This is a genomic window from Mycoavidus cysteinexigens, assembly GCF_003966915.1.
GTDB classification, from domain to species: domain Bacteria; phylum Pseudomonadota; class Gammaproteobacteria; order Burkholderiales; family Burkholderiaceae; genus Mycoavidus; species Mycoavidus cysteinexigens.
This window is the reverse complement of the sequence record NZ_AP018150.1, coordinates 692,059-922,744: the sequence shown is the minus strand read 5'-3', so window position 1 is coordinate 922,744 and position 230,686 is coordinate 692,059. Positions and strand designations below refer to the sequence as shown.

Annotated in this window: 173 protein-coding genes, 3 tRNA genes and 6 pseudogenes (1 of these 182 cut by a window edge); 74 read left to right on the top strand and 108 right to left on the bottom strand. The window is 49.0% G+C overall.

Annotated features, from left to right (window positions below; translation table 11 throughout):
• The first annotated feature begins 877 nt into the window (after positions 1–877).
• Complete coding sequence (locus MCB1EB_RS04015) at positions 878–2,314, top strand: hypothetical protein (protein WP_126353873.1); 1,437 nt, start codon at positions 878–880, stop codon at positions 2,312–2,314.
• A gap of 911 nt (positions 2,315–3,225) precedes the next feature.
• Complete coding sequence (locus MCB1EB_RS04010) at positions 3,226–4,083, top strand: hypothetical protein (protein WP_126353872.1); 858 nt, start codon at positions 3,226–3,228, stop codon at positions 4,081–4,083.
• Positions 4,084–4,472: 389 nt separating this feature from the next.
• On the opposite strand, the gene MCB1EB_RS04005 is transcribed toward MCB1EB_RS04010, so the two are convergent.
• From MCB1EB_RS04005 to MCB1EB_RS03965, 9 genes are all read right to left on the bottom strand, one after another.
• Positions 4,473–5,822 carry a YcaO-like family protein gene (locus tag MCB1EB_RS04005; protein WP_045362802.1) on the bottom strand — a complete coding sequence of 450 codons (1,350 nt, stop codon included), beginning with the start codon at positions 5,820–5,822 and terminating at the stop codon, positions 4,473–4,475.
• Positions 5,823–5,845: 23 nt separating this feature from the next.
• A complete protein-coding gene (locus MCB1EB_RS04000; protein WP_045362804.1) occupies positions 5,846–6,775 on the bottom strand; it encodes a TOMM precursor leader peptide-binding protein in 930 nt (309 codons plus the stop codon).
• A gap of 71 nt (positions 6,776–6,846) precedes the next feature.
• On the bottom strand, positions 6,847–7,296 hold the full coding sequence (locus MCB1EB_RS03995; protein WP_126353871.1) for a hypothetical protein: 450 nt from the start codon (positions 7,294–7,296) through the stop codon (positions 6,847–6,849).
• Between the two features lie 81 nt (positions 7,297–7,377).
• Complete coding sequence (gene sctC, locus MCB1EB_RS03990; RefSeq protein ID WP_026920842.1) at positions 7,378–9,138, bottom strand: type III secretion system outer membrane ring subunit SctC; 1,761 nt, start codon at positions 9,136–9,138, stop codon at positions 7,378–7,380.
• A 447-nt stretch (positions 9,139–9,585) separates the two neighbouring features.
• A complete protein-coding gene (locus tag MCB1EB_RS03985) occupies positions 9,586–10,509 on the bottom strand; it encodes a Tim44 domain-containing protein (protein ID WP_431311526.1) in 924 nt (307 codons plus the stop codon).
• 142 nt (positions 10,510–10,651) lie between these two features.
• Complete coding sequence (gene ubiE, locus MCB1EB_RS03980; protein WP_045362810.1) at positions 10,652–11,392, bottom strand: bifunctional demethylmenaquinone methyltransferase/2-methoxy-6-polyprenyl-1,4-benzoquinol methylase UbiE; 741 nt, start codon at positions 11,390–11,392, stop codon at positions 10,652–10,654.
• Positions 11,393–11,404: 12 nt separating this feature from the next.
• A complete protein-coding gene (locus MCB1EB_RS03975; RefSeq protein WP_045362813.1) occupies positions 11,405–11,854 on the bottom strand; it encodes an HIT family protein in 450 nt (149 codons plus the stop codon).
• On the bottom strand, positions 11,851–15,831 hold the full coding sequence (locus MCB1EB_RS03970; RefSeq protein ID WP_045362814.1) for a DUF3683 domain-containing protein: 3,981 nt from the start codon (positions 15,829–15,831) through the stop codon (positions 11,851–11,853). The genes MCB1EB_RS03975 and MCB1EB_RS03970 overlap by 4 nt, the downstream gene beginning before the upstream one ends.
• Before the next feature lie 64 nt (positions 15,832–15,895).
• Positions 15,896–17,887, bottom strand: coding sequence for a hypothetical protein (locus MCB1EB_RS03965; RefSeq protein WP_126353870.1), 1,992 nt, complete (start codon positions 17,885–17,887; stop codon positions 15,896–15,898).
• A gap of 212 nt (positions 17,888–18,099) precedes the next feature.
• On the opposite strand from MCB1EB_RS03965, the gene ilvA reads away from it, so the two are divergent.
• The 13 genes from ilvA to MCB1EB_RS03900 all read left to right on the top strand — a co-directional run bounded on the left by ilvA (position 18,100) and on the right by MCB1EB_RS03900 (position 29,937).
• Positions 18,100–19,623: a threonine ammonia-lyase, biosynthetic gene (ilvA, locus tag MCB1EB_RS03960; RefSeq protein ID WP_045362819.1), complete on the top strand. Its 1,524-nt coding sequence runs from the start codon at positions 18,100–18,102 to the stop codon at positions 19,621–19,623.
• A gap of 7 nt (positions 19,624–19,630) precedes the next feature.
• Positions 19,631–20,455 carry an NADPH-dependent 7-cyano-7-deazaguanine reductase QueF gene (gene queF / locus MCB1EB_RS03955; RefSeq protein ID WP_045362821.1) on the top strand — a complete coding sequence of 275 codons (825 nt, stop codon included), beginning with the start codon at positions 19,631–19,633 and terminating at the stop codon, positions 20,453–20,455.
• Between the two features lie 171 nt (positions 20,456–20,626).
• Entirely contained in the window at positions 20,627–21,697 is a 1,071-nt protein-coding gene (sctU, locus tag MCB1EB_RS03950) for a type III secretion system export apparatus subunit SctU (RefSeq protein ID WP_026920851.1), read from the top strand.
• Between the two features lie 5 nt (positions 21,698–21,702).
• Positions 21,703–23,757, top strand: coding sequence for a type III secretion system export apparatus subunit SctV (gene sctV, locus MCB1EB_RS03945; RefSeq protein ID WP_045362824.1), 2,055 nt, complete (start codon positions 21,703–21,705; stop codon positions 23,755–23,757).
• 12 nt (positions 23,758–23,769) lie between these two features.
• Positions 23,770–24,396 carry a type III secretion system protein SctP gene (gene sctP, locus MCB1EB_RS03940; RefSeq protein WP_052393740.1) on the top strand — a complete coding sequence of 209 codons (627 nt, stop codon included), beginning with the start codon at positions 23,770–23,772 and terminating at the stop codon, positions 24,394–24,396.
• 63 nt (positions 24,397–24,459) lie between these two features.
• Positions 24,460–25,611 (top strand): type III secretion system cytoplasmic ring protein SctQ, encoded by a 1,152-nt coding sequence (gene sctQ, locus MCB1EB_RS03935; RefSeq protein ID WP_045362827.1) that lies wholly within the window; start codon positions 24,460–24,462, stop codon positions 25,609–25,611.
• Positions 25,595–26,245, top strand: a complete 651-nt coding sequence (sctR, locus tag MCB1EB_RS03930) for a type III secretion system export apparatus subunit SctR (RefSeq protein ID WP_026920855.1) — start codon at positions 25,595–25,597, stop codon at positions 26,243–26,245. Before sctQ ends, sctR begins: the two co-directional genes overlap by 17 nt.
• 11 nt (positions 26,246–26,256) lie before the next feature.
• Entirely contained in the window at positions 26,257–26,520 is a 264-nt protein-coding gene (gene sctS / locus MCB1EB_RS03925; protein WP_026920856.1) for a type III secretion system export apparatus subunit SctS, read from the top strand.
• Complete coding sequence (locus MCB1EB_RS03920) at positions 26,517–27,308, top strand: hypothetical protein (RefSeq protein ID WP_045362830.1); 792 nt, start codon at positions 26,517–26,519, stop codon at positions 27,306–27,308. Before sctS ends, MCB1EB_RS03920 begins: the two co-directional genes overlap by 4 nt.
• Before the next feature lie 283 nt (positions 27,309–27,591).
• Complete coding sequence (locus tag MCB1EB_RS03915) at positions 27,592–28,749, top strand: hypothetical protein (protein WP_052393743.1); 1,158 nt, start codon at positions 27,592–27,594, stop codon at positions 28,747–28,749.
• A gap of 14 nt (positions 28,750–28,763) precedes the next feature.
• Positions 28,764–29,033, top strand: a complete 270-nt coding sequence (locus tag MCB1EB_RS03910) for a hypothetical protein (protein ID WP_045362833.1) — start codon at positions 28,764–28,766, stop codon at positions 29,031–29,033.
• A gap of 92 nt (positions 29,034–29,125) precedes the next feature.
• Positions 29,126–29,338: a hypothetical protein gene (locus tag MCB1EB_RS03905; RefSeq protein WP_026920858.1), complete on the top strand. Its 213-nt coding sequence runs from the start codon at positions 29,126–29,128 to the stop codon at positions 29,336–29,338.
• A 143-nt stretch (positions 29,339–29,481) separates the two neighbouring features.
• Complete coding sequence (locus MCB1EB_RS03900) at positions 29,482–29,937, top strand: CesT family type III secretion system chaperone (RefSeq protein ID WP_026920859.1); 456 nt, start codon at positions 29,482–29,484, stop codon at positions 29,935–29,937.
• Between the two features lie 33 nt (positions 29,938–29,970).
• Here the strand turns inward: MCB1EB_RS03900 and MCB1EB_RS03895 are convergent, their stop codons facing one another.
• Together MCB1EB_RS03895 and MCB1EB_RS03890 are read right to left on the bottom strand one after the other, a co-directional pair.
• Positions 29,971–30,588, bottom strand: coding sequence for a hypothetical protein (locus tag MCB1EB_RS03895; RefSeq protein WP_045362836.1), 618 nt, complete (start codon positions 30,586–30,588; stop codon positions 29,971–29,973).
• 22 nt (positions 30,589–30,610) lie between these two features.
• Positions 30,611–31,732 carry a hypothetical protein gene (locus tag MCB1EB_RS03890; RefSeq protein WP_045362838.1) on the bottom strand — a complete coding sequence of 374 codons (1,122 nt, stop codon included), beginning with the start codon at positions 31,730–31,732 and terminating at the stop codon, positions 30,611–30,613.
• 320 nt (positions 31,733–32,052) lie between these two features.
• On the opposite strand from MCB1EB_RS03890, the gene MCB1EB_RS03885 reads away from it, so the two are divergent.
• The 5 genes from MCB1EB_RS03885 (at position 32,053) to MCB1EB_RS03865 (ending at position 36,947) form a co-directional block, all read left to right on the top strand.
• Positions 32,053–32,769 carry a GNAT family N-acetyltransferase gene (locus MCB1EB_RS03885; RefSeq protein ID WP_045362841.1) on the top strand — a complete coding sequence of 239 codons (717 nt, stop codon included), beginning with the start codon at positions 32,053–32,055 and terminating at the stop codon, positions 32,767–32,769.
• Positions 32,770–33,063: 294 nt separating this feature from the next.
• A complete protein-coding gene (locus MCB1EB_RS03880; protein WP_045362844.1) occupies positions 33,064–33,816 on the top strand; it encodes a GNAT family N-acetyltransferase in 753 nt (250 codons plus the stop codon).
• Between the two features lie 125 nt (positions 33,817–33,941).
• The gene (locus MCB1EB_RS03875; protein WP_232034143.1) at positions 33,942–34,673 is read left to right on the top strand and encodes a response regulator transcription factor; all 732 of its coding nucleotides are present in this window, start codon (positions 33,942–33,944) and stop codon (positions 34,671–34,673) included.
• 193 nt (positions 34,674–34,866) lie between these two features.
• A complete protein-coding gene (locus MCB1EB_RS03870) occupies positions 34,867–35,781 on the top strand; it encodes a hypothetical protein (protein WP_126353869.1) in 915 nt (304 codons plus the stop codon).
• Positions 35,782–36,191: 410 nt separating this feature from the next.
• On the top strand, positions 36,192–36,947 hold the full coding sequence (locus MCB1EB_RS03865) for a hypothetical protein (RefSeq protein ID WP_045362851.1): 756 nt from the start codon (positions 36,192–36,194) through the stop codon (positions 36,945–36,947).
• An 84-nt stretch (positions 36,948–37,031) separates the two neighbouring features.
• On the opposite strand, the gene MCB1EB_RS11995 is transcribed toward MCB1EB_RS03865, so the two are convergent.
• Positions 37,032–37,211 (bottom strand): hypothetical protein, encoded by a 180-nt coding sequence (locus tag MCB1EB_RS11995; RefSeq protein ID WP_081677942.1) that lies wholly within the window; start codon positions 37,209–37,211, stop codon positions 37,032–37,034.
• Here MCB1EB_RS11995 and MCB1EB_RS03860 point away from each other — a divergent pair.
• Positions 37,210–38,667 (top strand): AraC family transcriptional regulator, encoded by a 1,458-nt coding sequence (locus tag MCB1EB_RS03860; protein ID WP_081677943.1) that lies wholly within the window; start codon positions 37,210–37,212, stop codon positions 38,665–38,667. The genes MCB1EB_RS11995 and MCB1EB_RS03860 overlap by 2 nt on opposite strands.
• A gap of 78 nt (positions 38,668–38,745) precedes the next feature.
• On the opposite strand, the gene MCB1EB_RS03855 is transcribed toward MCB1EB_RS03860, so the two are convergent.
• From MCB1EB_RS03855 to MCB1EB_RS03840, 4 genes are all read right to left on the bottom strand, one after another.
• Positions 38,746–39,489: a hypothetical protein gene (locus MCB1EB_RS03855; protein WP_045362854.1), complete on the bottom strand. Its 744-nt coding sequence runs from the start codon at positions 39,487–39,489 to the stop codon at positions 38,746–38,748.
• Positions 39,490–39,734: 245 nt separating this feature from the next.
• Positions 39,735–41,744 carry a DNA repair helicase YoaA gene (yoaA, locus tag MCB1EB_RS03850; protein ID WP_045362856.1) on the bottom strand — a complete coding sequence of 670 codons (2,010 nt, stop codon included), beginning with the start codon at positions 41,742–41,744 and terminating at the stop codon, positions 39,735–39,737.
• A complete protein-coding gene (locus MCB1EB_RS03845; RefSeq protein WP_052393749.1) occupies positions 41,725–42,267 on the bottom strand; it encodes a hypothetical protein in 543 nt (180 codons plus the stop codon). Before MCB1EB_RS03845 ends, yoaA begins: the two co-directional genes overlap by 20 nt.
• A 142-nt stretch (positions 42,268–42,409) precedes the next feature.
• Positions 42,410–42,976: a hypothetical protein gene (locus MCB1EB_RS03840; RefSeq protein ID WP_045362858.1), complete on the bottom strand. Its 567-nt coding sequence runs from the start codon at positions 42,974–42,976 to the stop codon at positions 42,410–42,412.
• Between the two features lie 418 nt (positions 42,977–43,394).
• Here MCB1EB_RS03840 and MCB1EB_RS03835 point away from each other — a divergent pair, with 418 nt between their 5' ends.
• On the top strand, positions 43,395–45,698 hold the full coding sequence (locus MCB1EB_RS03835) for a Tex family protein (protein WP_045362861.1): 2,304 nt from the start codon (positions 43,395–43,397) through the stop codon (positions 45,696–45,698).
• A gap of 40 nt (positions 45,699–45,738) precedes the next feature.
• On the opposite strand, the gene MCB1EB_RS03830 is transcribed toward MCB1EB_RS03835, so the two are convergent.
• From MCB1EB_RS03830 to ndk, 15 genes are all read right to left on the bottom strand, one after another.
• On the bottom strand, positions 45,739–47,592 hold the full coding sequence (locus tag MCB1EB_RS03830; protein ID WP_162499210.1) for a potassium transporter Kup: 1,854 nt from the start codon (positions 47,590–47,592) through the stop codon (positions 45,739–45,741).
• Positions 47,593–47,718: 126 nt separating this feature from the next.
• Positions 47,719–49,062 (bottom strand): adenylosuccinate synthase, encoded by a 1,344-nt coding sequence (locus tag MCB1EB_RS03825; protein WP_045362866.1) that lies wholly within the window; start codon positions 49,060–49,062, stop codon positions 47,719–47,721.
• A 33-nt stretch (positions 49,063–49,095) separates the two neighbouring features.
• Positions 49,096–50,247 (bottom strand): ATP phosphoribosyltransferase regulatory subunit, encoded by a 1,152-nt coding sequence (locus tag MCB1EB_RS03820; protein ID WP_045362869.1) that lies wholly within the window; start codon positions 50,245–50,247, stop codon positions 49,096–49,098.
• A 17-nt stretch (positions 50,248–50,264) separates the two neighbouring features.
• Positions 50,265–51,188, bottom strand: coding sequence for a protease modulator HflC (gene hflC, locus MCB1EB_RS03815; RefSeq protein WP_161566175.1), 924 nt, complete (start codon positions 51,186–51,188; stop codon positions 50,265–50,267).
• Complete coding sequence (gene hflK / locus MCB1EB_RS03810; protein WP_052393751.1) at positions 51,175–52,539, bottom strand: FtsH protease activity modulator HflK; 1,365 nt, start codon at positions 52,537–52,539, stop codon at positions 51,175–51,177. The genes hflC and hflK overlap by 14 nt, the downstream gene beginning before the upstream one ends.
• Positions 52,523–52,759: an RNA chaperone Hfq gene (gene hfq / locus MCB1EB_RS03805; protein ID WP_026920877.1), complete on the bottom strand. Its 237-nt coding sequence runs from the start codon at positions 52,757–52,759 to the stop codon at positions 52,523–52,525. The genes hflK and hfq overlap by 17 nt, the downstream gene beginning before the upstream one ends.
• A gap of 156 nt (positions 52,760–52,915) precedes the next feature.
• On the bottom strand, positions 52,916–54,253 hold the full coding sequence (der, locus tag MCB1EB_RS03800; protein WP_026920878.1) for a ribosome biogenesis GTPase Der: 1,338 nt from the start codon (positions 54,251–54,253) through the stop codon (positions 52,916–52,918).
• Positions 54,250–55,398 carry an outer membrane protein assembly factor BamB gene (gene bamB, locus MCB1EB_RS03795; RefSeq protein WP_045362871.1) on the bottom strand — a complete coding sequence of 383 codons (1,149 nt, stop codon included), beginning with the start codon at positions 55,396–55,398 and terminating at the stop codon, positions 54,250–54,252. The genes der and bamB overlap by 4 nt, the downstream gene beginning before the upstream one ends.
• A gap of 18 nt (positions 55,399–55,416) precedes the next feature.
• Entirely contained in the window at positions 55,417–56,067 is a 651-nt protein-coding gene (locus tag MCB1EB_RS03790; RefSeq protein WP_026920880.1) for a YfgM family protein, read from the bottom strand.
• 36 nt (positions 56,068–56,103) lie between these two features.
• Complete coding sequence (gene hisS / locus MCB1EB_RS03785; RefSeq protein WP_045362873.1) at positions 56,104–57,426, bottom strand: histidine--tRNA ligase; 1,323 nt, start codon at positions 57,424–57,426, stop codon at positions 56,104–56,106.
• 32 nt (positions 57,427–57,458) lie between these two features.
• Complete coding sequence (gene ispG / locus MCB1EB_RS03780) at positions 57,459–58,745, bottom strand: flavodoxin-dependent (E)-4-hydroxy-3-methylbut-2-enyl-diphosphate synthase (RefSeq protein WP_232034142.1); 1,287 nt, start codon at positions 58,743–58,745, stop codon at positions 57,459–57,461.
• A gap of 29 nt (positions 58,746–58,774) precedes the next feature.
• Positions 58,775–59,731 carry a helix-turn-helix domain-containing protein gene (locus tag MCB1EB_RS03775; RefSeq protein WP_045362875.1) on the bottom strand — a complete coding sequence of 319 codons (957 nt, stop codon included), beginning with the start codon at positions 59,729–59,731 and terminating at the stop codon, positions 58,775–58,777.
• A complete protein-coding gene (locus MCB1EB_RS03770; RefSeq protein ID WP_045362878.1) occupies positions 59,697–60,089 on the bottom strand; it encodes a hypothetical protein in 393 nt (130 codons plus the stop codon). Before MCB1EB_RS03770 ends, MCB1EB_RS03775 begins: the two co-directional genes overlap by 35 nt.
• A complete protein-coding gene (gene rlmN / locus MCB1EB_RS03765; protein WP_045362881.1) occupies positions 60,089–61,273 on the bottom strand; it encodes a dual-specificity RNA methyltransferase RlmN in 1,185 nt (394 codons plus the stop codon). The genes MCB1EB_RS03770 and rlmN overlap by 1 nt, the downstream gene beginning before the upstream one ends.
• Before the next feature lie 19 nt (positions 61,274–61,292).
• On the bottom strand, positions 61,293–61,718 hold the full coding sequence (gene ndk, locus MCB1EB_RS03760) for a nucleoside-diphosphate kinase (RefSeq protein WP_026920885.1): 426 nt from the start codon (positions 61,716–61,718) through the stop codon (positions 61,293–61,295).
• A gap of 548 nt (positions 61,719–62,266) precedes the next feature.
• Between ndk and MCB1EB_RS03755 the strand changes: the two genes are divergently transcribed.
• The 3 genes from MCB1EB_RS03755 to MCB1EB_RS03745 all read left to right on the top strand — a co-directional run bounded on the left by MCB1EB_RS03755 (position 62,267) and on the right by MCB1EB_RS03745 (position 65,421).
• Complete coding sequence (locus tag MCB1EB_RS03755; protein WP_045362884.1) at positions 62,267–62,971, top strand: Bax inhibitor-1/YccA family protein; 705 nt, start codon at positions 62,267–62,269, stop codon at positions 62,969–62,971.
• Positions 62,972–63,104: 133 nt separating this feature from the next.
• Entirely contained in the window at positions 63,105–64,247 is a 1,143-nt protein-coding gene (locus MCB1EB_RS03750; protein WP_045362885.1) for a porin, read from the top strand.
• A 157-nt stretch (positions 64,248–64,404) separates the two neighbouring features.
• Complete coding sequence (locus MCB1EB_RS03745) at positions 64,405–65,421, top strand: hypothetical protein (RefSeq protein WP_045362887.1); 1,017 nt, start codon at positions 64,405–64,407, stop codon at positions 65,419–65,421.
• Between the two features lie 48 nt (positions 65,422–65,469).
• Here MCB1EB_RS03745 and pth read toward each other — a convergent pair whose 3' ends face one another.
• The 7 genes from pth to MCB1EB_RS03710 all read right to left on the bottom strand — a co-directional run bounded on the left by pth (position 65,470) and on the right by MCB1EB_RS03710 (position 71,518).
• A complete protein-coding gene (gene pth, locus MCB1EB_RS03740; RefSeq protein WP_045362889.1) occupies positions 65,470–66,063 on the bottom strand; it encodes an aminoacyl-tRNA hydrolase in 594 nt (197 codons plus the stop codon).
• Between the two features lie 13 nt (positions 66,064–66,076).
• Complete coding sequence (locus tag MCB1EB_RS03735; RefSeq protein ID WP_045362892.1) at positions 66,077–66,703, bottom strand: 50S ribosomal protein L25/general stress protein Ctc; 627 nt, start codon at positions 66,701–66,703, stop codon at positions 66,077–66,079.
• A 160-nt stretch (positions 66,704–66,863) separates the two neighbouring features.
• Complete coding sequence (locus tag MCB1EB_RS03730) at positions 66,864–67,817, bottom strand: ribose-phosphate pyrophosphokinase (RefSeq protein ID WP_026920891.1); 954 nt, start codon at positions 67,815–67,817, stop codon at positions 66,864–66,866.
• 35 nt (positions 67,818–67,852) lie between these two features.
• A tRNA-Gln gene (locus tag MCB1EB_RS03725) sits at positions 67,853–67,929 on the bottom strand.
• A 45-nt stretch (positions 67,930–67,974) separates the two neighbouring features.
• Positions 67,975–68,841, bottom strand: coding sequence for a 4-(cytidine 5'-diphospho)-2-C-methyl-D-erythritol kinase (gene ispE / locus MCB1EB_RS03720; protein ID WP_045362895.1), 867 nt, complete (start codon positions 68,839–68,841; stop codon positions 67,975–67,977).
• 182 nt (positions 68,842–69,023) lie between these two features.
• A complete protein-coding gene (locus tag MCB1EB_RS03715; RefSeq protein WP_045362898.1) occupies positions 69,024–69,650 on the bottom strand; it encodes an outer membrane lipoprotein LolB in 627 nt (208 codons plus the stop codon).
• Positions 69,647–71,518 (bottom strand): tetratricopeptide repeat protein, encoded by a 1,872-nt coding sequence (locus MCB1EB_RS03710; RefSeq protein WP_045362900.1) that lies wholly within the window; start codon positions 71,516–71,518, stop codon positions 69,647–69,649. Before MCB1EB_RS03710 ends, MCB1EB_RS03715 begins: the two co-directional genes overlap by 4 nt.
• Positions 71,519–71,610: 92 nt before the next feature.
• Here MCB1EB_RS03710 and mutM point away from each other — a divergent pair, with 92 nt between their 5' ends.
• The 9 genes from mutM (at position 71,611) to MCB1EB_RS03675 (ending at position 84,228) form a co-directional block, all read left to right on the top strand.
• Positions 71,611–72,453: a bifunctional DNA-formamidopyrimidine glycosylase/DNA-(apurinic or apyrimidinic site) lyase gene (mutM, locus tag MCB1EB_RS03705; RefSeq protein WP_126353867.1), complete on the top strand. Its 843-nt coding sequence runs from the start codon at positions 71,611–71,613 to the stop codon at positions 72,451–72,453.
• Between the two features lie 75 nt (positions 72,454–72,528).
• A complete protein-coding gene (gene mutY / locus MCB1EB_RS03700) occupies positions 72,529–73,647 on the top strand; it encodes an A/G-specific adenine glycosylase (protein ID WP_126353866.1) in 1,119 nt (372 codons plus the stop codon).
• 579 nt (positions 73,648–74,226) lie between these two features.
• Positions 74,227–74,574, top strand: a complete 348-nt coding sequence (locus MCB1EB_RS11990; RefSeq protein WP_161566174.1) for a hypothetical protein — start codon at positions 74,227–74,229, stop codon at positions 74,572–74,574.
• 272 nt (positions 74,575–74,846) lie between these two features.
• Positions 74,847–77,900 (top strand): two-partner secretion domain-containing protein, encoded by a 3,054-nt coding sequence (locus tag MCB1EB_RS12310; protein ID WP_045362901.1) that lies wholly within the window; start codon positions 74,847–74,849, stop codon positions 77,898–77,900.
• Positions 77,791–82,242 (top strand): hemagglutinin repeat-containing protein, encoded by a 4,452-nt coding sequence (locus MCB1EB_RS03690; RefSeq protein ID WP_126353865.1) that lies wholly within the window; start codon positions 77,791–77,793, stop codon positions 82,240–82,242. Before MCB1EB_RS12310 ends, MCB1EB_RS03690 begins: the two co-directional genes overlap by 110 nt.
• 10 nt (positions 82,243–82,252) lie before the next feature.
• The gene (locus MCB1EB_RS03685) at positions 82,253–83,047 is read left to right on the top strand and encodes a hypothetical protein (protein WP_045362908.1); all 795 of its coding nucleotides are present in this window, start codon (positions 82,253–82,255) and stop codon (positions 83,045–83,047) included.
• Between the two features lie 34 nt (positions 83,048–83,081).
• A complete protein-coding gene (locus MCB1EB_RS11985) occupies positions 83,082–83,222 on the top strand; it encodes a hypothetical protein (protein ID WP_161566172.1) in 141 nt (46 codons plus the stop codon).
• A 52-nt stretch (positions 83,223–83,274) separates the two neighbouring features.
• On the top strand, positions 83,275–83,628 hold the full coding sequence (locus tag MCB1EB_RS03680; protein WP_052393752.1) for a hypothetical protein: 354 nt from the start codon (positions 83,275–83,277) through the stop codon (positions 83,626–83,628).
• Between the two features lie 300 nt (positions 83,629–83,928).
• On the top strand, positions 83,929–84,228 hold the full coding sequence (locus MCB1EB_RS03675; protein WP_045362911.1) for a DUF6966 domain-containing protein: 300 nt from the start codon (positions 83,929–83,931) through the stop codon (positions 84,226–84,228).
• A 12-nt stretch (positions 84,229–84,240) separates the two neighbouring features.
• On the opposite strand, the gene MCB1EB_RS03670 is transcribed toward MCB1EB_RS03675, so the two are convergent.
• The 9 genes and pseudogenes from MCB1EB_RS03670 to htpG form a co-directional block, all read right to left on the bottom strand.
• Positions 84,241–84,552, bottom strand: a complete 312-nt coding sequence (locus MCB1EB_RS03670) for a hypothetical protein (RefSeq protein ID WP_045362913.1) — start codon at positions 84,550–84,552, stop codon at positions 84,241–84,243.
• A 45-nt stretch (positions 84,553–84,597) separates the two neighbouring features.
• Positions 84,598–84,711 (bottom strand): annotated as a pseudogene (locus tag MCB1EB_RS12240) (ATP-binding protein); the annotation flags it as partial.
• Between the two features lie 37 nt (positions 84,712–84,748).
• Positions 84,749–85,718 (bottom strand): annotated as a pseudogene (locus MCB1EB_RS03665) (IS481 family transposase).
• Positions 85,719–85,808: 90 nt separating this feature from the next.
• Positions 85,809–89,777: an NACHT and WD40 repeat domain-containing protein gene (locus MCB1EB_RS03660; RefSeq protein ID WP_052393756.1), complete on the bottom strand. Its 3,969-nt coding sequence runs from the start codon at positions 89,775–89,777 to the stop codon at positions 85,809–85,811.
• A gap of 370 nt (positions 89,778–90,147) precedes the next feature.
• Positions 90,148–90,456, bottom strand: a pseudogene (locus MCB1EB_RS03655) (transposase); the annotation flags it as partial.
• Between the two features lie 293 nt (positions 90,457–90,749).
• Positions 90,750–91,547 carry a class I SAM-dependent methyltransferase gene (locus MCB1EB_RS03650; protein WP_052393761.1) on the bottom strand — a complete coding sequence of 266 codons (798 nt, stop codon included), beginning with the start codon at positions 91,545–91,547 and terminating at the stop codon, positions 90,750–90,752.
• On the bottom strand, positions 91,534–92,016 hold the full coding sequence (locus tag MCB1EB_RS03645) for a DNA-deoxyinosine glycosylase (protein ID WP_045365772.1): 483 nt from the start codon (positions 92,014–92,016) through the stop codon (positions 91,534–91,536). Before MCB1EB_RS03645 ends, MCB1EB_RS03650 begins: the two co-directional genes overlap by 14 nt.
• Positions 92,016–92,609, bottom strand: a complete 594-nt coding sequence (locus MCB1EB_RS03640; protein ID WP_045365775.1) for a chorismate--pyruvate lyase family protein — start codon at positions 92,607–92,609, stop codon at positions 92,016–92,018. Before MCB1EB_RS03640 ends, MCB1EB_RS03645 begins: the two co-directional genes overlap by 1 nt.
• 9 nt (positions 92,610–92,618) lie before the next feature.
• The gene (gene htpG / locus MCB1EB_RS03635) at positions 92,619–94,511 is read right to left on the bottom strand and encodes a molecular chaperone HtpG (RefSeq protein ID WP_045362916.1); all 1,893 of its coding nucleotides are present in this window, start codon (positions 94,509–94,511) and stop codon (positions 92,619–92,621) included.
• 296 nt (positions 94,512–94,807) lie between these two features.
• Between htpG and MCB1EB_RS03630 the strand changes: the two genes are divergently transcribed.
• From MCB1EB_RS03630 to MCB1EB_RS03620, 3 genes are read left to right on the top strand one after another with little or no spacing between them, the layout of a single operon-like run.
• Entirely contained in the window at positions 94,808–95,722 is a 915-nt protein-coding gene (locus MCB1EB_RS03630) for a DMT family transporter (RefSeq protein ID WP_045362919.1), read from the top strand.
• Positions 95,723–95,730: 8 nt separating this feature from the next.
• Complete coding sequence (locus tag MCB1EB_RS03625; protein ID WP_126353864.1) at positions 95,731–96,186, top strand: RidA family protein; 456 nt, start codon at positions 95,731–95,733, stop codon at positions 96,184–96,186.
• 32 nt (positions 96,187–96,218) lie between these two features.
• Entirely contained in the window at positions 96,219–97,046 is an 828-nt protein-coding gene (locus MCB1EB_RS03620; RefSeq protein WP_045362925.1) for an ankyrin repeat domain-containing protein, read from the top strand.
• On the opposite strand, the gene MCB1EB_RS03615 is transcribed toward MCB1EB_RS03620, so the two are convergent.
• Positions 97,043–100,336 (bottom strand): hypothetical protein, encoded by a 3,294-nt coding sequence (locus MCB1EB_RS03615; protein ID WP_045362927.1) that lies wholly within the window; start codon positions 100,334–100,336, stop codon positions 97,043–97,045. The genes MCB1EB_RS03620 and MCB1EB_RS03615 overlap by 4 nt on opposite strands.
• Positions 100,337–100,698: 362 nt before the next feature.
• On the opposite strand from MCB1EB_RS03615, the gene MCB1EB_RS03610 reads away from it, so the two are divergent.
• The 5 genes from MCB1EB_RS03610 to MCB1EB_RS03590 all read left to right on the top strand — a co-directional run bounded on the left by MCB1EB_RS03610 (position 100,699) and on the right by MCB1EB_RS03590 (position 106,420).
• Positions 100,699–101,424: a GNAT family N-acetyltransferase gene (locus tag MCB1EB_RS03610; protein ID WP_045362929.1), complete on the top strand. Its 726-nt coding sequence runs from the start codon at positions 100,699–100,701 to the stop codon at positions 101,422–101,424.
• Positions 101,411–102,139: an iron-containing redox enzyme family protein gene (locus MCB1EB_RS03605; protein WP_026920907.1), complete on the top strand. Its 729-nt coding sequence runs from the start codon at positions 101,411–101,413 to the stop codon at positions 102,137–102,139. Before MCB1EB_RS03610 ends, MCB1EB_RS03605 begins: the two co-directional genes overlap by 14 nt.
• A gap of 229 nt (positions 102,140–102,368) precedes the next feature.
• Positions 102,369–103,484 (top strand): ABC transporter ATP-binding protein, encoded by a 1,116-nt coding sequence (locus MCB1EB_RS03600; protein WP_045362931.1) that lies wholly within the window; start codon positions 102,369–102,371, stop codon positions 103,482–103,484.
• Positions 103,481–105,343: an ABC transporter permease subunit gene (locus MCB1EB_RS03595; RefSeq protein ID WP_081953491.1), complete on the top strand. Its 1,863-nt coding sequence runs from the start codon at positions 103,481–103,483 to the stop codon at positions 105,341–105,343. Before MCB1EB_RS03600 ends, MCB1EB_RS03595 begins: the two co-directional genes overlap by 4 nt.
• 66 nt (positions 105,344–105,409) lie before the next feature.
• Positions 105,410–106,420, top strand: coding sequence for a class 1 fructose-bisphosphatase (locus MCB1EB_RS03590; RefSeq protein WP_045362933.1), 1,011 nt, complete (start codon positions 105,410–105,412; stop codon positions 106,418–106,420).
• Position 106,421: 1 nt separating this feature from the next.
• On the opposite strand, the gene sodC is transcribed toward MCB1EB_RS03590, so the two are convergent.
• A complete protein-coding gene (gene sodC / locus MCB1EB_RS03585; protein ID WP_081953492.1) occupies positions 106,422–106,970 on the bottom strand; it encodes a superoxide dismutase family protein in 549 nt (182 codons plus the stop codon).
• A 1,003-nt stretch (positions 106,971–107,973) separates the two neighbouring features.
• Between sodC and MCB1EB_RS03580 the strand changes: the two genes are divergently transcribed.
• On the top strand, positions 107,974–108,939 hold the full coding sequence (locus MCB1EB_RS03580) for a LysR family transcriptional regulator (RefSeq protein WP_052393762.1): 966 nt from the start codon (positions 107,974–107,976) through the stop codon (positions 108,937–108,939).
• Entirely contained in the window at positions 108,932–110,026 is a 1,095-nt protein-coding gene (locus MCB1EB_RS03575) for an ABC transporter substrate-binding protein (protein WP_026920912.1), read from the top strand. The genes MCB1EB_RS03580 and MCB1EB_RS03575 overlap by 8 nt, the downstream gene beginning before the upstream one ends.
• A 473-nt stretch (positions 110,027–110,499) precedes the next feature.
• Here MCB1EB_RS03575 and MCB1EB_RS03570 read toward each other — a convergent pair whose 3' ends face one another.
• Positions 110,500–114,354: a WD40 domain-containing protein gene (locus MCB1EB_RS03570; RefSeq protein ID WP_126353863.1), complete on the bottom strand. Its 3,855-nt coding sequence runs from the start codon at positions 114,352–114,354 to the stop codon at positions 110,500–110,502.
• Positions 114,355–114,466: 112 nt separating this feature from the next.
• Between MCB1EB_RS03570 and MCB1EB_RS11980 the strand changes: the two genes are divergently transcribed.
• Positions 114,467–114,643, top strand: coding sequence for a hypothetical protein (locus MCB1EB_RS11980; protein WP_161566171.1), 177 nt, complete (start codon positions 114,467–114,469; stop codon positions 114,641–114,643).
• A 253-nt stretch (positions 114,644–114,896) separates the two neighbouring features.
• A complete protein-coding gene (locus tag MCB1EB_RS03565; protein ID WP_126353862.1) occupies positions 114,897–116,189 on the top strand; it encodes an IS110 family RNA-guided transposase in 1,293 nt (430 codons plus the stop codon).
• Positions 116,190–116,405: 216 nt separating this feature from the next.
• Here the strand turns inward: MCB1EB_RS03565 and MCB1EB_RS03560 are convergent, their stop codons facing one another.
• The 3 genes from MCB1EB_RS03560 to MCB1EB_RS03550 form a co-directional block, all read right to left on the bottom strand.
• A complete protein-coding gene (locus tag MCB1EB_RS03560; protein ID WP_126354051.1) occupies positions 116,406–117,215 on the bottom strand; it encodes a WD40 repeat domain-containing protein in 810 nt (269 codons plus the stop codon).
• Positions 117,212–117,391 (bottom strand): Arm DNA-binding domain-containing protein, encoded by a 180-nt coding sequence (locus MCB1EB_RS03555; RefSeq protein ID WP_045362943.1) that lies wholly within the window; start codon positions 117,389–117,391, stop codon positions 117,212–117,214. Before MCB1EB_RS03555 ends, MCB1EB_RS03560 begins: the two co-directional genes overlap by 4 nt.
• A 175-nt stretch (positions 117,392–117,566) precedes the next feature.
• A tRNA-Ser gene (locus tag MCB1EB_RS03550) sits at positions 117,567–117,657 on the bottom strand.
• Between the two features lie 196 nt (positions 117,658–117,853).
• On the opposite strand from MCB1EB_RS03550, the gene MCB1EB_RS03545 reads away from it, so the two are divergent.
• From MCB1EB_RS03545 to MCB1EB_RS03505, 8 genes are all read left to right on the top strand, one after another.
• Positions 117,854–118,429 (top strand): TIGR00645 family protein, encoded by a 576-nt coding sequence (locus MCB1EB_RS03545; RefSeq protein WP_045362946.1) that lies wholly within the window; start codon positions 117,854–117,856, stop codon positions 118,427–118,429.
• Between the two features lie 12 nt (positions 118,430–118,441).
• A complete protein-coding gene (gene bfr, locus MCB1EB_RS03540) occupies positions 118,442–118,927 on the top strand; it encodes a bacterioferritin (RefSeq protein ID WP_026920925.1) in 486 nt (161 codons plus the stop codon).
• A gap of 76 nt (positions 118,928–119,003) precedes the next feature.
• Positions 119,004–119,843 (top strand): glutamate racemase, encoded by an 840-nt coding sequence (gene murI, locus MCB1EB_RS03535; protein WP_045362949.1) that lies wholly within the window; start codon positions 119,004–119,006, stop codon positions 119,841–119,843.
• 176 nt (positions 119,844–120,019) lie between these two features.
• Entirely contained in the window at positions 120,020–120,238 is a 219-nt protein-coding gene (locus MCB1EB_RS03530) for a (2Fe-2S)-binding protein (protein WP_045362951.1), read from the top strand.
• Between the two features lie 160 nt (positions 120,239–120,398).
• Positions 120,399–120,947, top strand: a complete 549-nt coding sequence (locus MCB1EB_RS03525) for an energy transducer TonB (RefSeq protein ID WP_152034314.1) — start codon at positions 120,399–120,401, stop codon at positions 120,945–120,947.
• Between the two features lie 64 nt (positions 120,948–121,011).
• Positions 121,012–121,722 carry a MotA/TolQ/ExbB proton channel family protein gene (locus MCB1EB_RS03520; RefSeq protein ID WP_045362953.1) on the top strand — a complete coding sequence of 237 codons (711 nt, stop codon included), beginning with the start codon at positions 121,012–121,014 and terminating at the stop codon, positions 121,720–121,722.
• A gap of 81 nt (positions 121,723–121,803) precedes the next feature.
• Positions 121,804–122,229, top strand: a complete 426-nt coding sequence (locus MCB1EB_RS03515; RefSeq protein ID WP_045362956.1) for an ExbD/TolR family protein — start codon at positions 121,804–121,806, stop codon at positions 122,227–122,229.
• Between the two features lie 216 nt (positions 122,230–122,445).
• Positions 122,446–122,685, top strand: a complete 240-nt coding sequence (locus MCB1EB_RS03505; protein ID WP_052393766.1) for a hypothetical protein — start codon at positions 122,446–122,448, stop codon at positions 122,683–122,685.
• 162 nt (positions 122,686–122,847) lie between these two features.
• Here MCB1EB_RS03505 and MCB1EB_RS03500 read toward each other — a convergent pair.
• Positions 122,848–122,932: transfer RNA gene (locus MCB1EB_RS03500), tRNA-Leu, on the bottom strand.
• A gap of 256 nt (positions 122,933–123,188) precedes the next feature.
• Here MCB1EB_RS03500 and minC point away from each other — a divergent pair.
• The 3 genes from minC (at position 123,189) to minE (ending at position 125,086) form a co-directional block, all read left to right on the top strand.
• Positions 123,189–123,923 (top strand): septum site-determining protein MinC, encoded by a 735-nt coding sequence (gene minC / locus MCB1EB_RS03495; protein ID WP_045362958.1) that lies wholly within the window; start codon positions 123,189–123,191, stop codon positions 123,921–123,923.
• A gap of 86 nt (positions 123,924–124,009) precedes the next feature.
• A complete protein-coding gene (minD, locus tag MCB1EB_RS03490) occupies positions 124,010–124,825 on the top strand; it encodes a septum site-determining protein MinD (protein WP_045362961.1) in 816 nt (271 codons plus the stop codon).
• Positions 124,826–124,834: 9 nt separating this feature from the next.
• Complete coding sequence (minE, locus tag MCB1EB_RS03485) at positions 124,835–125,086, top strand: cell division topological specificity factor MinE (RefSeq protein ID WP_026920933.1); 252 nt, start codon at positions 124,835–124,837, stop codon at positions 125,084–125,086.
• Between the two features lie 21 nt (positions 125,087–125,107).
• Here minE and MCB1EB_RS03480 read toward each other — a convergent pair whose 3' ends face one another.
• From MCB1EB_RS03480 to MCB1EB_RS03420, 11 genes and pseudogenes are all read right to left on the bottom strand, one after another.
• On the bottom strand, positions 125,108–126,118 hold the full coding sequence (locus MCB1EB_RS03480; RefSeq protein ID WP_026920934.1) for an inorganic phosphate transporter: 1,011 nt from the start codon (positions 126,116–126,118) through the stop codon (positions 125,108–125,110).
• Positions 126,119–126,148: 30 nt separating this feature from the next.
• Positions 126,149–126,775, bottom strand: coding sequence for a DUF47 domain-containing protein (locus MCB1EB_RS03475; RefSeq protein WP_026920935.1), 627 nt, complete (start codon positions 126,773–126,775; stop codon positions 126,149–126,151).
• A gap of 151 nt (positions 126,776–126,926) precedes the next feature.
• Complete coding sequence (locus MCB1EB_RS03470) at positions 126,927–128,309, bottom strand: replicative DNA helicase (protein WP_026920936.1); 1,383 nt, start codon at positions 128,307–128,309, stop codon at positions 126,927–126,929.
• 181 nt (positions 128,310–128,490) lie between these two features.
• Positions 128,491–128,943: a 50S ribosomal protein L9 gene (gene rplI, locus MCB1EB_RS03465; protein ID WP_026920937.1), complete on the bottom strand. Its 453-nt coding sequence runs from the start codon at positions 128,941–128,943 to the stop codon at positions 128,491–128,493.
• Positions 128,944–128,989: 46 nt separating this feature from the next.
• Entirely contained in the window at positions 128,990–129,265 is a 276-nt protein-coding gene (gene rpsR / locus MCB1EB_RS03460; protein ID WP_026920938.1) for a 30S ribosomal protein S18, read from the bottom strand.
• A gap of 1 nt (position 129,266) precedes the next feature.
• Positions 129,267–129,566, bottom strand: a complete 300-nt coding sequence (priB, locus tag MCB1EB_RS03455) for a primosomal replication protein N (RefSeq protein ID WP_026920939.1) — start codon at positions 129,564–129,566, stop codon at positions 129,267–129,269.
• Between the two features lie 32 nt (positions 129,567–129,598).
• Entirely contained in the window at positions 129,599–129,997 is a 399-nt protein-coding gene (rpsF, locus tag MCB1EB_RS03450; RefSeq protein WP_026920940.1) for a 30S ribosomal protein S6, read from the bottom strand.
• Positions 129,998–130,330: 333 nt separating this feature from the next.
• Positions 130,331–130,450: pseudogene (locus MCB1EB_RS12305) on the bottom strand (IS481 family transposase); the annotation flags it as partial.
• Between the two features lie 10,557 nt (positions 130,451–141,007).
• Entirely contained in the window at positions 141,008–144,940 is a 3,933-nt protein-coding gene (locus tag MCB1EB_RS03430; protein ID WP_126353859.1) for a hypothetical protein, read from the bottom strand.
• A gap of 346 nt (positions 144,941–145,286) precedes the next feature.
• The gene (locus MCB1EB_RS03425) at positions 145,287–149,522 is read right to left on the bottom strand and encodes a WD40 domain-containing protein (RefSeq protein WP_052393769.1); all 4,236 of its coding nucleotides are present in this window, start codon (positions 149,520–149,522) and stop codon (positions 145,287–145,289) included.
• Between the two features lie 579 nt (positions 149,523–150,101).
• Positions 150,102–151,046, bottom strand: coding sequence for an IS110 family RNA-guided transposase (locus MCB1EB_RS03420; protein WP_126353858.1), 945 nt, complete (start codon positions 151,044–151,046; stop codon positions 150,102–150,104).
• 279 nt (positions 151,047–151,325) lie between these two features.
• Between MCB1EB_RS03420 and MCB1EB_RS11975 the strand changes: the two genes are divergently transcribed.
• Positions 151,326–151,517: a hypothetical protein gene (locus MCB1EB_RS11975; protein ID WP_161566169.1), complete on the top strand. Its 192-nt coding sequence runs from the start codon at positions 151,326–151,328 to the stop codon at positions 151,515–151,517.
• A 128-nt stretch (positions 151,518–151,645) separates the two neighbouring features.
• Here the strand turns inward: MCB1EB_RS11975 and MCB1EB_RS03410 are convergent, their stop codons facing one another.
• The 3 genes from MCB1EB_RS03410 to uvrC all read right to left on the bottom strand — a co-directional run bounded on the left by MCB1EB_RS03410 (position 151,646) and on the right by uvrC (position 155,890).
• Positions 151,646–153,238: an ABC-F family ATPase gene (locus MCB1EB_RS03410; protein ID WP_045362967.1), complete on the bottom strand. Its 1,593-nt coding sequence runs from the start codon at positions 153,236–153,238 to the stop codon at positions 151,646–151,648.
• Positions 153,239–153,302: 64 nt separating this feature from the next.
• Entirely contained in the window at positions 153,303–153,917 is a 615-nt protein-coding gene (gene pgsA / locus MCB1EB_RS03405; RefSeq protein ID WP_045362970.1) for a CDP-diacylglycerol--glycerol-3-phosphate 3-phosphatidyltransferase, read from the bottom strand.
• Positions 153,918–153,994: 77 nt separating this feature from the next.
• Entirely contained in the window at positions 153,995–155,890 is a 1,896-nt protein-coding gene (gene uvrC, locus MCB1EB_RS03400; protein ID WP_045362972.1) for an excinuclease ABC subunit UvrC, read from the bottom strand.
• A 274-nt stretch (positions 155,891–156,164) separates the two neighbouring features.
• Between uvrC and MCB1EB_RS03395 the strand changes: the two genes are divergently transcribed.
• From MCB1EB_RS03395 to efp, 3 genes are all read left to right on the top strand, one after another.
• A complete protein-coding gene (locus tag MCB1EB_RS03395; RefSeq protein ID WP_126353857.1) occupies positions 156,165–158,357 on the top strand; it encodes a hypothetical protein in 2,193 nt (730 codons plus the stop codon).
• 122 nt (positions 158,358–158,479) lie between these two features.
• Positions 158,480–159,643 carry an elongation factor P maturation arginine rhamnosyltransferase EarP gene (earP, locus tag MCB1EB_RS03390; protein WP_045362980.1) on the top strand — a complete coding sequence of 388 codons (1,164 nt, stop codon included), beginning with the start codon at positions 158,480–158,482 and terminating at the stop codon, positions 159,641–159,643.
• Between the two features lie 102 nt (positions 159,644–159,745).
• Positions 159,746–160,303: an elongation factor P gene (gene efp, locus MCB1EB_RS03385; protein WP_026920950.1), complete on the top strand. Its 558-nt coding sequence runs from the start codon at positions 159,746–159,748 to the stop codon at positions 160,301–160,303.
• A 44-nt stretch (positions 160,304–160,347) separates the two neighbouring features.
• On the opposite strand, the gene nagZ is transcribed toward efp, so the two are convergent.
• The 9 genes and pseudogenes from nagZ to MCB1EB_RS03340 form a co-directional block, all read right to left on the bottom strand.
• Positions 160,348–161,385 carry a beta-N-acetylhexosaminidase gene (nagZ, locus tag MCB1EB_RS03380; protein WP_045362982.1) on the bottom strand — a complete coding sequence of 346 codons (1,038 nt, stop codon included), beginning with the start codon at positions 161,383–161,385 and terminating at the stop codon, positions 160,348–160,350.
• Complete coding sequence (gene acpS, locus MCB1EB_RS03375) at positions 161,378–161,782, bottom strand: holo-ACP synthase (protein WP_045362984.1); 405 nt, start codon at positions 161,780–161,782, stop codon at positions 161,378–161,380. Before acpS ends, nagZ begins: the two co-directional genes overlap by 8 nt.
• Before the next feature lie 9 nt (positions 161,783–161,791).
• Complete coding sequence (gene pdxJ / locus MCB1EB_RS03370; protein ID WP_045362986.1) at positions 161,792–162,562, bottom strand: pyridoxine 5'-phosphate synthase; 771 nt, start codon at positions 162,560–162,562, stop codon at positions 161,792–161,794.
• Positions 162,559–163,359: a DNA repair protein RecO gene (gene recO / locus MCB1EB_RS03365; protein WP_232034141.1), complete on the bottom strand. Its 801-nt coding sequence runs from the start codon at positions 163,357–163,359 to the stop codon at positions 162,559–162,561. The genes pdxJ and recO overlap by 4 nt, the downstream gene beginning before the upstream one ends.
• On the bottom strand, positions 163,352–164,245 hold the full coding sequence (gene era / locus MCB1EB_RS03360; RefSeq protein ID WP_026920954.1) for a GTPase Era: 894 nt from the start codon (positions 164,243–164,245) through the stop codon (positions 163,352–163,354). Before era ends, recO begins: the two co-directional genes overlap by 8 nt.
• A 55-nt stretch (positions 164,246–164,300) precedes the next feature.
• Positions 164,301–165,023 (bottom strand): annotated as a pseudogene (gene rnc, locus MCB1EB_RS03355) (ribonuclease III); the annotation flags it as partial.
• A 102-nt stretch (positions 165,024–165,125) separates the two neighbouring features.
• Complete coding sequence (gene lepB, locus MCB1EB_RS03350) at positions 165,126–166,013, bottom strand: signal peptidase I (protein ID WP_045362988.1); 888 nt, start codon at positions 166,011–166,013, stop codon at positions 165,126–165,128.
• Between the two features lie 23 nt (positions 166,014–166,036).
• The gene (gene lepA, locus MCB1EB_RS03345) at positions 166,037–167,830 is read right to left on the bottom strand and encodes a translation elongation factor 4 (protein ID WP_045362990.1); all 1,794 of its coding nucleotides are present in this window, start codon (positions 167,828–167,830) and stop codon (positions 166,037–166,039) included.
• A gap of 492 nt (positions 167,831–168,322) precedes the next feature.
• A complete protein-coding gene (locus MCB1EB_RS03340) occupies positions 168,323–172,390 on the bottom strand; it encodes an NACHT and WD40 repeat domain-containing protein (RefSeq protein ID WP_161566168.1) in 4,068 nt (1,355 codons plus the stop codon).
• A gap of 648 nt (positions 172,391–173,038) precedes the next feature.
• Here MCB1EB_RS03340 and MCB1EB_RS03335 point away from each other — a divergent pair.
• Complete coding sequence (locus MCB1EB_RS03335; protein ID WP_052393775.1) at positions 173,039–175,753, top strand: WD40 repeat domain-containing protein; 2,715 nt, start codon at positions 173,039–173,041, stop codon at positions 175,751–175,753.
• 426 nt (positions 175,754–176,179) lie between these two features.
• Positions 176,180–176,725, top strand: coding sequence for a hypothetical protein (locus tag MCB1EB_RS03330; RefSeq protein WP_045362993.1), 546 nt, complete (start codon positions 176,180–176,182; stop codon positions 176,723–176,725).
• Between the two features lie 179 nt (positions 176,726–176,904).
• Here MCB1EB_RS03330 and MCB1EB_RS03325 read toward each other — a convergent pair whose 3' ends face one another.
• The 14 genes and pseudogenes from MCB1EB_RS03325 to MCB1EB_RS03255 form a co-directional block, all read right to left on the bottom strand.
• Entirely contained in the window at positions 176,905–178,131 is a 1,227-nt protein-coding gene (locus tag MCB1EB_RS03325) for an IS256 family transposase (protein ID WP_126353856.1), read from the bottom strand.
• 27 nt (positions 178,132–178,158) lie between these two features.
• Positions 178,159–182,001: an NACHT and WD40 repeat domain-containing protein gene (locus tag MCB1EB_RS03320; protein ID WP_126353855.1), complete on the bottom strand. Its 3,843-nt coding sequence runs from the start codon at positions 181,999–182,001 to the stop codon at positions 178,159–178,161.
• Between the two features lie 342 nt (positions 182,002–182,343).
• Positions 182,344–183,852 (bottom strand): DegQ family serine endoprotease, encoded by a 1,509-nt coding sequence (locus MCB1EB_RS03315; protein ID WP_052393779.1) that lies wholly within the window; start codon positions 183,850–183,852, stop codon positions 182,344–182,346.
• A gap of 69 nt (positions 183,853–183,921) precedes the next feature.
• The gene (gene rpoE / locus MCB1EB_RS03310; RefSeq protein ID WP_045362995.1) at positions 183,922–184,515 is read right to left on the bottom strand and encodes an RNA polymerase sigma factor RpoE; all 594 of its coding nucleotides are present in this window, start codon (positions 184,513–184,515) and stop codon (positions 183,922–183,924) included.
• A gap of 127 nt (positions 184,516–184,642) precedes the next feature.
• Positions 184,643–185,080: a protein YgfX gene (locus tag MCB1EB_RS03305; protein ID WP_052393781.1), complete on the bottom strand. Its 438-nt coding sequence runs from the start codon at positions 185,078–185,080 to the stop codon at positions 184,643–184,645.
• 40 nt (positions 185,081–185,120) lie between these two features.
• Positions 185,121–186,356 carry a beta-ketoacyl-ACP synthase II gene (gene fabF, locus MCB1EB_RS03300; protein ID WP_045362998.1) on the bottom strand — a complete coding sequence of 412 codons (1,236 nt, stop codon included), beginning with the start codon at positions 186,354–186,356 and terminating at the stop codon, positions 185,121–185,123.
• Between the two features lie 95 nt (positions 186,357–186,451).
• A complete protein-coding gene (gene acpP / locus MCB1EB_RS03295) occupies positions 186,452–186,691 on the bottom strand; it encodes an acyl carrier protein (protein ID WP_026920964.1) in 240 nt (79 codons plus the stop codon).
• A gap of 133 nt (positions 186,692–186,824) precedes the next feature.
• Positions 186,825–187,571 (bottom strand): 3-oxoacyl-ACP reductase FabG, encoded by a 747-nt coding sequence (fabG, locus tag MCB1EB_RS03290; protein ID WP_026920965.1) that lies wholly within the window; start codon positions 187,569–187,571, stop codon positions 186,825–186,827.
• A 31-nt stretch (positions 187,572–187,602) separates the two neighbouring features.
• The gene (fabD, locus tag MCB1EB_RS03285) at positions 187,603–188,532 is read right to left on the bottom strand and encodes an ACP S-malonyltransferase (protein ID WP_045363000.1); all 930 of its coding nucleotides are present in this window, start codon (positions 188,530–188,532) and stop codon (positions 187,603–187,605) included.
• A gap of 21 nt (positions 188,533–188,553) precedes the next feature.
• Positions 188,554–189,543, bottom strand: a complete 990-nt coding sequence (locus MCB1EB_RS03280) for a beta-ketoacyl-ACP synthase III (protein ID WP_045363003.1) — start codon at positions 189,541–189,543, stop codon at positions 188,554–188,556.
• A gap of 169 nt (positions 189,544–189,712) precedes the next feature.
• A pseudogene (gene plsX / locus MCB1EB_RS03275) lies at positions 189,713–190,717 on the bottom strand (phosphate acyltransferase PlsX); the annotation flags it as partial.
• Positions 190,718–190,868: 151 nt separating this feature from the next.
• The gene (gene rpmF, locus MCB1EB_RS03270; protein WP_026920968.1) at positions 190,869–191,048 is read right to left on the bottom strand and encodes a 50S ribosomal protein L32; all 180 of its coding nucleotides are present in this window, start codon (positions 191,046–191,048) and stop codon (positions 190,869–190,871) included.
• Positions 191,049–191,227: 179 nt separating this feature from the next.
• A complete protein-coding gene (locus tag MCB1EB_RS03265) occupies positions 191,228–194,830 on the bottom strand; it encodes an NACHT domain-containing protein (protein WP_045363006.1) in 3,603 nt (1,200 codons plus the stop codon).
• Positions 194,831–200,848: 6,018 nt separating this feature from the next.
• Positions 200,849–201,379: a YceD family protein gene (locus MCB1EB_RS03255; protein ID WP_081677956.1), complete on the bottom strand. Its 531-nt coding sequence runs from the start codon at positions 201,377–201,379 to the stop codon at positions 200,849–200,851.
• A 147-nt stretch (positions 201,380–201,526) separates the two neighbouring features.
• Between MCB1EB_RS03255 and MCB1EB_RS03250 the strand changes: the two genes are divergently transcribed.
• Both MCB1EB_RS03250 and MCB1EB_RS03245 read left to right on the top strand, forming a co-directional pair.
• Positions 201,527–202,135 (top strand): Maf-like protein, encoded by a 609-nt coding sequence (locus tag MCB1EB_RS03250; RefSeq protein ID WP_045363010.1) that lies wholly within the window; start codon positions 201,527–201,529, stop codon positions 202,133–202,135.
• Positions 202,132–202,854, top strand: coding sequence for an SAM-dependent methyltransferase (locus tag MCB1EB_RS03245; RefSeq protein ID WP_045363013.1), 723 nt, complete (start codon positions 202,132–202,134; stop codon positions 202,852–202,854). The genes MCB1EB_RS03250 and MCB1EB_RS03245 overlap by 4 nt, the downstream gene beginning before the upstream one ends.
• Positions 202,855–202,866: 12 nt before the next feature.
• Here MCB1EB_RS03245 and MCB1EB_RS03240 read toward each other — a convergent pair whose 3' ends face one another.
• From MCB1EB_RS03240 to MCB1EB_RS03230, 3 genes are all read right to left on the bottom strand, one after another.
• Entirely contained in the window at positions 202,867–203,871 is a 1,005-nt protein-coding gene (locus tag MCB1EB_RS03240) for a S49 family peptidase (RefSeq protein ID WP_045363016.1), read from the bottom strand.
• 104 nt (positions 203,872–203,975) lie between these two features.
• Entirely contained in the window at positions 203,976–204,452 is a 477-nt protein-coding gene (locus MCB1EB_RS03235; protein ID WP_045363018.1) for a CCDC90 family protein, read from the bottom strand.
• 75 nt (positions 204,453–204,527) lie between these two features.
• Positions 204,528–205,532, bottom strand: a complete 1,005-nt coding sequence (locus MCB1EB_RS03230) for an RluA family pseudouridine synthase (protein ID WP_045363019.1) — start codon at positions 205,530–205,532, stop codon at positions 204,528–204,530.
• Positions 205,533–205,833: 301 nt separating this feature from the next.
• Between MCB1EB_RS03230 and MCB1EB_RS11970 the strand changes: the two genes are divergently transcribed.
• The 4 genes from MCB1EB_RS11970 (at position 205,834) to MCB1EB_RS03215 (ending at position 211,248) form a co-directional block, all read left to right on the top strand.
• Positions 205,834–206,043 (top strand): hypothetical protein, encoded by a 210-nt coding sequence (locus tag MCB1EB_RS11970; protein ID WP_026920975.1) that lies wholly within the window; start codon positions 205,834–205,836, stop codon positions 206,041–206,043.
• Complete coding sequence (locus MCB1EB_RS03225; RefSeq protein WP_045363021.1) at positions 206,024–208,813, top strand: Rne/Rng family ribonuclease; 2,790 nt, start codon at positions 206,024–206,026, stop codon at positions 208,811–208,813. The genes MCB1EB_RS11970 and MCB1EB_RS03225 overlap by 20 nt, the downstream gene beginning before the upstream one ends.
• A 134-nt stretch (positions 208,814–208,947) precedes the next feature.
• Positions 208,948–210,159: a DUF2863 family protein gene (locus MCB1EB_RS03220; RefSeq protein ID WP_045363023.1), complete on the top strand. Its 1,212-nt coding sequence runs from the start codon at positions 208,948–208,950 to the stop codon at positions 210,157–210,159.
• A 189-nt stretch (positions 210,160–210,348) separates the two neighbouring features.
• Positions 210,349–211,248: a response regulator transcription factor gene (locus MCB1EB_RS03215; RefSeq protein ID WP_052393784.1), complete on the top strand. Its 900-nt coding sequence runs from the start codon at positions 210,349–210,351 to the stop codon at positions 211,246–211,248.
• A 50-nt stretch (positions 211,249–211,298) separates the two neighbouring features.
• Here MCB1EB_RS03215 and MCB1EB_RS03210 read toward each other — a convergent pair whose 3' ends face one another.
• From MCB1EB_RS03210 to MCB1EB_RS03180, 7 genes are all read right to left on the bottom strand, one after another.
• Positions 211,299–212,684: an ISL3 family transposase gene (locus MCB1EB_RS03210; RefSeq protein WP_045363026.1), complete on the bottom strand. Its 1,386-nt coding sequence runs from the start codon at positions 212,682–212,684 to the stop codon at positions 211,299–211,301.
• A gap of 2 nt (positions 212,685–212,686) precedes the next feature.
• Positions 212,687–213,307 carry a DUF5710 domain-containing protein gene (locus MCB1EB_RS03205; RefSeq protein WP_045363029.1) on the bottom strand — a complete coding sequence of 207 codons (621 nt, stop codon included), beginning with the start codon at positions 213,305–213,307 and terminating at the stop codon, positions 212,687–212,689.
• A gap of 9 nt (positions 213,308–213,316) precedes the next feature.
• Complete coding sequence (locus MCB1EB_RS03200; protein ID WP_126353853.1) at positions 213,317–213,538, bottom strand: hypothetical protein; 222 nt, start codon at positions 213,536–213,538, stop codon at positions 213,317–213,319.
• Between the two features lie 15 nt (positions 213,539–213,553).
• Positions 213,554–214,189 (bottom strand): hypothetical protein, encoded by a 636-nt coding sequence (locus MCB1EB_RS03195; RefSeq protein ID WP_197721985.1) that lies wholly within the window; start codon positions 214,187–214,189, stop codon positions 213,554–213,556.
• A gap of 77 nt (positions 214,190–214,266) precedes the next feature.
• Positions 214,267–215,289 (bottom strand): nucleotidyl transferase AbiEii/AbiGii toxin family protein, encoded by a 1,023-nt coding sequence (locus MCB1EB_RS03190; RefSeq protein WP_081953495.1) that lies wholly within the window; start codon positions 215,287–215,289, stop codon positions 214,267–214,269.
• Positions 215,286–215,582: a hypothetical protein gene (locus tag MCB1EB_RS03185; protein ID WP_045363033.1), complete on the bottom strand. Its 297-nt coding sequence runs from the start codon at positions 215,580–215,582 to the stop codon at positions 215,286–215,288. Before MCB1EB_RS03185 ends, MCB1EB_RS03190 begins: the two co-directional genes overlap by 4 nt.
• Positions 215,583–215,814: 232 nt before the next feature.
• Entirely contained in the window at positions 215,815–217,623 is a 1,809-nt protein-coding gene (locus MCB1EB_RS03180; protein ID WP_045363036.1) for an aminopeptidase P family protein, read from the bottom strand.
• A 129-nt stretch (positions 217,624–217,752) separates the two neighbouring features.
• Here MCB1EB_RS03180 and hemA point away from each other — a divergent pair, with 129 nt between their 5' ends.
• On the top strand, positions 217,753–219,066 hold the full coding sequence (gene hemA / locus MCB1EB_RS03175) for a glutamyl-tRNA reductase (RefSeq protein ID WP_045363039.1): 1,314 nt from the start codon (positions 217,753–217,755) through the stop codon (positions 219,064–219,066).
• Between the two features lie 61 nt (positions 219,067–219,127).
• On the opposite strand, the gene MCB1EB_RS03170 is transcribed toward hemA, so the two are convergent.
• The 6 genes from MCB1EB_RS03170 to MCB1EB_RS03145 all read right to left on the bottom strand — a co-directional run bounded on the left by MCB1EB_RS03170 (position 219,128) and on the right by MCB1EB_RS03145 (position 223,330).
• A complete protein-coding gene (locus tag MCB1EB_RS03170) occupies positions 219,128–219,481 on the bottom strand; it encodes a c-type cytochrome (protein ID WP_045363041.1) in 354 nt (117 codons plus the stop codon).
• A gap of 35 nt (positions 219,482–219,516) precedes the next feature.
• A complete protein-coding gene (locus MCB1EB_RS03165; RefSeq protein WP_026920984.1) occupies positions 219,517–219,879 on the bottom strand; it encodes a c-type cytochrome in 363 nt (120 codons plus the stop codon).
• 87 nt (positions 219,880–219,966) lie between these two features.
• On the bottom strand, positions 219,967–220,191 hold the full coding sequence (locus MCB1EB_RS03160) for an EscE/YscE/SsaE family type III secretion system needle protein co-chaperone (RefSeq protein WP_045363043.1): 225 nt from the start codon (positions 220,189–220,191) through the stop codon (positions 219,967–219,969).
• Between the two features lie 10 nt (positions 220,192–220,201).
• The gene (sctD, locus tag MCB1EB_RS03155; RefSeq protein ID WP_045363044.1) at positions 220,202–221,428 is read right to left on the bottom strand and encodes a type III secretion system inner membrane ring subunit SctD; all 1,227 of its coding nucleotides are present in this window, start codon (positions 221,426–221,428) and stop codon (positions 220,202–220,204) included.
• A gap of 10 nt (positions 221,429–221,438) precedes the next feature.
• Entirely contained in the window at positions 221,439–222,944 is a 1,506-nt protein-coding gene (locus MCB1EB_RS03150) for an EscC/YscC/HrcC family type III secretion system outer membrane ring protein (RefSeq protein ID WP_045363046.1), read from the bottom strand.
• Complete coding sequence (locus MCB1EB_RS03145) at positions 222,941–223,330, bottom strand: hypothetical protein (protein WP_126353852.1); 390 nt, start codon at positions 223,328–223,330, stop codon at positions 222,941–222,943. The genes MCB1EB_RS03150 and MCB1EB_RS03145 overlap by 4 nt, the downstream gene beginning before the upstream one ends.
• A gap of 126 nt (positions 223,331–223,456) precedes the next feature.
• On the opposite strand from MCB1EB_RS03145, the gene MCB1EB_RS03140 reads away from it, so the two are divergent.
• On the top strand, positions 223,457–224,107 hold the full coding sequence (locus MCB1EB_RS03140) for a two component system response regulator (RefSeq protein WP_045363048.1): 651 nt from the start codon (positions 223,457–223,459) through the stop codon (positions 224,105–224,107).
• Here the strand turns inward: MCB1EB_RS03140 and MCB1EB_RS03135 are convergent.
• Positions 224,101–226,944 carry a two component system sensor kinase gene (locus MCB1EB_RS03135; protein WP_045363050.1) on the bottom strand — a complete coding sequence of 948 codons (2,844 nt, stop codon included), beginning with the start codon at positions 226,942–226,944 and terminating at the stop codon, positions 224,101–224,103. The two genes, MCB1EB_RS03140 and MCB1EB_RS03135, sit on opposite strands and share 7 nt — an antisense overlap.
• 178 nt (positions 226,945–227,122) lie before the next feature.
• Between MCB1EB_RS03135 and sycN the strand changes: the two genes are divergently transcribed.
• The 3 genes in view from sycN to MCB1EB_RS03120 are tightly spaced (at most 2 nt apart) and all read left to right on the top strand, a layout consistent with a single transcriptional unit that may run on beyond the window.
• On the top strand, positions 227,123–227,488 hold the full coding sequence (gene sycN, locus MCB1EB_RS03130) for a type III secretion chaperone SycN (RefSeq protein ID WP_045363052.1): 366 nt from the start codon (positions 227,123–227,125) through the stop codon (positions 227,486–227,488).
• Entirely contained in the window at positions 227,488–229,542 is a 2,055-nt protein-coding gene (locus MCB1EB_RS03125; RefSeq protein ID WP_045363053.1) for an EscV/YscV/HrcV family type III secretion system export apparatus protein, read from the top strand. The genes sycN and MCB1EB_RS03125 overlap by 1 nt, the downstream gene beginning before the upstream one ends.
• Before the next feature lie 2 nt (positions 229,543–229,544).
• A protein-coding gene (locus MCB1EB_RS03120) for an EscN/YscN/HrcN family type III secretion system ATPase (protein WP_045363054.1) crosses the window boundary here: on the top strand, positions 229,545–230,686 show its 5' portion. It continues 202 nt past the right edge of the window; 1,142 of the gene's 1,344 nt are visible here — the first part of the coding sequence; its start codon is at positions 229,545–229,547; its stop codon lies beyond the right edge, outside the window.

Genomic DNA, 230,686 nt, shown 5'->3' with positions numbered 1-230,686 from the left:
TTCGACTTTTACTCGAAGTTTTGTGCGCGCAATTTTACGTCAAAAGGCGAGTAGACCGCTGGAGTTTCACCATCAGCCCCTCTCAGATCAGTGCTTAAATCTCTCGATTTACACTGCTCCCATCAAGCAAATCCACCCACCATCTCTTCTCGCCAATGTACAAATGGATGCGGTTGCCTCTTCGCTACATTTTTAAGTAAGAGACTCGCCCGCTTTTTGTGGCCTTTGAGCTTGCGATACTTTGCCATTGCCCACGCCACAAGCGTTCTGTTGAAGTGTCTCAGCACCGGATACATGGCCGATCTACGATACCTGCCATAGTACTCTAGCTACCCTCTCAGAATTGGGTTATGCAACCTTGCTATATCTGACAAACTCAGATCCGTATGGTTGCGGTAGCCTTTCTTTCGAGTCGTCTGCCTCATTGCTTTCTGCGCTGTCGCACTAACCATACACGTAAAACTTACTGCCACCGATGAAAAATAAATACCTATAAAACCCTACCAATACTCCACAGCAAATAAGTCATTACGCAAAATTAAATCTATAAATAGATCCAAAATTCTTCAGCACGTAATTGATGTCTTCTTCGAGCGTTTGTGCGTCTTGAGCTTTAAAAGCAAGCCATTTATGCTTAATGAGGTACCAAAGCTTTCAATCCGATTTAACTCAGGGCTGTAGGAGGCAAAAAGTACAGCGTTAAACCTTTCTCCTTCTGCAAAAAGGCTAATTCATGCTGAATGGCGCGTGCGTGATGAATAACAGGTTCGGGACCCAGCACTATTTTTCGCCATTTTTATACCCCCCCCGAGCCGAGTCTGTAAGCTGCATACTCGATCCAAAGCGATATGTTTTTTGCTATCAAGGAATGAAGGTTATGCTACCTCGTAAAATTAATCCATCAAATAACCCTTCGACCGATAGACATGATAAATTAGAACAACCAAACCCTGAGCGCAAGCATCAGGTGCAGAATTTTATTAAACAAACGAAAAAATCTATCGTTAACTCTTTACCTGCCGCCAAAAATAAAGTCATAAAACTGGCAAAAAAAATAACACCATTAGAAATAAATTATTGTATTTCTCTGCATACTAGCGAAGCCTTCAGAGAATTAGTCAAAGATAAAAAAAAACCTGGCGAGCTTCCTAGAGCTTTTATAAATCGCATAAAAAATGAACCGTCCATCTTAATTTATAAAAATAAAATGAAAATAGATAAAATTTTCCAAAAAAAAGGGGAGCATAGAATTGATGAATATAATAGCTCCGAAAAAGGTGAAAAGACCTATCAAAAAAAACAAGAATCCATTGTAAGAGAATATACTGTTCATTCCTGCGTTCGATGGGAAAATAATAGTTTGGATAAAACTCAAATTGCGTGCCGGCGTCAAGCAGGTATCCGTATTCTAGACTACCAAAAAAATCCATCTAATACTAACGGCAAGCTTGATTTATCCAGTAAGGGTTTTAATGAATTTCCTAACGCCATATTTTTATTATCTGACCTAAAAGAACTGAATTTAAAAGGCAATGGACTCACCGAACTCCCAGAAGATTTCACTAGTCGAATTACAAAAAGCCTAGGAGATAACTCAGTCATTAAATCCATCGATCTTCGTGATAATCCGTTACAGGTCAACGAAAAATTGATAGAGGTTGTGAACGAGCTGCGGCAGCATGGATGTAGCGTAAAGCTTAGTGAGAATATCGAAAATGAGATTAAAGAATTTGGTTACCAATCTTATCTCGAAGCATTCAACAAAACCCTTCTTAATTCCGTCGCGCAAAAAATCATAGAAATTTTGGACAAGTCAGGATTCGATCAAAATATGACTCAAAAAATAGAGAGGGAAATTTCGAAAAAAAATTATACTTTTTGTTTCGAAAAATTCAATACAAATGATATTAAGTCAGTCAAAGAATTTTATGGGAAAATACCGTCAATAATTAAAAAAATTGACGAAGCATATAAAAACGGATCTAAAACCTTATCTCTTGAAAACATAGGATTGGAGTCATTTCCCGAGGTGCTTATACATTTAAAAAATCTGGAAAATTTAGATTTAAGTGGTAACTCGATTGGCTTTATACCTGCCAAATTATTAGAAATGGATCACCTAAAATTAATTAATCTCACTAATACTGGCCTGGCCACCACATCTTTTGAGAGTCTACATAGCTCTGACAATTTGACTGTTTCTCTTGAAGCAACGGAAGCCTCTAGAAAAGAAACGTTAGATATCATCAACCAACTTCGTTCGAAGGAGGTAAAAGTCATTACCGATCCCCCACGGCAGAAAGTTACAAGTTAGCGGTCACTTTAACTTAACCGGCACAATCCCATTCTATCGAAAAAGATGAGACACTTCATTCAAGCACTCTGGCATCTCTACCCCAAGGTAAGAGCAAATCCTCTGTAAGCGCCGTTTATCGTCAACTCGATACAGTCCGTTAAAATCGGATGCAAACCTGGCATGGCCGTTTTTAACACCTAATAACCTTCCGTTAAACATTCTTCATTATTGTCGCGCTAAGTTTGCATAAAGCGCATACACATTGACGGCAGCTACGGTTTCCGTTCAAATCGACTGACAAAATTGATAAAGCGCCCTACTCCCGCCGGGTGAATTCGCAATGTATTACATTGTTCGGCAAACCTTATGTTGACAAATTTCCTCCTTATAGCCGGCTTGTATTGCTAGGCTGAGATTATTTTATTCTGATCTATTATTTTAATAATTCATTCGTAATCCAACACATTTTTTCGCTTTTTATTTTATCAACTAAACCAAAGTTGTAAACTATGAGGCCAACTCATTTCTTATACATTTTTAGTTTTCATGTCGATTCAGGATACGTGAATCGACATGAAAACACTGTAAAAGTAATCTAGATTTGATTTTCATAAAATAGTAAACAATTATTTCACTGAGTAAATTGACAGCAAATTTAATGTCAAACCGATCACCCGCGTACTCGATCTGGTATAGACTTTTCAATTCATCGAAGTCCGTTTCTATAAGTGATCGCTTACGCAATAAGGTATCGGAATGAGAGTGAAATTTGCCAAATAGAGATGACTCAACATTTTCCCTTCAGGACTTTAAAATAGTGCAACCAAAGCTAGGTTTTAATGCAGCGTCAATTCAATGCATCAATTATACGAAGATAATTTTATAAATGCCTCACGTAAAACTTTATTTTTTTAATGATTGGATCAAATATGTTTAATAGCATTTTCTTTAGAATTAAAAAAACAATTAAAACTCTCCCCGTCAATCTCACAAATAAAAATAATATTCCTTTGAACCATTCCCATAATAAAAAAGAATATTTCGGCCAATCATTTATAAAATTGGCGAAACCTGAAATCAGAGGAATTATAAAATCACCCAAAAAAGCTCATCAAAATTTAAATATAAATTCTAAAAAAACTCAAACTTTAAATAGGTTTTCTGTAACTATTCCACCAAGCAATACAAAAGTCTATAAAAATGAGATAGCGATCCAAAAACCCAATGCACTCAAAGAAATACCCCTTGAAATACCTATAGTTCAAGCTCCCAAAAATAGCTATTCTTTCAACCTATCTGTTTACAAGGAGAAATTGGTTCAGATCGTAAATCAAATCAACACGCTTAAAGGCCAAATCAACTCTGAAACAAATTTACAATATTTAAAAAAAATAGCAATCAAGTTAAATAAGTTAGAAATTGACAAAGAAATAACTACTCAAAGCATCATATTTTATGCCACTCAAATACCAGAATATAATCTTTATCCAAAAGTGGAAAATATACATATAAATGCTATAGATTCAATGGATCAATCCAAATTGGAATTTTTAGAAAAAAAATTAAAATATATTAAAAATATAAAAACCATAAAAAATTCAGAGCTTATAAAAGAGGGCTTAAGTATAGTTAAAAGTATAACCATACATGGAATGAATCACTCCAAATTAGAGCGGTTAAAAGAAATAATAAATAATTTAAACGAAGAAATAAGACATAAAAAACATATCAAAGAAAAATTAAGCACAATCAAAAACTTAATCCTAACAAATAAATTTGAAAATTAATTTTCAATATTTTATAAATTTTACTTATTTAAAAAATATGATGGAAATAAAAAATTAGATAGCACTACAAAATTAGAACCCATACATTCCATCAAATGGGCATATCAATACAAATCTAATCCCGACCTCTTTACAAAATTCGAAGATTGATCCCAATCCAGTTAACATTACTTCTGACGCATTTCAAAAGACATTAAGTCTCATCCGTAAACTGCGTTCAAGGGGTATTAAAATTATTGTCGACCCAGAAATGGAGACGGAAATCCAGCATTGGCAAAAACAAACCCATGCTATCCTCTAGTATCTATTACACTATTTCGGCCTAAAATTCGAATTCATAGGCATTAGCTAGCAGCGCTATAAACTTATCGAGCTTATGCACTCCCATGCTACGGAAAAGGATGAGGCGCTTCATTCAAGCGCTCTGGCGTCTCAACCCCAAGATAAGTGCAAACGCGCTGTAAGCGCCGTTTATCGTCCACTCGATGCAAGCCGCTAAAAATCGGATGCAAACCCGGCACAATCGCTTTTACCACCTGATAACCTGCCGTTAAGCACTCTTCACTATTCAAGTTAAACAATAAAATGGGGTACCCTGCACGCTCAATTTTTGCTTTAAGTTCGGATAATTGAGCGGTGACGTCAATAGGGCTCGATAACGCATCGAGTACTTGTACAGATGCTGTCGAATCCAGCAAAAAAGCGATATTGTCGTAATTTTTAGGATCAAAGTAAAATGCGACATGATCGAAAAAAGATCTAACATCAGTAGCTCTTTTCGGTGACTGCAAGGTCAAGCTCGGTTCATGCTGATATGACCAAACATGGGCAGCTTCAGAGACCGCTTTGCACACCGCCGATGTCAGATCAAGCCGGCAGCTCGCCCCAAAACAGGCGAAACGTTGGCCCCGCGGCCTAAGCGCGGCGAGCACAACCGGGATACCTAGATCCGTTGGCAAAAGCCGAATTAAAACCTCCAGTTCGGGATGCGTTAATAAGGCTCGCAGGGAGGCTGGTTGAGCCTCGATCCAGGCTGGTGTCGGTTGTAAAGCGATGGGTGTGGTTTTGGTTAACCAGTAACAGATGAAAGCATCGCGCTCAACCACTTCACATAATGCAGAAAGCGTGGCCTGTGCAAAATCCAATCCGGCGCCTTGTCCACTGGTATTCGTATGTGACAATGTTTCGTGCTTATGCATGACCTCGTAGCCCATTAAGACTAATTGCGCCGGCATATAAGCTGTTTGGTCTAGTGTCCAGTTATAACCTTCCAGCCAGCGCCGAGGTTGCTTCTCATCGTAGAGCTTAAAAGGAAAACCTATTTGTCCGTAGCTTGACTCAGAAAATAAAATCATTTGCTCCATAAGCTCGGAGGCTCCAGCGAGCTCGCATCCCGCTGCAAGCAACAAATCCTGCTCGCGATATAAAGCCGTGCAATAACGCTCAACTGCTTCCCCAATGCAACTGTGCAGCGCATCTACCAAATTCGCATCAAAACCCATGCCTCGAAAATCTGCCCCAAGATGCATACGATGCTCATGCGCCGGCGAACTATTTCTCAGCCGTAACTGGATCGGGTCAGATAGCAAAGCGTGAAGATGGTAAAAAGCCGGGAAATTAGCCGGCATAGGAAACAATTTAACTTGCCGTAGCAAACCCCAACGCGGATGAACCAAGCGCTCTAATAATCCACTTAAATCATCGGGCAAAGCCACGCATAGCGCTTTATCGATCTGCATACATTCCTTCTTAGATGGCTTACTCACCGTAAACCCGCTCGCAAAGAGGCCAACGAACGCACCGCGCGCATATCGCTACAGAGGGTGCAAGCAGGCGATTTAAGGACCTGCCCGCGACTAAATTGCAGCGTCAGCAAATCAAGTTCAATCACTTCGCCAGCTAGCGCAGAGCTCTTGCGTCGCTGCGCAAACCGAGCGACTTGTAAGGCTGCTAGATGCGCTGCAGTAGGCGCACTCAGCTTACTTAAGCGGGGCACGTTAGGCCAAATAGGAGCTGATAAGTGAAATAAGCGCATTTCTTCAGGATGACTTGCTTGCGCAATATAACGATCTTCCAAGCAACCATAACATGCGCTTTCTGCAGGTATTGTCAACGGTCCTATGCGCAGTAAAGACTGGTCAAGCATGGCGAAAGTCTGCGGCAACTTTGCCTGAATCGCTAAGCGGTTCATCTTTAAGAAAAAATCGGCAGCGGGATAGTCACTGCAAGTCAGCGCAATGCTATGCTGATTGCACGAAGATTCAGTCAAATGATCTGGGTTGGCTTGCGTAGCCCGCAAGCCCAATTCGTGCAACGCGTCAATAGCGTGCTCCGCGATCTCACCAGCGCCATATACATAAACTTCAAATAACTTAACATTTTGCTCAAACTCTACTGCTGCCTCCAAACAGTCGTACAGCAAATCATGGCGCTCGGGATCTACGGTTTCGGCATCTAATAAAAATTTTTCTGCCTGCAAACGCGAAATTGCTTTTTCAATACGAAATTGCTCAGCTTCAGAAAAATCCTGAAAAATGACATGGCATTCCTGCTGACCGTCACATCGATGAATAAATCTGGCAATTTCACCTAAATTGTCCTCCAGTTTAAGCGTGCTAGCTGGCCCTCGAACAAGTAGATTACCACTCTCATCTCGGTAAATCCGCAACGCTGGGTGGATTTTAGGTCGCATAAGAAATCGTCTCAAAGGATCATATTGGGCCAACGCACCTACTCTTTTTATGTTTGGACAATTTATTATGGCTAGTATCCACCCCCAGCATCATAACTTGTCCCTGGACACAATGCTTCCGGCGTCTGCGCATACCACTGCTGTCCATCCCAGTAGGGTTGATTCAGGCATTGAGCATTTTGCCGCCGCTCAGCGGCGCGCTTTTCATTAGAACGCTGCGCTGCATCGCGTTGCGTTTGCGATCTCTTCTCGTCGTAGAGACGCTCAGCGCGCCGCCGCTCATAACGCTGTTGTTCGTAGCGCTGTTGCTCATAACGCTGTTGTTCATAGCGCCGTTGCTCATAGCGGCGATCATCTGCCCTTGAGTCCCAGCTAATTATCATCGATTGGGCGGCATTACTCGGTAACGCGATGGCAGTCGACTCCCATCCTGGCGCTACCGCACCGGCCTTAGAGTTTAGTAGAACAAATCCAACAAAGACTATTTTTCTTACGATTCGGTGGGCAAGAAAATCGTTCATTTCAGCGCTCCCAATTTTGCCAACTTTTAAAAAGAAGGCCGCAGAATTTCCACGGCCTTTTTACGATGTGTCGCAATCGATTTATAGTTCAATAATCCGTGGAGTAAGTAGGAACAACTGTTCACGGCGCGTATTGCTCGTATCTCGATAGCGGAATAGGCCGCCGATCAACGGAATCTTTGATAGTAGTGGAATGCCTGAGATATTATCCCCAGTCTGTTGGTTCCGATAACCCGCAATTAACAAGCTCTGACCATGCCCGATAAAGGCTTGGGTATTAATCCTGGTCGTCGCCACCATGGGAATCGAATCCACTGTTTGGGTACGAGAAAACTGCCCATCTTCAATGCTGACTTCAAGCTTGATCTGCGTTTTATCGCCGTTTTCTACCACCATTGGCAATACGCGCAACGAGACGCCGGTTGAGATGCTATACAGTTGGCCTGCTGTATAACCCTGCACTCGCACATGGATTTGTTGTTGACTATCCATCACAGCTTCCACATTATCCAAAGTCGTCACTTTAGGGCTGGCTTCGATCTTCGCTTGATTGTTCTGCTCAAGCGCATTAATACGCGCCAGCAAGAAGCGGCCCGAATCACCTAATAACGTCGTCATCGATAAACCCGTGGGAGAAGCATTAACAGAACCTTGCCCAGTGCCAATTGCAGTCGTGCCAAAATTTGGATTAAGCGCATTATTAAAGGTGGTTTGCTCGGTTTTTCCATTACCGGTTTGAATATCAACACGGCCGCTATGGACGCGCCAATCAATCCCTAATTGCTCCAAGGCGTTATCATCAACTTCAATAATATTGGCCTGGATTTCAATTAATTTGGGTTTCACGTCAAGTTTCTCAATCAATTCTGCGTATTGCTCCATACGACCCGGTAAATCTCGCACCAGCACCGAGTTGGTGCGGGCGTCTGCCCGTATAATCGGCAACCCAGAATTGGTCTCGCCATCCGCGCCAGTGGTTTGTCCTTTAGATGAATTCCCATTATTTTGCGCCCCTGGACTTTGGACGCCCAAGAAAGCGCTCATTTGCGCACCAAGTGAACCCCCTTCGCCTAAACTTCCTCCTTTAAAGCCAGCCGGCAAGGGAGGCATCAAAGGACCGCCCGTAGCGCCGCTCACATCAGCCATTGGAGCAACTTTATTGAGGTTTTGGGTAACGTTTGTTTGCGAACCTGCGCTATCTGGATTGTTATTAAACAAACTATTCAGCACATTTGCCACCCCTGTCACGCTGACTTTCTGACCACTGATTTGAACGTCATGGTCAGAGGCCCAAGCATGACGTAATTTAAAAATACGAATTTGCGTGCCAACTAGCCGACTCGCATTCACTTCTAAGCCACGCGCAACGTTTGACACCAATTGCAAATAATGCGGCGGCCCACTGACAATCGCCGTATGTTGCATATCGTCATAGACAATCGGAAAGCGCTTATCAGAAAGCGCCAGCCTATCTAACGTCATGCGCAGATCGTCCATGCTTGAATATTTGAAAGAAAGAATGGTGCTTTGCACATCACTGGCCGGTGCAATTTCCAGCAATGAGCCATCGTAGTACCAAACAAAACCAAAAGTTAAAGCCAGCGTCTCTAAAAACGCTTGCGGCGACATGCTGAATTTGCCGCTGACTGACCCTTCGACCCCAGAAGCAATCGATGCTGCAATGCCTTGACTCGCAGTAAAATCACGCAGAACTTCTTTTAAGGGTTTACCTTCAACCGCATATTGAATACGGGGAGTTTTCCAATGGACTTGCGCCGCTTTAGCCGGCAGCCCAGCCGTAGCAAGTACGGCAGCTATTAATATTGCGCCAAAAAATTTCATTTCAAAGCCACCGTAAAAAAGAAGCTGCTGTGCGTCCCCTACACAACACCACCAAAATACCTGTTACGCAGCCAAGAACTGGCGCTTGCCCAGCATTGCACTACGTAAAAATGGGGCTGGCATTTCACTTACTGCTCGTACTGATTAGAGCTTAGGTAAAGCTTTTTCGGGGATTCTCATCAACTTTTTAGCAAGCTTCAAAAATACTCAAAGTGCGGGTGGTTTTGGATAAAGTAGTGCTCGCCTAGAGCGCAGCAAAACGATTTTAGGCAAATGGAGAGGCTATTGGATTAAATCAGCCGGTATAAGGTGCGCTAGATTACTTATTGGGGAATAAAGGGAAGAACTGCAAAGCGAAAAGCTGCTTAAAGCGCATGCTGAATGGAGCGCAAAATAAAAGGCGCCTACAAGAGGCGCCCCAAAAACATTTTAGTTAGATCAAACGCACTACGAAAGCCATTGCGCGCCACTAGGTGAAGGGTCTTGCTCAATGCCAGCCAGCAACCAACCTTCGTGACCTTGTGTCCGTTTAGTGAGATTCCATTTTTCAGAAAACGGCTGGGCGCTGGCCCCCTGCTCTTCCCGAATCAAGCCAGAGAATTGCACGCTCGCTAAAATTTCGTCTGCTTGCTCGGCAACACCAATTAGCGCGGCTTCAAGCTGCACGACTTCAGTTTGATTCAACATGGTGCCACGCTCAGAGAGATCAAGTTTGATCTCAGCAAACATGGCCGGCGTTGTGAACTCGCGAATATCAGCCGCATCGCCTGCATCCCAAGCGGCCTGTAGGCGAACGAACAGAACTTTGGCGTTACGCAAAAAAAGCGCCGTATCAAAATGAGCTGGCACAGCATTGACGGGCTGCAATGCGGTATCCGCAGCAGCCATGCCGCCGCTAAATTGCGATGCCATGCCTCTTGGCTCTTGTGCAAAACCCGTGCGCATATCGAAATTTGACCCAGCGTTTGCAGCCATGGCGGACTCATGCGCGCCACGCATAAACGCAGGTGCAGCCGCTGCGCCATGACGCGCCCGGCGGGCTGCAAACCAACGCAACAACCAATAGCCCAGTAGCGCAATTCCGCCAATGATAATGAGATTAGAAAGTATGCCGCCTAACGCTCCGCCTAAACCTAGGTGAGACAGAAGAGCGCCAATCCCAAGTCCTGCCGCAATCCCCGCTAACGGACCTAGCCAGCGATTACGCGTAGGCTGTGCCGCCGCATTAGCTTGGCTTGGGCGCGGGCTAGGAGCAGCTTGCTGCCGCTGCTGGAACATCTGCGCTTGGCGGCCGCTGCTACGGCCGCCGCCCAGGCGTTTTGCCTCAGCCTCTTGCAGCGTCAGTCCCAGCGCGAGCGCACTGGCTAGCATCAGTACAACTAAGCGCTTTAAACTCAGCCTGCCGATCCGCAACGTCAGGAAATTTCGGCCAGCACGAGTTAATGAACCTAGAGAAAAATCAGCAAACTGTATAGCTGATAAAGAAAACATTAGAGAGACCTCACTTAGAAAATTAATATTTTATGCCAATATGCAGGGCAACCGCCCCTGCCGCCAAATTATGATAATTGACCCGATCAAAACCCGCTTGTTCCATCATTGCCTGCAAAGCGTTTTGATCCGGGTGCATGCGGATCGATTCAGCTAGATAGCGGTAGCTTTGCGCATCATGTGCCACCTTTTGGCCAAGCCATGGCAATACTTTAAATGAATAAAAGTCATACAGCTTAGCCAAGGGCGCCCAGATCTTTGAGAATTCAAGCACTAATAATTTGCCACCTGGTTTGAGCACGCGCCGCATTTCGGCAAGAGCCGCCTCTTTATGCGTCATATTACGCAAACCAAAAGCCACTGTCACCACATCAAAATAGTGCGTAGGAAACGGAATTCGCTCCGCATCGCATAATAGCGTGGGCATGATCAAGCCTTGGTCGAGCAAGCGGTCACGGCCCACGCGCAACATCGATGCATTAATATCAGTGAGCCAAACCTCGCCACCTTGATTCAGGTCGCCCACTTGTTTAGCGAACGTTTTAGCCAAATCTCCAGTGCCGCTAGCCAAGTCAAGCACCTTAAAACCTGGCCGTACGCCGGCTTGCGCAACAGCGAATACTTTCCATGCTCGATGTAGGCCAACCGACATTAAATCATTCATTAAATCGTATTTTGCGGCAACCGAATCAAATACATTCGCCACTTTGCGCGCCTTCTCGTTTTCAGCAACCGTCTGAAAGCCAAAGTGCGTTTTACTCATTAGATCAACCTTTTATAATAAATCATCAGTGAGGTGCGGCTGATGTGCAAGGCCGCTTATGATGGCTTCTCGCAATCCCAGCGCGTGGCTGCGGCGTAGCTGTAAAACCGCTTCAGCGGTGGTACGCGCGCGCGGTCCCCAGATCGGCGCTGGGAAATGGGCGTCATCAGCATAGCGCGGAATCAGGTGCCAATGCAAATGCGGCACTTGATTGCCAAGGCTCGCCAGGTTCATTTTTACGGGCTGCATCACCTGCCGGATAATCCGCTCAACTTGAGCGACAATCTCGATTAAATATTCCCGCGCCCCAGCTTCAAGCTCCGAAAACTCAGTCATATGAGGATTCCAGATAACCCGACAAAACCCTGGATAATCGGTTTCATCGACAGCCACCACGCGCACTTTATCGTCACGCCAAAGTAACTCGCCTCCGGTGGTTTCGCATAACACGCAGTGTGTCATACGAGCACCCGTTCAATCCCTCCGGCATTGGCCTGCTTCACATAATCGGGCAACCAATTTTCACCTAGCAGGTGGCGCGCCATTTCAACCACAATATAATCTGCCTCAATGTTAGCATCGTCATGATAGCGCGCTAAACCTTGCAAGCAAGATGGGCAGCTGGTTAAAACCTTAACTGCGCCAGCAAAACCATCCTCGCGCACGCGCGCTGCGCCTTTCTTAAGTTCTTCCTCTTTCCGAAAACGTACTTGTGTCGATATATCCGGGCGCGTAATCGCAAAGGTACCCGCCTCACCGCAACAACGGTCGCTTTTTTCAATTTGGCGTGGACCTGCTTCGGTGCCCATTAACTGATTGACCAGTTGCGTTGGATTCATGGTTTTAATCGGTGTATGGCAAGGATCATGGTACATATAGCGTACCCCCGTTACACCTTCCAGTTTCACCCCTTTTTCGAGCAGAAATTCATGAATATCAATTAAGCGGCAACCTGGGAAAATTTTGTCGAAGGCATAGCCGGCTAGCTGGTCATAGCAGGTTCCACATGAGACCACCACGGTCTTAATATCCAAGTAATTCAGGGTATTCGCCACGCGGTGAAAGAGCACACGGTTATCCGTGACAATTTTCTCCGCCTTGTCCTCTTGCCCAGCGCCGCGTTGCGGATAGCCACAGCACAAATAACCCGGGGGCAGTACGGTTTGCACTCCCACATGCCATAACATCGCTTGCGTCGCCAGCCCTACTTGCGAAAAAAGCCGCTCCGAGCCACAACCGGGAAAATAAAACACCGCATCTGAATCGACCGTCGTAGTGTGCGGATTACGAATGATCGGCACAATTTTATTGTCTTCAATGTCAAGCAACGCGCGCGCGGTTTTTTTCGGCAAATTACCCGGCATTTTCTTGTTAACAAAGTGAATTACTTGCTCCACAATCTTAGCCCTACCCACAGTCGTAGGGGGCCGCGCGGTTTGCTTTTTGGCAAATTTTTTCAGTACGGTGTGACCTAGCCGTTGCATTTTATAGCCCCAGCCAATCATTGCCTGACGAGCTAGGCGAATGGTTTGCGGGGCGGTTGCATTCAGAAAAAATAAACTGGCCGCAGTTCCTGGATTAAATTTTTTCTTCCCCATTTTGCGCAATAAATTGCGCATATTCATCGACACATCGCCAAAATCAATCTTGACTGGACAGGGCGACAAACATTTATGGCACACCGTGCAATGATCAGCCACATCGTTAAATTCGTCCCAATGCTTTAAAGATATGCCGCGGCGCGTCTGCTCTTCATATAAGAAAGCCTCAATCAATAGCGAAGTCGCCAGAATTTTATTACGCGGGCTATATAATAGATTCGCGCGCGGCACATGGGTGGCGCAGACCGGCTTACATTTGCCACAGCGCAAACAGTCTTTAATACTGTCGGCAATCGCACCAATATCAGATTGCTGCATTAAGAGCGATTCATAGCCCATCAGCCCAAAACTAGGCGTATATGCATAACGCAAATCTGCATTTTCAAGCAATTTCCCTTGATTAAAATGCCCATTAGGATCGACCCGCCGCTTATACGCACGGAAGTCAGCCAGTTCCGACTCGCTTAAGAACTCAAGCTTAGTGATGCCAATGCCGTGCTCGCCAGAAATCACGCCATCAAGCGAACGGGCAAGCTGCATAATGCGCGCCACGGCCTGATGCGCGTCTTGCAGCATCTCATAATTGTCTGAATTGACCGGAATATTGGTATGCACATTACCATCGCCGGCATGCATATGCAGTGCGATAAAAAGCCGCCCACGCAGTACCCGCTGGTGAAGCGCCTGTACCTCATCGAGCATTGGCTTAAATTCACCACCATGCAAAATCTGTTGCAATGGCTGAAGAATTTCATTTTTCCATGAAATTCGGATCGTATAGTCTTGCACTATATCGAACAGGCTGGCCTGCGGCTGAGCGCTTAGGCGTTGCTCAAAGACAGACTCCAGCGGCGCATAGCCAAGTTGCAGCAATGGGCGATAGATGCTCGCCAATGGCGTAGTGAGTTCTGCGCGCACATATTCCCAGCGCGCGCGTACCTGGGCCAGCACATCGAGAACCTGCTGGAGTCGGCCGTCAAGCCATTCAGCATTTGGAGTTTCATCGGTTTCGTCGCGCTTGCCGAGTGGCAGAGCCTTGCTCTTAAAAAAAGTTTCCAGCTCAATCACTAGCTGCAGCTTATTTTTGAGGGACAGCTCAATATTAATCTGATCGATATGATCCGTATATTCACCCATGCGATGGAGTGGAATCACGACATCTTCATTGATTTTAAACGCATTGGTATGCTTCGCAATCGCGGCTGTGCGCGAGCGATCCAGCCAAAAACGCTTACGCGCTTCGGCACTTACGGCCACAAAGCCTTCGCCATTTTTGCTATTGGCGATACGCACCACCTCAGAGGTTGCCGTAGCCACTGCGTCTGCATCGTCGCCAACAATATCGCCAATCAGCACCATTTTGGGCAAGCTAGCATGCGCGCCCTGCTGTTTCGATTTAGCCGCATACCCCACTGCGCGCAGATAGCGTTGATCCAAATGCTCAAGACCGGCCAAGGTCGCACGGCCTGCTTGCGAGGCTTCAAATAAGTATTGCTTAATCTCAACAATGCCTGGAATCGCATCGCGCGCCGGCCCAAAAAACTCTAGGCAAACGGTGCGGATATGTGCGGGCATTTTATGCAATAGCCAACGCGCACTTGTAATTAGCCCATCACACCCTTCTTTTTGCACGCCCGGCAAACCAGCTAGAAATTTATCTGTGACGTCTTTACCCAACCCTTCTTTACGAAAACGCCAGCCCTCTATCACCAGTGACTCGGTGCGCAGCAACGCTGCGCCTGGCGCGCGTTTACCATCGAACCATTTCAACTCAAAGCGCGCCAGCGGCGCTTCATGAATTTTACCCTGATGATGCTCAAGGCGCGTCACTTCAAGCCAATTGCCATCGGGATCGACCATCCGCCACCAGATCAGATTATCCAGCGCCGTGCCCCACAAAACCGCTTTTTTGCCCCCTGCGTTCATGGCGATATTGCCACCAATGCAAGATGCATCGAGCGACGTAGGATCAACCGCAAAGACATAACCGGCTTGCTCAGCCGCCTCAGTCACGCGCCGCGTCACCACCCCCGCTCCGGTCGCGATCGTAGCCGCCTGACACACTCTTGTATGGCCTGGCAACTCAATCAATTCAACCGCGCCAAGTTGCTCCAGTTTTTCTGTGTTTAGAACCGCCGACCAGGGCGTTAGCGGCACAGCACCGCCGGTATAGCCGGTACCGCCGCCACGCGGAATCACCGTCAACCCGAGTTCTATGCAGCCTTTAACTAAACCAGCCGTTTCAGACTCATGATCCGGGGTAAGCACAACAAACGGAAATTCAATCCGCCAATCGGTTGCGTCAGTCACGTGTGAGACCCGCGAGAGGCCATCGAATTTCACATTATCTTTTTGCGTATAACGGCTCAGCACTTTCAGCGTGCGCCGGCGCAGCACGCGGATGCGCTCAAATTCAGCGCTAAAGGCTGCCACCGCTTCATGCGCGGCGACGAGTAATTGCTGCACACGAGCCGCGCGCATATGGCTCGCCTCATCAACGCTCGCATCTAAATCAAGGTGACGCCGCTTTTCGATTTCAGCTAAGCGGTGGTTAAGTGCTTTGATCAGCAGGGTCCGGCGCTTTGGATTATCCAGCAAATCGTCTTGTAAATAAGGATTGCGCCGGACCGCCCAAATATCCCCCAACACTTCATACAGCATTCGTGCGGAGCGGCCGGTACGGCGTTGCCCGCGTAATTCGTCGAGCGCCTGCCAGGCTTCTTCGCCCAGCAAGCGGATCACGATTTCCCGATCCGCCAGCGAAGTGTAGTTATAAGGGATTTCGCGCAAGCGCGGATCGGGTTGTTGTGCTTCAAAAGTCGGAGATGATACGTTCATGTCTACTCGTAGCGAGCCAGCGACCTGGCTAGCGATAATTGGCGCGAGTATTGAATTGTATCGTTCACTTTGCGTAAAAGATACCTAACCCCACTTCCGCCTCTTCCTCTTCTTCCTCTGGTATTCCTGGTAGGCCTTTCGAAGAAGGCGGCGCTTCTTCTGCCATCAATGTTTTAAGTTCATCTGAAGTAAATTGAACAAACTGCGCACCCGTCTCAAACCAATGCTCAAAATGGTCATCTTCTACTTCTTTCCATAAGGGTTGATCGCCTACCATGGCGTATTTATACCATTTATTATCTTGTTCAGAATAGCGAAATAGGATTAGGAAACAAAATTCATAATCATTTTTTTGAAAATCCTCAACACCCTCAACATTTTCAGATTCAATATCGAATTCAGTTACTAATAATACCCTTTCAGCATTTTTCGCAAGGTTATATTCATTTAATGCGACAAATTCTTTCTCCAAAAATTTCGGCTCGGGTAGCCCCTCAAAATACATCTGCAATTTAAATTTCTCTTCAGAATCATTTGAAGATAAAGAATAACTTTCGCCAAATAGAGAATAACTAGTGGCAAGCCTATCAAAAACATTTGATTTTAGATCATGATATGAATTAATAAAATTAGAAATTTTAAATTTTTCTTCCTGCTGAATAGGCGGGAGAGAAGGTGCAGCGATTGGTCCCGAAGAGGCAGTATAAGCGGGAAGAGAGTCACGTCTAGGAGGAAGATTTTCGTAACTCTGCATTATAGAATTATAAACTGACGAAGGTCGCCACACTTCGGAAATTTTGTCCGCCGAAGAATGCTCCGTATTAGCCTTAAGATTAGAAGTGAGCAAGGCAGCTGCCGTTGCTTTCGGACTAATAGGAGGAGAAGAATAATATCTTGTATGGCGCTCTACCGGTTGGTTTGCGTAATTAACTTCAATAGAGCGACGACGTTCTTTGGGACTTAGTCCGGAAACATTAGAAATAGGTGAGGTAGGGGATATTGGACTAGGAGAGGAACAACGCCTAGCAAGAAGTTCTTTCTCTGGGACTGGGAGACGATCCCTAATAAAATTATAATAATCGGAGGGGAGTGCTCCAGAACTCTCTTTTATCGAAGACGGAACTACATTAGACTTAGAAATAGATGTAGGTGGCGATGGAAATGTGCTTATTAACTCATCAGAAGTTACACTAGAAGGCCGAGAACCAACAGCAGGATTTGATGAACTCTGGAGGGTACCAGTCAATATCTCAGGGGATCCTACGATATCCTCTCCCTTTAGAAATTGCTTAGTAGAAATGCCAAGTACAGGTTTGGCAGGAGAAATTGTTGGGTCACTAAAACGGCTCTTAAGAGAGGAAGTATTCCCAACAGCCAGATTTAATAAGCCCGAGTGCTTCTTAGCCAACTCCTCAAGCTTCTCTACGGAACGCTCGTTCTGATTTGGCAGAGGTGTGACAGGAGTGGTTGCTGATTCACTGGAAAAACTCGCAAGAGAGAGATTATTATCAACCGTATGACTGAATGAGCTCTGGTAACTTCTATCTGGCGTCGCAGGCGATCCCACAGACTTCGCACTTGCTGAAAATTGATCCCCAGAAGTTCCCGGAAAAGGAGAAAGAGGCGGTGTTAGGCTGCCCTCAAGAGAAAATTTCTTCTCAGCAACAGAACTTGTCACAAACAATCCATCGGAATTCGTACTTGCTGAGGATTCATTCGAACTGACCAGCGGAAATGAGGCATGCGGTTTTGGTGAAGGAGGCGGTGTTAGGCTGCTCGCAAGAGAAGATTTCCTCCCAGCAACAGGACTTAATAAGTTCGCGTCGGTTTTACTTACCCCCGCGGACGACACCGCGACATTCTCGTTCGCTGGCGATGGAACCACAACAACGTTCAACAGCGGCGAGTCCAAAGGTAAAACAGAAGTTAATAAGCTCACTTGCTCTTCATTTTGCACATGAGGCGGATTTCCCGCAGACGTCGACGCATACTCATCGCCCTCTCCGCAAGCAACCGCACCGAAGCATAGAATAGCCACAATCATAGATGATTTCATCTAATTTCCCTCCTCGTTTTTAACTACGTCTAATAATTATTTAACTAACCTAAGGCCATCAAGTCGATAAGAATCGTACTGATAGACTTACCCTTCATTTTTTAGTTTATTGAATAACTAACTTCGGCTAATTTTACTATAAAGCTGGACTAAACCAACACTTCAGCCATTTAGCGTTATGATTGCTGGTTTTCATCAGCACTCAAACTGATATGTCTGCCCCTGACTACCTAAAAAAGATCCTCACCGCCCGCGTCTACGATGTAGCGCGCGAAAGCGAGCTCGAGTATGCAAGAAATTTGTCCGCGCGGCTCGCCCAACGAATTTACCTTAAGCGCGAAGACAAGCAATCGGTGTTTTCCTTCAAGTTGCGCGGTGCTTATAACAAGATGGTGCAATTGTCGCCTCAAGAGCGCGCGCGCGGTGTGCTTGCCGCCTCAGCGGGCAATCATGCGCAAGGCGTGGCGCTGGCGGCGGCTCAACTTGGCTGCCCTGCCGTGATTGTGATGCCCGTCACCACGCCCGAAGTCAAAATCAATGCCGTGCGCACCCATGGCGGCTCAGCCGTCGAGGTTATTCTCACTGGAGATTCGTTTAGCGATGCTTATGAATACGCGTTAAACATTCAAAATGAACGCGGTTTGACCTTGGTTCATCCGTTTGACGATCCCGACGTGATTGCCGGACAAGGCACTGTGGCGATGGAGATTTTGCGCCAACACCAAGGCCCTCTGGATGCAATTTTTGTGCCGATTGGCGGCGGTGGGCTGATTGCTGGAGTCGCGGCTTACGTCAAGGCACTGCGACCAGAAATCAAGGTGATTGGTGTGCAAACCGATGATTCACCCGCCATGGCGCACTCATTAGCTCAAGGCGAGCGAATTATCCTGAACGAAGTGGGTTTATTTTCGGAGGGCACCGCAGTTAAACAAGTAGGAGCCGAGACTTTCCGCTTATGCCAAGCCTATGTCGATGAAGTGATATTGGTCAATACAGACGCGTTATGCGCCGCGATCAAAGATATCTTTGAAGACACCCGTAGCTTACTGGAACCGGCCGGCGCGCTTGCGCTTGCTGGGCTTAAAGTGTATGCCCAACGCACCGGATGCAAAAACGCAACGTTTGTCGCGATTGCTTCAGGCGCTAATATGAACTTCAATCGGATGCGCTATGTCGCTGAGCGCGCAGCGGTAGGTGAAGTGCGCGAAGCGGTTTTTGCAGTGACCATTCCTGAAGAACGGGGCAGTTTTAAGCGTTTTTGTTCCGTCATCGGCCAACGTAGCGTGACTGAATTCAATTATCGCATTGCCGATGCGCATTCGGCGCATATTTTTGTCGGCGTGCAAATCAGCCAGCGCGAGGAACGGGAAGTGATTAGCGCAGCTTTGACTCAGCAAGGTTTCCCAAGCCTCGATTTAACCGGGGACGAACTATCTAAGCAGCATATCCGCCATATGGTCGGCGGCCATTCGCCGCTCGCTGGCAATGAACGCTTATACCGTTTTGAATTTCCCGAACGGCCCGGCGCGTTAATGAAATTTTTATCTTCCATGGCCCCCAACTGGAACATCAGTCTTTTTCATTATCGCAATCAAGGAGCGACTTACAGTAGTATCTTGGTCGGTCTGCAAATACCCGATGCTGAATCTGACGCATTCCAGCAGTTTTTAGTCACGCTTGGGCTGCCGCACTGGGATGAAAGCGCAAACCCCGCCTATCAGTTATTTTTAAGTTAAGCTACGCATGAATCCGCACCAATCTCCACTTGGCCAAGCCACCCAATATAATACGCAGTACGATGCTAAACTGCTCTTTCCGATTGCGCGCCAGCCGATGCGCGAGCAAATGGGCCTCTGCGCAACCTTGCCTTTTTTGGGAGCCGACATTTGGAACGCTTATGAGCTCTCTTGGCTGAATGAGCGCGGCAAACCTCAGATCGCTCTAGCGCGCATCATCATTCCAGCCGATTCACCGAACCTGGTCGAATCCAAATCGCTTAAGCTATATCTAGGCTCATTTGCCCAAACAAAATTTGCTTCAGCAGATCAGATCCGCACTCTAATGGGCGAGGATTTATCTGCGCTATGCGGCATGCCAGTATCGGTTTCTCTGACCTCACCCGCGGCTTTTGCTACCGTGCCACGGCAAGAACTAGATGGCTTATTGCTCGATCGGCTTGAGCTTGACATTGAACAGTATCAGATCGCGCCTGAGTTATTATCTGCACACTTTAACCAAGCCGCTATCGAAGAAACGCTGGTCTCTAACTTGCTGCGATCAAACTGCCCAGTCACCGGCCAACCTGACTGGGCCAGCATTCAGATTCGCTATGCTGGCGCGCCGATTGAGCATGCCGGATTATTGCGCTATCTAGTGTCTTATCGGCTACATACGGGCTTTCACGAACAATGCGTTGAACGCATTTTTATGGACTTGATGCAAATGTGCCGCCCCACGCAACTCGCCGTCTATGCGCGCTATACGCGTCGTGGCGGGCTTGATATTAACCCTTTTAGAACAAATTTTAATCAACCTTTGCCAGACAATATGCGCACCGCTCGTCAATAACGCCGTCGCTCTTTATGCTTTAGCAACCCTAACTGCTTCTTTAATTAATGCACTTTTTCGCATCCTTTTCGGAAGTGTGACAGGCGCCGGCTATGCTGCTCGCAATACATAAAGATTTTTCGAGGTCGTCACTTTTAGCAGGCGATCGCGAAAATACTCGGCGAGTCAGGTATGAGCGAAGAAAAAAACCAAGAACCGACAGACAAGCGATTGCGCGATGCGCGCGAGCGCGGCGATGTTTATAAAAGTACCGATTTGACCGGCGCAGTCACGTTGTGCGTCACCCTCCTGTTATTAATGTCCATGCAGCCGCTATTGAGCAAAGGCGTGCAAGGCATGGTCATGGTTGCGCTCGATTTTATCGATGGTGATCGCAATCTGGTCAATTTGATGATTGCGGTACAAAAAATTGGCATTTACTCTCTTTATGGGCTTTTGCCTTTTTTACTGTTCCCGGTCCTCACCGCGATATTAACTCTATTGCCGCAAGTGGGTTTCGGGCTTTCCTTCGAGCCCGTCACACCCAATTTTGATGCGCTGAATCCAGGCAATGGATTGCAACGCATGTTTTCTCTTAAAACCGTGCTGGAGCTCGTCCGCTCTTTACTTAAAGCGGCTTTAATCGTCTTTGTGATGTGGAAAGCCATCCTCATGGTGCTCCCTCTGATTGCGGCCTCAATCGCACAACCTTTAATCACCATCTTGCAAGTGTCTTGGCAAGTGCTGCTCAAAGTCTGCGCGATCGCGGCTGGGCTTTTTTTAGTGATCGGCTTACTTGACCTCAAATTACAAATCTGGCTTTTCATGCGTAAGCACCGGATGAGTGAAACCGAAATCAAAAATGAATACAAAGAAATGGAGGGAGATCCACATATAAAAGCGGAACGTAAAGCCATCGCACGCGAAATTGCTTTTTCCCCAAGCCTTAAGAAAGCGATTAAGTCGTCCAACGCGGTGCTGGTTAACCCAACTCATTATGCTGTGGCCATCCAGTACGCGCCCAAGGAACACGGGCTGCCGCTCGTGGTTGCCAAAGGGATGGATGCCTCAGCCGCGCTGATACGCAAAATCGCCCGTGAGGAAGGTGTACCGATCATCAGTAACCCACCGCTCGCCCGCGCGCTGTATAAAATCCAACTGCAAAGTGCCGTGCCAGAAGAATTGTTTGAAGTTGTGGCGGCTATTTTGCGTTGGGTTGATGGTGTTGCGGCAAAGCGTAACGTAACGCCTTCAATTCATTGACGACCATGCTTAAATCTCTAAAACTTCCAGCGTTTGGTGAAGTCGGCATTGCACTGCTTATTATCGCGATTATTTCGTTGATGATCCTGCCGCTGCCGCCAATGTTAATTGATGGCTTACTGGCAATTAATATCTCTATCAGCGTCACGCTCCTGATGGTGACCATGTATATCCCCAATATCGTTTCTTTATCATCGTTTCCCTCTCTCCTATTATTCACCACGCTGTATCGGCTCGCCCTGAATATTGCTTCAACTAAATCCATTTTGCTGCACGCAGATGCCGGGCACATTATTGAAAGCTTCGGCCAACTCGTAGTCGGCGGCAATTTAATGGTGGGCATGGTGGTGTTTATTATTATTACGACCGTGCAGTTTATTGTGATCGCCAAAGGCTCTGAACGGGTGGCTGAAGTCAGCGCGCGTTTCACATTAGATGCGATGCCCGGTAAACAAATGAGTATTGATGCCGATTTACGCGCGAATGCGATTGATGCGGATGAAGCGCGCAAACGGCGTGCTGCACTGGCTATGGAAAGTAAACTCCATGGCGGGATGGACGGCGCCATGAAGTTTGTAAAAGGCGACGCGGTGGCCGGTCTTGTCATCACGCTGATTAATATCATCGCGGGGATCATTGTCGGAATTACCTACCATGATATGGAAGCTGGCGAAGCAGCCAATCGTTTCTCGGTTTTATCGATTGGCGATGCCATGGTCTCGCAAATTCCCTCTCTGCTGATTTCCGTGGCTGCGGGGGTGATTATTACGCGGGTTGCCGATGACCTGAAACCGGAAGCTGAATCGCTTGGCGATGAAATCGGCCGACAACTATCCAGTAGCTCACGCGCCTTGTACCTCGCCAGCCTTTTACTATTAGGCTTTGCCCTCGTGCCGGGTTTTCCAGCAGCGCTCTTCGTAATAATTGCCATCATCCTCTCGCTAACCGGTTATAAATTAAGCAAACGTCAGTTCAATCGCGTAGAAGGGGTCAATAGCGAGCCGGTTCCGTCCATGCAGCGCGCCGGGGATCGCGGCGACGCCCCCTCTATTTTGCCTCACGCACCCTCCTTTACCAGCCCAGTTGGAGTACGCTTAGCGTTTGATTTAGCGGCGCGCTTGGCTCCGCAACAGCTTGAAAAAGCTTTTAATACTGAACGCAAAAAGCTCCAAGAAGAACTTGGCCTGCCCTTTCCTGGCATCACCATGTGGCGCGCCGAAACTTTACCCTCGCAAACCTATGAAATTTTGCTGCACGATGTGCCGCAAATACAAAGTTCTCTCCCAGTTGGCAAAGTGATGCTGCTTGACCCTGAAAACACTCCAGAAATGCGTGAAAATTGTGAGGCGCTTTCTGATATTGGCGGCGTCGCGACCAGCTACTGGCTCAGCACAGCCGAAGCCAATTCTCAAACCAAAACGCAAAACATTGAATCGGTGATTGCGCATCATGTGATTGCACTCATGTACAAACATGCCAATCTTTTCATTGGCATCCAAGAAACCCAATGGATACTCGATCAGCTGCAAGCCAGTCATCCAGGAATTGTGGCTGAGGTGCAAAAAGTTTTGCCGCCGCAACGGATTGCTGAAGTACTACGGCGCATGCTTGAAGAACACGTGCCCATCCGCAATGTTCGCAATATTATGGAAAGCCTAATCCATTGGGGCCCCAAAGAAAAAGATTTGCTGTTGTTAACGGAATATGTGCGCGGCGACCTATCTAGCTTTATGGCCTATCGCGCAGGCAAAGGCGCTAAGCAACTTGCAGCGATTCTTTTTGAGATGTCCGCTGAGCAGCATATCAGACAAGCGATTAAACAAACGCCTACGGGCAATTATTTAGCCCTGCCGCCTGAGCATGTACAACACTTTATTACTAAAATTAAACGCATCGCTGGCGCTGAGCCACGCGACGATGTCGTCTTAGTCACCTCGATGGATATTCGTCGCTATATCCGCCGCATGATCGAAAATCATATCAGTTGGCTGCCCGTCTATTCGTATCAAGAGCTTGGCGAGCACATCAATTTACAACCCATAGGGCGCATCTCCGTGTAAAGGAGGGCAACCATGAGCCGCATCGATATAAAATCAATTCGCATATATAGTGAAGCGCCCGCTAGCAAAGACCCTCTGCGCCAGCGGCGCAAGTTAAACTGGCTTGAACTGATGCGCCGCGGCACGCCGCAACATGAGGTTTTGCTGGACTCGGTAGAGTCCGCAACCGAGCTGGCTCAGTTTGACCCAGAAGACCCGCCGTCTACGGATACCGCCGCTGACCAAGAGCCGCCCCTAGATGACGCGCCGCCCGCCAGCGATGAGACGACGATAGCCGAAATCCCTTCAGCTTGGCTCAGCGCGCCGCCTGCGCCCGTCCCTGCTCCAAAGCGGCTATCGCTTCCAGAGACCGGACCGATTGCCTATCTTGTGTCCCGCATCACACAATTGTGCAACGACCCAGCGATTCATAGCGCGGGTAATTGGGAAATGCAAATCCCCCTCCTCAAACCTGAATTGTTGCCCAATACCACGCTTTTCTTATCTCTTTCGTATTTCGCGCTTTCTCTTCGTTTTGAAATTGCCGACCTCGCAACGAAAGAACTAATCTGCTTATATTGCGACCCACTTAAGAATCGATTGACTGAATTAATGGCTAAAAGAACACCAGCGCGTGAGGTTAACATCGTTATTTGGTGACATCCAAGCGCTGGACCCGATAACCTTCGGCCGTTGCCGTTGTTTACATGGCATTGAAGCACCATGAAACAGACGTTTACCCACTCAGAGCAAAGCGCCGCCCGCCCGCTACTAGGGCTCTTGCCGACGATGACACCGCTTAGAGCGCGCTTGACGCGGCTCCTGACTGACGCGCGGCTAGCCAGGCGCTTAGCGTACACCGCCGGCGTACAGCAACTGCGCTTTGCTTCTGACAATCCACTAGAAAGCCACCCGCTTAGGAATGCGCCCTACGGTTCACTACGGGTATTACATGAAACGGGCGCCACGCAGGCTTGGTTTGAACTGACGCCTTACCCCGCGCTTGAGATTGTCGCTGCCAGCCAACTGCCCGCTAGCGACGAAGCGGCTACTGCATTGTACAGCGCAGTAGCCGAAACCCTGCTAGCGCCTGCCGTCCAAAAATTACAGGCCTATGGACTTCAAGACATCGGTTTTGATAGCTTCGCTAAACAAAATGCAAGCGAGATCATGCGCGATCGGTTTGTGCGGTTTCGCTGTCATATCGATGCTGCCGAGAGCTCTTTAAACCACGAACTTTTCTTTGGCCTGGACGCTGACCAGCTCGATACCGCTTTCTTAAGCAGACTGGAAGCGCTGCTGAGCGGTGAATCCATATCCCTGCGCGCTTCATTTGCTGCACTCCGCATCCCTGGCCGCGCGCTGCTGGGCACTCAATCGGTCAAGATTGGCGTTCTGCAAAACTTAAAACCGGGCGATATTTTACTGAATGGCATCACCCCGCACTATCAAACACTGCTCAGCCCTCATCCGGAAACCGTAGCGCTTGAATTATTTTGGGGTACCTCCGGCATGAAGGCGCTCACCGTCACCGGTTCGCTTACAGATCAAACTCTAACTATTCAGGAGACGCCAGTTATGATTCAGCAAATCGCCCCTTCGACTGCCGATGCTGGCGACTTGGAGAACCCAACCGATCTAAGTCAGCTCGAAATGCCGGTGCGGTTAGAGATTGATACGCTTAATCTCTCGCTCGCGCAATTAAACGCGCTCCAACCGGGCTACGTGCTCGAATTGCCAATCCCTCTTGCTGAAGCAACTGTGCGTTTAGTCACGCACGGCCAAACCATCGGTTTGGGAGAAATGGTCGCGGTTGGGGAACATATTGGCATCCGCATTACTCAAATGGCTGAGGTCGATGATGCAACTCACTGATCTGAATGGGTTATTACTCGTTATTCTAGCTATCGGCATTTTGCCTTTTGTCGCCATGGTTGTAACTTCATATACCAAAATCGTGGTCGTGCTTGGCCTGGTGCGTAATGCATTGGGGGTTCAACAAGTGCCCCCCACCATGGTCTTAAATGGGATTGCGATGATTGTATCGTGCTATGTCATGGCGCCAATTGGTATGTCTGCCTTACATAATATGCAGGCAGAACCCTCCGCCCAACAAAGTACGGCGGCAGTGATACAAATTGCTAGCGCAGCGCGTGAGCCATTTCGGCAATTTTTGCAAAAACATACGCGTGAACGAGAAAAAACTTTCTTTCTGCGCTCGGCAGCCGCCATCTGGCCTAAAGCTGCGGCTGAACAGTTGAAAGCCAATGATTTAATCGTCCTAGCTCCCGCTTTTGCACTCAGCGAACTCACCGATGCCTTCAAAATTGGTTTTTTACTATATATCGCGTTTGTTCTAGTGGACATCATCATTGCCAATGTACTGATGGCCATGGGGCTAAATCAGGTTAACCCGACGAATATTGCAATCCCTTTCAAGCTTCTGTTATTTGTTGTGATGGATGGCTGGTCAGTGTTAATTCACGGGCTGGTTCTGACTTACCGCTAAGGGAGTACTTTATGGAAATCCAGAATATTATTCGGCTCACCACAGACGGCATGCTCCTTGGGCTATATCTGTCGCTGCCGATTATTTTAGTCTCCGCCGTAGTAGGGTTATTAATCACGTTCTTGCAAACGGTGACATCGTTACAAGATCCCAGCATATCGCATGGCGTCAAGTTAATCGCTGTCACTATTGCACTGATTATTAGCGCGCCTTGGGCAGCTTCATCCCTACTCCGTTTTGCTAACCAAACTATGTTAACTGCCTTTCCACAATGAACCATCGTATTAATCAATCTTCGTCGCCTCCTGTTAATAGTGGGGAGCCTCTTGCCCAAGCGCAGCAAACTGACAGAGCCGTCACGACTCGTCAAATGCAACAGCGCCGGTTTTTCGCTCAACACAAAGGTGCATTTTTTAGGACTACTCGTTCGTCGGTTGGTAAATCAGCTAATTCGCGTAGTATGCCTCCGCGCCGCCCGCTGCCTCAGACGAATCAACCCGTACTCAATGCCAACCAGCATTTGCCGATAGCCACGCCGCATTTAGCCGTATCGCGCGATGGCGGCGGCCAAGGCCGAGGACAATCACACCAAGAGCAACAGGAGCAAAAGCGCAAAAAAGAAAATAGCTCAATCCAAGCTAAACGCAAGATAGGGTATAGTCAAGCAGCCAAGTTTAGCTATCATGCAGAGTCCGAATCGAGTACATCTGGCGCAGTGACTAGTGTTAGAGCGCTGGCCAGGCAGGAAGAAAAATCACAAGAAGAAACGCCCACGCAGTCAAAAAATCCTGATGCATACGGTGTCGCAAAAACTTTGTCTCCTGCCTCCAACCTTGCTCAAGTCCGAGAACTATTAATGAAAAATGCGCCTAAAGAAAATCGCAAGCTTGAAGATATACCGATTGCGGAGCAGCATAAAAATCTGCTAGCTCCCCTCACGTTACTACCTCCGCCATTACGGAAAACTGACCCATTGAAGGAAGCTGCACTAAGAAAAGCGCGCGAAAAAATGTTTACCCATCGCGGCAGTTCTATTCCAAATCATGCTGCACCAGCAGCATAGACATGCATCGCAAGCTGGATAAACCCACTCTCTAATTTATCCCAGCCGCATTCTCCGCACCCTCCCCCACACGAAAAAAATTGCTATGAGGCTCAAACAAAAAACGTTTGAGCCAACTTTTATGTTTTCAAACCAAACCCTCTATCAAAAGACTTCGCACAGCTTTATCTAGCTTCGCAAAATTTTCTACAAGCTCTAGCGAAACCGCCATATTTACCTTAATTGCAATAAGTTTGGGCTAGCTACTTAGCCCCTCCTTTAACCCTTAAGCCATTTGGCGGCAATGAAAATTCTTCGCATTCTGACAGGACTTCATGCTGGCGCCCAACTTCAGTTGGACGCCGTCTCAATGCGCATTAGCGCAGAGGACGAAGCAGACATCCGCATCAGTGACTGGGATCAACCAGACGCTCAACTCAGCTTTGATGAAGAAGGCAAAATCATTCTAGAGTTTGAGCCACTAACTGGTGCCACCCCAATGCTAGAGCAAGCTGGGCAGACAGCGGGTATGCACTGGCAAGATTTCACGCCACTTCAATTCGGTAGTATCGTGCTTTGCTTGGGTGAACAAAATGCGCTTTGGCCAAGCGATGTGGAATTACTCAGCAAATTATGGACGCCGGCTCCCGCCGTGAGTGAACCCATCCCATCTGAAGTCGCTCCCGCCATCCCGGTCAAATCACGCTGGCCAGCGGCCCGTTATACGATCGGCGCAACTTTATTAACCTTCTCGCTCTTAGGCGCAGCCGTGCTAAGCGAAGCCCGCTTACGCCCAAGCCCTCCACCGACCGCCAGCAGCTTGGCTGAACGCACTAAAAACGCGTTGAAAAACGCGAGTCTGGTAGGTCTGCAAGTGACGCCACGCGATGGCATGGTCGTCATCAGCGGCATGGTCGCCAACAGCTCCGACGATGTTGCCGTACGTAAAATTACTGACCGACTAGGCCGTAATGGCGAGATCGCGCGGCATTATGACGTCGCCAGTAACGTCTCGCAAAATATTGCCGAAGCACTCGGTGGCATTGAAGGGATAAATGTCCAGTATATCGGCGCTGGCAACTTCAGGGTAACCGGCGCGGTACCCAATATTATGCAAGCCCAAACCGCGCTTAAACGCCTGCGCCCAGATTTATCTAGCAACGTCAAGCAAATCGAGCAGTTTTTAACTGAAGCGCCATCGGGAAATGGAGGCGGCCGCTACTCCGGCATCCTCTCGAGCGACCAAGTGAAATATTTGGAAACGCCTGATGGCGTCAAACATATTTATGCAACGGAGCAAGCCGCAGACGAAGAAACCAGCGAAGCCCAATCTGGCTCAGCAACCACTGTAGCTACAGCTAATTCAACCACAACGGCTCCGGCAAAAGCGGCTGAACCTAGCTCAGGACCTGCCGCCATACCGGGTATCCCCCCCATTCCCGCTATACCTTTATCAAATTAATCGGAGACGCCCAAATGAACGAGAACCTTTATGAAACATTGAAAAATGTAAAGCAAGACCTGCAAACTTTGCCTAAAAACCTTACTTCCGGCACGGTCGAGGCCAAGCGATTTCATGGACTTGTGGAAGCTTTTGAAACTACAGCGCAAAAACTGGGCGCAGCGATGAGCGCCAGCGTTAATCAATTGGATCGAGCTAACTTCAGCAAATTGTATGAAGGTATACGAGCAGGCCAGCGCATTATTGAGAAACTTTATGAGCAAGGGTTGCGTAGCGCGCGCTAAACCTGACTTAAAAGCATCCAAGCACAGAGCAACACCGCAGTAAATCACTTTGAAATTTTTATCCAACTTTCTTTTTAATACAGGAGTTAATCATGGGTACATTAGCAGCAGTAATGGGTGGTGCAAATGTAGGGAGTATGTTGGGCAAAGCCGGCCAAACTTCCAGCAAAATGTCCAGCATGCATAACGCCCAAATGGGATTAGCCGGGCAGTCTATGCAGCAAAACTTCGAAAGCTCATGTATGCAGACATTGGCTGGTGTTGTCCAGTCCGGCTCAGAGGCGATGAAAGCATGTTCTCGCTAAGGCGCGATTAAGGGATCAACCTCCCCATGGCGCTTTTGCCAGCGAGAATTGGGGCAACTTAATTCTTGCTGGTTTTTTATTATTCTTTATACTATTGTTTTTTTCTCACAGCTGCATGAAATCTATCACCGGATAGTCCGACCATGAGCGTTGAGCGTTACGAATCACTACTCAGCGAATTATGCCAAGCAGTCGGGTTACCCGACGTGCAGCACGTTATTGAAACCCGCTCAATCGAAGTTGAAGGGTTCGACGTACAATTAGAGCATATAGAGGAAGACCCTGACGCTATTTATCTGAATTTTCATTTTGGCACAGTGACAGCTGGACGCACTCTAACTGTGTTCAGGCTGATGCTTGAGGCTAATTTATTGATTTATGCGCAAGACCAAGCGCAACTTGGCCTGGATCCAGATTCTGGCGGCATTATTTTAATCGTGCGCGTCGTCATGACCGACGATGTAACCGGTGATTGGCTCGCTGATTTACTCACTCACTATGCGGAACATGGCCGCTACTGGCAGAAAAACATCTTTGAATCGACCGATGAAATGTTCGAAGGAATTGCCGCGGGTCAGTTTCAATGGATTAAAGCTTAAAAGCGCGCTTCGAGCGCGCTCGTTTGCCGCAGGTTACGCTCTTAAGGGCATTGGCATCCATAAAACATTCCCCATCTGCAGGCCGTTCTGCACAAACTCTTGGCTCACGGCTTCGGTCATCTGTGCCATATAGCCATTTGGCAGTGCCAGCATTAACTGCGCAAAAAGTTGCATCATCATCATGCGGCACATTTTTTCTATCTGAGTGGTCTCTTCGATTTCGCCAAATTCGGTCGTGTTTATCCCCATGGCTTGAAGCGCAGCTTCTATTTTAGCTTCAATAAATTGCTTGATTTCTTCCTGGGCTTGGAGATTGACATTGACCCCCTCAAATAAAGCCGGTGACTCATCAGCCGAATAGGCGGCGGATAAGCCATTATTTGATCCAGCATTGCCCCGCGCCCCGCGCTTCGCCAGGTGAGGTACATGATGCCCCTGAGCCAAGACATTTTGAGCAGGATTCCAAGTAAAGGCGGATGAAATTGCCTGCCTGAATTTAGCACTAGACAACCCAGGCAACGAAATAAGCTGCTGGATTCGTGTTTGCGCATTATCATTAGCCCCGGGGTCTAAATTAAGATCCGACAGGTAATCTCTCTCTAACGCATATGCTGACGAATCAATTATGCTAGGTGAGCTACTCGTAATCATAGCCTACTCCATTATCAACGTGCTACCGCCCGATCATCGCATGATTCCCTTTTTCTAACGTTTGAGCCATCGTTTGCAGTAAGCTGCTGACAAAGTTCATATACATGGCTTGCAATTGCATCATTTGCTGCATGAATTGAGGATATTGCTGCATCATCTGTTGCATCGACGCCTCCATGGCTGCCTGCATCTTGGGATCTAGAGGAGGGGGAGAAGATGGAGGTGCATACTGAGGAGTTTGACCAGGCTTATGTGGGTCAGCCGTTTGACCAGGCTTGTGCGGGTCAGCCGTTTGACCAGGCTTATGCGGGTCAGCCGTTTGACCAGGCTTGTGCAGGCCAGCCTCAGACACCACCGGGGTAGCATCATGTTTGATATTTTCTTTTATCGCTTCATATACTAAACCCTGAAGCGCTTCCTTTTTCTCATCGTCCGATATTGGCGACTGCACGATTTCTAACAATTTGGGTTCGATTTTTTCTTCAAGATATCCACCAGCAAAATTTATTCTTGTATTTTCGTTCATCTTGCCTTCACTCGTTAACTGCGTCAATGCCTGTGCAATAGCCTCGCCCACCATCTGTTGTGCCTTGTCCATCTGTTCTGGCGTGAACGTTACTTCGGCAGATTTTTCAACTCCATAGGATTTAATTTCCCCACTCGTTAACCCTAGCTTAAACTCATCGAGGCGAGCAGTATCAGATGAATACGCGCCAATCGACGCCATACTATTGCGACGTGCAAGTTTGTTAGCGGGAGGATTACTCTGTCCCCCATTGTTTATCTGTACTGGCGTGAGCGGTGCTGCGGCAGATCCCCCAACGTTCGGGGCGTCAGTTTTCTTTCCCTTAAACTGGTGCTTCGCCCTAAACTCTTCGAGGCGAGCGGCATCAGATGAATACGATCCCATACTATTGCGGCGTGCAAGTTTGTTAGAGGAAGGCTGAAATGCAGGGTTTGAAGTACCCACAGCCCCCCCTCTGCTGAATGGCAGACTAGCTAGCGCCGCTACCTGATGACCAGAACTAGATGTACTTGTTCGTTCACTCTTACTAGCTGGCGCTTTGCCTGACTCCTGAGTACCTCCAGGCAGTGGCGAAACTGTAGTAGGCGAGATTGGCCGCGCCGAGGTAGGATTAAACATCATATGCTCCATTCATTAATTCAATTCGTAGGCCCACGAAAAAAATCTTAATCATGCAAATTTCATAAGCGCCGTGGTTTTCATTAGCTTTATAAACCGATGCGCCATTCCGCCCGCCCTCTAATGCGAAGCAATTGCACACAATACGAAAGATCCCCCTGCTTGCGTAGATTCTCCTCTGCCAACTAACACCTCGCTTTAAATTTTTCGCCGTTCGATGCTTATATTCGCTTGCCGCCCTGTATACCCGCAACAATGTAAAACAATAAATCAAACCTGCTCGTACTACTTAAGCCATCACAAATCGATTCGGAGCTTCCATGTCCCAATTTTGCCCCCCCGAGCATTTCGAAACCACTCAGATGATCGCTGAGCCATTCCAACCGAGAGATGCGCAACAGTTATTCGATAATTTGTTAAGCGATTCACGCGTTACAGAATACATACCGCTTGCCACCCACGCCACCATAGAGCAAACCAAACTTTACATACGCCTAGCCGGTATCGCCTGGAATTATGGGCATGCCTATATGTGGGCCCTCAAGGATCGAGAACTCGAACAAATTGTAGGGCTGCTTGAAATGCGCCCGATGCTGCCACGTATTGAATTCGGTCTTTTGACTTCGCAAAAACCGGGCATGAAACGCTTTCGCCCAGCGTTAGAAATATTTATCAAAGCCCTCAGATGGGCCAGCCGGCAGGATGGCGTATACCGCATGCAAGTCACCTGCGATCCTGAAGGGAAATCGGCCAGTTGCGTCGAACGTCTAGGCTTTGTATATGAAGCTTGCTTAACTAATTGGGAGGCGCGCCCAATGCGCAACCTACCCGTTGGCGATATGCTGATGTTCTCAATGCTCTACCCTTTCGCTCAGCTCACCAAACTTTTCGAGGATGAATCTAGCGCCGCTCAAAGCAGCGCTACGGAATTTATCTTGAACAACAATGTATCAAAAAAGGAAGGCTTAAATGCAGAGTTTGAACTATTCGCAGCCCCCCCTCTGCTTAATGCCAGGATAGCTAACGCTACGACCTGATGACTAGAATTCGATGTACTTGTTCGTACACTCTTACTAGCTAGCGCAGTTGACCCCAAAGCACTTTCAGGCGTTGGCGACCCTGTTGTAGTAGGCGAATGCGAAGCAATTGCACAAATACGAAAGATCCCCCTGCTTGCGTAGATTCTCCTCTGCCAACTAACACCTCGCTTTAAATTTTTCGCCGTTCGATGCTTATATTCGCTTGCCGCCGTGTATGCCCGCAACAATGTAAAACAATAAATCAAACCTGCTCGTACTACTTAAGCCATCACAAATCGATTCGGAGCTTCCATGTCCCAATTTTGCCCCCCCGAGCATTTCGAAACCACTCAGATGGTCGCTGAACCATTCCAACTGAGAGATGCGCAACAGTTATTCGATAATTTGCTAAGCGATTCACGTGTTACAGAATACATATCGCATGCCACCCACACCGCCATAGAACAAACCAAACTTTACATACGTCTAACCAGTATCGCCTGGAATTATGGGCATGCCTATATATGGGCTCTCAAGGATCGAGAACTCGAACAAATTGTAGGGCTGCTTGAAATGCGCCCGACGCTGCCACGTATTGAATTCGGTCTTTTGACTTCGCAAAAACCGGGCATGAAACGCTTTCGCCCCGCGATAGAAATATTTATCAAAGCCCTCAGATGGGCCAGCCGGCAGGATGGCGTATACCGCATGCAAGTCACCTGCGATCCCAAAGGGAAATCGGCCAGTTTCGTCGAACGCTTAGGCTTTGTATATGAAGCTTACTTAACTAATTGGGAGGCACGCCCTGCGCGCAATCCACCCGTTGGCGATATGCTGATGTTCTCAATGCTCCACCCTTTCGCTCAGCTCACCAAACTTTTCGAGGATGAATCTAGCGCCACTCAAAGCAGCGCTACGGAACTTATCTTGAACAACAATGTATCAAAAAATATTGTCACACCAGAGGCTATAGCCCCTATAGCGAAGGATGTTTTAGAAACCGAAATTTTCCCCAGTCATAGTAAATTTCAGCCCGTAACATCTGGTAACAGCAAGACCTTATAGCCAGGATTAAATTTTCAATAACGCCTCAGATTGATTAAGCACTGTGTCACGGCGCGAAAATAGCCCCAAAAGCTCTGGCTAATGGAGTTCACTGAACCAAACTGGAGAATACTGTGAAGGTAGCTGTGCTAACAAAAAATGAGCGCCTTTTCAGGCTGGTCTGCGATGCATTCGCAGGTGAAAATGTAATCTGTTCATCATTTGCCGAAGACCTTGCGCTAGTGCGCGAGCTCCCTCGACAAACCTTCAGTCTGATTTTGATTGATGCCAATCACGGGCAATATGCATCGCACCATCCACTCAGTTCATGGCGCGAATGTTATTCAGATCGCCGTACGCCAGTGATTGTGATCGAACAATTTTTCAATATAGATAACTTGAAAGATACCTTGGCGGCAGGTGCGGACGATGTCGTATTTGGCCCAGTCAATCCTCGTGAGTTGAATGCACGCGCCCATATTTTGCTCAACCGTAACAAAGCACGCGACCAAGGTTCCGCCAAAATTGAAACCAATGGTTACGTCCTCGATAAACGTAATGGCTCGGTCTTTGCCAACGGCCAGGCGATTCGGCTAACCTCACGAGAATTTGCCATTGCCTGGCTTCTGTTCTCAAATTTAGGGCATTTTTTAAGCCGACAACAGATTTCTGAAGCTATCTGGGGCAATTACGAAGATATAGTAGGCCGCACGCTCGAGCAACATATTTACAAGTTACGTAAAAAGTTAGACCTGAACGAAACCTCAGGCGTTCAGCTCAAGACAATTTATGCGTTTGGTTACCGGCTTGAAGCCATACAAACAGAAAAAAAGTCTGAAGCTAGTGCGAGTGCTTCTGTGGCTAGCCTTTGTTACTAAGTAGTATTAACAGCCCACGCACTAGCAAACAATACGTGGGCTGTTCTCTTATTTTGATTCGTAAGTTATCTCATCAATTCGCTTAAGTGCTACCAACATAATCTATGCCATTTATTATAACTGGCTAGTACATATCAGTTTCAACCACTGTATTTTCCGTTTTATCCATCAGTCAATATTCACGGAGCGGTTTATGTTAAACATCAATAAAAGTAGTAATACTGGCCTCACTCAAACTGAAGGTATGAATAATGCATCACAAACAGAAATAGGGAAAATTTCACCTCATCAAGATACCACCAAAAATAAAAAAGAAAACAATCTCAAAAAAAACAAATTCATTAACTTTTTCAATTCATTTAAATCTCGCCCTGAAAAAACAAATAATTCCACCAAAAAAAATATAAAACAAAATAAAGGTACAAACCCCTCAAAAGAAGGAAGAAAAATAGGAAAAAGCCATGAACCTTTTTTTGATACTCCCAATAACTTTGTAAACCAAATAACAAACCCTGAAAACCCTGAAATGGTAAAATCACTTTTTGAAGAAGAAATAAAAGAAATAAAACAAACCGAAAATAAAAATTATAAACTTATACCATGGAATAATTACATGTATCAACAATATAAAAAACATATAACAAATGAAGAAATAGATGATTACTTCAAAGCAATTTTAGAAAAATTCGGAAATACTATAATCAGCAAAAATTTATTGAAAAGCAATGAAAGCACAATGTATATAACAGAAATAGAAAGCAGATTAACTGCACGTGAAAATGAGAATTTAAGCAACACGGACAATCGAATACAAGAAATACCACGAGGCAATCAAATCCAAACAAGATCTCCAACCATAGTCACTATTAAACCACTTGATCTTAATCATATAAAAAGCACTCCCTCAAACCAAGATAATTTAAACTTTTCTAGAAATAACAATCAAGAATATACTTATCCATCGAAATACTCAAGAAAAATACCTATCACTAAAAATGACGCGGATGTAGAGTTAATCAAGGATCAATACAAAAGGCACTTAGCCAGAGAAAATCTAGATAATGATGAAGAATTTTTCGGTGACGTCTTAAGTAACTTATATAAATAAAATAACTCTTTAAATATTTAATTGTAAATTTCATGCAGAAATCAATATTTTATAAAAGATAAAAATATTAGAAAAATATCTTGATATTAACCTATAAATTTTACATAAACCCTAAAGGGAGAGGCTTTTCCGCCTGAGAATATATAAATATTCAAATTTCCAAAAATCATTTCTAACATAAAAAAACCTGAAGATAAACATCTAACCATATATATTCACAAACAATAATTACTAACCATCAATTTATTTTTAACATCACATAAAGCTAGCTATAATTTTTTCGCAAATCTCTTTATTTATTCGCACGCATACCATTGACATAACGTAGGTTGCTTACTATACGTGATGGGCAATATTAATAGGTTACTTTTTCTTACCCTTAACCTAACACTACACTTACGGAGTTATTTATGTTCAAGTCTATAGCGGCCAAAATTTTTAAAAGCCCAGCCACAACTACTACTCAAGGTGATTCTCAAAATTTATCCACGTCAAATAACAACATAGAAGATAAAAAAAGATCTACTATATTCTCAGCATTAACTATTAGAAAAGATAGACGTACAGCTAGCCAAGCAATTAATAACTCTAAATCTAATAATCGATCACAAGTTACCCTTAAAAACAATGATGAGGGTTATGTAGATCCATTTTCCGATTTGATTGAATTTTCCAATAAAGCTCATAAAAATAAGGTACGTCAAACAAATATAGCCCAAAAACTATATAGCTTAGCGCTTGGAGATTTACTTAATGATAAAAGCGAGGTTAAACCATGGAGCAATGATAATTATTCAAAAATCATGGAAAATTTATCAAAAAAAGATAGAAAATTTTATTTTGATAAACTAAAGAGTCTTGCCCCTATTATAATCAGTCATTCCGCATCAAAAGATCCAGATTACCAAAACCATATAAATAAATTAAAATCGAAAGGCATCGAGATATTTATAAAACCTCCCGAAGGATTTTATGATGGATTAACTTCAGACACAGATCACAAAGACGAAAAAGAAAAAACGGAAATCAAAACATTCAAAGAACCTTCCGCAGGATTTTATAATGAATTAATTGCAGGTATAGGTCATAATGATATAGAAAATAATTCAAATTATAGCGATGAAATGCTTGCCAATTTAAAAGAACAGTATAACCAAAATTTATAGGATTTCTTATGAGCTACCTCTAAAGCTAAAAACCTAATCGCTCCCCCTTCGCTGATTCTCAAAAACTCTCCACTTACCTCTAACCTAGCTCCCATAGCGAACCCTCTCATCCGCTACGGGAGCCAGCCTTTCCTCCACCAATTCTAAACAAAACAAAACTACAAAGATTTTTTGAAAATCTCCACCTAACGCGGGTCTAGCATGGTTTATGTCAGACAGCGTTGCAAGCTGAGATGAATAAAAACCTATTTCATCTTTAATCATGACGCTAGGTTCGATGTTAGGAGATGACATGTTCTGGATAGTGTATTTCCCAATGATTTCGGTGCTTAGCGCCAACGAACCCAATAGCACTCTCAAAGAGATGGTGTTTAATGCTAAGGTGCGCGAAGCTTTACTGTTTGCCGGCAAGCGTACTGACGGCGAGCAGCACAGCGTATCTGCTGACATTTTGTCCGAAGACTTTAGAATCAGTGGCGATTTTCAACTCGCGCTCGGGCGCTTTGAAGAGGCGGAAGAAAGCTTGCGCAAATCAAGCCGCCTGATTCGTCATTCAAAATCCCTTCTGCGCATTCGCTCCTGCCGCAATACCGGATGGCAAGCGTTCTTTTTGCATCGCTTTAGTACCGCTCTGAGTTGCTTTACGCGTCTTTTAAATGAAAACGAACTCAGTGTGCCGCACCGGCTTGAAGCGCTCACCGGAACTGCCCTTGTATTACATACCCTTGGCTACTTGAACGAAGCCTATCGGTATCTGGAAGAAATGCGCGCCCTGGCTTTAAGAGAGCAACTTGAAGATTGGCAACAGCTTGCCCATACGATTAACTTTGATTTTACGATTCAGTATGAACTGAGGCAATCGCCTCAACTGACTGATCATGTTTATTGGCAAGTGGCAGCCGCTAATTTTATGCCGCCTGCATTGTCGAGTTTACCGATCAAAGTCATGACCTCAGATTTATTGACGCGCCGGCTGGATTATCTGCGCCAGCTTCATGCGTTTGCCCTCGGCTCGGCTGATGTAGCCAACCAACTGCAAGCGCATTTGAATTGGGCTAGCGCCGCTGAATTGGATTTGTACCAACGCACAGTTCGAGTTGAAATTGCGCTTGCCGCACTGGCTACTGATGCCACTCGCCTGGCGCAAAGCCTGCTTAATTTCAATCATTTTGGTCAGGGTCTGCGCCATACGGTAGTACACAATAACATTGAGTATTTCTATTGCCTTGCTAAAGCCTGTCAGCAAATTGGCCGGATTGAAGAATCCATGCACCATTATGGACGTTATGCGCTCTTAGCAATGCAATCTATGCGTACTGCCAGCTTGCCTGCAGATTTTCATTCTCAGCAACGCGTACGCAACACTGCTCATACACCGTTGGATGATGTCTGCGCCCGCCTGCCTGGCAAATATCGCCGCGCCTATACGTATTTGTTGGGCAATCTAAGCCGGCCTGATTTGTCAGTACGAGAAGTCGCCGCTCATATTGGTGTTACCGAACGCGCCTTACAAATGGCCTTCAAAACGTATGTTGGATTGTCGCCTACTGAAGTCATCCGGCGTCAACGCATGGAGCGGATTCGTAATGATCTGCTGAATGAAGCGGGGGCATCGATTGCCGATGTGGCGGAGAAATGGGGAGTACAGAATCGCTCCACGTTGGTGAATGGTTACCGTAAAGAGTTTCAGGAAACGCCTTCTGATACGTTGATGCATTAGCCGTGAAAGTACAATTAAACCCGCAGTAGACAGGCACCTGACTGCGGGTTTAATGTAACAGTGAAGCACTATAGCGTTTTATAAATTTGTTGCCAAATCTAAAGGAATTTTATTATCTTGCGTTCTAAGTTTATCCGTCTGAGAGCAAAAACCAAGTAAAGTTTCAAACATTGCTTTACTAGTAGTAGCTTGATTATTACTAGCGTAAGGCAAAAAATAATTATTCTTAAAAAATAGCTCCCGCATTTCTTCGTTTGCTTCATCAAGTCCAAATATCTGTTTGATAAATTCTATATCATCATTATCTATACTCATCTTGATTAAACTCACTTTTTGCGCTTGATTAACCATTTTAACTATATTATCAGCACGATCTTTTGTTTCTTGTGATACTTCATCAACATCTTCACTCCTTAGCATTTTTAACCATGCATCAGCAAATTCTGGATCAGAATTTTCTCTGATGAGAGTAGATAAAATTTCAAATCGCTCTGGATCTTTTGATACCTTATTTTTATCTCTATTCTTTAGTGCCTCTAATCCCTTTTCAATTAGATCAGAATCACCATCTTCTGCGCCTATTTTACATAAAAGTTCAAATTGCATTCGCTCACCTAGCTCAAATACACTATCAGCAAAAGCCTTTCTCTCCGGTGACGCCTCATCTTCATCTTTCTTTTTCTTATTTAATCCCCTTAAATTTTTAATTCTGTCTAAAATACTACTGGAAGATGACGATTGATTTATACTTTGATTTTGAAATGAATTTGCTTCCTTCGCCGAAGGAGGAAAAGAGCGTGAACGTATTGGATTAGTAAACATGATACTTTCTGAGAGAATTTAGCGCTGATACAAACAGCCTCTTACCTCGCGTGCTTACTTATAAAGCACGCTTAGGTCAAGGCTGTATTTACAGCAGATCGATAAAAACAAAGGCCAGTGCTTTATCTTTAAAACACCGAAGTAAAGGCAGCAAAAAAGAATTGGCTACTACGGCAAAGTCTAACTATGCGAAGCAGACTTCGCCGCTTCTTCACGAATTGATGTTTGCATGCGCGAATGATTGATCATTCACCACCCTCTGCTGCATCAAAAAACGCCTGTACTTCACTCAAATCTCGCGTGCGTTTAAACGCTGGCAAACTCTGCCAAATCCGCCGCCCATAAGGTTTATCGACCAAACGCGCATCGCAAATCATTAATACGCCGCGATCCGTTTCTGCCCGAATCAATCGGCCAGCGCCTTGCTTTAAGGCAATCACTGCCTGCGGCAATTGATAATCAACAAATGGACTCAGCCCTTGTTGCTCAAGCAATGCAAGCCGTGCTGCAAGCACCGGATCATCGGGCGGCGCGAACGGCAATTTATCAATGATGACTAACGACAAAGCGCCGCCACGGACATCCACACCTTCCCAAAAGCTTTGACTGCCCACTAAGATGGCGTTGCCGGATTGCTGAAAACGTTCAAGCAATTCTCCTCGACTCGCTTCCCCTTGCACCAATAATGGAAAATTCCATGCCCGTGTTTGACTGACTGCACGTAAGCGCTGCGCAATTTGGTTGACGGCGCGCAACGTAGTGCATAGAACAAAAGCGCGGCCACCTGCGGCCTCCAGCACGGGTAAAACGACTTCCCAAAGCGCATCGATAAAATTAGGCGCAGCGGGTTGCGGCAATCCTTGCGGCACATATAACAAAGCTTGCTGAGCGTAATCGAAAGGACTAGGCAAACTGATTGAACGATCTGCAGCTAGCCCCATTTGCGCCGCATAGTGCTTAAAATCCCCTTTCACCGATAAAGTCGCCGAAGTGAAAATCCAGGCGCGTGGTGTGCCTGCGCGCTGCTTCTCAAAAATCGGGGCAATCGATAATGGCGTAATATGCAATTGCACCGTATAGGCAAAAACTTCGATCCAGCAGATTTTATCTGTTTGAGTCGGCGCTTCCGTCTGAAAATTTTTCAGCGCAGCATGCAATTCACATGCGCGCCGTAAACAGGCGACAAGCGACTCGGCCCGTTCGGCTTGAGCCGCAAGCGTGACGATCAAGGTGTCAAGCTGAGCGCTTAAAGTGGCCAACGCCTCATGTAAAGGATGGTCAGATGCGAGTTGGGCCAACGGCAGTTTAATGTTTGACGGCTCAAAGGCAAGCCTTACATCGCGTGCAGCTTGCGTCAACATGGCCCCTAAATCTACCCAATCCGCTGCATCTCGTGCAGATTGAAGGCCCTCCGCAGTGATATCTCGAGCTAACTCAAGAAACTGGTTAGTCGAAGTGACATCGCCAAAAAAGAGCGTAGCGATGCCAGGTAGTTGATGCGCTTCGTCAAAAATAATGGTATTCGCGCTCGGTAATAATTCAGCAACCCCGCCCTCGCGCAACATAATATCGGCAAAAAAAAGATGGTGATTGACCACCACTATATCGGCTTGCTGCGCTTCACGGCGCGCCTGCATTACGAAACATTCTTTATAGTGCGCACATTCCTGGCCGAGACAATTCTCGCGCGTTGATGTGACGGATGCCCAGATTGGAGCCGACTCGGGTACATGGGCGATTTCTGCTTTGTCTCCGCTGTGCGTAATTTTGGCAAAGCGGATAATTTCGCGTAAATGGGCAGCGTCTTGCGGCGTGGGCAAGCTGCCGCTCTGAGCGGTGCGTTGCAGATAATAATGGCAGATGTAATTAGCGCGACCTTTGAGAATTGCAACCGATACGGGAGCGTTCAGTGCATCTCGCACCAACGGAATATCACGCGCAAAGAGCTGGTCCTGCAAATGCTTGGTGCCCGTCGAGAGAATGACTTTGCCCCCCCACAAAATGGCGGGAATCAGATAAGCGAAGGTTTTACCTGTGCCGGTGCCCGCTTCAACTAGCAATGTGCTGTCGCTATGCGCGCCTTTCTCAATCGTCGCGGCGACTGCTTGCGCCATCGTCAGTTGGGCTGCACGCGGGCGATAGCCGGTTAGCTTGCGCGCTAGCGATCCGTCAGCCGCAAACAGTTGCTCAAGCTGAGCGTTGTGTTGCGCGATCAAGCCACTTGCTGGCTCAGCTTCATGGGGCGGTATCTGCATCCGGCTTATGCTGTTGCGACGCGGAGCGGCGTGCATTACGCTGCTTCGCCGCTTGTTGCTTTGCGTTATAACGCGCTACGTTCTGTGCGCTGCGCGCAGATTGCACACGCGCTTGCTCTAGCTTACGCTGGTGCTCAACCTGTTTATCTGCGTAACGCGCCTGGTTGCGCTGCTCTTGCGCTTTGCGTTGGGGTAAAGCAGCCGCTTCTTGGGCCTGGCGCTGCGCTACATGTTCGGCATATTGCTGTGCGCGCAGCGCGCGCACTTCATGCTCAAGCGTTAGCTGCTCACCGCGTAGCGCGGCGCTCGCAGCATGCATTTTTGCACGGGCTTTATTCAAACAATAATTAACAAAAAAGCGGGAGTAGCAATGATGCTGCTCGAAGGCGTAACGGTAATCCAGTTCAGCCGCGCGCTGATCAAGCGCTGCTTGGCGCGCGTCAAACCTAGCCTGCATACTCTCGTCAGCGTGCGCGCCTAACGACAGTACAAGAAAAATAAGAGCAAAGAATGAATAGAACATAGAAGAATTCTAACGCGTTCTGAGCTGGCTCGCTCATTTCTTATCGTCAACTTTCATCTTTGCCAGATATCGCTTCTTGGATTGAAGCGTTATGGACTCATTTTTAGTTTAAAAGTAGATCAGAAAAAGAGCGCAGTGGAACTTATCCAAACCTAGCTTGCATACCCTCATGCCCTTCGAGTAGCATCACAGCGAAAGTATAAATCTTCATATACTGATTTTCAGGAGAATGCCCATTAGGAGCCTTATGCTGCTCAAGTGATTTTTCTTTCAGTACCTCTAACAATTTGACTTGTTCATTTATCGTACTGTCTTTATAAAAATTCAACTTTAGTATTAAATCTCGTATTTCTTCAGGATTTTCCCTTTTCAATATCTCGTTCACAAATGGTTTAGCCCAGCCTTGCGGAGGTAATTTACCTGGGCAGGTACAAGTCTTAACCATTCTAGAGGTAATTTTATAATCTCCTAATTTTATATTTTTACGCGCCATAGCATCATGTATAGACCAGTTTACTAGAATAGTTGAACCTTGGGTTATGCGATTTACGCCATAATAAATTGGATTTAATATACGGAGTCCATCGTTGCGTTTTAGCCATCCGTCCGACTTACTCTTGCTCGGCAAGTGGATAGTATCTTCTGGTTTTTTAAGAACCTCTTGCCCTATCTTCACGTCATTTAAACTATAATTATTAATTAATTCCATTGAATAAAAATCCTTAAACTATCTGTGGTTCCTGATACGTATAGCTCTCACAGAATAAAATCATGCCAAAAACCAAACTCTTTGCCACCGCCGACCCGCGTTATTTATAAAATAAAAGATGAGCGCCGCATCAGATAAAATTAATAAAATACACGCAAAGCGCCAGCATAATGCCGCTCTTATCCGAGAAAAAACATCAAAAACATGTCGGCTAGCGCATTAAAGTCTAACTATGCGAACTGATTTCCACTGTCCTTTTGCGAAGTTCTAAATAAATTAACGAACTTCCCGCTTTTTTCCTAAGGCCAATTGCTCTTAAGATTTCGGCTCTTTATGGCAATCATCTAGGTTGCTTGACTCTCTATGGCAAAATAGCGGTCTTAGCCCGCCGACTCTTCTATGAATTAAATTTTGACTTATGACGGATAACATTACGTTTGCTCTCATCCAACGCATTGCCACTGAACTTGCCGTTGCGCCACAGCAAATTGCTGCAGCGGTGCAATTGTTAGATGGCGGCGCTACGGTTCCTTTCATCGCCCGCTATCGCAAAGAGGCAACTGGCAATCTTGACGATGCCCAATTACGCACATTGGATACGCGGCTTTTATATTTGCGCGAACTTGAGGCGCGGCGCGCCACGATCCTGAACAGTATTGAAGAGCAAGGCAAACTGACAGATACTTTGCGCCAGGCAATTAACGCAGCGGAGAGTAAACAATTATTAGAAGATCTTTATTTACCGTATAAACCTAAACGTAGGACGCGCGCGCAAATTGCCCGCGAAGCGGGGCTTGAGCCACTCGCACAAGCACTTTTAGCCGACCCAACGCTAGATCCACAGCTCGAGGCGGAACGCTTTGTGAACGCCGAGCAGAAGGTTCCAGATACTAAAACTGCTCTGGATGGCGCGCGCGATATTCTGACTGAGCAATTCGCTGAAACCGCGGAGCTCCTCAGTCAATTACGGGATTATTTATGGCGTCAGGGCATCGTGTCAGCTACTGTAGTGGAAGGCAATACACAGGATGAAGCCGAGAAATTCCGCGATTACTACAATTATGCGCAAAGCATTCATAAGGTGCCGTCGCACCGCGCGCTAGCGCTGTTTCGTGGACGGAGCACCGGGGTGTTGCAAATCAAGCTGGCTTTAGATGAAGCGCTTGAGACGCAAACGCCGCATCCAGGCGAAGCGATGATTGCGGCGCAGTTTGGAATCGAGCAACGTCAACGAGCTGCCGATGTTTGGCTTGCCAGCGTGTGTCGCTGGTGTTGGCGCGTCAAAGTTCAGCCCCAATTAGAAAATGAACTGTTTACGCGCTTACGCGAGCAGGCTGAGCAGGATGCCATCGAGGTCTTTGCGCGCAATTTAAAAGCTCTTTTGTTAGCCGCGCCGGCTGGTCCACAGGCCGTAATCGGCCTTGATCCAGGGCTGCGCACTGGAGTTAAAGTGGCGGTGGTGGACCGTACCGGTAAATTACTCGCAACCGATACGATTTATCCACATGAACCCCGGCGTGATTGGGACGGCGCGCTAGCCAAACTGGCGCGCTTAGCTCAGGCAACCCAAGCCAGTTTGGTCAGTATTGGCAATGGCACCGCTTCGCGTGAAACAGATAAGCTGGTGACTGAACTGATGCAGCGTCATCCTGCATTAAAGTTACAAAAATTGGTGGTCTCAGAAGCCGGCGCTTCAGTTTATTCTGCATCTGAATTTGCCGCTAACGAATTTCCTGAGCTCGATGTTTCGCTACGAGGCGCAGTCTCGATTGCGCGCCGTTTGCAAGATCCGCTTGCGGAATTAGTCAAAATAGACGCGAAAGCGATCGGTGTGGGCCAATATCAGCATGACGTGAATCAACGCGAGCTGGCGCGCAGCTTAGATGCGGTGGTTGAAGATTGCGTGAATGCAGTGGGCGTCGATTTAAATACCGCTTCTACGGCTTTACTGGCACGGGTCTCAGGGTTGAATAGTACCCTCGCGCGCAATATTGTCGATTATCGTGACTTGAATGGTCCTTTCGCGGCGCGCACTGCTTTGAAGCAAGTACCCCGTTTAGGCGAAAAGACGTTCGAGCAAGCGGCAGGGTTTTTGCGTATCAATGGCGGCGAGAATCCGCTGGATCAATCGGCAGTGCATCCAGAAGCCTATCCGGTGATTGAGCGCATTCTTGCAAAACTGGGGCAACCGATTACAGCTCTCATCGGCAAGCGCGAAATATTGGCAAAACTTACGCCGAATGAATTCGTTGACGAGCGCTTTGGGCTACCCACGGTGCGCGATATTCTGGTTGAGCTTGAGAAACCAGGCCGTGATCCACGCCCTGAATTTAAGACGGCTAAGTTTCAGGAAGGTATTGAAAAGCTGGGTGATTTAGCGCCAGGCATGGTGCTAGAAGGGGTTGTCACCAATGTCGCTGCGTTCGGCGCTTTTATTGATATTGGCGTTCATCAAGATGGTTTGGTGCATGTTTCTGCGATGTCGAACCGCTTTATTAAAGATCCGCATGAGATTCTCAAAGTGGGACAAATTGTGCGCGTAAAGGTGCTTGAGGTGGATGCGAAGCGGCAGCGTATTGGTTTGACGATGAGGCTCTCGGATGAAAGCCAAAGTGCTAAAAGCGCCCCCCAGGCTGAGGCACCGCGCAATCCGCAGCGGCGTGAGCGTAAGCCAGAGCCAAGCGGCGCCATGGCCGCTGCATTCGCTAAACTTAAGCGTTAAATCGAGTCGGCCGTTGCTGCTTTAAAAAGTAAAAATACGGTCAGATCTCAATTTTTGTGCCTAATTCGACCACTCGGTTCGCTGGGATACTAAAGAAGTCGGTTGGTTTCGCTGCATTTTGGTGCATCCATGCAAAAAGGCGCTCGCGCCAGATTGACATGCCCGGCAACTGAGTAGGAATGACCGTCTCACGGGCTAAAAAGAATGACGTGTCCATTAACTCAAATGGCATATTGTGTTGCTTTTCCAGCAAGCGGAGGATGGCTTTTACGTCTGGCGTCTCATTAAAGCCGTAATCCGCGCGCACCGCAAAGATGCCACCGCCGAGCTCTTTCAAATCAAGGCGGCGCTGCTCCTGAATATAAGGAATGTCGTGCGTGACAAAGGTCATCAACACAGTGCGCTCATGGAGTATCTTGTTATGCTTTAAATTATGCAAAAGCGCCACGGGCACTAATGTATCACTGCCGGTCAGATAAATTGCATTACCGGTAACACGATGGGGAGGCGAGCTCAGCAGACTTGCAATAAAAGGCTGTAAGGCAATGCCGTCTGCCGTGGTGCGCGCTTTTAATATATGCCGACCTTTATGCCAGGTGATCAATAAGAAAAATAAAACCCCGCCAATCGATAATGGCAACCAGCCACCGTCAGCGATTTTAAGCAAGTTCGCGCCAAAAAAGGCTAAATCAATCGTCATAAAAATCAGGCTAATGAGGGCGACCCATAGTTTATTCCACTGCCATAGCTTTAACATGACAAGGCATGCCAAAAGCGTGGTGATGACCATGGTGGTAGTCACCGCAATGCCATAGGCCGCGGCCAGATTTGCCGAGCTTTTAAAGCTCAGGACGATGCAAATAATCACGGCCAGCAAGAGCCAGTTAACCAGCGGAATATAAATTTGCCCAATCGTTTGATCCGACGTATGTCTGATTTTCATGCGCGGTACGTAACCTAGCTGAATCGCTTGCTTGGTCAGCGAAAAAGCGCCGGAAATTACCGCTTGCGAGGCAATCACGGTCGCCAGCGTGGCCAGCGCCACCAAAAATGGCAGAGCCCAGTGCGGAGCCAGCAAATAAAAGGGGTTGGCGATCGCTTGCGGATTCGTCAGCAGTAACGCGCCTTGCCCAAAGTAATTCAACACCAGCGCAGGCATCACAATGCCATACCAAGCGCGCCGGATTGGCTGCGCGCCAAAGTGCCCCATATCCATATACAGCGCTTCTGCCCCGGTCAGGACAAGAACCACTGAACCGAGCACAATATACGCTTGCAGCATATGCTCGGAGATAAAATGCAGCGCGTAGATCGGGTTAAGTGCGTGAATCACGATCGGGCTCTGCGCGATTTGCCAAATGCCTAATGCGGCCAGCGTGACAAACCACAGCAGCATAATTGGACCAAAGAGTTTACCGACAACTTCAGTGCCATGGCGCTGCAACCAGAATAAGATCACCAGAATTGCTAGAGTAATCGGCAACACAAACTGCGCTAACTCGGGCGCGACTAGACGCAAGCCTTCAACTGCAGAGAGCACTGAAATTGCCGGGGTGATCACCGCATCGCCATAAAACATGCAGGCTCCGAAGATGCCCAGCATAGTCAGTAACGCCGCCGCTTTAGAGCCGCGGCGCAGGCAGCGCAAACCCAGCGCCATTAAGGCCAGTACGCCCCCTTCGCCATGGTTGTCAGCGCGCATGACAAAAAGTACATACTTTAGCGCCACAACCATCACGATGGCCCAAAATAGGAGCGAGATCACCCCCAGTATTGAGGGCGCAGTCAGCGGGATGCCATGCGCGGGGTTAAAGGCTTCTTTTAATGCATAAAGTGGACTGGTCCCAATATCGCCAAAAACCACGCCAAGCGCCGCCGCTATGATGACCGGCATCGATTGCTTACGCTGGTGCGACGCATCTGCTGGATTGTCTTGAGCCATCAAACCATTCCTTTATTTTTACAGTAGCAAGATCACCCCGGTGCAATCAGTCTGCATTTTGTTTAATGCATTTTTATATTAGAGATTAAATGGATGGCGCCGCAAAATTGTCTCGTCACGCTCGGGACCGGTCGAGATCATATCGATCGGCACCCCGGTAATGGCTTCAATGCGCTGCAGATATTGACGCGCGAGCAACGGTAAATCGTCCCACGCCCGAATGCCAGCGGTACTTTGCCGCCAGCCGGCAAAATTTTCATAAATCGGCTCGCACTTGGCCGCGGCAGTCGCGCCTGGCGGCAGTAACTCGAGCGAGCGGCCATTTATTTTATAGCCGACGCAGAGTTTAATCGTCTCGAATTCATCTAGCACATCGAGTTTAGTCAGGCATAAGCCGCTCACGCCATTGATTTGCAGCGAGCGCTTTAAAGCCGCAGCATCTAACCAGCCCGTGCGGCGCGGCCGTCCAGTGACCGAGCCAAACTCTTTACCTGCCTTAGCCAGCGCCAAGCCCTCTGCGGCTTGCCGTTGCGGGTTATCCGCATCATAGAGCTCGCTGGGGAAAGGCCCCGCGCCAACCCGAGTGCAATAGGCTTTAGTAATGCCTAGAATATAATGCAATTGTTGCGGCCCAACACCAGCGCCTGAGGTGGCTGCGCCCGCGATGCAATTACTGCTAGTGACAAATGGGTAGGTACCATGATCAATATCGAGCAGGGTCCCTTGCGCGCCCTCAAATAATAAATTATTGCCGGCTTGATTTTCTGCATATAGGCTAGCGGAAACATCAGCGACCATCGGTGCGAGTGGGTCAGCAAAAGCCAGCATCGTGTCTAAGGTTTGCTGATAATCGACCGGCTGCGCGCCTAGGTAACGGCTCAGCACGAAATTATGGAAATCCAGGGTGTCGCGCAACCGCTCGCTAAAGCTGAGCGGATCAAATAGATCTTGCACCCGTAATGCGCGCCGACCAACTTTGTCTTCATAGGCCGGGCCAATGCCGCGTTTAGTGGTGCCAATCTTGCATGCGCCACCGCGCCATGCTTCACGGGCATGATCAAGTGCAATATGATAGGGCAGAATGAGCGTCGCCGCTTCAGAAATAAAGAGCCGGTCCCGCACCGTCAGACCTGCCGCCTCAAGCTCGCTAATTTCTTTTAACAACGCTTCAGGCGAAAGGACTACGCCATTGCCAATATAGCATTTCACGCCAGCGCGCATAATGCCTGATGGAATCAAGCGTAGAATGGTTTTTTGGCCGCCAATAATCAGGGTATGACCGGCATTATGCCCGCCCTGAAAGCGCACCACGCCTTGCGCATGGTTAGTCAACCAGTCAACAATTTTTCCTTTACCTTCATCACCCCATTGGGTGCCCACCACGACGACGTTGCGTCCTTGGTTAACTGCGCTGCCAGACATATTTGGAATCTTGAGTTGGATTAAAAATGAATACTACTCTTTTGCTTCAACCTGCCATTGGTCGCCGTGTTGCACGAGAATCCGATCACAGGCAAATTCATCAAGGTCTTCGGCATGACCTGGCAAAGCTTGGATCACAATTTCACCCCTCTCGCGCAAAGCAGCAATTTTTTCACGCAGGGCGGTATCTTGCCGCCATGGCGCAAAGATCGCGCTGCTGCGCGCAGTGAGTGGCGAGAGCGTTACAAGCTCACGCAAATCTACGGAAAAACCTGTGGCCGCCCGCTCCCGACCATACACGGCGCCCACTTTATCATAGCGGCCGCCGCGCGCAATCGCATTAGACGCCTGATCAACATACACTGAAAACATCACGCCACTGTGATAGGCGTAGCCGCGCAAATCTGCTAAATCAACCGTAACTTCAGCGCCCATGGCTTGCTGGGCCAGAAAACTCAGCTCGTCCAGCGCGCGGGTAATCGCTGGCAAAGCCGGCAAGCGCGCGCGCGCTACCTCCAGCATCGAGGCGGCCCCATATAATTGCGGCAAAGCCAGCAGCGCGTCGCGTATGAGCACCGGCAGCGCTGCCGTTAACGGCAGCAACTGAGACCGATTTTTACTCGCCAAAGCGCTTAATATTTTATCCTCAAGCGGCGCCGGGGCCTTAGCTTCTGCGAATAACGCCTGCACCACGCCAACATGACACAGATCAAGTCGCAGCCGCGATAAGCCGGCAAGCGCCAAGCTATCAAGCATAAGCTGCTGAATTTCGGCGTCAGCTTCCAGACCCTCGTGCCCGTATAGTTCAGCGCCAATTTGATAAGGTTCGCGTGTTGCATGGAGGCCGGCGGGCCTAGTATGCAATACGCTGCCGGCATAGCATAAGCGCGTGATGCCCTGGCGGTTTAGCAAATGGGCGTCAATGCGCGAAACTTGTGGCGTCATATCGGCGCGAAGTCCCATGGTCCGGCCAGAAAGCTGATCAACCAGCTTAAAAGTTCGCAAGCCAAGGTCCTGCCCGGCGCCCGTTAACAACGATTCCAAATATTCAAGCAACGGCGGCATCACCAATTCATAACCGTATACGCGAAAGCGATCCAGCAAACGGCGGCGCAACTCTTCAAGCTTGCGCGCCTCGGACGGCAAGAGATCGGCAATATTTTCCGGGAGCAGCCAAGTAGACATCGATGATGCGCTCAAACTTAAGGCTTACGACTTGGCATTCCTGCCGGATTGTGCATAAAGCGGAAGAAATCGCTGCTTGGATCAACCACGACTAGATCGCGCTCACGAAAGATCTGCCGATAGGCATCAAGGCTTTTGTAGAAACGATAGAATTGCGGATCGCGTCCGAATGCGCTGGCATAAATTGCTACTGCTTGCGCGTCGCCATCGCCCTTGATCATCTGTGCTCGCTTGTAACCCTGCGCTAAGATCGTTTCGCGCTCACGGTCAGCGTAGGAACGTGCTTGAGCCGCCTCGACCAAACCCGTCGAACGTAATTGGTGAGCCGCTTCTGTGCGCTCAGCGCCCATCTGTTTATAGATTGCATCATTTGCTTCTGTCGCAAACTCCAGATGAGTGATGCGTATATCTGCAACTTCAATGCCCCACTCGCGCGCCGCCTGCGCGGTTTGCGTTTGTAGCGCGGAGATTATTTGGTTATCACTGTTAGCGGCTAATTCCACCGCTGAGTATTGCCCGCGCTTTCCATCGAGCGCGGTGTACGCCCGTTCTAATAGCTGGTTTTGCGCAGGTGCTAATTCATCACGAAAGTGGTTGAAATATGCGATTGGCTCAGTAATGCGCCATTTAATGTAAAGGCTGACGAAGACTTCCTTGTGATCGGCTGTCAAATAGCTTTCTGGCTTTTGGCTGCTCGCAGTTTGCGTCCGTTTGTCCAATAACATGACGCGGTCAAATGGCGCTGGCCACTTCCAATAAAGACCTGGAGCGCTAATCACCCGCTTGAAGTTACCTAGCCCAGAAACCATCACCACAGATTGGCGCTGATCCACCACAAACAACATGGAAGCGCCCAACCCTAGCGCAAATAAAAAGGTAACCAATAGGGCGATTCGGTTCATAGCGATTTTTTGTAGTTTCACCGGATTAACGTCCATCATCATTGCGGTCCCGCGTACGCAGCATCTCGCGTAAACGCGTTGGATCTGCGCCTGCCGCAGGCGTAGAGCTGGTTTCCGGGGCTCGGTCTTTAGCTAACGCTGGCGCTGGCTGCCCAGCCGTATGAGTTGTCCCCGCTGGCGGATTCGTCGTGGCGGCAACCCCGTTACTTGGGCTGGCGTCAGGCGCGGTGCTTTTAGGCGGCGCATTGTTTGCCAAGAGTTTATCAAGCGGTAGATAAATCAGATTCTGTGCTGTTTTGTTCTCTATCAATACTTTAGTCGCAGCGGCATAAATCTGCTGCATTGTCTCCAAGTACATATGCTCACGCACCACCGCCGGAGCTTTTGAATATTCGGCAAGCACTTGCTTAAAACGCTCTGCATCGCCTTGCGCCTGAGCAATGACACGTGCTTTATGGCCTTCAGCCTCGTTGACCATCTGCGCCACATCCGCGCGCGCGCGCGTTAGAATTTCGTGGCTATATGCTTCAGCCTGCTTATTTTGACGCTCGTTCTCTTGCGTCACTTTTAACGCCTCGTCAAATGCCGCCTGTATCTGCGCCGGCAAGCGTATGGTTTGCATGGTCACGTCTTTAACGTGAATACCGCTGTGATACAGATCAAGCATCTTTTGCAACTTTTGCTTGAGTTCAAACCCCGTTGTTTCTTGATTACGAGAAAGCAGATCGTCTAGTTTGAGTTGGCTCAAAACCGCCCGAGCCGCAGCCTCACCTGCCTGCCCAATGCTAATCTGCGCATCGACATTATTAAAGAGAAAAGCATAGGCATCGTTGATCTGATACTGCACGGTAAACCGCGCCTCGACCAGCTTACCATCCTGCGTCAGCATGGGCGAACTTTTAGCGCCAGAAGAATTCTTGGAGCCGATTTCAATCGGTTGCACAGGCTTCAAATCAACCAATGCTGAAGACTGAAATGGATAAGGCAAATGCCAGTGGAGGCCGGCCGAAGCAGTGGTATATTTATATTTCCCAAGCTGACTAATCACACCTGCCTGATCCTCGCCTACGATATAAACCCCACTGCCGAGCCAAAGCGCAAGCGCCAGAGCGCATCCCAGCCCAATCTGATAGTAACGGCCATTTTTTCCGCCCCACGGACCGCGCCCGCCGCTGCCCGACTCTTTCAGTCCAAGCAAGCGGCTTAAACGACGGTTGAAATCGCGCCAAAGCTCCTCTAAATCGGGGGGCTGATGGCGACTATTCACTGCCCCATCGAGTTTCAGTTTTTGTCCTTGCAAACTTTTAAAGCTCATTTGTGTTTGCTGATACGCAACTAAAAACCACCCACCGCTCAGTAGAGTTTTAATGCGGCTAATTGGCTTCGTCATCTGCAGCGAAATTGACTGGACGGGCAGGCACAACTGTAGAAATTGCGTGCTTATATACCATTTGAGTTACAGTATTTTTTAGCAATACCACGTACTGGTCAAAAGACTCAACATTGCCTTGTAATTTAATGCCATTCACTAAGTAAATCGATACTGGCACGTGCTCTTTACGCAATGCGTTCAGAAACGGGTCTTGTAATAACTGCCCTTTGTTACTCATAGTAAACTCCATTGTGTTTTGTGCGATTGAATTAATTCAATCAAAATATTAAAAAAAATTTAAATTACAACTATCTATTATAACTACAGTTGATTTATTAAGTGAAGCAAATTTCCTTTTTAGATTAATTTAAAAAATCATTTTAAAATTCATACACTATTTCTTCTCAATGTAAGGATTGTGCGATGAGCGAAACTCTACTCTTAATGGCGTGCCTGTCAACATAAAGGTTTCGCGAAATTTCCTTTCAAGGTAACGCCGATAAGTGTCGGTTATCGCGTCAAGTGCATTTCCATGAATAATAATAACTGGCGGATTCTGGCCACCCTGATGCGCATAGCGCAACTTCGGGCGCACCCGCCCCTTGCGACGCGGCTGCTGAAACTCAACCGCCTCAATCAACGTCCGCGTTAACTTTGGCGTTGGCAATTTCGCCATTGCCGCTGCATATGCGTCGTCAACTGAATGTACCAGTGGATCGATACCGGTTTTTTTTGTCGCCGAAATGAAGTGAAACTTAGCGAAATCGAGAAATTGTAATTTTCGGGTTAACTCAGCTTTAAAACGCTCGCGCGTATATGCCTCAAGCCCATCCCATTTATTTACGCCAATGACTAACGCTCGCCCTTGCTCAATCACAAAACCTGCAATATGCGCGTCTTGCTCGCTAATATCTTGACATGCATCCAGCAAAAGCACAACCACGTTCGCATCAGCAATCGCTTGCAAAGTTTTAACCACGGAAAATTTTTCAACGGCTTCAAACACTTTGCCACGCCGCCGCAAGCCTGCCGTATCAATCAGCGTATAAGGCCGCCCCTGCCGCTCAAAAGCGATGTAGATTGAATCGCGGGTGGTGCCAGGCATATCAAATGCAATGACGCGCTCTTCACCCAGCAAGGTATTCACCAGCGTCGATTTGCCTACATTCGGACGCCCGACAATGGCGATTTTGACGCCACGCGCTGCATCGTCCTCCTCAGTTTCAGCGCTGCGCTCAGCATAAGCCAGCTCTAAGGCGTGCTCTACCATATCGTGCACGCCCTCGCCATGCGCCGATGAAATAGCAAAAGGTTGGCCCAAGCCAAGTTCATAGAAATCGGTAACCACCGTACTATGTTTCATCCCTTCGGCTTTATTCACCACTAAACACAAGGGCCGCCCAGTTTTACGCAGATAATTAGCAATCAAACTATCCTGCGGTGTCATCCCTTCCCGCGCATCTACGATAAAAATAACTGCATCTGCTTCAGCCACCGCTTGCTGCGTCTGTTGCGCCATGCGCTGTACGATGCCCTCTTTGACAACCGGCTCGAAGCCCCCCGTATCAACCACCAAATAGGGCCGTTCACCTAGGCGACCAGTGCCGTAATGACGGTCTCGCGTGAGGCCGGGGAAATCCGCCACCAGCGCATCTCGCGAGCGGGTCAGGCGGTTAAATAAAGTAGATTTCCCGACATTGGGGCGCCCTACCAAGGCAATCACTGGTTTCATTTTGGGCGGAATGCATATAAGTTGCCATTGCGCGTTTGCACAATGAGGGTGTGTTTAACTAACACCGGCTGCGTGTTAATTGCGCTGCCATCGGTTTCCATCCGCGCGACAAAATCGCCTTGCGCGCGCGAAAGAAAATGCACGAAGCCACGATAATCGCCAACGGCAATTGTCTGACCTGTCAGGATTGGCGTTCCTAAGCCACGATTTTTAAGTTTGGTGTTTTGCCACAGCAACTCGCCGTTGGCGGCATCATAGAGAGAGACCACTGACCCATCATCGCTGGCCACCAAGACGGTTTTATCCTGCGCAATCCCATGGTAGCTTGAAAATGGCCGCTCCCATAAAGGTTGTCCAGTTTGCACATTAAAGCAGCCCAAACGGCCTTGGAAAGTTACTGCGCAAGTTTGATAATCAACTAGAGTCGGCGCGCCCGCGACATCGTTTAAGCGCTCGACCTCGGTCACGCCGCTAGGATAGGCTACCGGCGTTTGCCAATAGGGTAGGCCGTTAGCCAGGTTAAGCACCGCCAATGAACCATCTGCAAAACCAGCGAGCAATGCTCCCGTGCCTGCAAATGTCATGCCGGCGCTGGTGCGCAAGTTCAGCAGTGGCGCGCGATTATAAAACACCCACTGTTGCGCGCCGCTGGCCAGATCGAAAGCAATAATCCGGCTATCTGTCGTACGCACGAATACTTTACCCTGCCCGACTAGCGGCGGAGTTAAGATTTCGCCGCGCGCCTGAGCTTGCCAGAGCAGCTTGCCATCTGCGTTAAGCAGATAGACCGTACCATTTAAGCTGGCGACGGCAACGACTGCGCCATCGCCTCCAACGCCCGCCGATAATTCAGTATCAAGCTGGGTGCGCCAGAGCGTTTGGCCACTGTGTGCATCGAATTTAGCCACCACACCATTAGCGCCAGCAGCATACACCACATCCTCGAATGCAAACGGCTGAAATAAATAACGCCCGCCCTTGCCGATACTGGCTTTCCAAATCCGCTCAACCCCTAGCGTCGGGGTCATTTCGGCTAGAGGGGTAGGCACGCGCCGTAAATCTTTAGATGAGGAACACGCCGTAAATAACAGCGCCGCCAATATGCAAGCGCAAGGGTAAAACAGCCAGCGAAGTGAATGCGTCATAAAAAATTATTGATTAGCTTAGCCGCCCAATGCATCAAGCTTGAGTTGGACTAAGCGGTGGATCGGGCCATTGTTTAGATTATCCGCCGTGAGCAACTGCAAGGCGTCTTTATAGGCTTGGCGCGCATCATCACGTTTGCCCTGGGCCGCGAATAAATCACCGCGACGATCCGCATAGAGCGCTTTGAAGGTATCTTTTGGGGGCTCGGCAAGCAAATTTAAGCCTTGCTCATAGGCTTTTTCCTCAAGCAAAATTGACGCCAAGCGCAAACGTGCAATTTGCTGATATTCAGCATCGCGCGCATGCTCAATCACCCATTGCAATTGGGTTTTAGCCGCTCCGCTATCCTCTGCTTGATAGAACGCTTTGGCTGCCATCAGAGCACTCATCTGCGCATATGGGGTACGCCCAAACTGCTTTTTCATATCGTCGAGGATACGCGCCAGGCGCTCTTTGTCGAGCGTCTGAGCAGACGGCGGCACAACTTGTTGCAACTGTTCATAAAGGCGCGCGGCCTGGGCGGCCTGGCGGCCTTGCCAGTAGTTCCAGCCGCTCCAGCCAGCTCCGGCCAGCAGTACCACTAACAATGCGCCAATCAACCTATTGCCCCACCGCACCCACCAGGTTTTCAGATTGTCGAGTGTTTCCTGTTCTTCATGATAACTCATACCATTGCTTCCTTTTAAGAAAGGGGTTGGACCGCGCTAGGCGGAAACCATTACATCAATTAGATAGTCAAGCAGACGCTCGTTGGCAATACTTTGCTGCGCTGCATGGCTACTGGCTTCAGGCAGCTTGCGCAAAGCCTTGACGGTGACCATGCCTTGCGCAACTTCGTCCGCGCCAATGATAACCGCATATTGTGCGCCGCTTGCATCAGCGCGCTTCATTTGCGTTTTAAAATTCGCCGACGCGCCATCAGCGCTACAGTGCAAAATGACATCAAAACTTGCGTCGCGCAGCCGCTCGGCAATAATAAAAGCCTGGCTACGCGCCGCCTCGCCCTGATGCACAAGATAAATATCGCAACCTGACGGGGGCGGCGCGAGCTGATCTTCCTTCAGTAACTCTAACACGCGCTCAATCCCGAGCGCCCAACCGCAGGCTGGCGTAGGCTTGCCGCCCAACTGTTCGAACAACAGATCATAACGCCCGCCCCCGGCCACTGTGCCCTGCGCGCCTAAGCGGTCGGTGACCCACTCAAAAACCGTCAAATTGTAATAATCCAGCCCGCGCACCAGGCGGGGATTGAGCGTAAATGGAATATTATTCGCTTTGAGCAACTGGCTTAGCGCATCAAAATGAGCCAGTGACGCGGCGCCCAGAAAATCCATTAACTTAGGCGCCTGTTGCACGAGCTGTTGCAACTCAGGTTGTTTCGTATCAAGCACGCGTAATGGATTAGTGTATAGACGCCGCTTTGCATCGCCGTCCAGCAGCTCCATATGCTGCTCTAAGTAAGCCACTAACGCTTTACGATGTTCGGCACGTTCCGCGGGCTGGCCTAACGAGTTTAACTCAAGCCGAATATCGGTTAAACCCAGCTCATCCCATAAGCGCTGACATAATAAAATAATTTCAGCATCTGCATCGGGGCCAGCAAAACCTAACGCTTCCACGCCAAGCTGGTGAAACTGCCGATAGCGGCCCCGCTGCGGGCGCTCGTGCCTAAACATCGGTCCGTTATACCATAAGCGTTTAGGACCATCATATAACAGACTATGCTCGATGGTTGAGCGCACTACCGCCGCCGTATTTTCTGGACGCAGCGTCAAGCCTTCGCCATTTAGCGCATCCACAAAGCTATACATTTCTTTTTCAACAATATCCGTTACTTCACCAATGCCACGCGTGAAAAGCTGCGTTTGTTCAACGATTGGCGTACGAATATTTTGATAACCGTAAGCGCTAAGCGCCGCTTTAGCGGTATTTTCAAAATACTCCCAAAGGGCGGCGTCCGGCGGCAGGATGTCATTCATGCCTTTGACGCCAGTCAGTTTTTCAATCTTCTTATTTGGTTTTGTCATGAGTTTTAAGGGACTCTATTTTCTTGAGTTTTTTAGCCTACTGCGAGTGCGCTGCCAAAGCGGCGCTCGATATAGTCACTGATAATTTGTTGAAACTCTTCAGCAATTCGCTCGCCGCGCAAGGTTACTGATTTTTTGCCGTCAATAAAAACCGGGGCTACTGGGTGTTCGCCAGAACCTGGCAAGCTAATCCCAATATCCGCATGCTTCGATTCGCCAGGCCCATTTACGATACACCCCATGACGGCAATTTTTACCTTTTCAACACCGGGATAGCGGGTGCGCCACAGCGGCATTTTCAGATGCAAATACTCCTGAATCTGCGCCGCAAGCGTTTGGAAAAACGTGCTCGTAGTCCGCCCACACCCGGGACAGGCTACCACCACTGGCGCAAACGCGCGTAAATCCAGCGCTTGCAGAATTTCACGGGCGACCGTCACCTCTTTTGAGCGCGCCGCCCCAGGTTCTGGCGTGAGCGAGATACGAATCGTATCGCCAATTCCTGCTTGCAATAAAATCGCCAGCGCGGCAGTTGATGCAACAATCCCTCTTGAGCCCATGCCGGCCTCAGTCAATCCGAGGTGGAGAGCATACGCACAGCGTTGCCCAAGCTCACGATAGACGGCGATTAAATCCTGCACGCTACTGACTTTGCATGACAGCACAATCTGGTTAGCTGTAAGCCCAAGCTCCAGCGCTCGCTCAGCGCTACTTAAGGCGGATTCAAGCAATGCTTCAACCATTAAACTCTGCGCTGACATCGGCTCAGCGCGCTGCGCATTATCGTCCATTATGCGCATCAATACAGCCTGATCAAGGCTGCCCCAGTTAACGCCGATCCGCACAACTTTATTATAACGGCACGCCACCTCAATCATTTGCGCAAATTGAATATCACGTTTAGCGCCTTGACCGACATTGCCCGGATTAATCCGATACTTTGATAAAGCCTGCGCACACGCGGGATAATCGCGCAACAATAAGTGGCCGTTATAATGAAAATCGCCGATCAGCGGCACCGCCACATTCATTCGATCAAGTTGCTCACGAATCACCGGCACCGCCTGGGCCGCCTGTGGCGTGTTGACAGTAATGCGGACTAACTCAGAACCGGCTTGCGCGAGCTCTTTGATTTGGATTGCAGTCGCAATTGCATCGACCGTATCCGTATTCGTCATTGACTGCACACACACTGGCGCTGCTCCGCCAAGCGTGACTTGATGCTCGCCCCAACGCACCACGACCGGATGCGACCGGCGGCGCGCCGCCGCACCCATCAGCGGCGTATGCGCTAGCGCTGGTGTGTTATTCGCTTGCATCCCACTTATATCCATTTATGTTGAGCTGGCTACGGTAACTCAAAACGTGCAACGTTTTGGCGCCCACCCATATATTTGGCTGCCTCGATCCGTTTACCATCCAATTCTATTGTCTCTAGCCCAGCTACATTGCCAATTACAAGCTTGAATGGCGGCGTCCCTTGCAGAGTCCGTTCATCGCCTGCCTGCAACGTATTTGCATACACTTGCTGACCATCGTGCTGGCTCACGCTAATCCAGTTATTTTGCGAAACTTTAATGCGCAGGGTTGCCGGGTTGATCTGGCCACGCGCCGTCGTGGCCGGCACCGTGGCCCCCAGTAGATTGGCTGGCGCATTTAAGTTGGGGCTTGGGGCTGCAACGCCCGGCGTCGCTTGACTCGCTAAATCTAAACGCTCAGGGCCAACGCCTGTCGCTACCTCGCTTACGGATGGATTCGGCTCAGTTTCAGACAACCGGGGCTCAGATTCGTGTCCAATTATATCGTCATAGCGATACGCGAACAGCGCTGCCGCCGCCAAAACCAATATGCCCACGCCCCACAACCATGGATAACGTTTACGTTTAGCTTGCCAGGCCGTCAGTTGGCTGCGCTTTTGCTGCGGCATCCGCCCGCGCCCGCCTAACGTCGCAAGATTAGGAGAATCTTGAGCGCTAGCGCGACGCAAAGCATCGACTAAAGGTTGCGGATCAGTGCCGAGAATTTTTGCATAACTACGCATAACGCCAATCGCAAAAGTCACTTCTGGCAAATGTTCCAGTTCACCCGCTTCAAGCGCGCGCACTTTGGCGGCCGGCACTTTAAGCCGAGCGGCAACCTCTTCAATCAACCAGCCTTTAGCTGTACGTAATTGAGCAAGTTGCTCGCCGGCAACCCGCGCAGAACTATCATCGGCAGTCCATGCTGTACCTGTCACCGCAACCGGAGTAGCCGGCAATGATGCTGCACTTTCAGTCTTCAAAGACTGCTCGTCTTGCTTGCTCATCTAAAAATCTCGCATAATTTAATCGTAATGACGTATCATCTTTAGCGCCCTTGAGCACTAGCGCCCGCTGAAAATATTGGTCAGCTGCTTGCGCATTGCCAACCATATGCTCAAGCAACGCTAACGCGTGTAGCGCAGCACGATGATCCGGCATGAGTTGGAGCGCCAAAGCCGCTTCACGACGCGCCACCTCAAATTGTTCTTTGTCCAGATAAGCCAGCGCAAGTTCCGTGTGTAAATCCGCGCGGTAACGCAGCGCAGTTTGCTGAGCCGGCTGCTTCACAGCAATCGATGATGGCGCTGAACACGCTCCAGTCAAAAAACCAACCGCACAGCAAAAAAAGAACTTCCTCAGCATTATGTCGGATGAATTTCGATCATGGTCCGCCCGCTCAGCTCAGTTGTAGTCTGTGCCAAGTCTTTAGCTTTTTTGCCTTGATTGCGCTCCGCCAGGCGTGTGCGATCGACTACATCGCCTGCGAGCTGACCGCAGGCCGCATCAATATCGTCGCCACGGGTTTTGCGGATGGTGGTGACAATGCCAGCCGCCAACAAAACTTGCGCAAAGCGCCTAATCCGCTCAGCACTGGAACGCTTTAAGCCAGATTCTGGAAACGGGTTAAAAGGAATCAAGTTGAATTTACAGTGCACATCACGCACCAGCGCAACCAGCTCATGCGCATGGGCTACTTCATCATTCACCCCATCCAGCATGCAATACTCAAATGTAATGAAATCGCGTGGAGCGGTTTTCAAATAACGTTGACATGCGCTAATGAGTTCGCGCAACGGATATTTTTTATTCAACGGCACCAGTTCATCGCGCAATTTATCATTGGGCGCATGCAACGAGACGGCAAGCGCAACCGGCAATTCCGCCGCTAACCGATCCATCATTGGCACCACGCCGGAAGTCGACAAAGTCACGCGCCGGCGCGAAAGCCCGTAAGCATTGTCGTCAAGCATTAAGCGCATGGCGCTGACGACCGGATTAAAATTAAGCAGCGGCTCACCCATGCCCATCATTACCACATTCGTAATCACGCGGTCTGCGCGGCCAGCGTTGCGCTGATCTGACGGTAAAGCATTGCGTAATGCAAATTCCGCTAGCCATAGCTGGCCAATAATTTCGCTCGTGCTTAGATTCCGGTTAAAGCCTTGCTTACCTGTCGAGCAAAAGCGACAGTTCACAGCACAGCCGGCCTGAGATGAAATGCACAAGGTGCCACGCGCTGTCTCAGGAATGAATACGGTCTCGACCGCATTGCCATTTCCTACATCAATCAACCATTTACGCACGCCATCGGCCGATAAATGGTCGCTTAGAATGTGCGGGGGCTGAATCACTGCATGTACTTTAAGTTTGTCACGTAATGATTTCGCCAGGTCCGTCATCTGGTCGAAATCAGCTACGCCAGATTGGTGAATCCAGCGTTGTAATTGCTTGGCGCGAAATGGCTTCTCGCCTAAGCGGTTGGCGCAATAAGCGCCCAGCTCAGGCCCATCGAAATCAAGTAAGTTGACGGTTTCGGCGGTTGCCATTTCTTAGCAGTCTATTAATTTAACGTGAATGAAGGTTGATTCCTGGGAAGAAAAAACCGATTTCTGCACGCGCGGTATCTGGGCCATCAGAGCCATGCACAGCATTTGCATCAATGTTATCGGCAAAATCTGCGCGGATGGTGCCTTTATCCGCTTTTTGCGGATCGGTCGCGCCCATTAAATCACGGTTCTTGGCGATTGCATTGTCACCTTCAAGCACCTGAATCATAATCGGCCCCGATACCATGAAGTCAACCAGCGCTTTAAAAAACGGGCGCTCCTTATGCACGCTATAAAATTGCTCCGCTTGCTCACGTGACAAATGCGCCATCCGAGCAGCGATGATTTTCAGCCCAGCATTTTCAAAACGACTATAAATCTGGCCAATTACATCCTTGGCGACGGCATCCGGTTTAATAATTGACAAGGTGCGTTCAAGCGCCATGAAAAACTCCACTCTATAAATGTTTATCGATGTTAATTTAACCGCCCCAGCGAACTTTTGTTGCGCGGGACGACCCGATCGTACCCTTTCTTTTTTAAGCAAATGAGCAAGATGCGCCCTACTTCGCCTGCTAAAGGAAGACTTTATGCGCCAACGAATAAAAAACTAGCCTCATAAGCGGCATGAATTAGCCAAAATCTCTTATGAGTTAGCTTAAGGCCCGTTTGGCAATCTTTAAAACCAGCCCGATATTTTAGCATGTAGCTAAGTATGAAGATACAGGCGACATACCGTGGAAATTGAATCTCCGTCCTCTCGAAAACCCGGTTTCGTGGTTTTTTTGCATCAGGATATTTAACATTATAGGTTGGCGAAAATACCTCAGCCACCTAGCCAAAAGGCCAAGGCAAAAAAACCAAGTAGAGGGCCTATGCGGAGAACTATAAATATGCTATATAAACTTTTGTGCGAGTGCTCTATTTTGGACTGCATCTGTTTTTATAAGTGGGTGTAACTGCCAAACCCTCGTATTATCTAGGAGAGAGTGTATGAAGGACGATTTTCAAAGTTACAGCTTCGGTCGTAATGGAAGCATCACCCCAGTTGCGACCCGCAACCGCGTATTGCGCAATACCTATTGGTTGTTAGCGCTATCCATGATTCCCAGCGTACTTGGCGCCTGGCTTGGCGTAAGCACCGGCTTTTCACTGTTAAACGCAACCAGCCCGGGCCTCAGTTTCATCCTTTTCATGGCGATTGCATTTGGTTTCATGTTTGCAATTGAGCGGTTTAAAAATAGCGGTATCGGCGTCGCCCTGCTGCTTGGCTTCACCTTCTTTATGGGCCTGATGCTTTCACGCCTATTAAGTTTCGTGCTGGGCTTTTCAAATGGCGCGTCGTTAATCATGCTGGCTTTTGGCGGCACAAGCGTTATTTTTACCGTAATGGCGTCGATTGCGACAGTTTCAAAACGGGATTTTTCCGGCCTTAGCAAATGGCTATTTATGGGCGTGATTGTGCTAATCCTAGCGTCAATCGCGAATATTTGGCTTAAACTACCCGCTTTGATGATCACCGTATCCGTCATGGCGACTGTGATTTTTTCCGCTTATATGCTGTTTGACGTGCAGCGGGTCGTGAATGGCGGCGAAACGAATTACATTAGAGCCGCTTTGGCGATCTATCTAGATATCTATAATGTGTTTGCGAATTTGTTAATGCTGCTCGGCATCTTTGGCGGGAATAGAAACTAGAGTTCCATTTTGTAGGAGCTTAAAGTTGCGCATGATGCAAAACGCAACTGACTAAGCCGTACAAGCATAACGCTTGTACGGCTTTTTTATTTTTATTAAAAGATTCGACCAATATCTATACGGGGGTACAGAAATGAAACGGGTTCTTTTAAGCATCGCGCTCACGGGCGCATTCGGCACCCCGGCCTATGCGCAAAGCAGTCTAACGCTTTATGGCTCATTGAGCGGTGCAATTATGTACACAAATAACCAAACTGGCCACCCAAACTGGCAAATCGGCACTGGGGGCGCCGGCAGTAACTACTGGGGCTTACGCGGTACAGAAGATTTAGGCGCAGGCACGAAAGCACTTTTCTTGCTAGAAAGCGGCTTTAAAATTAATACTGGCCACTTTCCGCTAGAAGGCGTAGGTTTTGACCGCCAAGCTTTTATGGGCTTGTCCGATGCCGCAACTGGCACCCTCACGGTGGGTCGTCAATATGACTCTATCACCGATTACCTGGCGTCCTTTAGCCTGGCAGGTAGCGGACTAGGAGGCGGACAGTTCTCGCATCCTTTCGATAACGATAATGTGAACGGCTCATTCAGCGTGAACAACTCGGTCAAATTCTCAAGTATCAACTACAATGGCTTTACGTTTGGCGGCTTGTATGGCTTTTCGAACGAAACAGGTAGGTTCGCCAATAACCGTGATTACAGCCTCGGCGCAGCTTACTCCTATGGTCCGTTTGGCGCCGCAGTGGCGTATTTACAGGCGAACAACCCTGGCGCGAATAATACTGGTGCACAGATGGAAGAGGAAGTTCATTTCAAAGCTGACCGTCAACGCATATGGGGGGCTGGGGCAAGCTATATGCTTGGCCGCACAACCCTAGGCCTCGTATACACGCAGACGAAATTCGATCGCCAGTTGTCAAACCATGTGTCTAAAAAATTACAGGTTACAGACGCTGGTCATTATGCTGACTTTAATAACTACGAGCTCAATGCACGTTACCGCCTAACCCCGGCCTGGAGCGTAAATGGCGCATACACGTTTAGCACAGGCGAGTTCTCTTTCGAGCAAGACCCTAACAACCGCAAAGCGAAGTGGCATCAAGTCAGTCTGCTGAGTAGCTATGAGCTATCAAAACGCACAAATGTTTTTATTGCAGCAATTGCTCAGCAATCTCAACTACGAAATAGTCCAGTTAGCCTGACCAATATCCATGGTTTCAAATTCTCCACAACTAACCGACAAATGGCGATCACGACCGGCCTGCGGATGAAATTTTAAATAAATACCATCCCTCTTTCGGACAACGTCATTTAAACGCACCAGCCAGAGTTTGTCTGGCGCCCTCACTTATGGAACACATGAGGGCGCTAGACAGCAAGTCATATTTAGCACCATTTATTTCGGTTTGGCATAAAGGTTTTCTTCATGTCAAACCGTGTCAGGCAAAATCTCGCCTACATTAAGCATAGAGCGCTACGCATTTTGCGTATTAGACAAATTTGCGTGGTTTGTAGCAAAAATTACTAAGCCTCCATACTCTGCTTGCGGCATTCACGCGCTAGCTGAGGCGTATTTACTTAACGATAGTCGCACTATGTACCGTCCTTATATCGGAACCAGCTCAACAATTGGCTTAGAAACGCGTACCCACACCCCCCCTTCGACCACCAAATCTAGGGCACGCCGCCAAAGCAACCTGAAAATAGCTAAAGAAACGCGTTCACATAAACACCGGACATCCGTTAATAATATGGACAAATTTCAAACTGTCTTCTCGCTAAGCAAAAAAAAGCCGGCTAAAACCACTAGCACGACAGATCAGCTCTCATTAGTTGAGCCAGAAGATATACAGTTACAAGAGATTTTTTTCAGCCCCACATGGAGTTATGAGAAGAATAATGAAATCAGGGAATTAATGAAAGTCAACGAAATAGGCGCAGGCGCAGCAGATTGCGGCCAATATGCGTCAGGTATGCTCGTATATCAGACTGCTCCATTGTGGCTCGATGGCAGATCCCTTCAAGAGTCGGACTATCAATTATGCAACCCTCCAGAATTTTCAGTAAAGGCCGGTATGATGGGTGATTTTTTCGCGCAAGAAACACCTCCTCAAGGTGCAAAGGCGGTTGCTTTCAATACGTATTGCGTCACGCCTGATAGCACCTTTCCCATATTTCATTACGCTAAAATTGAGCGTGATAAGAATCAAAACATGACTCATTTGACACATACTGATGCCAACCATTATGCCTTGCCAGCTGAGAAAAACCTACCGGTTCAAGGTGGCCAATTTAGCGTGTTTAGTTCTATACAGGAAGAGCCATTGGCCCGATACTCCGTAATGCAACCGCAGCGTCTAGACAATCTCCAGGATTTTGTAAATTACTGTACAAAATATTATGATGCTGATAAAGAGGGGCTGTTTTATTTCTGTACCTTCAAACCGCTCTAATCAACTCGCTTAAAGTGTAGCGTCAGAGCAAAGCAGACTGACTCCAGTTTAAACCAGTTGGCGGTGCAGCTCCATCATCGCACGCTCCATTTCGCCTTGGACTACCGATTGCAGCACTGTCAAGCTTCGACCAATAGCTTTGTCAACTAATGCCTGTTCTTCTTTGCGCGGCGGCTTGAGTACGTAATTCACTACATCGGCTTTTCTTTCTTCTAGCGCGTAATCCCGCGGATGGCCAATCCCTAAACGCAGCCGCCAGTACTGCGGTGTCGCCAAATGCGCGCTAATATCTTTTAAGCCATTATGACCACCGCTGCCGCCGCTAAATTTGAGTTTGGCAACGCCAGGCGATAAGTCAAGCTCGTCATGCACGACTAGAATGTCTGCGGGAAGAATTTTATGAAAGCGCGCAAGTGCAGCCACTGACTGACCTGAACGATTCATAAAAGTGTGTGGTTGTAATAACCACACGTCACTGCCCTGAAAATGAGCGCGCGCCACTAAGCCATGAAAACGCGCTTCATGACGTAACGCAGTTTGCGTGGCTCGGGCGATCGCATCAACAGCCCAAAAGCCGGCATTGTGCCGGGTCGCAGCATATTCTGCCCCCGGATTGCCAAGGCCGACAATGAGCTTAATCATCAAAACCGTGCTGTTAAGAAGCGGCTGGCGCTCCGTCTCCTTCAACCGCAGCACTAGACGCATCTTCAGCCACAGCCGCCGCTGGGACAGTTGCCGAGACGATCACAGGATTTTCTTGCTCAAGGTATTGCATAAGCTCAACCCCGGCTGGCAATTTTACGTCTTTTGCGTGCAATGACTGACCAACACCGATTTCGGCCAGATCAACCTCGATAAACTCGGGAAGATCCCCAGGCAAGCAGGTTATTTCAAGCTCATTCATAACATGCGTCAAGATTGCGCTCTCTAGCTTGACGGCTTTAGAGATTTCTTGATTTAAGTAATGCAGAGGAACTTTCTTGTGTAGCTTTTTGCTAGCATCGACGCGTTGGAAATCAACGTGCAGCACTAAAGGCTTAAATGGATGATATTGCACATCGCGCAATAATACTTGCTCTGATGCATTACCAATTTCAAGTTCTAAAATCGAAGAATGAAACGATTCTTTCTTAAGCGCATGGAAGATCGCGTTATGATCAAGTTCAATTAATTTGGGCTGGCTATTCGCACCGTAAACAATCGCGGGGGTTTTACCAGCGAGACGCAGGCGGCGGCTCGAACCGGTACCCTGCACACTACGCTCAAAAGCGACTACTTTCATTTATTTCTCCTAAAAAGCTGCTGCCCACGACCAGGCAGAAAAAAGAAGCTCCGCTTTAAGCTCAGCAAAGCCTCTCAAAAAAACCACGCAAACGGATTTGGATCCACTTTGCAGGGTTTTCTAACGCATTCTATGCGCTAAAAAAAGAACATTTAAAGGGTTAACTGTCCGCAAAAAGCGACATGACTGAATCGCCGCGACGAATCCGCGAGAAAGTCTCAGCCAGTAAACCGGCGCTTGAGAGCTGGCGAATTTTCGCACAAGCGCGCGCGTCGGCACGTAACGGAATAGTATCCGCCACCACCAGCTCATCTAATTCAGATTCTGTAATCCGCTGTACGGCTTGACCCGACAAAACCGGGTGCGTGGTGTACGCAAAAACTTGCCGCGCACCGCGCTCCTTCAGCACTTGCGCCGCTTTACATAAGGTGCCTGCAGTATCCACCATATCATCCATGATCACGCAGGTGCGGCCTTCGACCTCGCCGATAATATGCATCACTTCCGCCACATTCGCTTGAGGACGTCGTTTATCGATAATGGCGAGATCGGTATTAAGCTGCTTGGCTAATGCGCGTGCGCGCACCACACCGCCCACATCAGGCGAGACAACTAGCAAATTTTCGTAGTTTTGCTTACGTAAATCCCCTAGCAGAATCGGTGTGGCATAAATATTGTCAACCGGAATATCGAAAAAACCTTGAATCTGATCTGCGTGCAAATCCATTGTAATAATTCGGTCAACGCCAGCAATTTGCAGCATATTGGCGACCAGCTTAGCGGAAATCGCAACCCGCGCTGAGCGTGGCCGGCGATCCTGGCGGGCATAACCGAAATAAGGAATCGCAGCAGTGATCCGGCCGGCGGAGGCGCGTTTGAGCGCATCGACCATGATCATTAATTCCATCAGATTATCGTTGGTTGGCGCGCAGGTGGGCTGAAGCACAAAAACATCTTTGCCACGCACGTTTTCCTGAATTTCGACTTGAATTTCGCCGTCGGAGAAACAGCTAACCATTGCTTTGCCAAGCGCAATACCCAGCATCTTAACAACACCGCGGGCAAGCTCAGGATTGGCGTTGCCGGTAAAGACCATCAGGCCGTCACTACTCATATATACCTATATTAGGACGGCTTTTTGCGAAATCTTGGCAGGGGAGGAAGGACTCGAACCCTCGCATGCCGGAATCAAAATCCGGTGCCTTGACCAACTTGGCGACTCCCCTACAAACTACGACTGCTAAATCGCTTAAACCTTATTTTTAACCTTTTTACGACGCAAAAGCAAGCAATGGATGAGACTCAAGGCTTGCCGCTATTTCACTATGCCAACCATCAGGCAACGCTGCCTGTACCGAGAGTGCTTCCTCTCGGCTATGAAAGGCAGCAAAAACACTCGCCCCAGATCCCGTCATGCGGGCTGGCGCTATAGCTTTAAACCAATCTAGCACCTGCGCTACTTCTGCGTATTTTCTAGCAACTACAGACTGCATATCGTTGCGCCCAAAACCATCGGCTCCGACTGCGCTACCCCGTTGTGCTGCTAGAAAGTCCGCTATTTTGATGATTTTCGTATCCCGTGTCAATTCCCGCGTTGCAAAAATTTCAGTAGTCGCCACTTGCACGGCTGGCGTAACCACTAAAAAATAGCCCAAAGGTAGTTCAACCGCCTGCAACTGCTCGCCAATTCCTTGCGCAAAAGCGTTGTAACCAAACACAAAAAATGGCACGTCTGCGCCTAATGATACGGCCAAGTCCTGGAGTTGCGCACGCGATAAGTTCAGCTCCCAGAGCCGATTCAGCGCAAGTAAGGTACTGGCCGCATCCGAACTGCCGCCGCCTAGACCGGCGCCAAGCGGTATGCGTTTTTCAACTTTAATCTCAACCCCTAATGGGCAACCTGCATAGGCTTGCAGCGTACGCGCAGCACGTAACGTGAGATCGGAGGCTTCAGACACGCCAGACACAGCCGCTACGCGCGCAATCGTTGGATCTGCGCGCACTTTAAAATGTAACGTATCGCCATAGTCCAAAAGTTGGAATACCGTTTGCAGAAGATGATACCCATCGGCCCGACGACCGGTAATATGCAAAAAAAGATTCAGCTTGGCCGGCGCCAAACATGAAAAATCAGACATAGGCTTTCAGATTAATTAATTTATCCATTTTGTTGGCGCACACTATCATTCTCTAATGAGCAAGGCAACTGCAATGCCCTTAAAACACAGCTTCTCTGCCGCATCTGACATCAATTCGCACCAAAAGATCTCTTTATTGCTATAAAAAGATGATGCTTACCACGCACAACTTAACGCTGAATTTAACCTTGAGGATCCAGCGCTAGCTTGACCTCAAGCGAGGCGTCATCGCGCGTTAAATTCATGCGCTGCACGCGCACCACTGGCGTCTCCGTATAAGAGAGATAGTCAACCGTCCAACCTTCTTGCCGAATCTGTTGCGGACGCTCGGTTTGAGGGCTACGCCGGATTTGCGCAAGCGTTTTATTCATGGCTTTTTTGAATGCGCTATCCTTGCTGTCAGGCTCCCAGCCTTCCGGCGCGCGCAGCCAATGGCGCAGACCACTGACGGGCAAGGGAAAACCTAGCGCGCTGCGCATCAATTCATCCGCATTGTCCGCAATCAGAGTCGGGCGATTAGGCAGCTCAAGCACTGCGCCCAACGCAGATAATTGGACTACAGCGAGCGTCTGACCCAGTGGATTAAGGAGCCGCAGGGTCGCTACTTTGCCATCATCACGCCAAGCAAAACGCCCATAAACGTTACGGGTTCGCTGGTGCACGCCCCGCGCCTCTTGATAACGCACTGAAAAACGTCCATTGCACGCAAACGATGTGGGTGTAGGAGGCGCAGGCGGTGGCAACGCACACCCCGCCAGCCAACTGAGCAAAATGGCCAATACCGTCAATTTTTTAAGTTGGGATTTCATTTGCTGTCACCTATCTGTTTTGACTCTTTACGGTCTTTTGATGGTTCAATTGAAAAGCGTTTTAGCGTTTGCTGCAAAATATCATTATCTGCTTCGAGCTTTGCAGCGGCTTTCCAAATTTGTTTTGCCTCCGTCTGCAAACCTTGCGCCCACAAGACTTCGCCCAAATGCGCGCCAATTTCGGCATTCGGCTGTAGCTGATAAGCGCGCCGCAATAATTGAATCGCTTGCTGAGGATTGCCGAGACGGTACTTAACCCAACCTAAACTATCCATAATAAAGGCATCGTCCGGCGCCAACGAGGAGGCTTTTTCAATTAATTTATCCGCCTCATTAAGCCGCTGGCTACGATCAGCCAATGAATAGCCCAGCGCATTATACGCATTGGGATTATCAGGCTGCAGCATCATCAAGCGCCGCAGCAGATTTTCCATCAGCGTGTAATGGCGATTTTTTTCCGCCAGCATCGCATAATCGTAAAGCACATCCGGCTCATTTGGATAGGCTTTGTAAACCCGCGCTAGCGTTGCCTCAGCTTCAACATAGCGCTGCGCCTCAGCTAACAAAGCGCCATCTGTGCGCGCCGCCAAAATTTGGAGGCGTGGTTCTTGGCTTGGCAAATCGGCAAGTAATTTGCGCGCTTCATTCACCTTGCCCGCTTTAGCCAAGAGCTGTACCCGGGCAAACCAGGCCGGCATATATTGCGCACTAGCAGGATTAATTTTGCTGAGCCACTGCATAGCCAGCGCATCATTCTTCTTTTCGGTAGCAATTTGCGCCAAGTAGAAATAAGCCTGCCCAACATCCAACTCCGGCTGAGTTTTGCGCTTTTGCAGAACATGTACATATTGCTGCAAATAATGCTGCGCGTCGTCGTAGCGTTTTTGCTGAATATAAATGAGGGCTAACGCCATAATCGGAGCCGGATCGGCCGCATTTTGCGCGCGCATCAATTGAAACTCTCGGCGAGCTGCATCGAATTGCTGATCAGCCAGATAGAGCTGCGCCAAGGCAATATGGGCATTGCGCGATTTTGGATTTTTCTGCGCGAAATCCCGCATTAACTCGATGGCTTGTTGCCGCTGCGTGGGTCCAAGTTGCGCCAGCAATAAAGCCGCAGCTTCATAATCTGGCTTAAGCGCCAGCGCTTGGCGCAATGATGCCCACGCTTTGGCCGAATCATTGAGCAAAAGCTGTTGCCGCGCCAACGCAAGATGCGCTTCAGGCCGTGTCAGCTCGTTCTTAAGAAGCGTCTGCAATAAATTTAAACCACTTGCTTGAGCGGGGCCGCGCGCGATTAATAACTGCAACGCTAAAATCGCCTCCCCTTTATCTTCTACCGGAATTTTAGCCAGCTCAGCCGCCAAAATCGGCTGCGCTTCATTCAATTTACCGCTTAACACCAGCAACGCTGCTTCAAATTGCGCAGCGCGGCTAGAATTGGGCTCGTACTGGCGCCATAAGCGGGCTGCGGCAAGCGCATCGGCAGGGCTTTGCGCGCCCAGGGCAATTTCCGCTGCGCGCTGCGCCATGCGCGGGTCACGCGTAGTACGCGTTAGCTCAAGGTAAGTTTGATAAGCCGGCGCAGGCTGGCCGCGCTGTAGCGCAAGTTCAGCCGCCAACACCAAAAACATAATCTGGCTGGTCAGCTTTACTGAGGGCAACGTTCTTTGCGCGTCAAGCAGTGGCGGCAAGTTAGCGGCGCCGGCATTTTCTTCGCCGCTCATCACAGTCGAGCGCGCGCTAGTACTCAACGGAAACCCCCCAATGGCACTGATGAGCAGCATAACGCTGATGGAACGCACCATGCGCGGCGCAACGCTACGCTGAAGTCGACGCTTCAACAATTGAGTAAGAAAAATATTCATGTGTCTCCAACAACAGTCTTATTGAAGAATTGTAACGCGATCAATCCACTAGAATCGGATAAAATTTAGCTTAACCCAATCCACCTTGCACTATGCCAGAATTACCAGAAGTAGAAGTCACCCGACGCGGCATCATGCCATATATAACGAATCGACGAATTCGGCGCGTCGAAGTGCGTAGCGCCATGCTGCGCTGGCCCGTGCCGACGCAACTGGCCACGCTACTTAATGGTCGCCTGATTACGAGGGTTGAACGACGCGGCAAATACTTGTTGCTGGAAATAGAATCCGGCTGGCTCCTGATTCATCTCGGCATGACGGGTACCTTACGCATTTTGCCGTATCCTGCCGCCAGCCATAGCCCGCTCCTACCAAGCGACCGGCACGACCATATCGATTGGGTCTTTGACGAATGTGTGCTGCGCTTTCGGGATCCCCGGCGTTTTGGCGCGGTTTTGTGGCATGCTGGCACTGTTGGGCCGGTCTTACTCCATCCATTATTAGCAAAATTGGGGATTGAGCCGCTCTCGGCTGATTTTAATAGCGCGCTGTTACACTACCGCACGCGCACCCGCAGCACTGCGATCAAGCAGGTCTTGCTAGGCGGCCAGATTGTCGTGGGCGTGGGGAATATTTATGCCTCAGAAAGTTTATTCCGGGCAGGTATTCACCCAGCGACCGCCGCTGGGCGCATTTCAGTGAAACGTTATGAAAAGCTCGTCACTGAGATCCGCGCAACCTTGAGCGAGGCAATTGAAAAAGGCGGCAGCACGCTGCGCGATTTTGTGGGGAGCGATGGCAAGCGGGGTTATTTTCAGTTGGACTACTTTGTTTACGGCCGTAACGGCGAACCATGCCGCCACTGCGGCACGCCCATTCGTCAAATTGTGCAAGGCCAGCGTTCCACTTATTATTGCCCGCGTTGCCAGCGCTAAACCACCCATTATTTGATCCGCCCGCAAGAGTCGAGCACTTAGTGTTGATCTTTTAAGCCTACAATTTTTATTTCAATGATTGCAATTGCAGAATTCGCCCCACGCCTGATTACTTGGCAACGCCAATTTGGCCGCCATGATTTGCCCTGGCAACTCACGCGCGACCCTTACACTATTTGGCTGTCTGAAATTATGCTGCAACAGACCCAAGTGTCGACCGTGATTGCCTATTATCTGCGCTTTATTGAGCGTTTTCCTAACCTTACCGCATTAGCACACGCCCCACTTGATGAAGTGATGGCGGTATGGAGTGGATTAGGCTATTACTCACGCGCGCGTAATTTGCATCGTTGTGCGCAGTTATTAATGACTGAATATCATGGCCAATTCCCAAACCAGGTCAATGCGCTTATCGAGCTTCCCGGTATTGGCCGCTCAACCGCCGCGGCGATTGCGGTTTTTGCCTTTGGCGCGCACGAAACCATTCTTGACGGCAATGTGAAACGCGTCTTGGCCCGCGTTTTTGGCATAGAAGGTTTTCCGGGCGAAAAGCAGACTGAAAACGCCATGTGGAAATTAGCCGAGTCGCTTTTGCCGCCCCACTCTGAGCCCGCTACAGAGCTTAACGATTTAGCCATGCAAGCGTATACGCAAGGCTTAATGGACCTAGGCGCAACCTTATGCGTACGCGGGCGCCCGGCTTGCACGCGCTGCCCTTTTCAAACCGGTTGCGCAGCTCATCTAAGCGGTCGTGAAAAAACCTTGCCAACGGCACGGCCCAAAAAAAGCAAACCCATGCGCCGCACGTTAATGTTAATCCTATGCAACGGCCCTACCGTATTGCTTGAGCGCCGTCCGCCCGCCGGCATTTGGGGCGGCTTATGGAGTCTGCCAGAAGTACCGGATGCTGCGGCTCTCGTAGCGTATGCAGCCCGCTTTGGCATCACTGATCCGTTAACCGCCCTGGCTCCGATCGTGCACACCTTTACGCACTTTCAGCTCACCATAGAACCTAAATTGGCGACCCTTTCATCCCGTGCCGCACCCTCAGCAAGCGTAACAGACACGAACCAAACCTGGGTTTCCGTAGATGGCCTTCAAGCGTACGGTTTGCCGGCGCCAGTACGACGGATATTGGATACATTGCGTAGTCCAATTCCGTCCCTTCAAACCGCATTAGAGTTCACGGTATGAAACATCATAATCCGTGATTCAACTTGGATAACCCGTATTAGCGAATGTAAATTGCGGGGAATCAGAACTTAAGGTTTTTCCTCAAGACTTATTTTCTTTCCAGCGCGATAAAAGCGTTGCATATTTAGCTAAAAAGTGTAATAGCAGCCAACATAGCGCGATTACCCTGAGACTGTGGTCGAGTCTGCCTAGCATTTTGTGCACGAAATCCCTGCCAGAAATGATTCAAATCAATAAAAAATTTCTTAAAAAGATTATTTAAACAAAGAAAATAATACAAGTTTATTTGGTATTTTAAAAATCATCATTTTAACTTTGGTGCGACCTGAAAAGTCGTTTGAATTTCTGTCTTACAGGAGAAATATAACCAGATAAGACCGATTGCTCCATCAATCGTTCCCTAGTCGGACATGCGGGGCTGGCAACGGTCCGGTGTGAAGCTCCGATGACAATGTAACCGCCGAGTAATCGGTAAGCCGAGCCGCGAGGCAAAGCCGAATCTGCTAGCACTAAAGCGGAGAGGGGCTAGGGATGTGCGAATACGATCAACACACGTGAATCTCTGTAATTGTCGTTAAAATGAACAGGCCAAAGGTGCTGGGCCTGAACCAAAATGGTACGCGGTTAGGTTTGGTCGCTCAAAGTTCGGCCAACATGGACAAACAACCGCCGGCAAAGAAGAGGGATCCGACTCGCACTGAAATTCAAGCGGAACAGGATAAGCCCGTAACGCTGCCAGAAATGGTAGGCAAACCGCGAGGAATGCTGTTGGCGCTGCGGGTACAGGAAGGAGCAAAAAGCGAAGGCCGCCTTGTAATGAGGGGGATAAAGAGTGAAACATTCTCTTGCGCGAAAGCGAGCAGACTTGCTCTTGGTCAGAGTGGGCAAGAAATCTTGGCAAACCGTTATACGCGGGAAAGCAGATGAGGCAGACCGTTTAGGTTTGTTGTGCGCTTGCGCGCCCAGGTGAATTAAGAAACCAGGTCAACTGGTTCGATTTTACCAGAAGGGCGAAATGGCTCCAGGCGTATATTGCTCAGGCAGCCAGTTTGTTAGACTGCCCGGTGCCTTAGCCAGCGCTGGACTCTTGGCTTGAGCCGTGTGCGAGGTGACTCGCCTGCACGGTTCTTAGGAGAGGGAGGGTTAGTAATAGCCCTTCCTTATCCGACCGCATTACATATTATCAAACGGGGTGCATGATGTTAAGGCCAATTAACGGGATCTCCATTCAATACATTCGAACAAATTCGATTGCACCTAATAGGCCAGAGCAGACAACGCTCTCTCCTAACCCAGAAGTTGATGCGCCGACGACGAACAGCACTCAGCCCAACGCAACTGGCATTGCGTATGCCAAACACCCCAATTTTAACGTTGTACCACGCAGCCTGAATAGCGTTATCAAAATCGCTGGAGAACCGGCCCAACTGATTTTTTCTAATGTCAATGGCATGGATTGCTGTGGTTATTATTTCCTCCATACTAGCCGCCTTGTGCTCACAACAGGCGAACCGGTTTTAAATAGTGACGGAGAGTTTCAGGCATTTCGTCTGAAAACAGGTGAAATGACGATTCAAAGCAAAACGACTCTCAAAGGGTATGAGCAGATTGATATCATCGCGTATTCGATCAAAATAGAGGGGGAGTTATACGCAGACACAATTAACCTGAGTACCGCGCGCGAAGTGAATGGCTCGAATATAGGCCTGCCCATTACGCTGCAACAGCCAATACCGATAACTAGCCCGGAAACCCAGCCAGCGTTACTCCGCCAACTGCACTTTACCCGCACCGCTAAAGTGCAGGCGAAAGAGCATTTAACTATTCAAACGGATACGCTCGATAATGCCAGTTCTCGAATTCGATCAAACGGGACAGTCACCCTCAAAGCCAACCGTTTGACAGGCGCAGGAACGCTTAATGCAGCGCTAGATCTTTCTGCAAAGCTGGAAGAGGATTACACGCATAAGGCTCAACTCAACGCGGGCCGCCATCTATCGATTTCGACGGCCAAACGTTTAACGAATCAAGGCACCCTAAAAACGCAAGGCGAAATCGCGCTTGAAGCTAAAGAGCTTAAAAATCAATCAAAATCTTTGATAGACGGTGTTCACCTTAAACTAAAAGTGGAAAATTCGCTTAAGAATTACGGTGTGATTCAGGGCAGTACCGTGGTGATTGGTGCGCAGCATTTGATCAATGATGGTAGAGAAGATACAGATGAGCAGCAGGCTGGGGCTATCCTTGGGCGAAAGCAACTGATGATTGCAGCAAGAATCTTATATAACCAGGAGCATGGGTTACTGCATAGTGGTGGTGACCTGACAATAGGAAGTGCTTTTGATGAACAAAACGCCTTCAAGGATTTAACGAAAGAGTTTAGGAATGCGGCATTTTCCACGGTTGAATCAAGAGGAAAGCTTCTGATTAAAGCTATATTTTTAACTAATCAGAAGGGACAGATCACAGCGGGTTCTGATCTGATTTTTGAAGGTGATACGCTGACTAATAGTCAAGGACATATAGAAGCTAAGGGAGATCAAAGCGTATTGAAGGTGCGAGCCGACATCATTAATAATCACTCAGGCTATTTGATTCATAGTGGCGCGGGGTTCATCCAGATGGTTGCCGACATGATAGTGAACCATAATGCTGAAGCGATAAAAGGAGCAGGGTTAATTAGCAGCAAGGGTTCTATAATGCTTGTCGTTGGCAAGCTATCTAATCATCAAGGTGGGACGATCTTTTCGGATCAAACACTCAAAATAAAAACTTTTTACACGGCTTCTTTGCCATGCTATTTGAAAAATATAGCCGGCACACTATCGGCGCACCAAAGAATTGAGATTAATACCTTTAGACTAGATAACAGCAAAGGTCTGATTGCCGTAGGCAAAGATGAAGCCTTCGAACCGGACATTTCAAGTGATCCAGACAGTGTACTTGAAATCCGTGCGAATGCAGTCATCAACAAGGAAGGAGGACAGATCGTTCAAAGTGGAAGGGGTGAAATCAAGATTTTTTCAGATGCCAGCGGCAATGGATACGAAGCACAAGAGGGTTTGATGAGTGCTCAGGGCCGCATCACAATAGAAGCACAGAATATTTGCCATAGGCATAAGAGCCAGATGACGGGGAAAGACCTCAATCTAGTCATCGGAAAAAGATTTGTTAACCAAGAAAATTCAACGGTATTTGCTAGCGATAGATTGTCATTAAGGGCTCAAACTCTCTATAATTTGCAACAAGGGGTATTGCAAAGTGATCGCCAGCTTTCTGTTTCAGTCGCTAAATTAAACAACTTAGGCACGTTGCATGGCAAAGAGCAGGTGCGGATTCAAAGTGAAAGCGAGCTTGATTTCACGAATAGTCATCCTGGGCTGGTTGTGGGCGAACATATTTTAATTGGCGTACCGGACCAGTTCAATGCGCATTTGACTAATGATGGTGGGATCTTCTTCGCCCACAATCATCTTGAGATCGGTATCTGGCAGATTAGAAATCGTGAGCATGGGGTGTTGTATAGCGGTGGCACCCTGACGATGGGTGGCGCACTGGATGCCCAACTCAAGGTACAAGGTTTGAGTGGGAAAGTCTACAATCATGGCGCATTGATTGATGCGTCAGGCGATCTGACCATCCATGCCCACAAGCTGTTCAACCAAAATTTGAGATTCGAAATCGAAGAACGGCTGATTGAAGATCGGCCGATGCACGTATGCATTGCTCATTGTCAGGGTGAGGCGCGTTATGATGGATCTCAAATCACATGGCGTGGCGACGTAGGAGGTCTTTACCTTGTGCACCCCTCAGGGCCTGAGGTGTTTCGTTTTACCGACTATCATTTCACCCGTCGGGTAACCACAACCGTGGTCACGAACAGCGAACCTGGCAGGATTCAGGCGGGCGGCGCGATCCGTCTGTCGGACAAGGTGATTAACGATAAAAGCCGGATCATTGCCGGGGGCGCACTCAGTGATCTCGAAGGCAGACCGGCCCAGATTGAAAATCGGGATTTTATCGGTCAACGTGTCACGACCGATCGGGGAACATCGCAATATTCAGACAGGCGCTGGCGTGGTGGGTTCTGTCGGGACTGGATTCGTGATTGGTACGGGCAATGCCCCCCACAACCCCGCCCCAATGGTCGAGCATCACACTCTGAATGTCGCCCTCTATCAACAGCATACGGCAGTCGAGCATTCAGCGCCTTCCACCGCCTTAGTGCCGAGTTCTTCGGCTTTAAATCGTAACGCTTTCTTAAATAGCGGCTTATTGCGCCTGAACACCGATTCCAATCAATCCTATCTAATTCAGATCGATCCCCACTTTACGCGCAATAGCGACAGGGTTTCCAGCGATTTATTGCTGAGATTACTGAATCTGGATCCTCAACGCGTTCCCAAACGCCTGGGCGATGGATTCTATGAACAGCAACTGATTCGGGATCAGATTATCGGTCTGACCGGCCATTATTACCTCTCCAACCATCGGAACCCTATCGCTGATATTAGGGCCTTGATGCACGCAGGAGCAGACTGGGCTAAACGTTTTGATTTGATGCTCGGCACTGAACCTACACCTGAACAAGTCAATACCTTAACCACCAGTCCCGTCTGGCTGGTAAATCAACGTGTTCAATTACCCGATGGCTCAGAACAGACGGTACTGGTGCCTAAAGTGTATCTGGCCCCAAGCGATGCACAGGCTGTCCCGCTGGGCAATGCGCTGATTTCAGCCGATACGATTGAGTTAGACAGCGACCGCCCCTTTAAAAACACCGGAACCGTGCTCAGTCGTGGCAAGACAGAAATTAGTGCGCGCCAGATCGATAACCAGCACGGCACGCTCGCCAGCCTGGGCGCCCTCTCCCTCCAGGCCCGCGATGACCTCGATAGCCGCGCTGGCAAGCTGTTTGCAGTAAAAAAACTCACCTTACAGGCCGGCCAGGATCTCCAGCTGCAAAGCCAGACACAGACCACCCATGCCGCCAGCGGCAGCCGGACAAATCTAGTTGGCCTCACCCAGATCAAGGCCGGGGAACTGGAAGCGACGGCAGGATCCGATATTAACCTGGCCGCCACCCAGATTGAAGTGGAGCATGATGCGAGATTAGAAGCGCGGCAGGATCTCATATTAGGTACGGCCACCACCGGCGAGCAACTAAAGATCGTATGGGATGAACGTAATGCCCTAAGCTTGAGTCAGCACACCGAAATCGGCACCCAGATTCAGGCGGGCGCGCTTGAGCTGAAGGCTGGGCGCGATGTGACCGCAACCGGCGCTTACGTAACAGCTGAAGAAAAGTTAACGGTGCAGGCCGGCCGAGATATTCATCTGGAAGCCGCGTATGAAGAAACGGAGTTTGAGGAATCTCACTATCATGAATCGAGTCATTTCTTGGGTTCCTCAAGCGAACTGATGCACAACACGCTGTACAGAAAACAAGCGTTAAGCAGCACCTTATCCGGGGGTACGGTACAGATCGAAGCCGGACATGACCTCAATATCCTCGGCTCAAACGTGGTTGGGATGCGCGATGTCGATCTGTCTGCCGCCAACAATATCAAGCAAAAGGCCGTCGAACAGAGTGAGAAAGCCCGCTACCACTCTGTAACAGAACGCTCGGGCTTACTGGATAGCGGGACATTTGGCGTCACGATAGGCACGCGGACCCAAAAAGACACCCAGGAAAATGAGCACACGCCCCACATTGGCTCGGTCATCGGCAGCGTATCCGGCCATGTCAGAGCAGTGGCAGGCCGTGAATACGAACAAAGCGGCAGCCAGTGGGTGGTGCCCACAGGCGATATTGAGATTCGGGCAGGTAAAGCCAAGATTGATGCAAGCTATGAAGAGGGACGAGTCTGGCAGCGCAGTGAATACCATCAATCGGGTTTGACGGTCTCGTTGAGTGCGCCGGTGATTGCGGCGGCGCAAACGAATCATCAAATGCTGCAAGCCAGTACCCAAGTCAGCGATCCACGGATGCAGGCTTTAGCAGCGGGTGCGGGGGCACTGGCGACAAAAAATGCCTACGATGCAATCAAGATGGATCCAAAGGCCGCGGGTGGTGCGACAGTGAGCGTGATGATTGGTGAAGACCAGTGTGAAACCGAGCAGATGCAGCTGAGCAAGACAGCGTTGAACAGCACGCTGGCGGCTGGTGGCAATATATCGATCCAGATCAGTGGCTTAGGGAAAGAGTCCACGCTGGATCTGAGTGGCGCTCGTATAGAAGCCAAACAGGATATTACGCTGGACGTAGAAGGCCGACTGACTGTAGAAGCTGCGCCGAATAGCTTGATTGAGCAGAGTCAGCAGCAGAGCCAAAGCTCTGCGGTGGGCGCCGTGGCGACGCTGGGCAGCCAGAGCTCAATGGGGGCTTCGCTAGCGGTAAGTATTGGGCAGGGTCATGCAGAGGGAGAGCAAATCAACTATACGCCGACCTTGATCCAGGCGGGGGGCAAGCTGACGCTCAACGCCCAAAGCGATGTGCGCCTAAAAGGTGCGCAGATGGCTGGAAAGCAGGTGCAGGCCCAGATTGAGGGGGAACTTGAAATTGAGAGTGTGCAAAACACGGCGACTTATTATAGCCACTCTCAAAGTATCAGTGGCAGTGCGACAGCGGGTTCGGTCTCAGCAGCCAGCGTGCACTTCTCGCAACGCAGGATGGACAGTCGTTATCTGAGCGTGGCGGAACAGGCGGGAATTCAGGCCGGAGAGGAGGGCTTTCAGATAATTGTTAAAGGGGATACGAAGCTTGTAGGTAGCGTGATTGCAAGTGCTGAGCAGGCGGTGCAGGAAAAGAAGAACACGCTGATGACAGGGACCCTGCAACAGACGAGTCTGAAGAATCAGGCGAGCTACGATGCAAGCAGTATCAGTTTAGGCGGTGGGTACAGTAAAAGTGGCAAAGGGGTGGGCTCGGAACAATCGGGAGAAGCGACAACACCGGCTCATAGCGGCAATCAGCTGGCGAGCCGAGGTGGAATGAGCGCTGCGATACCGATTGTGATGAGTGCTTCGGGTCATGCGCAGTCCACCACTCGCAGTGCCATCAGCGGTGCAGAGATTGTGATTACGGATGAGGCCCGGCAAATCGAACTGACGGGGTACAGTGCGGCAGAGACCATGGCCAGCCTAAACCGTCATCCGGCACAAAGCCATCAGGCATTAGCGCCGAATTTTAACCGGCCGGAGATTGAAGCGGGCTTTGATATCGTCAATGCATTAGGGCGGGAAACGGGTACGTTTCTCGTCAATAGAGCCAGAGAAGCAGATCATCAGATCGAGCGCGCTAAGCGTATAGAGAGACTGGCCTGTAATGAGCTCATGCCTGTAGCAGAGCGGCAGGAATTGCTGGAGACAGCGGCTGAGTTGCGTGCGCAGGCACAGACCGTGAATAAGCAATGGGGGCCAGGTGGGACCTACCGTCGAATCGTCACTGCGCTGACGGCAGCAGCATCGGGCAATGTGACGGGGACGACCGCAGAGTTCGCCCAGGCAGCGGCGCTGAATTATCTGCAAAGTTTAGGTGCGGAAAAAATCAAGCATATTGCAGATAGCCTGAAGGATGAAACGGCGCGTGCTGCCTTGCATGGGGCATTGGCTTATGGCGGAGCAGTCGCACGGGGGCAATCGGGTGGCGCAGCCGCCTTGGGTGCGAGTGCAAGTGTATTGGTGAATAATCTGTTAGGCCCTGTAGACGATTTTTCTAAAGAAGAGAAAGAAGCGCGCAAGAATTTAGTCACCAGCCTGGTGGCGGGGCTTGCGGATCTAGGAGGGGCTGATGCGAGCTCCGCGCAGAATGCGGCTCAGATTGAGACAGATAATAATATGCTGGCTCCAGCAATTTATGGATTTGTGGCGCTAGCAGCGCGATTGGCGATGCTAGGTACCCGGAATGAAGTAAAGGAATTGGCTATAGGTGCGGCAGCGGCAACAACTGGGGCGGTGGTTCTTTATGAATTGGATAAAAAACTAGGGAAAGATGAAGGGCAAGTTGAAGAGAATGAGCTAATACAACCTCCCCCGCCGCCAATGGTCACACCTATGGAGCCACAGCGGCCCTCCCAGATTCCCGGCAGGGCATGGCATCAGGATGAAGAAGTGTTGCTCGAAGGCATGCCGAATCAATCTGGAGAGCATATCGTTCAACCTTTGACGACGCCAGGAGAAGTTCAACAAAGAGTTGAGCCAATCAACACACCGATAAATCAGGAGGTTAATGCGTACGGGAATGCGATTTTTAGTAAGGGGGCGAAGAAGGCCAATAAAGACAAGGATTATGTGCCGAATGCCGGCTCTGTTCACAGGATAGAGGATTTTTTTAATCAAACAGAATTTGGGGCAGAAGTAAAGAGTATAACTAAGCGTACTAATGAATTTTTTCAGGGAGCCAGAATATATGAAGCAACTGAAGAAATTGGGGATAAAATAAAAGATGGCGATTTAATTTATTTAGATAAATTTCATAAAAATCATTTGGAAGTTTATACTGAACTAAGAATTTCCAGGCATGTCTTAAACTTTGATGGAACAATTAATCAAGAAAAAACCGAAAAAGCAAGAGGCAGAAGGTTAGGAAAATAAAGGGAAAGCAATGTTAGATTTTAATAAATTTAAATCACGTTTAATGGAATTTCTTCAATCTTATGGTTTGAAATATTCTGACCTAAAGGCTTCACATAAAAGAACTGGATATTTGAGGTGGCGCATTGATTGGAGAGCTGATTATAATAAATCTTTCAAGAGGGACTTTGAGAAAATGAAAAATGCTATTGAACTATATAACAAGGCACTATCAAAAAAAGATGTGCTGGCAGCTAAGGCAGGACTTATGGATGTCTCTATAAGAATAGGATTATTGGCCAGCAGTCCATTTAATGCTATTTCACACGATTTAACAAGGGCGCTTAATAATAAATTTTTTAGTTGGCCTTCTTTGGGAAAGGGTTATACTATCCCGGTCGAATATTTCGATAAAGAAAAAAATGAAATCGATCAAAAAGAACTGGTGGATTTAAATATAATTCAAAAAATCCTGATCGATCTAGTCAAATATCATGGAGTGAAAGATGAGGAATTAGAGCGTGTGGATAAACGAACAGGACATTTAGTATGGGGCATCAACCTAAACAGTGACTTTAATCAAATTTTCAATGAGAAACTGTTAGCTTTGCAGGCTGCCTTTGATGGATATGAAAAAGCAGCTATACAAGAGGATTGGCGAGCAGTTCGAGCAATCCTTCAGAGAATTAGGTTAATAAATTTTCAGCTCCATAAATTCTTGAGTGCGGTTAGACTCGCGCTAGAAAGTGCTTGGTCAGACAAACGTTTTTGGCCCTCTTTCCCGGAGAATTATAAAGTGCCAGCGCACTATAACTATAAAGAATGAATTAGGCTGTAGGGCAAGGAGATTTTCGCTTTGAATGAGCTGTCCTAGCCGAGACTTGATCGGACAAATACCCGATTTGAAAGGTACCGCCATCAACCCACCACCCCAGTACTATGCGCCTGCTCATCCGCGTGTGGTAGCTGGGGCGCACTATCGCCTCCCGCTGCCGCATTAAAGGGACCCTGCAACAGACTAATGGCGCAGTGGGTGTAGTAAAAGTAGCTGGGATGTTGGGTAAAGCTGGAATTTATCTAAGTAAAGAATCTCTAGAAAAACTTTCTGGGCTTGCGAAATTCGAGCACTTGGCAAGAGTGGGTAGTTCTTCTGTCGCTGATGGTAAACCGCTGGCAACCGCTAGCCAACCAGCAAATATCTCAAAGATAGAAGACACATTTGGCAAAGCCGAGCTTCACTTGGAGCGTAAGCCTATAGAGAATTTGAGTCAGCTGAAAGATCTGGCAAAAGGTACAGAACTTGGCAAAGTACTAGGCCAATACTCAGCGATCAAGGTAGGCCCGTTTCCAAATAAATTAGCGGAAACTTTTTCTGGTGGTCGATATATTGAATTTTTATTAACATAAGACACTGTTCTTTATCGAACTGGGGTTGCCAGTCAGCCATTTGGAGAGTTTTTTTAGCCAACAAATCTCAAATAGTGCTATTCAAAGCCGAATCGATAAGGCCATTCTACCTAAGTGGCCAGGAGGTAATGCTTCGCCTATTGATTCATTAATAACGGTTAAGATACCGGCTGGAACCAAAATTTATATAGGTGAGATTAGTTCACAAGGAAATTTTTATGTTGGCGGAGGCCAGCAGATTGTTATGCCAAAATTTTGGACGATTGAGGGCTTACAAATACTTAACGTGAGGCCGCTAAAATGACTCAAGCTGAAGACATAAAACTGATATTAATTGAGATGTTAGCATTGCTTAAATTAAGTAATGCTAAAGAATGGGAAAAGACTATCCAAAAACTCAGTTATGAGATTCTCGATATTCCTAATGAAACCAAGCGAGAAATCCTGTCATTATACGGAGGCATGGGGTCGTTAAATGATCTCATTCTCCATAAAGATGGGTACCCTTTAAAAAAGGAGAATGACGAATTTGATTCTTTAAAAACACAACTATATGATTTATGCCGCGAAGATTTAATCGTCGGAAAAGGAAAAGAATAAGACAAAATTGAGCTATTTAGAAGCCGGGTAGGGTCTCTCTGAAGTAGAGCGCCTATCCTCTATTGTCGTGAATTGCTGCGTTTGTTGTAACTGTTTATAAAACGTTTTCAGTCCAAGTGCTTGCTCGCGCCACTGCAAGCAGGCGCTGGCGTTGAAGGCATTAATTGCTGCAATCTCAGCAAGCGAAATGCGGGCGGGTTCTCGGTCAGGCTCAGCGGCAGGTCTGGCAGATTCACCGGAAAATGCAGCGTTGTAGTGGCGCACGAAACCAACGTTAACGCCAAAATTAGCAACATCTGCTTGCGTAACATAGACGGGTGTCAAACATCGTCCAAAATTTGCCAGTAAACAGCGCCGAAAAGTTTCCAGTTAAGGGACTAAATGAGAAGGGATATTTCGATGTTTGAAACGGTAAGATTGATTGCTAGTTTCAAGGATGTGGCAATGATGAGTAATGCGGTCTAACAGAGACATGCCAGCCTTCGCTGGACACACGTATGGTCGAAGTCAGGTGTGCGATTCACAGACATCGTTTCAATTTTCTGATCTGTAAATCGGCATAGTAATTTTGCTCTTGGATGCGTTCTTTGGCCGGATCATATAGCGCATCAACGTCATCCCAAAATGGAGTCTGTAAAGATAATTCAGTCACTCGTTCGCTGGGCGTTTTTCCATGGAGGGAGCCATGAGGCCGTTCCCAGTTGTAATAGTGCTGCCACTCAGATAACTGGTCATGAATCTCTGCGGCCTTCAAGTTGATAGTGGGATAAAACTCTTCAAGATCCGTCTTCTGCGAGCGCTCTACCTTGCCATTTAGGTGGGGAGAGCGTGGTTTGATGGGGCGAAATTTAATACCGTATTCCATCAGGCGTTCTTGAAATTTATAAGCAAAAAATTCACGCCCTCTATCTGTTTGAATTCTTTGAAAAGCAAATGGAAATTCTTCGAACATGCATTCCAAAAATGCCAATGAATTTTCTGCTGTACGCCTGGAATATAGTCGTAATACCCGCCAGCGCGTGCAGTCATCAATCGCGGTGTACTGGTATAACCCCGGTGCAATTTTGCAGGTATCAATTTGTATGCGATCACCAGGAATGGGGCGGTTATAACGAATGAATGGTTTTCGAATACTCCGTTTACCTAGCAATTTGACTTCATTTTTTGAAGAACTTTGTGAATCGTGGCTACTGAATAGGACACGTCATGATTGCGTTTCAATTCACTAGCTAAGCGCCGATGGCCTAAAGCACGCTCACGCCGTAACTTCAATATAAGTGCTTCTTGCTCGGCAAAAAATTTTTCGATGGGTTCGTTTTAGGCCGTCGGCTTTGTTCTTGTAGACCCTCTACGCCTAATGCTGCATACCGTTTTACCCATTTCCGAAGCGTGGGCCTCGATATCCCACATTTCAGGCAAACAAGACCCGCATGCCCTGTTTCTTCGTATAACTTTACCCAACGTAATCGCTTTGCTATTTCTCTATCCATCCTGCGATTTTAATTGAAACGATCTCTATGAATCACACAAATTACAGCAAGCTCGCAAATAAGGCTACTAGCTTCTTTCTCTCACTTCTTCTACAATTTTTCCTCAGTGCATATTTCGTCAGGGCTTTGCAAAAAAAATGATATAGCATTTTCCCCAGTTTCAGCCCGCCCTGCACCACGCTGCCTCAACAATAGCTTATTTTGGGGACTTAAATTGAGGGCATTTTCGATCAATGCGCCGGTCGCAGTCAAGTTGTCCTGCCTTGAAGCCCACTCTAGCCTGATTTCACCTATCATTCCTAAATCATTGCTAAGGACCCGCCAAAGACAAACAGCTTGGTCATCCCCTCCTGTGGCAAGCACAACTGCGCCATCCGCCAAGATCTGCCATGCAACTGTGCTAACAGATCCAACAAAGCTTTGCAGTATCGCTTGGCAATCGCCTGTATGGACAGACCATAGCCTTACCGTATTATCCCTACTTCCAGACGCGAGCCACTGGCCACCAGGTGAAAACGCGACGCTATTTATCCCCTCTTTATGCCCTGAATATGTACGCGCGAGAACTCGCACGCCGGACACGCTCCACAATTTCACCGTTTTATCATCACCAAACGCGATCCATTGACTATCGGGGGAAAACGCAATACTTTGAACAGAACCTATATGCCCGACATGCGTATACGTATGTGACACAGTATGCGGCTCAGATACTTTCCATAGTTTCACCATTTCACCATCTTCAGAATAAATGCCAGCCGCGATCCACTGACCATCGGGAGAGAACGCGATATTATGCACATCACAATACAAACAGTGATAAGAGCGCTCGAGTACTCGCGTGCCGGATGAATCCCACAACCCCACCGACCAACCGCCATCAAACGCGATCCACTGGCCATCTGGCGAAAACGCAATACTATCCACATCCCCTCTATCATTAGCATAAGTGTGCACAAGCGCTCGTGCACCCGATGTGCTCCACAATTCCACCGTATCACTAACGCCAAATGCAATCCACTGACTATCTGGCGAAAATACGATACTGCGCACAAATCCCTCATGCTTTGTATAATACGTGTGCATAAGTGTTTTGGTGCCAAATACGTTCCACAGCTTCACCGTATGATCAAAATCGCCAGCTGCTAACCATTGTCCGTCGGGCGAGAGCGCTATACTATTCGCTCCGCTCGCATGCCCAGTATGCCCGTACTGAAACGCTCGCACACCTAATACACTCCACAACCTTACCGTATTATCTTTACTGGCTGACGCAATCCACTGGCTGTCAGGGGAAAACACAACATTAATCACCTCATCCTTATGTCCAGCATACGTATATGTGAGTGCTCGTTCGCCGGATACGCTCCACAGTTTTATTTTCTTACTATAATTACCAGCCGCGATCCACTGGCCATCAGGCGAAAACGCGATACAACTCACTGATCCATATTCATCCTGAGCATACGTGTGCACGAGCGCTCGCGTGTCAGACGCCTCCCACAGCTTTACCGTGCCGTCCCAATTGCCATATGCCAGCCATCGGCCATCAGGCGAGAACGCTACACACCGCACCGCTTCCCAAAGCCCAGCATACGTGTACGTATGCACGAGCGCTCGTGCGCCGCACACTTCCCACAGATTCACCGTCTGATCTTCACTACCAGACGCGATCCACCGGCCATCGGGCGAAAACACGACACTATTCACCCAAGACTTATGCCCGGCATACGTGTAGGCGAGAGATCTATCTCCCGATACAAGCCACAGCCTCACCGTATCATCATTACCTCCAGACGCTAACCATTGACCATCAGGCGAGAACGCTACACTATTCACTCCTTTCTCATGCCCGGCATACGTGTGCACAAGGCCTCGCTCGCCCGTAACTGACCACAGATTCACTGTGTTATTAGAATTAGCAAACTCCAGCCACTTCTCATAACCTGGATAAAATATGGATGCCGTATTATTAGAACCGGATGAACCAGATGCTAGCCACTTACCATCAGGAGAAAACGCAATACGCGTCACATAGCCCACATGTCCCTTATACGTGTGCACCCATTGTAAAGTCTCGGTCTCATAAAGCTGAATATCACTGCCATCCACCGCAGCAAACCACCGACCATCCGGCGAATAACAACACGCATTAACCGGACCTGCCATTTCCAAAGTCGGCCTTTCTCCGAGTACCAGTCCTACCAAATTCGCTCCATTCAAATTCACCCTTCTCAGCCAGGCTCCGGTCCCATTCACCTCACTTAAATCGGCATCTTTAAATTGTGTATGGTCAAACACCCCATAACTTAAATCTGCGCCATGCACGCGTATCCCATTAAAATCCTTGTTAATCAACTGCACACCAGCTTTCACTAATATGGTTATTGCATTCGCCGCTCCTCTCTCAAACTGAGCTCCTTCTTCTCCTTTAGATTGTTCAACCACGCTTAAAAGTTGAATTTCTAAATTTGACTGTTGCTGCGCCCGATCCGCTAAAAACTGCAATACCGCTGGATCTTTCACAATATTTAATGTATTGAGCCACGAAGAATGCTCAATTTTGTCATAAGCGCCGAGCTCTTCCCATAGCACCCGCGCTACCAGATAATCCTGTATCGACTTATGGATAAACTGATATCGATCGTCTCGACAAATCAACGGGGAATTAAAACGTAATAATTTAATCTTTTCATTACTTTCACTTAAAAACTTATCTCGCCAATCTTGCGGTGCCGCATTAGATTCGTCATAGGAAAGCTGTTGTGAATAGGTCACACGTACCAATCCAGCCTGATACATCTCTATTGCCAAATCTTTGCTGAATTTTGTGCCATGCTTAGTAAAATCCTTATTTAAAAAATAAAATGCCTTCTGTTCTTCTTCAGTTAAGCGAATAACACTCAAACGATCCTGCGAACGCGCAAACCAGCTCTCTACAAACTGCTCATATAATGCAAGCCGAGTAATACGTTGACTGCTATCCTTGTATTTTTCGGCCAAAGCTGGCAATTCGCTCAAGGACAATTTGAGTAAAAAAGGATTGCGTATCAACTCTTTGACTTCTGTACGCTCTAGAATTCCTCCATGCTCCGCGACACTTTTTTCTAACTCTGGGTATGTGCTTTTATATTTGTTTATATATTCTTCAATCGTCAAATCTGAGAAAGGCGCAAGCTGGTATGTTTGAAGTAAGTACGCCTGATTTTTCGGATGGAACTGGCGCTCATATCGATCTCCTAAATACTCTGGCCGACTGGTAACGATGACTTTGGCTTGCCATTCATCCAGTTCATTTTCTATATAGAAGAGGCGGGTTCGGTCTTCAATTTCGTCGTAACCATCTAAAACAAAAATGAAGCGATGCTTCGCTTTTAAATCAATTATCTCCTTCTCTGTAAATCCTTCTTTTTTTAGATACTCTGAAATAAGATTGCTATTCGGCTCTTTCAGACTCGATAGCGAAATAAACAGTGGGATCGGTGTCTGGTCAGATTTATTAGCTTCTTTATCATAGGCTTCCCATAAGCTTCTCGCCAAATATCGATTAAAGGTAGATTTTCCAGAACCCGCTACACCTAACAAAAGCAGCACTTTCTTTTCTTTTGAAGCTAAGAAATCTCTCACCTTCTCTTCTAGGCTAAAGCGCTTTTGTAGATTCGTTATTGAAGTACACTCCGGCGCGACATACATCGCCAACGCATCTTTAATTTCTCTATCTTTTTCTAAGCTTTCTAAATATTTTCTCTGCAATCCCTCAATACCTAGAATAGCTAGCGGTGCATTATTAGATTGGATAGCCACGCTTTGCACTGGCCTCAGAATTTCTCGTAATAATTGAGCATCTGAAACCGTCGAGTGATAATGCACGTTGATTTCATTATGCGAACCAACGGTTGGGATATTTATCAAGCCATAGTTAACTTGCATGACGGACCCTGCTGTCTCATCAACCCTATCCGTTGAATAGGTTCGTGTCGCATTAACAAAGGCCAAGGAGAATTGAGAAAAATACGAAGATAAAGGAGGTTGAGTTTGGCTTGGATTAATCGGCGACATGCTGGCTACCCCTTTTTAATAATTAGTATTTAACCTATATCTGAATGATTCGCTGTCGGATAAAAATTCAGCTTTCACTAAATAAAGCCTATCTACCCCAGATTACGACAGCATGGGCAATATCAGAAACTTTGAAAAGATACTGACAATTTTGGCGTTAACGTTGGCTGCGTACCCCTCTACAACGCAGCATTTGCCAACGAGCCCACCGGATCTCCTACCGAGTTTAACCGAAGACCCGCCAGCATTTAGCTTGCTGAGATTGCCGAAGTCAACGCTTTTAACGCCAGCGTCTGCCAGGCGCTTGGATTAAAAGCGTTTTATCGGCTGCTACAGCATACACAATCTATGGTCCCCCCGTTTTTTGCAAGACTGATTTTTGATGCTGTGATGGCTTGCCTAAAATATCTGACAGGCTCCTTTTTGAGAGTACGTCCTGTAGCATAGCCTTATCTAGCGATAGGTCAGCCACTAAGCGTTTGAGCTTACTATTCTCCTCCTCTGATTGCTTCAGGCAGCGTAATTCCGAAGGGCCTAACCCTCCATATTTTTTGCGCCAGATATAGAATGCCGCTTGTGATATCCCCATCTCTCAGCATACTTCATCAACCGATATCCCTACTTCTGCCTGTTTTAGACCAAACGCTATTTGCTCTTCCGTATATCTCGATTTCTTCACCGCACCATCTCCTGATCAATATCAAAATTGGGCCGCTTTTTCTACTTTTAAAGGCATCGAAATTTTGGGGCAGGGCCAACCTTTTTCTTTGATGATCTTAATGCAATCGTGGCATTGAATCTCAACGCGAGTAGCAAGTTTGTATTGCGCTTGTGCGAGTTAGGGGTGCGCCGCTGTAGCCAGCCGCGAGCTGAAGTATCAATGCATCCTCATTCAGAATGCCTTTAAAAACCAAATCATTTAGTTAATGTATACCAAAATATGCTGCAAGTTGTTCCAGCTTTGCACTCACGTTAAATTGAAAACGTATTATGTTGTATCTCAACAACCTCAGATAGCGCGGACAACCAAGCACGCGCCGGCAAGCGCCATTTCTTTTCAATACTGCGTGCATGGATCGTCAGCGCGTTCCAATCAAAAGCCAGCGGCGGGCCATTAAAAGCCAGCGCGACTCGATTGCCGTCATGGATGCTAGGCAGAGCGATCACACGTCCGGCAAAAGCCTCGTTCAAACTACGCATATTGCGCGCAAAGCTGGGATGATCGCCAAATAAATTAACCGTCAAGATAGCCGGCGCAGTTAAACACGCGCGGCACGCTCGGTAAAATGCGGTATTTCCAAGCACCGGACCGCTTGCCGTAGCATCATATAAATCGACTTGCATAGCACCAATGGTGCCGTAGTGCGATGCATCCCGCACAAAATCCCAAGCATCCGCTTCAATCACAGATAAACGCGCATCGTTAGGCGGGAGCTCAAACATAGCGCGCGCAGCAAGCACCACCGCCGGATTTAATTCAATTGCCATGACCTGCGACGCGGGGCAATAGTGGTAACAAAATTTGGTGAGCGACGCCGCGCCTAGTCCGAGTTGCACAATCTGCGCCGGCGGGTCAAGAAACAGCAACCAAGCCATCATCTGTTGCGCATATTCGAGTTCAAGCCGCATTGGCGCGCGCAAGCGCATCGCGCCTTGCACCCATTCGCTACCCAAATGTAAATAACGCACTCCCGCTGCCTCAGAAAAATTAACCGGCGCAAAGTGCGGCGTGTGCTTATCCCTTAAGCTAGGTTTATTAGAGTTTGTCATGCAAAATTTCACGCCAAGCGTGCAGTTTTTGTTCAAATGAAAGCGCAGCATAAGCTGGGCTTGAAGATGGCAAAGCCAATGTTTGATAACCCGCAGCCTGCAGCACGGGCGCAAACCGGCCCGCGGTTTTGCCGTTAAAGCAAATTTTTTCAAGCCTTGGAGCGCATTGCTGCAAACCAGAAAAATCATTCGGCGCAGCTTGGCGAATCGCGGTATCCAGACTCCCCTGACGCTGACAAGCCGCCAACACATCCCAGAGCCCAATGCGATAAGCGAGTATGCGCTCAAGCCGAACCGCATACGTCAGTTCTGCCAGCGGTTCATTCAGCAATTCTCCCAATAAACGCCAGAACTGATTACGCGGATGGGCATAATATTGGGTCGCCAGCAGCGATGCCGCACCAGGGAAACTACCCAGAATCAGCACCCGCGTATCGTTTGCCAGCACCGGTGGAAAGCCTTGCAATATCATCCGGTTTGTCTATTAGGTTCGGCCAGGCGTAGCCACAACGCCGCCAACATGCACTCGGTGACCAGTAAAGGCTGGCCAGCATGCATAAAAATCGAGCGGCGTGCCACCGGCGCTGCGCTCAACGGCGGTGTCAAATCTCGACGCAGCGCTGCTCGCTCAAAGCAACGCTGAATAAAATGGTAGAGAGGATCGCCCTTTCCAATGGGCCGACTTGCCAAGGCCGAGCGTTTAATCACGCCACCGTACAATAGCTCAGATAAAGAGCGCGTATGTAACTGGCGGATGTCTGCCCAAACGCCACGGCTGGCCGGCAACGGCGCAATACTGCGCGCGGCAATAAAAGGCTCGCCCTCTACCAGTAACAGCACTTCACGCGCCCATACGCGCTGGCGGGCGCGCGCCTTTAAACAATGCGCTTCACCCGCCCAGGCAAAATCAACGGCTTCACGCACTACCTGCACCTCAACTCGGCCCAATGTCTGCAAACGTTGCGTCAATGAGCCGCCGCGCGTTAACCAATTTTTCTGAGCAGCAGAAAAAAGCGGGCGCGGCAGCACGCGCCACTGCGCATTCGCCGCGTTGAACAGCATGCGCATAACTTAGCAGCGTTCCAGCCCTTCTAATAACAACATATTAGCGCGCTTCACATAATCAGCCGGATCATTCAGCGTCCCGCCTTCGGCCAACAGCGCTTGATCGAAAAGCAAGTGGCTCCAGTCAGCAAACCCCGCTTGTTCAACCTCTAGCCGCTTAATCAATGCATGTTCTGGGTTGATTTCTAGAATGGGCTTAGATTCTGGCGCTTTTTGACCGGCTGATTTTAAGATCCGTTGCAAATAGCCGCTCATCTCGTTTTCGTCGACAATTAAGCAAGCTGGCGAGTCAGTCAACCTGAATGTAGTCCGTACATCTTTCACCTTGTCTTGCAAGACCTCTTTCATTTTTTCGATAACCGGCTGCAAGGTTTCACTGGCTTTTGCTTGCTCGGCTTTTTCCGCGTCGCTCAAGGCGCCTAGATCAAGATCGCCGCGCGCTACGCTACTGAGCGGCTTGCCCTCGAATTCGTTTAAGAAAGACAGCATCCATTCATCGACTCGGTCCGTCAACAATAATACCTCCACGCCTTTGTTGCGGAACACCTCAAGGTGCGGGCTATTGCGTGCTGCCTGCCAGCTATCTGCCGTCACATAATAAATCTTAGTCTGACCCTCTTTCATGCGCGCGACATAGTCCGCCAAAGTAACGGTTTGCGCCGCCGTATCTTGGGTTGTGCTAGCGAAGCGCAAGAGCGCGGCAATCCGCTCGCGATTAGCCTGATCCTCGCCCATGCCTTCTTTTAATACTTGACCGAATTGCTGCCAAAACGCTGCATATTTTTCCGCCTCTTTTTCTGCCAATTCTTCTAACATAGAGAGCGAGCGCTTAGTCACCCCATCCCGTATCGCTTTAACGTCGCGGCTTTCTTGCAAAATTTCACGCGAGACATTGAGAGGTAAATCGTTTGTATCAACCACACCTCGAATAAAGCGCAGATACGCGGGCAGTAATTGCTCAGCATCCTCCATCACAAATACGCGCTTGACATACAACTTTAAACCGCCACGTTGATTTCGGTCCCATAAATCAAACGGTGCTTGGCTAGGAACGTATAAAAGTTGAATGTATTCATTCCGTCCCTCAACCCGATTATGCGTCCAGATCAGCGGCTCTTGCTGGTCATGCGCTAGATGCTGGTAAAAGGTCTTATACTGGCTCTCGTCAATTTCGCTTTTTGCGCGCGCCCATAAAGCACTCGCTTGGTTGATCGTTTCATCTTCGTCAAGGCGCACTGTTTCTTGTTTTTCCTGATCCCACTCTTCTTTAACCATCAAAATGGGCAGTGCAATATGGTCTGAATATTTTCGGATAATAGACTTTAAGCGCCAGGCGGATAGAAAATCGTCTTCGCCTTCGCGCAGATGGAGTGTAATTGAGGTGCCACGCGCGGGTCTCTCAATCGCCTCTACGCTAAATTCACCATCCCCAGCGCTGTGCCAGCGCACCCCTTCGCTAGCCGGCAATCCAGCGCGACGCGATTCAACCGTGATTTGATCGGCAATAATAAAGCCGGAATAAAAGCCCACGCCAAATTGACCAATCAGCGCCGCATCTTTTTGCGCATCGCCAGATAGCTTGGCAAAAAACTCCTTGGTCCCCGAGCGCGCAATCGTGCCAAGATTAGCAATCGCTTCCTCACGACTCATGCCAATCCCGTTATCCTCAATCGTAATGGTGCGCGCTGTGGCGTCATAGGCAATGCGAATGCGTAAATCCGCATCATTTTCATAGAGCGCGGCATCTGCAATGGCCTCAAAACGCAGCTTGTCCGCCGCATCTGACGCGTTTGAGATCAATTCGCGCAAAAAGATCTCTTTATTGCTATAAAGAGAGTGGATCATCAACTGCAGAAGCTGTTTGACTTCTGCCTGAAAACTCAGGGTTTCTTGTGTCATTGTCAAAATCCTTAAGGGCTGTTAAATTCACATTAGTGGAGCGTGCCAGATTAATGGAGGTGTTTTCCTATATTTCAAGAGAAAGCCTAGAGAGGCGCGGATATAAACAACCTGCGCAACTTACCTAGCACACGAAATACGCAGCTCATGCAGAGCGCTTTTATGTTCGTTACTCTATTTTAACGCGGGTTGACGGATTCATCGCGCCGCACTTTAAATTGCTGTTCGAGCGCCCTTTTCCTATCATTAATACTTTGGAGCCGTTGGCCAAATCTAACGCTGCGGAGCACTCTACAATGAATCCACGTGAAACTCAGGGCATGTTGCTTGGCTTGCTAAGCGTGATTATCTTTAGTCTAACCCTACCGATGACACGCATCGCAATTCAAGACATCCATCCCCTACTGAATGGACTTGGGCGTTCACTCGCGGCGGCCATACCTGCCGCCCTCTTACTTGCCTGGCGTCGTGAACGCTGGCCAACCAAACAGCAATTCAAAGGTCTGGCGATTGTTGCGTTAGGCGCAATTATCGTATTTCCGGTATGCACCGCTTGGGCCATGCGGACTCTGCCCGCCTCGCACGGCGCGATTGTAAATGGCTTACAGCCCTTATGCGTCGCCGTGTATGCGGTTTTCTTCGCGCGTGAAAAACCCTCGCGCACATTTTGGCTATGCTCAATCGGGGGTAGCGCACTCATTCTTACATACGCCATCCGCGCCGGCGGCGGCACGTTAATGAGCGGAGATATTTTTATGCTGATTGCGGTGGCTTTTGGCGGGCTAGGTTATACGGAAGGCGGCCGCCTCGCCAAACAAATGGGAGGCTGGCGCGTGATTTGCTGGGCACTGGTTATCGCCGCTCCGTTTCTAACCCTACCCGTGATTTGGCTGGCTTGGCTCCATACGGGTCCAATTGCGCTTAAATCTTGGCTGGCTTTTGGATATGCTGCATTTTTTTCGCAGTTTATAGGTCTTTTTATCTGGTACGCAGGTCTCGCTTTAGGGGGTATCGCGCGTGTTAGCCAAGTGCAACAGCTACAAGTATTTTTCACCCTAGCTTTTTCCGCCTGCTTTTTTGGCGAGCGCGTCGGGCCAGACACTTGGATTTTTGCCGCGGCCGTGGTTGTCATGCTTACGCTGAGCAGCCGTACGCGAATTGCAGCGCTGCCGCCAAGTAGCCTCACCCCTCAAAAAATTGTCCACAATTAAAGAAAATTATGTCTATTTATAAAAAATTAGATGAACTTGGCATTGAATTACCCACCGCTGCTGCGCCGGTTGCCGCGTATTCAATGAGTATGCAAAGCGGCAAACTCGTCTATCTTTCCGGCCATATCGCTAAAAAAGACGGGCAGCCATGGATTGGTAAACTAGGCGAAAACATGACCACCGATATGGCATGCTTGGCCGCCCGCTCAATTGCGATTGACCTAATCGCAACTTTGCATGCGCACACCGGAGATCTCAACCAAGTGAGCCGAATCGTTAAACTATTTAGTTTGGTCAACTCAACCCCTGATTACACCGAGCAACATAGGGTCACCAATGGCGCTTCGGAACTTTTTGTCAGCGTGTTTGGCGCCAGCGGCAAGCATGCGCGTTCCGCCGCTGGCGTGATCCAATTGCCGCTGGGCGCTTGCGTTGAAATTGAGTTGATTGCGGAAGTGAAATAAGTAATTTAACGTCTGGATAAAAGAGGAAATTTATGCGCATTAGTTCTTTGACTTTTTTCAGTCAAAACCGAGAAGAACCCCTTAATGCGCAGCAAACTTCTATAAGAGCAGCATCTGCGAGCCAAATTCAGACGATGTCTGTAAGGGAGTATCGTAAAAATCAAACCATGCATAATGCTGCCAGGGCTAGTCAGATTGCCCAACTATATCGATTCTTGCGAGAAGGCGCTGATGTTAATGAGTTAGAAAAAAGAAGCGGTTACTCGCCTTTACAAATTGCTCTCGAAATTATGCTAATCAACGATTCCGATGAAGCGCAAGTTATAGTCACAGCATTAATCAAAAATGGGGCAAAGGTGAATACAGTCACCTCCCAACGCGGCCAAACCGCACTGCATATCTTTGTTATGGCCCAAAAAGACGATGCAGACGTTCAATATTTGCGTAAAAAAGGGGGCGCCAATGGCATTAAAGACCATCAAGGACAAACCCCTTTCTCGCTAGCCATCGATCACGAAAATCTTAACCTAATACTCGCTTTGCTCACCCCGCCAGAAAAAGAAGTCGATCTCGCATTAGAAACAGATATAAACGTAAAAGGTAAATTTGGGCAGACCGCACTGCATATCGCCGTGAGTAAGCAAAACCTAACAGCGATAACCACTTTGCTCCACTTCAAAGCGAAACTACTCAAAAACTCTAGGGACGAAACGCCACTAGACCTTGCCCACAAGCTCACGAAAAGTTCTGATCCCGGAGAGGCCGATATCGGCGCCGCCATAGTTGCTTTGCTTGACCCGCTCCCACCATACACAGAGACGATAGAAAATCATCTTGCACTGAATCATCAATTCGCCTAATTTATTGCCCTCTCTAGCTTCTTTTTCCCTTTGTCTAGCTTAGAGGACAGCAGCCACTCAACATCACTTACCGAGGTCCGTTCGTGTTCATGCGTTGCCCATCCTATATATTTCCAACCTTCTGAAGAACCTTGTTTTGCTTCTCGCGCTTTAAAAAGGCCATAGAGTTCCCATGAAGCAGGATCGGCAAAAAGCCCATCGACCCGGCTTTGCAACTCGTCAATACGCTCTTTAATTGTGCGCTTTTCTGCTTTATCCACGGTCTGCTGCGCTACCTTGTACAGTTGCGTCATTTCATGCGTGTAGCCATTAATCTTATCAATTAAATCTTGATCGTCCTTTAACTGCCAACGTACGCCAAAAATTGGTTTGGCTTCCTTTTCATTTGGCGTGGCAGCGATAAAATTGTCCAGCCTTGCTTCGTATAAATGACTCCAGCGCGAATCCTGACCTAGCATTTCCTTAAAATGGCTGCTGTTTGCAAAGGTTTCGTCAATAACAGTAAGCTTTGGCACAATTCCTTGAGGGTTATGCATAATGTGTAAAGTGCCATGGCGCCCTTGTTCCGCTACAGTCTTTTTAGTATTCAGTTTCTGATGTATCCGCCGCAAACGAGTAAGGCCCCCACCGAGTCCAACCTCCTTAATAGCATCCGTTTCGACTGGAATGCCTACTCCCGGCAAAAGGCGTCCCGAGGTATCCACCAAAATAGCGCTGGCCTGGCCCGCGCGCTTTTGTTGGCCTTGCGCAACATCGTTTGTCAGAGTCTCCCGGCCCACGCTATAAGGTGTGGCTTTGGCCGTCAATTCCCCGGCTAAGCCAATGCTGGTGGGCGAGTCACTCTGCGGATTGAGTGCCACGTAGGCGCCTAAGCTAGCCGTCATAAATAAATCAACCTGCGTATTACTCCTATTCCGATTCCCCAATAGAATATTAGGATCATCAAAATTCGCTCTGGCCAGTACGTTTAAAAAAGCCTGCTGCTGGTTTTCCGAATCACTCTGCGCGGATTCTATTGCGCTCCAGTAGTTTTTAACCATCTTTTCCGCAGTGTCGCGCCACGCTTTATCATCGCCTTGCGCGCCCGCAGATTTCAGTGCATGCAACGTCGCATGTTCTGCCTCACCCGTTTGATAATTCATGCCCGCAGTAAACCCACCGCCGAATATCAGTTTGGTTAAACCCAGGTTGAAACGTTTCCCGAAAAACGCGTTACCCCTGACAGCTAGCGTTTTGCGTTGTCTTTTGCCGAATTCAAGTTGCAATCCAGCATCATTTAAACTCATCGCATGCGCCGCTTCTGCACCATAAGTCCTTCTCGCAAACAAGCCAACCGACGCTGCTCCATGCGTTTTTAACACCACGCCTAAACCTAAGCCGACCCGGCCACCATCAAATTCCTCAAAGCGACTGCCGTTAGTTTGATTAATGTAGTTCAGTTGAAAGGCTTGTAGCGTCTCTGGATTAATTTCATGCAGCGGCATAGGATTAAGCAGCATGGCTTGCTGCTTGGCTTGTTTTAATAAAGCCAGCATAACTTTGCGTGATTGCCGCCCGTCCTCTGTCTCAGATGCCTTTGCGCCTAAGAAAAATTGATCTGCAATGCCCTCGAGCTCATCGCAGCTGAATAGCCCATATGTCGAGGCACTGGAGTCGGAATTCTTTAATGCTTTGATTTCCTCCTCTTTCTTTTGGTCCAACAGCTCTAAAGCTTTTTTAACTGCTTTATCCTCAAGTTCAGGTTGTGAATCAAGCTGTTTTCTCGCTAACTTTAATAGAGCTTCTATATTATCCATAGACCCTATATGAGTGGCTTCGTGTTGCTTTGGCGCATGCAACTCTATCCGTTGTTTAATCTTAGCTATAGTGAATGCCGTCTCAGCCAACTCCTCTGCATTGCGTGCCCCCTTGAGTAACTCTTCACCATAAGAGCAAAGCTCACTATGTACAATGAGGAGGGTTTCGCCATAAATAACTTGTAGTTCGTCATCAACCGCAGGCTCGGTCGTCCGGTAAGGTGTTTTTTTCTGATTAAACGCGCGCGGCACGTCATCAAGGAAGAGTTCAGCTCTAGCTAGCAAACGCGCAAAACTCCAGTTTGGCGCTTGATCAATCTTATTTTGCAGCACTGCGCGCGCCTGACCACGCGCAACCCAGGCTTTTCCAGCTTTTAATAAGCGGGAATTGACTTTATCCAGTAATGAGCCCAACTGGTTTTCCTCAAAACCTTGCACCCAAGTCCAATACGCAGCAATCTCATCAGGTTTTAGAGTATTATTTTTTTCCAATGCAGCTAAATTTAATGTCTTATCAGTACAGGATTTTGCCGTGAGGTCAGCCAAGCAAGCCACTTTCAACGCCGCCAGAGCTTGCTTAGCTTCAGGCTTTTCTTTTAGTTTAGCTTTAGCGTTTATTCCAACACTAGCTCCAGCTTCAAGATCAAGCGCTTTCTCCAGTATGTGTAATTTATGCGCTGCTTGCAGATAGACAGTCAGTCTAGTTGCCTTACTCAAAGTCGCTTGAGCCGCTTGAGCCGGATCGATTCCCTGTAGCTTGAGTAAGGCGTTTAATGCTGGACCTCGCTCATAGGCCAGTTGCTGCGCGCAGCGCCAAGCATACTGGTCAATCTGCGTCTCTCCTGATGCGGATTCATGCATGCCAATATCGAGCGGACGCCCAAGCCGCACCAGCACCTCTATAGCTAAATCGGGATCGCCATTAGTCACCTGGGCCAGGACGCGCAACAGTGGTACAGTAACCAACTGCTTAGTCGCATCAGGAGCCGACTTATCCCGTAATATTTGCTTGACCATAGCGCCAAATTCTTGCGCCTCATCCAGACTTAAATGCTGGTTGAATTGACTACGCACAAACTCACCGAAAGAGGTGCCCTGAATAGCGCCATCAAGCTGATTAGCCCAAGTTTTTGCCGCTTGGGCTCCTCTATGCTGCTTGACCAGCTTGCGCATTGTGTCAGGATTTAAGCTAGGCAGCTCTCGCTCAGCATGGACTTTATACTGAGGTGAAGCGCCAAGCGACCTCAATTCCTCGCCGTTTTCCTCAATCGATAAAGCATCGTTAGTTTTATCGATTCGACTCGCCTTAGGCCGGTTCGTGCTCGATTTTTGGCTTGTCCCGGAATGCGTCAGCACATCGAACGCTTCCCCTATAGGGTACGATCGCCGCCGCACAACCTCAGGCTCAAACTCACCCTTTCCCAACGGCAAACGACTAGAGCTCGGCACATCAGGCACAGTCGATTGTGACTTATCAAAAGTATTTTTTAGCATTTCACAAGCCCGCCACTCGCTCTTACCGCTCGTTCAATCATCTCTTGTGAAATTCATTGTTGTACGCCGCCGTCAACCGCCTGAGGAAATCACGAATTAAAAAGGCAATTAACGAAGATTATTGATCTGTGCTTAAGCCCCCCCTTTAATTCCACCGTTTGACCAGACTATCCAAAAAACTATTCACTCAAAATCAACAGTTAATTTGTCTTTTAGATTAATCCCTCTTTTTATGAATTAACCCACTAATATGACGTTTCGGGGAACAAGATACTCATTCGCTTTTTTATACTTTATTCCCAACATGCTGTGTATGATGATTTCTTATTTAACTTAATATTGCATAATTAAATGGTGGTGGTATGGAGCTAGACGTTGGAATTCAAAAATTAATCAATTTCTTAGATTATGTTTTTTCTCAAAAGAGCAGTTTCGATATCCATAGCGCCAGCTATGCACAAGCTCCAATGGATGAAATTCGACAATATCGCAATAATCAATATTTGCTAAGAGAGCAACATTATTTATTTAATGAATTACAGATAAAATGTGAAGAGCAATTTCAACTTGACCAAAGAAGTCATCATTTTTGGGTCACTAAGGATGGCGAGTTAGTGGGCTGTATCCGGGCGACTCCGGCTCCTTTTGAGCTGGAAATGGCGATGGCCGGCGCTACCCTCTCCTTGAGTCCTTTTTCTGATTATATTGAATTAAGTCGCTTAATTACCTCACATAACCATGAAGTTTCTGCGTTTTCTATTCGCCTTCTCGCTTGCGTAGCGCTTTTCAGTTTAAAAAATCAATACTCAGGATTTTTAGCCATGTGCAAAGCACCACAACGCAGGCTTTTTCAGCGCTTTGGCATGAAGCCCCTCTCTAGCGAATACTTAACGTTGCCGGAAAGGAATCATGGCAAATATTGGTTTATGGCCGGTAATTGGAATGAAATTGCAATGGGGCCAGGCTGCTCTATACCAGAGGGTTACCTCATACCAGAATTAACTACACCACCCCATCCGTTAGCCGCGGACCTTTCTTTTTTAGACTTTAAACATAACCCGCAAGGAAATATTCATGCTCAATTTTAATGATTTTTTTAAAAGTTTAGATGACCAGCTCGAAGTCATGTGGCAAGCTATATTAGCGGAATCGCGCTTTACGCAAGCGATTCTGCATGGCGATATAGATAAAACCCTCTATGCCATTTATATGATCGAGACGTTCCATTACACAGCGCATAACGCGCGTAACCAGGCATTAGTTGGGGTCCGAGAAAATCCTAGCCCAGTCTATACTAAATTCTGTTTCGAGCACGCCGCTGAAGAAGTCGGCCACGAAAAAATGGCTTTGCACGACCTTAGAAGCATTGATGTCATTACGCACGATACAGTGATTCCCAAACCCTTGCCAGAAACGGAAACTCTGATTGCGTATCTGTATTGGGTCGCCGCCAACGGCAATCCTTTAAGGCGCTTGGGTTACAGTTATTGGGCGGAAAATTGTTATCATTATATTAATCCTCTGATCGAGAAATTGCGCAGCACGCTTAAGTTGGAAGATTCCCAACTAACATTTTTCATTGCTCATTCTAGTATCGATGAGGAACATTTTGATGAAATTAAAAAAATTATTCAACGCACTTGTAATACGCAGGACGATTTAGATGACATCACTAACGTGATGGAAACTACGCTTAAACTCACCAGCAAAATGCTCGAGGCGGTTTTTGATGAATACGCCAAATTGCAAGCTGGGACGTCGACTCGTTACAGCTTTCTAAAAAATACCTCTGCTGCAGCATAAGAGCCAGGCTCTCTGCCTACCCCCTGCTCACCGCCCAGCCTGTGAATGCGCGCTGGGCGGTTGTGTTTTTTGATGTCAGATCAGTCTACTGGCTCAATAATTTATTATACTGGCATTGGTAATGCATAATAGCGAGGAGACCTGTGGACGAAAAGGGACTGAAAAACTGACTTTTGGGCCGGCCTTTATACGGTAAAAATTAACCCTCGCATTTTGACCAAATTTTCTAATGTCCGAACCATCAAAATTATTACAAACTAATCAGCTGGGGAAGCAATACGACACTGTCATCGCATTAGCACCGACGGATCTGGCCGTATCGGAAGCGGAATTTTTAACCTTACTGGGTCCTTCCGGTTCAGGTAAAACAACTCTGCTGAGCTTGATTGCGGGGCTCTTGCAGCCCGATGAAGGCAGTATTCATATTGGCGGGGTGGATGTCACCCATAAGCCGCCCTATGAAAGAGATATTGGCGTGGTTTTTCAAAACTATGCGTTGTTCCCGCACATGACGGTGGCTGAGAATATTGCCTTTCCCCTCAAAATGCGCAAGATCAGCGCGCGCGAAATTAAGCAATCCGTTATGCGCGTCCTTGAGCTGGTTGAACTACCTCATGTAGCCCACCGTTTTCCACGTGAATTGTCGGGTGGTCAACAACAACGCATCGCACTGGCCCGCTGCATGGTATATCGCCCATCGATTATTTTGATGGATGAGCCGCTTGGCGCATTGGATAAAAAATTACGCAACCAAATGCAACTGGAGATTAAACGCATCCATCGCGAACTGGGCACAACCATCCTTTACGTGACGCATGATCAAGAAGAGGCGATGACCATGTCCGATCGCATCTGCTTGATGAATGGAGGCAAAATTGAGCAATTAGGTACGCCGATAGAGCTGTATTTTTGTCCACAAACAGCTTTTGTGGCGGATTTTATTGGGGAATCCAATTTATTGCCGGCCCGCGTCAAACACGTGGAGGGTGAAACCGTGCATTTCACCTTAGATGGGATGCCTGGCAGTGGCATTGCCAAGTCTAATGGCAAACCCCTCTCTCCCGGCAACCACATCGAAGTCATGATTAGACCGCAACACTTACAGGTGAGCGTAAATGATGACTTAAATCACAACCGAATCGAAGCGACTTTGACTGATTTCGTGGTCACGGGCGCTACCAGCAAATCTTACTTATCCGTCCCCGGAGGAACCCAACTCGTTATCGCGGAATTGACTCAAGGGCATTGTTCGCCGCGCCGACATGGCGAGAAGCTGACCCTGACCTGGAATGCCGCAGACGCTGTAGCGATTCCACAAGAACCGCATGGGATTAAAATCAAATGAGGCAAACAGAGTTGAGCGGGCCGGCCTTAACCAATGAAAGAGCGCGCCTAGTACGGTCTTGGCGCTTACTCTTAAGAGGACTATGCGATCCAAAATTTTATCTCGGCGCGCCCATCATCTTTTATTTGCTGCTGACCTTGGCGCTTCCCATCGCCCAGTTGCTGGGTCTCAGTTTTCAACCTGAAGGGAAATTAGGGCTGGCGCATTACGGTCGCCTCTTTTTGTCACCAGTTTATCTGCAAGTATTGGCCATCACCTTTAAAACGGCAGCCTATACGACTCTATTTGCCGTGGTGGGGGGTTATCCGGTTGCCTATCTGATTACGTTTGCTCCGTCAAAATTCAAGAGCTCCTTACTATTTTGGGTTCTTTTGCCATTTTGGACGAGCTTTCTGGTGCGTACTTTTGGTTGGATGGTGCTCTTAGGCCGCAATGGCATGGTCAATCAAATACTGACCCGAACTGGTATGACAGAGGCGCCGCTCAATTTACTGTATCACTTTCCAGCGGTTCTCACAGGCATGATTCATGCCATGATGCCTTTGGCCATTTTGACCATGCTGTCCGTCATGAAAAATATTGACCGCACCTTGCCGCGCGCCTCATTGACGCTAGGCGCAAAACCGGCGCGAGCATTTTGGACGATTTATTTTCCGCTCTCTTTGCCGGGGGTAGCGGCGGCTGCGCTGATGGTATTTGTGACCTCAATCGGCTTTTTCATCACCCCCGCCTTGTTGGGCGGACGCAAAGAAATCATGATGACGCAAATTATCATGGACCAAATTCAGAGCACGCTGAATTGGGGCTTTGCCGGCGCGGTTTCAATGTTGTTGCTGGTTGCCGTATTAGCGGTTTTTGTCTTATATAGCCGGCTGATAGGGCTCTCGAGCTTAGCCGGAGAAAAAGCGACGGCGGCCCAGCGCGCGCCTGGGCACGCCCATATGCAATTACGAAGCGCTGGCTATTGGGTGCTAGAACGCTTAGCCGATATTTTCGATGGCCTGGGTAGCCTCTGGCGCCTCGCGTTCTCTTGGAGTGATCGAATTCGGCTTAAAAAGTCAGCGAAAAAACGCCCTCAGCCGGAAAAGCAAGGATGGGTGCTGCGGATTGTCGCAATCGCGATGTTAGCGTTCTTGATTGCTCCGATTCTGGTAATGATTCCAATTTCTTTTACTGAGAGCCGCGCCATCGATTGGCCGCCGCGGGGTTTTTCACTGCAATGGTATGAGGCCGTCTTTGAATCCCCTAATTGGAGCCATGCTGCGCTACGTTCGATCTTAATCGGCATTAGCACCGGATTTTTATCGATGCTGATTGGCACGCCCGCGGCTTTTTTACTCGCGCGCTCAAACTTCCGTTGGAAAGTGGCGTTGCTAGGTTTTATTTTAACACCCATGATCGTACCCAGAATGATTCTAGCGATTGGGTTCTTCTATCTTTTTGCTAAGCTAGGCCTGGTTGGCTCGATGTTTGGTTTAGTGCTTGGCCACACCACGATCGCCTTGCCTTACGTTGTTATCACCATCATGGCGGTACTTAAAAACTATGATGTTCAGCTCGATACGGCAGCACAAAGCTTGGGCGCTAGCCGTTTAAAAACCTTGCGTTATATTACTTTCCCGATTCTATCGGCGGGCCTGGCGTCAGCATTTTTGTTCGCCTTTGCAACTTCATTTGACGAATTGACGATCGCTCTTTTCGTAACCGGCGGGCTTAGCGCCACGCTACCTAAGCAATTTTGGGACGAAATTACATTAAATGTGTCGCCCACGATTGCCGCAGTTTCAACCTGTTTGTTTTTTTTCGTGGCGATTATTATTGGTTGCGCGGATCGACTACGCCGCCGCAGCGTCAAATAAAGTTAGGGCGCTGATGGCGAAACTGGTAATATCGCGGCGATTTAGACGCTTTTTGGGAGTCACCCGATGCAGGGCCGAATTACGCTTACTCAATATCTAATTGAACAACAACGCCAACACAATAGCCTCCCAGCCGATTTACGACTCTTAATTGAAGTCGTAGCGCGTGCCTGCAAAATGATCAGTCATAATGTCGGCAAAGGCGCGCTGGGCAATTTCTTAGGCAGTGCTGGCAGCGAAAATGTGCAAGGCGAAGTGCAAAAAAAGCTCGATGTGGTATCCAATGACATCTTGCTCGAAGCCAATGAATGGGGCGGTAATCTCGCCGCCATGGCATCCGAAGAACTTGAGCAAATTCATCTGATTCCACACCGCTATCCTAAAGGCGAATACTTACTGCTGTTTGATCCGCTTGATGGTTCGTCCAACATCGATGTGAATGTGTCAATTGGCACAATTTTCTCGGTCTTACGTCACACGGATAAGACTCGAACACCGGATGAGCAATCGTTCTTGCAAGCGGGGACACAACAGGTTGCCGCAGGGTATGCGGTGTATGGTCCGCAAACTGTGTTTGTACTCACCACGGGTCATGGCGTACATTGTTTTACGCTGGATCGAGAGCTGGGATCATGGGTGCTAACGCAGAGTAATATGCGAATCCCGCACGCCACTCATGAATATGCGATCAATGCCTCAAATGCGCGGCATTGGCATCCACCGGTGCAACGCTATATCAACGAACTGCTGATGGGTAAAGACGGAGAGCGCAAACAAGATTTTAATATGCGTTGGGTTGCTTCTATGGTGGCCGACGTGCATCGTATTTTGAATCGTGGCGGCATTTTTATGTATCCAGCGGACCAACGGGATCCCACTAAACCGGGTAGGCTACGTCTCATGTATGAGGCGAACCCGATCGCATTTATTGTGGAACAAGCGCATGGCGCTGCGACCAATGGCCAGCAGCGCATTCTCGAGCTTATGCCAACCCAATTACACGAACGAGTCGCAGTTTTCCTTGGGTCAAAAGATGAAGTTGACCGCGTGACACGTTACCATCATGAAATGGGTTGATTTAAGACGCGCCAGGTATCACACCGCACGCCAGACGAGCGCCGCCACCGCCTAAGGGCGCAGGGTTGTCGCTATGATTATCGCCATCCAGATGGACCGTTAGCGCGCGCCCGCGTATTTCTTTGAGCGCTTTCAGGCGCGGAGCTAGTACCGGATAAGTCGCGCGCCCATCTGCACCAGCATACAGTGCAGGCAAATCGCCTAAATGTCCATCATCACTATAAGGGCCAGCGTGCCGCTTGTTTTTTTGTGGATCCCAATGCCCTCCAGCCGCCAGTCCAGCGGCCGGCCCTTTGGGCCCTATCCCAGGCGCGCAAGATGGGTTTTCATGAATATGGAAACCATGAATGCCAGGCGGCAGGCCCGCTAATTCAGGCGTGAAAATCAGCCCATGCGGATTTTCTGTGACGTGGACCTTGCCTAATGACTTACCGGTACCCGTTGCATCAACCGCGTAAATGGGAATCGATAACGACTCGGCAAACGCGGTAGATATATTCACCCCGGCTAAAATAGCGAGCATAGTTGTCCAGCGGATGTATTTCCTCATTACGATCGTCCTCTTCTCTGGTTAAAAAATTTGCTTTCAGCCAGCGCAAGCTGCGCCAGACATTACGCTATCTAACCCAGTGACAGTTGCAAATCAGTCTGAAAGTTTGTGTGCCGGCAGACTCGCACCGTGGTCATTGTAGCTTGAGCAAAAACTATATAAGGGCTTAAATCAAGCGGTCTGAAAGATTAGCAAGACTGCATGGTTTTACGAAGTCACGCGCTCAATCTTAGTCAAATCAATTGCTCCCTCTAGCCTCAAAAGCAAGTGATCGTGTATCGCATTGAGCCCCGTTTAGAGGTACTTATAATGCGGAGCGTTTTCCAGTGCTGGCGCTCAAGCTCAGGATTGCGCGTGCTATGCATAGCGGCTTTTCAACCACGCACTTAGGATTTAAAAAGCCCTTGCCCAAATTTATGGGCCACCTTTTTGAAATCAGCGATGACCGACGTACCTACACCAACTGATCGAACCATAGCTTAAATGGCGGTAAGCGAAATAACGGATTTTGTAATCGTAATCAATGCAATTGTGGCGCCAGAATAGCTAATCAACCCACTTTCAAAGCTCCGCTGCAGTAAAAGGAAGAAAGCACAAAACTATCGAAGATCAAAAAAACGGATGAGCAGGAAAAAGTAGTGCTAGTATATAATCCAGAATACATATTTAGGGGTAAGGGCCAACACCTCATTTACCTTAAAGCAGAATGCTTGAAGGATAATAAATAGTTTATAGCCAATACTTAAAAATCCTTGAAATTACTCATAAATTATGCAATTTTCATATTTTTCTGTGGGGTGATTAGCGATGCGAACTTACGCTCAAAATAATTTGGAAAATCAATTCGACTGCCCCGCTAAAATTTAGCAAATTCATCTGTGGCCCAATCTCGTTCATATAAGACACTGCGCCATATTCATTGAGCACCATGCTTGTTCCTTGCTAGAAGGCTGTACGTTGTATTTTTCTCGTAATGTAAATAACGCCCGAAGGAAAGTAAAAAATGATCCAAGATATTAATCAGCGGCGCTTACGTTACTTTTACGAAGTCTGCACGTGCGGAAAAATTCGCGAGGCTGCGGACAATTTGAATATGGACTCGTCGGTGGTTACGCGTCAAATTAGACTCTTGGAAGAAGAGATTGGCTTCAAGCTCTTCGAGCGGCGGCCCCGTGGTGTTGTGCCCACCGAGGCCGCAGAGCTACTGCTCAAATACTATCGCGACAACTGCGATTTAAAAGTAGAATTAGAAAGGGGCTTAAACGAGCTGCACAATATGCGCCAGGGTAACATCCACCTTGCGATACACCCTACTTTTGTGGGTACGCTTATGAGTGTATTCAACAATTTCCAGTCTCAATACCCTGATATTCACCTACATATCGAAGAAAATTTCGAAACCAATAAAATCATCAATCAGATTCTCGAAGATATTTCCCATATAGGGATACTTTGTATTTACCAAGACGCCCCGAATATTAATTATTTTGCGCGTGTGCCTTTACCCTTATATATGTTGGTGAATAAAAACCATCCGCTCGCAAACAAACGCAAAGTAACCTTTGCAGAAGCCATCCGCTACCCACTTTCATTACCGGCTACGGGCGCGTTACGCCAGATGGTGCAGTCCGTCGCCCAAGCAGAAAAACTCGAACTCCAGCCCCCGGTGTTTATTAGCAACTCGACCACAGCTCGTAAAAAATTTGCTTGTACCGATGCAGGCGCCGTATTTATGTCAGCCTTCTCGGCATCTGAAGAAATTAAATCTGGAGAGCTGGTTGCGCTTGAGATCGACCACCCCATGTTTAAAGCGGCTAGCTTAGCTCTTATCGTCAGGCGCGGCAAAACACTTTTGCCACCGATCCTTCAATTACTCAGATTAATCAGTGCGCATTTACCTATATTTACGCGCCAACCTTTGGTTGAGAACAGCAGTCTAACCACAACATCAGGGGCCTCATATGAATGACAATAATCCACCGCATGGCTCTAGCCGCCGCAAGACCATCAAGAAAATAGCTGCATTAGGTGCAGCAGCAGTCTGCGCACCACTTATTATCATAAATTCTAAAAAGATCGCACAGAAAAAAGCCGCGCAAAGAATTGTCATCCGCACCTCGGGCGGTGAATGGCATTATGCCGCCACAGAATTACTTTTCAAACCTTTCCAAGAAAAATTCGGTATCGAGATGGTCGGCATCCCATCAAATGCGGAACCCATCGCAGAAATTAGGTCTATGGTCGATACCGGCAATTACAATTGGCACATGGCCTGCCTCGGAAATCGGGCGATTCCGATCCTCAGCCAGCAAAATTATTTGGAAAAGCACGGGCTAGAGCATGATCCTATTGTTTCAACTATCATGCCTCAGTTTATGTCGCCTTATAGCGTGGGGATGAACGTCTACTCTACAGTACTGACATATCGAACCGACGTTTTTCAAAAGCGTCCGCCGCAAAACTGGAAAGACTTTTGGGATGCGGAGAATTTTCCCGGCCGCCGCGGCCTGCGCAAAGTTCCTTTCGATACCATAGAGCAAGCCTTGTTGGCTGATGGCGTAGCGCCAAGCGCAGTCTACCCTTGCGATCTAGACCGTGCATTTCGCAGCCTCGACAGAATCAAGCCGCATATTTCTGTCTGGTGGCAAAGTACCCCAGAAGCTGAGCATCTCTTAAAAGTTCGTGAAGTAGACGTCATGCCAGTTTTTTTAACCGCCGCGCTAGGAGCCATTAAATCTGGCGCGCCCGTGGCGTTTTCTTGGGATCAACATGTTTACGGATACGATAACTGGACCATCCTGAAAGGTACCCCCAACGCTGATGCATGCCGAGAATTTATCCGCTTTGCGACCGACCCGAAACGGCAGGCGCTGCTTGCCCCACACGGAATTTCGCCGACCCAGCCAAGCGCTTTTGACTATATCAAGAAAGAACACGCTAAATTCCTGGCAGTGTATCCAGAGAACTTCAGCAAAGGCATCCCCAGCAGTGCTTTATATTGGCTAGATAATTATGGTTCGATTGTCGAGCGCTATAATCGTTGGTTTCTGAATTGAGAAAAAGAGGTATAGCCGGATAGCTGTAGTAGATTGCTGCGCTGAGGTTATCCGGCATCCGTATTTTTATATCAAAGTTATCATATTTTGATCCGCCCCTTCGCTGCTTAAAAGTACCGCATTTAACATGCTTAAGCCTCGCACCCCTTCGCGTAACGTACCCTTTACTCTGCTCCCGATGTGGGATATCCAGCTCAAACTTACCTGAACTTCATCCCCCTGCTCTATCACCTGCCACTGCCGAACTGACCTGCGTCCTGTCAGGCAAAACAATGAGACGCTTCTATCCAAGAAAAATAGATGGATATTTCAGATAGAAAAAGGCGTTGCAAAAAAATTTGTCGACCTGCCACAGCTTCACGCTCTGCTCAAACAGCATCCACACACGTCCTGAGCCAATAAACCTCTTAGCCAGCATCTGATCTAGCGAACCTCGCGTTTCCCTCCCTATCACAGCTTTGCATCCTTTCAAATCACTCACCTACCGCTCTTCTTCCTCTACTTTCTAACGCGCCTCGCTGCCTCAAAAGCCGCCCATTCATCTCGCTTAAGCCTTCTACGCCTTCAAGCAACATATCTGCTACACTCAATGCTCCATGCCCCGAGCTCCAGTTCAGTTTCAACTTATAGCCTTCCGCTTCTTTTTGCAGCTCCCACTGGCGCACCGACCTGTCTCCACTGCCACTCACCAAATACTGGTGTCCATCACGCTCCGTCCAGGCTACACTATACACGTACCACCTAAATTCATGAATCACGCGCAGACACACTCCCGAGGACACCTCCCACAGACGCACCGTCTTGTCATAACCCCCCGACCCCGAGGCAATCTGCGTGCCGCTCGGCGAATACACCACGCTCCAAACAGAGCCTGTATGGCCTTCTAAAGTGTGAACCGCCGCTCCGCTGTGCGCGTCCCACAGACGCACCGTATGGTCATAACTGCCCGAAACAATCTGCGTGCCGCTCGGCGAATACATCACGCTATTAACAGAGTCTGTATGGCCTTCTAAGGTGTGAACCGCCGCTCCGCTGTGCACGTCCCACAGACGCACCGTCTTGTCATCACTCCCCGAGGCAATCTGCGTGCCGCTCGGCGAATACACCACGCTATTAACAGAATCTGTATGGCCTTCTAAGGTGTGAACCGCCGCTCCGCTGTGCGCGTCCCACAGACGCACCGTCTTGTCAAAACTCCCCGAGGCAATCTGCGTGCCGCTCGGCGAATACACCACGCTATTAACAAAGTTTGTATGGCCTTCTAAGGTGTGAACCGCCGCTCCGCTCTGCGCGTCCCACAGACGCACCGACTTGTCCTCACTCCCCGAGGCAATCTGCGTGCCGCTCGGCGAATACACCACGCTCTTAACAGAGTCTGTATGGCCTTCTAAGGTGTGTCCCGCCGCGCCGCTGCGCGCGTCCCACAGACGCACCGTATAGTCCCAACTCCCCGAGGCAATCTGCGTGCCGCTCGGCGAATACACCACGCTATTAACGGAGCCTGTATGGCCTCCTAAGGTGTGTCCCGCCGCGCCGCTGTGCGCGTCCCACAGACGCACCGTATGGTCATAACTGCCCGAGGCAATCTGCGTGCCGCTCGGCGAATACACCACGCTATTAACCCCGTCGGTATGGCCTTCTAAGGTGTGTCCCGCCGCGCCGCTGTGCGCGTTCCACAGACGCACCGTCTCGTCACCACTCCCCGAGGCAATCTGCGTGCCGCTCGGCGAATACACCACGCTATTAACCCCGTCGGTATGGCCTTCTAAGGTGTGTCCCGCCGCGCCGCTGCGCGCGTCCCACAGACGCACCGTATAGTCCCAACTCCCCGAGGCAATCTGCGTGCCGCTCGGCGAATACACCACGCTATTAACAGCATTAGTATGGCCTTCTAAGGTGTGAACCGCCGCGCCGCTGCGCGCGTCCCACAGACGCACCGTATAGTCCCAACTCCCCGAGGCAATCTGCGAGCCGCTCGGCGAATACACCACGCTATTAACAGCATTAGCATGGCCTTCTAAGGTGTGAACCGCCTCGCCGCTGTGCGCGTCCCACAGACGCACCGTCTCGTCATTACTCCCCGAGGCAATCTGCAAGCCGCTCGGCGAATACACCACGCTATTAACAGCATTAGTATGGCCCTCTAAGGTGTGAACCGCCTCGCCGCTGTGCGCGTCCCACAGACGCACCGTCTCATCATTACTCCCCGAGGCAATCTGCAAGCCGCTCGGCGAATACACCACGCTATTAACAGCATTAGTATGGCCTTCTAAGGTGTGGATTTTTGCCCAGCTTGAGGTGTCATAGAGGCGGATCTTGCCGTTTCCAAGGCCCATCGCACAGGTTTTCCCATCCGGTGAATACGCGCAGGAAGTGGCCGCGCTCTCCTCTTGTATATACGCCCATTCACCAAACTGCACCCCAGCCATCTGCGCGCCGCTTAAATTCGCCTCACGGAGCCAGCTGGAGTGAAGCTTCACTCCGCTTAAATCCGATCCCTGCAATTGCGCTGAATCCAATACCCCAAAACTCAGATCCGCTCCAGGGATCCGGATCCCCTTTAAATCCAGCCCATTCAACTGGATCCCTGCCTTGACCAGAATCGTGATCGCATTCGCCGCCCCCTGACTCACAGAGTCTGTCTGCTTTGAGGCCTGGATCCATGCCAGCAGCAGTTTCACCAGTGCTCTGTTCTGTTGTACTCGCTCCACCAAAAACTGCTGAATCGCTGCATCCTCCACCAGATTGAAGCGCTTCAATAATCCTTTCGGATCCACCCGATCCGAGTCATTTAGCGCTTTCCAGAGGGACTGGACATTCTTCATCCCATTCAAGGGTTCGCCTGCGTCCCCTCCTGCCGACTCTTCCAGCTCTTCCCACATCTCACGCGCCACGAAATAGTCCCGCAACGATTTATGGATAAACTGGTATTGGTCTCCTTGCCTCGATAACGGCGCATTAAACCGTAAGAGACGCGTCTTTTCGTAATCATTACTTAAAAAACGACTCCAATCTTGCCCCTCGCTGGCTTTACCGGTCGAATATGTCGCAACCAAAACCTGCTTTTCATACAACGCAAGCGCAAATTCCTGGCTAAAATGAATCCCATGCTCTACAAAATCCTCTTCGGCTAAGCGGTTAAAGGTTTTTTGCTCTTCTTTAGTGAGCTGAATCCCTTGTAACCGGCTCTGCGAGCGGGCAAACCAGTTCTTCGCAAACTGCTCATAGAGCGCACCTCGAGTATACGAATTTCGATTAGACGCGCCTTCTTTTGAACCCAACGAAGGCAACACGTCTAGCACAATCTTAAGTAAAAATGGATTGCCTATCAGCGCTTGTAAGTCTGGATGCGATAAAGCGCTTTCATACTGTTCCGCACTCCATTTGGGGGCTTGAGCATGTCTAACATGGCTTTCTACATAGCCTTTAATAGCGGACTTAGAAAAGGGCGCTAGCTCACATTCTTCAAATACCCTGGCTTGACCGGACGGATAAAACTTGCTTTGATAACTCGGCCCTAAATATTCCGGACGACTACTGATAATCACTTTAGCATCCCACTTCTCGAGTTTATTATCCGCATAAAAAGCCCGTTGACGATGTTTGATCTCATCATAGCCATCGAGAATAAAAATAAACCGCCGATTTTGACGTAGCTGTTGGATTTGCTCTTTTGAAAACCCTTCCTCAGTAAAATATTCAGTCAAAAGATTTTTATTCGGGTCTTCTAGCGTTGTCAGCGGGATAAAAACAGGAATACGCTCATCCTCTTTCCTATCCGCCTGCTCATATTTTTTCCATAAATCGCGGGCTAAAGAGCGATTAAACGTCGATTTTCCTGAGCCGGCCTCACCGAGCAATAAAAAGACTTTTTTATCCGACTCTAAAAATGTATTGAATTTGCTATTTAAATCAAAACGTTTACCCGATTCGCCGCTGCCCACCATCTTACCTTCAGGTCCAACATAAAGACTCAGTGCATCTCTTATGGTTTCGTCAACTTGTAGAACCGATAAATAATTCTTTCGCATCGTTTCAATGCTCTCACCCAAATTAGCCAGGGGAGCAGTATTAGGGCGCAAGGCGCAGTTCTGATGACGTATTAGAGTTTCTAAAAGCTTCAGGTCTAAACCTGTTCCATGGTAATGCACTGTGGTCTCATTATGCGAACCATGAATTGGGATACTGACTAAGCCTATGCTAGTTTGTGTGACAGATTGCATCTCTGCGTCATAAGCCTCATGCATTGAATCAGGTCCTGCTCGTTTATTCGAAAAAGATGAAGTTAAGGAAGGTTGAGTATTTTGGCTTGGATTAATCGGCGACATGCTGGCTACCCCTTTCTAATATTTAGTATTTAACCTATATCTGAATGATTTACTATCGGATAAAAATTCAGCTTTCACTGAATAAAACCTATCGGCTCAAAATTATGACGGCATGGGCAATATCAGAAACTCTGAAAATGATCCCGCTATTTTGGTTTCTATCTGGATTCCCGAGTTTGACCGAGAACCCGCCAGCATTTCGCTTGCTGAAATTGCCGAAGTCAACGCCTTTAACACTAACACCTGCTGGCAATGGCACGGTAATCCCCCCATTTTTAATGGAAGTTAAAAATAGAAGGCTAAGCTGCAAAGTCAAACTTCTGTTTCGGGGGATTACCGGAGGATCATGGAGTGCTTACAACCAATTTATTCGAAAAATTTCAAGAGCCTTTTGCTTTTCTAAAAGCAGGTGCGTATTCATCGGACTTAAAGCCCCATAGTACATGCAGAATGTTAGTCATCAGAAAGGGAAGTGTCTCTTGGCTTAAGCCAAGAGACACTTCCATCTTCAGTTTATCCGTTAACAGAAGGAGAAACCCGAAATGACTGACTCGATACAGGGTACGCCAACCCGAAACTTAGTCGCGATTGATATCGCACGCTACTGGAATTATGTTCTGATTGAGAATAGTACAGGCAAGCGGCAGCGATTCAAGATGGCCAACACAGCGGCAGACTTTGACCGACTGATTCAACATTTACAATCTCTATCTGGCCCAGTCCGCATCGGACTGGAGCCAACCGGCGATTACCATCGTTCCCTAGCGCATCGGCTGCTTAGCGCGGGTTTTGAGGTGGTCAGTATCAATTCAGTCGCTCAAGCGCGTTATCGAGAGGCAATGTTCAATTCATGGGATAAGAATGATCCCAAAGATGCGGCGGTGATCCTTGAAATGCTCCGACGAGACGCCTTTCAGCGATACGTGGACCCCATGGTTGCCGGAACGCATGATTTGCAAGAACTCGCAAAGACCTATTACCAGGTGTCCAAAGCACGGACCAAAGTCCAACATGCATTAATTAATCACGGATTACCTTTATATTTTCCCGAAATGCACCGATATTGGGCATGTACACGCAACGAGTGGTTTATTCGTTTCTTGCTCCAATTCCCCACCCCTAGACACGTCCGAGCTCTCTCAAAAAAGGCTTTCGTGCTCGCAGCATGGGATGTCGTTGGACGGAAGGTCAACAAACAAGCCAAACTGGAGGAAATGTGGGAAATGGCGGGGGCGACTACGGCACTGCCCCATGCGCCGGATTGCCTTGCAGTTGAGATGTTTCGGGTAACCCTAACACGTTATCAACAACTCAATCAGCTGCGTAATGAGCTTGAAGCTCGTGCAACCCAAGCTCTTGGTGGACGGCCTGAATTCGAATATTTACAAACACTACCTGGCGTTGGCCCCATCATTGCCTTAACCATCCTCGCCGAAGCGGGCGATGTGCGCCGGTTCAGCCATCATCGCCAATTTTTAAAATATTGTGGCTTTGATCTGGCTAAACAGCAATCCGGTAGCTATCGTGGCAAAGAGCGACTCTCTAAACGAGGTAATGCCAGGTTGCGGCTCGCATTCTGGCTCGCTGGCGTGGGTGCCGTGCGGATGCGTGAGAATTCATTTCGCGATAAATATGAACGATATATTCAATCTGCTCCAGATGATGCAGATGTGCGACGTAAGGCGCTAACCGCTGTCGCAGCTAAAATGGCGCGCGTAGCCTACAGTCTTTGTAAGACGAACCAGCCCTACCGGCAGTTCTTTGAACAAAGTTTACCCAGTGAATCGATCCCTCTCTCGGCAGCCGTTGGGGCGCTTGTGCGACCCCGTAGATAATGCTCGGACCTTTCACTGGGTTCCCTATGCTGTTTTAGGTACGGTAAAGATCGTGGCGCTTGCTTCGAATCTTGTGTCTACTATGGTCAGGCAAGGTTGCCCATTTACGTGAAAGAACACTGGATTAACTGTATTGCTTCATTCGCTATTTTCTGAATTCCAAACGGATTTATTCGCTTGGCTAGAGTTCCTCGTTTTTTTATTTAGATAACCTATTTATGCTATTGCATTTAGTACGTTGTCGATACTAATATCGAGTAAAGTCAATTCATTTTGATATGAAGTCCAATTCAGCATAGTTGTGCAACTGTTCTCTTTGAATTTCACATTCCAAACTTGGACTGCACCGCCTTTACTACCGCCTACTTTGATGCGACCTTTTGAAAAATCTTGCCAAGCTATTGAATCAATCCATCCAAAAAAATCCTCTAACTTTCTTTCGCATTTACCCGTTTTTACAGACCATAACATCATTATTCCATGCTGATCCACCGATGCCAAAAAATCCTCATCTGGAGAAAAATGAACACTTCTTACTTGATTATGATTCTTGAGCGTATACAGCTCTTTCCAATCGGCTACTCTCCATAACCTTGCCGTTCTATCATGACTGGCCGACGCCAAAAATTTTCCATTAGAGGAAAAACTCACACTGCGCACAACATCATTGTGCGCATCGAATGTATGTAAAATTTCTTTACTTTCTACATTCCACAGCTTTACAGTCTTATCTTCACTACCAGACGCCAGAACATCCCCATTTGGAGAAAAGCTCACGCTTAAAATTGTATTACTATGCCTTAGCGGGTGTAACGCTTTTCCATTTTCCATGCTCCACAGCCTCACTACATTATCCTGACCTCTTGACGCCAAAGATTTGCCATCTGGTGAAAAAATTACATTACTGACCTCAAGAGCATGCCTTTCTGATGTGTTCCTGACTTCTCCATCTTCAACTCTCCAAACTTTAACTATGCCATCCTCATCTCCTGCCGCCAGGTATTTACCAGAGGGTGAAAAACTCACACTGTAGGATAAGTGCCTAAAGACAGCATTTTCTCTTTACCAGCAAAGCGATACCATAGCCGCCACCAACGGGAAGCATTCGGCTGGACGAGTAAAAGCAACCCGCCATCACCTGTGAGCTTAAGAGGTTTTGTGGTCGGTTTTGTATTGCGAATCAGAATATCTGTGAGCGCCATAGTGGCTCCGTGCGGGTAATTTTTTCACAGCTGTGGGTAACAATATCTGAAAGTTACCCACAATTTGCACGGACTGCCTCTTGCTAAACCTGGGCATTATTTGCAACAAAAACCTCGCCAACCCTTTTAAATACTTGTATTTTTTGTTAAAGCTTGGCGACGTTTGCACTATAACTGGCGGAGAGAGGGGGATTCGAACCCCCGATAGGCTATTAACCTATACACGCTTTCCAGGCGGGCGACTTAAACCACTCATCCATCTCTCCGACAAGCCGCGCATTATAGCAAAGATCAAAACTCAGCGTTGTGAGAAATCGACCCATACCGCTTAATCTATGCGAAATGGCCAATAAAATCTAGTGAGCGATGATCAGAGGTACAATACTAATGTTGGTGAAGCTACGCTGCTGTTGTAGCTCGTAAGCCATTGCTTCTTGTTCATTTTTTCGCAAACTTTTACTCATGTCCACTGCCGACCCATCGCATAAAAGTTCTCATACACCGTCGCTCAAACCTTTGCCCGCGCTGATTTTCTTTAGCCGCTGGTTACAACTCCCTCTATATCTCGGGCTGATTGTTGCACAAGGTGTCTATGTGTACCTCTTCTTGGTTGAGGTATGGCATCTCGTCAGCCACACACGCACGCTTAATGAGACGGCGGTTATGCTTGCCGTACTCAGCTTAATCGATGTAGTCATGATCTCTAATTTATTAATCATGGTCATCATTGGCGGCTACGAAACTTTTGTCTCTCGACTCGGTCTGGAACACCATCCAGATGAACCGGAGTGGCTCGATCATGTTAACGCTGGCGTCTTAAAAGTTAAGTTAGCCATGGCGCTGATTAGCATTTCGTCAATTCACCTGCTAAAAACTTTTATTGATGCAGGTCAGCGCGATACACATACGGTTATGTCTCAAATCTTAATCCATCTTTCTTTCTTACTTTCAGCCGGGGTGATGGCTTGGGTCGATAGAAGCATGTCACGCCCTCATTCGGATACATCTCCGACGAACGGCGGCCACCCACTCAAATAACGGAGTCTCATTATGCAAGGCGATAAAAAAGTCCTCGACTATCTCAATGCTCAACTCAAAAATGAGTTGACCGCAATTAATCAGTATTTTTTGCATGCCCGCATGTATAAACATTGGGGGTTGGATAAGTTGGGACAGCATGAATACCAAGAATCGATTGGCGAAATGAAACATGCCGATCTGCTCATCGAACGTATTTTTATGTTGGATGGATTGCCCAACCTGCAAGATCTGCACAAATTATTAGTGGGCGAAGATACACAAGAGATTCTGCAGTGCGATTTGAAACTTGAATGTATCTCTCAAACAACTTGTAAAGAGGCGATTGCTTACTGCGAATCTGTACGAGATTTCGTGTCGCGTGAGATTTTTGTGTCAATTCTTAATGATACTGAAGAACATATTGATTGGCTTGAAACGCAACTGGAGCTTGTCGGTAAGCTTGGCCTACAAAATTATCTGCAAAGTAACTTCAGCTCAACGGCTCCTCAAGCATAAATTGCGGTGGGTTTATCATGCGCGTGGCTATATCTTGTGGTTTTTTTGTTATAAAAACTAATCCCTCTGATTGATCATGGAGTCCATTTCTAGCCATGCCCACGCGCCGATTGGGGTATTCGATTCAGGGGTAGGCGGCTTGTCAGTATTACGCGCAATTCACGCTACGCTGCCCGCCGAATCTCTGATTTATTGCGCTGATTCATATCATGCGCCTTATGGCGAGCGTGATAACGCTTTTATTATAGAGCGCACGCTTGCAATCAGCGCCTGGCTCGTGCAACAAGGAGTCAAGGCGCTGGTGGTCGCCTGTAATACAGCGACCGCGCAGGCCAACCACCTACTGCGCGAAAAATTCAATATCCCGATCATCGGCATTGAACCTGGCATTAAGCCTGCCGCCCTATACTCAAACTCACGCGTAGCCGGCGTACTGGCTACGGCCAGTACTTTGCGTAGCGAAAAATTTCACCGCCTAATAACGGCTTATGCAGCGGATTGTCGATTTATCTGCCAAGCGGGCTCTGGACTGGTGGAAGCGATTGAACGTGGCGAAACAGATTCAGACGCAGTGTCAGCCCTGCTTAAAGCCTATCTTACGCCGATGCTTGACGCAGGTGCGGATACGCTAGTGCTGGGGTCAACCCATTTCCCTTTTCTTGAGATAGCAATCCGCCGTATCGCTGGCGACCAGCTTAGGTTGATCGAAACCGGAGAAGCAGTCGCCCGCCAACTCACTCGAAGATTAGCGGCCCAACAGTTATGCGCGCCGCCAGATGCCAAGGTAACGCTGCGTTTGTATTCAACGGCGAATGATGGCATCCGGCTACAGACGCTGGCCAGCCAATTCCTGAAGACCGATCAAATCGCTGAACATATCAGCATTCCTTCAAGTTCAGCTGGTGCTTTAAGCTAAAAAGCTGAACTGGTGCATATTTCTCGAGTCCTCTTCTTTACGTTAGGCAAACTCCCCTAATTTAACATAATGTAACTATTGCCCCCTTGCAAAAGATAAAAACTTGAATGATAATGATTAGCATTACGGATACATAGTGTATCCATCTGCCCATCGAATCTTATTGGGGTGTTACTATGATTATCTGCGTGTGCAAGTCCGTTTCAGATCGCTCAATCCATACCGCCATCCATGCCGGTGCGAATTCCCTAGAAGCATTGCAATTTGAATGCGGCGTCGCATTGTGTTGCGGTAAGTGCGAAAATGCTGTTTCTGATCTGCTGGCTAACCACAATAATGCAAGTACCCCCTGCGGCGCGGCGCCATTAAATTTTGTTAACCGCGCAGCAGCTTAAATAAGGCCTCACTATGGAACTCTGGATTGGCATGGCGACTGCGCTATGTATTTCTTGGTTAATTTTCCGCAAATGATGCGCTCTAATTGCGTCACCCAATAATCGTGCGCGTAGAATTTGCTTGATCAATTTTCGCATTATCACTCCCCTCTTCTGTCTTGTGTCGGCCCTCCATATAGGGGGCTTTATCTATTTCCTAAAACCAATTAGCCCAGCACTCTCAAAACCGGTGTTAGCAAGCGCCATAACCGTCGAGTTGCTTAGTCCCGCGCCTCTGCCCATCACGTCTTTTCTTAAAGCCCCCGCGGCAAAACGCTCAAGCGCCACGCCCACACTACCCGTGCCCACAGCACCAAGCGCAAACGCTCCAATTAATCAAACTCATGCGGCAATAGCCGTCATGACCACGCATACGATTGAGCCAAGCTCTCCCCCAAACATTGCCCAGCCTAACTGCTTGCTCAATCCTCCGACCTATCCGCCGTTATCGAGGCGGCGCGAAGAAACCGGTACCGTATTAATTAGCATTATGATTGACAAACATGGCACAATTGAAAGTGCTACGATCAAGCAAAGCAGTGGCTTTAAACACCTTGACCAGGCCGCTCGTGAAGCGGCGTTAAGCAGTCAGTGCCGCCCTTGGCTTAAAAACGGTCAGCCGATACGCACCACTAGCGATATCCCTTTTATATTTAAACTCGAGGGCTAACCTTTCGATCGATTTAGATCGATTGCTCCGAGTTCAGCAAGCATCCAATCCTAAAAGGCATATGATGGAACACTATGGTTTAGCCCACCTCTGGCATCAGGGCGATCCGGTCATACGAGCGCTCACCTTAGCGCTGGTTCTCATGTCAACGCTCTCATGGACCGTGATTCTAGCCAAAACCTGGCAACTTATTTGTTTGCGCCAGCTTACAAAAAATGCAGAGCAAGCATTCTGGCATGCAGATGGGATTGAGCATGGGATCGAAAAACTGGGCAAACGAGCCGGTAATCCATTTCTTGCGCTCGTACTAGCCGGCCAAGAAGCCGCCAGCCATCATCAACAAAACCAACCTTCTCTCCATCACCGGATGGATATTAGCGATTGGATCACGCGTTGCTTAAAAAGCACGCTAGATGAAAACCTGATGCGCCTGCAAAGCGGCCTTGCGCTGTTAGCGTCAATTGGTTCAACTGCGCCTTTTGTGGGTTTATTTGGCACAGTATGGGGTATTTATCATGCGTTATTGGCAATTAGCGAGAACGGGCAAGCCTCTCTCAATCATGTTGCGGGGCCAGTGGGTGAAGCGTTGATCATGACCGCCTTCGGCCTTTTTGTCGCGATTCCAGCAACGCTGGCTTATAACGCATTCACGCGCAGCAATAAAAGGATTGTGAGTAAATTGAATCGTTTCTCGCATGGCCTACATGCCTATTTCGTCACTGGCGCGCGGCTGCGCTCAAATAGACGCAGCGAGTTAAAAGTCGCTGCCCGCTAAAAGCGTGCCTTAGCTCTCTCATAAGCCAATATAAAATACTTTTTAGCCAAGCTTTGCAAAGCTTAGACAACACCGACAGCCATGGCCAGCAATCCTTTTATCAACGATAACGAAGAGACACTGATGAGCGAAATTAATATGACGCCATTAGTTGACGTAATGCTTGTCTTATTGATGATTTTCCTGGTCACGCTACCGGTTATGCACCATGCCATCAAGCTCGATCTGCCACAGGCCAGCAACCCAAAGACCGAGATTAAGCCAACTCAGATTAAGTTAACCTTACAAGCGGATGGCGTCGTGCTGTTGGATCAACAAGCTGTGGATGACGCTACGCTACGGGCGCATTTTCTAGCCGCAGCTAAAGTCGAGCCGCAGCCAGAAGTGCATTTATATGCGGATCGCGCTGTACGCTATGAACATATTGCTCGTGTTATGTCAGCCGCGCAGTCTGGCGGTTTGGCAAAAATTGGCTTTATTACGCAACCGGACAAGCCAGCAAGTTAAAAAAGTTATTTCTGCCGTTACAAGGCATTTCCAAGGCTTGATGCAACAGCATCTGACCAAGCTTGCAAAATTGTCTCGACAAACCGTCCAAACCCTTGAGGTTGGCACCATTGAGGACTTGGGTTTTGAACGGCTCTCGAGACTATTATCAGTGCTCGGTCTTGGCTTTGATAAACTTTCTCTTACGGCTCTCGGCTGAAAAAACGAGGCCTGTGGATGGCGGCAAAGACCTCGAGCGTCAGTTATCAGCATAATCTCTCCGAAGAGATGCTCGAGCGCACCCTCGCGACTGGAAGCCCACCTCGGCTACTTACTAGACAAGCGCCGGTCAAATATGTGGTTATGGCTGTCGAGGAAACCGCTCAGCATGCACAGCGGGCACCGTCTGAAATTTGGGCAAACGTGGCGCGCTTGGCAACGTCACTTGCGCCAAACAGAGAAGAGTTATGGATATAAATTATTCTGCGCTGCCTGCGGGACCTTGGGCAAGCCTGTACCTGAGCCGGACCGGCGAAACTTAAAAACTGCCCCGCGGCAAAGAGGCGTCTTTAAAACAATGATTTTGAAGGGACGAGCAAAGAATATTCGTTTGTATTCTAATTCTACCGAAAAGCTGGATGGTGCCCAAGAGAGGACTCGAACCTCCACGGAGTTACCCGCTAGTACCTGAAACTAGTGCGTCTACCAATTCCGCCACCTGGGCCATGCTTATTTTCAGCAAGGGCGTCATTATAGCCAATTATTTTGTATTGTGCATACAAATTGCCCCAAATTAAAACTAACCCAAGGTAGATAAAAAAATAATAGATTGACTCACATCATAGGTAACTGAAGAAAGTAAGGTTATCCATGATGAAAAAAACGAAAAGTAAGCATATTTCAACTTTATGCCCAAGGGCGGTTAAAATATCGGGTTTCCAGCACAATCCGCTTAACGGTCTTTTTCGCGCCCGTCATCTATGTCAAATAAAAAAACTTCGTGCTTTGAACTGCGCAGTAGCTCTTTTGATACGCTACTCTTTACCGTTAAAACGGCTGACCTTGAGGTTTTGCACCAAACCTTAAAACGCCGTTTCGAAGTCGCGCCAGAGTTTTTTGCGAATGATATTGTCGTGATTGATGTGCGCCCTTTGCATCCTGACGAAACGATAGAGATTGATGCGCTAGCTGCGATGTTACGCGAAGTGCGCATGTATCCAGTGGGAATTGCAGCTCACGAGGCCCAACGCGTCTGGGCGCAACAAAGTGATCTGCCGTTCGTTGAAGCCGGCGTTGGTCGGATTCCGCCATCCGCGGCGCATGCCACAAACCCTGTAACGCCACCAACGCCCAAGCTAGAGCAGCCCATTGAAGACTATAAATCAGCGCTGGTCATCGACAAACCGCTACGCTCCGGCCAACAAGTCTATGCCAAAGGGGATTTGATTGTGCTGGGTGTCGTGAGCTATGGTGCGGAAGTTATTGCTGAGGGACATATTCATATTTATGCTCCGCTGCGCGGACGTGCGCTCGCTGGCGCACAGGGTAATCTTAATGCACGGATTTTTTGTACCTGTTTGGAGCCTGAGTTACTTTCAATTGCAGGTATTTATCGTACTACCGAAACGCCATTACCGGCTCAAGTGCAAGGTAAGCCCGTGCAAGTTAGTCTCTTAAATGAAAAATTAGTGATCGAACCACTCAAATTAACTTAATAAATTGGTTTAATCCAGGTAACATAATCATCTTTTTAAATGACTTTGATTTTTAAATCAATTGACGGATTCAAGGACCTAGCCAGATGGCGAAAATTATTGTAATTACTTCGGGTAAAGGCGGTGTGGGCAAAACCACTACCAGCGCAAGTTTTGCCGCAGGTCTCGCTTTACACGGTCACAAAACAGCGGTGATTGATTTTGATGTGGGTTTACGCAATCTTGATTTAATTATGGGCTGCGAGCGTCGCGTCGTCTATGATTTAATTAACGTGATTCAAGGCGAAGCCAAACTTAGCCAAGCTTTGATCAAAGATAAAAAATGCAGTAATCTTTTTATAATGCCTGCATCGCAAACGCGGGACAAAGACGCATTGACTCTAGAAGGCGTTGGCAAAGTTATTCAAGAGCTGGAGGAGATGGGTTTTACCTATATTGTTTGCGATTCGCCCGCTGGGATTGAATCAGGCGCACTGATGGCGATGTATTATGCAGATGAAGCAGTGGTTGTGACTAACCCAGAAGTCTCTTCAGTGCGGGATTCAGATCGTATTTTGGGAATTTTAGCTTCAAAAACCAAACGCGCGATTGACGGCAAAGAGCCGATTAAAGAACATTTGTTAATTACCCGCTACAATCCAAAGCGCGTTAATGAAGGTGAGATGCTGTCTATTACAGACATTCAAGAAATTTTACGGATTGAATTGATCGGCGTGATCCCCGAATCAGACGCTGTGCTGCATGCGTCCAATCAAGGCGTGCCGGCGATTCATCTAGAGACCACCGATGTCGCTGAAGCCTATAAAGATGTGATCTCGCGCTTTCTTGGCGAAACCAAACCGCTGCGTTTTACTGATTATCAGAAACCCGGCTTATTACAACGCCTTTTCGGCAATAAATAAGGTAAGGATATGTCAATACTTTCTTTTTTGCTTGGCGAGAATAAGAAAACTGCATCGCTTGCCAAAGAGCGCCTGCAATTGATTATTGCGCATGAGCGCTCAAATCATACTCCGGCTAATTATATGCCCGCGCTCCAGCGTGAACTCCTCGCCGTAATTTCAAAGTATGTGAAAATTGCGCACGAGGATATTAAAGTTAAGCTTGAGCAGCAAGATAATTTAGAAGTGCTGGAAGTTAAAATCGAAATTCCGCAAGCCTAAAAACGCCAGCATTTACCTGCCTTACAGGAAATGCTGGCCCAGCCACCAAGCCAGCGCCGCCATTGAGGCAGAAGCTGGAATCGTCAAGATCCAAGCCCAAACGATATTGCCCGCCACGCCCCAACGCACGGCCGCCAGCTTTTGCGTAGCGCCAACGCCAACTATCGCACCTGTAATGGTATGCGTAGTGGATACTGGGATGCCGAGCCAAGAGGCCAAGAAAAGTGATATCGCACCGCCAAATTCAGCGCAAAAGCCGCCCACTGGTTTTAGTTTGGTAATTTTTTGCCCCATGGTCCGCACGATGCGCCAGCCGCCAAAGAGCGTGCCCAGGCCAATAGCCAAATAGCAGGCTGCAATCACCCACATTGGAGGGGCGTCGAGCGTGGCTGAAGCATAGCCAGTTGCCAGCAAAAGCATCCAGATAATGCCGATGGTCTTTTGCGCATCGTTACCACCGTGCCCCAGGCTATACAGGCCAGCAGAGATTAATTGATAACGCCGAAAACGTCGATCAACCTTGCTCGGTGTCGTGCGCAAATAAAGCCATGACACCCCCAACATCAAGAGCGACCCTAAAAAGAAGCCGAGGAGCGGCGAAACAAAAATAAAAGCGATGGTTTTACATAAGCCATCGATATTTAACGAACCAGGACCTGCTTTAGCTAACGCTGAGCCGACCAAACCCCCAATCAGCGCATGGGATGAACTGGACGGAATACCATAGTACCAAGTAATCACGTTCCAGCCGATGGCGCCTATAAGCGCGCCAAATACGACATAATGGTCAATAATCGATGGATCGATCGTGCCGCGGCCGACCGTTGACGCTACTTTTAGATGAAAAATAAAGTACGCAATGACATTAAATAAAGCCGCAAATATGACTGCGTGATGGGGTTTAAGAACGCCCGTAGAAACCACGGTGGCAATCGAATTTGCCGCGTCATGAAAGCCGTTCATGAAGTCGAAGATTAGGGCAATCGCCACTAAAAAGACGACAACCCACAGTCCCAAATGAATCGATGACATTAAGATTTCCTGATATAAGCTCGTGCCACGCTAAGCGTTTTCTAGCACAATGCCTTCGATAATATTAGCGACATCTTCACATTTGTCCGTGACCTCTTCTAGCAGCTCAAGAATCGCTTTGTGCTTGATTAATGACTTAACATCGTCTTCTTCTCGAAAGAGTTGAGAAATCGCTGCTCGCAATAAGCCATCTGCCTCCGTTTCCAAGCGGTCAATGACTGCGCAGATGGCTAAAATTGCGCTCGCGTTTTTCATGTCTTTGAGTAAAGCCACTGCCTGCGCCACCTGTTCACAACTGCCTACGCAAATACGCGCAAGCTGGCCTGCCTCAGGCGTGAGAGAGCGCACATCGTACAGCCAGACGGCGGTAGCCACATCTTCCATTAAATCAAGGATGTCATCCATCGTCGTGATGAGTTTGTGAATTTCATCCCGATCAAATGGCGTAATAAAGGTCTTATGCAACAGATCAATGGTTTCGTGCGTCAGTTTATCTGCTTGATTTTCTTTAAGTTGCACATTTTTTTTATGGACTTCAGCTTCATCCAGTTGATTGACTAAACGCTCCAAATCATGGCTAGCGTCTACTAGGCATTTTGCATGCGCATTAAAGATTTCAAAGAACTTACCCTCTTTGGGCATAAAGCGACTGAACATCTCAATCCTTAAACAAGGGTCTATTAATTACTGAGGCGCGAACCATTCAAAATAAAATAGCTCTAACTTATAAAGTGCGCTATTGTACCTGGGCCAGCCCATTTATCGAGCATGGCAACAAATTATTTAGCAAAATGGTATAAAAATCTCACTAATCGTTATACATTGGCTGACCCGCGAAATTGTCGAATTTGGTGTACTGCCCTAAGAAAGTCAGCCGCACCACGCCAATTGGCCCATTGCGCTGCTTGCCAATAATAATCTCGGCCGTGCCTTTGTCTTGACTATCGGGATTATAAACTTCATCACGGTAAATAAAGAAAATCACATCGGCATCTTGTTCAATCGCGCCAGATTCGCGCAAATCAGACATTACGGGGCGTTTATTGGGCCGCTGCTCGAGCCCACGGTTAAGCTGCGAGAGCGCGACAACCGGCACATTGAGTTCTTTTGCCAAGCTCTTGAGCGAACGTGAAATTTCCGAGATTTCGGTGGCGCGATTTTCACCCGAAGAAGCCGATGACATCAATTGCAAATAGTCAATAATAATTAAACCTAACTGTCCGCATTGGCGTGACAAGCGCCGCGCGCGGGCACGTAATTCAAGCGGATTAAGCGCGCTTTGCTCGTCAACAAAAATTTGCGCGTCGCTCATTTTTTGCATCGCGTGCGTCAGTTTGGGCCAATCTTCATCTGTCAATTTTCCGGTGCGAAGCCGGTGCGCATCCAAGCGCCCAACTGAACCCAGCATCCGCATCGCCAGTTGCGTTCCCGGCATTTCCATTGAAAACACGGCTACTGGCAAGCCATATTCAACTGCAACATATTCGCCGATGTTCATCGCTAGCGAAGTCTTGCCCATAGACGGGCGTCCCGCAATAATAACCAGTTCACCACCATGTAAGCCGGAAGTCATGCGATCCAGATCGACAAAACCAGTGGGCGTACCCGTGACATCAGTTGAATTTTCTTGGTGGTATAGCGTATCGATACGCTCCACCACTTGCGATAGCAACGGTTTAATTTCAATAAACCCCTGCCCACCACGCGTGCCTTCCTCCGCAATCGCAAATACTTTTGATTCTGCCTCATCCAGTAGCTGACGCACCTCTTTGCCTTGCGGATTAAAAGCATCGCCTGAAATCTCATCGGCCACCGTGACCAGCTTGCGCAGCACTGCGCGATCCCGCACAATTTCTGCATAACGGCGGATATTGGCGGCGCTAGGCGTGTTTTGCGCTAGCGCATTCAAATAGGCGAGTCCGCCGGCCTCCTCCGCCTTGCCGGATGAGGTCAGCGATTCAAACACGGTGATCACATCGGCTGGACGCACCGCCGCAATCAATTTACCGATGTGTTTAAAAATCAACCGGTGATCATAGCGATAAAAATTACTTTCTTGTAAAAAGTCGGCGATTCTGTCCCAGGCGCTATTGTCGAGCAACAGCCCGCCTAATACCGATTGTTCAGCTTCAATCGAATGAGGTGGGACTTTGAGGGCAGTGATTTGAGGATCTGTATTAACTGTATTCATGGCGCCTGGGATTATCGCCGATTTATCGGTGTTGCACACTCTTTCACCTGGTTTATATTCATCGGCGCGCAGATTACGATCACACTTCCTTCCCACACTGGGGCGCTCAAAAAAAAACGGAAGCCAGTTAACCTAGCCTCCGTTTTTATCTCTTAGTACTGCTACGAGCATTGACTGACGTTTACACGTGCTCGCCAAGGACCGATACAGTTACATTCACGAGCACATCCGTATGCAGCGAAACCTGCACCAGATGATCACCGATCATCTTAAGCGGCCCGTCAGGCAAACGTAGTTGAATTTTCTCGATCTCAAAACCCTGCGCTTTCAGTGCATTGGCAATATCGGTGTTCGTTACGGAACCAAATAAACGCCCATCGACGCCTGATTTTTGCGAAATTTGCAAGGTTGAACCGGCTAATTTTTCGCCTAGCTCTTGTGCCGCAGCCAGTTTCTGCGAAGCGGCTTTTTCAAGCTCCGCACGACGTACTTCAAACTCTTGAATGGCTTCTTGGGTCGCGCGGCGGGCTTTTTTCTGTGGCAGCAAAAAATTACGCGCATAGCCTTTGGCAACCTTAACGATATCTCCAAGGTTACCGAGTTTGGCGACTTTTTCCAATAAAATGACTTGCATTTTGATTTTGGCTTGCATGTGTAAGCTCCTTATAACTTTTTCGAGATCAGGCGTTATGCAGATCGGTGTAAGGCAGCAGCGCTAAAAAGCGCGCGCGCTTAATTGCCCGATCAAGCTGACGCTGATAACGAGCATGGGTGCCGGTTAAGCGAGCAGGCGTAATTTTGCCGTTTTCGCCAACAAAATCCTTGAGTACATCAAGGTCTTTGTAATCGATTTGTTCTACTCCAGCCACTGTGAAACGACAGAATTTTTTACGCTTAAAAAGCGGGTTCTGTTGTGGACGGCGCTCAAATTTCTTTTTGCCTGTGAAACGTGCCATGTTAAATCCTCTGAATATCCTGCAATTCTGTAATATGAAATATTAATGTGCGAGCCTGACGACGGCGTGGCGCTAAAAAGCCCGTGAAACGAAACGCTTGCCCCAGTGCGCAAGCAGCCAGCGTACCGCTTAACTCGCCTACGCCAACGGCCGATAATGTTAAATCGACCAGGCGTGGAACCCCGGCTTCACTTACGCGCGAACCATGCTGCAACAGGCAATTTACAATGGGTATGCCTGCCGGCGTATAGCGGACTGCCTCACGCTCAATCACAGACGCCTCAAGCACGAGCTGGTTCACCACCGATTCCTGGCTTTACCGTCGACGCGCCCTTATGCTGCGGCTTCTGGCTCAGCCTCTGCCGGCTGCGCCTGGGCGGGAGCATGGCTTGCTTTCTTCGCCTCTTCACGTTGCACTTCTTTCATCATCGGCGAAGGGGCGGTTTCGGCTTTCTTCATTTTGATGGTCAAATGGCGCAGCACAGCGTCGTTGAATTTGAACGCATGTTCCAATTCAGCCAAGGTTTCGCCATCGCATTCGATATTCATGCAAATGTAATGCGCCTTAGCGAGCTTGTTGATCATGTAAGCCAGCTGACGCCGTCCCCAATCTTCAAGCCGGTGGATCTGCCCACCGCGCGCGGTAATGGTGGCTTTGTAGCGCTCGATCATGGCAGGCACTTGCTCGCTTTGATCGGGATGTACAATAAAAATGACTTCGTAATGTCGCATGGACACGCTTCCTTATGGCTAATAGCCGCCCAGATCAATACTGGTGCGACAAGGTAAAACCCTATATTCTAAAGGGAAATTGTCAGTTGAGCAAATTCTGTGTCTAGTCTTCCGGAACACCTTATTTTAAAACCGAGCGGATAAGACCTGGGGCAGAAAATCTTGATAGAGGGAGTAGACAATTATTATCTGAGGACATTCCAAAACAGGGTAAGAAAACGAGCCTCACAATAGAAGCATTGGCTGCGGCTGATATGGCTCCACTCGGTTTGTACCTGCTCAGTATGGTAGTCCACCGGAGTATAGGTTTACTAGCCAGGCCGGCTATTCGCTTTTTCCACCATCACGTAATGTCGGACGGGAGACACCACAACGTCGACATACCACGCCCGCATCTCCCAGCTCTTCGTATAGTTTGATCCATTTAAGGCGACAGCGTATTTGTGCGTTCATTCAACTATTTTAATTGAAATGATGCCTGTAAACCACTCAGCTTAAACGCTCAATGGTAACGCATTGCCTACCGCCCCACGTTGTTTCAAAAGGCGTCTATTCATCTCACTTAAACCTTGCACACCTTCAATCAGCGTATCCGCTACCGTTAGCACTTCAGATCTTGTACTACTCCAGCACAGTCTCGCTGTATAGCCTTCTGGCTCTTTTTTGATTTCCCACTGGCACATTGATCCTTTTCCACTGCTCACTAAATACTGGTATCCATTCAGTCCCGTCCAGGCAACACTATACACGGGCTTCCTAAACGCCTGAATCACGCTGAGACACTCACCCGAAGCAGCCTCCCATAGCCGCACCGTCTGGTCAGAGCTGCCCGAGGCGATCTGCGCGCCGCTTGGCGAATACACCACGCTATTAACAGACCAGGCATGGCCTTCTAAAATGTGCCCCGCCGCGCCGCTGTGCGCGTCCCACAGACGAACCGTCTTGTCATCACTGCCCGAGGCGATCTGCGCGCCGCTCGGCGAATACACCACGCTATTAACAGAGTCGGTATGTCCTTCTAAGGCGTGCCCCGCCGCGCCGCTGTGCGCGTCCCACAGACGAACCGTCTTGTCCATACTGCCCGAGGCGATCTGCGCGCCGCTCGACGCATACACCACACTAGTAACCCAAGAGGCATGTCCTTCTAAGATGTGCCCCGCCGCGCCGCTATGCGCGTCCCACAGACGCACCGTCCTGTCAAAACTGCCCGAGGCAATCTGCGCGCCGTTCGGCGAATACACCACGCTATTAACAGACCAGGCATGGCCTTCTAAAATGTGCCCCGCCGCGCCGCTGTGCGCGTCCCACAGACGAACCGTCTTGTCATCACTGCCCGAGGCGATCTGCGCGCCGCTCGGCGAATACACCACGCTATGAACCCAAGAGGTATGTCCTTCTAAGGTGCGTATCGCTGCGCCACTGTGCGTGTCCCACAGCCGTACCGTCTTGTCAAAACTGCCCGAGGCAATCTGCGCACCGCTCGGCGAATACACCACGTTATTAACAGACCAGGTATGGCCTTCTAAGGTGTTTCCCACCGTGCCGCTGTGCGCGTCCCACAGCCGCACCGTATTGTCAAAACTGCCCGAGGCGATCTGCGCGCCATTCGGTGAATACACCACGCTAATAACAGTGTCGGTATGGCCTTCTAAAGTGTGCACCGCCTTACGGCTGTGCACGTCCCACAGCCGCACCGTATTGTCCCAACTGCCGGAGGCGATCTGCGCGCCGCTCGGCGAATACACCACGCTCAAAACAATGTCGGTATGTTCTTCTAAGATGTGCACCGCCGCGCCGCTGTGTGCGTCCCACAGCCGCACCGTCTTGTCCATACTGCCCGAGGCGATCTGCGCGCCGCTCGGCGAATACACCACGCTCAAAACAGTGCCGGTATGGCCTTCTAAGGTGCGCCCCGCCGCGCCGCTATGCGCATCCCACAGCCGCACCGTATTGTCACCACTGCCCGAGGCGATCTGTGCGCCGCTCGGCGAATACACCACGCTATTAACAGAGTCGGTATGTCCTTCTAAGATGTGCCCCGCCGCGCCGCTGTGCGCGTCCCACAGCCGAACCGTCTTGTCATTACTGCCCGAGGCGATCTGTGCGCCGCTCGGCGAATACACCACGCTATTAACCCAAGAGGTATGACCTTCTAAGATGTGCCCCGCCGCGCCACTGTGCGCGTCCCACAGCCGCACCGTATAACCACCATTGGAGGCGATCTGCGCGCCGCTCGGCGAATACACCACGCTCCAAACAGTGTCGGCATAGCCTTCTAAGGTGCGGATTTTTGCCCAGCTTGAGGTGTCATAGAGGCTGATTATGCCGTTTCCAAGACCCATCGCACAGGTTTTCCCATCCGGTGAATACGCGCAAGAATAGACTTTGCTCTCTTCTTGCACATACGCCCCTTCACCAAACTGCACCCCGGCCATCTGCGCACCGCTTAAATTTGCCTCGCGCAGCCAGCTCTTGCGAAGACTGACCTTTCTTAAATCCGCTCTTTGTAACTGGGCCAAATCAAATACGCCCCCACTCAGATCCGCCCCGGGTATCTGGATTGTGTTTAAATCGGCTCCATTAAATTGAACCCCCGCTTTGACCAACACGGTGATTGCATTTGCTGCTGCTTTACGGATAGCTTCTTTATCCACTTGGCGCGCCGTATCCTCATCATTCGCTTTCGAGCGCTCGATTAATGCATGCAATTGCTTTTTAAACAACGGTTCTTTCCGCGCGCGTTCAACCAGAAACCCTAGAATCGCCGGTTCATTCACAAAACTCTTCCGCGCTAAAAGGGTATCGAGTAAATCCTTTTCCTCTAAAACCGCTCTTACATCCAATGAATAGTCACTTTCAAAACTCAGCCGTCGCGCTCGATTTGGCGACCCGTCTATAGAACGTTTCTCCTCTGTCACGCTCGTGTCGCTTTGCCCCGGCTCAAACACTGAGCGCGCCACAAAATATTCCAACAGCGATTTATGGATAAACTGATATTGATTTTTGTTACGATTTAACGGCCACGCTTCTCGCAGTAACCTCTTTTCGTCTTCTGGCCCAAAAAACTCCTGTTTCCACGTCTTCTGATCTTCAAAGCGAACATATTTCACAATCGGGTTGCCCCGTTGCCGTTCATAAATCTGGACCGCTAATTCCTTGACAAACGCAATGCCATTCGTTGTAAAGCCCTCATCAATCAATTCTTCAAAGACTTTCTTTTCTTGAGCTTCAAGCGTTTTCTCTGTTAAAAAGCGCTGCTTTCCACGCTCGAACCATTGCTCCACAAACTCGTCATATAACGCCAATCGGGTCAGGCGCGTCTTCGTTAATTCCTGTCTCTGATTGGTTAGACGAGGTAGCACGTCCAGCGTAATTTTCAACAGAAAAGGATTGGTCACCAATTCTTCCAAATGGGGAATACTTTGGAGGACTGCTTGATAATCCTCTGCTGCCCACTCTAGTGGATTCACTTTCGCATATGCTTCTGTATACCGCTTAATCTTTTGATCTGAAAACGGCGCGACGACCAGTGCTTGCAACTGTGTCGCGTCTTCAGGTTGAAAGCGCGCCCGATCATCCTCACCAAAATATTCCGAGCGACAACCAATAATCACTTGGCCTTGCCATCCCCTTTCTTGATTGATCTCATTTGTACGATATAAATTCCCAGATTGTTGACTTTCATCATAACTATCTAAAATAAAGACAAATTCGTGCGACTGCTTTAATTCCCGAATCTGCTTCTGGCTGAAGCCTTTCAGATGCAGATGTTTTTCCACCAATTCGTGGGTTGGATTGTCAATTTCCGGTAGGGCGATCAATAAAGGGATGCGTTTTTGTTTGGGATCGTTTAAATAGGAATGCCATAAACTCGCTTCCAGAGCGCGGTTAAAAGTCGACTTGCCGGCGCCGGAATCCCCTAACAGTAATAAAATTTTCTTCTTAGGATTGCGGAGAAATTCGTTGACTTTTTCCGTGAGATCGAATGTCACTGTATCATGCAATGTTGCTTTACCTAGCGGCTCAACATACAGTCGTTCGTCCTTTTTCCATTCATTGACACGCGCTCTTCTCAGTTGCTGCACATCATCTTCAACTTTGGGCTTATTCTGAGCGCGGCCCAATAGAGTCGGAGAAGTCGGGGCCAATGCCGGCTTATAAAGAGGCTCAAGGCCTTTCGCCGCATCTTTTTGACATGATATATAGAGCTTTCGTTTCCGGGGGTCGTTGATTTTGGCTAAATGTTCTAATAGGTCTTTCGCCTCTTTCGCAACATTAGACGCTATCGCCAATTCTTTGATAATTTGAATGACCCGCTTTTTAGCCGAAACAGATTTGCCCCACACCGCGTCGTTTTCATACAGATCGCCTAAAAAGCGCAGAGCACTTTGTTGCGTCTCTTCATCTAACGCTGGGTTCGCCGCTAATTGGCCTAAACGCTCACTTAAGCCCCATTGGAACGCTTTATGTTGACGGCAGGTGGCTTGTCGCACAAACGTTTCAAAGTCAATCAATTTGCGCTGTTGCAGCAGCACATCTGCGCCTTCTAAGGCTTTATACCACTTACCTTTTCTCTCAAACGTTAAGCCTTCTTGCAGACAACTCACAAAATCTTGCCCGCTTTCAGCAAGTGAACTCACCGTCTCATAAATTTCGTGCGCGGTGTCCCATACCCCACCTATGCCGCCCACTCCATCCGATATATCGCCCAAACTGTCGACAATTTTATTCAGATCAAAACCTTTTACGGCGCTGATTAAGCCCGAGACACCTTTGAGCAGGCTGCTCCCGCGACGCACCGCGCCTTGCCACGGCGTTTCATTATCCGGCACATAGGCTAAGGCCTGGCACGCGTAAGCCGCTTGATACATCAGGTAGGGATTGTCGCCACCTTGTAAATCTTTGAGGTAGCCTAATAACGGCTCGCGCAGGTTCTCGCGGTCTACATCTTGTACATAATCGGCCATCGCATCCAAAATAGAGGATAACGCAACCATTAAGCGATACACATGGTCCTCACTTTGACCATGGGTTTTTTGTAGGCGCTCGCTAATGACCTTTACAATTTTAACTAAATCATCGGTATCCAAATACTCGGGCCCAGCGTTACGGATCATCTGCGCTAAACCGTCGAGTAAATCAGCTTCTAACAACGTACTGCGCTCAATACCGTTGACCAACCTTTTGAGTAACGCATTAAACAATTCTTTAGTCAGCCCCGGTGCCAACACCACCACTTCAGCGACGGACATTTCTTTCAATTCATCTTTGACAAACACCCGGATCACATCAGTCGCCAGGTTCTGGAGCCGTTTGGCTTCCGACGGGTCTATCTGAGCTAACCACGTTTGCGCCTGCTCAGAGAATTCAATGTCTGGATTGGATTGCGACGATAATAAAATCAGGCCATTCGCGAGCTGCTCAAGGTTCTTGGGAGGCTTATTGGCCACTGGCAACGCACCTTCCAGCACCGGTGCGGACACATTCTTTTTGAAAAAAGGGGCAAAAAAGCGCTCCGATCCCCTCCCCTCCAAGCCCAAATCGGCAGAAGCCATGACATAGGGAAGAACAGACGCTGAAACAAACGCTTTAGATAGGGAGGGCGAATTCGATTCGCCAATGCTTAAGCGACTGAAGAGAGCACTATGGTCGGATGCTGACGAAGGCAAAGGATTGACCCGGCCTGGCGCTTGGGCATGTCCCCATTTTTCTGCTTTTTTATAGCTGTCCTGGGCTTTATCGAACTGCTCCAATTGGTCTAATATTTGACCGCGATCAAAGTAGGCTTGGGCTATTTTGTTTCGTAGGGTCTGATCCGACTGAGTCTGGGGGGCTTGGGCCTTTCTTACAGCTCTTTTCATCTGGGATAATGAGGCTTCCGCATCGTCGCATAACACCAAAGCAATATTCAGATCTGCGGTCTTGCGGGCTGTCTCTAAATAAGAGTTAGCAAGGTCCAGTGTTTGCTCTGGTGAAAGCGCGCTCCGTGATGATGAAAAGATGCTGCCCAACATAGATGCCCCCGGTTATTAATGTGTATGACGCAGAGCAGAATGGACACCGGACGATGTACGAATCCCCGGAGTCAGCCGTGCTCGCGCGCACACGGAGTATATCGATACTTGCTAGAGATCAGTGAGTTTTATTAACCACTCTTTACTTCAATTTTTCTTCTGTAGTAATTAGCAGCAAGCACTAAGACGATTTTGTAGGGGCTAGGAGACCGCCGCACGGTGCGGATGCGTTCGACAGTGGCGATGCTTCAACCAGGAGACGATAGCATTTTGATGCTTTTTTCGGATCTTTCTGAAAACCCCACTCATGTCGGGTAGCAGCAGTACATTACTGCACCACCGACCGGGTGACCGGGGGCAGTCACCCGCTCCCGGTTCCCTGGTGTTGACTCCATTTTAAAACTGAGCGGATAAGACCCTTCCGACTCACGCTAAATCCAACAATACAACTCCATCATTCGCTCCCCGTTGCTTCAACAACGCTCGATTCATCTCGCTTAAGCCTTCTGCGCCTTCTATTAACGTATTCCCCACGTTCAGTGCCTCATGCCCTGAACTCCAGCACAGTTTCACCTTATAGCCTTCGGTGTCCTTTGCGAGCTCCCACTGACGCACCGAGTTGTCAGAACCGCCACTCACTAAATAGTGCCGGTTGCCCGTGGCTTTCCAGGCCACACTCTTGACAGCGCTCCTAAACGCTTGAATCACGCTGAGACACTCACCCGAAACGATGTCCCACAGACATACCGTATTGTCACCACTGGAGGCGAGCTGCGCACCGCTCGGCGAATACACTACACTATAAACAACGGAGGTAGATTCTTCTAAGGTGTGCACAAGGACTCCGCTGTGCGCGTCCCACAGACGTACCGTCTTGTCAGAGCTGCCCGACGCGATCTGCGTTCCGCTCGGCGAATACACCACGCTATTAACAAAGGAGGTATGTCCTTCTAAGGTGTGCACAAGGACGCCTCTTTCCGCGTCCCACAACCGCACCGTCTTGTCAGAGCTGCCCGACGCGATCTGCGTTCCGCTCGGCGAATACACCACGCTAGTAACAGCTTTAGTATGTCCTTCTAAGGTGTGCACAAGAGTGCCTCTTTCCGCATCCCACAGACGCACCGTAGTGTCCCAACTGCCCGAAGCGATCTGCGTTCCGCTCGGCGAATACATCACGCTATTAACATCACCTTCAAATCCTTCTAAGGTGTGCCCAAGGGTTCCGCTTTGCGCGTCCCACAGACGTACCGTCTTGTCATAACTCCCCGAGGCGAGCTGCAAACCGCTCGGCGAATACACCACGCTATTAACAAAGGAGGTATGACCTTCTAAGGTGTGCCCAAAGGCTCCGCTTTCCGCGTCCCACAGCCGCACCGTAGTGTCCCAACTGCCCGAGACGATCTGCGTTCCGCTCGGCGAATACACCACGCTTCTAACCCAGTCGGTATGTCTCTCTAAAGTGTGCCCAAGGACTCCGCTTTCCGTGTCCCACAACCGCACCGTCTTGTCAGAACTCCCCGAGGCGAGCTGCAAACTACTCGGCGAGTACACCACGCTATTAACAGGGTCGATATGTCCCTCTAAGGTGTGCACAAGGGCTCCGCTGTGCGCGTCCCACAGACGGACCGTCCTGTCATCACCGCCCGAGGCAATCTGCAAACCACTCGGCGAATAAACCGCGCTAATAACACCATTTGTATGTCCTTCTAAGACGTGCACAAGGGCGCCGCTTTCCGCGTCCCACAGACGGACCGTATTGTCCTCACTGCCCGAGGCAAGCTGCGTTCCGCTCGGCGAATAGACCACGCTATTAACAGCTTCTGTATGTCCTTCTAAGGTGTGCACAAGGGCACCGCTTTCCGTGTCCCACAGACGGACCGTATTGTCCTCACTGCCCGAGGCAAGCTGCGTTCCGCTCGGCGAATAGACCACGCTATTAACAGCTTCTGTATGCCCTTCTAAGGTGTGCACAAGGGCGCCGCTTTCCGCGTCCCACAGACGGACCGTCCTGTCATCACCGCCCAAGGCAATCTGCAAACCACTCGGCGAATACACCACGCTAATAACACCATTTGTATGTCCTTCTAAGACGTTCACAAGGGCGCCGCTTTCCGCGTCCCACAGACGGACCGTATTGTCCTCACTGCCCGATGCGATCTGTGTTCCGCTCGGCGAATACGCCACGCTATTAACATAGGAGGTATGTCCTTCTAAGGTGTGCATTTTTTCCCAATCCGAGGTCATATACACACTGATCTTACCGTTACCAAGTCCTACCGCGCAGCTTTTTCCATCCGGCGAATAGGCACAGGAAGTAACCCAGCCCTCTTCTTCAAGATACGGCCATTCGCCAAACTGTATCCCTGCCATCTGCGCGCCACTTAAATTCGCTTCCCGCAGCCAGCTCTGGCGAAGTTTCACCCCGCTTAAATTTGCCCCTTGCAACTGTGCTGAATCAAATACCCCGCCTCTCAGATCTGCTCCAGGTATCTGAATACCCTGTAAATCCATCCCATTAAACTGGATCCCTGCTCCTACCAAAATAGTTATCGCATTTGCCGCGCCTTGACTCACCGACTCTGTCTGCGCGGATGCCTTGATCCATCCCAGAAGTGGCTTCACTAGCCCTTGATCCTGCCCAACTCGCTCCACTAAAAACCGCTGAATTGCTGCATCCTCGATCAGATTGAGACGGTTCAATAATCCCTCTGGATCCACTTGTTCCGAATCCGTCAGCTCTTCCCATAAGCGCTGCACATTTTTCATCCCATTCAACGCCACACCTCTCATGGATGCATCAAATCCAACCCCGCTCTCCAGCTCTTCCCATACCGCTCGCACCACTAAATAATCCTGGATCGATTTATGAATAAATCGGTATTGTTGCTGCTGGCGAGTCAACAAAGCGCTAAAACGTAGTAGCTTTTTTCCTTCATCCTGATTGCTCAGAAAAGCTTCATACCGCTTATCCTGCGGTATCCCGCGGCGAGCGACCGCTGAATATTCTGCTACCGTGGTTTTAGCCTCTGACATGGCTAACGCAAAGTCGGTATTAAATACCTGACTATGTCCGATAAATCCGTCTTCTTTTAAACCATAAAAAGCGTTTTTCTGCGCCTCCGTCAATTTAGACTGAATCGCATCTAAACGCGCCAAAGAACGCTCAAACCACGTCCGCACAAACTGCTCATAGAGTTTGATTCGGGTTAAAGCCACTTGACCGGGCCGAGCCTCGTCTAACGTTGGCAACACGCTTAAGGCCATTTTGAGCAAAAAGGGGGTGCCCAATAGTTCTTTCACATTTGGAATACATGCTAATCTGTCCTGATAGGCTTGAGCGCTCCACTGAGCTTGAGTATGCTTAACATACTGATGAATATAGGTCTCGATCGACTGTTCCGAGAACGGCGCGAGCTGATACTCCAGCAGCACACGTGAACGACCTCGCGGTTGCAAGTGGTTTTTATAGCCTTCCGTTAAATACTCAGGCCGACAACTCAGCAGGATTTTTGCTTGCCATTGATCCAGTTTTTCATCCGCATATAAATTCCTCTGTTCCGCAGGTATTTCATCATAGCCATCTAAGATTAAAATAAAGTGCTGGCTTGCTCGCAACGCCTCGATCTGCTCTGGCGAGAAACCGCATTTATCCGATAAATATTGGCCAATGAGATTCTTGTTGGGCCTATCTATAGTCGGCAAAGAGATATACAGTGGGATCGGTCGCTCTCCCGAAGCGGCACTAAAATCTCGCCATAAGCGACGCGCCAAATGTCGGTTAAAGGTCGATTTGCCTGAACCTGCTTCACCGCGCAGCAACAGCACTTGGGTTTTCTGGCCAGAATCATTGCTTTGCGCTAGATAGGTCGTCACCGCTTCGTCTAAATCAAAAAAGGTCTTTTTATCCGTAACAGTCGTCGCGTGCGGAGCGACATACATCGCCAGCCCATCCTGAATCTCTCCTGGCTCTTCCCACGCAGTGAAATATTCTGCCTCGATATTCTGACCTAAGATGGCCAGCGGTTCTTTCTTCGAGCGCAGTTCTAGGGCTTGCTGCTCTTTAAAACGATCCAGATAGGCGGTTTTTAATTCTCCAACAGCAGTATGCATTTCCTTGATTTGAGGCAGTAGCTCTCTATTCTCTGAATAGTAATGCACATTGACTGTATTATTTTTGCCATGGACTGGAGCATTAATCGTACCTTGGCAGTTTTGTACAACAAGCTTTCCTTCGGGATTATTTGCTTGAATAGACAAGAGGTCGGGGTGGAGCGAAAAATTGGGCCGATACGCCGCAGACGCTGAATTGTTTGCTGGGGCCGAAGGATGTTGTCTTGAGGGGGACTCTGACTCGTTCTCTCTGGCTAAAAAAGCGGCGTATTCAGCGCTTATCTGAGCGAGCGCCATTTCTCTTGCATGGCCAGGATTTTTTGCGAGTTCCGCTGTCGCTAGTTTTAGAGCAGCGTTATAGGATTTTTCAGCATTGACCCGGTCGCCTGCGGCGATATGCGCCTGGGCCACCGCTACATAGTTTTGGGGCGTTATTACTGGGGCTGGCGGAGTCGCTCTCAAACTTTGCCCCCAACCTGATATGTTCAAAATGCTTTCTCCTGTCCATTCATATTTTTTATATTTCAAAAAGTGGTTTCTAAGACAAGCGGGCTGGTGCGCGTAGCGCATTGTCCACAAATCCACTGCCTTACGCTATGATCTTCCGTATATCTCGATTTCTTCTCCGCACAATCTCCTGGTCAACTGCAAAATTGAGCCGCTTTTTCTACTTTTAAAATCTATTAAAAATGGGGGGATTACCGATGCCGGCCTAGAAAAAGAACGCGGACCAAATAGCGTCATGCTTTTGTTATTCTTACCTGATTTGGCACCCCCTCCGTAAACTGGAACACGAATTTCCACCCCTTGCCTGAGAATGCGGAGCAAACGCAGAAAAAGCAGCCGCTAAATCCTGAGAGGGCTGCAGTTGGCTTGCTGCCAATAACTACAGATCTAAGGCTTCAGGGTTGAAATGCACGACGCTCGTGTTATCTGAGCCTCCCATCAGTATATTGCCCACCCAACCTGTTATTTGCACGCTCGTTTCTTCATTTTCCTCTGGCGGTAATTGCGTGCGCTGCCTCATTTCAAGCTCAAACAGCTGTGGCAAGATGCTGTGCTTCATCTCTGCAAGCTGCTCAGAAATTTGCCGAACCCTCTCATTAGAGACAAAAAATACCGTCGCTATATCATCTAAACCAAAATACTTGTTCCCAACCGATGCCGCTTGCCCGTGCATTGCTTTATACATCGCAAGCGCGCCCTTTATTTCCCCGGTTTCTTCTAGACTCTTTAGATACTGCTCTTTCTGCTCTTTCAGATCCGTCGGCAAAGTGGTTAATGATGCAAGGTCAGGTAACGGTTCTTGTGCCTGTTGCTGCTCTAAAATGCTTAGTATTTGCTGCATTTTCTGCTCCAACACGCTTTGCGTTTGCTGCATCTGCTTTTCTAATATATCTTGCATTTTCTGCTCTAGACCAGGCAGATACTCTAACATCTGGCTAATTCCTTCTAACTTAACTGGCACCTGTTTCTGACGAGCATTCTCTCGAACTTCATCTAACAATTGCGTCCCAAGCGGTTCCCGCCAGAGCGGAAACCAAGCCGGTATGTAATCTTGCCCTCCTACTGGCTGAGGTTGGTCTAAGCGCTGCAAAGTCACCTGCGCCATCTGCGTAACACGCTCGTGCCCGCCCCACTGCTGGTCTTGTGCGAGACTTTCTAAAAATTGTTTAGCCTCTTTTTGCACTTCGCCCTCGCTCGTGCGTGCCACCCGCTCTAACCGTTGGCATAAACCTTGTAAGAATTTTTCATTGTGACTATAGCGAGGAGTACGTGCCAGCTTCTCCAGTGCCACAAATTGATTTTCTTCCAGCAATAAATCTGCAAAGCGCAGTGCCGCATACCATCCTTGCGGACGATTGAGTTGTTGCAATCCTGAACTGACTGATTCATATTCCTTCTGCAAAGCCTCGACGGTAATTTTAGCTGCATCGCCCAGTTGAGCCAGTGTCATCGCAATCTCGCGCACGCCAATAAAGGCTTCTTCAAACCGGCTCAGTGAGCTTTCCAATTTTTCAACGTCCAGATTCTTAATTGCAGACGCGATATTTAGAACTCCCGTTCCTATATTAAAAGTGTGGCGTAGTATGCATTCCCATACCGCCTCATTGTTTGGAATATGGACTAATGCCTGGCGCGCATAGCGCGCTTGCCAAGCAAGCTCCGGTTCAGAATGGCCGATTAACCCATCTAGCGTGGCATAAAGTGGTGCCTGGACTCCTTCCCTATCAATTCCACTCACGCCTAAATACGTCATCGCATCAAGCAGTTGCGAGGCCATACACAGCAAGGTTTGACATTCAAGCAGATTATTTTCTTTATGAACTTTATCCAATCGCTCGCGGAACAATTTGAGCACATCCACCAAATCACCAGAATGGACTTGATTTAATAAGTCTGTTGGGCGGTCCCGAATAATCACCACCAGTCCTTGTGCAACCGATACATCCAGCAAAATCGATTGATTTGCAGAGAGCGCATTCACCGTTTGGCTGAGTAACTGCTGGTATAGCTCTGGATCAGCAATCGCGGCAAACGGGACAATTTCTCGGATTAAATCAAAGTAACCTTTGGTTTGGGTCCGGGAAAATGCCTCTAATATATCGCGGGCGAGCTGTTTAAACTGCTTTTCTTGCGCTTCAGAAAGATAGCCCTCTTGTAAACACCAGGCTAAGTGTCGGGTATCGATCAGCTGAGCGAGTTCGGTAACAGGAGGATAGACTTGACCGTGTGAAGGCTTAGGTGAGTTCTGAACTTGCTTAAAAAAGCTCGTAATGGAATGAGGCTGGGATGAAAACCGTTGCTTGATCGCTTCATTGACTCTTAAGGCTGCGCGCCAAGAACTTGGTGTCTCCGGCAACTTTAACTCAGCTATTTTTTCCCTCGCTTCAGTCTCACGTGCATTGTAAGGCTCGATAGTTGCTTTTTTATAACTCGCATGGGCTCGCTTGAATAAAGTGTGTGCGCATGCAAGATCTTCTCTCATAGAGAGCCGACCGCGCTCTTGATGAAGATCTCCTCGCTCCAGGTAGACGGTCGCAATCGCGGCTTCAATTGCTTGATTAGTTGGGGCTGCTTTCTTCAATTCACTCTTGGCTAAATTGAACTGATTAAGCGCGAGATCAAACTCTTGCTTATCCCGATGCTCACGAGCGGCTTTTAGATAATGTTCGCCTCTTTGCAAAGCAACCGTAGACTCGACCTTCCCCCAGAAAGGGGGGACTACAGACATCTGTTCATGACCACCCTTTCGTACTTCATCTAACAATTGAGTGCCTAATGGCTCTTGCCAGAAACAAGACCAGACAGGAAGGTAACATTGACTGCCCACCGGCAAGGGCTTCTCTAAGCGCAGTAAAGCAGCCTGCGCTATTTGTATAATGTGCTTGTGTCCACCCCAGTGAGCCTTGTCTTGCAGGAGGTTTTCTAAGAATTGCTTCGCACCTTTTTGCACTTCAGTATCCGGGTGCATGCGAGCAATTTGTTCCAAACGTTGACATAAACCTAATAAGAAAGCTGCATTGTGCGTATATATGCTATGACGGGCAAATAGCTCAAATTGCACAAATTGACCTTCTTCTAAACATATATCCAAGAATTGCAACGCAGCGTACCACTGCTGTTGCCTAGTTTTTGTCACCCCCCCTGGAGTAGCCAAGTTAATTTTTGCCCCACCTGGATCGAAGCCTTTCATGTCAATGGATAGTTCAGCTAACCGATTGGCAGTCTCTTCTGAACCAGAAAATACCTCACTAAAATAATCAAAAGTTTCTAATGTTTCGTTCAAATCTGACCTGAGTAGCACGTTAGCTACAGTAGGAGCTCCTAGGATTACACTCGGTCCCTGACTCCATAGCTCGCGCCACCGATTATCATCTTTCGGAATATGAGCTAAAGCTTGGCGAGCATAATAAGCTTGAAACTGTAGTTCCGGAACATGAGTTAGATCAGATAGAATTTTATCGAGTGGTTTCTGCACTTGAGCATATAGGATGCCAGTAATCGCAGCTTTAGCTATCTCATCTAGAATCTGAGAAGTAGCTTGCAATAGTAGTTGAATTTTTTCTACGTTGCTTTTTGAATGTTCGCATTCTAAATTTTTTATCAAAACTTTCAGTACTTTAACTAAATGCCCTGAAGTGCTTTTGAGTGAGGATTCGGGTAGATTATGAACTAGGATGGCAAGGCTTTGAAGTGCAGGTAAATATAATACGCTTTCTTGGTCAGCTAGTACTTTATATATCTCATCTAACAAAAATCGACATTGCGCTGGATCCTGCGTACTAGCTAATGGAATAATTTCACGCCATAAAGATAAATCTTTATCTTTATGGCGTGAGAATTTTTGCAATACACTATATGCCAGATCATTTAACTCTTGTTTTACAGATGATTTTAATTGGACTGAACGAAGACATAGCGCTAATTGGTGAATATCTTTAATATCACGTGGATTTTCCACCGGCTCATAATTACCAGCCAATTGTGGATTACATTTGAAGAAAAATTTGCTTACTCGACTCAATGCTTCATGCGCAATATGTGAATCAAATGTGTGAGCAATTTCATAACTTGCGTTTGCTTCTTCAATATAACCTAGATCTCGTAATCGGTCACCATGCGTCAAATAGAATTGGGCCAAATTTTGGTTGATAGCTGGGGTTCTTTCTGCAGGAAGAATTTTGTTGAAGGTTTCTTGTGCTTCGACGAACAGACGCTTGGCTTCATCAAAATTCTCATTTTGCTGTTGCTGATAAGCCAGATCTAAACACTCTTTACCCTTTTGGAGGTAATAATTCGAATCTTGACTAAACACAGTACTTTTAATACTGAAAACCCCAGATATTTTATCCATAATTATGTATATAAGGCCATGCCGGCGGACCAATGCACTTCATAGCTATATAGCTCATGTAGTTTGGAATTAAATCTCTCAGATTTAATTTTTCTTGTTTGAACAGCCGGTCGCAGACCTGCCTCCTGTTTAAATTAAGTAAAAATACGATAATAGCCGATATTTTCATGGCATCTTTACTCGGTAAATATAAATTATAAATTTACTTCACTTTAATTTATAAAAAATAAAATTTTGAGCATCTTGATTGATACCATCAGGCATAATTTAAAATTATAAAAATCATCTATATTAATTAACATGCTTGTTAAAAATTATTAATAAATTCCAATTCTTTCGATTTTCTAAGATTTTTTCGTGAGGTTTTTTGTCTTTGCTCAAGCAAACGAGCATTCATCGGATCTAAACCCTGAGACTCTCCAAATACGCCTGCTACCATCAATTCGTTTTGAGAAGAGGCCCAATATAATCCGACGTCTGAGGTATTTTCTTTGCTTATTTGCCAAATATGAACGGCGCTGCCTCTACTACCTGCTACCATTCCGAGGTTATTTTCAGAAGATTCTTGCCAGACAATAAAGCCAGCTAGTCCAACAAAACCCGCATGGGTTGTCGAGCATTTACCCTCATCTATTGACCACACTTTCACAGTTCCATCCCAACTACCAGAGAGGAGGTTAGAACCATGTTTAGAAAAATTTAGGCTACTTATTCCATCACCGTGCTCTGCAAAAGTACTATTTTCTTTCTCTTCATTTATTTCCCAAAGCCTCACAGTTTTATCATCACTGCCCGATGCCACCAGTTTGCCATTGGGTGAAAATTGGACTGCCTTCACATCCTCACTATGTTTGTGAAATGTATATTTCTCTATCCAGTCTTCCACATTCTGGCTTTCGACGCTCCATATTTTCACCGCTCCACTTCTATTACCAAAAGCTAGAAACTTGCCGTCCAAGGAAAAGTTCATGCTTTTGATTACGCTATCCTCTTCGAAAGAATAAAGTGCGTTTTTGTTTTCTACATCCCATATTTTTACTATTCCATCTTCACTTCCCGAAACCAGGAACGCAGAATTTGGAGAAAAACTCACACCCAGCACGGCACTCTCATGCCCCTCAAGCTTTCCTGATAACTCTTTTGAATCTACATCCCATAACATCACCGTTTTATCTTTACTTCCAGAAGCTAATTTTTTGCTTTCTAACGAGAAGGCCAGGCTTAGTACTTCATCGTCATGTCCTTTAAATGTATGGAAAGCTGATCCCTGCCCATCTTTCACGTTCCAAAGCCTCACAATTCCGTCTTCGCTTCCCGAACTCAAGTATTCACCGTCTGAAGAGAGATTGGCACTGCTTACCCAACTACCCTGCCTTGTAAGCACATGCGGCATTTCCCCGTGTTGCACTTTCCAGAACCTCACTGTACCGTCATAACTTCCTGAGGCTAAAACCTCACTCTGTGACGAGGAAGTTTGTTCATCTGTCGAAAAGTTCACACTACTCACCCAGCTACTGTGTCCTTCAAAAGTATGCAATATGCTTCCATTTTCTATACTCCACAGCTTTACTGTTTTATCTGCACTTCCCGATGCTAAAATCTTATCGTCTTTTGAAAAATCTATACTTGTTATCCGACCATTATGTCCTTCAAAAGTATAAAACTCATTTCCGTCTTTAACCTTCCATAATTTAACTTTTTTGTCGCTGCCTCCTGATGCCAGAAAATCATTATTTCGCGAGAATTTTACGCAATTTACTCCCCAATCGTCGTGCCCTTTAAGGTTATATAAAATTGACACCTCCTCCTCTTCCAATTTCCATATTTTCACCACTCCATCGGACCTCCCCGATGCAAGTAACTCGTTATTTTGGGAAAAGCTCACGCTGTTCACCCGACCCATAAATTTTTCAAGCTTATATAATATTTTGGGTTCTTTCAAATCCCACAAATTCACCTGTCCATCTTTACCTCCAGAAGCTAAATATTTATTGTTTTTTGAAAAATTAATACTTAGCACTCCGTCCTCATGGCCGACAAGCTCCTCTTTCTGCCCTCCAGGCTCTTCATCCCAATGCCAAAGTATCACCTTATTATCTTCACTCCCCAAGGCTAAAACCTGACTATCTGATGAAAAATCTATGCTCCGGAATTTGCCAACACATGCTTTCTTTATCTCTAAAGTTTGCGTTTGATATAAATGAACTTTATTAGAAGTACTGACGGCCAACCAGTCTTTATTGCAAGAATAACGGCAATCGTATACCCCTTCATCCATCTCCAAACTTGGTAGTTCGCCAAAGTCAACTTTTTCCAGATTTGCTTCTGCTAAATTTGCTCCACGCAGCCATGCATTTCGGAATTTCACCTCACTGAGATTTGCTCCTTTAAAACATGTTTGGTCAAATATCCCGTAACTTAAATCTGCTCCACGCACATTAACTTTACTTAAATTCAATTTGCTTAAATATATCTCTGCTCTGACCAAGATCGTGATCGCATTCGCCGCCGCCATACTCGTGCCATCTTGGCTCGTTGATGCTTTGATCCACGCCAATAGCGGTTTCACCAACGCTCTGTTTTGTTGCACTCGCTCGGCTAAAAAAAGCTGGACGGCTAAATCCTCCACGACATTCAATCGGTTTAATAACGCGTTTAAATCGACTTGAATAGAAGGATCAAGTACTTCCCATAACGCGCGCATATCCTCTCTTCCGTTTAACTGCTCAGAACGGTTCGATAACTCGAATCCAGTGAATTCTTCTAGCTCTTCCCATACCGCACGCGCCACTAAATAGTCCTGTATCGATTTATGAATAAAGCGATATTGCTGCTGCTGACGAATCAGCAAAGCACTAAACCGCAGTAAATTCTTTTCTTCATCCTTATTACTCAGAAATTGCTCATACCGTTTATCCTGCGGCATTACTCTGCGAGCGATCGCTGAATATTCCACCACCGTTGTTTTAGCCTCAGCCATCGCCAGTGCAAAGTCAGTATTAAATACCTGGCTATGCCCTATAAATTCGTCTTCTAAACTGCAAAAGGCTTTCTGCTGCGCACCCGTTAATTTAGGCTGAATCGCCTTTAAACGAGCGAGAGAACGCTCAAACCACGTTTGCACAAACTGCTCATAGAGTTTGATTCGGGTTAAAGCCACTTGACCGGGCCGAGCCTCGTCTAACGTTGGCAACACACTTAAGGCCATTTTGAGCAAAAAGGGCGTGCCCAATAACTCTTTCACATTTGGAATACGTGCTAATCTGTCTTGATAAGCTTGAGCGCTCCACTGAGCTTGAGTATGCTTAACATACTGATGAATATAGGTCTCGATCGACTGTTCCGAGAACGGCGCGAGCTGATACTCCAGCAGCACACGGGAACGACCTCGCGGTTGCAAGTGGTTTTTATAGCCTTCCATTAAATACTCGGGCCGACAACTCAGTAAGATTTTCGCTTGCCATTGGTCAAGTTTTTCATCCGCATATAAATTCCTCTGTTCCGCAGGTATTTCGTCATAGCCATCTAAGATTAAAATAAAGCGCTGGCTTACTCGCAATGCGTTGATCTGTTCTGGCGAAAAACCGCATTTATCCGATAAGTACTGGCCAATGAGATTTTTGTTGGGCCTGTCTATTGTCGGTAAAGAGATGTATAAGGGGATCGGTTGCTCGCCCGAAGCCGCACTATAGTCCTGCCATAAGCGGCGCGCTAAGTGGCGATTAAAAGTCGATTTACCTGAGCCCGCTTCACCGCGCAGCAACAGCACTTGGGTTTTCTGGCTAGAATCATTGGCTTGCGCTAGATAGGTCGTCACCGCTTCGTTTAAATCAAAAAAGGACTTTTTATCTGTGAGGGACGTCGCCTGTGGGGCGACATACATCGCCAGCCCATCCTGAATTTCTCCGGGTTCTTCCCACACGGTGAAATATTCCGCCTCAATATTCTGGCCTAGGACGGCCAGAGGTTCTTTCTTCGAGCGTAGCTCTAAGGCTTGCTGCTCTTTAAAACGATCTAGATAAGCGGTTTTCAATTCCCCAACGGATGTATGCATTTCCTTGATTTGAGGCAGAAGCTCTCTGCTCTCTGAGTAGTAATGCACGTTGACCGTGTTATTCGTGCCCTGGACTGGAGCATTAATCGTACCCTGACAATTTTGTACGACAATCTTTCCTTCGAGATTATCCGCTTGAATAGAAAAGGGCAGAGAGTCGGACGAAAAACTAGGCCGATGCGCTGCCGAGGCCGAATGGTTTGCGGGGACCGAAGGGAGTTGTCTTGAGGAGGCATCGGACGCGTTCTCTCCGGCTAAAAAAGCAGCGTATTCAGCGCTTATATTGGCAAGCGCCATTTCTCTTGCATGGCCAGGATTTTTTGCGAGTTCCGCTGTCGCGAGCTGTATCGCGGCATTATAGGATGCTTCAGCATTGACCCGGTCGCCTGCGGCGATATGCGCCTGGGCCACCGCTGCATAGTGTTGGGGCGTGATGACCGGTGCTGGCCAAGTTGCTCTCACACTTTGCCCCCAGCCTGATATGTTCAAAATGTTGTCTCCTGTCCATTCCAATTTTTTTCTTTAAAAAGCGGTTTTTAGGGCGCTTCTCTAGAATACGAAAAGAGACTCTTTTCGGCTCGCCTAATATAGAGATCGCCACTTTCCCTTTCTCATCCTGTCACGTTGCACAGCGTCTTAGCCCTCTACCCTTTTCTAAGGCCTGGCTTCAATCAACGCTGATGGCTAGTTCAGCGCGATTCTATCAGAGCATTTTGAGCGGATCTTAAGAGAGAGTGACCTCCCACAGCCACAGCCGATTTCAGGTCCATGGCTCAGAAAAATTTCTCTTCTTTCCTCTTCCCTCTTAAGAAACAAATTATAAGCCATTGATTTATAAATTTTTTTTTAAATATTTTGTATAACAGGCGTAAGCTGAAAGCTCAATTTTTGGGCGCGCGCTCAAGAAACAAATTTAAATATTTGATAAATAATGATTATTTTTCGTTTATTTTGGAATCGTAAAAATAAATTGAGGCTATTTTATTTCTTCAACACACCTTGCGGCCGATAAGCTGATTATTAACGTCAGCATCTGTAATAAAAATCAAGTTAAATCTGTAATAAAAATCAAGTTAAATTTTCCATCCATGGTGATTGACGTTGTAGGATGCTATTAAGCATAGAGATGAGTTTACGAAGGACAGCAATAAGGGCCACTTTTGCAGGCTTTCCGGCTGCTCTTAAGCGCTGGTAAAAGGCTTTTAAATCTGGGTTCCAGCGAGTACAAGCTAGAGCAGACATGTAAAGCGTTCGCCGGGCGAGTGCTCGACCGCCTTGAATGAAACGTTTGCCTTTGTGTTTACCGCTATCGTGGTTGAAAGGCGCAACCCCTACGAGAGCAGCCAGCGACTTATGGTTTGACCGACCTAGCTCTGGCAAAAAGGCAATGAGATGCCAGGCCGTTAAATCTCCTACACCTGGAACGGAAGTCAACAAGGCATGCGTCGAACGCATGTCAGGCGTACCCTTGTACTGTTCAATGGCCTGCTCTATGTTAGCTATCGCCTTATCCAACCAATGAATATGCGCCTTGAGAGAACGTTTGATCAAGGCGTCAGTACAGTGCTCTAAATGATTGATTTCTCGTTGTCTATCTTTGCCTAATTGTTCGCGCCGTTTGAGCCAATCACCCAATTGTATTTGTTCTGCTGATAGTATCGGTTCATCTGCCTCTACCTGCATTGTGGCTGCGTAGGTTTGAATCAGTTTGGCATCGATTTTGTCCGTTTTTGCCAAGTAACCTTTACACCTGGCAAAGGCTCTGACTTTATTGGCATGGGCAACATGCACAGGGTAGCCTGCTTTTTGTAACCTCATCACCCATTCTTTTTCATAGCCGCCGCTTGCTTCGCATACAACTGCTCCTAAGTCGTTACCTGCGCTGATAAATTTTTTCAATGCTTTGATAAACTCACGCCATCCTTGTTCTTGGTTAATGACTTGAAAAAAAACTTCACCCATTTGTACATCTAAGGTACCTTTGCTGATATCTACACCCACATACGCTTTCATCGGACTAGTCTCCTAGTGGATTTGAACAGTTAGCTTTTCGCCTTACTTGTCGACCGGATTCGAGGCTTGCCCTCTCCCATCTGTTCGGCGCTTGCTAAAATAAAGAAGCAGGGAGGATCTTGTCTGACGTCCGGCACATTACATTACCTGTTCGGTTTGCGATCCCTCCCTGCTTACCTTATACATTGATCAAATCTATAAGGTAAAATCAATATACAAGTTCAGGTTACGCCAGCGTATTTTGCATTTTTCTAGATAATCTGACCTTGCCCCCATTTAGTGAATCCCTTAGCCGAGCAGATTATGCTGCCAGCGAGATTGGGCGGGCAAGCCACTTTTTCTCAAACGTCGCCAGGCCGCGTGGCTGCTCGCGCGATCCGGAGGCGGCTACGCGCTGTCGTTCAAGACGCTCAGCCGGGTGCTGGGGCGTCAGCCGCTCCTCATCTTACCGCCGGCACGACAGTATGCTGAATGGTTCGATGGCCTGGGCCGTGCCGCACAATTTCGGATCTGTGCCACTTGCTGCCAGGCGCGGGACTGAATAAGCAGTGCGGCACCCGCACTGCTCGATGCGCTCGCTTTTGAACCTTGGCTTAGAATTAATGAATGCCTTGGCTGTTCAAATACTCTTCGTAACTGCCCTGATAGTCATGAATCACGCCGTCGTTTCGCACTTCAATAATACGAGTTGCTAGACCACTCACAAACTCACGGTCATGCGAGACAAACACCAGCGTGCCGGCAAAACGCTCAAGCGCGATTTGGAGCGACTCAATGGATTCCATATCCATATGATTGGTGGGCTCATCCATCAACAGCACATTATGTTTGCCAAGCATCAAGCTGCCCCAAATCAGTCGACCCTTTTCACCACCAGAAAGAACTGCGACCGATTTTTTGACATCGTCCCCCGAAAACAGCAAACGGCCAAGCGTACTGCGGATGACTTGATCATCATCCCCTTCCTGCGCATGGCGCGCAAGCCAGTCTGTAAGAGTGATTGGGGTGGGAAAAGCAGCGGATGAATCTTGCGGCATATAGCCTATATTCGCATGTTCAGCCCATTTAATGGTGCCCGCATCCACCGCTAAATCGCCGAGCAGGGAGCGCAGCAAAGTGGTTTTACCCACGCCATTTTCCCCAATGATGGCAATTTTCTCACCGGCTTGCACCGTTATACTAAAGCGCTCAAAAAGTGTGCGATCGTAAGCTTTTTTAATCCCTTCGGCGGTGACTGCAAGATTATGCAGTTTTTTATCAAATTCAAAACGAATAAACGGATTTTGGCGCGAGGACGGCCTAATATCTTCAACCTTAATCTTTTCGATTTGTTTCATGCGGCTGGTGGCTTGCCGGGCTTTTGACTTGTTCGCGGCAAAACGGCGCACAAAATCTTGCAACTCACCTACCCGCTCTTTGGCTTTTGCATTGGCCGCCAGTTGACGCTCACGCGCCTGGGTAGAGGCAAGCATATAGTCATCATAAGTGCCCGGATAAACTTTGAGCGTGCCATAATCCATATCAGCCATATGCGTGCACACAGCATTTAGAAAATGGCGGTCATGCGAGATGATGACCATGGTTGAATTACGCTGATTTAAAATATCCTCAAGCCAGCGGATCGTATTAATGTCAAGGTTGTTGGTCGGCTCATCCAGCAACAATACATCGGGGTCTGAAAAAAGCGCTTGCGCCAGCAACACGCGCAGCTTCCAGCCGGGCGCAATCGCGTTCATCGGGCCTTCATGCTGATCGACCGGGATCCCTACGCCAAGTAACAATTCACCGGCCCGTGCGCTCGCCGTATAGCCATCATATTCAGCAAACTTAGCTTCGAGCTCGGCGGCGCGCATGTAATCATCGTCCGTCGCATCTGGATTCGCATAAATTGCGTCCCGCTCAGTCATCGCTTGCCACATTTGCACATGGCCCATCATAACAACATCTAGCACGCGCATTGACTCATAGCCGAACTGATCTTGCTTGAGTTTACCAAGCCGCGTATTGGCATCTAAAATCACATTGCCGGCCGAGGATTCAAGATCCCCGCCGAGGATTTTCATGAAGGTGGATTTGCCGCAACCATTCGCGCCAATTAAGCCATAACGATTGCCTTCGCCGAATTTAACGGAAATGTTTTCAAACAGGGGCTTAGCCCCGAACTGCATCGTAATATTAGCGGTGGATAGCACTGTGCATGCCTTTGATTAAAAAAAGGCTTATTTTAACAGCCAAAGGATAGACAGAAAACTGCTGTCACGACAGATTGTTAGCGTACCGACCAATTTGCGGCCAGGCACGTTTCAAATAATAAAACATTGACCATAGGGTCAGCGCGGTGGCTAAATAAATCAGCCACTCGCCCCACTCCCGCGTATTGATCACAAGGGTATTGGTGGGCTCAGCGCCCCACTCGATACTGATTGGACCATAAAACAGCAGCAATGGAATTGCGATCATCTGGCATGCCGTTTTAATTTTGCCCAGCGAATTCACCGTAATATGCTTGGCTGCGCCAATCTGCGCCATCCACTCGCGCAGCGCTGAAATAGTAATTTCCCGCCCCACAATCACCAGCGCAATCGCCGCATTCAGGCGCGCAAGCTGGACCAAAACCAACAGCGCAGCAGTCACCATCAATTTATCCGCCACTGGATCGAGAAACGCGCCAAAAGCCGAAGTTTGGTTCAATTTGCGTGCTAAAAAGCCATCAAACCAATCTGTTAATGCCGCCAAAATAAAAATTGTCGCAGCCGCAAAATCTTTATCTCTAGGCTCAAGCACATGATCCGGCAAATAGAAAACCCCGACAATCAACGGAATGAGTACAATCCGCAGCCAGGTTAGACAAAGCGGTAGGTTAAATAGCATAAGGTGCCTGCGGCAATCGAAAATAAAGTGGAATTGTGCCGGCTTGTCGCCCGCGGGACAAGTGTCATCGCCGCATTTCAATGCAATTGCTGGTAAATCTGCTTGGCCAACTCCAGCGAAATACTCTCAACGCTTGCCAGCTCTTCAATACTCGCAGCGCTCACGCCACGCATGCTGCCAAAGCGCGCGAGCAAACGCTGCCGACGTTTTGCGCCAACCCCTTCCAGCATTTCAAGCTGCGAAGTTTGGCGCGCTTTCGCCCGTTTAGCGCGCATACCGGTGATCGCAAAACGATGCGCCTCGTCTCGAATCTGCGCAATCAACATTAATGCAGCGCTGTCTCTACCCAGTTCAAGCGGTGCGCGACCATCAGCAAACACCAGGGTTTCCAGCCCAACTTTGCGCCCCTTACCTTTTGCGACCCCGACTAAAATGCCAAGATCGAGACCCAGTTCAGCCAATACTTGGCGCGCGACTTCAACTTGCCCTTTGCCGCCATCGACCAATATCAGATCCGGTAACGCACCGGGCGGCGCTAAGGCCACTTTTTCATAGCGGCGCATCAATACTTGGCGCATAGCAGCATAATCATCGCCTGGCGTCACATCGTTAATCGTATAACGTCGATATTGAGCATTTTGCATCTTGTGCTGGCTATAAACCACACATGAAGCCTGCGTCGCTTCACCCATGGTATGGCTAATATCAAAGCATTCAATCCGTAGCGCCGCAAAGTCCTCGCAGGCGGGCAAAAGGATTTGCGCCAAGGCGCGCGTGCGCGCTTGCTGCGAGCCTTGCTCCGCTAAAAGCTGAGCCAACGCCAGACGCGCATTGTGTTCCGCCATCTCTAACCAGGCTCGTTTTTGGCCACGTGGCTGATGCATCACTCTAACCCGATACCCAGCCTGTTGCGCAAAAAGATCAATTAACTGACGCTCTACCCGCACGGCTCCAACAATCATGAGTGGCGGCATCACATGGTTTAAATAATATTGGCCAATAAAAGCCTCCAGAATTTCCTTAGCGAAAGTCAACGCAGTAGACTCCGCGCCATCTGACTCGTTAGCATCGACGCAAGCGGCCTCAACCAACTCTAATGCATTCTGCACCTGCGTAGGGAAATACGCCTTATCGCCCAAATGCCGGCCGCCCCGCACCATCGCAAGATTGACACAAACCCGCCCACCCTGCATGGCAAAAGCGAGAATATCCGCGTTATTGTCGCCATCTGTCTCCACCGCCTGTTGCTGCAACACCCCTGCCAATGCGCTGATCTGATTGCGCACCACAGCCGCCTGCTCAAATTTAAGCTCGACCGCAAAACCATGCATTTTCTGCTCAAGCTCGCTCATAATCTCGCTTTGCTGGCCCTCCAGAAAACGCACCGCATTTTGCGTGTTGCGCCCATACTCCTCTTCGCTAATTGCGCCCACGCAAGGCGCTGTGCAACGGCCAATTTGATTTAATAAACAAGGACGCGTGCGGTGATTAAAGACCGAGTCTTCACAGGTGCGCAACTGAAACACGCGCTGCAAAATCCGTATACTCTCGCGGACTGCACCGACATTAGGAAATGGCCCAAAATATTGATGCTTTTTATCCATTGCGCCACGGTAGTACACCATACGCGGATAGCGATGTGCGCTGAGTTTTAGATAAGGGTAAGACTTATCGTCACGAAATAAAATGTTGTAGTGTGGCGCGAGCGCTTTAATTAGATTGTTTTCAAGCAGCAAGGCCTCTGCTTCGGAACGAGTCACAGTGGTTTCAAGACGCGCGATGCGTGCCACCATTAATTCAATGCGCGGCGAGCGGCGCGATTTAGTGAAGTAACTCGATACACGTTTTTTGAGGTCACGTGCTTTGCCAACGTAGAGAACTTGGCCTTGCGCATCGTAATAGCGATAGACGCCCGGGAGATGCGGCAATTGGGCGAGTTGTTCTGCGGGATTAAAAACAGAAATATCAGGCATTCGCTAAATTAAAATATTTATTTTGATTTTTTATAAAAATATTTTTGTAGTTTATTACATACAATTCTTTTGCTCAATATTTGATACGAAAATTTGCTTACCATGAATGGGCCTAGTGCATTAATAAATTAAAATAAACTATTAGAAAAGTTTATATAAATATTCTGTTCGAACGGTGCTACACTCGAAAGCTAAGTTTTCGAACGAACTTTCCTTTCCGTTCGATCAGCAAGCCTCATTGAATTTTTTCGTAGAACGTCAAATAGTCAACAAAATGAAACTTCTTAAATTTGCTAGCATCATTGCATTCCAAACACTCGCTGCATGCGGCGGTGGGGATGAGAATAACATGGAAAATGTTGGGACGCCTGCGTCCAAAATAAGCACCAAGAACTCTTCATCACCAGTGGGATCGATTAATATTACTGCACAAAGCGCGATTGAGGACTTAGCAATCGCCGCCGCCCCTATTACAAGCATTTCTGCGATATCAGCTTCGACATCCTCAAGCACCCATTCGAGTCCGATAATTGGCTCTACTACGAATTCACCGTCTCCTACCCCTACCCTCGAACTAGACAACTTTTTTGCGACACCAGCAGCTTCGACGTCCTCAAGCACTCATTCTAGCGAGACTCACGCTGCGCCTATCACGCCTCCCGCTGAAGACCAACAGACTCCTCAGACAATTATCCAGTCTCAACAGCCTCTAAGTGAGCCAAGAAATACCGCCTCAGGTCAGAATGCGCAGCAGGCATCAAGCAGTGGCAGGGAGGTTTCAGACAGTATCGAAAGCCCAAATGGCGTTCTAAAGCCATTACCCCTCATTACTCACCTCCGCTCCAATTCTAACGAGACTTACGCTGCGCCTATCACCCCTCCTGCTGATGATCCACAAACTTCTCCGACGGCTATCCCAGATAAACAACCTCTAAGTGAGCCAGGAAATACTTCCCCAGTGCAGAATTCGCAGCCGGCATCACACAGTAACATGAAAAATTCGGATAGCATCGAAAGCCCAAATGGCAGTGTCACGCCACTAACCATCACCACTCATCCCAGCCTCATCCTTAGCGAAGCTCACATTGCGCCTATCACATCTACTGTTGATGGCCAACAAACCCTTCCGCCAAATATCCAATACAAACAGTCCCTAAGTGAGCAAGAAAATGCCTCTCCCGCTCAGGATTTACAGCGGGGATTAAGCAACGACATTAAAACCTTAGACAGCCTCAAAGACCTAAGTGACACTTCCGATCCGCTATCCATCACTCACAATCCCAATTCTAGCGTGCTTCGTACTGATCCGATGACTCGCCTTATAGATGATCAAGAAACCAATGATGCAGACGACCCATATAAAAACGGCGGGGATAAGAGCGACCACGATATTATTTCAACATCTACTCATAGCTCTAATTTTCTTGACCAGCACTGTTCATTGCATGAAGGCGGTGAAGACACGCAAAACCAAGCTCAGAGGCAAGATCTTCATCAATACACGAATGACACAGCTACAATCGATACAAACAATGCCTCAGAGACAAAAACTCCTACAGAGAGCAAAATTTCAGACAATATGGACAAAGCGACCATGATTGTAACGCGTGAAGAAAAACCAGCACAAATACCTGTACAAAAACTACTTAACGAAGAAAATAACTACCCTGATTTCCAAGATGCGGAAATTTTATTAATCTTCAATGCGAATAACCACTTTGCCGCCACATTAGTAAAAGATGATGAAAATAACTGGTATGGGATATCCAATTATTTTTCAGAAAAAATAATTAAATTACAAACCAATCATAAAAATTGGCTAGACCAGAATATTTTAAATAAAGAAAAAACAAAAATTGTTTATTTTACTCAGCGTCAGCTTGACAACATAGAGCCCATCACAATAGACGAGCTCACCAATAGTCTAGCGTCTCTTCCTGAACAAACCGATCAATCTATCATAGATGCTCTTGGTGAGCTTCCTTCTGGTTCTATTTGCGTTGAACAATCGAGTACTGAAGATGAAGCCAAGTGGGTAAGATCATTTCTAGAAAATATATTTTTCTCCAAAGAGTTGCTGACTAATGATCACATTGATAAGCTAAAAAAAGCCGTCATGCACTCTCGAGCAAAAAGACAAATTAGTGATGACACTGAATCATTTATTAAAGAGGCGCTCAACTCTATAAAAGATTGCGCTCCCAATGATGAATCTTACAAAGCAATGGTAAATAATAGAAGAACCATCTTATACAAAAGCTTTGGTATGATAAAAAATCATGATATAAATACATTTAAAATAGATCAAATTATTTATAATTCAATCGTTAGCTTTTATGGAAACCCTTATTTATCATATAGCCCTGAAGAGGAAAATTCGTTTGTCGAAGTAGCAAACAACAATAAGATAAAGAGAGCTATTACAGATGATGAGGATTTTGTAATTATTAATATAAATACACCGTAAACACTGCGCAAAAAATTATTTTTCGCAAATATTTAATTAAAAATATTATTTATGACAAACAAGCATGTTGAGTGAGACAATGTTCGTTTTTATAGAGCATTGCCCTCCCTACTCACCAACTAATGCCAAGCTGCGATATCTTCTGCACCGTCATCGATAATTTCGGTGACATCGGCACAAGCTGGCGTCTAGCACGCCAGCTTGCTGCCGAGCGCGGCTGGCGAATCCGCTTATGGGTCGATAAGCTACAAGCCTTTAGCCGTTTATGTCCAACCATTGACCCGCAGGCCCGTACACAACAGGTCGGCGACATCATCGTCGAACAATGGTCAACCGATAGTGATATAGAACCCCATATCGAAGCGGCCGATATTGTGATTGAAGCCTTCGCTTGCAATCCACCACCCGCTTACATAGCCGCTATGGCTGACCGCGCTACCCATCAGCGCCCGCCTGTTTGGATCAATCTTGAATATTTAAGTAGCGAACCTTGGGTTGCGGATTTCCATTTAAAATCTTCGCCGCATCCAAGTTACCCATTACGCAAAACTTTCTTTTTCCCCGGCCTGGTTACAGGCACAGGCGGCGTCTTACGAGAGAGCGCATTATTGACCTCACAACAGGCTTTTATAGCATCGCCTAACGCGCGCACTAGATACTGCACTGAGCTGGGCATACCGCCCGCGGCCGCCCAAAGCACTTTAGTTTCGCTTTTTTCTTATGAAAACACCAACCTCGAGATTCTCCTGAGTGCGTGGCGCGAGAGCGCTACCCCGCTGACTTGTATTGCGCCAGACGGATTGATCTCAAGCGCTATTGCACGCTTCTTGGGAATGCCAACCCTCACCGTAGGCACCGTTGCAACACGTGGCAATTTAACCGTATGCGCGGTTCCTTTCGTTGAACAAAATCGCTACGACCCTCTACTTTGGGCTTGCGATCTTAATTTTGTACGTGGCGAAGATTCGTTTGTCCGCGCTCAATGGGCGCAAAAACCTTTTGTTTGGCAGCTCTACTCACAGCAAGATAATGCACATTACGTTAAACTTGAAGCGGCCCTGGCAGCCTATGCGTTAGGTTTGCCCGCTGATGCACGGCTAGCATTGACGCGCTTTTGGCGTAACTGGAATACCGCTTCCTCCTCGTCTGGATCGCTTGACTGGAATGATTTTTGGCAACACCGCAACACTTTGGCGCAGCACGCGCTTGCCTGGGCGCAAAGCCTGGTCAAGCTGGGCGATCTTGCTAGCAATCTAGCGCAGTTTTGCGAATCTCAGTTAAAATAGATACATCATTTTTTAAACTCATAAACAATATATAGCGTATCTTGTAAGGCTCGCATTTTTTGCGCGCAACTAAGGTACGAGATTTATTGGCACAGGACTTTTATGAAAATCGCTCAAGAACTCCGCATCGGCAACGTCATCATGGTCGGCTCCGATCCAATGGTGGTGCAAAAAACTGAATATAATAAATCCGGCCGTAATTCCGCCGTGGTTAAAATGAAAATGAGCAATTTGCTGACCGGCGCAGGCATGGAATCTGTTTATAAAGCAGATGATAAATTTGAAGATATTGTGCTGGAACGAAAAGAAGTGACCTATTCGTACTTTGCCGATCCGATGTATGTATTCATGGATGCTGACTATAACCAATATGAAGTCGAGCAAGAAAATTTAGGGGATGCATTGCATTACCTTGAGGCAGGCATGAAGTGCGACGTGGTTTTCTATAATGGCAAGGCAATTTCAGTTGAATTACCCACAATCTTAGTTCGTGAGATTATCTATACTGAACCTGCGGTGAAAGGCGATACGTCATCGGGCAAAGTGCTAAAAAACGCAAAACTTTCCACTGGGATGGAGCTTCAAGTACCGCTTTTTTGCAATATTGGGGATAAGATTGAAATCGACACGCGCACGCATGAGTATCGTAGCCGCGCCTAATCAATCGTAAGCCGTGAAGACCAAGGATGGTCTGCACGGTTTTTTCAAAGCGCAAGCTCGGCTAATAATGCTTGCGCCGCTAGATATTGCGGATGTTGCTTAAGCTCATGCCAAGGCAATGCCTCGCCACGCGCGGCCAGGCGTTGAATCCGGCGCGCTGAAATGGCGCAAGGCGTGTAACGTAATTCAGACAGCACACGCTCTGCCTCTTGTGGCCGGTTACACACCAGCACCATATCGCAACCCGCCTCCAGCGCGGCTTGCGCGCTCTCGACGAAGCCACCTATCGCCCGCGCGCCTTCCATCGATAAATCATCGCTTAAAATCGTGCCGGTAAAGCCGAGCTGGTCACGCAATATTTGCTGAAGCCAGATTTTTGAGAAACCCGCCGGCCGCACATCCACTGCTGGGTATACGATATGCGCCGGCATCACAGCGGTGAGAGATAAATCTAGCCAACTGTATGGCTGCGTATCGTGCAAAAGATCAGCCAGCGCGCGGTTATCCACCGGCATGGCATAATGTGAATCCGCTTCAACAAAACCATGACCCGGAAAATGTTTGCCGCAGTTGGCCATACCCGCTAATGCAAGGCCATGGTTTAGATTTTTTGCCAGTAACGCGACCACGCGTGCATCATGGTGCAAAGACCGATTGCCAATCGCTTTTGATTGCCCATAATCCAAATCCAATAAGGGTGTGAAGCTCAAATCAATGTTACTGGCGCGCAATTCCGTAGCTAAGATATAGCCCACCGCAGTTGCGGCGCGGGCTGCGAGCAACATATCTTGCTCCCACAGCTCGCCTAGACGGCGCATGGCGGGCAACGGCGTAAAGCCATCAGTTTTGAAGCGCTGTACCCTGCCGCCTTCATGATCCACCGTGATCAGTAAATCGCTGCGCACCGCGCGAATATGCGCCGTTAGCGCCACCAACTGCGCTCGACTCTGAAAATTGCGGGCAAATAAGATAACGCCCCCGGTGAGCGGATGCACAAGCCGGCGGATTTCTTCATCGGTCAATTCAGTGCCTGCAACATCCAGCACCACAGGCCCTAACGTATAAGCAGACGGATTAGACATGGGTTTTATCTTGTTCGGCAATGACGAAGGCAAGCGCATATTCACGCTCGTCACTGATGGTTACATGGGTCTGAATGCGCCGCGCAGCCAACCAATCCGCCAACTCCCCAAGCGCTACCGCAATCGGGCGACCACTTGGCTCATTCAGGGTTTGCAGCGCACGCCAAGTCATGGGCCAGTGCATACCGAGTCCAATCGCTTTGGAGAAGGCCTCTTTGACGGCAAAGCGCGTAGCCAGAAAAGCCAGCCCACGCACTTCGGAACGCACCGCGCGCGCACGATATTTTACCAATTCATCTGGACCCAGCACTTTTTCTGCAAAACGGCCAGCGGTACGCTCAAGCACGCCGGCGACTCGCTCTAGATGGATAATATCCGTCCCAATTCCATAGATCATTTATCCTCCCTAAGCCTGGGTTTGTGCGGCCAGCCGCGCAGTCACCATCAGCGCTTTCATTTCGCGCACGGCGTTTTCCCAGCCAACGAATAAGGCATGAGAGACAATTGCATGGCCGATATTAAGCTCCGCAATATTAGCCAGGGCCGCGATCGGCTGCACATTTGAATAATGCAACCCATGCCCAGCATTGACCTTGAGTCCAAGCGCAACGCCAAGTTCCGCCCCGCGCGCGATGCGTTCAAGCTCTAGGGCGCGCTCGTCTGCGTTACACGCTGCCGCGTAACGACCTGTATGCAACTCAATCACTGGCGCCAGCGTTTCACGCGCTGCGTGGATCTGGGTGGCATCGGGATCAATAAAGAGTGACACGCGAATTCCTGCCTCTGCAAGCTGGCGGCACGCGGTTTTGATTTGATTCAACTGACCGGCGATCTCAAGGCCGCCTTCGGTGGTTAACTCTTGCCGTTTCTCTGGCACCAAGCATACGTCTTGGGGCTGGATAGCGCACGCAATCGCCAACATTTCTGGCGTCAGCGCACACTCCAGATTCATTCTAGTTTGCAACAATGGACGCAAAGCACGCACGTCCGCGTCGCGGATATGCCGACGATCTTCGCGCAAGTGGAGCGTAATCACGTCAGCACCGGCGGCTTCAGCCGCTAGCGCCGCCTGCAACGGATCAGGGTAGTTGACGCCACGCGCATTGCGCAAGGTCGCCACATGGTCAATATTGACCCCCAAGTCAGGGCTAACAGCAGAGGGAAACAAAAGGCTCATAACGTGTGTAGATCGAGCAAAATTTGGCGCGTATTCAGCACCGCGCCCCCAAGATGGTGATGCAGTAAAAAACGCATCAGTTGCTTACTTTGCGTCAGGGTTAAGGCGCGCGTATATTCGTCACGCTCCATATCGATTAAGGTTTGCCCCGCGATCACCGGCCACTGCGCAGGTTCCGTGCCATGCGCCACGCGTACGCCCCGCTCTGGATCAAAGACATAGGTCCCATCTGCAGCCACGGGCTGACGCGTACCGGCAAGAGCATCAAAAGCGCTGGCGTAGCCTGTCTCGCGCAAGAGGATCCGCTCAAAGGAACGCAGCGCTTGCACTGGCGGCGCGCCAGCGCCCAGCCGCGTCAAAGTTAATACATAATGGTCAAAAAGCCGTTCACATGGATCTTCACGTGCACAGAATTTAAGCAGGAGTTCATTCGCATAAAAACCGCATAGCAACGCATGACCCGCTAGCGGCGGCATGCCGCCAACCCATTCAGCACCGGTGAGTGTGCGTAGTTCCGATTTGCCAGCCCAGGAGAGCGCTAAAGGTTGAAACGTTTGTAGCACGCCGCGCAAAGTTGAATAAGGGCGCTTAGCGCCTTTTGCAATTAATGCAAGCCGCCCGTAATCACGACTCAATACATCGATCACTACGCTCGTTTCACGATGTGGGTAACTATGCAATACGAAACCGGGTTGCTCCGCTACGCGGCGCTCCTGGCGCATCGCCGTGCGCTGACCAGGTTGGCTTGAAAGGGTTTGTGCGAGCGTTGCCGGAAGTAGCGGGGCTGCCTCATTCATAGCCATATGATTTTAGGCTCGCCGCATCAGCCGCCCAACCACTTTTGACTTTGATCCACACCTCTAAATAGACCCGAGCGTCAAGGCATTTTTCAATATCCATGCGGGCTTCGCTGCTGATCTGTTTTAGCTTTTCGCCTTTACTCCCAATCAGCATTGCCTTATGGCTATCGCGTTCAACTAAAATCGTCGCGAAAATGCGGCGCAAGCGACCTTCTTGTTCATATTTTTCAATCACCACCGTACTGGTGTAGGGAAGCTCATCCCCGGTCCAGCGAAAGATTTTTTCGCGCAAAATTTCAGCCGCGAGAAAACGCTCGCTACGATCGGTTAAATCATCTTCAGCATAAATGGCTTCACCTAGCGGCAGACGGGGGCGCACTAGGGTGAGTAATTTCTGCATATCGTCCGCGCGCTTGGCTGAGAGCGGCACAATCTCGCCAAAGTTGCGCAATGCGCCCATTTTTTTCAAAAACGGGAAGAGTTTGGCTTTGTCCGCCATCCGATCGAGCTTATTTATGATCAATAGTGTTGGCACCTCGAGCGGAATCAAATCCAGCACTTTTTGGTCTTCTACCCCAAACTGCCCGGCCTCAATCACAAACAATACGAGATCAACCGAATGAATTGCGCCGGCCACGGTGCGATTTAACGATCGGTTTAGCATCCCGCTATATTGAGTCTGAAAACCAGGCGTATCGACAAAAATATATTGTGCATCAGGCAAAGTTCGAATGCCGGTGATTCGATGCCGCGTGGTTTGGGCCTTGCGCGAGGTAATGCTGATTTTATGGCCGACCAGCGCATTCAGCAGAGTGGACTTGCCAACATTGGGCCGACCAATGATCGCAATCGTGCCACAATGGAAATCAGTAGAAAGATTCATTATCACTTCTCAAATTCGATTACAACTTTACTTTTGTTTTACCCAGCACACTGGGTTTTGGCTGGCGTGCGTGTTTTTCGCGCTTTGGTTTAGCGACCGCCGCGGCCGGCAAAATTTGCAGCGCTTCTAACGCACACGTTGCCGCAGCTTGCTCAGCCGCGCGCCGGCTGGTTCCAACGCCAAATACTTTTATCTCATACAGAGGCACCGCGCATTCAACCTCAAACTGCTGGCTATGGGCAGCCCCTCGAGTCGCCACTACAGTATAGTGCGGCAACGGGACTTTGCGGCCTTGCAAAGACTCTTGCAAGAGAGTTTTTGCGTCTTTACCTAGCGTCTCAGGGTTAATCTGCTCAACGATCGGCGCATAGAGATTTTCAATTACAGTTTGCGCAGCGGCAAAGCCACCATCTAAATAAACTGCGCCTAAAATGGCCTCAAGCGTATCCGCTAAAATCGACGGCCGCCGGCTGCCACCGCTTTTTAATTCTCCCTCGCCCAAGCGCAGCGCTTCGGCAAGATTGAGCGATTTGGCGATTTCATAAAGCGACTGTTGCTTCACTAAATTCGCACGCACCCGCGACAAATCGCCCTCGTTTAATGTCGAGAAGCGTTTAAATAGCAGCGCCGCTACCGTGCAATTCAAGATCGAATCGCCGAGAAATTCCAGCCGTTCGTTATGGTTTGCGCTATGGCTGCGGTGGGTCATAGCCTGCTGCAAATATCCCTTGTTACGGAATACATAATGCAGCCGGCTTTCTAGCGAGAATAAGGGCATAACGCTAAGTATAACGCAACCCATGCGCACGGCTAAAACACCTAGCGGTGGCGGGCAGTTTTTGGTCAGATGCCATATCTGCCAGTAAGAACAATCACACCATTAATTAAAATAGCCAATTCGTTTCAAATGGCTAAAATTAAGCCAAATAAAGAAAGCTCTACCAACCAAATTACGATCCGGCACAAAGCCCCAGAAACGACTATCTGCACTGTTGTCTCGATTGTCACCCATCACAAAATAGTGACCGGGCGGCACCTTGCAGACTACGCCATCGTTACTATACGTGCATTGGTCCCGGAACGGAAAATCATCTGCGCCGATGATAAACGAGGGCGCGCCCGGGCTGTTTAGAATTGCGTTTGTTTTATTGCCGATGGTTTGCTGGTAATGCTTAGCGTAGCTTATCCGTTCTTCGTCAAAATAATCCGGCAATGGAGTTTGGCGCACAGCCTGACCGTTGATGGTCAGATTTTTGTCTAGATACGCAACTGTATCGCCGGGCACGCCGATCACCCGTTTGATGTAATCAATCGATTCATCTTTGGGGTAACGAAACACCACCACATCGCCACGCTCTGGATTACGGTTTTCAATTATTTTTTTATTCAATACCGGCAAGCGCATGCCATAATTAAATTTATTCACTAGAATAAAATCGCCTGCTAGCAAGGTAGGTAGCATGGAGCTAGACGGAATCTTAAACGGCTCGACGACAAAAGAGCGCAGTAAAAAAACCACCAAAATAACCGGGAAAAAGTTGGCTGAATATTCAAGCCACCAGGGTTGCTGCAATGCGTCTCTATGCAGCCGAGCCCGCGTCGCCGTCATGCTGTCAGTCACGCTATCGAACTGCTCCAGTTGACGATCGTATTCTTCGAGTATCTGCTTGGCCATCTGACGGCGGCGCGGCAGCAATATTATTTTTTCAACTAGCCAAGCAAGCCCCGTTACGAGCACCAAAATAAAAAGAATCAGGGCAAAATTCATGAAAATTTACTCTTATAGCGACTTTATTTATCTTCTACACGAAGAATGGCAAGAAATGCTTCTTGCGGAATTTCAACGCTACCAACTTGTTTCATTCGCTTTTTACCCTCTTTTTGCTTTTCTAGCAATTTCTTTTTCCGTGAAATATCGCCACCGTAGCATTTCGCCAGCACATTTTTACGCAATGCTTTAATATTTTCACGCGCGATAATATGCGAGCTGATTGCCGCTTGAATCGCTACATCATACATTTGGCGCGGAATAATTTCGCGCATTTTGGCCGCTACCTGACGCCCGCGAAACTGGCTTTGGGAGCGATGCACAATGACTGATAGCGCGTCCACTTTCTCGCCGTTAATCAACATATCGACTTTCACCACATCGGCGGGACGATATTCTTTAAACTCATATTCCATTGAAGCATAGCCGCGCGAGACTGATTTAAGTTTATCGAAAAAATCTAGCACGATTTCAGCCATGGGCATTTCATAAATGAGCTGAACTTGGCGGCCACGGTAGACCATATCGATTTGCATGCCGCGCTTTTGCGTACATAGCGTAATCACCGAGCCGACATATTCTTGTGGCATATAGAGATTCACGGTGACGATCGGTTCGCGGATTTCTTCGATTTTTGAGGGCTCAGGCAGCTTAGCGGGGTTTTCAACCACCGTCAGCTCGCCATTATTTTGCCTCACTTCATATATCACCGTCGGCGCAGTAGTGATCAGATCCATACCGAACTCGCGCTCTAGCCGCTCTTGCACAATTTCCATATGGAGCAGGCCAAGAAAGCCACATCTAAAACCAAAGCCTAACGCCTGCGAAACTTCCGGCTCATACTGCAACGATGCATCATTGAGTTTAAGTTTCTCAAGCGATTCGCGCAGTGCTTCATATTGATTGGCTTCAACTGGATATAAACCAGCAAACACCTGTGGTTTAACTTCCTTGAAACCAGGCAGCGGCGCTAGTGCCGGTTTATTTGCATGACTGACCGTATCCCCTACTTTAGCTACAGTCAGTGCTTTAATGCCGGCGATAATGAAACCCACTTGCCCAGCCGAGAGCGATTCTCTAGCTTGAGATTTTGGCGTAAAGACACCGATGTGCTCAACTGGAAACTGGGCTCCGGTCGCCATCAGCACAATCCGATCTTTGGGGCGCAAAGTGCCATTCACAATGCGCACCAGAATCACCACGCCAACATAATTATCAAACCAAGAGTCGATAATCAACGCTTGCAACGGCGCTTGCGGATCTCCGACTGGCGGCGGTACTTTTGTAATTAACGCTTCTAATACATCGATTACGCCTTCGCCCGTCTTTGCGCTACAGCGCACTGCATCGGCGGCGTCAATCCCAATTACTTCTTCAATTTCTTCAATGGCCTGTGGACAATTGGCTGCCGGCAAGTCGATTTTATTCAATACCGGCACGACTTCGACGCCAAGTTCAATGGCCGTATAACAATTCGCGACCGTTTGCGCTTCAACCCCTTGACTGGCGTCAACCACTAATAAAGCGCCCTCGCACGCCGATAGCGAGCGACTGACTTCATATGAAAAATCCACATGCCCTGGCGTATCGATCAAATTGAGATAATAGGTTTCGCCATCACGCGCGCGATAAGTCAGCGCCGCGGTTTGCGCTTTAATCGTGATGCCGCGCTCGCGCTCCAGCGCCATTGAATCCAGCACTTGAGTTTCCATTTCGCGTGCAGAAAGACCTCCGCACAACTGAATGATACGGTCAGCAAGCGTGGATTTGCCGTGATCGATATGGGCGATAATCGAAAAATTTCTTATATCCTTCATAAATAATATTTTTTTACTCGCTATCCGATCAATTTCTTTTTGATAAACATGGCAGTGGACACGTTGTGAAAACTACCCACGCATAAGGCTGGTTGCACATTATACTGTAGTGGCGATGCCATCCGCATGGGTATTGTCAATCGAATTTACCACGTGTATCTTCTATTCATCAGGAAGTCGATACGCCCTCCTCTGCGTAGCAGTTACGCCATGATGGCTGATAAAACTTAATCCACTTATTGGCCTGTCTCGGCCCCAACTCATGAGCATAGTGCGCCAGCATGGATCCACGGTGCTGAAAAAGTATGTGCCACTGGCTTGCAAGTCAGTGTTTCATCCTTTTCCCTAACGCGAAATCCAGCGTTGACCTTCCCGAATTTAACCGAGGACCCGACAACATTTCGGTTGCCATGGTCAAAGCCGATGCATCTACTGCCGATGTCCGCTAAGGCGTTTAGACTGAGAACGCGTCACCGGCAAGTTACAAAGCATTCATAGGAAACTATCATCGCCCTTTCCTTTCTTTCTATTTATCCCTGAAGGGATTGAACTTGTAGAATGAACTCTTTTTTTCGCGGAAGATTCAGTGTCAGGCGCCCCCTCCTCAACTAATTCCCCCTCAGGCCACGAATATCGATTCGTATCTGATTCAGTAAAATCATCGCCATCCGACTCTAAGCTTACCTCACCAAGCTCGCCCAACTCAGAGGATGATTTATCCGAATCCTCTTCGAAAAAATCTATGGCACCTCGCTCTATCAGCAATGCCTCATTTTCAGAGCTTAAGTTGCGCGCTGCTCCAATCAATGCATCCGAAGCGACTAAGGTTCTTTGCTCCGAAGCCCACTCTAACAATACTTGATCTATTTCACCTAAGCTATCACGAAGAATTCGCCAAAAACGAATAGTTGTATCAAGCCCTGCAGTAGCAAGCATGAAATTTCCATCCGGCATGATTTTCCACTTAACTGAATAGACAGGCCCGATAAAACCTCGAATTATTGCCTGGCAATCTCCCTTTTGAACAGACCAAATTCTCACCGTATTATCGTTACTCCCAGACGCCAGCCAATCACTATCAGGAGAAAACGCAATGCTCTTCACTCCCTGCCAATGCCCGGAATAGGTATGCAGAAGCTCACGTGGACTCAATCCTCCCCATAGCCTCACACTCTTATCATCGCCTCCAGACGCAATCCATAGACCGTTCGGAGAAAATGCGACACTCATCACTAAAGACTCGTGCCCGCTATAAGTATGTTCAAGCTTCCTCGACAAAACACACCACAGTTTTACTGTTTTATCGTCGCTTCCAGACGCCAGCCAATCGCCATGAGGAGAAAACGCTATCCCCCTCACCCAATTATCATGCTTAAAGGCGCATACAAAACTCCAAGTGCCAGACATAAAACTCCACAGCTTCACTGTGTTATCCCAACCCCCAGATGCCAACAAATCGCCATTTGGGGAAAACGCAACACTAGTCACATTTTCCTCATGCTCGACATAGGTATCTGTAAGCTCTTGAGCACTAGATGTAAGGCCCAGCAGCAGCACCGCTTCATCATCGCTGGCAGACGCCAACCAATCGCCATTTGGGGAAAACGCAAGGCTATTCACCACACAGTCGTGCCAGGCAGTGGCGACATGCCTAAGCCCACCCGCACCCAATACACTCCACAACTTTAACGTTTTATCATCACTTCCAGAAGCCAGCCAATCGCCATCTCGAGAAAACGCGATACTATTCACCGCACCCTTATGCCCTGCATCAGTGATATGCCTAAACTCATGCGTACTCAACACACTCCATAGCTTCACCGTCCAATCATCGCCGCCAGATGCGACCCACTGGCCACCAGGAGAAAATGCAACGCTATTCACCGTCTCCTCGTGTCCAGCGTAGGTATGCACAAGTCTACGCACGCCCAATACATCCCACAATTTCACCGTAAAATCCATACTTCCGGTGACCAACCAATGGCCATCCGGGGAAAATGCGACACTCATCACAAGAAAATCGTGTCCCGCATAAGTGTGCGCAAGCTCACGCGTGCCTGACGTACTCCACAGTTTTGCCGTATTATCGTAGCTCCCAGACGCTAACCAATCACCCTTCGGGGAGAACGCAACACTAGCGACCTCATCCTTATGCCCGACATAGGTATATGCGGGCTCATCCACATATAACGCATGCCATAGCTTCACTGTACAATCAGAACTCCCAGAAGCGATCCAAAGTCCATCTGGGGAAAACGCAACACTAGTCACTTCTTTCTCATGCCCCTTGTAAATGTGCGCAAGTCCATGCGGGTCCAATACGCCCCACAGCTTTACAGTACGATCCCAACTTCCTGACGCTAACCAATCGCCATTGGGGGAAAACGCAACACTGGCCACTTCTTTCTCATGCCCCTTATAGGTGTATGCGAGTCTACGCGAGCCCAATACGTTCATGCTCCATAACTTCACTGTAGAATCGTAGCTTCCAGAGGCCAACCAATGGCTATTTTTGGAAAACGCAACACTAGTCACTTTTTCTTTATGTCCCTCATAAGTATGTACCCTCTGCATAGAGACGGTTTCATAGAGCTGAATAACGCCACTATCCCCTGCGACAGCAAACCAATCACCATCTGGCGAGTAACAGCAAGCGTCCACTTTACCTCCCATCTCTAAAGTCGGCCTTTCACCTAACTCCACCCCTTTGAGATCGGCTCCATTTAAATTAACTCCTCTGAGCCAAGCACCCCTCCAATTCACCTTTCTTAAATCTGCACCTTTAAATTGAGTATGGTCAAATAATCCATAACTTAAATCTGCTTCAGGTACCCGTATTCCGCTGAAATCTTTGTTGATTAATTGCACATTGCTTTTTACCAAAAGAGTCAACGCATTCGCAGCAGCTTTCTCAAACTGGGCACCCTCTTCTCCTTTAGATTGCTCAACCACACTTAAAAGCCGAGTTTCTAATTGCGACTCTTGCCGTACACCTTCTGCTAAAAATTGTAAGATCGCTGGATCGTTCACGATATTTAATCTGTTGAACCGCGAAAAAGCTTCAATCTTGCCACCAGCAGCAAGCTCTTCCCACAGTGCTCGCGCTACAAAATAATCTCTTAACGATTTATGGATGAACCGATATTGATCTTCCTGCCTGGATAACGGCGCGTTAAAGCGTAATAGTCGCTTCTTTTCATCGTCGTTACCTAAAAAATTCCTCCATTCTTGCGCCTGGTCTGGGGCTGATGGCAAATACGTTGCGACGAGAACTTGTTTTTCATACAACGCAAGGGCAAACTCTTGGCTGAAATGAATGCCATGCTGAATAAAATCTTCTTCGGCTAAACGGTTAAATGTTTTTTGCTCTTCTTTAGTTAACTGAATCCCTTGTAACCGATTCTGCGAGCGGTCAAACCAGTTTTTCGCAAACTGCTCATAAAGTGCAATTCGAGTATATGACCTCTGATTAGAAGAGCCCTCTTCCGAACCCAACGATGGCAACACCTGTAGCACAATCTTAAGTAAAAATGGATTGCCAATCAGCGCCTGTAAATCTGGATGCGCTAAAGCACTTTGATACTGATCCGCATTCCATTTGGGGTCTTGAGCATGTCTAATATGTCTCTCTACATAGTCTTCAATAGCACTCTCGGAAAATGGCGCTAGCTCGCACTCTTCAAATACTCTGGCTTGACCTGAAGGATAAAACTTGCTTTGATAACTCGCCCCTAAATATTCGGGGCGACTACTGATTATCACTTTAGCATCCCACTTATCGAGTTTGTTATCCGTATAAAAAGCCCGTTGACGATGCTTGATCTCGTCATAACCATCCAGAATAAAGATAAACCGCCGGCTTTGCCGTAACTGTTGGATCTGCTCTTTTGAAAAGCCTTCCTCAGAAAAAAATTCAGTGAGTAGATTTTTATTCGGGTCTTCTAGTGTCGTCAGCTGTATAAATACTGGAATGCGCTCATCTTTTTTCTCATTAGCCTGCTCATATTTCTCCCATAAATCGCGGGCTAAATAACGATTAAACGTCGATTTCCCTGAACCCGCCTCGCCTAGCAGTAAAAAAACTTTTTTATCCGACTCTAAAAATGTATTGAATTTACTATTTAAATCAAACCGCTCTCCCGATTCGCCGCTGTTTACAGCTTTACCCTCGGGCGCAACATACAAGCTCAACGCATCGCGTATCGTTTCGTCATCGTGCAGACCCGATAAATAAGTCTTGCGCATCGTTTTGATACCCTCACCCAATGTAGCCAGGGAGGTGGTGTTAGGTTGCAACACTAAGTTTTGTTGTTGTATTAAAGTTTCTAGCAACCTAAGGTCTAGAGGCGTTCCATGATAATGCACTTCGACTTGGTGATTCGAACCGCTCACAGGGATACTTACCAAGCCCGTGCTAACTTGCGTGACAGATTCCGCCGGCTCATAGATTCTATCCGTTGAATCTGGTCGAGCCACTGTATTAGAGAAAGCCGAAGTTGATTGAGAAAAAGATGAAGTTAAAGAAGGTTGAGTGCTTTTGCTTTGATTTATTGGCAACATACTGGTTATCATTTTTTGATGGGTGGTCATTCCCCATTTTTAAGGGAACTTAAAAGTAGAAATTAGGCCGCAATCGTCAATTTCCCCCTCGAATTTAAGCAAATTTTAGCATTGAAAATTTACTCTTTTCGCTCCGCAAGGAAGAGGCTATTTAAGCCCATGACGGACGTAATCTACTTATTTACGAGATAATTGCGGAACGGGTAATCCCCCCCACCACATGAGGCTTTGCGAAGCTTTTGAATCCAAACTTTTTTACGGATTTATTAACTTTACAACAAACGCCGATTTGGTAGCCGCTTCAACTCCCCAAATTTGATAACAGAAAATAATTTAAAGCTCTGTAAACTGCATAGGATGCAGTAAGTTGGCACTCGATTTTACTCAGAAAATTTAAATTTATCCTTAACAAAAGATAAAAAATAGTTTTGGGAAAATTTATTGTGTGACTATTCTATATACAGCAATGGTCTTTGATAAAGTTTTGTCTTAATAGGCAAGCTTTACATTTGTTTGTATTGTGCTTGCACAATTTAAGTACTTGAGTTTATCGAAGTTTTTTGATCATATATTCTAATTATAGGTTGATCCAAATTCTTGCCTGAATCGGGGCTATGGAGCAGCTGTAATTTAACGTGAGGGATATTTATGCTATCTCCTATTTCAGGCTACTCCGTAGCGCAAAAATCCTTACCCATTCAATTACGTTCACTACCAACTGAAATACAAGAAGAAGTAGAAGATTATTTAGATCTGCATGATAGAAAATCATATTATCAAGCATTAATGACGGCGACTCGCAACGGCGAACCAATCGACGACTCTCTTGCGCTCAAATTACACCTGCTGTTGCGCAATATTCCGCATGAATATCAGTCTATTTTGGCTCAATCAGATGCTGATCTCGGCCATTTCGCATGGAGCCAACTCGATAATTTACGAAAATCAGGGCAACTTGATCAAATCATAGAAAAACCAACATTTTTTAAACTGTTACTTCTTTTGCAGAATTCGGAAATATTTGAATTTTTAAAAGAGCGAATTGAACAAGAGCCTGAGTTGGAAAAAAAGCTGTTGAATTGGGTGGAGCGCTCGAAACAAGAGGAAGTGGAATCCAAGGCAGCTAATGCGTTAACGCTATTGGTGAAAAGCGGAGTATTGTTAAATGACAAAGATTTCAATCGGATACGGGTGCGAGGAGCGGATTTAAGTTATGGAGTATTTGACTATACAGAATTTAAGGATGCGGATTTAAGAGAGGTGAATTTACACCATGCCTGGCTAAGAGAGGCGAATTTGAATAATGCGGATTTGGCTGGCGTGGAGTTTGGTGAAAGGCGCACTTTGGAAGTAGCAGGGGCCGTTCAAGCTTGTTGTTATTCGCCGGAGGGCCGTTGGCTTGCTATAGCGGAAAGAAATACTATTCAGCTCTATGACGCCAAGAATTTGCAATGGACTCATACATATTTGGGGCATGCGGGAGAGGTGGAAAGTGTCACGTTTTCGCCTAATGGCAAGTGGTTAGCGTCTGGTGGTGATGATCATACTATAAGGCTGTGGAGCGTCTCGGGAGCACGATTACTTATGGATACGTATCTCGGTCATGAGGGGAGAGTGCATAGTGTTGCATTTTCGCCGGATGGCCAGTGGCTAGCGTCTGGCAGCGCTGACCATACGGTAAAACTATGGAATCTGCTAGATACCCAGCCTCTTCCTCTTATTTACACATATACTGGACATGAAGATATGGTAAGGAGCGTCGCCTTTTCGTGCGATGGCCAGTGGCTGGCGTCTGGCAGCAGTGATAAAACAATAAAGCTATGGGATGTTTCGGGTACTCGATCGCTTATACACACGTATGAAAATGAAATACAGCACGAGCTGGACGACCAATCTAGTTTGCATGGCATGTTTGACGGTAGTGTATGGAGTATCGCGTTTTCCTATGATGGAAAGTGGCTGGCCTCTAGCCATATGGGGGGAGAGGTGAAGCTATGGAATGTTTCGGGCAGTCGGACTCTCGCTTATACGTACGCTAAGAGCGCGCATATAACGCTTAGTGTCGCATTTTCACGTGATGGTCGGTGGCTGGCATTTGACGGTTCAGATCATGGGGAAAGGAGTGTGGAGCTGTGGCGCGTATCGGGTGCTGAGACACCCGAACATACATATAAAGGGCATAGGCATGATGTAAATAGCCTCATGTTTTCACCTGATAGCCGGTGGTTAATGTCTGGCAGCGGGGATCATACGGTGCGATTTTGGAGCATTTCGGGGGCCCGACCACCTGCGCGTGTATATAGAGCAGATGAATCTCCTTCGATTGGTAACCTCGCATTTTCGTATGATGGTCAGTGGCTAGCGTACGGCGCCTCTAATAACACCGTGAAACTATGGAAAATATCCGGCATTCGATCACTCGTACACACGTATGAAGGACATAAGCATTGGGTATCGAGCGTTGCGTTTTCGCGTGATGGTCAGTTATTAGCATCTTGTGGCTGGGATTGCACAGTGATGCTATGGAGCGTCTCGGACCCTAAAGAGCTTGTGTATACTTATGGCGGGCATGAGGAGGCTGTGTGTAGTGTCGCGTTTTCGAGCGATGGCCAGAGGTTAGTATCTGGCAGTTTGGACGAAAGAGTGGACCGAAGGATGATTATATGGAACATTTCGGGTGACCGGACGCGCGCAAAGGCATATACAGAGCCTGAGGGTGGGGTGTTGAGTGCCGAATTTTCGAACGATGGGGAATGGTTCGCTTTTTGCGCCGGAGATACAGTAAAGCTATGGAACCTATCAGGTAACGATTCTTTAGGCCATAGGTATGAAGGACATCAAGATATGGTGAGTAGCGTTACTTTTTCGCCTGATAGCCGGTGGCTAGCGTCTGGCAGCTATGACTGTACTATAAAGCTATGGGGTGTATTAGATACCCGACCTCTCGTGCGCACCTATATCGGGCATGAAGGTAAAATAGATAGCGTGGCGTTTTCGCCAGATGGCCAGTGGCTAGCATCGGGTAGTGAAGATCATACAGTGAGATTATGGTCTGTTTACTCAGACGCTTGCCAAAAGATATTGACCTGTTTTGTTCAATCTGTCACCTCGATTGTTTGGCGGAATAGCCCGGATGGCCTCGCTATGCTTGCTACTAGCGAACTTTGTAATATTCACCTTTGGCGGGTTTATTATAATTCGAGCCAAATAATTCGAGTTAGATTAGAATGGGCTTTAAAGCAAGATAACTTGATAGCTACAGGCGCATTAATTGAAACTGCACGTAATTTAACTCCTGACAATAGAGCATTGCTGAGGCAGCGGGGCGCTTCACAAGCAGAGATAATTCAATCGCTCCCATAAATATTGGAGTGCCGCGCATACTGTAACTGCTGATACACGTTGGCACCAACAAAATAACCTAATGTTTGAATAGGTCGAAAATTACGCAGCAAGGAGGTCTGAAATTGGGCATTTCCGAAAACGTCGAAACCCATGCTGATAGCGGGAAAGGGGTGGGTTTGAGCTTTTGATAGGGGGACCTATTACCTTGTCCCCGTTTAGCGTATCCCTTAGCTGGAGGGTTTATACGGTCAACGCGATCCCATTTGATTTTTGACAACTCTTTTCTCCTTTACTGAATTTTAAACCTTCAGCAAGGGAGGTGTTTCTCAAGGACAATGTCAGAGGCGAGATAAATAGTAATAACAATGTAGGAATTAGGCAGATTTTTCTAAGCTTAGCGATACAGCGCTGTTTCAGCACTTAATATACACACATACTTATTCTATGAAAATTTATAAAGCTCTTTGTTTTATAACAACAGCCATCGTATTTCAGTTAAGTGCAGTTGCTAACGAGCATAGCAATTTTAGAGGCACGTGGGCTGCTTCTGTCTGCCAGCATGTAGTCAAACCTTATCAGGAGGGGAGTTGGGATATTTATCTAACGGGTTATGCTTGGCATGCAGGCGCTATGTTTAGCGGAAAAGAATTGAATTCTAGAGCGTACGGAGGGGGCGTTGGTAAGCACTGGGTTGACGCTAGAGGGCATGAAGATTTGCTGTATGCCTTTGCATTTATTGATTCATATAAGCATCTTCAGCCGACTGTTGGGTATGCGCGTCAATGGTTCACTAAACCCATTGGCCCGATTTTGTTAGGTGGAGGTTTTACCGTGGGGTTGACTGGACGGGAAGATATATTTCGTTACTTACCTTTGCCAGTGCTATTGCCGATAGGTTCAGTACGTTTTAAGAAGTTTTCGCTGATGAGTACAGCGATCCCACGCAGAAAAGGAGCGCTGGGGTTGGTTTGGGTGCGCTATCAGTTCTAAGAGTTAGCCCTTTCAGGGTGTTGGTTCAATCAGACTGCTGATTCATATACGTCAGATTAAGTCTCGGCTAGGACAGATTAATTAAGCCCAGCTGGTTTTGAAATAATTTTCCCGAATCGGAAGATTTGAGCCTGTCATTATTTTTGTGTGCGAGGAAGCCTCACCAAGAAATTACAGTCTCATGCTAAAGAAACAGTAAATCGGTCGCCAAATAAGATGGCAAATTGAATTTTAGCTGCTCGCCATATAATCGGAGGCATTTTCCACTCCTTAGAGATATTGCGCAAGGCTAAATAAATTAATTTAATAGCGGCTTGGTCGTTAGGGAAATGGCCCCGATTTTTAATCACCTTACGCACGCGCATATGCAGACTTTCAATGGCATTCGTTGTATAGATGATTTTACGAACCTCCAGGGGGTAGGCAAAAAATGGAATAACTTCTTGCCAATGACGTTGCCAAATTGAAGCAATGGGCGGATATTTGAGGCCCCATGGGCCATTGGCAAAGGCTTCAAGCGCTTGAGCCGCTTCCTCTTCGGTCGTGGCTCGATAAATCGTTTTCAATTCTGCCGCCACCGCTTTGCGGTCTTTCCAGCTCACAAACTCCAAGCTATTCCGTATTAAATGGACAATACAGGTCTGAATTTGCGTTTGCGGGAAAGCGGCTGTGATCGCTTCTGGAAACCCTTTGAGCCCATCTATTACAGCAATCAAGATATCCGTCACGCCCCGATTTTTGAGCTCTGTCATCACCCTAAGCCAGAATTTTGCCCCTTCAGTCTGCTCTACCCAAATGCCTAAAATTTCTTTCAGGCCATCGGATCTTACACCTAGCGCCAGGTAAACCGCTTTATTCTTTACGCTGCCTTCATCCCGTATCTTCACTCGCAGCGCATCAAAAAATACCAACGGATACACGGACTCCAACGGACGATTCTGCCATTCAGTCACCTCATCCATTACGCTTGAGGTCACCTTTGAGATTAGGTCTGGCGAGACTTCTAGACCATAAAGTTCCGTCAGATGCCCTTGGATCTCTCTTACCGGTAAACCCCTTGCGTACAGGGAAATCACCTTATCATCGAACCCAGGTAAGCGTCTTTGGTGCTTCGCTATCAATTGTGGATCAAAATTCCCCTCCCGATCTCGAGGTATATTCAACTCTATCTTGTCCTGAGACGCTAATACTGTCTTCTTGCTACTCCCATTCTTATAGTTATTTTTTATTTCTCCCGCATTCCGCTCTTGAGCAAGATGATGGTCTAATTCCGCTTGCAGCATTCTCTCTGCTAATGCTTTTTTTAGCTGACCAAATAACCCGGCCTCTGTAAATAGCGATTGCGGATTCGACGGATCTACTCCTTCTAAGATTTTATCTAATAGTCCTTCGTCTAACTTTGTCATAGGATTCCTTTTTTATTACTTCTATTATCAGATGAATTCCTCTTCACACAAAGTTTCTGACACGCTCGAAGATTTGCTTGTAATTTGAGTCTGCACCGCCCCTCTCTGCTTGAGTAGTCGTTCATTAACTTCGCTTAACCCTTTTACCCCTTCTATTAATGCCCCTCCCACGGTCAGGAAGTCATGTCCTGTACTCCAGCAAAAAGTTTCCTTATATTCTCCCCCCTCTTTTTTGATTTTCCACTGCCGAACTGACTTATCTATGCCGCCCATTGCTAGATACTGGCCGTCTAAAACCTCTTTCCAGTCTAAGCTTATTACCATAGAACAATCTTGAATCACCCTCTGACACTCGCCCGTTTCCACTTCCCACAGTCGTACTGTAGTGTCGAAACCGCCCGAAGCGAGCAGATCGCCTTTTGGCGAATACGCTACGCTAAAAATAGTATTCGTATGACCAATCAAAGTATAGTTTTCAGCACCCGTTTTGCTATCCCATAGATGTATTGTTTTGTCCTCACCGCATGAGGCGAGCGAATCACCTTTCGGCGAATAGGCTACGCTAAAAACGCACTCATCCTCCGTATGGCGGCTTAAGATATGAAGTTCAGTGCCCGTTTTGATATCCCACAGCCGCACTGTGCCGTCCTTACCGCACGAGGCCAGTTGATCACCTTGCGGCGAATAGGCCACTTTATCAACATCCCCCGTATGGCCGCTGAAGACCTTAAGTTCAGTGCCCATTTTGGCATCCCACAGTCGCACTGTGCCGTCTTCACCGCACGAGGCCAGTTGATCACCTTGCGGCGAATACGCAATGCTATAAACACTACCCGTATGACCGCTGAAGGCCTTAAGCTCAGCGCCCGTTTTGGCATCTCGTAAAGACACTATACTATCGGCACTGCTCAAGGCAAATTGATCACCTTTCGGATGATACGCAATGTCCAAAATAGCAGTCTTATAATCGATTAAAGTTTTAAGTTCAGCGCCCGTTTTAACATCCCACAAACGCACTGTATTGTCCAAACTGCATGAAGCAAGCTGATCTCCTTGCGGCAAATACACTACACTTCTAACGATATCTTCATGTCCGCCGAAGGCATTAGGCTCAGCAACCATTTTGGCATCCCACAGCCGCACCGTGGCGTCACCACCGCCTGAAGCAAGCTGATCTCCTATCGGACTATATGCGAGGCTTACAAGCATACCCATATGGCCGCTGAATGTGTTTAGACACGCACCCGTTTTGACATCCCACGGCCGCACTGTGCCATCAACACTACCTGAGACAAGCCAAAGATCCCCTTGCAACGAGTACATTACTCTATGTATACCATCCGTATTTCCGTCTAAGGTGTACAGTCTAGCGCCCGTTTTGACATCCCATAGAAACACTATTCCGTTATCATCGCACGAGACAATTTGATCTCCTTGTGGCGAATACGCCAAGCTCATAACCATTTGCTCATGGCCCCTTAAAATATGAAGCCCAGTACCCGTTTTGACATCCCACAGTCGCACCGTCATGTCGCTACTGCCAGAAGCAAGTTGATCACCTGTCAGGTTATACGCAACGCTAAAAATTGTAGTCTCATGGCCGATTAAGGTCTGAAGTTCCGTGCCTGTCTTGACATCCCACAACAGCACTCTATCCTCGAAACCACCAGAGACAAGCTGATCTCCTTGCGGATTATATGCAAGGACCGCACCCCAACCCGCGTGAAAACTTAAGATGTGCAACGTACTCCCCATTTTGACATCCCACAGTCGCACTGTTTCGTCTTCACTACTCGAGGCAAGCTGATTACCTTTCGGGTTATATGCAATGCCAAAAACTTCAGCCGTATGGCCAATTAAGGTATGAATTTTTTCCCAATTTGACGTCTGATAAACGCCGATTTTACCGCTCTCAAGACCCGTGGCGAGCCCTCCCCCATCCGGTGAATATGCGCAGGATAATACTGCGCCCTCTTCCTGGAGGTATGGCCATTCGCCAAACTGCACCCTTGCCATCTGGGCTCCGCTTAAATTCGCCTGTCGCAGCCAACTCTTGTCAAGTTTGACCCCTGTTAAATCCGCCTTTTGCAACTGCGCTGAATCAAATACTCCGTAACTCAGATTCGCTCCTGGTATCCGGATTCCCTTTAAATCCACTTTGGTAAACGGCACTCCTGCTCTGACCAAAATCGTGATCGCATTGGCCGCGCCTCTTTCAAGCTGAGCACCGCCCTCTCCTTTAGATTGATCAACCACGCTTAGAAGACAATTTTTTAACTTCGGCTCTTGCCACACACGCTCAGCTAAAAACTGCAATATCGCAGGATCGTTCACGATGTTTAATCTATTGAGCCAAGAAGTTAGCTCTATTTTTTCACGAACGTCGAACTCTTCCCACAGCGCTCGTGCCACAAGATAATCTGGAATCGACTTATGGATAAACTCATATTGATCATCGCGGCAGATCAGCGGTGCATTAAAGCGTAATAATTTAATCTTTTCATTACTTTCACTTAAAAATTTATCTCGCCAATCTTGTGCCACTGCGCTAGATTCATCATAGGAAAGCTGTTCCGAATACGCCACGCGCACCAATCCAGCTTGATACATCTCTATTGCCAAATCCTTACTGAATTTTGTGCCATGCTTAATAAAAGCTTTATTTAGAAAGTGAAATGCCTTCTGTTCTGCATCAGTTAAGCGAATGCCGCTCAAACGATCTTGCGAACGCGCAAACCAACTCTCCACAAATTGGTCATATAATGCAAGCCGAGTAATACGTTGGCTGCTATTCTTGTATCTCTCGGCCAACGCTGGTAATTCGCCCAAGGCCAATTTGAGTAAAAAAGGATTGCGCATTAACTCTTTGACTTCAGATCGCTCTAGAATTTCTCCATGCTCCGCGACACTCCTTTCTAATTCTGGATATGAGCTTTTATATTTGTTTATATACTCCTCAATCGTCACATCAGAGAATGGCGCCAGTTGATATGTTTGAAGCAAATATGCTTGGCCTTTCGGGTGGAACTGACGTTCATATCGGTCTCCTAAATACTCTGGCCTACTCGTAACGATTACTTTGGCTTGCCATTCATCTAGTTCATTCTCAACATAGAACAGGCGAGTACGATCTTTAATCTCATCGTAGCCATCTAAAATAAAGATAAAGCGATAATTCTCTTTTAATTCAGCTACCTGCTCTTCTGTAAATTTCTCTTTTTTTAGGTACTCTGAAATAAGATTGGTGTTCGGATCTTTCAGGTTTGATAGCCGAATAAATAATGGGATGGGTGTCTGACCAGATTTATTGGCTTCCTTGTCATATGCTTCCCATAGACTACGTGCCAAATACCGATTAAAGGTTGACTTACCAGAACCCGCTACGCCCAACAAAAGGAGCACCTTCTTTTCTTTTGAAGCTAAGAAATCTCTTACCTTCTCTTCCAGGCTAAAGCATTCCTTTACATTCGTAATTAGAGTGCATTCGGGCGCGACGTACATTGCCAACGCATCTTTGATTTCCTCATCTTTCTGCAGTCCATCCAAATATCTTTTCTGCAACCGCTGAATCCCCAGACTAGCGAGTGGAGCGGCATTAGATTGTAAGGCTATGCTTTGCAGCGGCCTCAAAATTTCTCGTAACAACTGAGCATCTGAAGCCGTTGAATGATAATGCACGGTGATTTCGTTATGTGATCCCACCACTGGAATATTAATCAACCCATAGTCGATTTGCATGACTGACCCTGCTGCCTCACAAATCCTATCCGTTGAATTGGGTTGTACCGCATTCGCAAAAGCTGAGGCTAATTGAGGAAAATACGAAGATAAGGAAGGTTGAGCGCTTTGGCTTGGATTAATCGGCGACATGCTAGTTATTCTCCCCTATAGCTCACATTCATCTATCTGTGAGCGCATCATTCACTATCCATTAAAGTTTCACTTTCACCGGATAACGCCCATTTGTCCCAAATTAAGACGGGCAGGTCTATATCAAAAGCCCAGAACGCAATCTCGCTATTTTTACTTCTGCTTAGATACCGCACTAACCGATAGCGTTGCGCAGTGGTCGCCCTAGGCTATTGAAAAGATACTAAGTTATTCTTTGACCTATTGATATTTAGCATATCTTTCAATGCGCTTGGCCGCAGACTCGGGCCCTGCCCAGCCTACCAAAAAAACCAAGAGTTTAGCGAATAGAGCCCATCTCGCTTATTTCACCCGTGGCCGCAACGGAACAAATTGCGTGTTTTCACCACGGCGCACTAAAATAGCGACCATTTTTTTAGGGTCCAGCGTACGCACTACGGCATCGAGTTGCTGCGCATTCTGAATATCCGTAGCGCCAATACGCAGCACAATATCGCCCCTGCGTATGCCAACCTGCGCGGCAGGGCCTTGCGCTGCCTCAACGCGCACGCCATACCGTAATTTAAGCGCTTTTAATTGTGCTTCGGAAAGGTTGCTAACCGTCAGTCCGATTGAGTTTTCCGTATGCATGCGTGGGTTGGCTTGAGAAAGCAAAGCGCGCGCGGGCCGATCTGGTTGCATTTCTGCGACGCTGACCACTAGATCTTGTTTTTTCCCTTTGCGCCATACTGTCATTGTCACGCGCGCTCCAGGTTTGGTGGCGCCGACTAGCCGCGGTAAATCGCTCGCCTCTTCAATGATTTTGCCATTGAAGCTTAAGATAATGTCGCCCGCTTGCACGCCGGCTTTGTCAGCCGGCCCATTTGCCTCAACGCTACTCACAAACGCGCCTTGCGCGCGGGGCAGGCCTAAAGAATTGGCAACTTCTTTAGTTACTTGACCAATCGCTACGGCAATGCGGCCGCGCGCCACTTTACCTGTCGCTTTCAGTTGCTCAGCGACACGCGTCGCCTCATCAATTGGAATGGCGAACGAAATACCCATAAAGCCGCCGGTACGGCTATAAATTTGTGAATTAATGCCAACCACTTCGCCGCGCAAATTCAGCAGCGGGCCGCCCGAGTTGCCTGGATTGACGGCGACATCGGTTTGAATGAACGGCAAATAGTCACCGGTATTGCGCCCTTTTGCGCTGACAATGCCCGCTGTCAAGGTATTCTCAAAACCAAATGGCGAGCCAATCGCAACCACCCATTCGCCCACGCGTAGTTTGCTTGAATCGCCGAGCGTCACAAGCGGCAGATTTTTTGCTTCGATTTTCAGTAAGGCAACATCCGTGCGCTTATCAGCACCGATGAGCTTAGCTTTAAATTCGCGTTTATCCGGCAGTGACACATAGATACTGTCTGCGTCATACACCACGTGCGTATTGGTCATGACATAGCCATCGGCTGAAATCACGAAGCCCGAGCCGACGCCATTACTCCGTTCCATGCCTGCATCAGGCACACTTTCGTCTTCTGGCGTTTGCTCAGAACGCGGCGCAGGACGTTGCTGCGGTAGCGAGAAACCAAAGAAACGTTGGAGAAAATCCAACATTTCAGAGTTGTCCATGCCGGGCGGCAATTCGATTGCGCTACTGTTAAAAGGGATCCGCCCAGTGGTGCGGATGTTCACTACAGCCGGCCCTACTTTATCGATGAGCCCGGTAAAATCCGGTAGGCTTACAACCGGCGCAGGAGCCGGCAACTCATCTGCCAGCGCGCTAGGAAATGGCGCAAAAGCCGCGGCAACCCCGATCCATAGTGGGCTAAATAAGCGAAACAAATGGTGTGTCGAAAAATGGCTCATAGTAGTCAATAAGCTGCAAGTTGAAAGTACAGCTATAAGTCTACCGTATTAAATAAATGCTGCGCGAGCCTACCAGCGTTTATTTTCTGGGGTATCGAGTAAAGGACGTAATTTAGCGGCAATCGCTTCACGCGCCCGAAAAATCCTTGAGCGCACCGTGCCAATCGGGCATTTCATCGCCACTGAAATTTCTTCGTAGCTGAGCCCCTCGAGTTCGCGCAGGCTAAATGCCGTGCGTAAGGTGGGCGGTAAAATCGCCATCTCTGCATTCACCGTTTGCGCCACTTGTTTGCTCATCAATAAAGATTCAGGTGTGTTGATGTCTCTCAGACATTCCGCACATTCCAAACTTTCGATTTCAATAATGTCCACGCCAATTAAGGTACGTCGGCTGTGGGTCGCCAAGTGATTTTTTGCGGTGTTGATGGCAATTCGGTAGAGCCAAGTATAAAAAGCGCAGTCTCCACGAAACTGTGGCAAAGCCCGATAGGCTTTGATAAATGCATCTTGCGCTATATCTTCGACTTCGGCGCTATCGTACACAAACCGACCAATTAATCGAATGATGCGGCGTTGGTATTTGGTAACCAGTATCTCAAATGCAGCCGCATCGCCTTTGTATATACGCTCGACCAAAGCCTGGTCGATGTCTTTTTCACTCACCCTAGCGTATTTCCGTGTAAGAGGCTGACTGCTATTCTGTGCAGCCTCTGTGCTTCTAAAGGCGCTATTCTAATGGCCGCCCCACGGTGATTTGCGCATGCTGTTACAAGCGTTACAAAGGTTACAATTAACGGTTACACTTTCTTGCCAGTTGCCGGCAGCGCACCACTAATTCACGCAGCATATGGGCCGGCAGCGCATCGGCAAGGATCAGTAGTGTACGCCTGCGGCCATCGTTGGCGCGCAGCGTGATGCTTAACATCAGGCCGCTCCAATGGGCGATGTTCGAGATGTGTGAATAATCGATAGGCGGCGCAGTGCGGGGCCAGAGCGTGATGCTCTGTGCACTGATTTCTAGTTGAACCGGTTGCTCTACGTCAGCTCGGTAAGCCAGGTAACTCAAGGTGAGCACCACGGCAAGTACCGCGCATAGAGCGTAAGACAGGCCGAGGCGCGGTGCGGCGACATGCCACACCGCATAAGCACAAGATAAAACAAAGGCTAGGCTGAGCCACCTTAAAACAGCGGAAGGCTTAAGTTTGAAGCGCAGCGGGGTCTGCAACATACGCTTCGCCCCTGCACCCTAAGGTTTTTTGCCTGACTGTTTAGATGCGTTTAAAGACTAACGTCCCATTCGTTCCGCCAAAGCCGAATGAATTGGAGAGCGCGATGTCTATTTTCATCTCGCGCGCAACGTTCGCGCAAATATCTAAATCGCATGCTGGATCTTGATTATAGATATTGATCGTCGGCGGTGTGATTTGATGCTGTAGCGCAAGTACTGCAAATACGGCTTCGATACCACCCGCTGCGCCTAACAAATGACCGGTCATCGATTTGGTTGAGCTGACGACCACTTTTTTTGCATGCTCGCCCATTGCGCGCTTGATGGCGATAGTCTCACTTAAATCGCCAAGCGGCGTGGATGTGCCATGCGCATTGATGTAGTCGACTTGAGAGGTATTAATCTCGGCGTTTTTCAGCGCATTGAGCATACAGCGATGGGCTCCATCGCCGTCCGCGCAAGGCGCGGTCATATGGTAGGCATCTGCGCTACGACCATAGCCAATCAGCTCACAGTAAATTTTTGCACCACGCGCTTTAGCATGCTCATACTCTTCAAGGACCAACACCCCGGCCCCTTCGCCTAGTACAAAACCATCACGGTCTTGATCCCAAGGACGGCTCGCGGTGGCTGGATCATCATTGCGTTGCGACAGCGCGCGCGCCGCCGCAAAACCACCAAGCCCAAGCGGCGAAATCGTGGCTTCGCTCCCTCCCGCCAGCATTGCATCGACATCGCCATATTCGATCATGCGCATGGCCTCTCCAATCGAATGCGTACCTGTGGTGCAGGCGGTAGAGATCGCCAGGTTCGGACCTTTCAGGCCAAAGCGAATGGATAAGTGCCCGGAGATCATATTAATAATCGAAGCGGGTACAAAAAATGGCGAAATGCGGCGCGGACCACGATTGAGCAATTCAGTTTGCGTTTGCTCAATGGATGGCAAACCACCAATGCCTGAACCCACAATCACGCCGATGCGTTCCGCATTGGCTGGGTTGACTTCAAGGCCACTGTCTTGCATGGCTTGGATCCCGGCAGCTAGCCCGTAATGGATGAATACATCCATATGACGCGCTTCTTTGCTCGGAATATATTCGTCAACATTGAACCCTTTCACCTCGCCAGCAAAGCGGGTGGATAAATTCGATGCATCGAATTTGGTCACAGCAGCAATGCCAGATTGGCCTGCCGCTAAGTTAGCCCAGCCTTCGGCAACCGTATTACCGACTGGCGAAATGTGCCCTAAACCTGTTACAACAACACGGCGACTCACATTACCCTCTTTTCTCACATAAAAACAAAAAAGCCACAGCGCTCACAGAGAGAATCTCTGCGAGTTCTGCGGCCCACATGAACGAAGATAAGGAATTAATCCTTAACGTTAGCACGCGCGTAATCAACTGCCTGCTGCACTGTAGTAATCGATTCGGCCTCTTTGTCAGGAATTTCCATGCCGAATTCATCTTCAAGCGCCATCACGAGCTCAACTGTATCTAACGAATCGGCCCCGAGGTCATCCACAAAGGAGGATTCATTTTTGATTTCGCCTTCGGCAACGCCAAGTTGCTCAGCAACGATTTTCTTGACGCGTTGTTCAATATTGTCCATTCAGACCCCTCCGGGATTAGGTTATAAAGTTTCGAGTGCGCGCATTCTATCAGGTTTGAAAAACAAGTCATCACTTTGATGAGAAGACTTGAATCATGCGCGAAATCAGGTTATAGAAAATAAGAGAAATAAATCAAGCCATAAACATCCCGCCATTGATATGCAAAGTGGTTCCGGTAATATAAGCTGCCTGCTTAGACGCCAGAAAAGCAACCGCATGAGCAATATCCTGTGGACTGCCAAAACGCCCCAGCGGGATCTGCGATTTGATTGCCGTCTGTTGTTCGGCAGATAAAACTTTAGTCATATCCGTTTCGATAAATCCAGGCGCAACGCAATTGACGGTGATACCACGGCTGCCTACCTCGCGTGCCAGCGCCCGTGTCATGCCCGCCACACCCGCTTTGGCCGCAGCGTAGTTGACTTGCCCGGCGCTGCCGATCGAGCCAACCACCGAAGTGATGTTAATAATCCGCCCACTCCGAGCTTTAAGCATAGGCCGCAGTACTGCGCGCGATAAACGGAAAACCGCTTTTAAATTCGTGTTGATCACCTCGTCCCAATCTTCTTCTTTCATCCGCAAGATGAGTTGATCGCGCGTGATGCCTGCGTTATTGACGAGGATATGCAGTGCACCAAATTCTTGCGTCAAGTCTTCGATCCGCTGATCTAGCGCCGCATCATTCACATTCAAGACAATGCCGCGGCCCGCCAACCCCAATTCAGTCAATGCAGCGGTAATCGAAGCAGCGCCCTCTTCGCTGGTGGCGCTACCTATCACGGTCGCACCAGCGCGCGCTAATTCAAGCGCCAATGCGCGGCCAATGCCACGAGACGCGCCGGTCACGAGCGCGATTTGTCGATCCAATAGTTTTTCCATTGAGCTTCTATTTTTCAGTAAAATCAAACGACTAACGCAACAGCGGCAAAGCCTCGTCAAGCGAGGCAGAATCGCATAGGGCGAGACTCACAAGCGTGCTATCAATGCGTTTTGTTAAACCGGCTAAAACTTTGCCAGGACCACATTCTACGATATGCGTGATGCCAGCCTGCGCCAGCGCTTGAATTGACTCAACCCACCGCACCGGCCCCGCCGCCTGACGCGCGAGCGCATGTTTAATCTCGCTTGGCTCAGACGCTGTTGCCACATCAATATTATTAACCACTGGAATCTGCGGCGCGCGCACTTCGACCTGCGACAAATAGTCACGCAGCCGATCCGAAGCGGGCTGTAGCAAAGAGGAATGGAACGGCGCAGAGACCGGCAACAGGAGCGCGCGCTTGGCGCCTTTAGCTTTGGCTAATTCACAAGCCGCTTCAACCGCGGCCTTATGCCCAGCGATGACGATTTGCGCTGGCGCATTAAAATTCACGGCCTCGACCACCCCTGCCGCACTCGCTTCAGCACACACTGCACGTACCGCATTAGCGTCCAGGCCAAGAATCGCCGCCATCGCGCCAACCCCGACTGGAACTGCTTCTTGCATAGCTTGGGCGCGAAAACGCACGAGCGCTAAAGCATCTTTAAAAGACAAGGCGCCCGCGGCCACCAGGGCGGTGTATTCACCCAAACTATGGCCCGCCGCCATCGCTGGCGCTAACCCGCCTAGGCTAATCCAGGCGCGGTATACGGCATACGCTGCCGTTAACATCGCGGGCTGCGTGTGGAGAGTGAGATTCAAGGTCTCAGCGGGACCTTCGGCAAGCAACTTGCCCATATCCTGCTGCAACGTATCTGAGGCTTCTTGCAACGTCTCGCGTACTACCGGCCAATCGGCCAAAGTCCCCAGCATGCCCACCGACTGCGAGCCTTGCCCGGGAAATACAAATGCACATTTCATGTAGTTTAAATCCTAATTCAATCAAAAACGAATGACCGAAGCGCCCCAAGTGAAACCACCACCAACGCCTTCAATCAAAATATGCTGATCCTGTTTAATCCGGCCATCTCGCACGGCCTGATCCAGCGCCAACGGAATTGAAGCAGCTGAAGTATTGCCATGCTGATCGACTGTCACCACCATGCGTTCAAACGGCAAATTCAGTTTACGACAGGTCCCTTGCATAATCCGAATATTGGCTTGATGAGGAATCAACCAGTCAATCTGTTCAGGCGCTAGCTGCGCTTTAGCCAGTGCTTCAAGCGCGACCTTTTCCAGCACATTAACCGCCAGCTTAAGCACCGCCCGCCCATCCATATGCAAAAAAGCACTACCGGCAATCACGCCGGCCTGCGGACGGCCTGGCACACAGAGAATCTCTGCCTGACTTCCATCTGCATGCAGCGCGTTGGCCAAAATACCAGGCTCGGCAGAAGCGCCCAGCACCACGGCGCCTGCGCCATCACCAAATAGGACGCAGGTGGTGCGGTCATCAAAGTCAAGTAAGCGCGAAAAGGTTTCCGCCCCCACCACCAATACTGTGCGATAAGCACCACTACGGATAAAATTATCCGCCATCGTCAATGCATAGACAAACCCTGAACAGACTGCCTGCACGTCAAAGGCCGGGCCGCCATTGGAAATGCCGAGTTTGCGTTGCAATAAGCATGCTGTGCTCGGAAAAATCTGATCCGGCGTTGATGTCGCTACAATCACCAAATCGACTGACTGTGGATCTAGCCCAGCCGCATCCAGGGCGTTTTGAGCCGCGGCTAATGCCAGATCGCTGGTGTTTTGCTCAGCGCTAATAAAATGACGTGCGCGAATGCCCGTACGCGAAAAAATCCATTCGTCGCTGGTTTCAACGCCACGCACTGCAAGCTGATTCGCTAACTCTTCATTAGTGACACGCCTGGGCGGTAAAAAACTGCCGGTGCCAATGATGCGAGAATAAATATTTGTCTGTGCCATTATGCTTTGGATGCGATCGTTTCTAACCGATTTTGCGCTCATTGTGAACGGTAGGCTGACTTATTTTGTCATAGTCCGCCCCCGCAGATAGAGTATCGTCGGTCAGTCTAGCGTGCTGATTCTCCTGATTCGCTTTACTATACGTTTGCGCCATATTTTCATCGCGGCCGAGCTGATTTTCTTCGATAGCGCGCTCAAGCCGCGTTTGCAGATTATTTTTAATCGCATCGTAACCGCGTTTAAGCGCCCACTCAAAAGCATAAGCATCGGCTGAACCATGGCTTTTGATAACCAGCCCGCGCAAGCCAAGCAGGGCGGCACCGTTATAACGCCGATGATCGAGCCGACGCTTAAGGCGCGAGAGGACTGGCCACGCCAGGGCTGCCATCAATTTACTTAAGCCAGAGCGCAAAAATTCCTCTTTAATAATGCTATTGAGCATCTGCGCTAGCCCTTCGGAGGTCTTCAGCGCAACGTTGCCGGTAAACCCATCGCAAACGATAATATCGGTGGTGCCTTTATAAATATCGTTGCCCTCTACATTGCCATAAAAATTGAGGGTGCTAGCGCGCAATAATTCACCCGCGCGCTTAATCGCCCCATTACCTTTCATGGCTTCTTCGCCGATATTCAATAAACCGATGGTAGGCCGCTCTTTGCCTTCAACGGCTGCAACCAACGCATGGCCCATTTCAGCAAAGCTCAGCAAATGATGCGGCTCGCAATCCACATTCGCGCCTAAGTCCAGCACGGTTGTATGGCCATGTAGATGCGGCATGATCGCAGCAATCGCTGGACGTTCAATGCCCGCTAGCGTTTTAAGCATATAACGCGAAACCGCCATTAAGGCCCCGGTATTGCCAGCCGAGACACAGGCTTGCGCTTGCCCCTCTTTAATCAGGCTCAATGCAACGCGCATCGATGAATTTTTTTTCCTGCGTAGAGCAACCTCGATCGAATCATCCATCGTCACCACTTCAGTCGCAGCGTGCACAGATAACCTCGATTCATGTAATGCTTTGCATTTTTTGAGCTGGGCGCGGATTGAATCTTCCAGCCCAACCAATATCAATGCAACATCATCATGCGCGCGCAGAAAATTAACCGCGGCAGGAACAGTCACGGATGGGCCATAGTCGCCACCCATGCAATCAATGGTGATTTTAATCGTCATACTATTTGACGGCCCTTAATACAAAAAAGCGGCAGATAAATGCCGCTCTTGCATTGAACCGAAAACACTCGTCAAACTGAAAACCTACGTTCACTGTGAACCAGCACTCAATAAATCAAGCTGCTGGCAATGATTATGCAATGAATCGGTCTTAGTCGTTATTAGATTTAACAACCTGCTTACCGCGATAATAACCATTCGGGCTTACATGGTGCCGCCGGTGTACTTCGCCTGAGGTCGGTTCAATCGAAAGCGGTAGGCCGCTCAAGAAATCATGTGAACGATGCATCCCGCGTTTTGACGGTGATTTTTTGTTTTGCTGAACTGCCATAAGTCACTCCGTAACTTTAAAAATTTCCGGGATTCTAACATAACTCGCCGAGTTAACTCCACCTAACTAGTCTAAGTAACCCTAAACTCAGGATACTGTCTTATGCTGAACAAGTCTAAATGGCCTTTGCAACATGCCTGTCCTGACAAAATTATCCCGAATTTAGGTTAAATAGTGCTCTACGAGCGGTCAGAATCGATGAAATACGCAGGCTCTGCCTTAATCCTTGCAAAAGCTTCATGCAGCACCTGGATTTTATCAGCCTCTAAAGGAACAGACTTTGGACCAACCGATGTATAGAAGTGGAGACTATCGTCTTGAATATAGAGGGGCGCAATATGCTTACAGCTATGTGGGAAAAAAACCTTGAAATAGATGGAGCTGAGTTTACTCTTATCAAATGTCGAGCATGCAAGCCACTGATAAAGCTCTTCTGTATGCAGGTCTAAAACTTTAGCAGCGGCAGATACAGCCTCTTCTTTTTCATCCTGTAGCACTGTGAGTAAGGTACCGATCGTAGAGGCAGAAAGTTCTTTCCGTTGACTTAATATTTTGACGACCCTGTATCTCGCATAACGATCTTCACCCTTTAAGGTTTCAATCAAGGCCTGGTTGACAGAGTCAGGCAGAGCTTCCTGCTGACCTAAAGCCTCAATAGCTACCTCCCTTATTTTACCTTCCTCATCTTCTAAGGCTCTATCCAACAAGGGCTGATGAATTTCAGGATCTAACTTTTTATGTAAGAACAATGTATCAGCAACGGCATACCTAACATGCGGCCTTTTATCCTTTAGCCCTGCGATTAAGGCGCCCATTGTAGAAACCGATAGTTCTCTCTGTTGGCCTAAGGTTCTGGCAGCTTTAGCTTGAGACTCGACGTTTATGTCTTCATCTCTTAGCCTTTCGATCAGAACCTTAATCTCGGCTTCCGATAGTTTTTCTTGTAAATCAACTCTATCCTCCGCCGTTAAACTATCGGCCGTGCTCATCTGGTGGCGCCAGTCCAATGACACCGGCGCACTAATCATCATAATATGGCCTTCATCTTCACTATTATCGACTTCTAATTGATACAGCAAAGATCGCTCAATTGACTCGGGCAAATCGTCTTGTCGAAATAGAATATCTGTAACCACCTCCCTGCAAAAACCCCCAACTTCATTTTGTAATTTTAGTATCTTACCCAAGGCTTCGATAATGGTAACAGGTAGTTGTTCCGATCTTGTTAGTGCCATAGCAACTAGTTGTATGGCAGTCGGGTCTTCTTTTTGTTGACCATCTTCTAACTCCTTGCCCAAGAACTCGATAGCATTACCAGATAAAACTGAACGTGCTCCTAAGGTTTTAATAATATTCAACTTGTACCTAGCGTTAGCCGGATGCTTAAGCAACAGATGCTCCGGAAAAATCCTCTGGCTACCTAAGCGACTGTAACCGTTCTGCCCATTTTCCATCTCGAAATTCAGCCACTGAATTAATTCTTTTTCCAATTGCTCTACGGTTGTTTCCTTCAATTGAGCCCTGGCTTCGTTTAAACACCCCATGATCACTTGCTGATGATGCATCCCGATCAGGTCTCGCGGCGATTGGCCCAATACATTAAAGAAATTTTCCAATGCAGTGTCTTTAAGCAAGCCGGCCACCATCCACCAAACGATCTCATACCGCGGATTATATTTATGCGTGGCGATAAATGCTTCCAGCTCTGCCCGGCTCGGCATTACACTTAAAGCCTTTTGTACAATGTGGATTGGGGCTCTTTCGACTTTTGTACACGCTTGTAGATGCCCAGCTAGGAACTTCGCTGCAAAAAACTCCTGAAACGTTAAGTGTAGGAAATGATACTGGCGCTCCGATTCAAGCCGATGCCCATCCGCTGTATGTAAATACGAGGTTTTTTTCAGATTCGTGGTGAAATGGATGGGTAATTTTTTCCCTGTTTGAGATCCCTCATTCAGTTCTTTTCTATACTGGCTTAAATCTTCCCGGCTAAATTCAATCTTTTCTATCTCCAATCCCTTAAATGCTAAATAGCTTAGATAATGGATTTCGGCCGTCATCAATTCCTCCAGATCTGAGGTTGACAAATCTTCAATGACATCGGCTCCTAATACCTTACCTTCCTCTTCTTTCTCTAAACGCACGCTGTCTTTGCGCCATAATTTATCCACCATCGCCTCGTACAGGATGGCCATCGTTACTTCTCGATTTTTGGGGAGCCGATCCCAGCTATGGCACAGCGCATCCAATTGAATGGGAATGTTGACCAGTCCCTTCAACGGCGTTTCCTTTATAAACTGCTGAATAGCCGCTTGTTGAGACTCAGGCGCAAACTTTTGGATATAAGCCTGTACATTGGCTTGACTAAATCCAATCGTTTCCAATTCCAAATCAAGTTTACTCAGCTTGTTTGCATCAACCCCGGTAGGTCGGGAGGTGATAACAACATACTTTTCCTCAAGTAATGCCCTCAAAAAGGTTCCTAACTGATTTTCTCCCCCCAGTTCGCTAGCGACTTCATCTAAACCATCTAGAATAAACAGCGTTTTGTCCTGATGTGCGTGGAAAATTTTCGATAACGCCTGCGCTTGGTGGCTTTCATGGCCTACAAAATACTGATTGCAGAGCAGATCTTCTAAGCGTTTAGGGACGTGCGTCTTGAGTTGCCGTAAGGGCACCCACAATAGGCTCTCAAATCGATCTTGCCAAAGTCCATTATGGTGGTATTCATACACCAGCTTTTTGCATAACGTGGTTTTGCCTATCCCTGCTCGCCCCTGAATTAAAATTCGCTTGGGCACTCCTTCTGAGCCGTCTCGTAATTTTTGCGCCTCAAAAAGCTTCTCTAGGGCAATCAACTTGTTTGGATTCGTCGGCTCAAGCTGCTGCCGCTCACTGCTGGGCAGGCGTTCAAAAGCTGCCGCTTGTTTTTCCAATTCTTCTTTATCTTTTGTGCGTTGCGTCTGACTTTCGACAATCGCTAGATTGATATAACAGTCTTTCAGGGCAGCGGTCTCACCTGATACCCGCTGAATCGACAGATTAGATAATTGATAATGCTGATACAGTGCATGGCGCAAGCTGTCTAACGAGACAGCATGAGGTTGCTTAGCCTCTACATTCGGTGCGTAGTAATGCACGTTGACCGTATTATGCTTGCCATGGACTGGAGCATTAATCGTACCTTGACAGTTTTGTACGATAATCTTTCCTTCGGTATTACCTGCTTGAATAGAAAAAGGCGGAGAGTAGGATGAAAAATTGGGCCGATGCGCTGCAGACGCCGAATTGTTTGCGGGGTATAAAAATCCGTCTGAAGTAACTTCGTGTTCAGCCGCCTTTTCTTTAACCAATTGAATAGTTTCTTGAAACACTCTCTCTGATTCCGCACTCTGCTTTTGAGAAAGTAAATATTGACTGCGACAAAGACCAATGTTTTGAAGCAAAACCTGGACTTCGGCTTGATCCGATTCTAATCGGTATGCATCAAGTCCGTATCTTTGAGCTTGTTGATAGGCATTTCCTGCCTCAATGACATTACGCTGCTTTTCCAACAAAAGCGCATAATCCAAATTGATCCTAGCGAGAGCTCGACACACTTTGGATTCAGTTGAATTTAATTTTTCCGTTACGCGAAGTGCCTGTAGATAGCACGCTTGGGCCTTATCCAAGTCACCTTGTTTTTCATAATCAAGCGCTTCTTTGTGAAAATCCTCCGCTGATTTATAAAAATCACGAGTGATCCCCCAACCAGCTCGCCATACCTGCCCTAGTCGCTCCACTTTTTTTCCTTTAGCCTGTTTTACTTAAAGAGTACGGATTTCATCCTGCACCCATTCTTTATTCGTGGCGCGATTCTAGCAGAGGCTTTTTAACTAAATTTGCCTCATAGACACCGTACGACAAACCGCAGGCAGAGAGGCGTTTTTTTAGGTCGTTGGGAACGCACACCATATTGCGTTATCAACTTTAAGAAGGCGCAGCCCGCCGCGAAACGTGGGCGTTTCGCTACACTGGACTCAAGATGACATTTATGCAAAAAACTATTTGCTAGAATCCAGCTGGAAATAAAAAATAGGTGCGCGGTGGGGACTACTTAAAAACACCCATCCAGCGTGCGGAGTGGGTTAAATCAAGAGCATCATACTAATGAATAACAGAGAAACACTATGCTAGACAGTATTTTTTCATCATCCCGAAGCGCACTCTCGCCACAGGAAACGTTGGACCTCGCTCATTCTTATTTAGAGGCTGCCCGCAAGGAGAAGAATCTCAAGATAGCTTTAGTCTTGTGTGACGATACGGAGGCCTCGTTATCCCAGATGAAAAAAGCCGTGAGAAAGGCGCAGGCTCCGCAGACAATAGCCGATCAAACCCTGCGCGATAAAATAGCCGAAATTTACTTCGAACACGGTAAAGTATTAGACGATTTAGGACACAAAGAGAAGGCACAAGCAAGCTATAAGAAAGCAGAAAAATGGGGATACGTTCCGGCACAAAACCGGATCGATCCTTTACCTTCGCCCGCCTCAAGCCATAGCGTTCGCGCCAGTCGCTCAGGTGAATCGAATTCACCCACCCTGTCCAGGTTGTTCGCGTCCAGTTATGGCGTTGCCAGTCTGGGCCTAGAGCAGGCTCATCGGAAATTAAACGAAGTTTCATTTTTCCAGAGCAATCCATCCGCGCCCGTGATGGCCGATGCGTTGCCCGCTGTGGGCGAGCGTCCGAAGAACCTGCAGCAGTTAGCGAATGGCCTAATCCTGTTATCGTTGAAAGAATCAGCGCAGGGGGAGACCATAGAACTGTCCGAAGAGGCGCAAGCGTGGTTGCGTGAGACAGAGGAGACGGAAGCCAAACGGCTCAATGCCCTGGCCACCGAAGTCATCCGGGTGTTTGTTGACGATGAATTGAAAGAGCTGTCCGTCGCGGAAGTGGTGGTGCTGGCGCCGGGATTAAGCAAAGAGCTGTTTAATGCGCTACTGAAAAGATTGATCAATGGGATTGAGCACAGTACGTTATTAGAAACGGATTTACTGGACGGCTTAGCGCAGATGATCCGAAACGCCGCGCCGGAGTATTTGGATACTGATGATTTAGTCAAAATTGTAGAAGTGGTGAGCGCTCGCTTACAAAAAACCCATGGGCAAAGCGAAGATCATCTGTACCGCTTAACTTACGCGCTCACGCATATTTTGGATGCGATGGCGGATTATGTGAAAGACATAGACCGTGAGCAACTGCGCGAGCCCTTATTAGCCTATCTAAAAAGTTTACAAGACAGCGACAACCTGTATTTAGTCTACCAAGCAGCCTACGCGTGCCAAGCGTTGGCCCATGTACCGGACAATGAAACGCCTTGGCAAGGGGCAGTGCGTCGTGGGAGCACTATTCTCAAGGGCGTTTCAGGTTTAGTCAGCGCGGTCAAAGGGTTTGATCTGAATAAAATGATCGAAAGTCTGGGCAGTCTCTACGATGGTGTAGGAGGCTCAGGGGGCTTATTGGAAGCCTGGGACGCGGGGGTAGAGCTGTATGAAACGGTGAAATCGTTAAGGGAAAGCGGACAAGATTTTGTGAGTTGCCTAAAAGAAGGGCTCACGTTTGAGAAAAAGGCGAGCTGGTATCAAACGTTGGAAAGGGTGGATGTGTTGTTGCAACAGCACAAGCTGAAGGATTTTGAAGCGTTTGTGCGGCAAGCCCCTTGCCGTCAACATAAAGCGTTTCAATGGGGCTTGAGTGAGCGCCTAGGCCAGTTAGCGGCCAACCCGGAGCTGGGTGCAGAAACTCAGCAGAGTGCGTTGCGCTTTTTAGGAGATCTGTATGAAAACGATGTGCTATGGGGCCGATCCGTTCCGGCCAAAAAGCGGATCCTCCAGATGCTCAGAGAATTGGGGTTAGCGTCTAACGTTGCAAAGGAAGCGAAAGCGCTGATAGCACGCTTAGCTCAGGTCGACGGGGCGCCCAAACAGGCGCTCTATGCCTCCTGTGAAAAAGATGCCACGACCGGTCCAACGCCTCTTTATAAACCCGAGAGCACCCCAAGCACTCTGACCTTGCTTGCACGGGCTCAGAAGGTGCCTCAGGTTGAAGAGAAGGTGCAGCAACTGAAAAGAGAACGTTTAAAGGCCTGGAAAAAAGACGAAAGGCTGTATGTTAAGCCGCAAGGTAAAGCAAAGCTCCACGATACCGTGACGTTCGATCTAACAGACAAGGTCAATGAATTTCTGCGCAGCCCAGAGAAGAAAATTTTATTACTGCTAGGGGATTCCGGAGCGGGTAAGTCAACCTTTAACAGTGCTCTCGAAGCGAATTTATGGAAAGCGTATCTCAATCCTCCTACACAAGAAAGACGCATTCCTTTGTTGATCGCGTTACCGGAAATTGATAACCCAACGCATGAGCTGGTGGAAAAACATCTGCATCTAAAAGGCTTGAACCAAAAGCAGATTCAGGAATTAAAGCGGTCACACCAATTTGTCTTTATTTTAGATAGTTACGATGAAAGTCAACAATCGAAGAATCTATATCTGACGAATAAAATCAATCAAGAGGGGGGATGGCAAGGGCAAGTGATTATAGGCTGCCGCTCTGAATATTATGGTGAAGATGATCGGGCACGCTTTGAACCGGAGGATAAGACTCAGTTGCAAAAGCTAGTCGTCGCGCCGTTCTCAAAAGTAGAGATTAAGCGATATATCGAAGTGTATGCGCAAGCAAATCCCTTGGGGTGGTCGTCTGAGCGTTACCAAGAAACCCTCAAGAGTATTCCCCATTTAGAAGAATTGGTGACGAATCCTTTTCTGCTGAAAATTACATTAGACGTGCTGCCTCGTCTGGCCAATCAGGAACAGAATTTAACCAAGACGCGCCTGACCCGAGTGGCGCTCTATGACGAGTTTGTCGAGCAGTGGTTCGAGCGTGGCAAACAGCGGTTTTTAAAAGAGAAAACGCTTGAAGGTCAAGAAAAGAAGGTCTTTGAAGAATTGATTGATGAGGGATTTACGACGAGTGGCATTGCGTTTGTCAAAGAATTAGCGGTGCAGATTTATGAAAGACAACGAGGCAACCCGATCGTGAAATATGCCCGCTTTGAAGATCAAAAGACGTGGAAGCAAGAATTCTTCGGTCCAGAAGACGAAAAGAGGTTACTGCGAGAGGCATGGCCGTTAAACCGGAGCAAAAATCAATATCAGTTTATCCATAAATCACTATTGGAATATTTTGTGGCGCGCGCGGTGTTTGAGCCGGGACAAAGCGAGTCGGGGGGGAGGGAAAAATCCCACACTACAGTGGAATCGGCAAAGCGGGCGCGTCGTCTGAGTTTTGAGAGCGACTATTCCCTCGATGGAAAAGCGGTTCTGGATGAAAAAGACTTACTGGATACGCCGCTCGCGCGGAAGAACTTTGTGACTGAGCCGGCGATCCTGGGATTTTTGGTAGAACGAGCGCGGAAAGAGCCGTTGTTTAGAAAACAGTTGCGCGGGGTGATTGAGCGTTCGAAAGTGAGTGATGAGAATGGGGCGCACTCAGTGGACAAAGAGGTGATCCGTAAAGCGGCGGCAAATGCGATCACGGTATTGGTGAAATCGGGAGAGCAGTTTAATGGAGCGGATTTAAAGGGAATTCAGATCCCTGGAGCGGATCTCAGTTTTGGGGTATTTGATTCAGCGCAATTGCAAGGGTCAGATTTAAGAAAGACCAATTTTAGGACGAGCTGGCTGCGCCAGGCGAATTTAAGCGGTGCGCAGATGGAGGGGGTGCAGTTCGGCGAATGGGCCTATGTGCAAGAAGAGAGCGAAGTAACGTCCTGTGCCTATTCACCGGATGGTCAAAGGTGTGCGATGGGTCTTGATAACGGCGTGATTCGAGTGTATGACACGTCAAGCTGGGGAAAAATCCACACCTTAGAAGGCCATACCTCCTCTATTAATAGCGTGGTGTATTCGCCGAGCGGCGCGCAGATCGCCTCGGGCAGTAGAGACACTACGGTTCGTCTGTGGGACGCGCACAGCGGCGCGGCGGGGCACACTTTAAAAGGACATACCTTCTGGGTTACTAGCGTGGTGTATTCGCCGAGCGGAGCGCAGATCGCCTCGGGCAGTTGGGACTGTACGGTTCGTCTGTGGGACGCGCACAGCGGCGCGGCGAGGCACACCTTAGAAGGCCATACCTACTCTGTTAGGAGCGTGGTGTATTCGCCGAGCGGAGCGCAGATCGCCTCGGGCAGTGAGGACACTACGGTTCGTCTGTGGGACGCGCACAGCGGCGCGGCGGGGCACACCTTAGAAGGCCATACCAGTTCTGTTAATAGCGTGGTGTATTCGCCGAGCGGCGCGCAGATCGCCTCGGGCAGTGATGACACTACGGTTCGTCTGTGGGACGCGTACAGCGGCGCGGCGGGGTGCACCTTAAAAGGCCATACCATTGGTGTTAATAGCGTGGTGTATTCGCCGAGCGGAGCGCAGATCGCCTCGGGCAGTCGAGACACTACAATTCGTCTGTGGGACGCGCAAAGCGGTGCGGCGGGGCGCACCTTAAAAGGCCATACCAGTTCTGTTAATAGCGTGGTGTATTCGCCGGGCGGCGTGCAGATCGCTTCGGGCAGTACTGACCAGACGGTGCGGCTGTGGGACGCGCACAGCGGCGCGGCGGGGCACACCTTAGAAGGCCATACCGACGCTGTTAGGAGCGTAGTGTATTCGCCGAGCGGCGCTCAGATCGCTTCGGGCAGTTCTGACCAGACGGTGCGGCTGTGGGACGCGCACAGCGGCGCGGCGGGGCGCACCTTAGAAGGCCATACCGACGCTGTTAGGAGCGTAGTGTATTCGCCGAGCGGCGCGCAGATCGCCTCGGGCGGTGATGACAATACGGTGCGGCTATGGGACGCGCACAGCGGCGCGGCGGGGCACACCTTAGAAGGCCATACCGACGTTGTTAGGAGCGTGGTGTATTCGCCGAGCGGCGCGCAGATCGCCTCGGGCAGTTGGGACTGTACGGTTCGTCTGTGGGACGCGCACAGCGGCGCGGCGGGGCGCACCTTAGAAGGCCATACCGACGCTGTTAGGAGCGTAGCGTATTCGCCGAGCGGCGCGCAGATCGCCTCGGGCAGTGATGACAATACGGTTCGTCTGTGGGATGCGCAAAGCGGCGCGGCGGGGCACACCTTAGAAGGCCATACCTACTGGGTTACGAGCGTGGTGTATTCGCCGAGCGGCGCGCAGATCGCCTCGGGCGGTTATGACAAGACGGTTCGTCTGTGGGACGCGCAAAGCGGCGCGGTGGGACACATCTTAGAAGGCCATACCTACTACGTTATGAGCGTAGTGTATTCGCCGAGCGGAGCGCAGATCGCCTCGGGCAGTTTGGACAATATGGTGCGTCTGTGGGAGGTGGCCTCGGGCACGTGTCTTAGAGTGATGCAGGCGTTGAGTGGTCCAGTTTGTAGCGTGGCCTGGACAGAGCGGGATGGACAACAGTATTGGGTGATAGGTGGCTTAGATCATTCCGTGCGGCAATGGGAGATCCCAAAAGAGCCGGAAGGCGACCAGATGAAATTGCGCTGGAGTTCAGGGCATGGAGCCTTGACGGTGACAGATATGTTGATCGAAGGGGTAGAAGGTTTAAGCGGGATGAATGCGCGTCTTTTGAAGCAGCGTGGGGCCGTAGGGAGTGTGTTACCGCTGACTGGTTAAAAATAGGCGGTCAGGCGGGTGAGTGGATTCGGGCTGAGTTAGAGCCCGTTCCGCTTGCCCGAGTGGGGTTAGGCCCCTGTTCGATTTAACAACAGGAGTGACAAGTGAGCTTCAATTAGAGGTTTCTACCCCATACCCTACGATAGATTCATGCGTAAATGGACAGACCGAATGCTTGGGCACAAGTGGCAAAGAAAGCAACAGTTCTTCATCGATCAAATCGATTAAATCGAATTGACGCGAGCCAACGATGACATCTGCTCGCTCATCATTGGCTGGCGCAGCATCAGCCTGCGCACTATTTTGCACGATGCGATACCATATATCGATCGTGAGTGGCTCCTGGTATGGCTCAAGGCAGCGCTGGCATTCAAGCCATAATGCGCCTTCCAGCGTCAGCCTCAAGTAAGGCATAGCCACCGATTTGCCGCCGGCCACCAGCTCCTGGCGGATAGCGCCGGTTACATTCCAGCGCAATGCTGGATGCTGGGCTAGCTTATCGGGCGTAACTTCGTTTAAGATGCGTGACAGATTCTGTACTAAGACTTCGCCGGATGCCTGCTGTTGCTTGCGCGCAAACGCAAACACATCAAACATGCGCGGATTGTCGAGTACAGCCGAACAGCTAAGAGTTTGACTCATGAATGTGACTCACCAACAATCAACAAGCTTTATGGCGGGCACTTCCGCTTTAGAAAAGCTAATGAAACAATGAAAGCTCATCAGCTTATCGATTTTTAATTTTTGCGTCAAATCTTAGATGTTTCTTTTTGTCTCAACAAACGAACCATGCCCTCTTCGCTGCCCGCTAAAACTCGCTTAATTCTTGCGTCAAGTTCCCCCTATCGCCGCGCCTTGCTAGACCGGCTACGGATTCCATTTGAAATTATTGCGCCCGCTCTGGACGAAACGCCTCTGCCTAACGAAACGCCGGCCGCGACTGCATTACGGCTGGCGCAAGCCAAAGCGCGCAAAGTCGCCCTGCAAGCCCCTGATGCGCTGATCATTGGTGCAGACCAAGTCGCTTTATGTGAGGGCCGGCAGCTTGGCAAACCCGGCAATCATGCGAATGCGCTAGTCCAGCTACAATCTATGCGGGGTCGCATGATTGAATTTCATAGCGCGCTGTGCGTGTATGATGCACGGCGCAAAACCATGCAAAGCGCAGACATTCTCACACAGGTTCGGCTACGCGATCTGCCAGATGAGGAGCTGGACGCTTATTTGCGCATCGAACAACCCTATGATGTTGCCGGTAGCGCAAAAGCGGAAGGGCTTGGCATCGCTTTGCTAGAATCGGTGCAAAGCCATGACCCAACCGCTTTGATCGGCTTGCCATTAATTGAATTAACCCAGATGCTGCGCGCCGCGGGGCTCAAACTCTTTACCGTACGATGACCGGCAAACTTTACTTAGTGCCCAATACACTGGGCTCAACCGAGAGCAACTTGCTCGCCGCAGTTCTGCCTGCGGCAGTTCAAGCGCAAGCGGCTCAACTCACTTATTACATAGGTGAAAATGCAAAAGCAACGCGCGCATTTTTGAAGCAGATCGGCACCCAGCACGCGCTGCAAGAGATTGAAATTCGTGAATTAAATGTGCATACGCCGGCCGCCCAAATTCATGCGTTATTAGCCCCGATTGTCGCTGGCGCGGATGGGGGGCTGGTTTCGGATGCAGGTTGTCCGGCTGTAGCGGATCCTGGCGCGCTCTTGGTGCGCCAGGCGCATCAATGCGGGGTGCCGGTTGTGCCCTTGGTTGGGCCGAGTTCTATCTTGTTGGCCTTAATGGCGTCCGGGTTGAATGGGCAAAGTTTTGCTTTTCATGGTTATTTGCCAGTCAACGCCAATGAGCGCGTGCGCGCTTTGCAAGCCCTTGAGAAACAATCACGCACGCGGCAGCAAACCCAGATTTTTATTGAGACCCCTTATCGGAATCAAGCATTATTGGAGGCGCTGCTGACCCACTGCGCAGCATCAACCCAATTATGCGTTGCAGTAGATTTGACGCTCCCCAGCGAATCCATTGTCAGCCGTTCTGTCAATCAGTGGCGCGCAAACTTGCTTGATGTGCATAAACGGCCCGCTATTTTTCTACTGTTAGCCGCGCCAACCTAGCGCCTAGCGCGGTTAATTCAATTGCAGCGGCTCTTGGCTGGTCAACGCGCGCACGGCGAAAGCCCCTGCGGACAAACCAAATTTGCGCGCAAAGCGATCGAACATGCCCTCTTTCACGGTGTAATCAACGATTTTTTCCGTTTTCAAGAGCTCGCGAAGCACATAGCGCGTATCACCCAAACCATCCGCCAACCCGAGCGCAACGCCACGTTGGCCGGTCCAAACTAAACCTGAGAAAATTTCTGGCGTTTCCTTCAAACGCTTGCCGCGCCCCTGGCGGACCGCATCAATAAATTGCTGGTGCACTTCATTCAGCAAGTTTTGCATATATTTTCTTTGCACTTTGTCTTCCGGCAAAAAAGGATCGTTCAGCGCTTTATTGCGACCCGCAGTGAGCAAACGCCTCTCAATGCCTACTTTACTCATTAAATCAGTAAAGCCAAAGCTATCCATACGCACACCGATTGAACCGATAATGCTGGCCTTATCCACGAAGATTTTGTCAGCGGCCGCGGCAATATAATAAGCGCCCGAGGCACAAATATCATCGACCACCACATAAACAGGCTTATCTGGATAGCGCGCGCGCAATCGACGAATTTCATCATTAACCATGCCCGCTTGCACTGGACTGCCACCTGGGCTATTGATTTGCAGAATCACCCCCGCTGCTTGTTCGGCTGAAAATGCCCGCTCAAGCGCGGCAATCAAATTGGTGGCATTACTTTGTTGATCCGGCACAATTTCACCTTGCAGCGAAACCAGCGCAGCATGTTTGCCAGTGGCCCCACCTGCGCCGCTTGAGATAGAAACTGCGCGCCAGGTCATAAGGACGAAAATCATTAAAAACGCCAAGCGGAAAAATATTTTCCAGCGCCGCGCCGCGCGTTGCTCGCGCACTGCCGCCAGTAAGGTTTTTTCAATTAATGCACGTTCCCAGAGGGGCGCAATGGGCGCTGCCGCATCAATTCCGGCCTTGCCAGACTTAGCATTAGCAATTGAATCGTCATCAGACATGATAGAAGTAAACGGTTGCGGTTAAAGACAAGATACGATAACACACAACCTAATTAGCGTCAGCATCCGACTAGGCCGGCACTGCGCATAAAGGGTAGCGGCAACTATAAAACTTTCATGAGGGTTACCGTCGCACTGACGACAAGTCCGGCGGCACTGGCTAGCATGATTCCCATCTTGACGAGCAAGCTCATTTCAAATTTTTCGAGCTTGGTATCAAAGCGTTGCTCCAGGTTTGTTATATCTTTTCGAACGTCTTTGATTTCATGCCTCAAGTCTTTGCTCAAATCATTGATTTCATGCCCCAGATCTTTGCCCAAATCGTTGATTTCATGTCGCAGCTCTTTGCTCACGTCTATGATTTGATGTTGCAGCTCTTTTTTAGCTAGCTGCAAATCTTCTTTAGTGACCAGCTTTTGCAGATTAACGGTAAATATTTCCGATAAACCTTCTGCTTCTGCATCAGCTTGAGCACTCGGAACACCCGCTTCTTTTAAGCGTTTAGAAAATTTTAAAGTATCAAATATTGCCATAGCCATAACAAGTTCTCTAAGTCCTTTTAGATCTAACACATGCGCCATTTCCACCCTCAATTACATCTCAATTGGTTTAATTATCAACCAAATATTAAGAGGGGCGCAAGTGCTTTCTTGTCGCTAGTGGTTTTTTCCTTGTAACTGGCTCAATTGCTCAAGAAACCGCTCGCAGTCGCTTGGCAAAGGCGCCTCAAGCGCGAGCCGCACGCCACTTGCAGGATGCGTCACACTCACTTTATGCGCGTGCAAAAACATCCGTTTAAGCCCTGGCTTTGCCGCGGTGCGGGCTAACTGGCGATTCAAGGCGAAATCGCCATATTTATCGTCTCCCACAATCGGAGCCGTCAAATGGGCTAGATGAACCCGGATCTGATGCGTGCGCCCAGTTTTTAACTCGGCTTCTAGCAACGCATAGCCTGTAAAGCGCTTAATTAAATTAAACACCGTATGCGCTGTTTGGCCTTGTTCATGGACACATACCCGCCGCTCACCTTCAGGTGTCAGATATTTATGCAATCTTTCTTTGACAATTTGGCGCGACGCCTGCCAATCTGCATGCACACAGACTAAATAACGTTTCTCAACTTGGTTGTCTCGTAGTTGAGCGTGTAATGCAGTTAAGGCTGAACGTTTTTTAGCCAATAACAAAATGCCTGATGTTTCACGATCAAGCCGATGCACTAATTCAAGAAACTTGAAATTGGGATAAGCCCGCCGTAATTGTTCAATCACGCCGAAGGCAATGCCGCTACCGCCATGTACCGCCACGCCAGCCGGTTTGTTAATCACCAGCAGACAATCATCTTCGTACAGCACCGGAAAATTCGCGCACGGCGCGGCGCTGCTTAGGGGCTGAGATATATTATTTTCTTTGAGCGCAATCCGCATCGGCGGCAAGCGTATAATGTCCCCCATCGCTAATCGATACGCGGTATCTACCCGGCCTTTATTGACGCGCACTTCACCGCTGCGCACGATGCGGTAAATATGGCTTTTGGGTACGCCCTTACAGATGCGTAGCAAAAAATTGTCGATCCGCTGTCCAGCCGCAGCATCGTCAATCGTAAGCAGTTGGACTGAGTTGGGAAGTGGGTGCTGCACAGATATTTTGCCTAACTTATTCATTCTGCATATAATTTGCCTTCGGCAAGTCCGCATAGAGAGTGTCTGCACTTTCTATGCGTAGATTGCACCTGGCATGAGCATTAATAGACAGCCATTTTACTTGGATAACCGGCGGCTGTCGCTCATTGAAGCTAGACGATATGTTGCACGCACGGATTTTGTTTTAGCGAGAGCCCCCAGATTAGGTCAGCTCAGCTAAAAAAGTACCGAAAGGCAAAGAAGATTTGGTTGAAAAGAATTTTATTGATTAGTCTGAATTTAACTAGTCAATGGCGAAAATCGATACGATACTTGGCGCTAAATGGAGCAAAACTCAGCGCCAGTCAATTCGCATACCCCTGGCACCGCTCAAAATAAGCGCTACCAGAAAGGTAATTCTGCACTGCACCAAAACTTCAGGCCTAGCGTGTTTTTAGAACACTATAAAACGCAGCGCGCCGTCCTTTACTGCCTTAGAGCAAGAATTGGCCGAGCTGCTCCGGAGCCGTTTCATGAAACGCATACTTTTTAACGCCACGCAACGAGAAGAACTTCGTGTGGCTATCGTCGTTGGGCAAAAGCTCATCGATATTGATATTGAAACCGTTGGGCAAGAACAACGCAAAGGCAATATTTATAAAGGAGTCGTCACCCGTATTGAGCCCTCGCTAGAAGCCTGCTTTGTTAATTATGGCGAAGAACGCCATGGTTTTTTACCCTTTAAAGAAGTCGCGCGCCAATATTTTAAAGAAGGGATCGACATGCGCTCGGCGCGGATCCAAGATGTGCTGCATGAAGGGCAAGAACTGATCGTTCAGGTCGAAAAAGAAGAGCGCGGCAATAAAGGCGCGGCCTTGACGACCTTTATCTCACTCGCCGGACGCTATTTGGTGCTGATGCCAAATAATCCGCGGGGCGGCGGCGTCTCGCGCCGCATCGAAGGCGATGAACGCCAAGAACTACGCGATACGATGGCGCAACTGCAATTGCCAGACGGCATGAGCATGATCGCCCGCACCGCAGGGATTGGCCGCAGCACCGAAGAATTGCAATGGGATCTTAATTATCTGATGCAATTGTGGCGCGCCATTGAAGAGGCGGCCCACGATATGCAAGGCCCACTCCTGATTTATCTGGAATCCAGTTTGGTGATCCGCGCCATCCGCGACTATTTTCAACCCGATATTGGCGAAATTTTAATTGATACGGCGGAGATTGAGGAACAGGCGCGCGCCTTTATGGGCATCGTCATGCCCGACAATCTGCATAAGGTCAAGCGCTACCACGACGATGTACCGCTGTTTTCTCGCTTTCAGATCGAACATCAAATTGAGACCGCTTATGCGCGTACCGTGTCTTTGCCCTCTGGCGGCTCCATCGTCATCGACCATACTGAGGCATTAGTCTCCGTCGATGTCAATTCCGCCCGCTCAACAAAAGGGGCCGACATTGAAGAAACCGCGCTGCGCACGAATTTAGAAGCCTCTGACGAAGTGGCGCGGCAGCTCAGGCTTCGAGATCTAGGCGGTTTGATCGTCATCGATTTTATCGATATGGAATCCGCCAAGAATCAGCGTGAAGTCGAGCAGCGCCTAAAAGACGCGCTCAAGCATGACCGAGCGCGCGTGCAGATGAGCAAAATTTCGCGCTTTGGGCTGATGGAGTTATCGCGTCAACGGCTACGCCCCGCTTTATCCGAAGGTAGCCATGTCACGTGTCCGCGCTGTAACGGCACAGGCCATATTCGCAATGCCGAATCTTCAGCTTTGCAAATCTTGCGCATTATCCAAGAAGAAGCGATGAAAGAAAACACTGCGGCGATTCATTGCCAAGTGCCAATTGAAGTTTCAGCCTTCTTGCTGAATGAAAAACGCCAAGAAATCAACAAAATTGAAAGTCGCTTTAAAGTTGGCATTATCTTAATCCCGAACAAATATCTGGAAACGCCGCACTACAAGCTGGAACGGTTGCGGCACGACGATCCTAATATTGATGAAGTGCATATCAGTCACCGCATGACTGAAAAAGCCGTGCGCGAAATGGAACAGGAAATGGCTTACAGCAAGCGTACTGAAGAAGTCCGCCCCAAACAAGAAGCTGCAGTTAAAGGGATTTCGCCAGAACACCCTGCGCCTATCGCTAAGCGTAGCAAATCCAGTCGCGCAGCTAGCGCACATCGACTGGAAACAGAAGATTCCGGTTTATTTAGCTGGTTTAAGCGCTGGTTTAGTTTCTCCCCTGCCGAGCCGTCCACTGCTTCTGAAAAAAACACTCCGCAACGCACACGCACGACCCAAGCCACAACTGGCCGAGCTGCGGATAAAAGCGTGGCGCAAGAGCGCAATAATAATAGCGGTCGCACACGCCGCGGTAGCAACGCAAGCCGTGTTAGCGAGCCTGGTAACGAGCGGGCAGCGCGTAACGGCGGGCGGCGCGATGCGCGCGCTCCAGCTGAAGAGCCAGTAGAAACTCTTGAGGCAGCAACCGCGACGCAGGAGCGTAGCGAACGTCAAGAACGCGGCAGACGCCCAGAACGGAGCGGACGCCAGGATCATAAACGAGCGCAAACCCCTGCTCCGGCACCGAGTCAAACGGTCGCAGCTACACTCCCAGACGCTCCAAGAACAGAGCGTTCAGATGAATTTCCTGTTGCCGCAACTGCGCGCCCAGATTCTGTTGCTGCGTTTGTACCCCACACCACAACGGCTCAACCCGAAGGCGAAGAACGCCGCCGCCGTCGGCGCGGGCGACGTGGCGGTCGCCGCGAACGCGATGACGCAAACCAAACTCGCACCCACGAAGTTGAATTTCATACCGAGTCCACTGATGTCGCTCAAACCGCCGATTATGCACCGCGCTTGCCGGAGCAGGCTCCGGCGCCACAGCCACAGCCACAGCCACAGCCACAGCCACAGCCACAGCCACAGCCACAGCCACAGCCACAGCCACAGCCACAGCCACAGCCAGAAAGTGTAAGTGTGCCGCCCGCCCGCACCGCCATTCCGAGCCAACCCGCTGTAGCCGCAACTCCAGCAGCACAGCCTACGAGCTCCCCTGCGCCGGTCCCAGCAAGCTTGCCGGAACCTAAAATGGCGTCAAGACCGGCGGCCTTAAGTCGGATGCTAGAAGCGACAAATCTTGTTCTCGTCAACACAGATAGCGCTAAACTGCACAGCGCTCATGAAGCCACTGCGGCAATCACTGAGCCGCCCCGCATTAGGCGCGAACGCAAGCGCTTGCCGCCAGCCGCAAGCGCCCCAATCCAACAAGTTGAAACCAGCAAAATGGCCGAGACAAAATAAGCATAAAAAACGCCGCTAATGAATGAATCCCAGCCTTTGACAAGATGCGATGAGGCTGGATTCTTTTTTATTATTTTTATAAATCCTTATAAAAAAGGCATAGAATATTTCATCGTGTACTCAAAAAATCTTCGATACGCTTGCAAATGACCAAACGCCTGCCCCCGGATGCCGAGAAACTTATCGGCTTATGCCTTGCATCTTATGTATCAGGCAGTCGCACTGAAGACCGTTTTTGGGAAGCTCAAACTGATGCCCTCGTGGCAAAAATTTTACGGCAGGGCAACCAAGCCGCCCTTGATGCCGCACTGGAGCGCCTCCAGCAGAATCACCCAGGTGCATACAGCGTTTTAGCCGATATTGCAGATGCTCACAGTGAGTCACTGTCTATCTCTCATGAGAATCGCCAGTGGGACGCCATACTCATTGCCGCACCCGTGCTCGCTTGGACCCGCTACACCATCCCTTTGGGGCCGCTCAAAGCCGATACCGTCAATGCGCTGCATACTCATTTACAAGCGCATATCCTAGCGGATGGCGTACGGCTGGCGCTGGCGCCTTATCTATACAGTATCGATCAACTGCCAGAACAGCAGATTGAAACTTACCGGCTCACCCAACAATTTGCGCAAGCAGCGCTTGAGCGCCGCCAGATTCAACTACCGTTGAATCTGCGTGAATTACCCGAGCTTGCCCCAGTCCTGGCCGATCCGCGTTTTTTATTAGCCGTTGCAACTGCTCCGGCGGGCCAGGCCCTCTTTCGTTGGCAAGAAGAAGAAAGCGGGATACGCATCGAGCGCAGCGATTGTCTAAAACAGTGGGCTGCTCAAGGCGGTGCGAATTTCGCGCAAGCACTACCTGGCTGTGAATTAGAATGCTTATTGCCTGACGCTTATCATGCAGCATGTCGCACTGCGGATGAAAAAATTCGGCCGCATACATTGCGCACGGCAGTACGTTATCTCAACGATACCCTAGCGCCTAATGCAAACGGGCTGCGCGCTGTCATCGCAGGCTTTGGCGAACATCGCGTGGATGAATATCGGATTGGCTTTACGCAGCGAGGCGATAATGCCGTGCTCTATGGGATTGTCTGGCCGCTGTACGGTCATGAAGACATTGCGGCGCTTGCCGCCGAACAGGACGAAACGGCCAATAGCCCGCTAGACGATATTATCGCCCTTTTAAAAGAAGCCAATATCGTCGATATTCGCCGCCATGCTGGGCGCTTTGATCCTGAATACTGCGAAGACTGCAATGGCCCACTCTACGCCAACCCACTGGGCGAAATTGTGCATGCAGAAATGCCGGCTGACATTGAGCCCGCTCAGCCACATTTCCATTAAATTTTAACGCCTTGCCCCTGCCTAAGACGAGGCAAAATTATGTCTTTTGGCTAGGGGGTCAAAGCGCGGGAAATTTGTCAAGATATGCCCCAGGTTGCGCTATATTGGTTTGCAATCTTTTTGCCGCGTAAAAACCCGATTTTTACGCCACGCTTATGGTGAACAATATCCAATTGGAGGGGCATTCCAATGAAATTCTTTGTTTTAAACGACCAAGCCGAACGGCGCGAAGGACTCAAAGCCCTCCTGCGCCAAATTGATCGCCGCGCTAAATTCGCTGAAGCAAAAGACTGGCGGCAAGCAACCCATCGCTTAAAACGCGACTTACACGATTTGCTGGTGATTGATTGGCAATTGCGCTGGATGCGCATCGCCGATTTATTGTCTGTATTGCGCGAGCATCCGACCCTGCCGGTGGCAATTTTAACCGACGACACAACCCGCGCCACCGTCCATGCATTGCTGCATGCCGGAGTGCTCGGCATCATACCCCGCAGTCTGAATCCTCATTTGATTTTGCGCGTATTTGAACTGGTTCTGCTGGGGGGACACTACGTACCTGTATGCGCTCTCACCCCTACTTTACCCACCACATCTAAATCCCCGGCTAGTTGCGTCATCCAGCCACCTGCTATGCTTAAACCTATTCCGCGTAACGCCCCCATGCGCCTTTCGCCGCGCCAGCACCAAATCATGCGTTTATTAAATATGGGCAACACCAATAAACTGATTGCTCGCACTCTCAATATTAGCGAAGGCACGGTCAAAATTCATTTAGCCAGCATCTTTAATGTATTAGGCGCAAGCAACCGCGCCGCAGCGGTCGCCATCTATAATGGCTGGCAATTCAATACGCTGGAAGTGCTGCATGATACGACGCAGCCACTTGAGCCTAACCCGAGCCAAGCTAGGCATGCGCCCGTTTCGCTCACGCAACCTAAAGCCACGCCGGCAGGGTCTGCGGTGAATACGTATCCGCTGCTCATTGCAGCCCAAACCACCCCTCCTTATAATGCACCAGACACGCCATCCATAGCGCGGCAAAACACCCGCGCCCATGCTGATTCTACACCTAAGGACAAGCTCTAATAACAGCCCGTTTATTTATCGGCCATTCGTAAAAGTGTGTTGTAGATCGCTCAAAGTTCACCCGCCTCGATCATGTGGATGAGTGTTGAAATGTCCGCCCCGTAGTTCTTGGGTGGCGGAGGTGCCTTGTGTTGGTCGGCCTCCTTTGGAGGTTTCATCGGACTCACCTTTTCAAGCACTGGCAATCCATAGCCCGGCATGACTCTGCTGATTTCAACAGGCTCTAGCGCTCGCTTTCTCTCGAACTTGGGCCCCGCCTGCTTTCGGCTGTGAATGCCCTCGGTGAACAGAATCTTGGCTCGCAATGCCTCGAACGAGTAGCCACGCCCTAGCCGGTTCATCACCCGGATCAGGCTGTTCAAACTCTCGGCGTAGGCGTTCGTTACCGGGTGCTCGAAGTAGTTGAGGATGTAGGGTTGCCAGTTGGTGAACGCCCGGATCAGGTCGTAGAAGTACGGCCTGCTCTCAGGCGATACATCCTTGCTCCAAGCCTCGTAGTGCCTCAAGGCACTCTCTGGCGAGTCTGAGTCCTCGTAGATGGCATAGAAAGCTTCCTTGAGCCTGTATGCCTCTCCCAAGGCCGGGTAGTTCTTTGTCCAGCCATCGAGGTTCAGCCGTTCTTCGTCATTCAGGGTGCGCTCGCGCTTGAGCAGCACAAAACGATCGTGCATCAGCCCACGCTTTTGCTTGAGTGTCAGTTCGCCTCGCAATCCCTTGCGAGCCTTCTCCATCGCGTCGTTCGCCATCCTGACAACGTGGAACTTGTCGATGACGATGGTGGCGTCTGGCAGCGCCGCGCCCACCGCGTCGCGGTAGGGCGTCCACATATCCATCGCCACGTACTGCACCTTGTCCCGGTTCGGCATCTTGAACAGGTACTTCGCCATCGTGTCCTTGTTCCGGTTGTGGAGCATGTCCACGATGGTCTTGCTCTGGATGTTCGAGACGACGCAGCGCGGCTTGTTGATGATGTGGATTTCGTCAATCCCCATCCACTTTGGCGTTTCGAAGCGGACGGTCTGCTCAAGCTCGTTGATGTAGTCGCGGAAGATGTTGCGGATCGTCCCTTCGACCATGCCGGTTTCGTCGGCCAGCGATGTGAAGGTGCGTTTCAACGCCTGCTGCCCGATCCACTTCACCAGTCGCTCTGTCATCATGCGGTTCTCGGCCAGCACAGGCAGCGCCTGATAGAAGGTCTTGCCGCAGGACTGGCAGCGCATTCGCTTAGTGTCGATGTAGATGCCCACGCGCTTGCCGTGCATGGGCAGGTCTTTAAACACCTGATCGCGGGTACCCCACGAGGTTAGCCGGTCAGACTGGCAATGTGGGCAGGCAGATGTCACGTCCACCGGCTCGGCGGTGACGTGGTAGTCGTGATCGGTTTCCTCCATGCGCAGCACTCGGTACTGCGGGAGGTTCAGGATGTTGGCAGGCATGGTCAGGCCCGCCGCATGTATTCAAACAGGTGGTTGCCGTAGACAGCGCCGCCGTTGCAGCCAAACGGCTCAGCAAACTCATGTAGAACAATCTGAGAAGCGGCATGTTCATCCATAGGGAAGAATGCGCCTTGCGGCTCGCAATACATCTCGAAGTCACCCTGCTTCATGCCACAGTGCTCGCAGTGGTTCATCCAGTACGAGCTTTGCGTGGTCTTGCTGAAATCGACGCAGTAGTGCCGCGAGAATGCCTTGATGCGTGCCACCACGCCGGGCAGAAGATCGGTGACATAGTGAACAATGGTCGGCTCGTCATACCGACACCACGCATCCCGGTCATCATCTTCATCATCGGGTTCCAGCATTTCGTGCCCGGCAGGCAGGATGAAACCAAAGGCGCTTGTGTGCTCGCCACATTTCCAACACGGGTTGATGGTCTGGGCGATGAAATAGATGCTTGAGCGAACGCTGATGTCCGGCTCACGTGGCAACCAGCGCCCGAAGACGTTGGTTGCCACGCCGTCCGGCACATACCAGACCTTGCGTTCGCCATCCCAGCGGGCACCCAACCGCTTGGCTTCATCTTTCTCGGCGAAGGGTACATTGAGGTCGATGCGCGGCATGGAAACTCCTCAGTCCAGCCTCATAGCCACGCCGAAGTTCTTTTCGTTGGCGTCGGTCTTGCTGCCGCAGGCGGCCAGCGTGACGGTGCCAAGGACGGCGAAAATGGCAATATTCTTCTGCACGGACATCCAAAGTTCATCTGGCCCTTGCGGGAAATTGGAAACAAATTGTGCGTTCTTCGCCGCGAACGAGATTGGCAGCCTCACCGCACTCATATTCAAAAGGTTCATAGCAGGCATCCCAATCTATTCCGATGGAAACTTGACAGTCGCCAACGCCTCGTGTTCGCTCACTACTGGCAAGCGATCACAGGCTACTGGTTCAGGCGATATCCAATCGGTTTCGCCGACAGAAAAGAAGCGATCAATCGCAGCTTCTATGGATGCCTGATTGACGACATCCACATCGAGCACGATTTTCAAACCAATGCCATAAACATAGCTGCGGTCGAGTTTGAATGATTCATGAATCACGGGTGGCTCGTTGCGGGCGATCTCCGATTCCAGCTTGCGCCACTGTTCATGAAAAGTCAGGCCACCAAACTGCTCGAAGCGTATTTCCTCGCGTTCGGCCAGTGTGTAGGTGAAGATTTTTCCGGTGCTTGACCGTTGTGCGGGTACGCACTCCAACTTGGAGTTCTCTTCTCTCTCTTCCGGGGTCAGCATCTCGGCCACACGGGTGTGCGCAATGTCATGAGCTTTGTCCCAGAATGCTTTACGGGCAGTCACGAAACTGGCGTTCCAGATCGTGAACCGATCCGTACCCGGAAAGTAGAAATCAAACCACTGGTTGTACAGATCGGGGCGACCCGGTTCATTCAGCACAAGGCGACTGGTGAAGCGACCGCCATAGTCTGCTGCATCACGACGCATCTTGCCCATTAGACATATGACCTCATGGCTGCGCTTGTGCCTTAGCAGGGTCACAAATGGAGGGCGGCGTTTGATTCCGGGGAACTTCATGGCTCACACCCTTTCTCGCCTCGCGCCTTGGCATATTGCGCTTGGAGTTCAGGAGCAAGTTCTTCAACCAATGCCCGCACTTCCTCTTGCCTTGCCTTCTGCACGGCTCCCGGACTGTGCTGGCAGATCACATCGGCGACATCTGACGGCGGCTGCCCATTCTCCGAAATGCTTTCGATGATGGTCTTTTGCTCGACATCGCCCCAGTTCACAGCATCAGCGCCATGCTCCTTAATAGCTGCTGTAGCGCGCTGCCAAAAGGTAAGTACTGCCCCAGCACGGTTTTCGAGCATCGCAAGGTTCCCGATCCGCTCGTCCATGACGGACAAGTCTTTCCAACTCAGGCCACTCAAGGAAGTTGAGCGCAGCGCTATATCAGGAAGATTGCGCACTGCCTTGACTGCATCGACCAGCGTCTTTTTCTCGTCAGCGGTCAGTGTTTTCAAGTCACCATCATTGAAATAGACGAGTGCTTTCAGGCTCTCGCTCGGTTGGAAGTTCGGGCCGTAAAGCTGGCGAGCAGATGCGAGTCCGTGTGACAAGCTCACCCCGGCATTGACCATCGCAGCTACATCACGATAGTCCTTGGCCTCGGCGCGTTGAAGCACAACTTTGACCTTGGTCGCCATCAGGTCGTCAAAAGAAGCTACCTGCAAAACACCGTCATCGGTAAAGTCCGGCTCTCCCACTCGTCCGAAGGCAATCGTGCCGAAGAACGAGACTTTGACGTGCTCCCTCTCCGAGTTTCCATAGGGGACAAGTACAACCCAAGTGTTGTCGTGATCTTGGAGCGTTGTGGACTGTTCCATAAACGGAAAAGCCGCTTTGATGGCTTCCCGATCAAGCGGTTTTTCAGAAAAGAAATCGAAATCAACTGAATCACGGTGCCCCAGCCGCAGTGCAATGGCAGTGCCACCGTACAGCGTAAACCCCTGATTCGGTGCGTTGCTGAGTTCTGGCCACAGTCGTTTTTGGGCGGAGGGCAATATGGCCGTGCAGGGTTTGAACTTGCGAGTCACGCAAACCTCCGCACAGGCAAGGCCGGAACATGATCTACGCTCGATAGTTCAAGACGGTAATGCCAGTACGCCCAAGAACGTTCATTGAACTGACCAGCTTCTGCGTGCGTCAGGACTTCGCGAAGCACCTCATCGCCGACTTGCGAGACAAGCGACTGAACGTCGGAGTAGTCGCCGATGTTCATCACTTGGGCAATCACTCGTTCGGGCATGGCCACAGCTTCCTCTGGCGTTTTCCACCAGATGTACTTGCTGGCAAGCGGCTTCAACGACTCCTGACTGATCTGGATCATGTTAGCATCTCTTCAACACACTTTTACGATTCTCGATAGGCGAATTCTACGCCCTCACGGTCAAGGTTGCAACACGCTTTTACGATCTAAGGCCGTGATGCGCAACTTGCGCCGTTATCTGGCACCCACACACTTTTACGAATAGCCGGATTAATATGCGGGTAAATTAAAGATTCCGCAAGCAATTTGATCGGCTAAATGGCGGTTTTTACAGCTATGTGATCGCTACCCCTTATAGCGAGCCAGTGCGAGCATTCAACCATTCTCGCGCCGCGCCGCTCAGATGGGGCGCAAGCCGCGCTTGCACCCTTTGATGATAGTCATTCAGCCAAGTTATTTCGTCAGCATCTAATAGACTGGGTTCAATGCAACGCGTATCGATCGGACATAAGGTGAGGGTTTCAAATTCAAGAAATTCGCCAAACTCATTAGACTGCGCGGGGCGGACTACAACTAAATTCTCGATCCGTATGCCCCATTGCCCAGGCCGATAGATCCCTGGTTCAATCGAACTAATCATCCCTGGCTCCAGGGCGGTAGTCGGATTCGCCGCGGCATAATGCGAGATGGAGTGTGGGCCTTCATGAACATTTAAAAAATAACCCACGCCATGGCCCGTGCCGTGCCCATAGTCCACCCCTGCTGCCCACAGCGGAGCGCGCGCAATCGCATCCAGCATAGGGGCCCGGATTAAGCGCGGAAAACGCGCTCTGGAAAGGGCCATCATGCCTTTCAAGACCAATGTGAAATCACGCTTTTGCGCGGCGCTTGGGATGCCCACAGGTACCACGCGCGTGATATCAGTGGTCCCTCCCCAATACTGCCCGCCCGAATCAATCAGCAACAGCCCTTGCCCAACAATCTCGGCATTTGAAGCCTCTGAGGCGCAATAATGCGGCATTGCTCCATGCGCATTAAATCCCGCAATCGTACTAAAACTTAATGTCACAAAACCTGGCCGGCGCGCACGTGCAGCACTCAGCCGCTCATCAATGGTTAACTCCGTAATCGTCTCATGACCGAGCGCTTGTTCAAACCATGCGAAAAATTCACACAACGCCGCGCCATCTTGCTCCATGGTTGCGCGAATCTGCGTGATCTCGAGCTCGCTCTTGCGCGCCTTAAGTAAAGTCGATGGATTAATCGCTTCGATTACGCCAACATGAGCCGGCGCAGATTTGAGCATCTGATAATTACTGCGCCGCGGATCGATTAGCAATTTCGCGCCCAGCGGCAAGCCCGCTAACGCTTCAGCAGCCTGCTCATACGGCCCAACCACGATGCCGTCGGCCGCCAAGGCGCGCTGTAACGCAAGCGACACTTTACCCGAAGCGACAAATAAAGTTGCGGAACTTGGGCCAATCAGCGCATAAGCCACAAACACTGGGTTATAGCTCACATCCGAGCCACGTAGATTAAACAACCACGCAATATCGTCAAGCGTTGACACCCAATGCCAATCCGCTCCGCGCGCGCGACTTTGCGCCCGCACACAGGCAAGCTTATCCGCCCGCGTCATTGAAATATACGGTGCTGGATGCTCAAACACCTCTGCTGAGGGCAAGCTTGGACGTTCTTGCCAAATTTCTTCAAGCAGATCAAGGTCCGTGCGTAAGGTAATCTGGCGCGCGCTCAGCGCAGTTTGCAACGTCGCCGCAGCGACCACGCTTAATACCTGTCCATCGACGCCGACTACCCCCCCCATGGGCGTCTGTGTCGTGAGCCAATCACAATGCGCCTGCGCTTGACTAGGGCCGATTTTGATTAATTCGATACCGCTCCCGGCAAGCTGCGTGCTGGCTTGACTCCAATAACGACTATCCACCCATACACCCGCAAAATCCGCACTCACGACTAAAGTGCCAGCCGAACCGGTAAAACCAGAGAGCCAAGCACGGCTTTGCCAGCGCATCGGCGGATATTCTGAAAGATGCGGGTCCGTCGAGGGTACGAGATAGGCATCCAGCCCTTCACGCCGCATTGCAGCGCGCAATTGCGCAATCCGTTCAAGCACAGGGATGGTGGTTGGCGGTAAACTCATTTAAGATTCGCTCCTGTTTGGCGCTTAGCGTATGCATAAACGAACAGAATACTGCAAACGGCGCAGACAAACATCAAGTGAAAGTTAGAAAAAGTTATAATTAAGCCATTCTTCTTAAAATATTTTCTAATGCAACTGTTTGCTATTGGGGTCAATCATCAGACCGCGCCGATTGCCTTGCGCGAGCGGCTCGCCTTTTCGGTCGAACAGCTTAAGCCAGCATTGCAGATGTTGAAATCGGCTTGGCTTAGGCGCGAGGCAGCTCAAATGAAACCTCGCGCGGCGCCTTCACTGGTCGAGGCGGCGCTTCTCTCCACTTGCAATCGCACTGAAATTTACTGCGTCACAAACACCCAAGCCGCCCGCGAGCACGCGATTTCTTGGCTCGCCGAGTACCACCAATTTCCGGCGGACAAACTCGCCTCGCATATTTACACTTTGCCGCAATCTGAGGCGGTCCGTCATGCATTTAGGGTAGCTTCCGGGCTGGATTCGATGGTGCTGGGCGAAACTCAGATTCTTGGACAACTCAAAGATGCCGTGCGCACCGCCTCTGAAGTCGGCGCGCTTGGCACCTATTTGAATCAATTATTTCAGCGCACCTTCGCGGTGGCTAAGGAAGTACGCGGTCAGACTGAAATTGGCGCGCACTCAGTCTCGATGGCTGCCGCTGCCGTGAGGCTCGCCCAACGTATTTTTGAAAATCTCGCAGATCAACGCATACTCTTTATCGGCGCAGGAGAAATGATTGAGCTGTGCGCCACCCATTTCGCTGCGCACAAACCGCGCGCGCTGGTGATTGCGAATCGCACCTTAGAGCGCGGCAGTAAATTAGCCCACCGCTTCAACGGTCAAGCCATCGCACTGTCAGAACTGCCGGCGCGCTTGCATGAGTTTGACATTGTGATATCTTGCACGGCTAGCACCCTGCCGCTAATTGGTCTTGGTGCAGTTGAGCGCGCATTACGCGCGCGGCGACGGCGGCCAATCTTTATGGTCGACCTCGCCGTGCCACGCGATATTGAACCCGAAGCCGCGCAACTCCAAGATGTTTTTTTATATACGGTGGATGATCTCGGGGCAGTCGTGCGTGAAGGCCATACGCTACGACAAGCTGCCGTCACCCAAGCTGAAGCGATTATTGAAACACGCGTGCAGCATTTTATGCAATGGTTAGATGCGCGTAGCGTAGTGCCCGTGATTCGCTCGCTGCAAAGCCAAGCGGATACCTTCAAGCGTATTGAGCTCGAACGAGCGCAAAAAATGCTCGCTCGCGGCGACGATCCGGCGATAGTGCTAGCCGCACTCGCGCAAGCGCTCACGAATAAATTCATGCACGGCCCAATGCGCGCCTTAAACCAAGCGCAAGGCGATAAACGCAAACAAATTACCGAGTTGCTCACTGGCTTGATCGAGCAGACTCAGGGGCATGATCTATCTTAAAGCGACAACGCGCGCCCAAGCTAGAGACGTTAATCGATCCAGCTTGAGCGTATTTTTTGGCTTATTTTTTTAAGACCAAATCACCTGGCAACGACTGTAGATAAGCCGCAATATCGCGCAAATCACGCTGAGATAAACTCTGCATTTGCGCATTCATAATTGGATTGGTACGGCCGAAAAGCGGATTATTATTCGCCACTTGATAGGCGCGCATGGCGAAGTAACTATAGTCCGCATATTGCCCAGCCAGCTTTGGATATTCAGGGGTGATCGGCTGATTCATATTTAGGCCATGGCAAGCGGCGCAATTATTACGCTCTACTAATAACTTGCCATTGGCAATATCGGCGGCATTTGCGTGCGCGCTCACGTGCATTGCACCGATGACCGCCAGCGCCAATAAAAACTTTTTCATCGTTGTTATCCTGCGTACTTTAAAAGGCATCCAAATTATTTATCTGGGTTGTTCGGGCTGGATGATTTTTGCGCCGCATAATACTCAGCAATATCGGCCATATCCTGGTCGCTCAGCGAAGCGGCAAGGGCGTGCATGGTTGAATATTTGCGGTCTCCATTTTTGTAACCTTGCAGCGCAACTTGAATGTATTTCGCATTCTGCCCACCCAGCATCGGCACTCGATATACTTCAGGAAATGCCGTACGATATCCAGCGATGCCATGGCAGCCAATGCACATTGCTACTTTACTCTCGCCAGCCTTTGCGTTGCCGGTTACTTCGACTTCGGTCTCAACGGCGCTGGCTGTTGCGGATAAGAATACCGCCAACGCAGCCATAGTCAGGTTTTTTTTCATAAGGCCCTAAGCGCAAGCTAAAAATCCGGCTATTGTAGCTTGCTTAGCGCCTTATCGTCCATATCACAGCGTACGCGCCTGAGGGGACTAGGCAAAACCGTGATAGCGCCGCCACAGCGTATCGATTACTTGCGCAGCACTCGCGCATGCAGTAACGCAGCGTTGCAGCGCGGCGTGCTCAGCCGGAATCTGCGGCATGCGCAATTGGGCGCGCAGGTGCTGCTCGGCGGTGCGCAGTTTGGCAAGTGCCTGATCACGGAATAGACCAGACGCATCGTCGTGTAATACATCTTCCAAAGTGGTCAAGCGCACGGCATCACCCCTAGTTTTCTTTTGTCGAAGATAGATTAAGCGGCAATGACACCAACTGTACGCCTTTGATAAGCGCCATCGATGTATGGCTAATCATGCGTATTTGAAAGCCGCTGGGTAGCACGCTGCCAGACTGTAAGCGCATGCCATTAGCCAATTCAACATAGATTGAATCCGCTTGGCCCCCAACACCTACGATTGCCGCAGGCAAAAGTGTGCTGGCAGACGGGTTCGATGGCAAGGACTGAAACATGGCACGCAACTGTTGGTTCTCCTGGTTGAAAATGGCGATTGCTTTGCCAATCACTTGCGCGCGAAAGGGCGCTACTTGTCCGCTCACCAACAGCGTTTTGCCAACCAAAAAGATGCTTAGGCCGTCGAGTGAAGTACGCGCCGCAAGTAAGGTGAGCAAGCGTTCAAATGATGCGGATCGGTCATTGATCACCTGCCAGCTACGCAAGGCCGGAATCGCTTGTAATTGCATGGCGAGGTGCGGCCACGCTGCATCGGCGGTGAGCGCACCGCGGATCATCACGGTATCAGACGTAGCACCGCTTTCCACATCGCTGTCCCGATAGCCGTTTAAGGCCAACACGTCGCGCACATTCCTGCGCAGCGTATCGGCGCACATCGTTTGATCGCGCACCTGGAGACCCTGGTCACGCAACTGCGTACGGAGTACTTGAACGGCTTCGGAAGATGTGCATAAGCCCTCTAGCACGAGCGTGCCGTGGGCATCATGCGCCACGCTTAGCCCAGCGAGCGCCGGCTGGCGCAGTTGGGTGGAGAGCCAGAGATCAAATGGCGGCATCTGCGGCGCGGTCCACGCGAGCAGCAGCACAGCACCCAACGCTAGGCTCGCCACGCCAGCTGGCCCGCTCCACTTTTGCCATCTCATAAGTTTGGCGTGCCCGGCAGCGCGGCGCGGCAACGGCGCTAGCGTTGGCAAGTTAGCCGCGCGCGGGCCAAGCACTAGCGCTTGGCCCGCGACATCGATAAACAGCCCAAACGGCAAAGGCTGCGCAGTGTCCCAAGGGCAGCCATCGACCCACACTGGCGCGCTACCAGTCAGCGTGACACTGTCAGCCGTGGTCACCAGCGTGGCCTGCGTATCTTGTTCGAGGAGCAGTGCGATATCCGCGTCCGGGCCACCGAGCTGCAGTTCGCCAAGCGGTAATAGCAACTCGCGGCCAACCAACGGGCCATTAAGCCATTTCAGTTTGTAAAGTTTTTCCATGGCTACAGGGTTAGTTCTCACGTTGGGGATCGGCTTGAATTAAAAATAGTCGGACGGTGTGACGCTGGCTTTTTTGGGTTGTACTAAAAAGCTTGCCGAGCACTGGAATATCGCCGAGTAGTGGAATTTTGCGCGCGCTTTCACTCAACTCATCTTGGATAAAGCCGCCCAGCAATAATGATTGGCCAGCTTTGAGCAGCGTTTGGGTGGTAATCTCAGAATTCATGGTTTGCGGCAAGGGTTCTGCCTTACTAAAATTGCCTATCTGGCGGCCATCTTGCAAGCTCAGGCTGAGCATCACCTCAGGTTGTGCGCCCTCGCCCACCACGCGCGGCGTCACACGCAGCAGAGAGCCTGTTGAAATTGAATCGAGCTGGGCGCTTTTTTCGGAGACCACCTTGGTGTAGAACGTGATGTTCCGATCCAGTACCGCTTGCAGGTTATTCAGGGTAACGATTGACGGCCGCGAGAGAATCTGCGCCTTTGAATTTTGTTCAAGCGCATTGAGGTTCATCATGAAATTGCCGGTGTTCGAGACCACACTTGAAAAGCTGCCGGACGCCGGCGCCCCACCACTATTCAAGTTCACTGAGCCACCGCCGATGCGCGCTGAGGCAGACCAGTCGACACCGAGTTGACTGAGATCCTGGGCGTTTACGTCAATAATCGTGACCGAGATCTCCACCAACTGAGGGCGGTGATCCAGTTGCGCAATCAGATCTGCATAGAGCGGTAAATTGATTTTACGGTCCCGCACAATCACTGCATTTTGACGCTCGTCAGCCGAGAAAGTTGGCGTCAAACGGTCATTGGAGGGCGCGGGTCCTTGATTCTCCGTTAAGGGCAGCGCGCGGCCTTGCGCCATTTGTTTGAGGATCGAAACCACACCAGGCAATTGCACCTGCTGGGTACGATAGCTGTATTGCGTATCAACGGCGGTTGCATATTTTAATGGGAAGAACTGGATGCCTTCTCGATTTTGCTCGTCATTCAACTGTTGCTCATCGATGCGCCGCGCAAACTGGGTGACGCGTTCAACGCATACGGGTACACCGCTGACCTCCATTGCATTAGAAGCGGGTACTGCCCGCACCTGACATTGATGCGAATCCAGCAGGCCGATGTCGAGCAATTGGCTCATCAAGGTGTTAACCGACAAATAAGCGGGGGTAATCAACTGAGTGTTGATTTCCTGCGCTTTGTAGACATACAGCGTTTGTCCGTCGTAGTACCAAGCCAATTGATAGAGCTGTGCGAGACGATCGAGCACCTGCTCCGGCCCTAGGTCGCTTAGGCTGCCGATAAATGCGGCATCCACCTGCGAGCTGACGATGACAGGCACGCGATAATATGCGCCTAACTCACGCAGAACTTGCGCCAGAGGCATGCCACGCGTGGCCAGAAAAAACGGGGCACTACCGTTCGCTGGAAGCGCTACGGTGGCATCTGCTGCGACACCCAGCAAGAGAGCGCAGAAGGCATATCGAGCAAGCCGGCAAGATAGACGTGGACTCATCTCCATCTCCTAGTTAACTCCGCTGTCTCTGGTTTAGACTCGCCGTGGGTCGCGAGCCAACGTGCGATCGCTAATTGCTGATTCAGCTGCGTTTGCCCCACTGCATATTCAAGCTTAGGCGCGTAACGGCGCGTCAGCCAAAGTTTGCCGTCCTCTAGCAGCAAGCTGTCATCCAGGTTGCCGCGTACCGACGCAAGCCATAAACTAGCCTGCACCAGCCAGGTGTCGTCGAGCGACTCACGTTCAATCGCGCAGGCCACACACAACCCGCAGGGATAGTCCGCGCACCACCCAGGCAGGCCGTAAAATGTCAGCCAGCAACGGCCACTAGAGTGCCGCTGGACCAAAACCGCGTCTAAGGCAGCAATGAAGGGGGGCAATTTCATCAGCATCACCTATTTGTGTTTGATTAAGCGCATATTTTGCGATAATGCCAAGGCAAATCGATCCGGTAATGACCTGAGTTTTTTGAGGAGGGTCGGATATGCCCTATACTTTGGAGACCATGCACGATGTTTTTTAACAATACAACGGCTGACGTCCCACGCCGGATTTTAATTGTCGAGGATCATTCGCTGCTCAGCGATGGCATCAAAAATCTACTGTCAACAGCCGCGGCGTATCAGGTGGTCGGTGAAGTGAATAACGGCTTGGAGGCCTATCGGGCATGTCAACAATGGCAGCCCGATATTGTGTTAACCGACCTGGGGTTGCCCGGTATGAACGGCATCGACGTGATCCGTCAATTAAAAAGCCGCTGGCCGGAGTTGGTAATCATTGCGGTGACCGCAGATCATGCCGAACACCGCGCGCGCGAGGCGCTGGCGGCCGGTGCGCTCGGTTATGTGCTGAAACAAAGTCCACAACAAATCTTGCTAGCCGCTTTGCAAACCACACTGCTCGGCAAACCTTTTCTTGATCCGGCGCTGAGTAAAGCACTCATTACCGAGCAGCCCACCGTTGACGGTCGCACGACCTTGACGCCACGCGAAAGCCAGATCCTAAAGCTCATCGCCGAAGGTGCGCGCAACCAGGACATTGCAGACAAGCTGAGCATTACGGTCAAGACGGTGGAAACCCATCGCTTGCATCTGATGCGCAAGCTTAATGCACATCGCGTTGCCGATTTGGTGAATTGGGCCATCCGTCTGGGCATTCATTGAACAGCGCGCGGGAGGGACGCTATGGCTTGGCTGATCAACCGGCCCAGATCCTTGATCGCTTGATCGCTTGGCCAATTTCCCTGGTGTATCTGGGTTTCTTGTTGCTCTGTCGCTTTGAACACCAAATCGATCCCGCTCTGTCCTGCGCACCCTTTGAGGGTATGCAGCACGTCTAGCAGTAGATCACGTTGGTGCGCACGCCAGGCAGCATCAAGCTGTTGCTGCAGCGCCGTCAGTGTGGCATAAAGTTGATCCCGCAGCGCGTCATCGGCAAGGTTGAGCAGCGGCTTTTGCAATTGTTGGTTGGGTCTTAGCTCGATACCATGCACGAGTTGCTGTGACGCTGCATAGTTGAGCGCTGCAGCCAACTGCTCGAGGCTGACCGGCTTGGCCAAATATCCATTCATGCCAGCAGCCTTGACGCGCTCAGATTCGCCCGGCAGTGCATTCGCGGTCAGCGCAATGATCGGCGTATTCTGATCGAGGATACCGCCGTGCGGATTGCGCCAGTGTTCGGTAGTTTCAAGCCCATCCATCTCGGGCATACGCATATCCAGAAAAACCAGATCAAACACCTGCTGACGACCCAACTGCAATGCTTCGTGGCCTGATGCCGCAGTTTCAATGTGCTGGCCCAGCTCTTGCAGCATCTTACCGACAATGCCGCGGTTGATCGGCATATCGTCGACCACCAGCACTTTAAGCGACCACGGACAGACAGTGGTCACCACGCGCTCATTGTCCAATGTTTCGCCGCGTAACGCGGCGGTAACTTTGCGTCGTAGTTTATCCGGTAAATAAACCAGCTCTGGACCATCCAATAACGGATTAGCGCCGATCTGAGGCTCGATTCCCCAGGCGCGCAACTGCCGATGCAACGGTTCGGCTGCAACCAGACGCGCGTTAAACGGCTCCAGCGGCGGCGAGGGCTCACGCAAAGGCAAGCGCAGCGTAAACCGCGAACCCATGCCGGCTTGGCTGTCGAGTAGAATTTCACCGCCCATCAGCCCTACGATCTGCGACGCAATCGCAAGCCCAAGTCCATTGCCGTTATCGTAAGGGCGCACTTGAATGAATGGCTGAAAAATCGTCTGCCTATGCTCATCTGGAATCCCCGCGCCGGTATCCTCGACCGCCATCAATAATTGATCGGCCTGCCGCCACACATGCAGATGAATATGTCCTTGCTGGGTGAATTTCACTGCGTTGCCCAGTAAGTTAATCAAAATCTGCCGCACGCGTATGTCGTCGAGCATCATCTGCTGCGGCACGTCCGACGCCACCCAAGTTCGTAATACCAACCGTTTTTCTTGCGCTTTCAGGTTGACGGTGAGCATCACCTGATCGAGCATCGGAAAAATTGGTGCCAGTGCGAACGACAATTTCAATTGCCCAGCCTCAATTCGAGAAAAATCCAGCAAATCATTTACAATATTGAGCAAGTATCCGGAAGATTTGCGCGCAATGGCAGTCAAATCTTGCTGCTGCGGTGAGAGCGAGCTGCGCTCAAGCAGACTGATCGCCCCCACGATACCATTCAACGGGGTACGAATTTCATGACTAATACTCGCAATATGCTCGCTTTTGCGATGGCTGACTTGCTCGGCGAGTTGTCTTGCTTCCTCCAATTCATGCGTGCGGGCCAGCACCTTATCTTCAAGCGTTCGATAGTAGGCACTGAGTTTCTGAATCAGTACATTATAGGCTTTGGCAATGCGCCCGAGCTCGTCGGTCCGCCCTTCCGGCAGACGACGTAGGGGGTCAGTCGCTTGCTGCGTATCTAACACAGTCACGATCTTTCGTAACGGCCGCCCAAGATAGAGCTGCAGGATCACAAATACGATGATGCTAAGCAGCAGTTGTACCAGCAATGCCCACGGTACGGTAGATGCGACCAGCGCAAATGTCTTATTGATCAGGTATTTTGCTGGATAGGCCACCAGCAATTGCAATGACGGTCCGCTTAAGGGAGTATATGCGACAAAAAAATTATGGATACGGATGGGGTGCGTGCATGCGCTGTCTAATGAGCCCAACATCGAGGTGGCGGCTAAAAATACATCAGATAACGCGCCCACATCATGCGGTTCAATATTGCTCCACAGTAGGGTTCTACCCTCGTCCTGAAGGGCGAATTTTAGCGATCCGAACTCTTCCGTCTTGGCAGTAAGAAATGCCCCTAATGCACCCATACGCAAAATTTGGCCTGCGATCACGCCTGTATCAGGGTCGCGCGCAAGCGCCGCAACGTACAAAGAGCCGCACGCATCCTGGAACAGCGGACTCCAATGGACGGGTTTAGTAAAAGGCATATTTTGCAGCGACGCGAGTACTTTCACTCGATGATGGCTATCCTCGGCCGATAGCGTCTGCGCCTGCGGCTGAAAGAAAACCACTCCTTGATCAGGCACCAGTAAGAACATTTCGACTGAGTCCGCCACCTGAAGATCATCGTAGATTTCGTCGACGCGTCCATAGTGTTCCATCACAATGCTTGCCTGTCGCGCCAGCACACGATCTATTGTGACCTGTTCGAATGGTACAAATACTGCACGCCTTAAATCACGCGGATAAGACGGCAGATTGGTGCTGGGGTATACCGCATGCCAGGCCCAAGCCAGTCCGCGCACCTGCCGCTCAGCGTAGCCAAAACGCTGATTGACTTGCTGAGTCATGAACTCCAGCCTCGCCGTCATCTTTTGGTTCAGGTGATAGCGCGCTTTAGTATACAAGTAGTAAAAATTGACCCCCGCAACGAGCAGCCAAAACAGCACCATTGCTACACCCATGATGGCAACAATGCGTGTGGTCAGGGAGTTTTTCCAGAGTTTTCGCATAACAGAATCAAGTGGGAACAATGTTCGGCTGCAAGCGGCGCTCAGGCGCGCGGTCTTTTCAGGTCTTTACCGGATGGCTCTGGTCTATTGATTATATAGAATTATTCTTGTTTTTCACGGCCGATGATAGCTCCCTGAATTGTCTATCGGCCACCCACCGCCAACGCTAGGAATCGGAATGGACCTGCAAACACAACGCCGACTCGAGCAATTTTTGCGCCTATCGGATTTACCCAGCGTGCGCATTACGCCACGCATGGAATTCGTGGTCCCTCCCTATCGTTTGTACATCGAATATCTAGACGAACGCATTTTGCTGTCGTTGGCACGCCAGATTGAGGCGCCGCACCGCGTGGTAGTGCTCAAGTCGCTCCTCAATCGCTGTCAGCCTGCGCGGCTGCAGGGCGTGCCGTTACGCGCTTATGTGCTGCGCAATCACCAAGTGCTCAGTTGTTCTCCAGCACCGGAGAGTGAAGTCAATCACTGGATAGCTTGCTATCACACCATGCGTCGGCTGCTCGACGCGCACTTTGGAGAGAATTGATGAAACGTCTCAGTCACTGGCTTGCCATCATGGCGGGCCGCCAGGACATCGTGCTCGCGGTCATGCTGCTGGTGGCAGTGTTTATGATGATCGTGCCTTTACCTACCGGCCTAATCGATTTATTGATCACGGTCAATTTGACGATCTCGATCATCTTGCTGATGATGGCGCTGTATATCCGTGATCCACTTGAATTCGCTGCCTTTCCTTCGGTCTTGCTGATCACCACGCTCTACCGCCTAGCGTTGACAATTAGCACCACCCGCTTGATCCTGTTGCAGGCCGATGCAGGCGACATTGTCCACACTTTTGGTAGCTTCGCGGTCGGCGGCAGTCTCGGCGTCGGTCTCATCGTTTTTATGATTATTACGATCGTGCAGTTCATCGTGATCACCAAGGGCTCAGAGCGGGTCGCTGAAGTCGGCGCGCGTTTCTCGCTAGATGGAATGCCCGGCAAACAGATGAGTATCGATGGCGATATGCGCGCGGGCATCATCGACGCGAACGAAGCGCGTCGCCAGCGTAACTTGGTGCAAAAAGAAAGTCAGCTGTATGGCGCGATGGACGGTGCGATGAAGTTCGTCAAGGGCGACGCGATCGCCAGCATCATTATCATTTTCGTCAATATCGTGGGCGGCACCGCATTGGGCGTATTTATGCACGGTATGAGCGCAAGCGTCGCAATGTCGACGTACGCGATCTTGTCCATCGGCGATGGCTTGATTAGCCAGATTCCAGCGCTGCTAATTTCGATTACCGCCGGCATCATCGTCACACGCGTGCCGGGCGAGCAACGCAAGCACCTCGCTGCAGATTTAGCAGAACAGATCGGCAAACAGCCGCAAGCGCTGCTACTCGCCGCTGCCGTATTGCTCGTCTTCGCGCTGATTCCCGGTTTTCCAGCGATCTATTTCATCGCGCTGGCCGCGGGCGTCTTCGGTTGCGCATGGCGGATTAGAAAGCACCGCGCCAGCGGCAGTGCCATAGCCAATCGCAGCACTTCACATAGCACCGGCGAAGCCGGGGCCGAAACCGCATCCTTAGCCATGACGCCTGGCGCGCTGCCTCTAATGGTGCGCTTTGGCAGTCATCTCGCACCTTACGCCAAGTCTGCTCAGATATTCGATACGCTACGCCTGCGCAAATTCGAACAACTTGGCATCCCGCTCCCCGAGATTCATCTACAGCAAGACGACGCGCTCGCGGCCGACACGCTACAGATTCTGCTATACCAAGAACCCGTACTGACCCTTTCGATACCCGTGCGCCTGCTCCTGCTTGACGCCAGCGCACAACCCCTGGCGCAAACCGTGCAGACCACCCCCTTGCCATTTGGCGGCTTGCATTTGCAATGGGTCGAGGCGACGCAAGCTGAGTCGCTTGCCGCGTTAGGCATCCCCTTTTATCAGAATGACGCACAAATCACGTACTGTCTATCGTTATCGGTGGACCGCTATGCAGCCGAATTCATTGGCGTTCAGGAAACCCGCTTCCTAATGGATGCGATGGAAGCCAAATATGCTGAACTAGTCAAAGAAGTGCAACGCCAATTGCCGATCGGACGCATCGCCGACGTGTTGCAGCGGCTGGTCGAAGAGGGTATTTCGATTCGCAATTTGCGCAGCGTGTTTGAAGCTCTGATCGAATGGGCGCCGCGCGAGAAAGATCCGGTGATGTTGGTTGAATATGTCCGGGTCGCATTGCGGCGCCACATTGCGACCCGCCACCGGGCTCAGCAGTCATGGATTAGCGGCTGGATGATCGGTGATCGAATCGAGAGCATGATCCGCGAATCCATCCGCCAAACCGCTGCCGGCTCATATTCGGCATTGGAGCCACAACATGTCAAAACGATTGTCGACTGTATTAGCGAGACCATTAGCGAAAACCACACGCAGCGCGCCGTGCTGATGACCGCGATTGATGTCCGCCGTTTTCTGCGCAAGCTTCTGGAGCGCGCCAGCCTCAACCTGCCCGTGCTCTCTTTCCAAGAGGTCAATGACGAGGTTGAGTTACGCGTACTGGGCAATATCGACTTAATCGGTGAGGCTTAATTATGCGTTTGCCTAAACTCGCAACAATTGAAGCTTTAGTAGCCAAGCGCTTAGCCAGCCTGCAAACGCAAGCAGCAAACGTGGTTGAAACCGGCGAAACCGTCCAAGGACGTCTGGTCGAGGTTGGCCCCACGCTATTACGCGCTGCACTGCCTGGCGCTGGATTAGCGGAGTTATGCCGGCTAGAGCCAAGCGGCATCGAAGCTGAAATTGTCTCTCTCAAAGGTGACATCGCTCTCTTATCGCCTTTTACCGAACCGATTGGCGTAGCCGTTGGCAGCTACGTACAGCCGCTGGGCCGGCCGCATCGGATCGCCGTAGGTCAGTTTCTGCTCGGCCAGGTACTCGACGGCATGGGCCGTTCGCTAGAGGGAAACCTCGTGCCGCACAACTGCGAATACCGTGACATCGAGCGCGACGTTCCCCATCCTCTCAGCCGGCCCATCATCGATACGCCACTGCCCTTGGGAGTGCGCGCCATCGATGGCCTGTTGACCTGCGGCCGTGGCCAACGCGTAGGGATTTTTGCCGCGGCCGGCGGCGGCAAGAGCACGTTGCTGGGCATGATCTGTGATGGCAGCCTGGCCGATGTGATTGTGTTGGCGCTCGTCGGCGAGCGTGGCCGCGAAGTACGCGCGTTTCTTGAGCACACACTGTCTGAAGAAGCGCGCCAGCGCACAGTTGTCGTCGTCGCCACCTCAGACCGCCCCGCCCTCGAGCGGCTTAAAGCCGCTTATACCGCGACCACCATCGCTGAGTACTTCCGTGATCAAGGCAAAAACGTGCTGCTGCTGATGGATTCGCTCACGCGCTTTGCGCGCGCGGCGCGTGAAATCGGCCTAGCGGCAGGCGAACGGCCAGCGGCGGGCAGTTATCCGCCGAGTTTTTTTGCACGTCTGCCACGCCTCCTTGAGCGCGCAGGTCCAGCACCCACCGGCAGCATTACGGGCCTGTACACGGTACTAGTCGAAGGCGACAACCTGAATGAGCCACTGGCGGATGAAGTGCGCTCGATTTTAGATGGCCATATCGTGTTGTCGCGCAAACTGGCCGAAGCCAACCACTACCCCGCCATCGATATTGGCGCAAGCATCAGCCGGATCATGGGAGACATCGTGAGCGACGAGCACCGACAGCTGGCGGG

Bases quoted from the DNA above. Each gene is read 5' to 3' on its own strand.
- MCB1EB_RS03730 (WP_026920891.1), bottom strand. From the start codon at position 67,817: ATGAGTAGTGACGGCCTGATGGTCTTTACCGGCAACGCCAATCCTGAG.
- hflK (WP_052393751.1), bottom strand. From the start codon at position 52,539: ATGACGAAGCCAATTAGCCGCATTAAAACTCTACTGAGCGGTGGGTGG.
- MCB1EB_RS03830 (WP_162499210.1), bottom strand. From the start codon at position 47,592: ATGCCGGTCATCATAGCGGCGGCGCTTGGCGTGGTTTTTGGCGATATT.
- MCB1EB_RS03145 (WP_126353852.1), bottom strand. From the start codon at position 223,330: ATGAAATTGCCCCCCTTCATTGCTGCCTTAGACGCGGTTTTGGTCCAG.
- MCB1EB_RS03900 (WP_026920859.1), top strand. From the start codon at position 29,482: ATGAGCGTTGAGCGTTACGAATCACTACTCAGCGAATTATGCCAAGCA.
- MCB1EB_RS03605 (WP_026920907.1), top strand. From the start codon at position 101,411: ATGCTCAATTTTAATGATTTTTTTAAAAGTTTAGATGACCAGCTCGAA.
- MCB1EB_RS03195 (WP_197721985.1), bottom strand. From the start codon at position 214,189: ATGGGCAAGATGCGTCGTGATGCAGCAGACTATGGCGGTCGCTTCACC.
- era (WP_026920954.1), bottom strand. From the start codon at position 164,245: ATGAATCTTTCTACTGATTTCCATTGTGGCACGATTGCGATCATTGGT.
- MCB1EB_RS03180 (WP_045363036.1), bottom strand. From the start codon at position 217,623: ATGAGTTTACCGCCAACCACCATCCCTGTGCTTGAACGGATTGCGCAA.
- rpsR (WP_026920938.1), bottom strand. From the start codon at position 129,265: ATGGCACGTTTCACAGGCAAAAAGAAATTTGAGCGCCGTCCACAACAG.
- MCB1EB_RS03340 (WP_161566168.1), bottom strand. From the start codon at position 172,390: ATGTTGCCAATAAATCAAAGCAAAAGCACTCAACCTTCTTTAACTTCA.
- sctC (WP_026920842.1), bottom strand. From the start codon at position 9,138: ATGAAATTTTTTGGCGCAATATTAATAGCTGCCGTACTTGCTACGGCT.
- MCB1EB_RS03150 (WP_045363046.1), bottom strand. From the start codon at position 222,944: ATGAGTCCACGTCTATCTTGCCGGCTTGCTCGATATGCCTTCTGCGCT.
- minD (WP_045362961.1), top strand. From the start codon at position 124,010: ATGGCGAAAATTATTGTAATTACTTCGGGTAAAGGCGGTGTGGGCAAA.
- MCB1EB_RS03475 (WP_026920935.1), bottom strand. From the start codon at position 126,775: ATGTTCAGTCGCTTTATGCCCAAAGAGGGTAAGTTCTTTGAAATCTTT.
- MCB1EB_RS03825 (WP_045362866.1), bottom strand. From the start codon at position 49,062: ATGTCTGGCAGCGCAGTTAACCAAGGACGCAACGTCGTCGTGGTGGGC.
- MCB1EB_RS03520 (WP_045362953.1), top strand. From the start codon at position 121,012: ATGGAACACTATGGTTTAGCCCACCTCTGGCATCAGGGCGATCCGGTC.
- MCB1EB_RS04000 (WP_045362804.1), bottom strand. From the start codon at position 6,775: ATGCGACCTAAAATCCACCCAGCGTTGCGGATTTACCGAGATGAGAGT.
- queF (WP_045362821.1), top strand. From the start codon at position 19,631: ATGAATCCGCACCAATCTCCACTTGGCCAAGCCACCCAATATAATACG.
- pth (WP_045362889.1), bottom strand. From the start codon at position 66,063: ATGATTAAGCTCATTGTCGGCCTTGGCAATCCGGGGGCAGAATATGCT.
- MCB1EB_RS03210 (WP_045363026.1), bottom strand. From the start codon at position 212,684: ATGCCTGCCAACATCCTGAACCTCCCGCAGTACCGAGTGCTGCGCATG.
- MCB1EB_RS03770 (WP_045362878.1), bottom strand. From the start codon at position 60,089: ATGCTGAGGAAGTTCTTTTTTTGCTGTGCGGTTGGTTTTTTGACTGGA.
- MCB1EB_RS03995 (WP_126353871.1), bottom strand. From the start codon at position 7,296: ATGAACGATTTTCTTGCCCACCGAATCGTAAGAAAAATAGTCTTTGTT.
- MCB1EB_RS03880 (WP_045362844.1), top strand. From the start codon at position 33,064: ATGTCCCAATTTTGCCCCCCCGAGCATTTCGAAACCACTCAGATGGTC.
- MCB1EB_RS03595 (WP_081953491.1), top strand. From the start codon at position 103,481: ATGAGGCAAACAGAGTTGAGCGGGCCGGCCTTAACCAATGAAAGAGCG.
- MCB1EB_RS03985 (WP_431311526.1), bottom strand. From the start codon at position 10,509: ATGCTAGCCAGTGCGCTCGCGCTGGGACTGACGCTGCAAGAGGCTGAG.
- MCB1EB_RS03320 (WP_126353855.1), bottom strand. From the start codon at position 182,001: ATGTCGCCGATTAATCCAAGCCAAAGCGCTCAACCTTCCTTATCTTCG.
- fabD (WP_045363000.1), bottom strand. From the start codon at position 188,532: ATGAAATGTGCATTTGTATTTCCCGGGCAAGGCTCGCAGTCGGTGGGC.
- MCB1EB_RS03690 (WP_126353865.1), top strand. From the start codon at position 77,791: ATGGTCGAGCATCACACTCTGAATGTCGCCCTCTATCAACAGCATACG.
- MCB1EB_RS03915 (WP_052393743.1), top strand. From the start codon at position 27,592: ATGAAAATTCTTCGCATTCTGACAGGACTTCATGCTGGCGCCCAACTT.
- rplI (WP_026920937.1), bottom strand. From the start codon at position 128,943: ATGCAAGTCATTTTATTGGAAAAAGTCGCCAAACTCGGTAACCTTGGA.
- der (WP_026920878.1), bottom strand. From the start codon at position 54,253: ATGAAACCAGTGATTGCCTTGGTAGGGCGCCCCAATGTCGGGAAATCT.
- sctR (WP_026920855.1), top strand. From the start codon at position 25,595: ATGATGCAACTCACTGATCTGAATGGGTTATTACTCGTTATTCTAGCT.
- MCB1EB_RS03555 (WP_045362943.1), bottom strand. From the start codon at position 117,391: ATGGCGCTCACAGATATTCTGATTCGCAATACAAAACCGACCACAAAA.
- sctV (WP_045362824.1), top strand. From the start codon at position 21,703: ATGCTTAAATCTCTAAAACTTCCAGCGTTTGGTGAAGTCGGCATTGCA.
- MCB1EB_RS03570 (WP_126353863.1), bottom strand. From the start codon at position 114,354: ATGTCGCCGATTAATCCAAGCCAAAATACTCAACCTTCCTTAACTTCA.
- htpG (WP_045362916.1), bottom strand. From the start codon at position 94,511: ATGACACAAGAAACCCTGAGTTTTCAGGCAGAAGTCAAACAGCTTCTG.
- MCB1EB_RS03125 (WP_045363053.1), top strand. From the start codon at position 227,488: ATGAAACGTCTCAGTCACTGGCTTGCCATCATGGCGGGCCGCCAGGAC.
- MCB1EB_RS03255 (WP_081677956.1), bottom strand. From the start codon at position 201,379: ATGAGTCAAACTCTTAGCTGTTCGGCTGTACTCGACAATCCGCGCATG.
- MCB1EB_RS03630 (WP_045362919.1), top strand. From the start codon at position 94,808: ATGAATCCACGTGAAACTCAGGGCATGTTGCTTGGCTTGCTAAGCGTG.
- MCB1EB_RS03710 (WP_045362900.1), bottom strand. From the start codon at position 71,518: ATGAATATTTTTCTTACTCAATTGTTGAAGCGTCGACTTCAGCGTAGC.
- MCB1EB_RS03640 (WP_045365775.1), bottom strand. From the start codon at position 92,609: ATGCTGTTCAACGCGGCGAATGCGCAGTGGCGCGTGCTGCCGCGCCCG.
- ispG (WP_232034142.1), bottom strand. From the start codon at position 58,745: ATGCAAGCGAATAACACACCAGCGCTAGCGCATACGCCGCTGATGGGT.
- rlmN (WP_045362881.1), bottom strand. From the start codon at position 61,273: ATGGCAACCGCCGAAACCGTCAACTTACTTGATTTCGATGGGCCTGAG.
- MCB1EB_RS03885 (WP_045362841.1), top strand. From the start codon at position 32,053: ATGTCCCAATTTTGCCCCCCCGAGCATTTCGAAACCACTCAGATGATC.
- MCB1EB_RS04015 (WP_126353873.1), top strand. From the start codon at position 878: ATGCTACCTCGTAAAATTAATCCATCAAATAACCCTTCGACCGATAGA.
- MCB1EB_RS03860 (WP_081677943.1), top strand. From the start codon at position 37,210: ATGACGCTAGGTTCGATGTTAGGAGATGACATGTTCTGGATAGTGTAT.
- efp (WP_026920950.1), top strand. From the start codon at position 159,746: ATGAAAATCGCTCAAGAACTCCGCATCGGCAACGTCATCATGGTCGGC.
- rpmF (WP_026920968.1), bottom strand. From the start codon at position 191,048: ATGGCAGTTCAGCAAAACAAAAAATCACCGTCAAAACGCGGGATGCAT.
- fabG (WP_026920965.1), bottom strand. From the start codon at position 187,571: ATGGAAAAACTATTGGATCGACAAATCGCGCTCGTGACCGGCGCGTCT.
- earP (WP_045362980.1), top strand. From the start codon at position 158,480: ATGCCAAGCTGCGATATCTTCTGCACCGTCATCGATAATTTCGGTGAC.
- MCB1EB_RS03895 (WP_045362836.1), bottom strand. From the start codon at position 30,588: ATGATTACGAGTAGCTCACCTAGCATAATTGATTCGTCAGCATATGCG.
- MCB1EB_RS03470 (WP_026920936.1), bottom strand. From the start codon at position 128,309: ATGAATACAGTTAATACAGATCCTCAAATCACTGCCCTCAAAGTCCCA.
- MCB1EB_RS11985 (WP_161566172.1), top strand. From the start codon at position 83,082: ATGAGCTGTCCTAGCCGAGACTTGATCGGACAAATACCCGATTTGAAA.
- MCB1EB_RS03865 (WP_045362851.1), top strand. From the start codon at position 36,192: ATGTTCAAGTCTATAGCGGCCAAAATTTTTAAAAGCCCAGCCACAACT.
- MCB1EB_RS03965 (WP_126353870.1), bottom strand. From the start codon at position 17,887: ATGAAATCATCTATGATTGTGGCTATTCTATGCTTCGGTGCGGTTGCT.
- MCB1EB_RS11990 (WP_161566174.1), top strand. From the start codon at position 74,227: ATGAACAGGCCAAAGGTGCTGGGCCTGAACCAAAATGGTACGCGGTTA.
- bamB (WP_045362871.1), bottom strand. From the start codon at position 55,398: ATGACGCATTCACTTCGCTGGCTGTTTTACCCTTGCGCTTGCATATTG.
- minE (WP_026920933.1), top strand. From the start codon at position 124,835: ATGTCAATACTTTCTTTTTTGCTTGGCGAGAATAAGAAAACTGCATCG.
- MCB1EB_RS03675 (WP_045362911.1), top strand. From the start codon at position 83,929: ATGACTCAAGCTGAAGACATAAAACTGATATTAATTGAGATGTTAGCA.
- MCB1EB_RS03315 (WP_052393779.1), bottom strand. From the start codon at position 183,852: ATGAGCCATTTTTCGACACACCATTTGTTTCGCTTATTTAGCCCACTA.
- MCB1EB_RS03615 (WP_045362927.1), bottom strand. From the start codon at position 100,336: ATGCTAAAAAATACTTTTGATAAGTCACAATCGACTGTGCCTGATGTG.
- MCB1EB_RS03235 (WP_045363018.1), bottom strand. From the start codon at position 204,452: ATGGCGCATGTGTTAGATCTAAAAGGACTTAGAGAACTTGTTATGGCT.
- sctP (WP_052393740.1), top strand. From the start codon at position 23,770: ATGAGCCGCATCGATATAAAATCAATTCGCATATATAGTGAAGCGCCC.
- MCB1EB_RS03870 (WP_126353869.1), top strand. From the start codon at position 34,867: ATGTTAAACATCAATAAAAGTAGTAATACTGGCCTCACTCAAACTGAA.
- lepB (WP_045362988.1), bottom strand. From the start codon at position 166,013: ATGAATTTTGCCCTGATTCTTTTTATTTTGGTGCTCGTAACGGGGCTT.
- acpP (WP_026920964.1), bottom strand. From the start codon at position 186,691: ATGGACAATATTGAACAACGCGTCAAGAAAATCGTTGCTGAGCAACTT.
- MCB1EB_RS11980 (WP_161566171.1), top strand. From the start codon at position 114,467: ATGGGCAATATCAGAAACTCTGAAAATGATCCCGCTATTTTGGTTTCT.
- ispE (WP_045362895.1), bottom strand. From the start codon at position 68,841: ATGTCTGATTTTTCATGTTTGGCGCCGGCCAAGCTGAATCTTTTTTTG.
- mutY (WP_126353866.1), top strand. From the start codon at position 72,529: ATGATTGCAATTGCAGAATTCGCCCCACGCCTGATTACTTGGCAACGC.
- MCB1EB_RS04005 (WP_045362802.1), bottom strand. From the start codon at position 5,822: ATGCAGATCGATAAAGCGCTATGCGTGGCTTTGCCCGATGATTTAAGT.
- hisS (WP_045362873.1), bottom strand. From the start codon at position 57,426: ATGACAAAACCAAATAAGAAGATTGAAAAACTGACTGGCGTCAAAGGC.
- MCB1EB_RS03890 (WP_045362838.1), bottom strand. From the start codon at position 31,732: ATGTTTAATCCTACCTCGGCGCGGCCAATCTCGCCTACTACAGTTTCG.
- MCB1EB_RS03735 (WP_045362892.1), bottom strand. From the start codon at position 66,703: ATGAAAGTAGTCGCTTTTGAGCGTAGTGTGCAGGGTACCGGTTCGAGC.
- MCB1EB_RS03240 (WP_045363016.1), bottom strand. From the start codon at position 203,871: ATGTCTGATGACGATTCAATTGCTAATGCTAAGTCTGGCAAGGCCGGA.
- rpsF (WP_026920940.1), bottom strand. From the start codon at position 129,997: ATGCGACATTACGAAGTCATTTTTATTGTACATCCCGATCAAAGCGAG.
- MCB1EB_RS03650 (WP_052393761.1), bottom strand. From the start codon at position 91,547: ATGACAAACTCTAATAAACCTAGCTTAAGGGATAAGCACACGCCGCAC.
- lepA (WP_045362990.1), bottom strand. From the start codon at position 167,830: ATGAAGGATATAAGAAATTTTTCGATTATCGCCCATATCGATCACGGC.
- hfq (WP_026920877.1), bottom strand. From the start codon at position 52,759: ATGAGTAACAAAGGGCAGTTATTACAAGACCCGTTTCTGAACGCATTG.
- yoaA (WP_045362856.1), bottom strand. From the start codon at position 41,744: ATGCAGATACCGCCCCATGAAGCTGAGCCAGCAAGTGGCTTGATCGCG.
- sodC (WP_081953492.1), bottom strand. From the start codon at position 106,970: ATGAGGAAATACATCCGCTGGACAACTATGCTCGCTATTTTAGCCGGG.
- MCB1EB_RS03660 (WP_052393756.1), bottom strand. From the start codon at position 89,777: ATGTCGCCGATTAATCCAAGCCAAACTCAACCTCCTTTATCTTCGTAT.
- MCB1EB_RS03970 (WP_045362814.1), bottom strand. From the start codon at position 15,831: ATGAACGTATCATCTCCGACTTTTGAAGCACAACAACCCGATCCGCGC.
- MCB1EB_RS03200 (WP_126353853.1), bottom strand. From the start codon at position 213,538: ATGAACCTTTTGAATATGAGTGCGGTGAGGCTGCCAATCTCGTTCGCG.
- hflC (WP_161566175.1), bottom strand. From the start codon at position 51,188: ATGATGGACGTTAATCCGGTGAAACTACAAAAAATCGCTATGAACCGA.
- MCB1EB_RS03330 (WP_045362993.1), top strand. From the start codon at position 176,180: ATGAAAATTTATAAAGCTCTTTGTTTTATAACAACAGCCATCGTATTT.
- MCB1EB_RS04010 (WP_126353872.1), top strand. From the start codon at position 3,226: ATGTTTAATAGCATTTTCTTTAGAATTAAAAAAACAATTAAAACTCTC.
- mutM (WP_126353867.1), top strand. From the start codon at position 71,611: ATGCCAGAATTACCAGAAGTAGAAGTCACCCGACGCGGCATCATGCCA.
- MCB1EB_RS03820 (WP_045362869.1), bottom strand. From the start codon at position 50,247: ATGTCTACTTGGCTGCTCCCGGAAAATATTGCCGATCTCTTGCCGTCC.
- MCB1EB_RS03685 (WP_045362908.1), top strand. From the start codon at position 82,253: ATGTTAGATTTTAATAAATTTAAATCACGTTTAATGGAATTTCTTCAA.
- MCB1EB_RS03185 (WP_045363033.1), bottom strand. From the start codon at position 215,582: ATGATCCAGATCAGTCAGGAGTCGTTGAAGCCGCTTGCCAGCAAGTAC.
- pdxJ (WP_045362986.1), bottom strand. From the start codon at position 162,562: ATGAGCCTTTTGTTTCCCTCTGCTGTTAGCCCTGACTTGGGGGTCAAT.
- uvrC (WP_045362972.1), bottom strand. From the start codon at position 155,890: ATGCCTGATATTTCTGTTTTTAATCCCGCAGAACAACTCGCCCAATTG.
- MCB1EB_RS03775 (WP_045362875.1), bottom strand. From the start codon at position 59,731: ATGAGCAAGCAAGACGAGCAGTCTTTGAAGACTGAAAGTGCAGCATCA.
- MCB1EB_RS03855 (WP_045362854.1), bottom strand. From the start codon at position 39,489: ATGTTTACTAATCCAATACGTTCACGCTCTTTTCCTCCTTCGGCGAAG.
- MCB1EB_RS03835 (WP_045362861.1), top strand. From the start codon at position 43,395: ATGACGGATAACATTACGTTTGCTCTCATCCAACGCATTGCCACTGAA.
- MCB1EB_RS03920 (WP_045362830.1), top strand. From the start codon at position 26,517: ATGAACCATCGTATTAATCAATCTTCGTCGCCTCCTGTTAATAGTGGG.
- MCB1EB_RS03170 (WP_045363041.1), bottom strand. From the start codon at position 219,481: ATGAAAAAGTTTTTATTGGCGCTGGCGGTCATCGGTGCAATGCACGTG.
- MCB1EB_RS03250 (WP_045363010.1), top strand. From the start codon at position 201,527: ATGCCCTCTTCGCTGCCCGCTAAAACTCGCTTAATTCTTGCGTCAAGT.
- recO (WP_232034141.1), bottom strand. From the start codon at position 163,359: ATGAATGAGGCAGCCCCGCTACTTCCGGCAACGCTCGCACAAACCCTT.
- ndk (WP_026920885.1), bottom strand. From the start codon at position 61,718: ATGGCGCTTGAACGCACCTTGTCAATTATTAAACCGGATGCCGTCGCC.
- pgsA (WP_045362970.1), bottom strand. From the start codon at position 153,917: ATGCTATTTAACCTACCGCTTTGTCTAACCTGGCTGCGGATTGTACTC.
- MCB1EB_RS03305 (WP_052393781.1), bottom strand. From the start codon at position 185,080: ATGTTGCAGACCCCGCTGCGCTTCAAACTTAAGCCTTCCGCTGTTTTA.
- MCB1EB_RS03715 (WP_045362898.1), bottom strand. From the start codon at position 69,650: ATGAAATCCCAACTTAAAAAATTGACGGTATTGGCCATTTTGCTCAGT.
- nagZ (WP_045362982.1), bottom strand. From the start codon at position 161,385: ATGTCTAATCCGTCTGCTTATACGTTAGGGCCTGTGGTGCTGGATGTT.
- MCB1EB_RS03325 (WP_126353856.1), bottom strand. From the start codon at position 178,131: ATGACAAAGTTAGACGAAGGACTATTAGATAAAATCTTAGAAGGAGTA.
- MCB1EB_RS03515 (WP_045362956.1), top strand. From the start codon at position 121,804: ATGGCCAGCAATCCTTTTATCAACGATAACGAAGAGACACTGATGAGC.
- MCB1EB_RS03750 (WP_045362885.1), top strand. From the start codon at position 63,105: ATGAAACGGGTTCTTTTAAGCATCGCGCTCACGGGCGCATTCGGCACC.
- sctS (WP_026920856.1), top strand. From the start codon at position 26,257: ATGGAAATCCAGAATATTATTCGGCTCACCACAGACGGCATGCTCCTT.
- MCB1EB_RS03225 (WP_045363021.1), top strand. From the start codon at position 206,024: ATGAAACGCATACTTTTTAACGCCACGCAACGAGAAGAACTTCGTGTG.
- MCB1EB_RS03575 (WP_026920912.1), top strand. From the start codon at position 108,932: ATGAATGACAATAATCCACCGCATGGCTCTAGCCGCCGCAAGACCATC.
- MCB1EB_RS03230 (WP_045363019.1), bottom strand. From the start codon at position 205,532: ATGAATAAGTTAGGCAAAATATCTGTGCAGCACCCACTTCCCAACTCA.
- MCB1EB_RS12310 (WP_045362901.1), top strand. From the start codon at position 74,847: ATGTTAAGGCCAATTAACGGGATCTCCATTCAATACATTCGAACAAAT.
- MCB1EB_RS03620 (WP_045362925.1), top strand. From the start codon at position 96,219: ATGCGCATTAGTTCTTTGACTTTTTTCAGTCAAAACCGAGAAGAACCC.
- MCB1EB_RS03165 (WP_026920984.1), bottom strand. From the start codon at position 219,879: ATGAAAAAAAACCTGACTATGGCTGCGTTGGCGGTATTCTTATCCGCA.
- MCB1EB_RS03480 (WP_026920934.1), bottom strand. From the start codon at position 126,118: ATGTCATCGATTCATTTGGGACTGTGGGTTGTCGTCTTTTTAGTGGCG.
- ilvA (WP_045362819.1), top strand. From the start codon at position 18,100: ATGTCTGCCCCTGACTACCTAAAAAAGATCCTCACCGCCCGCGTCTAC.
- MCB1EB_RS03680 (WP_052393752.1), top strand. From the start codon at position 83,275: ATGTTGGGTAAAGCTGGAATTTATCTAAGTAAAGAATCTCTAGAAAAA.
- MCB1EB_RS03420 (WP_126353858.1), bottom strand. From the start codon at position 151,046: ATGAAAGCGTATGTGGGTGTAGATATCAGCAAAGGTACCTTAGATGTA.
- hemA (WP_045363039.1), top strand. From the start codon at position 217,753: ATGCAACTGTTTGCTATTGGGGTCAATCATCAGACCGCGCCGATTGCC.
- sctQ (WP_045362827.1), top strand. From the start codon at position 24,460: ATGAAACAGACGTTTACCCACTCAGAGCAAAGCGCCGCCCGCCCGCTA.
- MCB1EB_RS03135 (WP_045363050.1), bottom strand. From the start codon at position 226,944: ATGCGAAAACTCTGGAAAAACTCCCTGACCACACGCATTGTTGCCATC.
- MCB1EB_RS03245 (WP_045363013.1), top strand. From the start codon at position 202,132: ATGACCGGCAAACTTTACTTAGTGCCCAATACACTGGGCTCAACCGAG.
- MCB1EB_RS03140 (WP_045363048.1), top strand. From the start codon at position 223,457: ATGTTTTTTAACAATACAACGGCTGACGTCCCACGCCGGATTTTAATT.
- MCB1EB_RS03565 (WP_126353862.1), top strand. From the start codon at position 114,897: ATGACTGACTCGATACAGGGTACGCCAACCCGAAACTTAGTCGCGATT.
- MCB1EB_RS03280 (WP_045363003.1), bottom strand. From the start codon at position 189,543: ATGGCACAGACAAATATTTATTCTCGCATCATTGGCACCGGCAGTTTT.
- sycN (WP_045363052.1), top strand. From the start codon at position 227,123: ATGGACCTGCAAACACAACGCCGACTCGAGCAATTTTTGCGCCTATCG.
- MCB1EB_RS03505 (WP_052393766.1), top strand. From the start codon at position 122,446: ATGGCGGCAAAGACCTCGAGCGTCAGTTATCAGCATAATCTCTCCGAA.
- MCB1EB_RS11970 (WP_026920975.1), top strand. From the start codon at position 205,834: ATGGAGCAAAACTCAGCGCCAGTCAATTCGCATACCCCTGGCACCGCT.
- MCB1EB_RS03790 (WP_026920880.1), bottom strand. From the start codon at position 56,067: ATGAGTTATCATGAAGAACAGGAAACACTCGACAATCTGAAAACCTGG.
- MCB1EB_RS03755 (WP_045362884.1), top strand. From the start codon at position 62,267: ATGAAGGACGATTTTCAAAGTTACAGCTTCGGTCGTAATGGAAGCATC.
- MCB1EB_RS03580 (WP_052393762.1), top strand. From the start codon at position 107,974: ATGATCCAAGATATTAATCAGCGGCGCTTACGTTACTTTTACGAAGTC.
- MCB1EB_RS03215 (WP_052393784.1), top strand. From the start codon at position 210,349: ATGAAATTCTTTGTTTTAAACGACCAAGCCGAACGGCGCGAAGGACTC.
- MCB1EB_RS03625 (WP_126353864.1), top strand. From the start codon at position 95,731: ATGTCTATTTATAAAAAATTAGATGAACTTGGCATTGAATTACCCACC.
- MCB1EB_RS03845 (WP_052393749.1), bottom strand. From the start codon at position 42,267: ATGTTCTATTCATTCTTTGCTCTTATTTTTCTTGTACTGTCGTTAGGC.
- MCB1EB_RS03335 (WP_052393775.1), top strand. From the start codon at position 173,039: ATGCTATCTCCTATTTCAGGCTACTCCGTAGCGCAAAAATCCTTACCC.
- MCB1EB_RS03905 (WP_026920858.1), top strand. From the start codon at position 29,126: ATGGGTACATTAGCAGCAGTAATGGGTGGTGCAAATGTAGGGAGTATG.
- ubiE (WP_045362810.1), bottom strand. From the start codon at position 11,392: ATGAGTAAAACGCACTTTGGCTTTCAGACGGTTGCTGAAAACGAGAAG.
- bfr (WP_026920925.1), top strand. From the start codon at position 118,442: ATGCAAGGCGATAAAAAAGTCCTCGACTATCTCAATGCTCAACTCAAA.
- MCB1EB_RS03610 (WP_045362929.1), top strand. From the start codon at position 100,699: ATGGAGCTAGACGTTGGAATTCAAAAATTAATCAATTTCTTAGATTAT.
- acpS (WP_045362984.1), bottom strand. From the start codon at position 161,782: ATGATCTATGGAATTGGGACGGATATTATCCATCTAGAGCGAGTCGCC.
- murI (WP_045362949.1), top strand. From the start codon at position 119,004: ATGGAGTCCATTTCTAGCCATGCCCACGCGCCGATTGGGGTATTCGAT.
- MCB1EB_RS03395 (WP_126353857.1), top strand. From the start codon at position 156,165: ATGAAACTTCTTAAATTTGCTAGCATCATTGCATTCCAAACACTCGCT.
- MCB1EB_RS03530 (WP_045362951.1), top strand. From the start codon at position 120,020: ATGATTATCTGCGTGTGCAAGTCCGTTTCAGATCGCTCAATCCATACC.
- minC (WP_045362958.1), top strand. From the start codon at position 123,189: ATGTCAAATAAAAAAACTTCGTGCTTTGAACTGCGCAGTAGCTCTTTT.
- MCB1EB_RS03205 (WP_045363029.1), bottom strand. From the start codon at position 213,307: ATGCCGCGCATCGACCTCAATGTACCCTTCGCCGAGAAAGATGAAGCC.
- MCB1EB_RS03975 (WP_045362813.1), bottom strand. From the start codon at position 11,854: ATGACACACTGCGTGTTATGCGAAACCACCGGAGGCGAGTTACTTTGG.
- MCB1EB_RS03545 (WP_045362946.1), top strand. From the start codon at position 117,854: ATGTCCACTGCCGACCCATCGCATAAAAGTTCTCATACACCGTCGCTC.
- MCB1EB_RS03840 (WP_045362858.1), bottom strand. From the start codon at position 42,976: ATGGAATTAATTAATAATTATAGTTTAAATGACGTGAAGATAGGGCAA.
- sctU (WP_026920851.1), top strand. From the start codon at position 20,627: ATGAGCGAAGAAAAAAACCAAGAACCGACAGACAAGCGATTGCGCGAT.
- MCB1EB_RS11995 (WP_081677942.1), bottom strand. From the start codon at position 37,211: ATGATTAAAGATGAAATAGGTTTTTATTCATCTCAGCTTGCAACGCTG.
- MCB1EB_RS03590 (WP_045362933.1), top strand. From the start codon at position 105,410: ATGCAGGGCCGAATTACGCTTACTCAATATCTAATTGAACAACAACGC.
- sctD (WP_045363044.1), bottom strand. From the start codon at position 221,428: ATGGAAAAACTTTACAAACTGAAATGGCTTAATGGCCCGTTGGTTGGC.
- MCB1EB_RS03910 (WP_045362833.1), top strand. From the start codon at position 28,764: ATGAACGAGAACCTTTATGAAACATTGAAAAATGTAAAGCAAGACCTG.
- MCB1EB_RS03600 (WP_045362931.1), top strand. From the start codon at position 102,369: ATGTCCGAACCATCAAAATTATTACAAACTAATCAGCTGGGGAAGCAA.